181 protein-coding genes, 1 other RNA gene, 1 pseudogene and 1 riboswitch (2 of these 184 running past the window's edge) are annotated in these 230,686 nt (G+C 31.1%); of the genes and pseudogenes, 119 read left to right on the top strand and 64 right to left on the bottom strand.

Going from position 1 to position 230,686, the window contains the following annotated elements:
- From BTO06_RS09005 to BTO06_RS08920, 19 genes and pseudogenes are all read left to right on the top strand, one after another.
- On the top strand, nt 1-656 hold the 3' portion of the coding sequence (locus BTO06_RS09005; RefSeq protein WP_100924985.1) for a 2-isopropylmalate synthase. The gene continues 520 nt to the left of window position 1, outside the view; 656 of the gene's 1,176 nt are visible here — the last part of the coding sequence; its start codon lies beyond the left edge, outside the window; its stop codon occupies nt 654-656.
- Nucleotides 656-2,038 carry a 3-isopropylmalate dehydratase large subunit gene (leuC, locus tag BTO06_RS09000; RefSeq protein ID WP_100924984.1) on the top strand — a complete coding sequence of 461 codons (1,383 nt, stop codon included), beginning with the start codon at nt 656-658 and terminating at the stop codon, nt 2,036-2,038. Before BTO06_RS09005 ends, leuC begins: the two co-directional genes overlap by 1 nt.
- A complete protein-coding gene (gene leuD / locus BTO06_RS08995) occupies nt 2,038-2,622 on the top strand; it encodes a 3-isopropylmalate dehydratase small subunit (RefSeq protein WP_100924983.1) in 585 nt (194 codons plus the stop codon). Before leuC ends, leuD begins: the two co-directional genes overlap by 1 nt.
- A gap of 8 nt (nt 2,623-2,630) precedes the next feature.
- Complete coding sequence (gene leuB / locus BTO06_RS08990; RefSeq protein ID WP_100924982.1) at nt 2,631-3,746, top strand: 3-isopropylmalate dehydrogenase; 1,116 nt, start codon at nt 2,631-2,633, stop codon at nt 3,744-3,746.
- A gap of 468 nt (nt 3,747-4,214) precedes the next feature.
- Nucleotides 4,215-4,553 carry a P-II family nitrogen regulator gene (locus BTO06_RS08985; RefSeq protein ID WP_100924981.1) on the top strand — a complete coding sequence of 113 codons (339 nt, stop codon included), beginning with the start codon at nt 4,215-4,217 and terminating at the stop codon, nt 4,551-4,553.
- Nucleotides 4,554-4,564: 11 nt separating this feature from the next.
- Entirely contained in the window at nt 4,565-5,803 is a 1,239-nt protein-coding gene (locus tag BTO06_RS08980) for an ammonium transporter (RefSeq protein ID WP_100924980.1), read from the top strand.
- Between the two features lie 175 nt (nt 5,804-5,978).
- Nucleotides 5,979-10,487, top strand: coding sequence for a glutamate synthase large subunit (gltB, locus tag BTO06_RS08975; RefSeq protein ID WP_198517063.1), 4,509 nt, complete (start codon nt 5,979-5,981; stop codon nt 10,485-10,487).
- Nucleotides 10,488-10,491: 4 nt separating this feature from the next.
- Nucleotides 10,492-11,955 carry a glutamate synthase subunit beta gene (locus BTO06_RS08970; RefSeq protein WP_100924979.1) on the top strand — a complete coding sequence of 488 codons (1,464 nt, stop codon included), beginning with the start codon at nt 10,492-10,494 and terminating at the stop codon, nt 11,953-11,955.
- Nucleotides 11,956-12,430: 475 nt separating this feature from the next.
- A complete protein-coding gene (locus BTO06_RS08965; RefSeq protein ID WP_100924978.1) occupies nt 12,431-13,318 on the top strand; it encodes a branched-chain amino acid transaminase in 888 nt (295 codons plus the stop codon).
- A 1-nt stretch (nt 13,319) separates the two neighbouring features.
- Entirely contained in the window at nt 13,320-14,996 is a 1,677-nt protein-coding gene (gene ilvD, locus BTO06_RS08960) for a dihydroxy-acid dehydratase (protein WP_100924977.1), read from the top strand.
- Between the two features lie 11 nt (nt 14,997-15,007).
- A complete protein-coding gene (gene ilvB, locus BTO06_RS08955) occupies nt 15,008-16,741 on the top strand; it encodes a biosynthetic-type acetolactate synthase large subunit (protein ID WP_100924976.1) in 1,734 nt (577 codons plus the stop codon).
- A gap of 5 nt (nt 16,742-16,746) precedes the next feature.
- Complete coding sequence (gene ilvN / locus BTO06_RS08950) at nt 16,747-17,274, top strand: acetolactate synthase small subunit (protein ID WP_100924975.1); 528 nt, start codon at nt 16,747-16,749, stop codon at nt 17,272-17,274.
- Nucleotides 17,275-17,395: 121 nt separating this feature from the next.
- Nucleotides 17,396-18,898, top strand: a complete 1,503-nt coding sequence (gene ilvC, locus BTO06_RS08945; protein WP_100924974.1) for a ketol-acid reductoisomerase — start codon at nt 17,396-17,398, stop codon at nt 18,896-18,898.
- Nucleotides 18,899-18,901: 3 nt separating this feature from the next.
- On the top strand, nt 18,902-20,170 hold the full coding sequence (ilvA, locus tag BTO06_RS08940) for a threonine ammonia-lyase IlvA (protein WP_100924973.1): 1,269 nt from the start codon (nt 18,902-18,904) through the stop codon (nt 20,168-20,170).
- Between the two features lie 1,397 nt (nt 20,171-21,567).
- A complete protein-coding gene (locus BTO06_RS18460) occupies nt 21,568-21,741 on the top strand; it encodes a Lacal_2735 family protein (RefSeq protein WP_157811789.1) in 174 nt (57 codons plus the stop codon).
- Between the two features lie 204 nt (nt 21,742-21,945).
- Nucleotides 21,946-23,112 carry a hypothetical protein gene (locus BTO06_RS08935; RefSeq protein WP_100924972.1) on the top strand — a complete coding sequence of 389 codons (1,167 nt, stop codon included), beginning with the start codon at nt 21,946-21,948 and terminating at the stop codon, nt 23,110-23,112.
- Between the two features lie 995 nt (nt 23,113-24,107).
- Nucleotides 24,108-28,274, top strand: a complete 4,167-nt coding sequence (locus BTO06_RS08930; RefSeq protein ID WP_100924971.1) for a T9SS type A sorting domain-containing protein — start codon at nt 24,108-24,110, stop codon at nt 28,272-28,274.
- A 241-nt stretch (nt 28,275-28,515) separates the two neighbouring features.
- Nucleotides 28,516-29,359: pseudogene (locus BTO06_RS18990) on the top strand (IS982 family transposase).
- 277 nt (nt 29,360-29,636) lie between these two features.
- Complete coding sequence (locus BTO06_RS08920) at nt 29,637-34,343, top strand: beta strand repeat-containing protein (RefSeq protein WP_198517155.1); 4,707 nt, start codon at nt 29,637-29,639, stop codon at nt 34,341-34,343.
- Nucleotides 34,344-34,502: 159 nt separating this feature from the next.
- Here the strand turns inward: BTO06_RS08920 and BTO06_RS08915 are convergent, their stop codons facing one another.
- Nucleotides 34,503-35,951 (bottom strand): flavin-containing monooxygenase, encoded by a 1,449-nt coding sequence (locus tag BTO06_RS08915; protein WP_100924969.1) that lies wholly within the window; start codon nt 35,949-35,951, stop codon nt 34,503-34,505.
- Between the two features lie 136 nt (nt 35,952-36,087).
- On the opposite strand from BTO06_RS08915, the gene BTO06_RS08910 reads away from it, so the two are divergent.
- From BTO06_RS08910 to BTO06_RS08860, 11 genes are all read left to right on the top strand, one after another.
- Nucleotides 36,088-37,041: an AraC family transcriptional regulator gene (locus BTO06_RS08910; RefSeq protein ID WP_198517153.1), complete on the top strand. Its 954-nt coding sequence runs from the start codon at nt 36,088-36,090 to the stop codon at nt 37,039-37,041.
- A 122-nt stretch (nt 37,042-37,163) separates the two neighbouring features.
- Complete coding sequence (locus tag BTO06_RS08905) at nt 37,164-38,822, top strand: solute:sodium symporter family transporter (RefSeq protein ID WP_100924967.1); 1,659 nt, start codon at nt 37,164-37,166, stop codon at nt 38,820-38,822.
- The gene (locus BTO06_RS08900; protein ID WP_100924966.1) at nt 38,823-41,618 is read left to right on the top strand and encodes a two-component regulator propeller domain-containing protein; all 2,796 of its coding nucleotides are present in this window, start codon (nt 38,823-38,825) and stop codon (nt 41,616-41,618) included.
- A 196-nt stretch (nt 41,619-41,814) separates the two neighbouring features.
- A complete protein-coding gene (locus tag BTO06_RS08895) occupies nt 41,815-44,832 on the top strand; it encodes a SusC/RagA family TonB-linked outer membrane protein (protein WP_100924965.1) in 3,018 nt (1,005 codons plus the stop codon).
- An 11-nt stretch (nt 44,833-44,843) separates the two neighbouring features.
- The gene (locus BTO06_RS08890; protein ID WP_100924964.1) at nt 44,844-46,322 is read left to right on the top strand and encodes a RagB/SusD family nutrient uptake outer membrane protein; all 1,479 of its coding nucleotides are present in this window, start codon (nt 44,844-44,846) and stop codon (nt 46,320-46,322) included.
- Between the two features lie 15 nt (nt 46,323-46,337).
- Nucleotides 46,338-48,383 carry a hypothetical protein gene (locus BTO06_RS08885; RefSeq protein WP_198517151.1) on the top strand — a complete coding sequence of 682 codons (2,046 nt, stop codon included), beginning with the start codon at nt 46,338-46,340 and terminating at the stop codon, nt 48,381-48,383.
- Between the two features lie 11 nt (nt 48,384-48,394).
- A complete protein-coding gene (locus BTO06_RS08880; protein ID WP_100924963.1) occupies nt 48,395-50,032 on the top strand; it encodes a glycoside hydrolase family 16 protein in 1,638 nt (545 codons plus the stop codon).
- Nucleotides 50,033-50,104: 72 nt separating this feature from the next.
- On the top strand, nt 50,105-52,366 hold the full coding sequence (gene bglX, locus BTO06_RS08875) for a beta-glucosidase BglX (RefSeq protein WP_100924962.1): 2,262 nt from the start codon (nt 50,105-50,107) through the stop codon (nt 52,364-52,366).
- Nucleotides 52,363-53,136: a glycoside hydrolase family 16 protein gene (locus BTO06_RS08870; RefSeq protein WP_100924961.1), complete on the top strand. Its 774-nt coding sequence runs from the start codon at nt 52,363-52,365 to the stop codon at nt 53,134-53,136. The genes bglX and BTO06_RS08870 overlap by 4 nt, the downstream gene beginning before the upstream one ends.
- 336 nt (nt 53,137-53,472) lie before the next feature.
- Entirely contained in the window at nt 53,473-54,606 is a 1,134-nt protein-coding gene (locus BTO06_RS08865; protein ID WP_100924960.1) for an FIST signal transduction protein, read from the top strand.
- Nucleotides 54,606-55,649: a sensor histidine kinase gene (locus BTO06_RS08860; RefSeq protein WP_100924959.1), complete on the top strand. Its 1,044-nt coding sequence runs from the start codon at nt 54,606-54,608 to the stop codon at nt 55,647-55,649. The genes BTO06_RS08865 and BTO06_RS08860 overlap by 1 nt, the downstream gene beginning before the upstream one ends.
- Before the next feature lie 85 nt (nt 55,650-55,734).
- Here BTO06_RS08860 and BTO06_RS08855 read toward each other — a convergent pair whose 3' ends face one another.
- On the bottom strand, nt 55,735-57,576 hold the full coding sequence (locus BTO06_RS08855) for a PLP-dependent transferase (protein WP_100924958.1): 1,842 nt from the start codon (nt 57,574-57,576) through the stop codon (nt 55,735-55,737).
- 168 nt (nt 57,577-57,744) lie between these two features.
- Between BTO06_RS08855 and BTO06_RS08850 the strand changes: the two genes are divergently transcribed.
- Genes BTO06_RS08850 through BTO06_RS08825 form a run of 6 tightly spaced genes read left to right on the top strand, consistent with a single transcriptional unit; the run spans nt 57,745 to nt 62,032 of the window.
- Nucleotides 57,745-58,167 (top strand): response regulator, encoded by a 423-nt coding sequence (locus BTO06_RS08850; protein WP_100924957.1) that lies wholly within the window; start codon nt 57,745-57,747, stop codon nt 58,165-58,167.
- A gap of 3 nt (nt 58,168-58,170) precedes the next feature.
- A complete protein-coding gene (locus BTO06_RS08845) occupies nt 58,171-58,713 on the top strand; it encodes a heme NO-binding domain-containing protein (protein WP_100924956.1) in 543 nt (180 codons plus the stop codon).
- Nucleotides 58,710-59,921, top strand: a complete 1,212-nt coding sequence (locus BTO06_RS08840) for a sensor histidine kinase (protein ID WP_100924955.1) — start codon at nt 58,710-58,712, stop codon at nt 59,919-59,921. Before BTO06_RS08845 ends, BTO06_RS08840 begins: the two co-directional genes overlap by 4 nt.
- Nucleotides 59,922-59,937: 16 nt before the next feature.
- Nucleotides 59,938-60,978 carry a sensor histidine kinase gene (locus BTO06_RS08835; protein ID WP_100924954.1) on the top strand — a complete coding sequence of 347 codons (1,041 nt, stop codon included), beginning with the start codon at nt 59,938-59,940 and terminating at the stop codon, nt 60,976-60,978.
- Nucleotides 60,979-60,980: 2 nt separating this feature from the next.
- Nucleotides 60,981-61,298 carry an Hpt domain-containing protein gene (locus BTO06_RS08830; protein ID WP_100924953.1) on the top strand — a complete coding sequence of 106 codons (318 nt, stop codon included), beginning with the start codon at nt 60,981-60,983 and terminating at the stop codon, nt 61,296-61,298.
- Between the two features lie 5 nt (nt 61,299-61,303).
- The gene (locus BTO06_RS08825) at nt 61,304-62,032 is read left to right on the top strand and encodes a LytR/AlgR family response regulator transcription factor (protein WP_100924952.1); all 729 of its coding nucleotides are present in this window, start codon (nt 61,304-61,306) and stop codon (nt 62,030-62,032) included.
- A gap of 20 nt (nt 62,033-62,052) precedes the next feature.
- Here the strand turns inward: BTO06_RS08825 and BTO06_RS08820 are convergent, their stop codons facing one another.
- Entirely contained in the window at nt 62,053-64,128 is a 2,076-nt protein-coding gene (locus BTO06_RS08820; protein WP_100924951.1) for a tetratricopeptide repeat protein, read from the bottom strand.
- 134 nt (nt 64,129-64,262) lie between these two features.
- Between BTO06_RS08820 and BTO06_RS08815 the strand changes: the two genes are divergently transcribed.
- The gene (locus tag BTO06_RS08815; RefSeq protein WP_100924950.1) at nt 64,263-64,541 is read left to right on the top strand and encodes a hypothetical protein; all 279 of its coding nucleotides are present in this window, start codon (nt 64,263-64,265) and stop codon (nt 64,539-64,541) included.
- 767 nt (nt 64,542-65,308) lie between these two features.
- Here BTO06_RS08815 and BTO06_RS08810 read toward each other — a convergent pair.
- The 3 genes from BTO06_RS08810 to BTO06_RS08800 are packed head-to-tail and all read right to left on the bottom strand — an operon-like array spanning nt 65,309 to nt 71,129.
- Nucleotides 65,309-66,847: a cellulase family glycosylhydrolase gene (locus BTO06_RS08810; protein ID WP_100924949.1), complete on the bottom strand. Its 1,539-nt coding sequence runs from the start codon at nt 66,845-66,847 to the stop codon at nt 65,309-65,311.
- Complete coding sequence (locus BTO06_RS08805; RefSeq protein WP_100924948.1) at nt 66,841-68,040, bottom strand: hypothetical protein; 1,200 nt, start codon at nt 68,038-68,040, stop codon at nt 66,841-66,843. The genes BTO06_RS08810 and BTO06_RS08805 overlap by 7 nt, the downstream gene beginning before the upstream one ends.
- Nucleotides 68,040-71,129 carry a hypothetical protein gene (locus tag BTO06_RS08800; RefSeq protein WP_100924947.1) on the bottom strand — a complete coding sequence of 1,030 codons (3,090 nt, stop codon included), beginning with the start codon at nt 71,127-71,129 and terminating at the stop codon, nt 68,040-68,042. The genes BTO06_RS08805 and BTO06_RS08800 overlap by 1 nt, the downstream gene beginning before the upstream one ends.
- Before the next feature lie 169 nt (nt 71,130-71,298).
- Here BTO06_RS08800 and BTO06_RS08795 point away from each other — a divergent pair, with 169 nt between their 5' ends.
- Both BTO06_RS08795 and lepB read left to right on the top strand, forming a co-directional pair.
- Nucleotides 71,299-72,462, top strand: a complete 1,164-nt coding sequence (locus tag BTO06_RS08795; RefSeq protein WP_100924946.1) for a response regulator — start codon at nt 71,299-71,301, stop codon at nt 72,460-72,462.
- A 75-nt stretch (nt 72,463-72,537) separates the two neighbouring features.
- Nucleotides 72,538-73,545, top strand: coding sequence for a signal peptidase I (lepB, locus tag BTO06_RS08790; protein WP_100924945.1), 1,008 nt, complete (start codon nt 72,538-72,540; stop codon nt 73,543-73,545).
- A 75-nt stretch (nt 73,546-73,620) separates the two neighbouring features.
- On the opposite strand, the gene BTO06_RS08785 is transcribed toward lepB, so the two are convergent.
- Nucleotides 73,621-74,412, bottom strand: a complete 792-nt coding sequence (locus BTO06_RS08785) for a TlpA family protein disulfide reductase (RefSeq protein WP_100924944.1) — start codon at nt 74,410-74,412, stop codon at nt 73,621-73,623.
- A 33-nt stretch (nt 74,413-74,445) separates the two neighbouring features.
- Nucleotides 74,446-77,613 carry an efflux RND transporter permease subunit gene (locus tag BTO06_RS08780; RefSeq protein WP_100924943.1) on the bottom strand — a complete coding sequence of 1,056 codons (3,168 nt, stop codon included), beginning with the start codon at nt 77,611-77,613 and terminating at the stop codon, nt 74,446-74,448.
- Between the two features lie 256 nt (nt 77,614-77,869).
- On the opposite strand from BTO06_RS08780, the gene BTO06_RS08775 reads away from it, so the two are divergent.
- The 14 genes from BTO06_RS08775 to rpsU all read left to right on the top strand — a co-directional run bounded on the left by BTO06_RS08775 (nt 77,870) and on the right by rpsU (nt 95,318).
- Complete coding sequence (locus BTO06_RS08775; RefSeq protein WP_157811788.1) at nt 77,870-78,085, top strand: hypothetical protein; 216 nt, start codon at nt 77,870-77,872, stop codon at nt 78,083-78,085.
- Between the two features lie 11 nt (nt 78,086-78,096).
- Nucleotides 78,097-78,324, top strand: coding sequence for a hypothetical protein (locus BTO06_RS08770; RefSeq protein WP_100924941.1), 228 nt, complete (start codon nt 78,097-78,099; stop codon nt 78,322-78,324).
- A gap of 5 nt (nt 78,325-78,329) precedes the next feature.
- Complete coding sequence (locus BTO06_RS08765; protein WP_100924940.1) at nt 78,330-79,454, top strand: hypothetical protein; 1,125 nt, start codon at nt 78,330-78,332, stop codon at nt 79,452-79,454.
- 1 nt (nt 79,455) lies between these two features.
- A complete protein-coding gene (locus tag BTO06_RS08760; RefSeq protein WP_100924939.1) occupies nt 79,456-79,857 on the top strand; it encodes a hypothetical protein in 402 nt (133 codons plus the stop codon).
- A 499-nt stretch (nt 79,858-80,356) separates the two neighbouring features.
- Nucleotides 80,357-81,391 (top strand): hypothetical protein, encoded by a 1,035-nt coding sequence (locus tag BTO06_RS08755; RefSeq protein WP_157811787.1) that lies wholly within the window; start codon nt 80,357-80,359, stop codon nt 81,389-81,391.
- Between the two features lie 59 nt (nt 81,392-81,450).
- Nucleotides 81,451-82,494: an efflux RND transporter periplasmic adaptor subunit gene (locus tag BTO06_RS08750; RefSeq protein ID WP_100924937.1), complete on the top strand. Its 1,044-nt coding sequence runs from the start codon at nt 81,451-81,453 to the stop codon at nt 82,492-82,494.
- A 133-nt stretch (nt 82,495-82,627) separates the two neighbouring features.
- The gene (locus BTO06_RS08745) at nt 82,628-82,933 is read left to right on the top strand and encodes a hypothetical protein (protein ID WP_100924936.1); all 306 of its coding nucleotides are present in this window, start codon (nt 82,628-82,630) and stop codon (nt 82,931-82,933) included.
- Nucleotides 82,934-82,995: 62 nt separating this feature from the next.
- Entirely contained in the window at nt 82,996-83,994 is a 999-nt protein-coding gene (locus tag BTO06_RS08740; RefSeq protein WP_100924935.1) for a hypothetical protein, read from the top strand.
- A gap of 4 nt (nt 83,995-83,998) precedes the next feature.
- Complete coding sequence (locus BTO06_RS08735; protein ID WP_157811786.1) at nt 83,999-87,031, top strand: efflux RND transporter permease subunit; 3,033 nt, start codon at nt 83,999-84,001, stop codon at nt 87,029-87,031.
- Nucleotides 87,015-88,355, top strand: a complete 1,341-nt coding sequence (locus BTO06_RS08730) for a TolC family protein (protein ID WP_100924933.1) — start codon at nt 87,015-87,017, stop codon at nt 88,353-88,355. Before BTO06_RS08735 ends, BTO06_RS08730 begins: the two co-directional genes overlap by 17 nt.
- Before the next feature lie 220 nt (nt 88,356-88,575).
- A complete protein-coding gene (locus BTO06_RS08725; protein WP_100924932.1) occupies nt 88,576-88,992 on the top strand; it encodes a hypothetical protein in 417 nt (138 codons plus the stop codon).
- A gap of 15 nt (nt 88,993-89,007) precedes the next feature.
- The gene (locus tag BTO06_RS08720) at nt 89,008-94,041 is read left to right on the top strand and encodes a DUF4132 domain-containing protein (RefSeq protein WP_100924931.1); all 5,034 of its coding nucleotides are present in this window, start codon (nt 89,008-89,010) and stop codon (nt 94,039-94,041) included.
- Between the two features lie 72 nt (nt 94,042-94,113).
- Nucleotides 94,114-94,830, top strand: coding sequence for an NYN domain-containing protein (locus tag BTO06_RS08715; RefSeq protein WP_100924930.1), 717 nt, complete (start codon nt 94,114-94,116; stop codon nt 94,828-94,830).
- 296 nt (nt 94,831-95,126) lie between these two features.
- Nucleotides 95,127-95,318 carry a 30S ribosomal protein S21 gene (gene rpsU / locus BTO06_RS08710; RefSeq protein WP_100924929.1) on the top strand — a complete coding sequence of 64 codons (192 nt, stop codon included), beginning with the start codon at nt 95,127-95,129 and terminating at the stop codon, nt 95,316-95,318.
- 152 nt (nt 95,319-95,470) lie between these two features.
- Here the strand turns inward: rpsU and mnmE are convergent, their stop codons facing one another.
- Nucleotides 95,471-96,871: a tRNA uridine-5-carboxymethylaminomethyl(34) synthesis GTPase MnmE gene (gene mnmE / locus BTO06_RS08705; protein ID WP_100924928.1), complete on the bottom strand. Its 1,401-nt coding sequence runs from the start codon at nt 96,869-96,871 to the stop codon at nt 95,471-95,473.
- Between the two features lie 192 nt (nt 96,872-97,063).
- Between mnmE and BTO06_RS08700 the strand changes: the two genes are divergently transcribed.
- The gene (locus tag BTO06_RS08700; RefSeq protein ID WP_100924927.1) at nt 97,064-97,399 is read left to right on the top strand and encodes a DUF4870 domain-containing protein; all 336 of its coding nucleotides are present in this window, start codon (nt 97,064-97,066) and stop codon (nt 97,397-97,399) included.
- A gap of 583 nt (nt 97,400-97,982) precedes the next feature.
- On the opposite strand, the gene BTO06_RS08695 is transcribed toward BTO06_RS08700, so the two are convergent.
- Both BTO06_RS08695 and BTO06_RS08690 read right to left on the bottom strand, forming a co-directional pair.
- On the bottom strand, nt 97,983-98,420 hold the full coding sequence (locus tag BTO06_RS08695) for a DUF4268 domain-containing protein (RefSeq protein WP_100924926.1): 438 nt from the start codon (nt 98,418-98,420) through the stop codon (nt 97,983-97,985).
- Between the two features lie 31 nt (nt 98,421-98,451).
- Complete coding sequence (locus BTO06_RS08690; protein WP_100924925.1) at nt 98,452-99,033, bottom strand: tRNA-(ms[2]io[6]A)-hydroxylase; 582 nt, start codon at nt 99,031-99,033, stop codon at nt 98,452-98,454.
- A 114-nt stretch (nt 99,034-99,147) separates the two neighbouring features.
- Between BTO06_RS08690 and BTO06_RS08685 the strand changes: the two genes are divergently transcribed.
- Nucleotides 99,148-104,649 (top strand): alpha-2-macroglobulin family protein, encoded by a 5,502-nt coding sequence (locus tag BTO06_RS08685; protein ID WP_100924924.1) that lies wholly within the window; start codon nt 99,148-99,150, stop codon nt 104,647-104,649.
- A 970-nt stretch (nt 104,650-105,619) separates the two neighbouring features.
- Here the strand turns inward: BTO06_RS08685 and BTO06_RS08680 are convergent.
- Nucleotides 105,620-108,679 carry a GEVED domain-containing protein gene (locus BTO06_RS08680; protein WP_157811785.1) on the bottom strand — a complete coding sequence of 1,020 codons (3,060 nt, stop codon included), beginning with the start codon at nt 108,677-108,679 and terminating at the stop codon, nt 105,620-105,622.
- A 241-nt stretch (nt 108,680-108,920) separates the two neighbouring features.
- On the opposite strand from BTO06_RS08680, the gene pbpC reads away from it, so the two are divergent.
- The 3 genes from pbpC (at nt 108,921) to BTO06_RS08665 (ending at nt 113,518) form a co-directional block, all read left to right on the top strand.
- Nucleotides 108,921-111,269, top strand: coding sequence for a penicillin-binding protein 1C (gene pbpC / locus BTO06_RS08675; RefSeq protein WP_100926758.1), 2,349 nt, complete (start codon nt 108,921-108,923; stop codon nt 111,267-111,269).
- 66 nt (nt 111,270-111,335) lie between these two features.
- A complete protein-coding gene (locus BTO06_RS08670; RefSeq protein WP_100924923.1) occupies nt 111,336-113,150 on the top strand; it encodes a cation:proton antiporter in 1,815 nt (604 codons plus the stop codon).
- A 92-nt stretch (nt 113,151-113,242) separates the two neighbouring features.
- Nucleotides 113,243-113,518 carry a hypothetical protein gene (locus BTO06_RS08665; protein WP_100924922.1) on the top strand — a complete coding sequence of 92 codons (276 nt, stop codon included), beginning with the start codon at nt 113,243-113,245 and terminating at the stop codon, nt 113,516-113,518.
- On the opposite strand, the gene dnaX is transcribed toward BTO06_RS08665, so the two are convergent.
- Together dnaX and BTO06_RS08655 are read right to left on the bottom strand one after the other, a co-directional pair.
- Nucleotides 113,515-115,212 carry a DNA polymerase III subunit gamma/tau gene (gene dnaX, locus BTO06_RS08660; protein ID WP_100924921.1) on the bottom strand — a complete coding sequence of 566 codons (1,698 nt, stop codon included), beginning with the start codon at nt 115,210-115,212 and terminating at the stop codon, nt 113,515-113,517. The genes BTO06_RS08665 and dnaX overlap by 4 nt on opposite strands.
- A gap of 128 nt (nt 115,213-115,340) precedes the next feature.
- Nucleotides 115,341-116,249: a DUF6607 family protein gene (locus tag BTO06_RS08655; RefSeq protein WP_100924920.1), complete on the bottom strand. Its 909-nt coding sequence runs from the start codon at nt 116,247-116,249 to the stop codon at nt 115,341-115,343.
- 94 nt (nt 116,250-116,343) lie between these two features.
- Between BTO06_RS08655 and BTO06_RS08650 the strand changes: the two genes are divergently transcribed.
- The 3 genes from BTO06_RS08650 to msrA all read left to right on the top strand — a co-directional run bounded on the left by BTO06_RS08650 (nt 116,344) and on the right by msrA (nt 119,768).
- Nucleotides 116,344-118,395 (top strand): TonB-dependent receptor plug domain-containing protein, encoded by a 2,052-nt coding sequence (locus tag BTO06_RS08650; RefSeq protein WP_100924919.1) that lies wholly within the window; start codon nt 116,344-116,346, stop codon nt 118,393-118,395.
- Between the two features lie 10 nt (nt 118,396-118,405).
- Entirely contained in the window at nt 118,406-119,047 is a 642-nt protein-coding gene (locus BTO06_RS08645) for an HmuY family protein (protein ID WP_100924918.1), read from the top strand.
- Between the two features lie 124 nt (nt 119,048-119,171).
- Entirely contained in the window at nt 119,172-119,768 is a 597-nt protein-coding gene (gene msrA, locus BTO06_RS08640; RefSeq protein WP_100926757.1) for a peptide-methionine (S)-S-oxide reductase MsrA, read from the top strand.
- 999 nt (nt 119,769-120,767) lie between these two features.
- Here msrA and BTO06_RS08635 read toward each other — a convergent pair.
- Genes BTO06_RS08635 through BTO06_RS08615 form a run of 5 tightly spaced genes read right to left on the bottom strand, consistent with a single transcriptional unit; the run spans nt 120,768 to nt 124,726 of the window.
- A complete protein-coding gene (locus BTO06_RS08635) occupies nt 120,768-121,883 on the bottom strand; it encodes an ABC transporter substrate-binding protein (RefSeq protein ID WP_100924917.1) in 1,116 nt (371 codons plus the stop codon).
- Nucleotides 121,884-121,893: 10 nt separating this feature from the next.
- Nucleotides 121,894-122,418: an alpha-ribazole phosphatase gene (gene cobC, locus BTO06_RS08630; RefSeq protein ID WP_100924916.1), complete on the bottom strand. Its 525-nt coding sequence runs from the start codon at nt 122,416-122,418 to the stop codon at nt 121,894-121,896.
- Nucleotides 122,403-123,167, bottom strand: coding sequence for an adenosylcobinamide-GDP ribazoletransferase (locus BTO06_RS08625; RefSeq protein WP_100924915.1), 765 nt, complete (start codon nt 123,165-123,167; stop codon nt 122,403-122,405). The genes cobC and BTO06_RS08625 overlap by 16 nt, the downstream gene beginning before the upstream one ends.
- Before the next feature lie 15 nt (nt 123,168-123,182).
- Nucleotides 123,183-124,214, bottom strand: coding sequence for a nicotinate-nucleotide--dimethylbenzimidazole phosphoribosyltransferase (gene cobT / locus BTO06_RS08620; RefSeq protein ID WP_100924914.1), 1,032 nt, complete (start codon nt 124,212-124,214; stop codon nt 123,183-123,185).
- Nucleotides 124,215-124,222: 8 nt separating this feature from the next.
- Nucleotides 124,223-124,726: a bifunctional adenosylcobinamide kinase/adenosylcobinamide-phosphate guanylyltransferase gene (locus tag BTO06_RS08615; protein ID WP_100924913.1), complete on the bottom strand. Its 504-nt coding sequence runs from the start codon at nt 124,724-124,726 to the stop codon at nt 124,223-124,225.
- 100 nt (nt 124,727-124,826) lie between these two features.
- Here BTO06_RS08615 and BTO06_RS08610 point away from each other — a divergent pair, with 100 nt between their 5' ends.
- Complete coding sequence (locus BTO06_RS08610; protein WP_100924912.1) at nt 124,827-125,771, top strand: ABC transporter substrate-binding protein; 945 nt, start codon at nt 124,827-124,829, stop codon at nt 125,769-125,771.
- 3 nt (nt 125,772-125,774) lie between these two features.
- Nucleotides 125,775-125,968, top strand: a riboswitch (cobalamin riboswitch).
- A gap of 49 nt (nt 125,969-126,017) precedes the next feature.
- Nucleotides 126,018-127,955 (top strand): TonB-dependent receptor plug domain-containing protein, encoded by a 1,938-nt coding sequence (locus BTO06_RS08605; RefSeq protein ID WP_198517149.1) that lies wholly within the window; start codon nt 126,018-126,020, stop codon nt 127,953-127,955.
- Between the two features lie 84 nt (nt 127,956-128,039).
- Here the strand turns inward: BTO06_RS08605 and BTO06_RS08600 are convergent, their stop codons facing one another.
- From BTO06_RS08600 to BTO06_RS08585, 4 genes are read right to left on the bottom strand one after another with little or no spacing between them, the layout of a single operon-like run.
- On the bottom strand, nt 128,040-128,552 hold the full coding sequence (locus BTO06_RS08600; protein ID WP_100924910.1) for a DUF7935 family protein: 513 nt from the start codon (nt 128,550-128,552) through the stop codon (nt 128,040-128,042).
- An 18-nt stretch (nt 128,553-128,570) separates the two neighbouring features.
- Nucleotides 128,571-129,839, bottom strand: a complete 1,269-nt coding sequence (locus BTO06_RS08595) for an amidohydrolase (protein ID WP_100924909.1) — start codon at nt 129,837-129,839, stop codon at nt 128,571-128,573.
- 1 nt (nt 129,840) lies between these two features.
- The gene (locus BTO06_RS08590; RefSeq protein ID WP_198517148.1) at nt 129,841-130,557 is read right to left on the bottom strand and encodes a DUF3307 domain-containing protein; all 717 of its coding nucleotides are present in this window, start codon (nt 130,555-130,557) and stop codon (nt 129,841-129,843) included.
- Complete coding sequence (locus tag BTO06_RS08585) at nt 130,557-131,171, bottom strand: SatD family protein (RefSeq protein ID WP_100924907.1); 615 nt, start codon at nt 131,169-131,171, stop codon at nt 130,557-130,559. Before BTO06_RS08585 ends, BTO06_RS08590 begins: the two co-directional genes overlap by 1 nt.
- Nucleotides 131,172-131,396: 225 nt before the next feature.
- Between BTO06_RS08585 and BTO06_RS08580 the strand changes: the two genes are divergently transcribed.
- From BTO06_RS08580 to murA, 3 genes are all read left to right on the top strand, one after another.
- Nucleotides 131,397-133,721 carry an ATP-dependent helicase gene (locus BTO06_RS08580; RefSeq protein ID WP_100924906.1) on the top strand — a complete coding sequence of 775 codons (2,325 nt, stop codon included), beginning with the start codon at nt 131,397-131,399 and terminating at the stop codon, nt 133,719-133,721.
- An 88-nt stretch (nt 133,722-133,809) separates the two neighbouring features.
- Nucleotides 133,810-134,439, top strand: a complete 630-nt coding sequence (locus BTO06_RS08575) for a DUF4290 domain-containing protein (protein WP_100924905.1) — start codon at nt 133,810-133,812, stop codon at nt 134,437-134,439.
- Nucleotides 134,440-135,753, top strand: coding sequence for a UDP-N-acetylglucosamine 1-carboxyvinyltransferase (murA, locus tag BTO06_RS08570; protein WP_100924904.1), 1,314 nt, complete (start codon nt 134,440-134,442; stop codon nt 135,751-135,753).
- A gap of 72 nt (nt 135,754-135,825) precedes the next feature.
- On the opposite strand, the gene BTO06_RS08565 is transcribed toward murA, so the two are convergent.
- Nucleotides 135,826-136,029, bottom strand: a complete 204-nt coding sequence (locus BTO06_RS08565; protein ID WP_100924903.1) for a hypothetical protein — start codon at nt 136,027-136,029, stop codon at nt 135,826-135,828.
- Between the two features lie 156 nt (nt 136,030-136,185).
- Nucleotides 136,186-136,692: a hypothetical protein gene (locus BTO06_RS08560; protein ID WP_100924902.1), complete on the bottom strand. Its 507-nt coding sequence runs from the start codon at nt 136,690-136,692 to the stop codon at nt 136,186-136,188.
- Nucleotides 136,693-136,875: 183 nt separating this feature from the next.
- On the opposite strand from BTO06_RS08560, the gene BTO06_RS08555 reads away from it, so the two are divergent.
- From BTO06_RS08555 to BTO06_RS08510, 11 genes are all read left to right on the top strand, one after another.
- Nucleotides 136,876-137,439, top strand: coding sequence for a nucleotide exchange factor GrpE (locus BTO06_RS08555; RefSeq protein ID WP_100926756.1), 564 nt, complete (start codon nt 136,876-136,878; stop codon nt 137,437-137,439).
- Nucleotides 137,440-137,515: 76 nt separating this feature from the next.
- Complete coding sequence (dnaJ, locus tag BTO06_RS08550; protein ID WP_100924901.1) at nt 137,516-138,640, top strand: molecular chaperone DnaJ; 1,125 nt, start codon at nt 137,516-137,518, stop codon at nt 138,638-138,640.
- Between the two features lie 154 nt (nt 138,641-138,794).
- Nucleotides 138,795-139,102, top strand: an RNA gene (gene rnpB / locus BTO06_RS08545) — RNase P RNA component class A.
- A 258-nt stretch (nt 139,103-139,360) separates the two neighbouring features.
- Entirely contained in the window at nt 139,361-142,138 is a 2,778-nt protein-coding gene (locus BTO06_RS08540; RefSeq protein ID WP_100924900.1) for a bifunctional aconitate hydratase 2/2-methylisocitrate dehydratase, read from the top strand.
- A gap of 132 nt (nt 142,139-142,270) precedes the next feature.
- Entirely contained in the window at nt 142,271-144,538 is a 2,268-nt protein-coding gene (locus BTO06_RS08535) for an aconitate hydratase (RefSeq protein WP_100924899.1), read from the top strand.
- 90 nt (nt 144,539-144,628) lie between these two features.
- A complete protein-coding gene (locus BTO06_RS08530; RefSeq protein WP_232731540.1) occupies nt 144,629-146,002 on the top strand; it encodes a YfcC family protein in 1,374 nt (457 codons plus the stop codon).
- A 1-nt stretch (nt 146,003) separates the two neighbouring features.
- Nucleotides 146,004-147,152, top strand: a complete 1,149-nt coding sequence (argE, locus tag BTO06_RS08525; protein ID WP_100924897.1) for an acetylornithine deacetylase — start codon at nt 146,004-146,006, stop codon at nt 147,150-147,152.
- Nucleotides 147,153-147,382: 230 nt separating this feature from the next.
- Nucleotides 147,383-147,556, top strand: a complete 174-nt coding sequence (locus BTO06_RS18455) for a hypothetical protein (protein WP_157811784.1) — start codon at nt 147,383-147,385, stop codon at nt 147,554-147,556.
- Nucleotides 147,557-147,613: 57 nt separating this feature from the next.
- Nucleotides 147,614-148,297, top strand: a complete 684-nt coding sequence (locus BTO06_RS08520; RefSeq protein WP_100924896.1) for a peptidoglycan DD-metalloendopeptidase family protein — start codon at nt 147,614-147,616, stop codon at nt 148,295-148,297.
- The gene (locus BTO06_RS08515; RefSeq protein ID WP_100924895.1) at nt 148,287-148,754 is read left to right on the top strand and encodes a DUF6495 family protein; all 468 of its coding nucleotides are present in this window, start codon (nt 148,287-148,289) and stop codon (nt 148,752-148,754) included. The genes BTO06_RS08520 and BTO06_RS08515 overlap by 11 nt, the downstream gene beginning before the upstream one ends.
- Nucleotides 148,755-148,821: 67 nt before the next feature.
- Nucleotides 148,822-149,202: a hypothetical protein gene (locus tag BTO06_RS08510; RefSeq protein ID WP_157811783.1), complete on the top strand. Its 381-nt coding sequence runs from the start codon at nt 148,822-148,824 to the stop codon at nt 149,200-149,202.
- Here the strand turns inward: BTO06_RS08510 and BTO06_RS08505 are convergent, their stop codons facing one another.
- Nucleotides 149,203-149,886 (bottom strand): SIR2 family NAD-dependent protein deacylase, encoded by a 684-nt coding sequence (locus tag BTO06_RS08505; RefSeq protein ID WP_100924893.1) that lies wholly within the window; start codon nt 149,884-149,886, stop codon nt 149,203-149,205.
- Nucleotides 149,887-149,920: 34 nt separating this feature from the next.
- Here BTO06_RS08505 and BTO06_RS08500 point away from each other — a divergent pair, with 34 nt between their 5' ends.
- Nucleotides 149,921-150,586, top strand: coding sequence for a TrmH family RNA methyltransferase (locus BTO06_RS08500; protein ID WP_100924892.1), 666 nt, complete (start codon nt 149,921-149,923; stop codon nt 150,584-150,586).
- A gap of 456 nt (nt 150,587-151,042) precedes the next feature.
- On the opposite strand, the gene BTO06_RS08495 is transcribed toward BTO06_RS08500, so the two are convergent.
- Both BTO06_RS08495 and BTO06_RS08490 read right to left on the bottom strand, forming a co-directional pair.
- Entirely contained in the window at nt 151,043-152,101 is a 1,059-nt protein-coding gene (locus tag BTO06_RS08495) for a glycosyltransferase family 4 protein (protein ID WP_100924891.1), read from the bottom strand.
- An 8-nt stretch (nt 152,102-152,109) separates the two neighbouring features.
- Entirely contained in the window at nt 152,110-154,422 is a 2,313-nt protein-coding gene (locus BTO06_RS08490) for a type IA DNA topoisomerase (protein WP_100924890.1), read from the bottom strand.
- A 106-nt stretch (nt 154,423-154,528) separates the two neighbouring features.
- Between BTO06_RS08490 and BTO06_RS08485 the strand changes: the two genes are divergently transcribed.
- Nucleotides 154,529-154,975 (top strand): hypothetical protein, encoded by a 447-nt coding sequence (locus BTO06_RS08485; RefSeq protein ID WP_100924889.1) that lies wholly within the window; start codon nt 154,529-154,531, stop codon nt 154,973-154,975.
- A gap of 53 nt (nt 154,976-155,028) precedes the next feature.
- Here BTO06_RS08485 and thrC read toward each other — a convergent pair whose 3' ends face one another.
- The 11 genes from thrC to BTO06_RS08430 form a co-directional block, all read right to left on the bottom strand.
- Entirely contained in the window at nt 155,029-156,312 is a 1,284-nt protein-coding gene (gene thrC, locus BTO06_RS08480; protein WP_100924888.1) for a threonine synthase, read from the bottom strand.
- A gap of 2 nt (nt 156,313-156,314) precedes the next feature.
- Nucleotides 156,315-157,244: a homoserine kinase gene (locus BTO06_RS08475; protein WP_100926755.1), complete on the bottom strand. Its 930-nt coding sequence runs from the start codon at nt 157,242-157,244 to the stop codon at nt 156,315-156,317.
- Between the two features lie 7 nt (nt 157,245-157,251).
- A complete protein-coding gene (gene thrA / locus BTO06_RS08470; RefSeq protein WP_100924887.1) occupies nt 157,252-159,693 on the bottom strand; it encodes a bifunctional aspartate kinase/homoserine dehydrogenase I in 2,442 nt (813 codons plus the stop codon).
- 1,018 nt (nt 159,694-160,711) lie between these two features.
- Nucleotides 160,712-162,946 (bottom strand): M1 family metallopeptidase, encoded by a 2,235-nt coding sequence (locus tag BTO06_RS08465; protein ID WP_100924886.1) that lies wholly within the window; start codon nt 162,944-162,946, stop codon nt 160,712-160,714.
- Between the two features lie 149 nt (nt 162,947-163,095).
- Complete coding sequence (locus BTO06_RS08460) at nt 163,096-165,234, bottom strand: M1 family metallopeptidase (protein WP_198517147.1); 2,139 nt, start codon at nt 165,232-165,234, stop codon at nt 163,096-163,098.
- Nucleotides 165,235-165,291: 57 nt separating this feature from the next.
- Complete coding sequence (locus BTO06_RS08455; RefSeq protein ID WP_100924885.1) at nt 165,292-165,783, bottom strand: DUF6702 family protein; 492 nt, start codon at nt 165,781-165,783, stop codon at nt 165,292-165,294.
- Nucleotides 165,784-165,840: 57 nt separating this feature from the next.
- Nucleotides 165,841-166,632, bottom strand: a complete 792-nt coding sequence (locus tag BTO06_RS08450; protein WP_100924884.1) for a hypothetical protein — start codon at nt 166,630-166,632, stop codon at nt 165,841-165,843.
- Between the two features lie 82 nt (nt 166,633-166,714).
- Nucleotides 166,715-167,524: a carboxypeptidase-like regulatory domain-containing protein gene (locus BTO06_RS08445; protein ID WP_100924883.1), complete on the bottom strand. Its 810-nt coding sequence runs from the start codon at nt 167,522-167,524 to the stop codon at nt 166,715-166,717.
- Nucleotides 167,521-168,285 carry a carboxypeptidase-like regulatory domain-containing protein gene (locus BTO06_RS08440; protein ID WP_100924882.1) on the bottom strand — a complete coding sequence of 255 codons (765 nt, stop codon included), beginning with the start codon at nt 168,283-168,285 and terminating at the stop codon, nt 167,521-167,523. The genes BTO06_RS08445 and BTO06_RS08440 overlap by 4 nt, the downstream gene beginning before the upstream one ends.
- Nucleotides 168,282-169,061 (bottom strand): hypothetical protein, encoded by a 780-nt coding sequence (locus BTO06_RS08435; protein ID WP_100924881.1) that lies wholly within the window; start codon nt 169,059-169,061, stop codon nt 168,282-168,284. Before BTO06_RS08435 ends, BTO06_RS08440 begins: the two co-directional genes overlap by 4 nt.
- A 140-nt stretch (nt 169,062-169,201) precedes the next feature.
- A complete protein-coding gene (locus tag BTO06_RS08430; protein ID WP_100924880.1) occupies nt 169,202-169,759 on the bottom strand; it encodes a lipocalin family protein in 558 nt (185 codons plus the stop codon).
- A gap of 73 nt (nt 169,760-169,832) precedes the next feature.
- On the opposite strand from BTO06_RS08430, the gene pepE reads away from it, so the two are divergent.
- The 13 genes from pepE (at nt 169,833) to BTO06_RS08365 (ending at nt 178,705) form a co-directional block, all read left to right on the top strand.
- Complete coding sequence (pepE, locus tag BTO06_RS08425) at nt 169,833-170,546, top strand: dipeptidase PepE (RefSeq protein WP_100924879.1); 714 nt, start codon at nt 169,833-169,835, stop codon at nt 170,544-170,546.
- A gap of 35 nt (nt 170,547-170,581) precedes the next feature.
- On the top strand, nt 170,582-171,271 hold the full coding sequence (locus tag BTO06_RS08420; protein WP_198517146.1) for an NUDIX hydrolase: 690 nt from the start codon (nt 170,582-170,584) through the stop codon (nt 171,269-171,271).
- 65 nt (nt 171,272-171,336) lie between these two features.
- Nucleotides 171,337-172,167 carry a ribose-phosphate diphosphokinase gene (gene prs / locus BTO06_RS08415; protein ID WP_100924878.1) on the top strand — a complete coding sequence of 277 codons (831 nt, stop codon included), beginning with the start codon at nt 171,337-171,339 and terminating at the stop codon, nt 172,165-172,167.
- A gap of 24 nt (nt 172,168-172,191) precedes the next feature.
- Entirely contained in the window at nt 172,192-172,827 is a 636-nt protein-coding gene (locus BTO06_RS08410; RefSeq protein ID WP_100924877.1) for a DUF4291 domain-containing protein, read from the top strand.
- Nucleotides 172,828-172,848: 21 nt separating this feature from the next.
- On the top strand, nt 172,849-173,361 hold the full coding sequence (locus tag BTO06_RS08405) for an O-acetyl-ADP-ribose deacetylase (protein ID WP_100924876.1): 513 nt from the start codon (nt 172,849-172,851) through the stop codon (nt 173,359-173,361).
- Nucleotides 173,358-173,831, top strand: a complete 474-nt coding sequence (locus tag BTO06_RS08400) for a macro domain-containing protein (RefSeq protein ID WP_100924875.1) — start codon at nt 173,358-173,360, stop codon at nt 173,829-173,831. The genes BTO06_RS08405 and BTO06_RS08400 overlap by 4 nt, the downstream gene beginning before the upstream one ends.
- A 154-nt stretch (nt 173,832-173,985) precedes the next feature.
- Nucleotides 173,986-174,303 (top strand): hypothetical protein, encoded by a 318-nt coding sequence (locus BTO06_RS08395; RefSeq protein WP_157811782.1) that lies wholly within the window; start codon nt 173,986-173,988, stop codon nt 174,301-174,303.
- A complete protein-coding gene (locus BTO06_RS08390) occupies nt 174,272-174,823 on the top strand; it encodes an RNA 2'-phosphotransferase (RefSeq protein ID WP_100924873.1) in 552 nt (183 codons plus the stop codon). Before BTO06_RS08395 ends, BTO06_RS08390 begins: the two co-directional genes overlap by 32 nt.
- A gap of 3 nt (nt 174,824-174,826) precedes the next feature.
- Nucleotides 174,827-175,375, top strand: a complete 549-nt coding sequence (locus BTO06_RS08385; protein WP_100924872.1) for a prolyl hydroxylase family protein — start codon at nt 174,827-174,829, stop codon at nt 175,373-175,375.
- 1 nt (nt 175,376) lies between these two features.
- Complete coding sequence (locus BTO06_RS08380; protein ID WP_100924871.1) at nt 175,377-176,135, top strand: metallophosphoesterase family protein; 759 nt, start codon at nt 175,377-175,379, stop codon at nt 176,133-176,135.
- A 63-nt stretch (nt 176,136-176,198) separates the two neighbouring features.
- Complete coding sequence (locus tag BTO06_RS08375) at nt 176,199-176,744, top strand: NADAR family protein (RefSeq protein ID WP_100924870.1); 546 nt, start codon at nt 176,199-176,201, stop codon at nt 176,742-176,744.
- 1 nt (nt 176,745) lies between these two features.
- Nucleotides 176,746-177,177, top strand: a complete 432-nt coding sequence (locus BTO06_RS08370) for a nucleoside 2-deoxyribosyltransferase domain-containing protein (protein ID WP_100924869.1) — start codon at nt 176,746-176,748, stop codon at nt 177,175-177,177.
- Nucleotides 177,178-177,256: 79 nt separating this feature from the next.
- The gene (locus BTO06_RS08365; protein WP_100924868.1) at nt 177,257-178,705 is read left to right on the top strand and encodes a nicotinate phosphoribosyltransferase; all 1,449 of its coding nucleotides are present in this window, start codon (nt 177,257-177,259) and stop codon (nt 178,703-178,705) included.
- Between the two features lie 51 nt (nt 178,706-178,756).
- Here BTO06_RS08365 and folD read toward each other — a convergent pair whose 3' ends face one another.
- The 3 genes from folD to BTO06_RS08350 form a co-directional block, all read right to left on the bottom strand.
- Nucleotides 178,757-179,635: a bifunctional methylenetetrahydrofolate dehydrogenase/methenyltetrahydrofolate cyclohydrolase FolD gene (gene folD / locus BTO06_RS08360; protein ID WP_100924867.1), complete on the bottom strand. Its 879-nt coding sequence runs from the start codon at nt 179,633-179,635 to the stop codon at nt 178,757-178,759.
- Nucleotides 179,636-179,712: 77 nt separating this feature from the next.
- The gene (ffh, locus tag BTO06_RS08355) at nt 179,713-181,041 is read right to left on the bottom strand and encodes a signal recognition particle protein (protein WP_100924866.1); all 1,329 of its coding nucleotides are present in this window, start codon (nt 181,039-181,041) and stop codon (nt 179,713-179,715) included.
- Between the two features lie 40 nt (nt 181,042-181,081).
- On the bottom strand, nt 181,082-181,609 hold the full coding sequence (locus tag BTO06_RS08350) for a DinB family protein (RefSeq protein WP_100924865.1): 528 nt from the start codon (nt 181,607-181,609) through the stop codon (nt 181,082-181,084).
- 151 nt (nt 181,610-181,760) lie between these two features.
- Here BTO06_RS08350 and BTO06_RS08345 point away from each other — a divergent pair, with 151 nt between their 5' ends.
- From BTO06_RS08345 to BTO06_RS08330, 4 genes are all read left to right on the top strand, one after another.
- On the top strand, nt 181,761-183,095 hold the full coding sequence (locus tag BTO06_RS08345; protein WP_100924864.1) for a hypothetical protein: 1,335 nt from the start codon (nt 181,761-181,763) through the stop codon (nt 183,093-183,095).
- 91 nt (nt 183,096-183,186) lie between these two features.
- The gene (locus BTO06_RS08340) at nt 183,187-184,191 is read left to right on the top strand and encodes a sensor histidine kinase (RefSeq protein ID WP_100924863.1); all 1,005 of its coding nucleotides are present in this window, start codon (nt 183,187-183,189) and stop codon (nt 184,189-184,191) included.
- Nucleotides 184,188-185,207 (top strand): histidine kinase, encoded by a 1,020-nt coding sequence (locus tag BTO06_RS08335; RefSeq protein ID WP_100924862.1) that lies wholly within the window; start codon nt 184,188-184,190, stop codon nt 185,205-185,207. The genes BTO06_RS08340 and BTO06_RS08335 overlap by 4 nt, the downstream gene beginning before the upstream one ends.
- An 8-nt stretch (nt 185,208-185,215) precedes the next feature.
- The gene (locus BTO06_RS08330) at nt 185,216-185,971 is read left to right on the top strand and encodes a LytR/AlgR family response regulator transcription factor (protein ID WP_100924861.1); all 756 of its coding nucleotides are present in this window, start codon (nt 185,216-185,218) and stop codon (nt 185,969-185,971) included.
- Between the two features lie 6 nt (nt 185,972-185,977).
- Here BTO06_RS08330 and BTO06_RS08325 read toward each other — a convergent pair whose 3' ends face one another.
- Nucleotides 185,978-186,586 (bottom strand): hypothetical protein, encoded by a 609-nt coding sequence (locus tag BTO06_RS08325; RefSeq protein WP_100924860.1) that lies wholly within the window; start codon nt 186,584-186,586, stop codon nt 185,978-185,980.
- Between the two features lie 68 nt (nt 186,587-186,654).
- Nucleotides 186,655-187,194 (bottom strand): GNAT family N-acetyltransferase, encoded by a 540-nt coding sequence (locus BTO06_RS08320; RefSeq protein ID WP_100924859.1) that lies wholly within the window; start codon nt 187,192-187,194, stop codon nt 186,655-186,657.
- 106 nt (nt 187,195-187,300) lie between these two features.
- On the opposite strand from BTO06_RS08320, the gene BTO06_RS08315 reads away from it, so the two are divergent.
- The gene (locus BTO06_RS08315) at nt 187,301-188,302 is read left to right on the top strand and encodes a LacI family DNA-binding transcriptional regulator (RefSeq protein ID WP_100924858.1); all 1,002 of its coding nucleotides are present in this window, start codon (nt 187,301-187,303) and stop codon (nt 188,300-188,302) included.
- Here BTO06_RS08315 and BTO06_RS08310 read toward each other — a convergent pair.
- The 3 genes from BTO06_RS08310 to BTO06_RS08300 are packed head-to-tail and all read right to left on the bottom strand — an operon-like array spanning nt 188,297 to nt 190,237.
- Complete coding sequence (locus tag BTO06_RS08310) at nt 188,297-188,848, bottom strand: DUF1572 family protein (RefSeq protein WP_100924857.1); 552 nt, start codon at nt 188,846-188,848, stop codon at nt 188,297-188,299. The two genes, BTO06_RS08315 and BTO06_RS08310, sit on opposite strands and share 6 nt — an antisense overlap.
- 34 nt (nt 188,849-188,882) lie before the next feature.
- A complete protein-coding gene (msrB, locus tag BTO06_RS08305; RefSeq protein WP_100924856.1) occupies nt 188,883-189,365 on the bottom strand; it encodes a peptide-methionine (R)-S-oxide reductase MsrB in 483 nt (160 codons plus the stop codon).
- Nucleotides 189,362-190,237, bottom strand: a complete 876-nt coding sequence (locus tag BTO06_RS08300; RefSeq protein WP_100924855.1) for an alpha/beta fold hydrolase — start codon at nt 190,235-190,237, stop codon at nt 189,362-189,364. The genes msrB and BTO06_RS08300 overlap by 4 nt, the downstream gene beginning before the upstream one ends.
- A 115-nt stretch (nt 190,238-190,352) precedes the next feature.
- On the opposite strand from BTO06_RS08300, the gene BTO06_RS08295 reads away from it, so the two are divergent.
- Together BTO06_RS08295 and BTO06_RS08290 are read left to right on the top strand one after the other, a co-directional pair.
- On the top strand, nt 190,353-191,183 hold the full coding sequence (locus tag BTO06_RS08295) for a M48 family metallopeptidase (RefSeq protein WP_100924854.1): 831 nt from the start codon (nt 190,353-190,355) through the stop codon (nt 191,181-191,183).
- A gap of 72 nt (nt 191,184-191,255) precedes the next feature.
- Nucleotides 191,256-192,554 (top strand): MFS transporter, encoded by a 1,299-nt coding sequence (locus BTO06_RS08290; RefSeq protein ID WP_100924853.1) that lies wholly within the window; start codon nt 191,256-191,258, stop codon nt 192,552-192,554.
- 54 nt (nt 192,555-192,608) lie between these two features.
- On the opposite strand, the gene BTO06_RS08285 is transcribed toward BTO06_RS08290, so the two are convergent.
- From BTO06_RS08285 to BTO06_RS08255, 8 genes are all read right to left on the bottom strand, one after another.
- Entirely contained in the window at nt 192,609-193,181 is a 573-nt protein-coding gene (locus BTO06_RS08285; protein WP_100924852.1) for a type 1 periplasmic binding fold superfamily protein, read from the bottom strand.
- Nucleotides 193,182-193,219: 38 nt separating this feature from the next.
- Nucleotides 193,220-195,622, bottom strand: coding sequence for a TonB-dependent receptor (locus BTO06_RS08280; protein ID WP_100924851.1), 2,403 nt, complete (start codon nt 195,620-195,622; stop codon nt 193,220-193,222).
- A gap of 38 nt (nt 195,623-195,660) precedes the next feature.
- Nucleotides 195,661-195,984 (bottom strand): hypothetical protein, encoded by a 324-nt coding sequence (locus tag BTO06_RS18450; RefSeq protein WP_157811781.1) that lies wholly within the window; start codon nt 195,982-195,984, stop codon nt 195,661-195,663.
- Nucleotides 195,985-196,338: 354 nt separating this feature from the next.
- Nucleotides 196,339-197,232 carry a hypothetical protein gene (locus tag BTO06_RS08275; protein WP_100924850.1) on the bottom strand — a complete coding sequence of 298 codons (894 nt, stop codon included), beginning with the start codon at nt 197,230-197,232 and terminating at the stop codon, nt 196,339-196,341.
- A gap of 268 nt (nt 197,233-197,500) precedes the next feature.
- Complete coding sequence (locus tag BTO06_RS08270) at nt 197,501-197,761, bottom strand: hypothetical protein (RefSeq protein WP_100924849.1); 261 nt, start codon at nt 197,759-197,761, stop codon at nt 197,501-197,503.
- 158 nt (nt 197,762-197,919) lie between these two features.
- Nucleotides 197,920-198,342 carry a hypothetical protein gene (locus tag BTO06_RS08265; protein ID WP_100924848.1) on the bottom strand — a complete coding sequence of 141 codons (423 nt, stop codon included), beginning with the start codon at nt 198,340-198,342 and terminating at the stop codon, nt 197,920-197,922.
- Between the two features lies 1 nt (nt 198,343).
- On the bottom strand, nt 198,344-199,687 hold the full coding sequence (purB, locus tag BTO06_RS08260) for an adenylosuccinate lyase (protein ID WP_100924847.1): 1,344 nt from the start codon (nt 199,685-199,687) through the stop codon (nt 198,344-198,346).
- Nucleotides 199,688-199,757: 70 nt separating this feature from the next.
- A complete protein-coding gene (locus BTO06_RS08255; protein WP_100924846.1) occupies nt 199,758-200,354 on the bottom strand; it encodes a Crp/Fnr family transcriptional regulator in 597 nt (198 codons plus the stop codon).
- Between the two features lie 69 nt (nt 200,355-200,423).
- On the opposite strand from BTO06_RS08255, the gene BTO06_RS08250 reads away from it, so the two are divergent.
- The 5 genes from BTO06_RS08250 (at nt 200,424) to BTO06_RS08230 (ending at nt 204,482) form a co-directional block, all read left to right on the top strand.
- Nucleotides 200,424-200,699: a group III truncated hemoglobin gene (locus tag BTO06_RS08250; protein ID WP_100924845.1), complete on the top strand. Its 276-nt coding sequence runs from the start codon at nt 200,424-200,426 to the stop codon at nt 200,697-200,699.
- A 357-nt stretch (nt 200,700-201,056) separates the two neighbouring features.
- Nucleotides 201,057-203,072 carry a VWA domain-containing protein gene (locus BTO06_RS08245; protein ID WP_232731539.1) on the top strand — a complete coding sequence of 672 codons (2,016 nt, stop codon included), beginning with the start codon at nt 201,057-201,059 and terminating at the stop codon, nt 203,070-203,072.
- On the top strand, nt 203,072-203,251 hold the full coding sequence (locus tag BTO06_RS08240; protein ID WP_100924844.1) for a CPXCG motif-containing cysteine-rich protein: 180 nt from the start codon (nt 203,072-203,074) through the stop codon (nt 203,249-203,251). The genes BTO06_RS08245 and BTO06_RS08240 overlap by 1 nt, the downstream gene beginning before the upstream one ends.
- A complete protein-coding gene (locus tag BTO06_RS08235; RefSeq protein ID WP_100924843.1) occupies nt 203,251-203,643 on the top strand; it encodes an acyl-CoA thioesterase in 393 nt (130 codons plus the stop codon). The genes BTO06_RS08240 and BTO06_RS08235 overlap by 1 nt, the downstream gene beginning before the upstream one ends.
- An 11-nt stretch (nt 203,644-203,654) precedes the next feature.
- Nucleotides 203,655-204,482, top strand: coding sequence for a prohibitin family protein (locus BTO06_RS08230; protein ID WP_100924842.1), 828 nt, complete (start codon nt 203,655-203,657; stop codon nt 204,480-204,482).
- A gap of 367 nt (nt 204,483-204,849) precedes the next feature.
- On the opposite strand, the gene BTO06_RS08225 is transcribed toward BTO06_RS08230, so the two are convergent.
- Together BTO06_RS08225 and BTO06_RS08220 are read right to left on the bottom strand one after the other, a co-directional pair.
- Entirely contained in the window at nt 204,850-205,902 is a 1,053-nt protein-coding gene (locus tag BTO06_RS08225) for an endonuclease (RefSeq protein ID WP_157811780.1), read from the bottom strand.
- 3 nt (nt 205,903-205,905) lie between these two features.
- Nucleotides 205,906-207,117, bottom strand: a complete 1,212-nt coding sequence (locus BTO06_RS08220; protein ID WP_100924841.1) for an RsmB/NOP family class I SAM-dependent RNA methyltransferase — start codon at nt 207,115-207,117, stop codon at nt 205,906-205,908.
- 61 nt (nt 207,118-207,178) lie between these two features.
- Between BTO06_RS08220 and recG the strand changes: the two genes are divergently transcribed.
- A complete protein-coding gene (gene recG, locus BTO06_RS08215) occupies nt 207,179-209,284 on the top strand; it encodes an ATP-dependent DNA helicase RecG (protein ID WP_100924840.1) in 2,106 nt (701 codons plus the stop codon).
- On the opposite strand, the gene BTO06_RS08210 is transcribed toward recG, so the two are convergent.
- Nucleotides 209,277-210,134 (bottom strand): alpha/beta fold hydrolase, encoded by an 858-nt coding sequence (locus BTO06_RS08210; protein ID WP_100924839.1) that lies wholly within the window; start codon nt 210,132-210,134, stop codon nt 209,277-209,279. The genes recG and BTO06_RS08210 overlap by 8 nt on opposite strands.
- 35 nt (nt 210,135-210,169) lie before the next feature.
- Here BTO06_RS08210 and priA point away from each other — a divergent pair, with 35 nt between their 5' ends.
- The 4 genes from priA to BTO06_RS08190 all read left to right on the top strand — a co-directional run bounded on the left by priA (nt 210,170) and on the right by BTO06_RS08190 (nt 215,579).
- Nucleotides 210,170-212,647: a replication restart helicase PriA gene (gene priA / locus BTO06_RS08205; RefSeq protein WP_232731538.1), complete on the top strand. Its 2,478-nt coding sequence runs from the start codon at nt 210,170-210,172 to the stop codon at nt 212,645-212,647.
- A 441-nt stretch (nt 212,648-213,088) separates the two neighbouring features.
- On the top strand, nt 213,089-213,649 hold the full coding sequence (locus BTO06_RS08200; protein WP_100924838.1) for an RNA polymerase sigma factor: 561 nt from the start codon (nt 213,089-213,091) through the stop codon (nt 213,647-213,649).
- Complete coding sequence (locus tag BTO06_RS08195; RefSeq protein ID WP_100924837.1) at nt 213,636-214,436, top strand: hypothetical protein; 801 nt, start codon at nt 213,636-213,638, stop codon at nt 214,434-214,436. The genes BTO06_RS08200 and BTO06_RS08195 overlap by 14 nt, the downstream gene beginning before the upstream one ends.
- 57 nt (nt 214,437-214,493) lie before the next feature.
- Nucleotides 214,494-215,579, top strand: coding sequence for a hypothetical protein (locus BTO06_RS08190; protein ID WP_100924836.1), 1,086 nt, complete (start codon nt 214,494-214,496; stop codon nt 215,577-215,579).
- Between the two features lie 12 nt (nt 215,580-215,591).
- Here BTO06_RS08190 and BTO06_RS08185 read toward each other — a convergent pair whose 3' ends face one another.
- A complete protein-coding gene (locus BTO06_RS08185; protein ID WP_100924835.1) occupies nt 215,592-216,488 on the bottom strand; it encodes a sterol desaturase family protein in 897 nt (298 codons plus the stop codon).
- Nucleotides 216,489-216,599: 111 nt separating this feature from the next.
- On the opposite strand from BTO06_RS08185, the gene rpsF reads away from it, so the two are divergent.
- From rpsF to rplI, 3 genes are read left to right on the top strand one after another with little or no spacing between them, the layout of a single operon-like run.
- Nucleotides 216,600-216,941: a 30S ribosomal protein S6 gene (gene rpsF, locus BTO06_RS08180; protein ID WP_100924834.1), complete on the top strand. Its 342-nt coding sequence runs from the start codon at nt 216,600-216,602 to the stop codon at nt 216,939-216,941.
- A gap of 3 nt (nt 216,942-216,944) precedes the next feature.
- A complete protein-coding gene (gene rpsR, locus BTO06_RS08175) occupies nt 216,945-217,244 on the top strand; it encodes a 30S ribosomal protein S18 (protein ID WP_198517162.1) in 300 nt (99 codons plus the stop codon).
- A gap of 15 nt (nt 217,245-217,259) precedes the next feature.
- Nucleotides 217,260-217,709, top strand: a complete 450-nt coding sequence (rplI, locus tag BTO06_RS08170) for a 50S ribosomal protein L9 (RefSeq protein WP_100924832.1) — start codon at nt 217,260-217,262, stop codon at nt 217,707-217,709.
- A 216-nt stretch (nt 217,710-217,925) separates the two neighbouring features.
- Here the strand turns inward: rplI and lysA are convergent, their stop codons facing one another.
- The 4 genes from lysA to BTO06_RS08150 form a co-directional block, all read right to left on the bottom strand.
- Nucleotides 217,926-219,128, bottom strand: coding sequence for a diaminopimelate decarboxylase (lysA, locus tag BTO06_RS08165; RefSeq protein ID WP_100924831.1), 1,203 nt, complete (start codon nt 219,126-219,128; stop codon nt 217,926-217,928).
- Between the two features lie 280 nt (nt 219,129-219,408).
- A complete protein-coding gene (gene pepT / locus BTO06_RS08160) occupies nt 219,409-220,647 on the bottom strand; it encodes a peptidase T (protein ID WP_100924830.1) in 1,239 nt (412 codons plus the stop codon).
- Nucleotides 220,648-220,675: 28 nt separating this feature from the next.
- A complete protein-coding gene (locus BTO06_RS08155) occupies nt 220,676-221,230 on the bottom strand; it encodes a hypothetical protein (RefSeq protein ID WP_100924829.1) in 555 nt (184 codons plus the stop codon).
- Nucleotides 221,227-222,336, bottom strand: coding sequence for a DUF3810 domain-containing protein (locus BTO06_RS08150; RefSeq protein WP_232731537.1), 1,110 nt, complete (start codon nt 222,334-222,336; stop codon nt 221,227-221,229). The genes BTO06_RS08155 and BTO06_RS08150 overlap by 4 nt, the downstream gene beginning before the upstream one ends.
- A gap of 91 nt (nt 222,337-222,427) precedes the next feature.
- On the opposite strand from BTO06_RS08150, the gene dnaB reads away from it, so the two are divergent.
- From dnaB to bshA, 4 genes are all read left to right on the top strand, one after another.
- Nucleotides 222,428-223,948 carry a replicative DNA helicase gene (gene dnaB / locus BTO06_RS08145; protein ID WP_100924828.1) on the top strand — a complete coding sequence of 507 codons (1,521 nt, stop codon included), beginning with the start codon at nt 222,428-222,430 and terminating at the stop codon, nt 223,946-223,948.
- 73 nt (nt 223,949-224,021) lie between these two features.
- The gene (locus BTO06_RS08140) at nt 224,022-225,281 is read left to right on the top strand and encodes an asparagine synthetase B (RefSeq protein ID WP_198517145.1); all 1,260 of its coding nucleotides are present in this window, start codon (nt 224,022-224,024) and stop codon (nt 225,279-225,281) included.
- An 87-nt stretch (nt 225,282-225,368) separates the two neighbouring features.
- A complete protein-coding gene (locus tag BTO06_RS08135; protein ID WP_100924826.1) occupies nt 225,369-226,214 on the top strand; it encodes a transketolase in 846 nt (281 codons plus the stop codon).
- Nucleotides 226,215-226,452: 238 nt separating this feature from the next.
- A complete protein-coding gene (gene bshA / locus BTO06_RS08130) occupies nt 226,453-227,574 on the top strand; it encodes an N-acetyl-alpha-D-glucosaminyl L-malate synthase BshA (RefSeq protein ID WP_100924825.1) in 1,122 nt (373 codons plus the stop codon).
- Here the strand turns inward: bshA and aroB are convergent.
- Nucleotides 227,571-228,629, bottom strand: coding sequence for a 3-dehydroquinate synthase (aroB, locus tag BTO06_RS08125; protein WP_100924824.1), 1,059 nt, complete (start codon nt 228,627-228,629; stop codon nt 227,571-227,573). The genes bshA and aroB overlap by 4 nt on opposite strands.
- 101 nt (nt 228,630-228,730) lie before the next feature.
- Between aroB and BTO06_RS08120 the strand changes: the two genes are divergently transcribed.
- The 3 genes in view from BTO06_RS08120 to glyA are tightly spaced (at most 28 nt apart) and all read left to right on the top strand, a layout consistent with a single transcriptional unit that may run on beyond the window.
- Entirely contained in the window at nt 228,731-229,894 is a 1,164-nt protein-coding gene (locus BTO06_RS08120; RefSeq protein ID WP_100924823.1) for a proline dehydrogenase family protein, read from the top strand.
- Nucleotides 229,894-230,202 (top strand): LETM1 domain-containing protein, encoded by a 309-nt coding sequence (locus BTO06_RS08115; protein WP_100924822.1) that lies wholly within the window; start codon nt 229,894-229,896, stop codon nt 230,200-230,202. The genes BTO06_RS08120 and BTO06_RS08115 overlap by 1 nt, the downstream gene beginning before the upstream one ends.
- A gap of 28 nt (nt 230,203-230,230) precedes the next feature.
- On the top strand, nt 230,231-230,686 hold the start of the coding sequence (gene glyA, locus BTO06_RS08110) for a serine hydroxymethyltransferase (RefSeq protein WP_100924821.1). The gene runs 819 nt beyond the window's last position; the window shows 456 of its 1,275 coding nt (coding positions 1-456); its start codon is at nt 230,231-230,233; its stop codon lies beyond the right edge, outside the window.

Genomic DNA, 230,686 nt, shown 5'->3' with positions numbered 1-230,686 from the left:
GATATTGCTTGCCTAATGAATATGGAGAGAAGATAAGGTATTTAAAAGAAAATGTAAAAGGAATTGAAAATGTAATTATTTCTTGTCATTGTCACAATGATTTAGGTTTAGCAACAGCGAATTCTATCGCAGGTGTTGTGAATGGAGCCAGACAAATTGAATGTACCATTAACGGTATAGGAGAGCGCGCAGGAAATACCGCTTTAGAAGAAGTCGTCATGATTTTAAGACAACATCCATATTTAGATTTATATACAGATATAAATACGCAACTTTTATATGATACGAGTTTAATGGTTCGTGAAAAAATGGGAATGCCAGTTCAGCCTAATAAAGCAATAGTTGGAGCAAATGCTTTTGCTCATAGTTCAGGAATTCATCAAGACGGAGTAATTAAAAATAGAAGTACCTATGAAATTATTAATCCAGAAGAGGTTGGAGTTACTGAAAGTGCAATCATATTAACAGCAAGAAGCGGTAGAGCTGCTTTGGCTTATAGAGCGAAGAAAATTGGATATGAATTAACAAAGATTCAATTAGATAAAGCATATCAAACTTTTTTACAGTTTGCAGATAGACAAAAAGAAGTAATCGATGAAGATATTCATACGATTATGAAACAAATCAATAAAATATCAAAAATAGCAATAGCGTAATGGGAAAAACATTATTTGATAAAGTATGGGATGCTCATGTGGTCGATTTAATTAATAATGGGCCACAAATATTATATATAGATAAACATTTAATACACGAAGTTACAAGTCCTCAGGCTTTTAATGAATTGAAAGAAAGAGGAATTCCTATTGCTCGTCCAGATAAGATAGTTGCAACAGCCGATCATAATACGCCAACAGTGAATCAGCATTTACCAGTGAAAGATGAATTATCAAGAAATCAGCTTCAACAGTTAGAGAAGAACTGTAAAGAAAATGATATTACATTATACGGTTTAGGTCACAAATACAACGGAATTGTTCATGTAATGGCTCCAGAATTGGGAATTACACAACCAGGAATGACAATGGTTTGTGGTGATAGTCATACATCAACTCATGGCGCATTTGGTACAATTGCTTTCGGAATAGGAACAAGTCAAGTCGCTCAAGTTTTTGCCAGTCAGTGTTTATTAATGCAAAAGCCCAAAAGTTTACGTGTAAATGTAAATGGAAAGTTGAAAAGAGGTGTACTTCCAAAAGATGTAATATTATATATCATTTCTAAGTTAGGTACAAATTCAGGAACAGGATATTTCTGTGAATATGCCGGAAATGTTTTTGAAGAAATGTCTATGGAAGGAAGAATGACAGTTTGTAATATGAGTATAGAAATGGGAGCTAGAGGAGGAATGATTGCTCCAGATCAAACTACATTCGATTATGTGAAAGGAAGAAAGTTTGCTCCTACAGGAGAAAAGTTGCAAGAAAAAATTGCATACTGGAAATCACTTAAAACGGATGAAGATGCTGTTTTTGATCAAGAATATTCGTTTGATGCAGAAGATATTGAACCTATGGTAACTTATGGGACGAATCCAGGAATGGGAATTAAGATTTCAGGTAAAATTCCAGAGAGTAACGACAAGTCTTTTGAGAAATCATTAGCCTATATGAACTTTTCTAAAGGGGAAAGTTTAGTAGGTAAACCAATTAATTATGTTTTTATTGGAAGTTGTACAAATTCTCGAATAGAGGATTTTAAAGTTGCTGCGGACTATGTAAAAGGTAAGCAGAAAGCTTCTAATGTAAATGCTTGGTTAGTTCCAGGATCACAGCAGGTAGCAAAACAAATAAAAGAAGCTGGTTTACAAGAAATTTTTGAGAATGCTGGTTTCGAATTAAGACAACCTGGCTGTTCTGCTTGTTTGGCGATGAATGATGATAAGATTCCAGAAGGCGAATATTGTGTTTCTACTTCAAATAGAAATTTTGAAGGAAGACAAGGACAAGGTGCTAGAACCATTTTAGCAAGTCCGCTTGTAGCTGCTGCAACAGCAATTGAAGGTCAAATTATAGATGTAACAAAATACGTAAGCTAATGGAAAAGTTTGTAAGATTAATTGATACGGCAATTCCGTTATCTATTTCAAATGTTGATACAGACCAAATTATACCAGCTCGATTTTTAAAAGCAACAGATAAAAAAGGTTTTGGAGATAATTTATTTAGAGATTGGAGATTTAAAAAAGATGGTTCCGTAAATCATAAGTTTGTTTTAAATCACCCGGAATACAAAGGAAAAATTCTTATTGCAGGAGATAACTTTGGTTGTGGTTCTAGTAGAGAACACGCTGCTTGGGCGTTAGTCGGTTATGGCTTTAAAGTTGTAATTAGTAGTTTTTTTGCGGATATCTTTAAAGGGAATGCTTTAAATAATGGTTTGTTACCTGTTCAAGTTTCAGAGAAATATGTAAACTTTTTATTAAAAGAAGTTGAGGAAAATCCTCATACTGCAATTGAAATTTGTCTCGAAAATCAAGAAATTAGAGTCCAAGGAAGTCATTGTTCAGAAAAGTTTGACATTGACCCATATAAAAAATTATGCTTGTTGAATGGTTATGATGATATCGACTTTCTATTAAGCAAAAAAGAAAAAATTAAAAAGTACGAAGCCTCTTTATAAAATTAATTATGAAATTTAATATAACTGTAATCCCTGGAGATGGAATTGGTCCTGAAGTAACAGAACAATCTATAAAAGTATTAGAAGCAATTTCCGAAGTATACGATCATACGTTTAAATATGAAAAGGTTTTAATGGGAGCCTGTGCTATTGACGAAACAGGAAATCCTTTACCAAATGAAACACTAGTTTCTTGTAAAAAAAGTGATGCAATCTTGTTTGGTGCTATTGGAGATCCAAAATATGATAATGATCCAACAGCAAAAGTTCGTCCCGAACAAGGATTATTAAAGCTACGTAAAGAATTAGGTCTTTTCTGTAATGTTCGCCCAGTTACCGCTTATGATTCCTTATTGAAAAACTCTCCTTTAAAAGAAGATATTATTAAGAATACAGATATTACAATTTATCGAGAGTTAACAGGTGGAATTTATTTCGGTATTAAAGAAATAAGTGATGATGGACAAATCGCATTTGATGGTTGTTCTTATTCCGTAAAAGAAATTGAAAGGATGGGGCATTTAGCGTTTAAAGCTGCTCAAAGCAGAAGGAAAAAACTAACTTTAGTTGATAAAGCAAATGTTTTAGAAACTTCTAGATTATGGAGAAAAACAATTACCAAACTTGCTGAACAATATAAAGATGTTGAGCTGAGTAATATGTTTGTTGATAATGCTGCAATGCAGTTAATACTTAATCCTAAACAGTTCGATGTAATTCTTACTGAAAACTTATTCGGAGATATTTTATCAGATGAAGCAAGTGTAATTGGTGGTTCCATTGGTTTATTGGCTTCAGCATCTGTTGGCGATAAAAATGCGCTCTTCGAACCAATTCATGGATCTTATCCCCAAGCAAAAGGAAAAGATATAGCAAATCCATTGGCTTCAATTTTATCTGCTGCAATGCTTTTAAAACATCTGGGGTTACATAGTGAAGCTTTGGTCATAGAAAACGCCGTTCAAAAATCCTTGGAATTAGGTATTACGACTCAAGATATTAATAGAGAAAATAGTTTCAGTACTTCTAAAGTGGGTGATTTTATTGTTGATTACATCCATCATCAAGAAGATAGTAATATAAACTTTAAAAATGTCCATATGGGACAGAGTACAATAATTTAGTTGTTTTTGTATTCGAATGAAAAGTGCTCCTTAAGAGCACTTTTTTTTGTTTTACAATTAACAAATATTTAATAAAAACGACTAAAAATTAAATAAATATTAATAAAAACTTTATTTAGAATTATTATAATTAATAAAATTTGTTAAAAAAGTAATTTTTTTGAAAAATAAGCATTTTTATTCAATTCCTAATTTCAAAGTTTGAAATTGAGTATTTTCTAATTACAATATCAATATTTTATATCAATTTATCATATTACGATTTTTTGATGGTTTTTTTTAACTCGCTACTTTTTTTTTACAACGTTTTCGTTTGTTTTACAAGGTGTTAGTTTTTGATTTTTCCTTTTTAGCCTATAAATTTGGAAGACATGTAAGCAGTATGTTTCAGAATAAAATCACTAAAATCATGCAAGGTTTTTCAAAAATGTTTCATCATGAAATTTCACTTACAAATTAACAATTACAATGAAAAAAATAGAAGCAATTATTAGAAAGTCAAAATTTCTAGAAGTAAAAGAGGCACTACATGAAGTCGGAGTTAATTTTTTTTCCTACTGGGATGTTACTGGTTTAGGTAACGAGAAAAAAGGTCATGTATACAGAGGGGTTTCGTATAGTACAAGCGATATTCAAAGAAGATATTTATCAATTGTAGTGAATGACGATTTTGAAGAAATCACAATTAAAACAATACTCAAAGCCGCTTCTACTGGAAAAGTTGGAGATGGGAAGATATTTGTAAGTGATATCAAAACTGCATATAGAATCAGGACAGGAGAAGAAGGAGGAAGTACACTTAATTAATTTGTAATACTATGGAACAATTAACAACAAATAACGTTTGGATGATGATTTGTACAGCCTTAGTGTTTTTTATGCATTTAGGTTTTGCTTTTCTAGAGATTGGTTTAACTAGACAGAAGAATACATTAAATATTCTTTTCAAAAATATTTTTATCATTACCAGTGGTTTATTAATGTATGCCGCATTTGGATTTAATTTAATGTATCCTGGTTTTGCAGATGATACAGTAGGAATTTTTGCATTTGCAGGGTTTGGATTAGAGGCACCAATGGTTAATGATGCTTTAGATTTGTCTTACAATTCTGGCTACACGTATTGGACAGATTTTCTATTTCAAGGAATGTTCGCAGCAACTGCAGCAACAATAGTTTCGGGAGCTGTGGCAGAGAGAATCAAAATATTACCATTTATGGTTTTTACTGTTTTTTATGTTGGTTTTGTATATCCAATAGCAGGTTCATGGAAATGGGGAGAAGGATTTCTACATAAAATGGAAACACCTTTTTATGATTTTGCAGGATCAACACTAGTTCATTCTGTTGGTGGTTGGGCTGCTTTGGTAGCAGTTTGGTTATTAGGTCCAAGAATTGGAAAATTCAGAAATGGAAAGCCACAAGCGATTCCAGGACACAATATTCCTTTAGCAACAGCAGGTGTTTTGATTCTTTGGTTGGGATGGTTCGGATTTAATGGAGGTTCAGTATTATCGGCTGATCCAGCAGGAACATCTCTTACATTGGTAACAACATGTTTAGCAGCTGCTGCTGGAGGTGTTTTTTCAGCCATTGTTTCAACCATTATGTATAAAAATTTAGACTTAACAATGTTCCTGAATGGGATTTTAGGTGGCTTAGTAGCAATAACTGCGGGAGCAGATGTAATGGGACCTATGGATGCGATTATTATAGGAAGTATTGGTGGTGTCCTTATTGTTTTAGCAGTAAATTTTGTTGATAAGTTTAAGTTAGACGATCCAGTTGGAGCTATTGCAGTTCACTTAGTATGTGGAATCTGGGGAACTTTAGCGGTTGGTATTTTTGGAAATTTAGCTAGTGGAGAGCAGTTTCTAAGTCAATTAATAGGAGTAGGAACGTATGCTGTTTTCTGTGTATCAACAGCATTCATTATAATATTTACACTCAAGAAAACTATGGGTATAAGAGTATCTGAAAAGGAGGAGATAGAAGGATTGGATACTCATGAACATGGGATGGCGGCTTATGCCGATTTTAGATTAAACGAACACTAGTACTTTATCTAATTCTAATTAATGTTAAGAGTTTCTTTTGGAAGCTTTCGTGATTTTAATAACATTTTACGTCTTACTTCACTGATTGTAAAATGTAATACAATACTTTTTACAATTTTAAAAGGAATGATTTTACTCAATACTTTGATTTTGAGTGTTTTTTAAAAATATAATTATGGAGAATCAAGGATTATACTTAAGTGAGTTTGAAAGAGATAATTGTGGTGCTGGATTTATTTGTAACCTAAAAGGTGAGAAATCCAATGAAATCATTCATGATGCTCTTGAAATTTTAATAAAATTAGAGCATAGAGGAGCAGTAAGTTCTGATGGAAGAACTGGTGATGGAGCTGGTATTTTAATTGATATTCCACATGAATTTTTCAAACGAATATGTGATTTTAATTTACCTGAAGTTAAAGAGTATGCTGTTGGGCAAGTTTTCTTACCTAAAAAATTCAATCAAAGTAGTTTTTGTGAAAAAGTACTGGAAGAGGAGTTCAAAAACCAAGGTTTGTATGTTCTAGGCTGGAGAGATGTTCCAGTCGATACATCAAATTTAGGTGCAATTGCAGCTAAATCTCAGCCTAAAATAAAGCAAATTTTTGTAGCTAAAGGAGAAGAGGAATTAACAGATTTACAGTTTAATGCAAGATTGTTTGCTGCTAGGAAGATTAGTGAACATACAATTACAAATTCTAAAATATCAGAATGTAACTATTTCTATTTATCTAGTTTATCTACAACAACTCTAATATACAAAGGTTTATTAATGCCAGAGGATATTGGTAGGTTTTATACAGATTTAAAACAACCGGATTTAGTTACTCGTTTAGCTTTAGTACATCAACGTTTCTCAACCAATACTTTTCCGTCATGGGACTTAGCTCAACCATTCAGATTCATGTGTCACAATGGTGAAATTAATACATTGAAAGGTAATATAAAGAGAATGATGGCTCGTGAGGAATTAATGAAGTCTGATTTGTTTGGAAAAGATATTGAAAAACTATATCCAATTATTACCAGAGGAAAGTCAGATTCTGCTTCTATGGATATGGCGGTAGAATTGTTGTTAATGACAGGAAGGTCCTTACCAGAAGTAATGATGATGTTAGTTCCAGAAGCTTGGGAAAGAGATGAAACTATGGACGAAGATAAAAAAGCTTTTTATGAGTACAATTCGTGTATTATGGAACCCTGGGATGGTCCTGCTTCAGTACCTTTTACCGATGGTAATTTTATTGGTGCAGTTCTAGATAGAAATGGATTACGTCCTTCAAGATATACGGTTACCAAAAAAGGAAACGTGGTGATGTCATCTGAAATTGGAGTATTAAATATTAAGCCAGAAAATGTACTAAAACATGGTCGTCTAGAACCAGGGAAAATGTTTCTGGTAGATATGACTGCTGGTCGAATTATTGAAGATGAGGAAATCAAACGAGATATTGTTTCCAAGAATCCTTACAAAAAATGGGTTAAAGATCATACGCTTCCGTTAGCAGATATTCCTTATACTCAGAATGAGATTATTGAGGAAAAAACGGATTATGATACACGCTTAAGATTATTTGGTTATACAATTGAAGAAATAGATCATATTATTGCTCCAATGGCAGTAAATGGAAAGGAGGGAATTGGTTCAATGGGAACAGATACACCGTTAGCTGTTTTGTCCAATAAACCACAACTACTGTATAATTATTTTAAGCAATTATTTGCTCAAGTAACAAATCCTCCTTTAGATGGAATTCGAGAAGAGATTATTACAGACATTAGTTTAGCCATTGGTTCGGATAGAAATATTTTTGATATTATTCCTGAACAAGCCAAGAAACTAAGAATCCAAAATCCTGTAATTTCTAACGAAGATTTGGATAAGATTAAAAACCTAGAACATGATGATTTTAAAGCCGTAACAATTCCGATGTTGTTTCCTTTGGAAAAAGGTGTAAATGGTATTGAAAATGAATTAGAAGGAATATTATATAAAGCAACAGTTGCAGTCGAAGATGAAGGTGTAAATGTGATTATTTTATCAGATAGAGGTGTGAATAAAGAGTGGGCTCCTATTCCAGCTTTATTGGCTTGTTCATACTTACATAATTCCATGTACAGAAAGAAGACTCGATCTAAAATTGGAATTATCATAGAAAGTGCCGAACCACGAGAACCACATCATTTTGCAACATTATTTGGTTATGGAGCAAGCGCGATAAATCCTTATATGGTGAATGAAATCATTGCAAAACAGGTCAATAGTGGAGTTATTAAAGATGTTGAGGTTGAAAAAGCAGTAAAAAATTTCAATAAAGCAATCGGAAAAGGTTTGTTAAAAATTATGAATAAGATTGGAATTTCTACGCTGCATTCATACAGAGCTTCTCAAATTTTTGAAATTTTAGGTCTTAAAAAGACATTTACTGATAAGTATTTTCCAGGAACACCATCTCGTATTGGAGGAATTGGATTATACGTTCTTCAAAAAGATATTTATAAACGCTGCACAGAATCATTTAGAGATAAAAATATAGACTCCGTTTTAAACTTAGAAGTTGGAGGAGATTATCGTTGGAGAAGAAATGGAGAACCACATATGTTTAATCCAACCACCGTTTCTAAATTACAGCAAGCAGTTCGTTCCAAAAGTAAAGACAGTTACAAAATTTATGCAGATAAAATTAATAAACAGTCTGAAGAATTAATGACTATTAGAGGCTTGTTTGACTTTGTGAATCTCGATCCAATTTCAATTGAGGAAGTAGAGCCATGGACTGAAATTGTTAAGCGTTTTAAAACAGGAGCAATGTCTTATGGATCAATTAGTCAAGAAGCTCACGAAAACTTAGCTATAGCAATGAATAGAATCGGCGGGAAATCTAATTCTGGCGAAGGCGGTGAAAATAAAGCTAGATTCAAAAAACTATCAAATGGAGATTCAAAAAATAGTGCTATTAAACAAGTTGCGTCAGGTAGATTCGGAGTTACGAGCAACTATCTGACAAATGCAAAGGAAATTCAAATAAAAATGGCTCAAGGCGCAAAGCCTGGTGAAGGTGGTCAGCTTCCAGGTAAAAAGGTATTGCCATGGATTGCGGAAGTTAGAAATTCCACACCTTATGTTGGATTAATTTCACCACCACCGCATCATGATATTTATTCTATTGAAGATTTAGCGCAATTAATTTATGATTTAAAAAATGCGAATAGAGAAGCTAGAATTAATGTGAAACTAGTTTCAAAAGTTGGTGTTGGAACCATTGCTGCTGGAGTCGCAAAAGCAAAAGCTGATGTAATTTTAGTTTCTGGTTTTGATGGAGGAACAGGAGCATCACCGTTAACTTCTTTAAGACATGCAGGATTACCTTGGGAATTAGGTATTGCTGAAGCTCAGCAAACTTTAGTAATGAACAATTTAAGAGGTAGAGTTGTTTTAGAATGTGACGGACAATTAAAAACTGGTCGTGATGTAGCGATTGCTTGTTTGTTGGGAGCCGAGGAGTTTGGTTTTGCAACAGCACCACTAGTCGCCTCAGGATGTGTAATGATGCGTCAGTGTCATTTAAATACTTGTCCTGTCGGTATTGCAACTCAAGATCCAGACTTAAGAAAGAACTTTAAAGGAACGCCAGAACACGTTATCAATTTTATGTATTTCGTTGCTGAAGAAGTTCGACAAATCATGGCGTCATTAGGGTTTAGATCTGTGAAAGAAATGGTTGGTCAAGTTGAAAAGTTAAATGTCAATAAAGCAATAAATCACTACAAAGCAAAAGGTGTTGATTTATCAGCAATTTTACATAAACCGAAAACTGAATCAGATCCAATTTTGTTCAATACGGAAAAACAAGATCATAATTTAGAAAAAGTGTTAGACTTTAAAATTGTGGATGATGCTAAAGGAGCAATCAAGAACAAAATTAAGTCTGAGTTTTTTTATGAAATTCAAAATACAAACCGTTCAGTAGGAGCTTTAATTAGTAACGAAATATCGAAACTTCATGGTGATGAAGGGTTGCCTGAAGACACGCTAACATTGCAATTTAAAGGATCTGCTGGACAAAGTTTTGGTGCTTTCGCTACTAAAGGTTTAACAATGATTGTTGATGGTGAAACCAACGATTATCTCGGAAAAGGGTTGTCGGGAGCTAAAATTGTGGTAAAAAAACCAAAAGAAGCAGATTTTATGGCGAAAGATAATATTATCGTAGGAAATGTTTGTTTTTACGGTGCAGCAAATGGTGAAGCCTACGTAAATGGTATTGCAGGTGAACGTTTTTGTGTACGTAATTCAGGAATTACTGCTGTCGTAGAAGGTATTGGAGATCATGGTTGTGAGTATATGACTGGAGGTAAAGTGGTTGTACTTGGAAAAACAGGAAGAAATTTTGCTGCAGGAATGAGTGGAGGAATAGCTTATGTATATGATCCGTCTCATCAATTTAGAAATGAATTGTGTAATCTAGAAATGGTCGAGTTAGTGCACTTAGAAACGGAAGATCAGCATGATTTAAAAGGGCTTATTTCAAAACATGTTAATTACACAGAAAGCGATTTAGGAGCAACAATTTTATCAGATTGGGAAGTAAATAAAATGGATTTTATTAAAGTATATCCAACGGATTATAAATTGGCTTTAGAAAGAATAGCAAAAGAAGAATTAATGAAAATTACAGCATAATATTATGGGAGAATTAGGTGGATTTAAAAAATATGGAAGGAAGCAGGAACATAATAATGCTGTAGCTGATAGAATTCAAAATTATAAGGAGTTTACAGCGCCATTATCTGACGATGAACAGCAAAAACAAGGTTCTCGTTGTATGGATTGTGGAATTCCTTTTTGTCACAGTGGTTGTCCTTTGGGGAATTTTATTCCAGATTTTAACGATATGGTTCATAAAGGCGACTGGAAAAAAGCATTAGAAATTTTACATTCTACAAATAACTTCCCTGAATTTACAGGAAGATTATGTCCTGCTCCATGTGAAAAAGCTTGTGTTCTAGGAATTATTGATGAACCTGTAGCAATTGAAAATATTGAAAAGTATATAGTAGAAAAAGGCTTTGAAAAAGGTTGGATAAATGCCAAACGACCGAGTTACAGGTCGGGTAAAACTGTTGCTGTAGTTGGTTCTGGGCCAGCTGGTTTAGCCGCAGCCCAACAATTGAATAGAGCCGGTCATACTGTAACTGTTTTTGAAAGAGAAGATAAATTGGGAGGATTGTTACGATATGGTATTCCAAATTTCAAATTAGAAAAAGATGTGATTGATCGTCGTATCAAAATATTGGAAGAGGAAGGAGTTAGCTTTGAAATAAATGCAAATATTGGTGTAAATATCTCTGTGGAACATTTGAAAGATTTTGATGCTACTGTTTTGTGTGGAGGAGCTACACAGGCTAGACATTTACCAATTTCGGGTTCAGATGCTAAAGGAGTTCATCAAGCAATGGATTTCTTAACGCGTCAAACAAAAGCTTTATTCAATTCTGAATTAGAAAGTGAAGTCATTAGTGCTAAAGGCAAAAATGTAATAGTAATTGGAGGTGGAGATACAGGTTCAGATTGTATTGGTACATCAAATCGTCATGGTGCAAAATCGGTGACGAATTTTGAAATTATGCCTGAACCACCTGAAGCTCGAAGTGAAAAAACGCCATGGCCATTTTGGCCACTTCAGCTAAAAACAAGTTCTTCTCATGAAGAAGGTTGTGATCGTAATTGGTTGATTAATACAAAGGAGTTTATCAAAAATGAGAAAGGCGAACTTATAGCATTAAAAACTGTTGAAGTAGAGTGGAAGTTAATTCCTGGTGAACGTCCTCAATTAATCGAGAAAGAAGGTACTGAAAAAACATGGCCTTGTGATTTGGTTTTCTTAGCATTAGGTTTTACTGGTCCAGAGAAAACATTACCTCAAAAACTAGGTTTAGTTCAAGATAATCAATCAAACATTAAAGCGAGTGTTCATAATTACCAAACGAATGTTCAGGGAATTTTTACAGCGGGTGATATGAGAAGAGGTCAATCGTTAATTGTTTGGGCAATTTCAGAAGGAAGACAGGCTGCTCATCATGTTGATGCTTATTTAATGGGAAGTTCAAGTTTACCTCTTAAAGATGCCAATGATTTATTAAGTGCGTAACATTTTTTTGAAAATGATTAGGATATGTCAAAAATAATTAGCAATCTTTGTGACAACAAATGAGAAAACAAATTTTAAATATCATTTCTATTATTGTCGTTGTGAATATTATTTCACAAGGGTAAAGGAAGTGTATTTGTAAATTTTAAAATATAAATTCAAAAGGCTTCCTAAATTTAGGAAGCCTTTTTTAGTTTAAACATATGAACTTAATTCAGAACATCGTAATTATCATTATTGTCATTATTAACTCACCACCGAGTTGATACAGATAGTTATTGTTCTATATAAAGCCTGTATCTAACTCAGATACAGGCTTTTTTTATTGATGTGAACACCATGGTTTGAAATATTTAACATATTGAAAATAAATTATTTAAGTGTTTTTCAAAACAATTAAGAATCATAGGCTGATAAATTATATAAAGTGTGTAAAAAAAGGATAAAATAAATTCGATTAACTAATAAATAAACAATGTATTACAACGATCAAAGTGTAGTTTTTTATAACGGGAAATTTGTAAAGGCTAAGGAAACTTCTTCGGACTTATACAGTCAAAGTTTACATTACGGTAATGGTGTGTTTGAAGGAATTAGGTCTTATAAAACAGACAATGGAGCTAGGATTTTTAAATCGTACGATCACTATAAACGATTAAAATTCGGAGCAGAGGTAATGAATATTAATCTTGAGTATTCTGAAGAAGAGTTAACAGAAATCACTTACAAATTATTGGAGTTAAATAACTTGGAAGATGCTTATATCCGTCCATTAATAACAACAGGAGCAAATATGAGTTTACTTACTTCTCAGGAAACAAATGTTGTTATTCAATGTTGGGAATGGGGAAAGTACATGGGAGATAAATTATTAAAAGTGAAAACTTCAAAGTTTCAAAGACCAAATCCAAAATCTTGTTTTGTAGAAGCAAAAGTAACAGGTCATTATGTAAACTCAATTTTGTCTACTAATGAGGCAAAAAGAGAAGGTTACGATGAAGCATTGTTATTAGATATGAATGGAAATGTAGCGGAATGTTCTGGAGCTAATATTTTCATGCAAAAAGATGGAAAGTTGTATACACCACCTAGAGGCCATATTATGGCAGGTATTACAAGAGCAACTATTATAGAGATCTGTAAAGAAGAAGGAATTCCAGTTGAAGAGAAGTTTTTCACTCGTGAAGAATTAAAATCAGCCGAGGCTTGTTTCTTTACTGGTACAGCAGCAGAAGTGGTTGGATTACAGTCATTAGATGAATATGAATTTCCAATGAAATGGGAAGAAACTCATGGATTTGAATTGATGAAATTATACAAAGCAGAAGTTTTAGGACAAAGAGTTAAAGAAAAAGTACTTTAAGATGGAACTGAATAAGTTTAGTAAAAGAGTAACACAGGATGATACACAACCAGCTGCACAGGCAATGTTACACGCAATTGGATTATCAAAAAACGATTTAGAAAAGCCATTTGTTGGAATTGCAAGTACAGGATACGAAGGAAACCCTTGTAACATGCATTTAAACGACTTGTCAAAATTGGTTAAAAAGGGAACTCAAAATGTGAATTTAGTTGGATTAATATTTAATACAATCGGTGTTTCAGATGGAATTTCAATGGGAACACCTGGTATGCGCTATTCGTTACCATCTAGAGATGTAATTGCAGATTCTATGGAAACTGTAGTTCAAGCCATGTCTTATGACGGTTTGGTTACTGTAGTGGGTTGCGATAAAAACATGCCTGGTGCTTTAATGGCAATGCTACGATTAAACAGGCCTTCAGTTCTTGTATATGGAGGAACAATAGCTTCTGGATGTCATGAAGGTCAAAAGTTAGATGTCGTTTCTGCTTTTGAAGCTTGGGGAAGTAAAGTTGCGGGTACAATTACACAACAACAATATCAAAGTGTTATTGAAAAAGCTTGCCCAGGTGCAGGAGCATGTGGAGGAATGTATACTGCGAATACAATGGCTTCTGCTATTGAAGCTTTAGGGATGAGTTTACCTTATAATTCTTCTAATCCAGCTATTAGTCAAGAAAAGGAAAATGAATCAGTAAAAGCAGGTGAAGCATTACGAGTATTATTAGAAAAAGATATTAAGCCATCTGATATTGTTACGAAGAAATCTCTAGAAAATGCAGTTCGTTTAGTTACTGTAATGGGAGGTTCTACAAATGCGGTATTACATTTTTTAGCTATTGCAAAAGCTGCTGATGTACAATTTACTCTGGAAGATTTTCAACGTATTTCAGATGAAACTCCATTTTTAGCTGATCTAAAACCTAGTGGAAAATATTTAATGGAAGATGTTCATAAAGTAGGTGGAACGCCTGCTGTTTTGAAATATCTTTTAGAGAAAGGATTGGTTCATGGAGATTGTTTAACGGTTACAGGAAAAACATTAGCTGAGAATTTGGCAGAAGTTCCCAGTTTAACAGATGGACAAGAAGTTATTAAACCTTTACATAATCCTATTAAAGAAACTGGACATTTAAGAATGCTTTATGGAAATCTAGCAAAAGATGGTTCAGTAGCGAAAATTACGGGTAAAGAAGGATTGTATTTCTCAGGAAAAGCAAAAGTTTATGAAGGGGAATACGCGGCTAACGACGGAATTAAAAATGGAGAAGTAGAAAAAGGTGACGTCGTTGTAATCCGTTATGAAGGACCAAAAGGAGGACCTGGAATGCCAGAAATGTTAAAACCTACAGCTGCAATAATGGGAGCTGGTTTAGGAAAAGAAGTAGCATTAATTACAGATGGTAGATTTTCTGGAGGAACTCATGGCTTTGTAGTTGGTCATATTACACCAGAAGCTCAAGTAGGAGGAGTATTAGCATTAGTTAAAGATGGAGATATTATTTCTATTAATGCCCAAACTAATACGATAAATCTTGAGGTTTCAGACGAAGAATTAGCTCAAAGAAAGAAAGAATGGAAAGCTCCTCCATTAAAAGTAAAAAGAGGAGTATTATATAAATATGCAAGAACAGTAGCATCGGCATCTAATGGATGTGTAACCGATGAATTTTAAATCACAATAACATGGAAACGAAAGCAAAAACAAGTACAGTTAAAGGTGCAAAAACTAATGTGACTATTTCGGGTGCTGAAGCGGTCATTAAATGTTTGTTGGCAGAAGGAGTCGATTTGTTATATGGTTATCCGGGAGGTGCAATTATGCCTGTTTATGATGAATTATTCAAATATCAAGAAGAATTACATCATGTGTTAACACGTCATGAACAAGGAGCAACTCATGCGGCTCAAGGTTATGCCAGAGCAACAGGAAAAGTAGGAGTTGCTATTGCTACATCCGGACCAGGAGCTACGAATTTAATTACGGGTATTGCAGATGCACAAATAGATTCTACTCCTATGGTTTGTATTACAGGTCAGGTTGCTGAGCATTTATTAGGAACCGATGCCTTTCAAGAAACGGATATCGTTGGAATATCTACACCAGTTACAAAATGGAATTATCAAATAACAAAGGCTTCAGAAATTCCTGAAGTATTTGCAAAAGCATTTTATATAGCACGTTCTGGAAGACCAGGCCCTGTATTAATTGATATTACAAAAAATGCTCAATTCGAAGAATTTGAATTTTCTTATGAACGTTGTACTTTAATTAGAAGTTATAAAGCTGTTCCAAAGTTAGAGTTAGAATCTGTTCAGAAAGCAGCAGATCTAATTAATAATGCTAAAAAACCTTTTGTAGTTTGGGGACAAGGAGTAATTTTAGGAAAAGCGGAAGAAGAGTTTAAGGCATTTATAGAAAAAGCAGGATTACCTTCCGCATGGACAATTTTAGGAGCGTCAGCGTTACCAACATCGCATGAATTGAATGTAGGAATGGTAGGAATGCATGGTAATTATGGTCCAAATAAACTTACAAATGAATGTGATGTATTAATTGCAGTAGGAATGCGTTTCGACGATCGGGTAACCGGAGATTTAAATCGTTATGCAAAACAGGCCAAGGTTGTTCATTTTGAAATTGATCCTGCTGAAATAGATAAAAACGTTAAGGCAGATGTTGCCGTGCTTGGAGATGCTAAAGAAAGTTTACAAGCGGTACTTCCTTTGTTAGCAAAGAAAGATCATAAAGACTGGCTTCAAGAGTTTAGAAATCATGACGCTATTGAATTTGATAAAGTAATTAAAAATGATTTATACCCAACCAAAGAAGGATTAACTATGGGAGAGGTAATTAAAGAAATCAATGCAGCTTCTAAAGGAAATGCAATTATCGTTTCAGATGTTGGGCAACATCAAATGATTGCATGCAGATATGCAGATTTTAATCAATCTAAAAGTAATATTACTTCTGGCGGATTAGGGACCATGGGATTCGCATTACCAGCTGCCATCGGAGCAAAAATGGGAACTCCAGAAAGAGAAGTTGTTGCTGTTATAGGAGACGGTGGTTATCAAATGACTATTCAGGAATTAGGAACCATTTTACAAACAAAAGCAGCAGTAAAAATCGTAGTGCTTAACAATGAATTCTTAGGAATGGTGCGTCAATGGCAACAGTTGTTTTTTGATAAACGTTACGCATCAACAACAATGACGAATCCTGATTTTGTAGCCATAGCAAAAGGATATCATATTCCTGCAAAGCGAGTTACGAGAAGAGAAGAGTTAGCAAGTGCTGTTTCAGAAATGATACACTTTGATGGCGCATACTTTTTAGAAGTATGTGTAGAAAAAGAAGACAATGTATTTCCAATGATTCCAACAGGATCATCAGTTTCAGAAGTTAGATTAAGTTAAAAGAGATGAATAAAATACAAACGTTTACAGTATCCATATATACCGAAAATAATATTGGAGTTTTAAATAGGGTTACAGCCATATTACAAAGGAGAAATATTAATATAGAAAGCGTCAATGTTTCAAAATCTGAAATAAAAAGTGTTTCCAGAATTACAATTTTGATTCGAGTAACTGAAGATCAGATTAAAAAGATTTTAGGTCAACTAGAAAAACAGATTGAAGTAATTAAAGCTTATTATCATACCGATGATGATACTATTTATCAAGAATCATGTCTTTTCAAATTAAGTACAGATTTACTTACTGAGAATGACGAAATTCAAAAAGTTATTAATGGAAGTAAATCAAGAGTAATCAATATAAATAAAGACTTTTTTGTATTAGAGAAATCAGGCACAAAAGAGGAAGTTGAAGAACTTTATCATTTATTAGATAAACACGGAATAAAGCAGTTTGTTCGATCTGGTCGTATCGCAATTACTAAAGAAGAAATGCCTGTGTCAGAACTATTAGAATTAATAAAAAAATAAACAAACATGTCATTTGGAACTCGTTTCATGCTCTTACATTATAAGCAATGAAATAATGAGATTCTGAAGCAAGTTAGAAATAACTATTCAAACAAACATTTAATTAGAAAGAAATAACATCATGGGGAATTATTTTAACCAGTTATCATTAAGAGAAAAAATAGAGCAATTAGGAAAATGTAGATTCATGGAGTCTGAGGAATTTTCTAAAGGGATTGAGGCATTAAAAGGTAAGAAAGTTGTGATAGTAGGTTGTGGAGCACAAGGTTTGAACCAAGGACTAAACATGAGAGATTCTGGGCTAGATGTATCTTATGCTTTAAGACCTTCAGCAATTAAAGAACAACGTCAGTCGTTTAAAAACGCAACAGAAAATAATTTTGTTGTAGGTACTTACGAAGAGTTAATTCCATATGCTGATTTAGTATGTAATTTAACTCCAGATAAGCAACATAGCAATGTTGTAAAAGCCGTGATACCATTAATGAAAGAAGGAGCAACATTATCATATTCTCATGGATTTAATATTGTTGAAGAAGGAACTCAAGTTCGTAAGGATTTAACAGTAATTATGGTTGCACCTAAATGTCCTGGAAGTGAAGTTAGAGAAGAATATAAAAGAGGATTTGGAGTGCCAACATTAATTGCAGTTCATCCAACCAATGATCCTGAATCAAAAGGTTTAGCTCAAGCAAAAGCATATGCTTTTGCAACAGGCGGACATCGAGCTGGAGTTTTAGAATCATCTTTTGTCGCTGAGGTAAAATCTGATTTAATGGGTGAGCAAACAATACTTTGTGGAGTATTACAAACAGCTTCAATTTTATGTTTTGATAAAATGGTAGAAGAAGGAATGAAACCTCATTTTGCGAGTAAATTGGTACAATACGGTTGGGAAACGATAACCGAAGCCTTAAAACATGGAGGAATTACAAATATGATGGATCGTCTTTCGAATCCAGCAAAACTGAAAGCATATCAATTATCTGAAGAATTAAAAGACATTCTACAACCATTATTTGACAAACATATGTCTGATATTATGTCTGGTCATTTTTCATCTAAAATGATGGAAGATTGGGCGAAAGATGATAAAGATTTATTATCATGGAGAGCCGCTACCGCAGAAACTGGTTTTGAAAAAACAGAGGCTACAGAAGTTGAAGTTTCAGAACAAGAATATTTCGATAAAGGAACGTTACTAGTTGCTTTTGTAAAATCTGGAGTAGAATTGGCCTTTGAAACTATGGTTGCCTCTGGAATTATTGAAGAATCAGCTTATTATGAATCTTTACATGAGCTTCCATTAATCGCGAATACAGTTGCAAGAAAGAAGTTATACGAAATGAATAGAATCATATCTGATACTGCGGAGTATGGATGTTATTTATTCGATCATGCAGCTAAACCATTACTAATTGATTTTATGAAAACTGTGACTACAGATTTAGTAGGAAAAGAATTTTCAAGTTCAAATCATGTGGATAATGTTCAGTTGATTAAAGTAAATAAAGCCATTAGAAATCATCCAATAGAAAAGGTAGGTGAGCGATTAAGAGAAGCTATGACTTCTATGAAAGCGATAAAAGAAGAGAATGTAGAGGAGGAACTAGTCTTATCATAAGCAATGGAATCAGTTGTAAGTAAAATATATTTTCCAGAATTAAAAGCAATAAAGGAAGCTGCCGTAACATTAAAAAATGTTGCGGCAGTAACTCCTCTGCAGCAAAATTTTAATTTATCAAATAAATACAACGCAAATATTCTTTTAAAAAGAGAAGATTTGCAACAAGTAAGATCTTACAAAATTAGAGGAGCTTTTAATAAAATTAGCTCCTTATCAAGTCAAGAATTAGAAAAAGGAATTGTTTGTGCAAGTGCCGGGAATCATGCGCAAGGAGTGGCTTTGGCATGTAATAAAAAGAAAATCTTCGGAACTATTTTTATGCCAGCTCCAACACCAAAACAGAAAGTAGAACAAGTAAAAATGTTTGGTGCTGATTATGTTACGATCAAATTGGTAGGAGATACTTTTGATGATTCCTATAATGAGGCAATAAAAAAAGCTGAATTAGAAAATAAAACTTTTGTACATCCTTTTGATGATGAAAAAGTAATAGAAGGTCAGGCCACTGTTGGTTTAGAAATATTAGAACAATCCGATAATACTATTGATTTTGTTTTTGTTCCTGTAGGTGGAGGAGGTTTAGCTTCGGGATTGTCTTCTGTTTTTAAATATATATCACCTCAAACCAAAATTATTGGAGTTGAACCATCTGGAGCTCCGTCGATGCAATTAGCAATTGAAAAAACAGAAGCGATAAAATTACCTTCTATTGATAAGTTTGTGGACGGTGCGGCTGTTCAAAAGGTGGGAGAACTTACCCATAAAATTTGCGCAGAGAATCTAGAACAAATGATTGCTGTTCCTGAAGGAAAAGTTTGTCAAACGATTCTAGAGATGTATAATAAAGAAGCTATTGTTGTAGAACCTGCTGGAGCTTTAACTGTAAGTGCACTTGATTTTTATAAAGATGAAATTGAAGGTAAAAATGTAGTTTGCGTTGTAAGTGGAAGTAATAACGATATCACAAGAACTGCAGAAATAAAGGAAAGAGCTTTACTTTATAATGGTTTAAAACATTACTTTATTATAAGATTCCCTCAAAGAGCGGGAGCCTTGAAAGAATTTGTTATGAATGTACTTGGCGAGCATGATGATATTACTTTTTTCGAATATTCTAAAAAAACTACCCGTGATACTGGTCCAGCAGTTGTGGGAATTGAATTGGTCAATAGTGAAGATTTAGCTCCACTTATTAAGCGAATGAAAAAGTTAAATTTTTTTGGAGAGTATTTAAATGATAAACCTAATTTATTTGAATTTTTAGTGTAAAGGCTTGCCTATCAATAATTATTATATCAATAATTAAATTGATTTTGTTGTGTGGTTTCTCTTTTAATGCGTCTAGATTTTTGTGATTTTTTGAATGTTCCTTTGATTATTTTTTTATCACATTGTTTATCAGTATATTAGTACAGATATAAGTTCTAAAGAAATAACAAAAAATAACGTTCTTAATATTTGTTATTAATACATAAGAAAAATTAGTTTCATTTAAATATTTAACCCCCGAAATTATGAATAAAACACTGAATTTTCAACGACACTATTGTTTTCTTACACGATAGATAGTAATTTTCAAATCTCCTTAATGACGACATCAGTTTTTTAGAATGCCTTTTTTCAACTATAGTTCTAAACATGGTATTAATGAAAAAATCAAACGTTAGAAATAATTTTAAAAGTACTCTAGTAAATAGAATTGTATAAAAACATTGATAGTGCCTTTTAGCTCTAATTAATTGTTGTAACAAACTAATAATTTAACCTTAAGGAATTATAAACAGGGTGTAATTAATCCATTTTTAATTTAGAAATGAACATTTATTCATTGTCGAATCATTATATAATTAGCATATAATGATAAAAAATATCTTCTAAGATATCTCTTAAAATAATAAAATGTCTTCTAAGTTCTTTTCAGAAACTATCTGGTAAGAAATCTAATGAACCAATAATAGCGACCAAGGTTTTTTTAGTTTAAAATATAAGTTCTCAAAAATTCTGTTGTAATTGAAGATAAAATTTATCATGATCGGAAAATTATTAATGATGAAAAATGATATTATTGTTAGAATATATATTAATTTTTGTACTATAAAATTTAGTGGTAATTAATGTATGTTTTTAGGTATAAAAATGAACTTCTAGATTAAATATGTACAGGGCATAATTAAGTTAATATATGGTCTGTTTTAAAGAGGTGTAAAGGATGCACTTGCCGTTTTACCCTGGCAAAAAACACAGCCTGATAGGGCTACGATAGAAGCAGATCATGTTCTATTAGGCAAGGTGTTTTTTGATTAAAGTTAAGTTTTAGTAAAATTGAGTACTTCTATTTTCATAATAGTTATATTGGTAAATTATGAATTTAAGGAATGGCATTTCGTATAAATATCGATAAAGTTAGATATTGTATAAAGGCTTTCTCGATTATGCTCTTTAATTTTCGATAAATGCTGATCAAGTAATAAGGTTGTAGTAAAACTTAATTAAACAAAGTTTGATAATAACTATTGTTTCTAGGGATATTAAATTGTGTAGGAATATTATTAGTGTAAACTATTGATAAATAGTTGTGTATGTTATAATGTTTAATTATATTTGAAAAAAGTTAAACAAATAAGGTGATTAGTAACGATTGCCTCTCTAAATACCCCAATAATATTATGTTTACATTATTAAAAAAGAAGTCAATAGAGCAAAAATTGCAGGAAAAATATAACCGATTAATTGAAGAAGGAGATAAACTACTATTTACGAATCAACCAGAAAGTGTCAAAAAGTATAAAGAGGCACGCCGTACTTTAAACCAAATTGAAAGTTTAAAAAACGCTATTTAATATCTTTGGATTAACAGAGTAATAACTATCTAAAAGTTATTTTTTTCTATAGCTTTACGCTATTAATGCATTTTTATTTGATTCCTTTTGAAAACATGATTACTTCATAGTCAGCTTTGTTTTGAATGTTTCTAATTTTTGGCACACTACTTGGTATATACCTATCGTGTATCAAACTAATGATGGACATTTAAATTCAAGATTATGCGAAAATTTGTTTTACTACTTACAGCATTTATTTTAACTTCTTTTTCAGTTAATGCTTCGGAATCAAGTCTGACAACAGAAACATACTATAATTACGGTAATTCATATATTTTCACAGAGCGTGGAGTTGAATTTGCTGTTTATCCCGACGGACAATTTGATTTTTATTTAAATCAACCGAGAAACGGAGTTAACGTTAATTTTAATTCACCAGGAATTAATATTAGTTTTAACTCGGGGTATAATTATGATGCTTTTGTTCAGTATGATGATTACGGAGCGGTTGTTCAAATCGAAGATGTACCAGTTTTTTATGATCACTATGGTAGAATAGTGCAGGCAGGAGATGTATATATTAGATATAATCGATGGGGACGTGTTTCTAGAGTTGGTGGATTATTTGTGAACTACAATAGTTATGGTAATTTCCTAAACTGTAACGGGTATATCAATAGCTCTAACAGAAGTTACATTTACAGACCTTATCATAGGTTTTTCGTCTTACCTGTCGTTGATAGATGCGTAGTTTGGAATAGTCCTTACAGGAGATTTTATTCACCTTACAGATTTTCATACGCTGTTTACAGGAATCACTATCATAATGGTTATTACCGAAGATCTTACAGAAATCGTACTTATTACAGACCTGGAGCTAGAATCAATAACTTTGATAGAGGTAGAAGAGTTGCTCATGCAAGAAATGTAAGATTTCAATCAAGGAATGTGAGAAGGACAATGTACCAAAGAAACGATCGTAATTACAGAAAAATTAATAAAAATAGAGTGGGCGTTACACGAAGTAATACGAGAAGTGCAAATAGAGATCGCTCAGTAACAAAAAGTTCAAAAATCGTTTCAAGAGATAGAGGAAGAGGGGCAACTAAAAATATTAATAGAGAAATAACTGATACAAGAATAAGAAACAAAAGCACCCTTGAAAATAATTCAAACAATAGAAGTACGAATTATATTAAACCAACCAAAAATAAATCTAGTAGAAATTTAAGAGTGACGAATAAAAGAAATAGTTCGAAAAATCGTCCTGCGAGTATAACAAAAAGAGTGCAAAATAGTAGCTATAATTCAAGAGTAATTAGTGGTGTTCGCTCAAACAGATCAAAAGGAAAAACTTCAAAATCAAGAGTTGCAAAAAATAAAAGTTAAGGTAATAAACTCCAGAATTGTGCTATTGTAAACAAAAAAACACACTTAAAAAGTGTGTTTTTTTGTTTACAAATTTAGGCGAAATTAAAAAACTGCACTTTGTTCTCAGTTTTGTTAAAAATAGGTAACAAAATCATTTTATTTGTGAAGATATAACTGAGAACTACGCACAAATTATCAATAATTTCATTAACATTTGTATTCATTGATTTGCTCGTTATATGTTTTACAAAAAAGAAATCTGTTTGATTGTTATATTTGATTTCTTGACTCTAAAAAAAATGGAAACCGTTATTTATCTTAAATTATTAAGATTAAGCTTTTGTAGTCTATAATTTTTAGGTTCGATTTATTGATGTTATGAAAGATAATTTATTTCTACAGCCAAACGACTCCAATGTAATCTTCAAAGACCAATTCAATCGTTCCTTTTTTTCTTCTATGCTCCATAAAAACTTAATAAATCCATTAATAATTTAACACTATAGTTAGATTAAAAATTTTCAAATGGCAAACTCCTAAGATCCAATAAAATAAATTTTAGGAAAATAGAGACCAAGTCGTTGGATATAGCTACTAGTGATATGTAAAATGTGAAACACCGAGGTTATAACCCCAAAGTTTTCGAATAAACCCTTAGTATTATCCTAGAAAAGAAAAAATTAAATTAAGTATGTGTTTTTAGATGTCAAAGTTATTCTTAAGACTATTAAATATAAACTTGATACGTATTTAGGTTGTTAAAAACTTGTGTGCAAAAGAATAATGATAATCTTAAAATTAATTGTTCAGTGAATAGTACAAAAATTGGTATTTCATTCGGTTGATAATGTTATGCATGCATAATATTAAAAAAATATTATTGCTTTTTGTCTTTTTTAAATTACTGATTAACAATAAATTAAAGCTATTTTGTGAATCGGTATTATTCTTAAAAATATCTTAAAAATTAACTTTTAAATTAGTAAATTGCGGAAGAACAAAAGATAAGAAAGATGATTATACCTAATACACAAAAAGTTGTTTTTGTTTTTATGATGTTATTTATATCATATTCAAATGCACAAACATTAAACGAAACATCTGGTACTGGTTCAGGAGTAAATATTACCTCGGGAGATTTTAATACCTTTTACGGAGATAGTTCTGGTGCAAATATGAGATCAGGAAGTCAAACTGTATTTATTGGATATCAAGCTGGTAGATCTAATACTACTTCTGAATGTGTTTTTATTGGATATCAAGCAGGATACTCAAATACGACAGGTTTTGATAACACCTTTATTGGTTGGCAAGCCGGTAGATTAAATAATGGAGGAGACAATACTTTTATTGGAGCCGAAGCAGGAGAGTTTAATACGTCAGGTTATGACAATACCTTCGTTGGTGAAGAGGCTGGTGCAAATAATACTACAGGCTATGAAAATACCTTTATCGGAGAGGATGCAGGTTTAAGTAATACCACTGGGTATAAAAATGTTTACGTAGGGAATGAGGCAGGAATTTCTACAGATGTAGGATATCGAAATGTAGCAGTTGGTTCCGAGTCAATGTCAGATGTCGATGACGGTCATCATAATACTGCTCTGGGAGATTCTGCTGCAATTGATATTGGAGATGGAATTTATAATGTTATGGTAGGTGCTGCATCTGGACCAGCAACTGAATGGGCTGACTTTAATACATTTGTCGGGGCGATGTCGGGTTGGGATAATAATCGAACTAATAGTACCACAAATGCCAATAGAAACACATATGTTGGTTACATTGCGGGGGCATCCAATAGAGAAGGACAAGATAATGCAGGTTTTGGTGCTTTTTCAGGATATGGCCGAGCACAAGGTACTGTACAAGGACAACGCGTTACAGTATTTTCTGGTAATACAAATAGAAATCGAACTACTTTTGTTGGTTCTCAAGCGATTGCCGCTCAAAATGATGTAATTACTATGGGGTACTATTCCTACAATGAAGGACAATATTCAATAGGTATCGGTAACCTAGGTAATATGCAAAATGCGGCAGGAGCCATTGTTTTAGGGTACGACTTTGATACAACTGATAATTCAGATTATTCTGTAGGTATGGGATATCAAACAAATATAGCTACTGCAAATGCCGTGGGTATTGGTGCAAATACAGTAGTTCAAAATGACGGTGCTATTGTTATCGGGTATCAAGCGGCTTCCAATGATGCAGGAAGTTCAGCGACAAATAATATTGCCATAGGATATAATGCAACTGTCAGCGGAGATAATTCTGTAGCGATAGGAAATGGAGCCTCTGCTGTAAGTGCTAATACAATGGTTTTAGGAGGCTCGGTGCAACCTTTGAGCGTTGGGGTGGGTACCAATACACCAAATGTTAAGGCTTCATTAGATTTAGCAGATACGAATAAAGGTTTTAAAATAAATAGTTTAACCAACGCGCAACGAACTGCGTTGGCATTAACAGTTGCTGATGAAGGAATGATGGTTTATGATAATGAAGATGATGTTTTATACGTTTGGTCAGGAAGTGCGTGGATAGATAATACAGCTCAAACTACTGATACAGATAACCAAACAATTGATACATTTACATTAGCATCAAATACATTAAGTTTATCATTAGAAGATGATGGTCAAGCGGAACAAACTGTAGATTTATCAGGATACTTGGATAATACGGATGCACAATCGATTTCACTAGCTACCAACACATTGAGTATTTCAGGGAATGCTTCTACTGTAGATTTATCTGGATATTTGGATAATACGGATTCACAAGCACTTTCTGTGGCGTCAAATATTTTAAGTATTACTGGGAATTCAGATACAGTTGATTTATCTTCATATTTAGATAATACAGATAATCAAGATTTAACTATTTCTGGAAATATACTTAGTTTAACAAATGATGCTTCCACAGTTGATTTATCTGGATATTTGGATAATACGGATTCACAAGCCCTTTCTGTAGCGTCAGATATTTTAAGTATTACTGGAAATTCAGATACAGTTGATTTATCACCATATTTAGATAATACAGATAATCAAGATTTAACTATTTCAGGAAATACACTTAGTTTAACAAATGATGCTTCCACGGTTGATTTATCAGGATATTTAGATAATACAGATAATCAAGATTTAACTATTTCAGGAAATACACTTAGTTTAACAAATGATGCTTCCACAGTTGATTTATCTGGATATTTGGATAATACGGATTCACAAGGTCTTTCTGTAGCGTCAGATATTTTAAGTATAACTGGAAATTCAGATACAGTTGATTTATCACCGTATTTAGATAATACAGATAGTCAAGATTTAACTATTTCAGGAAATACACTTAGTTTAACAAATGATGCTTCCACAGTTGATTTATCTGGATATTTGGATAATACGGATTCACAAGGAATTTCTGTAGCGTCAGATATTTTAAGTATAACTGGAAATTCAGATACAGTTGATTTATCACCATATTTAGATAATACAGATAATCAAGATTTAACTATTTCAGGAAATACACTTAGTTTAACAAATGATGCTTCTACAGTTGATTTATCTGGATATTTGGATAATACGGATTCACAAGGTCTTTCTGTAGCGTCAGATATTTTAAGTATTACTGGAAATTCAGATACAGTTGATTTATCACCGTATTTAGATAATACAGATAATCAAGATTTAACTATTTCAGGAAATACACTTAGTTTAACAAATGATGCTTCTACGGTTGATTTATCTGGATACTTGGATAATACGGATGCACAAGGTCTTTCTGTAGCGTCAGATATTTTAAGCATTACTGGAAATTCAGATACAGTTGATTTATCACCGTATTTAGATAATACAGATAATCAAGATTTAACTATTTCAGGAAATACACTTAGTTTAACAAATGATGCTTCTACGGTTGATTTATCTGGATACTTGGATAATACGGATGCACAATCGATTTCACTAGCTACCAATACATTGAGTATTTCAGGCAATGCTTCTACGGTTGATTTATCGGGATATTTAGATAATACAGATTCACAAGGTATTTCCGTAGCGTCAAATATTTTAAGTATTACTGGAAATTCAGATACAGTTGATTTGTCACCATATTTAGATAATACCGATGCGCAGAATTTAAGTTTATCAGGAACAGACTTAAGTATTGCGAATGGAAACTCTGTTGATTTATCAGTATTACAGGATGGAACAGGAACGGACTCACAAGATTTAGATTTGTCAGGAAACACTTTAAGCTTAACCAATGATGCAACTACTGTAGATTTATCGGGGTATTTAGATAATACCGATGCGCAGAATTTAAGTTTATCAGGAACAGACTTAAGTATTGCGAATGGAAACTCTGTTGATTTATCAGTATTACAGGATGGAACAGGAACCGATGCACAAGATTTAGATTTGACAGGAAACACTTTGAGCTTAACCAACGATGCAACTTCTGTAGATTTATCGGGGTATTTAGATAATACAGATGCACAGAATTTAAGTTTATCAGGAACAGACTTAAGTATTGCAAATGGAAACTCTGTGGATTTATCGGTGTTACAGGATGGAACAGGAACGGATAACCAGACATTAGCATTAAATGGTAATAATCTTATCATAAGTAATGGAAATTCAATTGATTTATCTGTATTTACAAATTCGGATAGTCAAGATTTGACCTCTGCAGTTTTAACGGGTGAGGATTTAGTAATTACCATTGAAAACGGTGCTTCAGTTAGTGTTGATTTAGCGCCATTGCTTTCTTCATTACAATCGGATTTATCAAACTCAGAATCAAAAGTAGCTGTATTAGAATCACAAGTAGCGAGTATGTTGGAGCGTTTAAATACACTAGAAGGTTGTGCTTGTGATGGAACGTTAAGCGCAGATGGTGGACTAACGGCAGGTAAAAATCAAGCTATTTTATATCAGAATATTCCTAATCCTTTCAACGGAACCACTTCTATTAAGTATTACGTTCCTGAGACAATGGAAAAAGCAGCGATTGTTTTCAGTAATACTTCTGGTCAAGTTATTGATACAGTATATTTAGAAAAATTAGGAGAGCAAGAAATATTCTTTAATAGTTCTTCATTACCAGTTGGAGTGTATTTCTACACGTTGTATGTTCGAGGACATAAAGTAGCAACTAAGAAAATGATTATAGAATAGTAGTTTTTAAACAAAAATTTTAAAGCGATAGCAATTTTCTTTTGTTATCGCTTTTTTATTATTTTATCCTTTGATTCTGGTAAAACGTCAAGACAAAAAGGTGCTTGTAAAATTGAGAAACAAAAAAATTCACTAAATAACGTGAGTTCGACGTAAGATACCTGACTTATTTGTGAATAAAAATCGAGAAATTTAGAAAATTAAAGTACTGAAATTTAAACTTTTAACTATTTTTTTTACTATAATTTCTAATGCTAAAATTATTGAAATTTTCTGTGAATTAGATGATTTTATGAAAGAATTTGATGTTGTTTTAACAAAAAGCAGCATTTCTGACTCTTCTTAATTAAAAAAACGCAATAGAACATCTAAAATGAGTGAAAGTGAAGTAATGACTATTATGGTTATTTTTCATCTAAAGTCATATCGTAATCTGAAGCATTTTTACCTTGATTACGCAGGTAGACATATGAGCGACTTCTTTCCTGATGTTATTTCTTATGTTAGATTTGTATAACTTCAAAAAAATTAGTTCAGTATTTAAAAATATGAGGTTTAGGAAAATATTCAGGTGTGCCTTTTATTGATTCCACTACATTAAAAGTTTGTCATTATATAAGAGAGAAACAACATGAAGTATTTAAAGGTATTGCTGACAAAAGTTTTGGGACTTTAGGTTGGTTTTACGGATTTAAGTTAGACTTAATCTGTGTAATGATAGTGTTCCTTTGAAAAATAAAAGCTTCCATGATAAAATCTTCGGAAAAATATATGGAGATAAAGGATATTTAGGAAAAGATTTATTTGATAAATTGTTCGTAGATGGTATCCATTTAGTAACCAAATTAAGGAAGAATATGAAGAAATAAGCACTTAAATTTATGGATAAAGTATATCTAAGTAAAAGAGCAATTATAGAATCGGTAGATGTCCTAAAAAACACTTGACAAATTGAACACTCCAGACATAGATCTTTTGATAACTTTATTGGAAATCTAATTGCCGGATTAACAGCATAGGTTTTTCTTGATGCTAAACCTTCTATCAAGATTCAAAATTTATTACCAAATGTAAGTGTAAGTTAAATCGAACTCATATGAAATAGTGATTTTAAGTGTTTTTTTCAATTAATTCTGTTTTATGGTAAATTAAATGGAAATATTAATAGATTAAATTTAATTCATGTCTAAAAAAAGAAACCCTCATATCTTTATTTAGGTATTTTAAGGTTGTTTTTAAACTTTTTATATTTTTGTTAGTCTAACAAACTAACTGTCTTAAAAACTATTACTTATGAAATATAAAACTACTATTTTAATTGTCCTATTTTTCTTGTGTGGCAATTTTATTTTTTCACAAATAATGAATGAAACACAAGGATCAGGTTCGGGTGTAAATATATCAGCAGGAGATTATAATTCCTTTTATGGAGATAGTTCAGGATTTTCTATTGATTTTGGACTTGAAAATGTTTTCATGGGATATAAGTCAGGATATCTTAATAGATCTGGGGACTACAATGTCTACATTGGAAATCAATCAGGATATTCTAGTACAACCCACGAAAATGTTTTTATTGGATATCAATCGGGATATTCTAATACTACTGGATCAGATAATGTTTTCATGGGGTTTAGGTCAGGATATTATAATACTACCGCATTCGATGGCACATTCATAGGACATGGTGCTGGTTTTAATAATACAACAGGTGTGGATAATACATTTATTGGAGAGGCTGCTGGTAGAGAAGTTACAGATGGAGACGATAATACCTATGTAGGTCATAAGGCTGGGGCAGGTGATATTAATAGTATTACAATATCAACCACTGCTACAACAAACCCTGGGACTGGATCGGATAATACAGCTGTTGGTTCTATGGCAGGGTATTCGCTTTTAACAGGTAATCGTAATGCTTTTTTTGGAAATGATGCTGGTGCTGGTAATGAGGTTGGTGATAGGAATACATTTATTGGAGATTCTTCAGGAACTGACAATAACGCGGGAATCTATAATACTTTTGTAGGGCAAGCTTCAGGAGCATCTAATGAACATGCAAGTCATAATACATTTATTGGTGCTCGTGCAGGATGGGATAATAACCGAACCAATTCAACTTCCAATGCAAATAGAAATACCTATGTTGGTTTTACAACTGGTTTTACCAATCGAACGGGACAAGATAATGTTGGTTTTGGAGCTTTTGCAGATTATGATAATAACGATAGAAGTAGGACTATTTTTATTGGAGCTTATGCCAGACCGAGTCAGAATGATGTGATTATGTTAGGATATAGTGGTTTTAATGACGGTCAGTATAGCATATCTATAGGTCAGGATCACGATATCCGTGGAACTAATGCTGTTGGGATTGGTAATCAATTTAATATGAATGCAAATGCAGATTATTCTGTTGGTATTGGTAATTTAGCTAATATTACACAATCCAATGCAGTAGGAATTGGAAATAATGTAGATATAGATAATACGCAAGCAGTAGCAGTAGGTTCAGGAGCTGTTATACAGAACGATGGTGCTATTGTTATCGGATATCAAGCAGCTTCCAATGATGCAGGAAGTTCAGCGACAAATAATATTGCCATAGGATACAATGCAACTGTTAGTGGAGATAATTCAATAGCGATAGGAAATGGAGCCTCTGCTGTAAGTGCTAATACAATGGTTTTAGGAGGAGCTACGAATCCATTGAGTGTAGGAATTGGTACGGATTTTCCAAATGCAAATGCTTCCTTAGATTTAAGTGGAACTAACAAAGGTTTATTATTAAATAGATTAACAACAGCAGAGAGGACAACTTTAGGAACTAGTTTATCAGTGTTAGAGAAGGGATTGTTTGTATACGATATAGACTTGGATTCTCCTTTCAGTTGGAATGGTTCACAATGGATTGCTTCTGAAGCAGATACCGATGCTCAAGATTTAGATTTATCAGATAATACGTTAAGTTTAACCAATGATGCAACTACTGTAGATTTATCTGGATATTTGGATAATACGGATTCACAAGCACTTTCTGTGGCGTCAAATATTTTAAGTATTACTGGAAATTCAGATACAGTTGATTTATCACCGTATTTAGATAATACAGATAATCAAGATTTAACTATTTCTGGAAATATACTTAGTTTAACAAATGATGCTTCCACAATTGATTTATCTGGATATTTGGATAATACGGATTCACAAGCACTTTCTGTGGCGTCAAATATTTTAAGTATTACTGGAAATTCAGATACAGTTGATTTATCACCGTATTTAGATAATACAGATAGTCAAGATTTAACTATTTCAGGAAATACACTTAGTTTAACCAATGATGCTTCCACGGTTGATTTATCAGGATATTTAGATAATACAGATAATCAAGATTTAACTATTTCAGGAAATACACTTAGTTTAACCAATGATGCTTCTACTGTAGATTTATCAGGATACTTGGATAATACGGATGCACAATCGATTTCATTAGCGACAAACACATTGAGTATTTCAGGCAATGTTTCTACGGTTGATTTATCTGGATACTTGGATAATACGGATGCACAATCGATTTCATTAGCGACAAACACATTGAGTATTTCAGGCAATGTTTCTACGGTTGATTTATCTGGATATTTGGATAATACGGATTCACAAGGTCTTTCTGTAGCGTCAAATATTTTAAGTATTACTGGAAATTCAGATACGGTTGATTTGTCACCATATTTAGATAATACAGATAATCAAGATTTAACTATTTCTGGAAATATACTTAGTTTAACAAATGATGCTTCCACAATTGATTTATCTGGATATTTGGATAATACGGATTCACAAGGTCTTTCTGTAGCGTCAGATATTTTAAGTATTACTGGAAATTCAGATACAGTTGATTTATCACCGTATTTAGATAATACAGATAGTCAAGATTTAACTATTTCAGGAAATACACTTAGTTTAACCAATGATGCTTCCACGGTTGATTTATCAGGATATTTAGATAATACAGATAATCAAGATTTAACTATTTCAGGAAATACACTTAGTTTAACAAATGATGCAACTACTGTAGATTTATCTGGATATTTGGATAATACGGATTCACAAGGTCTTTCTGTAGCGTCAGATATTTTAAGTATTACTGGAAATTCAGATACAGTTGATTTATCACCATATTTAGATAATACTGATAGTCAGGATTTAACTATTTCAGGAAATACACTTAGTTTAACAAATGATGCTTCTACGGTTGATTTATCTGGATACTTGGATAATACGGATGCACAATCGATTTCACTAGCTACCAATACATTGAGTATTTCAGGCAATGCTTCTACGGTTGATTTATCGGGATATTTAGATAATACAGATTCACAAGGGATTTCTGTAGCGTCAAATATATTAAGTATTACTGGAAATTCAGATACAGTTGATTTGTCACCATATTTAGATAATACCGATGCTCAGAATTTAAGTTTAACAGGAACAGATTTAAGTATTGCGAATGGAAACTCTGTTGATTTATCAGTATTACAGGATGGAACAGGAACCGACGCACAAGATTTAAATTTATCAGGAAATACTTTGAGCTTAACCAATGATGCTACTTCTGTAGATTTATCGGGGTATTTAGATAATACAGATAGTCAAAATTTAGGATTATCAGGTACGACATTAACGATATCAGGAGGAATAGGAGTAGATTTATCTAGTTTACAAGATGGAACAGGAACGGATTCACAAGGCATTTCTGTAGCGTCAAATATTTTAAGTATTACAGGAAATTCAGAAACAGTTGATTTATCACCATATTTAGATAATACCGATGCGCAGAATTTAAGTTTATCAGGAACAGACTTAAGTATTGCCAATGGAAACTCTGTAGATTTATCAGTATTACAGGATGGAACAGGAACCGACGCACAAGATTTAAATTTATCAGGAAATACTTTAAGCTTAACCAACGATGCAACCTCTGTAGATTTATCACCATATTTGGACAATACTGATAGTCAAAATTTAGAATTATCAGGTACGACATTAACGATATCAGGAGGAATAGGAGTTGATTTATCTAGTTTACAGGATGGAACAGGAACGGATTCACAAGGCCTTTCTGTAGCGTCAAATATTTTAAGTATAACAGGAAATTCAGATACAGTTGATTTGTCACCATATTTAGATAATACAGATAGTCAAAATTTAGGATTATCAGGTACGACATTAACGATATCAGGAGGAATAGGAGTAGATTTATCTAGTTTACAAGATGGAACAGGAACGGATTCACAAGGCATTTCTGTAGCGTCAAATATTTTAAGTATTACTGGAAATTCAGATACAGTTGATTTATCACCATATTTAGACAATACAGATAGTCAAAATTTAGGATTATCAGGTACGACATTAACGATATCAGGAGGAACAGGAGTAGATTTATCTAGTTTACAAGATGGAACAGGAACGGATTCCCAAGATTTGACTTTAACAGGAAACACGTTAAGTCTAACAAATGATGCAAGCTCAGTTGATTTATCATCATATTTAGATAATACGGATAGTCAAAGTTTAACTTCTGCTACACTAGTAGGGACTAATTTAAATGTAGCTATTGAGAACGGCTCATCTGTAAACGTTGATTTGGCACCATTAATTTCAACTTTACAGAGTGATTTATCAACTGCACAAGCGGAAGTAGCTCAGTTAAGAACAGAAATGACTTCGGTTTTATCAAGATTAAATGAACTAGAAAATTGTGCTTGTGATGGAACGTTAAGCGCAGATGGTGGACTAACGGCAGGTAAAAATCAAGCTATTTTATATCAGAATATTCCTAATCCTTTCAACGGAACCACTTCTATTAAATATTACGTTCCTGAGACAATGGAAAAAGCTGCAATTGTTTTCAGTAATACTTCTGGTCAAGTTATTGATACAGTATACTTAGAAAAATTAGGAGAGCAAGAAATATTCTTTAATAGTTCTTCATTACCAGTAGGAGTGTATTTCTACACGTTGTATGTTCGAGGACATAAAGTAGCAACTAAGAAAATGATTATTGAATAATAGTTTTTAAACAAAAATTTTAAAGCGATAGCAATTTTCTTTTGTTATCGCTTTTTTATTGTTTTATCCTTTGACCATAGTAAAACCTTAAGACAAAAAGGTGCTTGTAAAATTGAGAAACAAAAGCCTTAACTAAATATAACTTACATCTTTCAGGGTTTAGGGAATCCATTCGAGGTATTGATCCTCAATTGGTTTTTTTAGGATTTTCTTGTCTTTTTTATAATTGTGTACAACTCTCCACGGGAGTTTTTTTCCTTGTCTTGGTAAGGTGTTACCTCCTCTTTTTACATAACCTGAGTTTAACGAGTCCAAAACGCTTTCATCTATATTGCTTTCACTCGAAGTACGAGGAATAACAGCCGTTCTTTTTCTTTCTTTCATTTCTTTAATTAAACGTGCTAGATAACTAGCAGCGATATTAATTTTAAGTGTCCATGATGCATTTGTATATCCGAATAGGTAAGCAAAGTTAGGTGTGTCTTGAGCGAGAACACTCTTATAGGTCATTTTTTGATTTAATTGATGCGGTTCATTATCAATATGCAATTTCATTCCACCTAAAACTTGCAGTTGTAAGCCTGTTGCTGTAATAATAATATCAGCCTCTAAATGATCACCAGATTTTAATTGAATTCCATTTTCTGTAAAAGATTCGATATGATCAGTTACTACAGAAGCTTTCCCGTTTCGAATTGCCTTGAATAAATCATTATCAGGAACTGCTGCCAAACGTTGATCCCAAGGGTTATAATTTGGTGTGAAATGTTTCATATCGTAATGTTCTCCAAGTTGCCTTTGGATTTTTGATAATAAAAATTTCTGAATGCGTTCAGGATACTTTTTGCTAAGTTTAAAAATCAGCTGTTGTAACATAATATTGCGATAACGGACAATTTTATACACTGTTTTGTCTGAAAGAAATGACCTGAGTTTAAGAGCTAATTTATCTACTGAAGGAACACTATAAACGTATGTTGGAGATCTCTGAAGCATCGTAATGTGCGAAGTTTTATCTGCCATTGATGGAACAATTGTAATAGCAGTTGCTCCACTTCCAATTACGATTACTCTTTTATTTTCATAATTCAAATCTTTTGGCCAATGCTGCGGATGAACAATAGTTCCTTTAAAAGTATCATAACCTTTAAATTTAGGAAGGTATCCATGATCATGATTATAATAACCAGATGCTGCTATAAAGAAATTACAAGTGTAATTTTTTGTATTACCAGTTTCCAAATCATCGACAGTTATTTCCCAAGTTTTACTTTTAGAGTTCCAATTGGCTCTAGTTACTTTTGTTTCGAAAATGATTTTTTCGTCAACTTTAAATTCTCTGGAAGTATCAACCAGATATTGTTTTATCGACGGTCCATTGGCCAAAGTTTTATCTCCATTCCACGGTCGAAAATCATAACCAAAAGTTAACATATCAGAATCCGAACGAATACCTGGATAATTGAATAAATCCCATGTTCCTCCAATAGATTTGCGTCTTTCTAAAACAGCATAATTTAAGTTTTCGAATTCTTTTTCTAAATGGCATGCCATTCCAATTCCTGAAACTCCAGCACCAACTATAATTACATCAAAATTTGTAGTCATGTAAGAAATAAATAAAGATTTCCTACAAATTTTATCAATTTTTAATAATTACTTTTGACGAATTCGGACATTTTTATAATTTGTTCCAATGGAAATAATGGTACGATCGAGTGGTTTGTCAGGTATAATGAGGTTAATGAATTCCTTAGAAGAGGATATGAGCGTTTTATTGAAAAAGTATAAAATTACACGAGAGCAATTGCGAAATACGGAAAGTTTTATTCCATTAAGTTCAGTAACAAATATCCTTGAGGAATGTGCAATACAAACAAATTGTTATTCTTTTGGATTAGAATTATCTAAATATCAAAGTATAGATGTTCTAGGACCTATAGCAATGGTTATAAGAAACGCGAAAACTATGGGTGACGCTATTACTCTAGCTGCTAAGTATCTTCATATTCATAGTACGGGTATAATTTTAAAAGTTTATGAGCAAAGTTCTTTAATATCAGGAGCTATTGAACTCTCTTTAGAAGTTAACTCGGGTACAGGTTCTAGTTCAAAACAATGCTTAGAACTCTGTGTGGCGGATTTACATAAGATATTGAAGCTAATAATTGGTGATTCCTATATTCCATTAAAAGTTGCTTTTTCTCATGAAAGGCTTTCGAACTCTTATAGTAAGTTTTTTAATAGTTCGTTCATTTTTAATCATTTTAGATCTGGTATACACGTAAACCGTGAGTTACTGGAAGTTTCAATTAAAAATAGAAGCGATATTTATTTAAAAACTGCCGAAGAATATTTGAAGAATAATTATGAGTTAAGAAATGAAGAAGTAGACCTAAAAGTAAAACGGATGTTATTTCGTTTTTTGGGTACGGAATATGCATCAAAAAGGAATATTTGTAAAGCGTTAGCATATCATCCAAGAACACTACAAAGACAACTCGTAAAAAGAGGAACGAGTTTTGAAAAGCTGAAAGAAGATGTTAGAAAAGAAGTGTTGTATACATATTTGACGAAAACAACAATGAGTTATTTTAAATTAACTGATATTTTAGGGTATTCAGAAATTTCAAGTCTTTCAAGAGCATGTAAAGAGTGGTATGGAAAAACAATGACCGAGATTAGAACTAAGAATTGAGGAACATGTCTAGTTTGTTTTTGGTTTTAAGTTGTAACCTATACAAAAACCATACATTACCATTTTCTGGATTACAAGCCATAAAATAATCTTAAATTGTCGGAACAAACAACCAATAATTTATGTTAGGAATTTTATCATTTATCGGATTCACTTTAATTGTAGCAGTGGTATCTTGGACTGCTACAAGAAATACTAATGAACAAACTTCAGATGGATATTTTCTAGGCGGAAGAAGTTTAACGGCGGGAGTTATTGCAGGCTCACTTTTATTAACTAATTTATCTACAGAACAAATCGTTGGTTTAAATGGATCAGCATTTTCAGAGGGTATTTTAGTAATGGCTTGGGAAACTTTAGCAGCAATTGCTATGGTGGTGACCGCAGTTTTTTTACTGCCAAGATATTTAAAAAGTGGATTAATTACAATCCCACAATTCTTAGCTGAAAGATTTGACGTTTCTACGAAGACATTAACTTCTGTATTGTTTTTGAGTGGTTATGCTATTGTTTTATTACCAACAATATTATATTCTGGATCGTTAGCAATAAGTGGAATGTTTAATATTCCGGGGTTGTTGGGAGTTTCGAAAGAAGTAGCGTTATGGATTTGCGTTTGGTCAATCGGGATCATAGGTTCGATTTATGCAGTTTTTGGAGGGTTGAAAGCCGTTGCTGTTTCGGATTCAATCAATGCGATCGGATTATTAATTGGAGGTTTGTTAATTCCTATATTCGGGCTGGTTTTTATTGGTGGAGGAAGTATGTTTGAGGGTTTTGCAATTTTACAAGATAAAATTCCATCTCACTTTAATTCTGTAGGTGGTTCTGCTGCTTCTGTCCCATTTGCCACAATATTTACAGGAATGATGTTAGTTCAATTATTTTATTGGGGAACGAATCAACAAATAATTCAACGAGCTTTAGGAGCAAAGAATTTACAAGAAGGTCAAAAAGGTTTATTACTTGGTGCTTTTATTAAAATATTAGGACCAATCATCGTTGTTTTGCCTGGAATTATAGCTTATTATATGTCAATTCAAGGTACTATGGAGGTAGGCGCACCAGATGAGGCATATGGACAATTAGTGCGTAAGATTTTACCAAAAGAATTCATAGGCTTCTTTGCAGCTGTTTTATTTGGTGCTATTTTAAGCTCTTTCAATAGTGTGTTAAACAGTTCTGTAACTTTATTTGGTATTGATATTTATAAAGAACATTTAAACCCAAATGCGGAAGAAAAAGTTGTTGTTAAATATGGAAAAACATTTGGAGTTATTTTAGCAGTCGCAGCAATGTTTATTGCGCCTTTTTTATCGAGTTTAGAAAGTATTTTTACTTACTTACAGCAAGTAAATGGAGTTTATAGTATACCAATCTTAACTATTATATTTGTCGGTTTTGTAACTAAAAAAGTACCCGCAATCGCAGCCAAAATTGGCTTACTAACAGGTTCAGTACTATACATTATAAGTGAGTTTGTTTTAAGACCTAGTTTTGTAAATGATGCATTAGAAAATGCAAAAGCTTTAGGAGTTAATACAACAGATGCGTTAAATTTAGCAAAGGCAGAGGCTTATCCGAATTTCTTACATGTAATGGCAATTTTATTTGTTGTAAATACAGCAATTATGTTGTTCATAGGAAAGTTTAAACCAAAAGCGGTTCCTTACGAGCAAAAAGAATCTAAGCAAGTCGACATAACTCCTTGGAAACATACCAAACCTGTTGGGATATTTATTTGTATTATTGTAATACTAATCTATATTTATTTTTCTTAGTTGAGCAGAAGTAGTTTCTTTACGTTATTCTTATTGTTTGTAATCTTAAAGGTAAATTCACAAGAGTTACCTTTGATTAATCGTTTCTCTCCGGAGAATTATCATGCTGAATCTCAAAACTGGTCTATAAGTCAATCTGAAAACGGATATATTTATGTAGCAAATAATAAAGGATTACTTGAGTTTAATGGAGCGAGTTGGGATTTGTATCCAACACCAAATCAAACTATTATGAGATCTGTAAAAGCTCATGAAAATAAAATTTTTACAGGGTTTTATATGGATTTTGGATATTGGCAAAAAGATGAGTTTGGAATTCTAAATTATACTTCCTTAGTGAAAGAAAATAATATTAAGTTATTATCTGATGAGCAATTTTGGAATATAATCGAATTAGACGGATGGATTCTTTTTCAGTCTCTACAAAGAATTTACATTTACAATCTAAGCTCTGATTTAGTAAAAGTTATTAATTCAGATTCAACTATCACTAAAATGTTCAAAGTAGATGATAGTGTGTATTTTCAAAAGTTTGGTAAAGGTATCTTCAAAATTGAAAAAGGGATTTCAAAATTATTGTCCGATAAGAAAGAATTAAGAGATAATATTGTAGTCTTAATTTATAAAAATAATCAAAAACTAGTATTTCTAACTCAGGGTAATGGTTTCTACACTACGGAGGATGAGTTTGAGTTGAATTCCGAATTAACTAAATTCCTTAAAGATAAATCAATTTACAATGCTAAGCAGCTTTCAGACGGTTCTTTTGTGATAGGAACCATCTCAAACGGAGCGTTTTACTTAAAGTCTACAGGCGAGATTCAATATGTTTTAAATCAGGAAAATGGATTATCCAACAACACTGTTTTAACAACTTTTGAGGATAAAAAAGGTGATATTTGGTTAGGGCTAGATAATGGAATCAACAAGATCGATGTCACTTCTTCTTTTAGAATTTTCAAAGATCCAAATGGTACATTGGGCACAGTTTATACGGCGAGTTACTTTAATGGATATTTATATCTAGGAACGAATCAAGGATTGTTTGCAAAGAAATATCCGTCCTCAGATAAATTTTCTTTTATTAAGAATACACAGGGACAAGTTTGGAGCTTAGATATAGTTGATGATACATTATTTTGTGGTCACAATAATGGAACTTTTATTGTAAATAATACAGAAGTAAATTTAATCAGTACGATTGATGGTGCTTGGGGGGTCAAACAAATTTCTAATAATAAACTACTTCAAGGAAATTATGATGGATTATATATTATGGAGAAAAGTAGTAATGGTTGGATGCTTTCTCATAAGATAGAAGGGTTTAACAATTCCTGTAAATTTTTCGAAATACATCATAACAATACTGTTTTTGTAAATCATGAATATAAAGGAGTTTACAAGCTTAAAATTGATCAGGATTTTAAGAATGTTCTAGATGTCAAAATTGATTCCTCAATAACGAAAGGTGTGCATTCAAGTATTGTGAAATATCAGAATAATATCATTTATGCTTATAAAGGAGGAGTATTTAGGTATTTTGATAAGGCAGGGAAATTCGCGAGAGATACAATGTTGGATAAACTGATTTTGAAAGAGGATTTTTTATCAGGTAAAATAATTTTTGATAAACAATCAAATAAACTCTTCTCTTTTTCTCAAGAAAATATTAATTATTTAAGACCCGATAAATTTAGTGCTCATTCAATTATTACTCGTAAAGGCGTTAGTAATAGTTTGAGAAAGGGGGCTGTGGGGTATGAAAATATTCAGATGTTACCAGAGAATAAATATCTTTTGGGAACATTGAATGGTTATATTTTAACAGACTTGAAAGTTTCTGATAAACTTAATTACGAACTTTCTATCACTGGAATTAAAAATAACTCCGTAAATGGAGCTCCAAAGCAGTTAAAGTTGTATAATGACAATACCTTAGAATTGTCTCCAAAGTATAATAGTTTGGAGTTTTCATATAGTGTTCCCTATTTATCAACGGATGCTCCAGTAAAGTATCAATACCAATTAGAAGGGTATACCAATGATTGGAGTAACTGGAGTTATGAAAATAAAGTCCTCTTTGAAAATTTGTTTTTTGGAGAGTATAAATTTAAAGTTCGTGCTAAAATAGGAGATGATCTTGTGGAAAATATTCCTTCATATGAGTTTATTATTAATAGGGCTTGGTATATTTCTAACTTTGCAATTGCAGGATATGTATTGATTGTTTTTGTATTCTCTTTATTTATGGATAGACTTTATAAAAGATATTACAGAAAACAGCGAGAAGATTTACTTCGTAAGCAAGAGAGAGAATTTCAGTTAAAATCACTAGAAAGTGAAAAAGAATTAATGGAAATTAGAAATACTCAGCTGAAACAAGATGTTGATAGCAAAAATAGAGAGCTAGCAGTTTCGACGATGAGTATGATTAAGAAGAATGAGTTATTGAGTTCCTTGAAGAAGGAAATTATGAGAGGTGATGAAAAGAGCTTGAAGCAAGTTATTAAGATAATTGACAACAATTTAAATGATACAGATGATTGGCAAATGTTTAAAGAAGCATTTAATAATGCCGATAAAGACTTTATCAATAAGTTGAAAAAAATGCACAACAATTTAACGCCAAATGATCTTCGATTGTGCGCCTATTTGAGATTAAATTTGTCTTCTAAAGAAATAGCACCCCTTCTAAATATATCACCTAGAAGTGTGGAAGTAAAACGTTATCGTTTGCGTAAAAAGATAGATTTACCTCATAATGTGAACTTAACAAACTATATTTTAGATATTTAAAACCACAACATTTGATTTTAAATAACTATACATAACTACAACATCAATCTTTTTTCCAAAAAACTATTGTCTAAAATGTTAACTAAATCGTAAGTATACAGACGTTTTTTACGTTGTATGTTTTTTGTATTGGAGTTTATTGTGAATTTCATAAAAAATATCAACTATTTTTATGATATAATCAAAAACTCGTTTTATGAGAAACCTCATTACACTATTTATGTTATCATTATCTATAGTCGTAATACATGCACAAGAGATGAACGTTAGCGGAAAAGTTACCGATTCGAAAACAGGTGAACCAATTCCAGGAGTTGGTATTTTAATAAAAGATTCTAGTAATGGAACAGAAACCGATTTCGATGGAAACTATACAATTAAAGTTAATAAAGGATCAAGTTTGGTTTTTTCCTCAATTGGGTATAGTACAAAAACTGTAGTGGTAAACGGCTCAGTTATCAACGTTAAGTTAGATGAAGATTCAGAGCAATTAGAAGAAGTTGTTATCATTGGTTATGGTAGCAAATCTAAAAAAGACGTCACAGGTGCAATTTCATTAGTTGATTCTAAAACTATTGAGGATTTAAAGCCAGTTGACGCAAGTTTAGCTTTACAAGGTACAACTTCTGGTGTATCAGTTACAATTCCTTCAGGTTCACCAGGTGCTGGTGCAGGAATTCTTATTCGAGGGATTAGTTCAAACAGAGCTAATGGACCTTTAGTAATCATTGATGGTCTAGCAGGAGGAAACCTTAATACAATAAATCCCAATGATATCGAATCTTTCTCGGTTTTGAAAGATGCACAAGCAGCTATTTACGGTATTCAAGGTGCGAATGGTGTAATTATAGTTAAAACAAAGTCAGGTAGAAAAAATGCTAAAATGAAAATTACCTATGATGGATATACGGGAATTCAAGAAACTACCAAAAAATTAGATTATTTAAATGCTTCGGAATATGCTTTTATTCTAAATGAAAGTTATGCAGCGGGAGGACAAGCTTTACCGTTTCCTGATGTGAGTAACATTCCTAATAATACTGATTGGCAGGACCAAGTTTTTACTACTGCTTTTATGATGAACCATAATATCGGTATTTCTGGTGGGTCTGAAAAAATAAGTTATTATTTAGGAGCATCGATGCTTCAACAAGATGGAATTATTGCACCAGAAAAATCTAACTTCGAGAGAAATAATATAAGAATGAATTTAGATATAGACTTAAGCGATAAATTTAAAATTTCATCGAAAACGAACTTCTTTACTTTCGATAGAAGGAAAATTAATGAAAATGGTTTAGGTTCTGTTCTTTTCAATGCTTTGAATTATGCTCCAACATATTCTTTAGAGCAAGAGGATACCAATGGATTTTTAGGGAATGAAGTAATTAACCCTTTATCTCAAATAAGAGATACCTATGATGATGAATTTGGAAGTGGTATTGAAGGTACTTTTCAATTACAGTATCAACCATTTGAAGATTTAAATGTAACTAGTAGAATTAGTTACAAAACATTTAACGGCAAAGGGAAAACATTTTTACCGATTGTAAATTATGGAGCTGGTAAAGTCTTTAATAGGCCTAGAAGTCAAGTAAATCAATCTAGAACAAATTCTAACAATTATAACTGGGAAACTTTTATCAACTACAAAAAGACCATAGGAGAAGATCATAATTTTGAAGCAACACTTGGAACGAGTATGCAAAAAAGTTGGGGAGATGGGCTTTTCGCAACAGGTTATGATGTACCTAATAATTCTTATGATTTTGCAGATATTAGTCTAACAACAGGTACGTTAGATGCAATAACAAATGGTTCTTACGTTTTTGATAATCGTTTACTTTCTTATTTCGGACGTTTACAATATGACTATAAAAGAAAGTATTTGCTTTCAGCAATGATTCGTAGAGATGCGGCGTCAGATTTTACCCCAGATAATAGAGTTGATTATTTTCCATCAATTACTGCGGGTTGGAAAGTATCAGAAGAATCATTTATGAAGGATATAGAAGTAATTAACTTTTTAAAATTAAGGGGAAGTTATGGTTTTCTTGGTACCAATGCAGGGGGGAATTTATATAGAGCACAATTAGATGGAGAAGCAACATATGTGCTGGATGATGCAATTGTGAATGGAATAGCAGTTGGAAGACTTCAAAATCCTAATGCAAGATGGGAAAGAGGTGAGAAGTTAGATATAGGAATAGATGCTAATATGTTTAATAATAAATTGGAGATTGTGGCTGATTACTTCTTGGAGGATAGAAATGATTTATTAATTGCTAGTGTTCCGATTTCTGGAATTATTGGTACAGCAGCACCAGGATCTGGAAATCCAACCGTAAATGCTGGGACTTCAAGGGTAAAAGGTTTTGAATTTTTAGTTGGATATAAAGATAACATAGGAGAAGATTTCAATTTCAATATAAGATATAATTTTACAAATATTCAAGCTTCTGTAACAAATGTAAATGGAGATTTATTTATCGAAGGAGGTCAATTTGGTGTAGGTCAATTGGCACCAGCTAGAATGTCTGAAGGGCAACCGATAGGTTATTTTTATGGATTACAAACTGATGGGATTTTTCAAACAGTTGAAGAAGTTAACAATTCACCATCTCAGGCAGGTCTATTAGGTATTGACGCTGTACCTGGTGATTTGAAATTTGTAGATACGAATGGCGATGGAGTTATAAATTTTGATGATAGAACTTTTATAGGAAATCCACAACCAGAGTTTCTAATGGGGTTAAACTTAAATTTTAATTATAAAAATTGGGATTTTACCTCTTATATGTATGCTGAGTTAAATAAAGAAATGGTCCGAAATTACGAAAGAGATCAACCTAATGTCAACCGACACGCATTTTATTTAGATAGATGGACTGGTCCAGGAACGAGTAATGAAGTACCAAGAATTACCACTGGAGCTACCAATAATAAATTATTCTCAAGTTTTTATGTCGAAGACGCTTCTTTCTTGAGAGTTCAAAATATTCAAATAGGATATAGTTTACCAAATAGCGTTTTGGAAAAAATAGGATTTTCTAAAGTACGATTATATTCTACTGTAAACAATGCTTTCACTTTTACTAATTACAAAGGTTTTGATCCAACAGGGACTTCCGGTGAACCTATTGGAGGTGGAATTGATTATGGATTCTATCCAATTTCTCGTCAGTATTTATTTGGATTAAACTTAGCATTTTAAAGAATTAAGACATGAAAAAATATAAAAACATAATAAGTTCATTCATTGCAATTCTATTAATGTCGATTACTTTTAATAGTTGTTCGGATGAATTTTTAGATAATGTAAATGAGTATAACATAGACTCAGAAAACTACTTTAACTCAGAGGATGATTACTATAAGGCACTAATTGGAGCATATGATTTGTTGCAAGCTACGTATGTAAACGTAATGTTAGGAGAAATTGCTTCTGATAACACATTATGTGGTGGAGAAAGTGCAACTGATGTTATTGGTTTCCAGCAAATTGATGATATGATTCATACGCCAGTGAATAGTAACTTAAGAGATATCTGGAGTTGGATGTTTGCCGGTGTGAATAGAGCAAATTACATTTTAGAATTTCAGGATAAAACTGATTTTGATGGTAAGAATATTATCATTGCAGAAGCTCGTTTTTTAAGAGCGTATTATCATTTTGAGTTAGTAAAATGGTTTGGAGGTATTCCTTTAAAAGGAGATGCACGTTTTCAATTAGGTGATGAAAAATCTATTCCAAGATCATCTGTAGAAGAAGTGTATGCATCTATTGAAGCTGATTTAATTTATGCGATTAACAATTTATCGTACGTTTCTCCACAAGTTGGAAGAGCAAATAAAGGTTCGGCTCAAGCTTTATTAGGGAAAGCATATTTATACCAAGATAAGTTTCCAGAAGCTGCAAATATTTTAGAAGATCTAATTAATAATGGTCCTTTTAATTTAGTAACAGATTACAATACAATCTTCGAGCACAGTGGAGAAAATGGAGTAGAATCTGTTTTTGAAGTTCAATATACGGATGTTGAAGGTGCTGGTTTCGGATGTTTGCAATGTAGTGAAGGTAATGTAGCAGTTGGATTCAACGGAATTAGAAATTATAACGGACCAGAATTTGACTCCGGTTTTAGTTTTAATATTCCAGTTCAAGAGGTTTATGATGCTTTCGATACTGACGATTTAAGAAGAGATATTGCAATTTTAGATATCAATGCTTGGGCAACTACAACTGGGGCAACTTATACAGAAGGGTTTGAGCATACCGGATTCTATAATAGAAAGTACATAGCAAGAAAGGGAGATTTAAATACAGGAGATCCAAATCTTACAAATCCAAATAACTACAGATCAATCCGTTTTGCTGATGTTTTATTAATGGCGGCAGAAGCCTTAAATAGAGGAGGAATTAGTGATGGAAGAGCATTACAATATTTGAATAGAGTAAGAAGGAGAGCCTTCGGAGATACAAATCATGATATTAGCTCAACAGGAACAACCTTAACTCAAGATATTTATAACGAAAGAAGATTAGAGTTAGTAGGAGAAGGACATAGATTTTTTGATCTAGTGAGAACTGGAAATGGAACTGCAATTAGTGGTTTTACACCAAATAAAAACGAATTATTTCCAATTCCAATCGAAGAAATTCAATTCGCAAATGGAAATTGGAGTCAAAACCAAGGGTATTAATGTAAAAATGAAATTATGAAGAAAATACTCAACATACTATTGATTATATTGATTTTAGGATCGTGTACGGAAGATGAGCGAGATTTATCTTTTGTTGATTCTATAGTTGCACCGACGAATGTTGCAGCGACATATGATATTACACAGGACAATACAGGAAGTGTAACGATTACACCAACTGCGGATGGAGCTAGTAATTTTAAAGTTTACTATGGCGATAGTACAGCAGAACCGTCAGAATTAGCAGTAGGGGAAAGTGTTGTTCATGTGTATGCAGAAGGTACCTATGATTTAAAAATAGAAGCTTTTAGTTTAAATGGAAAAATGACGGAGTCAACACAGCAATTAGTTGTGTCGTTCAAAGCACCAGAGAATTTAGTAGCTACTGTTGAAAATGATCAGGCGGTATCAAGACAAGTAAATGTAACGACTACAGCAGATTTTGCAACGATGTTTGAATTTTATTCTGGTGAGTCTGGCGTTTCACAGCCGGTTGCTAGCGCCAATATTGGAGAAACTATTTCTTACCAATATACCATGGCAGGGGATTATGATATTCGTGTTGTTGCAAAAGGAGCTGCAATTGCTACTACAGAGTACACTGCAACATTCACTGTAACAGAAATTCTTCAACCAGTAAGTTCAGCACCAATACCACCAACTCGGAACGATTCGGATGTAATTTCGATTTACGGATCGGCTTACACCAATGTTGCGGATACTGATACATTCCCAGATTGGGGACAAGGCGGTCAAGGAAGTAGTTGGACAGAGTTTGATTTAAATGGTGATAAGATGTTACAATACATCAACCTGAGTTACCAAGGAATTCAGTTTGGCTCACCACAAGATGTAAGTGGCATGGAATATATTCACTTAGATGTTTGGACCGCAGATGTTGATCAACTAGAAACTTCGTTAATTAATGTTGCAGGAACGGTAACTACGGAAGCACCAGTAACAAATGATCTAACAAAAGATCAATGGACAAGTATCGATATTCCAATATCGGATTATACAGACCAAGGTCTAACAGTTACAGAGATTTTACAGTTGAAGTTTGTAGGAACCCCTTGGGCAGCGGGTACCGTATTCATTGATAATATTTACTTCTGGAAATCACCTTCAAATAGTAGTTCTTTAGGTGTTCAAGATTTTGAAGGAACAGCACCAGTATTTACAAGTTTTGGAGGCGCAGGAGTTGAAGTGATAGCGAATCCTGATATGTCAGGCGTTAATACAACGGAAAACGTAGCTAAATTAACAAAAGGAAATGGCTCAGAGGTTTGGGCAGGAGGATTCTTTGAAATTGATTCTCCATTAGACTTTGCAAATTACTCAAAGATTCGAGTAAAGACATGGTCACCAAAACAAGGAGTAGTTGTAAAACTAAAATTAGAAAATGCCGATGCAAGTATAACGCATGAGGTTGATTTAAACACTACCGTTGCCAATCAATGGGAAGAGTTAGTGTATGACTTTAGTGGAGCACCTACAGCAGATTATGTTCGTATTGTGATTTTCTTTGATTTTGGTAATAACGGAGATGGTTCGGAGTATTACTATGATGAAATAGAGTTAGTAAATGATATAGGAGGTCCACAACCCTTAGTTTTCCAAGATTTTGAAGGAACTCCACCAGTATTTACTGTTTTTGGAAACATTGCAGGTATTGATGTTATCGCAAATCCAGATGCTACTGGAGCAAACACGACAGGAAATGTTGCTCGTTTAACAAAAACAAATGGTTCAGAGGTTTGGGCAGGAGGATTCTTTGAGACAGGTTCACCATTAGATTTTAATACTTATAGTAAAATCAGCGTACGAACCTGGTCACCAAAACAAGGAGTAGTTGTAAAGGTTAAACTTGAGAATGCAGATGCAAGTATTACTCATGAGGTTGATTTAAATACAACAACAACAAATCAATGGGAAGAGTTGGTGTATGACTTTAGTGGAGCACCCACGACAGATTATGTTCGAGTAGTTATCTTCTTTGACTTCGGAAATAATGGAGATGATAGTGTTTACTATTTCGATGAGTATACGTTAACCAATTAAAAAACTAAGAGATGAAATTTACATATATATCAAGAGTATTATGTCTTGCTTTGGTAATAGTTTTCTTCAATAGTTGCGAAGAGAATGATTATGAATTCGGAGACATTGTTACTCCTTCAAGTATTGAGATTACAGCAGAAGTTGTTGGTCAAGATGCTACAAACCCAAATGGAGACGGAAGTGGAACTGTAAACTTTACGGCTACTGCCAGTAATGCTTTATCGTATAAGTTTGTTTATAATGGTTCAGAGACGGTTAAACCTGACGGTCGAATGACCTATAATTTTAGTGAGTTAGGTGTGAATACCTACACGGTTACGGTGATTGCAATAGGAGCAGGAGGTGTTTCTTCGAGCAAGGCAATTCAAGTAGACGTGTTAGCAGTATATTCTGCGCCAGATGATTTACGAACTTTATTATACGGTTATGATCCATCGAATCCAACAGGAACAACTTCTAAAACTTGGAGAGTAAAGGGAGAAGTGAATGGACATTTTGGATTAGGTCCAGTTGGAGGATCTGTATTTGCTGAATGGTATCAGGCAGGTGCAAATGAGAAGAGTGGAGTGGGAATGTATGATGATCGATTCACTTTTCATTCAGATGGAACATTTGAGCATGTCACTAATGGAGATGTTTTTGGACGAGTAAACTTAATAGATCAATTAGGTGGATCAGGAGGAACAGTAGATGGAGCAGATGTATTGAATTATTCTTATGCCGATTATTCAGAGAATTGGACATTAACTGCACCAGGCGGAATAGAGACTTTATCAATCTCAGGCACAGGATTTATAGGATACTACATAGGTAATCATAGTTATGAAATATTCGATAGAGGCACACCAAATGAAATGTCGTTACGTATAACTGATGGAAATGGAGAATTTGATTGGTGGTTTGTCATCACTTCAGAGGATCCAGCACCACCAGTACCTCAATATACCTACAATAACTTGGTTTGGGAAGATGATTTCAATACAGATGGGGCACCAGATATCACAAAATGGACGTATGATATAGGAACAGGATCTAATGGTTGGGGAAATAATGAAGTTCAATATTACACAGATCGAGCAGATAATGTAGTTGTGAGTGATGGAAACTTGGTAATCAAAGCAAAGAAAGAGAATTTCTCAGGCAGTGATTACACATCAGCAAGATTAAAAACACAAGGATTATACAACTTCACTTATGGTAGAGTAGAAGTACGTGCAAAGTTACCTGGAGAAGCAGGAACTTGGCCTGCAATTTGGATGTTAGGTTCAAATTTTCCGACAGTGGGATGGCCACAAAGTGGTGAGATAGATATTATGGAGCAAACAGGAGCGGACAAAAATACGGTGTTAGCTACTTGTCATTGGTTTGATACTGGTAACAATATTAAGGCTGATTTTGGACAAACAACATCAATTTCAAATGCATCATCGGAATTCCATGTTTATACAATGGAGTGGACGGATCAAAGTATAACGGTGTATTTAGACGATGTAAAATATTATGAACTTACTAATTCTTCATCATTACCATTTAATGATAACTTCTTTTTGATACTAAACGTGGCCATGGGAGGAACATTAGGCGGAACAATTGATGCTGGATTCGATGAATCTACCATGGAAGTAGATTATGTGAGAGTATATCAGTAGTATGTATATGATTTGAGTTAATTATAAAGGGGTTAATTATTATTCTGATTAACCTCTTTTTAAACCTAATATATGAGAAAAATTCTAATCCTTAGTTTAGTTACAATTTCTTTTTTAAGCTGTAATCAACAGACTACTAAAAAAATAAAAAGTTCGAATCCTATTGAACAAAAAGTAGATTCGGTACTTAATTTGATGACCTTAGAAGAAAAAATAGGTCAAATGAATCAGTATAATGGATTTTGGGATGTTACAGGTCCAGTTCCTAGTGCTGGTGACGCTGCAAAAAAATATGAACATTTAAAAAGGGGCTGGGTAGGTTCAATGTTAAATGTACGTGGTGTAGAAAATATTCGAAAAGTTCAAAAAATTGCAGTTGAGGATAGCAGACTTGGAATCCCTTTAATAATTGGTTTTGATGTTATTCATGGTTATGAAACTCAAAGTCCAATCCCTTTAGCAGAGTCAGCTAGTTGGGATTTAGAAGCAATAAAGAAATCAGCACAGATGGCTGCAAAAGAAGCTTCAGCAGCAGGTATTAATTGGACATTCGCTCCAATGGTTGATATTTCTCGAGATGCGAGATGGGGAAGAGTTATGGAAGGGGCAGGGGAAGATCCTTATCTAGGAAGTCAAATAGGAATAGCTAGAGTAAAAGGATTTCAAGGAAAAGATTTATCAGATCCTCACACAATAGCTGCTTGTGCTAAACATTTTACTGCTTACGGTTTTGCAGAATCAGGTAAAGACTATAATACCGCAGATATTGGTTTATCAACTTTATATAATACAATTCTTCCTCCATTTAAATCAGCTCACGAAGCTGGTGTAAAAACCTTCATGAATTCCTTTAATGAATTAAACGGAATTCCAGCTACTGGAGATAAGTTTTTACAAAGAGATATATTAAAAGGTGAATGGAATTATGAAGGTTTTGTAGTATCTGATTGGGGATCAATAATGGAAATGATTGATCATGGATATGCTGAAAATAAAAATCATGCTGCTGAATTAGCTGCGAATGCAGGTTCTGATATGGACATGGAATCTTATGCATACGTTAATGAATTAGCTTCTTTGGTTAAAGAAGGTAAAGTCTCAGAGGAAGTAATTACAGATGCAGCAAGGAGAATTTTAAAAGTAAAGTTTGAGTTAGGTCTATTCGATGATCCTTATAAGTATTGCAATGTAGAAAGAGAAAAAGAAGTAATTGGAAGTAAAGAAATAATCGATGCGGCCCTAGATATGGCAAAAAAGTCAATCGTACTACTTAAAAATGAAGACAATATTCTACCTCTTAAAAAAAATGGTCAAAAGATTGCACTCATTGGAGCTTTGGCTTCTGATAAGAACAGTCCGCTTGGAAATTGGAGAATAGCGGCTAAAGATGATTCCGCAGTTTCTGTTTTTGAAGGAATGAAAGCTTACGTTGGAAATGAATTAAACTATGCCGAAGGAGCAACATTGTATGCAGGTAAAACTAATTTTCCTAGTGAGTTAGTTCTTAATACAACTGATAAATCTAAATTTCAAGAAGCCATAAATATCGCGAAAAAAGCAGATGTTGTAGTAATGGTTTTAGGAGAAGTTGGATATCAAAGTGGTGAAGCTCGAAGTAGAGCAAAATTAGATTTACCGGGACTTCAGCAGGAATTATTAGAAACTATTTTTAAGGTTAATAAGAACATAGTATTGGTATTAAATAATGGACGACCTTTAACAATAACATGGGCAGATGAAAATATTCCTGCAATTGTTGAAGCGTGGCAGTTAGGTTCACAAGCAGGAAATGCAATTGCACAAGTATTATATGGAGATTATAACCCTAGTGGAAAATTACCAATGACTTTCCCTAGATCTGTAGGACAAGTACCTATCTATTATAATTATAAAAATACAGGAAGACCTGGTCCTAAAAAAGAGGTGTTTTGGTCTCATTATCAAGATGAATCAAACAAACCGTTGTATCCTTTTGGTTATGGATTGAGTTATACTTCTTTCGAATATAAAAATCTGAAAACCAAAGTTGAATTAGGTAATATTAAGATTTCTGTAGATGTTACAAACACAGGGATTTTAAAAGGAAAAGAAGTTGTTCAACTTTATATCAGAGATTTAGTAGCGAGTGTTACAAGACCAGTGAGAGAGTTAAAGGGATTCGAATTGGTTGAGTTTAATCCTTCAGAAACTAAAACAGTAACTTTTGAGTTAACAAAAGATGAATTAGGATTTTATAATAATCAAAGAAAATTTGTTGTAGAACGAGGTGAATTTCAGATTTTTGTTGGAGGTTCATCTGATACGACGCTTAAAAATACAGTTGAATATAAATGAGAATAGGTAATATTATTTTTTCAATATACATATTAATTGCTTTCTATTCTTGTCAGAAGGAAGTAGCAGGTAAAACAGTATTACACCAAAATTTCGACGATAATACATTAGATATGAATATTTGGAGTTATGATTTGGGTAATGGATGTCCTAATTTGTGTGGTTGGGGAAATAACGAACTTCAATTGTATGCAAAAGAAAATATTTCGGTAAAAAACGGTAATCTCATTATTAAAGCAAGTAAAACAGATTCATCTTATTATTCTGGAAAAATTCATACCAAGGATAAGTTTGAGTTTAAATATGGAACAGTGGAAGTACGAGCTAAATTACCTAAGGGTCACGGTCTTTGGCCAGCAATTTGGATGTTAGGAAACGATATTGATGAAAATGATTGGCCGAATTGTGGAGAAATTGATATTATGGAGCATGTAGGTAAAGAACCACACAATATATTTGCTTCTTTGCATAATGCATCTAGTTTCGGTAACACAATCAATTCAAAGAAAGTAGAGATAAAAAACATTCAAGACGACTTTCATGTATATAAAATGGAATGGACCGAAAATCACATTCAGTTTTTTGTTGATAATAATAGGATTTATAAGTATTCACCTGAGAATAAAAATGAAAAAAACTGGCCTTATAAGAAACCATTTTATCTAATATTAAACTTGGCCATAGGTGGTAATTTTGGAGGTCCAGAAGTAGATAATAATATTTTTCCTCAAGAGTTTATTATCGATTATATAAAAGTCGAAGAGTTCTAAATAAGCATAAGATTTTTTAGTAAGTATTAATAAATTGGTTTTAGATTAAAATGAGAGGTTAATTTTACAATACCAGTATTTATTTTACATTGATAGACTTGAATTGTGATTATAGGAATTTTTGCATTTAAGTTATACTTACTTTACAAGCACAAGCTGAAAATAATTTTAGCTTGTGTTTTCTTTTTCAATTCATCTACACTTTTATGCATTTGGTCTAAGAAAGTATATATTGTCATATACTAATTGTAAACATATGTTAAAATTCAATTATTTTTAACTGCAGTCAATCTTATTATTATTGTTCCCCAAATAAACCAATAAAATAATCTAAAAATGAAAACGGTACAGTTACAAAGAAAGAAAGATTCTAGCTGGCATTACTTAACAGAAAAGTCTGAGTTAAAAGAACCTTTGGTATTAGTTTTTGGAAATAGACATTTACTTGAAAATGAAAATATCTACAACGAGGTAAAATCTATTTTTACAGACGGACATATTGTTTTTGGATCTACATCTGGAGATATCACTTCTGAACATGTTGAAGAAAATTGCATCACCATTACAGCAATTGAATTTGAAAAGAGTAACTTCTTAATTAAACGTGTTAATGTATTAGAATCTAATTCAAATAGTTTTGATACTGGGCAAGATTTAATTAAACAATTTCCGAAAGATGGTTTAAAGCATGTGTTTGTCGTTTCCGAAGGAAGCTTTATAAACGGGAGTGAACTTACACAAGGAATGAATTCTGCAACCGATAATAACTTATTAATTACAGGAGGTTTATGTGGTGATGATGCACGGTTCCAAAGAACTTTAGCATCATATAATGAAAATCCTAAACGTGGAGAGGTTGTTGCAATTGGTTTATACGGTGATTCTTTGGAGATTTCATTTTCAATTAATGGAGGTTGGACGCCTTTTGGTCCTGAGCGAGTAGTAACAAAGTCAAAAACGAATATCTTGTACGAGCTTGATAATAAGCCTGCCCTTGATTTATATAAAAAGTATTTAGGTGATAAGTCTAAAGATTTACCTGGAGCTGCTTTACTGTATCCTTTAAAAGTTAAATCCGAAAATGAAGATAAATCGATAGTTAGAACGATTCTTAATATTGACGAAAAGAACCACTCAATGATTTTAGCTGGAAATGTACTGGAAGGACAGAAAGTTCAATTGATGATGACTCATGTTGATAGTATTGTAAATGCTTCGGAACTGGCTGCTACAAATGCCAATAAAATAAGAGTAAAGGACCCAGAGTTAGCTATTCTTGTGAGTTGTGTGGGTAGAAAATTGGTATTGGATCAAAGAGTAGAAGAGGAAGTAGAAGAAGTAATTGAAGCAATAGGAGATAACGTAACCATTTGTGGAATGTATTCATATGGTGAAATTGCGCCTTTTGATGGTGAAAAAAAATGTCAATTACATAATCAAACAATGACAGTTACTTTAATTAGTGAGTAATGAATTCTCTATTAAAAAGACAAGTTAGAAAATACTTGCCAAAACATTTACAACAAAACGAAGACTTACAACGCTTTTTAGAAGCTGTGGATAGTTCTTATGATAATTTAGAAGATCAAGTTTTAATGCAACAAAGAGCTACTGCATTAAGCTCTGAAGAACTTTATGAGTTAAATGAAAAGTTGAGAGACGAATCTAAAGCCCAAAAGGAAGTTATTGAAAAACTTCAAAGCGTGATGTATACGTTAAGATCACACGAGAGTGGAAAAAATAGCTCTTTTGAAAGCTCTAACTCTTTGAAATTAGTAGATTTTATAGACCATCAAACAAAGGAAATTATTAAAATCAATAAGCAAAAAGATCTGTTATTGAGAAATTTAGAAGATCAAAATCAGGAACTTAATGATTATGCTCATATTGTATCTCATGATTTAGTAACCCCAATTCAAAATATAGAAACTTTAGTTCATTTATTGGAAGATGATTATAGTCCCGTTCTCGATGATCGAGGAAAGAATAAATTAAAACTAATAAGTGATAATGTGCATAGAATTGAAATACTTCTAAATGGAATTAGAGACTACTCTTCTATTGATAAAGAAAGAATTACAAAATCTGATTTAGATCTTAATAAATTGATACATGATACACTACAAGAAATGAAGCTATGCAGGAGTATTCAAGTTAAAATTATAGGTAAATTACCTAATTTGAAGGCTGAAAAGCACAGTTTTAAGCATTTGTTTTCTAATCTTATAGAAAATGCGGTAAAGTTTAATGATAAAGTTCATAAAAAAGTACAAATAGGTTTTCATGAATGTGAAGAGTCTTGGAGATTTTATATTAAAGATAATGGCAAAGGAATTGATGAACCTTATTTAAAGAAAGTATTTAAAGCCTTTTTTAAATTGCAAAATGATCCGAAGTCAGCAGGATTGGGTTTGTCAATAGTAAAAAAGGTAATTAATTTACATGAAGGAAAAGTATGGGCGGAATCACAGATTAATAAGGGATCTACTTTCTTTTTTGAACTAAAAAAATAACTAATTTATAAAAGTAGCTAATAAAAAAGAGCGGACTTCAATAATGAAAGTATCGCTCTTTTTTATTTTGAGTTTTATCTTGTATTTACATAGATTCAATAAACTCTGTAAATACCCCTTTATGTAAATCTAAATCTAATTTAGGAGAAACTGCCACTCTTGCAATGTAATCTTTGTCTCCTTCTTTGGTTGTTCCCTGGGTTGATGTTGCAGGAATTGTCCAATAACAACCTTTCAATTGACCATAACTTACACAGTACTTACTTTCTCCTGGGATATTATTAATCATTAAATCAATTAATTTAAGATTTAAAGCTCTTTTGTAAGTTTCTCTTTCTTCTTCTGTGTCTCCTTTGGTAGGTAAGTCTAGAGAGAAAACAGAAGGTGTAAATCCTTTTGCAGCTAGTTCTTCTGAAACAAAATTAATTTTTGCATCCGGTAATTCCTTTTCGATAAAAGTTACAAACTCTCTTGTGTTTTTATAAGCATTACTAATTCTTTGTACCATAGATGGTAGTTGTTCTGCTAAAATTTCCATCTGTAAATCGGTTGCTTCATTGTCACAAAGTTGAATATGATATTCAATTTTATCCATTAAATGGGCAGCTTTTGCGTTTGCAGTTGCATAGCCAGCGGTGCATTTCCCTCCACTTGGAAATTTAGATCCGCTTACGTATGCAATTGTTTGTACTGAGGAAAGAATTTCTTGATCTCCTAAAAAATGAACATTAGGACAAAACGTTTGATCTAAAATGAAAACTGGTGCGATAGCCGTTTCTCCATTTTTTGTTGTACGTTTTTTACTCAAAGCATCTGTCAATTTCATTAAGTCAGGAACTTCCACTCTTGGATTTGTAGGGATTTCTGCTATTATAAATGGCACAGCATCTTCTTCTGAAATTTTTTCAAGAACTAAGTCAACACTAGAAACCATGTCGTTATCTCCATCCACAGGTAAATCCATGATTTCTACATTGTCTAAACAAGCAACAACTCTTCTTGCTTGATCGTTTGTACCGCCATAACAATTTGGAGGAACAACAATTTTAATTGGTCTATTTTTGTAGTTTTCAATTGCGTAATCTATTAGGCCCATTACAATGGCATATTGAACTGAAAGACCACTTGAACCTATAATTGCCTTTGTATTAACCCCTGTAATTTTATGAATAGTTTTGATTACTGTATTTGTGTTTTCCTTAGAATGAAATTCTTTAGCAGCTGAAGGAATATTTGTTAAGTGTTGTAATGCAATTAAAGTATTGAAAGGAGTCATTGCTATTGTTTCTCTTCTTCGTACATGTTGTATTTCAGAAATATAGTTTAAATTCTCCTCACCATTAACAGTTAAAATACTTCCTAATTCATTACTACTGTTGATATGAAAATCTACGTTTTCAGAGAAATTAAACTTACAAATTTCCTCTTTTCTTTCAAAAATAATGGTTGTTCCATCGAAATTTGGAATTTCTTTTGAATTCTTAATTTTTTGAATTTCAAATTGATAACCATAAACTTTTTTTACTGTTTCAATATCAAAAGCGCTCGGGAGTTCGTTTTTTAATAAAATTAATGTATTTTTATTAAGAAATAGATTCTTTCTTAGAATTGCTAGTAATGGGATACTTGCCGAGGAAAAGCTAATTACTTGATCAGATTTTATTTGATTTAAATTAGCAATACTCCACTCGAGTACACATGATAAAGGATGTCCTAATCTAATATAATCAAAAGCTGTAGGTAACTCATTTAATGCGGAAGCTTGATAATTGTTATTGTTGAAAAGGTTTTCAAACTCGTTTAAAAATTCTGTTTTGGCCAGTTGTTCTTTATATATATCCAGTCGATGCGTGGTAAGATTCAACCAATCAGGAGGTAAATTAGTTAATACCTTTTTTATAAAATCTAAAATCGTTTTTTCTTGCATAATTTAAGCCTTTGGATCAGATGCAAGATACGTCAATTAGATTTCTCAATACTATTATTAGGGATAGGTTTAACATTTTATCTAAACATATAAGCCTTTCATCTAAAGAAAATACAAATACTAAAAAAGGAATAGTATTTTCTAATTTTATTTTTGTAAGCAATAATTATGAATTTTTTAAAGAGAAGTTTAAACATATTACTAATAGAAGATCATTTTATTGAGGTGGTTAAGTTTAAGAAAACTGTTTCTTATTCAGAAGTTAAACATAATGTTACAGAAGCACAAGATGCAGATGCGGCATTTAAAATACTAGAGGATAAAAACAATTTGCCTGATTTAATTTTATTGGATTTGAATATGCCAAAAATGAGCGGTATTGAGTTTTTAGCAATTTTAAAAAAAGATGAGAATTTAAGGCATATTCCAACAGTTATCTTAACAACTTCCGATAACCAAAAAGATTTGGAAGAATGTTTTAGAATTGGTGTTTCAGGATATATATTGAAACCACTTAAATATAAAGATTACGAAGCGAAAATTGAGGCAGTTTTAAAATATTGGAGCTTAAATGAATTAAAAAAATATTAAAAAATGAAAGGTATTATATTTGCAGAATTTTTAGACTTAGTAGATGAAAAGTTTGGGATCGAAATGGTTGATAAAATTATTTCAGAATCCGATTTAAAATCGGAAGGTGTATATACTTCGATTGGAACTTATGAGTTTTCGGAAATGCTTCAGTTATTAAAAAGTTTAAATATAAATACAGGTATCCCTATCAATGATTTATTGTTAACTTATGGTGAACATTTTTTTAGTGTTTTTGAAACTAATTATAAAACATTATTAGATTCTTATAAAGATCCTATTGAAATGCTTTCATCTATTGAAAATCATATCCATGTTGAAGTAAGAAAAATTTATCCAGATGCAGAGTTACCAGAGTTTATCGTTGAAGAAAAAACAGAAAATTCTTTGACAATGATATACAAATCAAGTAGGGCCATGCATTATTTCGGATTAGGATTAATGAACAAAACTTTTGCACATTTTAATAGTACAGCATCCATTTTATTAGAGAATATTAAAGATGACGGTACAGAAGTTAAGTTTGTGATAAAGAAAAATTCATGAGTCAAGAAAAAATTGAAATATTACTTAGGAGTCTAAATAGAGAAAGAGAAGCCAGAAAAGCTGCCGAAAAAATACTTGAAGATAAATCCCGCGAGCTGTACTTTTTATCAGAGGAATTGAAGCAGTCAAATCAACAATTAGAAAATCTTCTAAATGAAAAGTCTTCTCAACTTAAAGGAGTATTTGAGAATATTTTGGACGCGTATGTCATTATTGATTTATCGGGAAATGTTTTAAAATTTAATGATGCAGCTGTAGATTTATTTGGATATTCTACAAATGGTAGTCCAGTAAACGTTGTTAATTTAATCTACCACGAAGATTTAATGTATGCAATGAATTCTTTTGATACCCTAAAAGAAAAAGGATTTTTTAAAAATTATAAAGCAAGAGTAGTTACTAAAAGCAAAGCTATCAAATGGGTACACATTAATGCTAGTATAATTCATGATATCACAGGTTTGCCAATTGCAGCTCAAGGAATTGTAAGAGATGTAACTCATTTAAAATTTTTGGAAGAACAAAAAGAACAAATTCTCAAAAAATTAGAGAAAAGTAACAATGAGCTATATGAATATGCGCATGTTGTTTCTCACGATTTAAAGTCTCCACTAAGAACTATTGATACACTTGTTTCTTGGATAAGATCTGATAATGTTGAAAAATTCGATGAAGAGACTATTCAAAATATGAACTTAATCGAAACTACCCTTGAAAATATGGATAAGCTTATATCAAATATCCTTAATTATTCAAGTGCAGATACGGCTAATGAAGAGGTGGAAGTTGAATTAAGTAAAGTCATATCGAATATAAAAAATACCCTTTTTATACCTGAGAATATAAGTTTGAGAATTAATTCTAAATTACCGGTTTTAAGAGGAGATGGGACAAAATTTCAGCAATTATTTCAAAATTTAATTAGTAATGCAATTAAGTTCAATAATAAGAAAAATGGATTTATAGAAATTGATTTTACCGAAGAGGTTACTTTTTATCAATTTTCAGTAAAGGATAATGGTATAGGAATAGAAAAGGAATTCCACGATAAAATTTTTAAAGTTTTTCAATCGCTAACAAAACGCGAAGATTCAACAGGTATTGGTTTGTCAATAGTTAAGAAAATTGTTGATTTGTACAAAGGAACTATTTGGTTAGAAAGCACCCCGAATGTAGGAACTACTTTTTATTTTACTATAAAAAAATGAAATCCCTAGAAAGACAATGAATCCTCTTTTAAAAAGACAAATACGAAAATATTTACCTGAAGATATCCAAGAAAGTGGTAGGTTAGATGCTTTCATAGATGCAATTGATAAATCTTATGAAAATTCAGATAATCAGTTGGCTATGTTGCAAACAGCTATGACGATAAGTTCAAAAGAACTTTCAGAGTCTAATGAGAAACTTAAAAAAGAGTCCGATACACAAATAGAGGTTATTAATAAGTTAAAAAGTGTAATTAAAACTTTAAAAATCAGCGATGATGAGGAAGATGAATTAAAAAATATAGATACTCTGAATTTGGTGAATTTTATTGATAAACAAACTAATAAAGTTGTAAAAATTAGTAAACAGAAAGATAGGTTGTTATCACGTTTAGAAAGATATAATAAAGAATTGAATGATTACACCCATATGATTTCTCATGATTTAATTTCACCACTTCAAAGTATTGAAACATTAACACAATGGTTAAATGAAGGTCATAAAGAGTGTTTAAACGATGAGGGAAAAACGTATCTTCAAATGATAAGTGAACATGTGGAGAAAATAGATGTTTTAGTAGGATCGATAAGGAGATATACAAGAATTAGTAGATCTTATAGAAAAAGGTATTTCTTGGATCTAAATGTGATTATAGAGACTATTTTTAACGAACAAATAAATGATAAAAAAGTAAAGCTTATCATTCCTGAAAAGTTACCTGTAGTAAGAGGTGAAACTTTTAATTTGAAAGAGTTATTTCATAGTTTAATAGTTAATGCTTTAAAGTTTAATAACAAAAGTGAAAAAGTTATAGAGATAGGTTTTGAAGATAAAACTTCACATTGGCAATTTTATGTAAGTGATAATGGTAAAGGAATTGAACCTATGTATCGCGATAAAGTATTTGTTGCATTTTCTAAGTTGGAAAATGATTATAAATCTTCAGGTATGGGACTCGCAATTGCAAAGAAAGTGGTAGAGATATATAGAGGAGAAATATGGATAGAATCTGAAGTGAACGTTGGAACAACAGTATATTTTACATTAAAAAAATAAATATGGAAAAACCTAATTTATTTTATTTACAAGAACTGGCTCGTGGGGATCAAGATCTCATTAATCAATTAATCGAAGTACTCAAGGTTGAATTTCCTGAAGAATCTCAGGATTATTACAAAAGTATACAAACAGGAGATTTTAAGACTATTTCCCAAAACGTTCATAGAGTTAAACATAAAATTAGTATTTTAGGACTGGATGATGCTTATAAATTGGCCAACGATTACGAAAATAATTTAAGAGATGCTAATATGGATAAGAAAGAAGAATTCGAAGAAATATTAGTTTCTATCTCAGAATACTTGAAAACTATATAAATTTTATGAATTGTATTGTTATTGATGATGAGAAAATGTCTAGGACTATTATAAAAACGCTGTGTGCTGAGTTTGAAGATTTGAAAATTGTAAAAGAATTTTCAAATTCTATGGAAGCTTTTAAATTCTTGCATTCGAATGAAATAGATCTTATTTTTTTGGATATTCACATGCCAGGTTTTACAGGATTGGATTTTATTAAAACCCTAAAAAATCCCCCAAAAGTTATTTTTACAACTGGAGATCCCAAATTTGCTATTCAAGCTTTTGAATTTAACTTTATCGTAGATTATATATTGAAACCAGTTACATTAGATAGGTTTAAAAAAGCGGTGGAAAAAGCAAAAAAACTGATTTATCTCGAAAACTTAGAAAAGCAAAAAAAGTCTCCATTAAATAGCTCTCAATTGAAAGAGGATCACAAAAATGATTTTTATGTAAATATAGATCGTCGTTTGGTGAAAATTGATTTACCTACGATATGTTATGTACAGGCGAAAGGAGATTATATTTTTGTCAAAACTGATGATAACGAATATGAAGTTCATGCTTCATTAAAGAAAATTGAACAAAAGCTTCCTACTTCACTTTTTCTTAAGGTTCACAGATCATATATCATAAATGTTAGGAAAATTATTGATATAGAAGATAATAGTGTACTAATTAATAAAGATGTCATTCCTGTTAGTCGTTCAAATAGACCTGATTTAATGAAACGATTAGATTTGTTATAAACACTTTATTTAAGTGATTTTCAAAACATTTTTGAGGTTTCAAAAACAGGCTTTTTCATGATATAATATTTAAATTGTACACCCAACTCTGTAAAAGTAAAACCAGTAGCAATGGTTGAGGCAATGTTACTGTGTGTTCCAAATAAGTTTATGAAACTTCTTTCTGATAATTTATATCCTAGTTTTCCTTGTAGTCTAAAAGTACTTTGTTTATCATCGTCTTCAATAAATTGATAACCCGTGGCAGCAGTTAGCTCATAGAACCAACCTTTTCTTTTTAAAGAAGTATCTGTTTTAATGATATTCGTAAAAATTTCAATAGCATTAAAACTAGCAGGACTAAAGTAAATAGTAGGTACTTGATTTTTAAATGATAAATTCTGATAATTTATACCTGCTTTTAAAGAAGGTTTTTCAAGAATAGAATAATAGAGAGAAGCAAAGAATAGGTTTCTATTATTTCCATCATTTTGTGTCGTGTAATAGTATTGAGAAAAGAAACCAAGATTAAAATTAGTATTCAAGCTATAGTTCAAAAAATAATTATCCATGACAATCTCTCTATCTTGTAACTCTGTATTAAAGTTTTGCATTTCTCTATTGTATCCAAAATCTAAAATCTGGAGTTTAAATGGTCTATAATTAAAACTAAGTTTTGTTAAAAACTTACTATAGTTATTTATGTCTGATTTAGAATTAAAAATTCCTGCGTCTCCTGTAAAGGTTAAATTGTTTAAAAGCTCATATGAAAATCCAAAAGTGAAATTATTTGAACTAGCCTTAATGTTATTAATGCTATTTGAATTAGTTCTATAATTATAACTTCCCATTAATTTGAATCTTGTAGATAAAGCAAATTCAGAATTAACGGTATATGAATAAGCTTCATTATTTCCATTATCAAAAGAGTAGGAAGCTCTTGTGTTAATAAAAGGAGTATAAGATCGATTTAAGGTTTTTATAAAATTGATTGCGTCTTTTTGGTTTGGATAAAAAACTAGGGTGCTATCAGCGAAATTATAAGCTTGTTTATATTTTCCTAGAGCTTTTAAAGCATTTGCTTTCCCTAAATTACCATCAAAAGAAGCACTATCTTTCTTTAAGATTAAGTCATAATCACGAATACTTTTTTTGAAATTACTTTTATAAATATTTAAAGTTGCTCTTAAAGATAAAATCCAATTTTCGGGAGTTGTATTTTTGGTTATTAAATTATCAATTTCCTTTTGGGCTTGTGAAAATTTTTTGTTCCAAATAAGTGCTTGAATATATCTTTCTGTAGTTCGTTCTTTTAAATTTTGAGTGGTGTTACTATTTACTAAATCAATTGCTTGTTTACTAATTTCAAGTGCTTCTTTTTCTTTTCCGTTAATATGATTTGTTAATGATAATCCGATTAAAGAAAGTAATTTATTATTTGGGTTTTTTCCTATTTGTTCAAAGACTTCCTGTGCTTTTTCGTTTTGCTCGGAAATAAGATAAAGATTGGCTAAATTTTGTAAAGTTTCCGTATCATTCTTAAAATCATTAAGATTTTCTTTTAAAATAGCTTCACCTTCATCAAATTCTTTTGTTTGAACCTTATTATTAGCTAAGCCGAAACGAATATATTTTTTTGAAACCAATGCATTCGGATTTCCAGCTGATACTTCTAATGCTTTATTTACATATTCTAGAGCTTTGTCAAAGTTCTTTAAATTAGAAAGTGTATTCGCGTAACCTAATAAAGCAGGGAAACTTTTATCATTTTCATTTACAAGTTTTATATAATAATTTTCAGCAGACACAAAGTTTTTATTCCATAGTAACGACTCTGCATAATTTAACTTTATTTCAAAGTCATTTGGATGATCTTTAAGTAAACCAGTGAAAATTGAAATTGCTTTTTCAGGATTGTTATGTAAACCAACGGCTCTTCCGTAACATAAACGAGCTGTTTTATTGGTTGGATAGGACTTTAATATATTTTCAAAAAAACGTTCTGCTTCAGCGTATTTACCGGTTTCCAGATAAGTAAAACCTTCTTTCATATCTTGGGTATGTCCAAAATAGCAGATGAATAGGGTAATAATAAAGGTTAAGTGTTTGGTTTTCATTTTCTTTTTTTCTTGACTACAATTTAAGCATTACAATTTAATCATTAAACCTCAGCAAACTGTTTTTCGGCAATAGTCCTCTTTTTTTTTTGAAACTAATTTAGAAATTAGATTTATTAAAAAATAACAAAATTATGAGCTTACAAGTAACACAAAAAAACGGTGCCTTACACCTTAAAGGTAGAATTAATACTTCTACATCTAGATTATTTATTATTTATTTAGAACACTACGCTGAGAAGCTTAAAAATGTTGTAATTAATATTGATAAGGTCAAAGAAATCGATAGAGATGGAATTGAAGCTATCAAGACAGTTTGGGCTATAGCATTGAAAAAAAATAAAAAATTCTCAATTAGAGGACTTGGGTGCAAAGATATTTATGATCATTTCGGAACACCATTTGTAGCGTAAAATAGAATAGTAATTATTAAAACAGAATATATGAGCAAACTATTACAATTTATAAATATGTTAATCTATAGAAGTGCAAGAGCATTTTTAGACTTCGGAAGAAGTAAAAGATTTTAAAGTTTAAATATCACATTAGATAGTAAAGTAAGTTTTACATAGGTTTATGTAAGTAAACATTAAGTATGTTAATATTTAAGAGTGAATTTAATCCCTAAATAATCCCTAATTTATTAATATATAAAGTAGAATGATGTTGATTAGGTACGAATTTTTGGAAGTTTCAATACAAATCAACATCTAAGTTTAAATCGAATTTGTCAAGAACAATATTTGATGATTCATTTCGAATATAAAGGTTGGGCTGATGATCGAAGCAGGTGACATGGTTCTAGATTCATTTGATTTAAACTTTTTTATGTAATCTCAGGAGTAAGTAATCCCTTTACTCCTGAGATATACTTCAGTTCATAAAAGAAAGTTAAATTTTTTTGTGTTAGAGCTAAGTATTTATTTTAATATATAAGATTGCAGTAGTCGTTTGTTACAACGACTTTGTGCGTTGTTCAAAATAGTAGTTTTATTCAATGCTTGGGAAATTTAGCAATAGACACAACTACAGATAAAGAAATGATACGTTTTCTGATATCTGACGAGTTTACTAAATTACGATTCGGCTACTGTATATCTTATTTTAAGATATGTTAACACAGGGTGAACTTATGTAGAAGAAGAATATTAGTTCAATGTTTCTATGAAAAGCAAATATATTATTTCGAAATGTAATCGAAAGCTGGTTTTTTATTTCCATTAGAATCGATAAAACCAAACCTTTTTTGAGGTTGTACTCTCCAAGGAAGTCTTCCCACAACTTCTCTAGGGACTTTATTAAAATCATATAATGTCCATGACAAAAAAGGGATATTTTTTGAAGTAAGAATTTCTTGCATTTCCTTGTGATACATAGCTTGTTTCTTTTTTGAATTTCCAATAGGTTTCCATATGCCAGAATAAGAGGATCTTCCGAATTCCCCTAAAACGATCTCCTTGTCTGGTACTTCCTCTTTTATTTTATCATATGCACTAACAAAATCTTTATAATCTCCATAATAATGAAAAGAAATAAAATCAACTTGATCTTTTAAAATAGATGCATCTTTTGCATTTGACCATCCAATCGTAACGGGATGTTTCTTATCTATGGATTTAATAAGAATAATTAAATGATTCAGCCAAGCGATTACTTGTTCTTTTCCTCTAGATTTAAAATCTAAATTAGGTTCATTTTTTATATCCCACGCCAAGATGGCGTTGTGATCTTTAAAAGTAGAAACAATCTTCTCAGCATGTCGGTGATTTAATGTCCAATCTGTCGTATCATAGTTTCCGTAAAAATCAAAAAGTGTTGGAATAACTTTTATGCCAATTTTTTCTGCTGAATCAAGAACTTGCTTTAGTTTATTTAATTTTTTGATGTCGACTTTAACCTTACCAAATTCTTCATAAGGAATAAAAACCCGAATAGTGTTTAAATTAGCATCTTTAATAATTTGAAAATCTTTTTCTATTATATCGATATCAAATTCATCTCCAAACATTTTCCAGGGTGTTGCTTGCGGATAGTAGTTAATTCCTCTGATTGATTTAACATCTAATGATTTATTGGCAGGGACAACTTTATCAAAATCATTTATGTATTCTTTTACCAAATGTCGGATTCTCCAAAAACCATCTTCAGCTAAAAGGACGACCTTGTAATTTGATACCTCAGTGGCTTCTATAAGGAGCTCTTTGTTTTTGAACGCTCTTTTGTATTCAACTACATTTTTATCTTCTAAAACAATCATCTGGCCATCTTCACTAAAAAAAAGTATGTCTGGATGGTGTTCTATGGTTGTTGCATCTATAAAAACATCTTCTGTTTTATTATAGTCTATAATGCTGAATACGTTTTTTCTCGCATTTTCAGTAAAATAATCATCAACTCCTTTGTAATTATTAGTTCTGTATGCCATAAATTTTACATACCAAGCATCCAAATAATCATTCTCAATGTTGCGTAAGGTTTGATCGTTCATTTCTCTTCCTTCATTACCATCTTCTTTCCAAGTTACTTTTGGAAGGTATTGGTCAATTTTTCTTACTTCGGTATGAAGAATTTTACTTCTATCTGCACCAGTGTTGAAAAAACTATATAAAGAACTAAGAAGAAATACAATTACCGAACAAATGAGTACATAAGATAACATTAATATACCACGCAGTAATTTTCTATTCGTGCTAATTTTTGCTTCACCGTTGTTTACCATAATTTCACGGTTTTATATTTTCTTGTATTACAAGCAGAGGTTATGTGAATATCATAAACTCCATTTTTGTAAATATTTCGATTTAATTTAAAAGTGGTAAAACCATCTTGTGATTGTTGCACAATCTTGTCAAGGAATTTTCCATCTTGATAAATAGAAAGTTCAATTTGGAGTCCATCCGGAATCATTTGCTCCATAAAACTTATCATAGGACCTATTTTTAATTCTCGATTATCTGTCGAAAATTCTACCGGAATATTATTAATTACTTGATCAAATGAAATCGTTAAAACATTACTATTAGCAATTCCGTCAATAAATGCTTTTATCTTCCATGTTGATTCGCAGTCGGGATGAATTATAGAGGCTTTGGCTACCCCTTCAATCGTAGTTCCTCCTGCTTTTAAAATATTTCCATCTTGATTAGTAATAAAGAATTCAACAAAGGTCCCATCGCTTACAGTGTTATTATTTTTATCTCTAATTTTAGAAGTGTATAAATTTGTAATTTGATTACCGTCAGCATATTTGTGATTTCTCTCATAACGAATATTAAAGTTTCGACCAATCGCAGGTAAAATATCTAACGTAAATTCTTTAGAATTTAGTTTATATGATTCGGAGGAAAGTACCATTCTTCCTGACTTTTTTGGAGCGTAAATAAGATCATAAGAAATAAGGTTTTTGGTAAAAATAGTATTTGTTACTTCCGATTGTAAAAATTGTTTTTTAAAAATAACTTTAGAACCGGTTTTAATTGGGTTGTCTAAAGTGTCAGTTGGTATTACTACCATCATGGCATAGTCAATATCACCTGCTTCTATGGTAGGAGGACCAACGTAAGTTTCTAGTGAAACAGGTTTTTGGATTGGTAATATCGAAAACGTTCCAGTTAATAGAGATTCCGTATTTATAGTTTTCCAACTTACAAGCCCAATTTTCTTTCTAATAAACTCTGGAATTTCAAAAGTGTATTCTTCATCATTTTGACTAGGAGAAAGTACTGTATTACCGTAGCTATAAGAACACAACAATTGAAATGGTTTCTTTTTAGGATTTTTAAATGTTAATATAATACGGTTTCCTACCACATATTCTTTTTGTTTTGATAGAAGTTCAGGAGAGTTTTGAGCAATTAATGAACCAATTGCACACCATAGAAATAAGAATGAAAAAGTATAATTTTGCTTCATTATTTTGGATTTCCTATAAAACTATTCATTTCTATTTTCACATAATCATATTGAGGATGATTAATTTTTTGCAATACTTCGTAGGTATGATTTTCAATTCTGTTAGGAACAATTTTTATAGAAACATCTTCATTTGGCAATCCATTAACAAAGCAATTAGTCATATCTTCACTAATAACTTCGAGCGTTGATTCTTTAATAAAATCATATTCAAAATATAGTTTTCTGTGTTGTCGTATTCCCTGATGAAGATATAAATGATCAACCCAAGAGATTTTTTTATTACGATCATAATAGGTGAATATAAGTTGCGGTACTGTAATTTCTTGTATTCCACTATTAAAAATAACACCATTTAAACTTGTATCTTCAATATTAATATTGCTTAGAGCATGATCTTTAAACAAATCTGAATTGGAAACATTTGCAGCCAATTGTAAATTAAATTTCGTAGGTTGTTCATTTAGTTCAATAGGAGTAAAGGCGTCTGGATCAAATTTATCAGGAATAGAATCTTTAGTTTTAGACCATGCGATTCCTTCAAAATTAATACGGAACGAACTCACTTCCTTTGGAACGAGCTTATGTTTTACTATATGTTTAGCATTAAATGACGCAAGAGCTTTATTATTATCATTATATAAAGTTCCTTTTAAAATAATATCAGCAGGAGTATTATCAATATTTTGAATTTCTCCAATTATTGCATAACTCTCATTGTGTTTAACTAATTTAGCTTTCACTATCTCAACGACTGGTTGTTTTAAAATATCTTCATGATAGGTTTGTTCTGTAGTTATTCGCCTTCTTCCTTGATTAAAATATCTTGTTTTATTTCTAGCATATAATTGGTCAGGTGGTAAATCAATGTCTTTGTTTTCGGGTATTAAAAACCATTTTCCTTTGAATTTTACGAGTGTTTTATAATCAACCCTATTAATTTTTTCAAGAGGTGTAATCCATTTTGTTTTTACTTCCATGGTAGCCAAACTATCCGTTTTTTTGAGAATTGAGTATTCTAAGGCATCCATTTTAGCATAAGAACTTAATAAGCCATCGGTAACGGAAATTTCTAACATGTATTGATCGATGGTAATTTCTTTTCTAGGATCTAATAGAGAATGGGCAGTTTTAAATCGCTTAAAGTCCAATGCATTATAATATGCGGTAATTACATTTTCTGGTGTTCTCTGGGAATCATTTTTTATGTACAGTAAATATATCCCATAAATCATAAGAATAATAAGCAAAGCAGACCATATATGTGTTATTTTTAAGATAAAACTGGAAAAACTTGAGTATTCTTGTCGAAAATTAAAATATTCAGGAATCACTTTAGGTTTCATTCTGAGTTTATTCTTAAATAGAGGAATAATATTGAACATAAATGCAACAATTACGGTGGTAAATGGTATTATTCCCCAGAGGATATTTTCCCAGTTATCAACTTCATCTCTTGGTAAAATGGTAGATAAAGGGTTTATATTTAAACGTTCCCATACCATAATTCCATTTTCTAATGGAGGTATTCTTTGCCAACCACAGAAATATAGAATTGGATCGTAAAATTTATCATTAGAAAAAATATATTTAAGATTGTATTTCTCGGGAACAGTAAGGAATTGCTGAAGAGAACCAATACCAGCAACACCTTTAAACTTTGAATTCTCCAACCTTTCAATAGGTCTGGTTGTAAGTTCAGGGAGTCTTCTAGCTGAATGATAGTTCCCATCAACAGTAGTTGCATTTGTTTGAGAAGCAAGCCAAGCCATTTGATCACCAAAGCCCAATGTTAAATATCTCCATTGATCATGTTGATCTTGATTTAAGAAGTTGATAATGGGCAAGATGTTAATTTTTTGTGGTTGTGAAGGTCTGAAATAACCTAAACTCAACGAGAAAATTGTAAAAAACAAAAACAGAGCTGCTAGTAATCCTCCGATTAATCGATGATAAACAGCCCCAAATTTTTTTTGTATGAGCTGCTTTAAGTCTCCTTCAACAAACCTGTATGTAAACTCTCCAAAAATTGGTAACGCCATTATAGAACCCCATAATGTGAATCGGTCTAAAGTAAGAATATTGAAAGCATTTTCTCCTAGTATGATTTCAGGAATTGGTGTTGTTCCTCCGGTACCTAAAATGAATAGCATTGAAAAACACAAACCAAAAAATAGGTAACGCTTGCTGTAATATCTATATAAGAAATAAGGAATGAAGAATAATAATACTCCCCAGGGAATTAAGAAAAAGACTAATCCTGAAGATAAAACCTCTAAAAAGTTATCTCTAGATCCGTGAGGTATAGGAACTTGAGTAATCGGATTTTTTTTAGAGTTTATCCAGTATGGTAAAATACACCCAACAATTAAAACAAGAATCATGATTAGGAATGTGATATTTCGCTTGAATGTTTTTACGAATACTTTTAGAAAAAGTTTAAGACGAATTTCTTTATAGGAATTAACTTGTTCTCTTGCTATATCCATAATTACCATTCCTACTAATGGTAAAATGAAAAATACCATTCCAAATATTGGAGTTACATGGTGAGATGTAACGGTTACAGAGATTAAGGAAAGAGATGTGAAAAAGTATTTATAAATACCGGTTTTTAACCATGAATAAATTTCGGGGAGTGCATGCATTAAAATTGAAATCCCCATAATACTTGGGAGCTGTCCAAAAATGTGAAGTGTTTCAACAAAAGAAGCTGAAAACACACTCAGTAGAGCAGAATAACCAGCAGTTGTTGTATTTCCTGTTATGAGTAAAGCATAACGATAAACTCCTGTAACGAAAAGAATCGATACAATTATAGCTACTGTGAATAGCCCGAATTTTAGGCCACCTATAAGAGATAACGCTCCTATTAATTGGTGAACCAATGGAGGATAACCCATAACAGAAAATCCAGTATACCATTTATAACTCCAGTGCTCAAACCAATTATCTGCATAATGCCCAGCAAAAAACAAGTGAATTAATGCATCATAAGTTGTTTCTAAAGTGAAAAATATAGTACTTCCATGAAAAACTACACAAAGCAATATGGCAGTAATTAAATATTTGTTAGAAACTCCTTTCATTCAATAATTGTCAATTTTCTTTTAATAAATATAAAATATTTAAACAAAACAGTAAATTTATTTTGATGTTGGTGAATTTTGCTCAAGGAACTTTTATTCTAGAAACTTTGATTTCTAGTGAATCTTAGTTAAATTTAGAAAATAGTTAGATTTAAAAATACCTCGAAATATGAAAATATTGGCTATCGATGACCAAAAGCTTGTATTAATTCCCTTAGAAAATCGATTAAAAGAGTTAGGCTATGAAGTTTTTTGTGAAACGGATGCAAATAAAGGAATTGAGCTTTTTAATGAGATTGAGCCAGACCTAGTAATTGTAGATATTAATATGCCAAGCTTACCTGGTATAGAGGTTGTTAAATACATAAGAGTTGAGAAAAAATCAAAAACACCAATAATGGTTTTGTCAGGGAATACAGATGACCAAATGATAACGGAAGGATTTGATTTAGGTATTGACGATTATATGAAAAAACCTTTGAGTTTATCGGAAGTTTACGCAAGAGTAAAAAGATTGATTGGAGCTCCTAAAGTTTCATCTAAATCAAATATTTACAGCGGAGATGTTATTATCCAAGAAAGATGTGTTGGGGTTGTAATTCCTTGTTATAATGAAGAAAAAAGGTTACTCAGTAATGAGTTTACGAATTTTATAGACAAGCATACAGGGTATCATTTGTGTTTCGTAAACGATGGAAGTAAGGACAAAACTTTAGAAGTCTTACATTCTATTCGAAAAGGTAGAGAAGATTTTATTACAGTTTATGACTGTGAAAAAAATGGAGGTAAGGCGGAAGCAGTTCGGCAAGGAATGCTTCATATGTTACAAGAGGAAGATTTGGATTATATAGGATTTCTGGACGCTGATTTATCTACTGATTTAAGAGATTTTGATGATTTAGTAAATACAATTCAAAATTCTGATTATAAAATTGTAAGTGGTTCACGGATTAGTAGGATGGGAGCTAATATCACAAAAGAGTCTGCACGAAAAATTATTAGTCAAACGATTAATTATATCATCAGAAAAATTCTTTCAATGGATTTCAAGGATACACAATGTGGAGCAAAAATTTTCCATAGAGACGTCATTGAAATATCTTTTAAAGATAAGTTTGTTTCGAAGTGGATTTTCGACGTTGAAATATTTAGAAGAGTAACCTTACATTATGGTTTAGATAAGGCAAAACGAATGCTTTGCGAACAGCCTTTAAAAAGATGGATTCATGCAGATGGAAGTAAATTATCCATGCGTGATTCTGTTAAAATCATATTCCAATTAGGACAGATTGCATGGTATTATAATGTAAAACGGACACCAAGTATCGCTTAAAAGAGAAAAGTAAGTATAATAATATTCTTACTATTTGACTCTTTTATAATTGGTTTAAATTACTATTTTTACCTGATGAAAAAGATAGTGTATACATTAGGTTTATTAGTAATTCTACTATTTTATTTTTGGACAAAAGAACTTATAATTACAGGTGTTCTTTTAATTATTTTAGATAGTTTAACTACTTGTTTTTGGGTTAAAATTTTAAGGAATTCTATTTCAGATAAAGTATTTAAAATATTAAGAATTTGCTGGTATTTTATTACTCCTATTGTAATTTCAATTTTCATTCGATCATTTTTTATTGATATGTATTTTGTTCCTTCTAAATCAATGGAAAGAACATTGTATCCCGGTGATTACGTAATTGTAAATAAGTTCTCTTATGGAGTCAAATTGCCAAGGCATAAGAGAAATATTCCAGTTATTGGTGGTATGTTTCAAGCTCCTAAACATGAGTATGATTTATATCGTTCGTTAAAAGGGGGGAAGAGGTTCCAAAGAGAAGATATTGTGGTTTTTAAGGCTGTTGATGATTCTGATAAATTTTTAATTAAAAGAATAATTGGAATGCCCGGTGATAAATTAAAAATTGTGAATGGAGTTGTTATTATTAACAATCAAAAACTACCAAACAAGGATAATTATTCATTTAATTATATTAGTAATGAAGTGAAAAACGTAACAATGATTAAAAATCTTTCAGAGAAAGAGTTTAGAGAATCTTCAACAAGAGAAAAGTCTTATTTCACTAAGAATATAAAAGTTAAATCTGATTTTAGTTATTTTCTTTTTCCTAGAAGTAAACAAGATTACTGGACAATTGATAATTATGGAAGTTTAATTGTTCCTAAAAAAGGATTGTCAATCGAATTAACAAAAGAAAATATACAGATTTATAAAACAATAGCTTTAAAATTTGAAAATGTAGAACTAGAAGATTATTCTCAAAAGTATTATTCCTTTAAAAAAGATTATTATTTCATGCTTGGAGATAATAGACATAATTCCATTGATTCGAGAAGCTTTGGTTTTGTTCCAGAAGATTTTATACAAGGTAAGATGGAGTTCTCTTTTTAAAAAATCATAAAAGACAATATTCTTGGTACTAAAAAATTTAATACCAAGAATAAACAAACTATTTATTATTTATTTTTATTGATTTATTAGATTTTCTATTCTGATATCTATCTTTTGATCGTAGTCATAAGGTTTTGATTCGTTTTTTTTCCACAATTGAGGTAGACCAAAGTCGATGAATTTTACCACGTTCGCCTTGTCGATATAAAGTATAGTTGGATACTCAGAAATATCTAGGGATTTTATGATACTATCTTGACTTACAAAGTGTCTAAACATAAATTTATTGTTTTCTAAGTACTTGTAAACGTCAGTTTTTGAATTTTTTGTGAAGGATATAAAATTAACTTCTGAATTGTATTTATTATATAGTTTGTTCAACAAATGATTTTCTCTTAATGATGCAGGGCAGTCGTTCGCCCAAAAGTAGAGGAAACTTGGTTTTTTTTGATTGTTAAAAACTTTATTATTGGTGTCTATTAATTCATTTAATAATAACTTTTCTCCAATCCTAGCCAAGATTTTTTCTCTATGAAGAGGAGTTGTTTCTTTAGTTTGACTGTTTTTGTTTTGAGTGATTTTTATTTTTGGTATAAATTGAACATAGTAAAGAACAGAATCTCCTTTATTTATTGTTTTGATTAATGAATCTTTAATATTCTCAATTGATATTATATGGTCCATCCTATCCTTTTTAAGTTTCTCTCGAGATTCTGAAATCAGTTTTTCTTTAAAAAAAAGTAAATTCTCACTTTTTATGATGCTATCTTGACCGTTTTGTGTTTTAAACGCATAGAACTCTTTTTTACTATTGACGCAAGATAAAGACACAAGTAATAAAATATGTATAAAAAACGTTTTTTTCATTAGATTTAAATTAGTGGGATTAAATTTGTGAAATTATGATGAGTATTTTAATATTCTTCTCCTTTTCAATGTAAATAAAGGTAAATAAATCAAAATCCCTATTAATGAAAAGAACAAGCCGCCAATTGTCCCTGCTCCTAAAGCGAACCAAAAAACTTCATTCTGACCATCTTTTACAAAGGGAATAAATCCTAATATGGTTGAAATTATTGTCAAAATAATAGGAAATATTTTCTGTTTAAATGCCTCTAGATAAAGTGCTACATAATTTTCATTAGGAAATTCCTTCTTAAGTTTATTAAAGCCATTAATTATGAAAATTGAAGCATTAACCGTAATTCCACTAAGTAAAACAAAACTAGCTAAACCTCCTTGATCAAAATTAAAATTAAACAAATAAAAGGTTAAGAAGACACCAATAAATGAGATTGGAATTACGCTTAAAATAATAAACGGTTGTTTTAAACTTTCAAATAAAATTGCGCAAATAAAGTAAATTATAACTAGTACTAACAATAGTAAATTAAAGTAATTATTGTTCTCATCACCATTTAAAAACCATTGGTTTTGAGAGTTCTCGAATCGATAACCTAAAGGTAATTTACTTCTTAATTCCTTAAGTTTTTTCTTTAGGAATTTTGATCCAAATTTAGAAGAACCAGTATATTGAAATTGTATTAAACGAATATATTCTTGGTTTTCTTTATGAATGTTTTCTTCTTCTCTTTCTTTTTGAACGGATGATATATTTTTTAAAATAACAGGTTTATTCAAACTATCCAATGGATTATTATTAATATTCCAAAGATCAAATTTTTTCGATTCAGAAGATTCCAATCGTACAGGAGTATATTTTCCATTAATATTTAAAGATACATCTGAAGTATTGGATAAAGTAAGGGCTTGAAGTTCATTAAAAATTTCTGACGGATTACTATTACGCAATGCTAATTGTTCTTTATCTAAACTAAAACGATATTCATATGAAGGCTTTCTTGACCAATATGAATTTTCTTTTATCAATACTTTTTGAATTCTTGGATGAGTTTCCAAGGCAACCTTCAAGGTGTCAGCCCAGCTATTTAAAATATCGTAATTATAACCTTTTGCTTCAACTGTAAAATTAATAGGTTCATTACTGCCACTTCCATTACTAAATCCATTACCAACTCCCGAAATATTCCAATCAATTCCTCCTAAATCTAAAGCTTTTCTCACCAATCTAGCTTTTAGCATAAAAGGGAAAGCACCTTTTTCATAGGCTTCTTTAAAGGTAATTTCAATTCTAGCATAATCTCCACTATAAACAGTGCTCGTATATTGTTTTATTTCCGGAAACTGTTGTATATAATTTTCAATGACTAAAAAAGCTTCGTTCATTTGATGAACTGTTGCTCCTTTTTCCATTGAAGCCCCTACGTATAATTTAGTTTCTTCATTTCGATTGTAATAGGCGTTTTCAAAAACATAATAGTTAAATAAACGAAAACTCCCTCCTAAATATTTATCAATATACGGTCTAACATTTTCGCGATACCACTCATTACCTAATGTTGTATTGTATGTTTTCTCGAGGAAAGTATCGTTATTCTCAAGTTTTTGAGGTAACATGAAAAATGGGATTCCAAAAAGTAAAATTATTCCAAAAATTGTAGCTTTTTTAAATCGTAGTAAAATTAATAAAAGCTTATTGTAAACTTTATAAAACTTATCCTGAATATGAATAAAAATCTTTTTAGAGCTTCTATTTTTTAAAGGTATTTTCTTCAGAAGGGCTGGGATTAAAAACAAAGCCACAAATAGTGATACACTTAAGTTTATGATAATTACAAGAGCGAAGTCTATCAAGTTTAACTTGTATTTATCATCCAAAAAATAAATAATAGATAAAGCCCCAATAGTTGTTAATGTAGAAGCTAAAATTGGAATAAATATGTTAGTATTACCTTGATTTTTAATGTGGTCAATCATCACGATGCTATTATCGATAATTAACCCTAATGAAATTGTTATTCCAGCCAAAGAATACAATTGTATTTCAACTTTACAAAAGAAATATAGTAAAAAAGCAATTCCTAAATTACACAGTAAACTTAGAATGGTAATTAGTAAATATTTAAAACTAGCACTTACTACTAATATAAATACGAGTAGTATAAAAATAGTGTAGGCAGATCGTTCATAAATTTTATTTAGTTCTTTGGATAAATATTCGGTAGCATTATAAGATTCAATTACTGAAAAATCTGACGGAAGTCTTGTTTTAATTTGTGCTATTTTTTCTTCTATTTTCTCTGCTAAAACGATAGTGTTAGCATTTTTTGAAGCGTAAATGGAAAGTGTTATTGAGTTTTTACCGTTGATTCTAAAATAGCTCTGAGTTTCTTGTTCTACTTCTTTTATTGTGGCAATATCATTTAGGAAAATAAGTCTATTTTCTACTTTTTTTATAGGTAAATGCCAGTCAATTTTATCGCTGGAATTTGTAGATAGTGTAATATATTCTTGTTGGTAAAAAATATCTCCTAAACTCTCTTGTGAGAATTGTTTTTGAAGAGTTTTAATAATGTCTTCTTTTGAAATTTTTAATTGTTTTAATAAATCAAAATTATAAGTAATTACAAACTCTTTTGGTTGTGCACCATATACTTTTGTTTTATCAATTCCATCCATAGAACCTATGATAGGCTCAATTTGATTCTTTACAATTTCCTGAATTACAAAAGGTGAATCTTTACCATTAATACTGTAGGTTAAAAAAGCACGTTGTTGTTCGTCATCATTGGGTTTATTCACTTGTAAAGTGGGGTAGCTAGTCCGTTCTGGTAGTTTTTTGTAAAGCTGACGTATAATAGTTGCTATTTCAAATCGTACATGATCAATGTTGGTATATTTATCAAATTCTAAAGTGATACTTCCTCTTCCTTTTGACGATTTGGAAGAAAGTTTAGTAAGACCTTTTACAGTACTAAAACCACCTTCTAAAATACTGGTGACTTCCCTTTCTAAAGCATAAGGTGATGCATTATTCCAAGAGTAATTCACTGATATAGATGGTAGCGAATCACTTGGGTTTAAACGCACGGATAACCTCGGAATGATTAAAAAACCAAGAATTCCCAGAGTTAAAGCAATGATTAATATTTTAAAAGTCGAAATAGAATATCGAGTTTTGATAGCAAATTGTTTTTTCGTTTTCAAACATAAGAACTATTTCTGAAAAATCAATATTTTTCTTTTTTAATTATAAAAAAAAATCTATCTTGCCACCGTTTTGAAAAAAGCTTTGCTAACTTTTTTTTAAGCAAAAAATTGTCGACAAAGAGAAAGAGTGTTTTATAAAAAAAATTGCGCAGCATTCTTTTTTAATTTTTTAATGATATACTTCTTTCTCCGAGAAAGGATAAGTATACAACTGTTTAATTTTAATATACTAAAAGAAATGAAAAGTAAATTCATGAAAAGAACATTAGGATTTGCCTTTTTAGGTTTATTTACATTTGGGTTATTTCAACCGTTATCCAGTAATGCACAGAGTATTGATATACCTGAATGGATTTCAGTGAAAGGTCATTATGAAAAAACAATTACCGGACAAACCTATATAGATTGTAATAATAAAGGAACAAAAACATGTAAAGTTAAAAATCCTAAGTTTACAAAAATTAATTAATACAATATAAAATGAAAAAAAATATAAAATTTGGTTTTTCAGCAATGGTAATTGCAATTGCTGTTATAACTAACTTAAGAGGGAATGAGAAATCAGAAGCAACCCCTCCTAGTCCTGATGTTCTAGGGTTAGCATGGGCTAAAACGGTTGTTCAGCCAGATGGAGGTGTGGAAGTTTATTGTCCATCACCTGGACAATCTTTGTGTAAACCACCTAAGCCTGTTCTTACTAAAAATTAAGATAAATGAAGATTATTAAGTTTTCAATAATCTTAGCTACTTCTTTTTTACTTTCTTGTAAAAAAGAAGTAGCAAATAGTAATTTTATAAGTGCTAAGGTTACTATAAAAGATTCGTTAAAAATTAATTATGTTGGTTTAATTTTTGAGGAAAAATCTAATAAAGATTTACTCTTTTTTAATCCTACGAACTATGAGATAGTTAGATACAACTTAGAAACGAACACAACAAACACTTTTAATAAGGCAGGTGATGGGTTTGATGAATATACTAAGATTTATAAAAATTTTATAACTTTTAGAAACGACTCTGTTATTGCTGTATCCGATATAAAAAGTATAAAGCAGTATAATCTAGAGGGGGAGTTTTTAGGTGATATTAAATTTGATACTTATGATGATGCATATGCACCTTTAACAAATTTGAAATTTTATGGAGATTCTTTGCTGATAGCAATGAAATCGATTCAGGGGAATCCTTCAAAAAAAGAATACTATAAAGAAAATAGAAAAGTAATTTTTGTCAAAAACCTTAATACTGGGGAGGAGAATAATTTTATAAATTTCCCGGAGGAGTTAAATGATTTTTTTGAAGAAGATTACTACTATAACGATATTTATTCTTTTGCGGATTTGAAAAAGGAGAAATCTTTTCATTTTGTAAATTCGAACGGAAAAAAATACTATGAGTATAATATTTTAGAAAATAGTATTAAATCAAAAGAATTACCGAACATGCCATACTATAATATCTTGAAATTACCATATGGAAAAGAAATTCCACAGGATGAAATGTTTTTGAATTTATATAGGTCGAGCACGATTCGTGAGGTTTTTAAGGACGATAAGAGTACATTTGTTGTTTATGGAGAGGCTTATGACAGAGAGTTTTTAATTGAATTTAAAAACAAAAATAAAGGATTTCCATTTACAGTAACGCCTAATATTAATTACAGTTTATTTAGATTTAACGAAAAGGGCGATGGTAAGTTATACAGATTAAATAGTGGGAAGAATTTGTATCCTTTTTTTTGGGATGAAAATGAAGAGGAAATCTTTATGTTAAGTTTGAACAATGAATATGATGAAATGCAGGGGGTGTCAACTATTTACATAGGTAAACTTAATTAATATGAAGAAGATACTGTTACTGATTTGTGCTATAACATTTATTCAATGTAATATTAACAGCGAAATTAAGAAAGATAGGATTTCAACTATATTATATGAGGAGCTTGAGAGTAATGATATTGAATCTGAATATATTAATGTTATTTTAATTAATGAGTTCGATTGTCATACTTGTATAAACGATTTTATAAATCAAAATGATAATGATTTTACAGTAGGGTTATATTTATCAAAGAACGAGGTTAAATTCAAAGAGAAATTAGATAATATAAGCTCGAACATTAAGTGGTATTCGTTAAAAAATGCTGAACTACTAACCAATTTGATGAAAGATAATGAGTATAAGGGGCCATATTTGTTTCAATTAATTGGTAGTCAATATAAATTGCAGTCGTATTTTTAAACTTAATGGCGGACTTGTGTTTTTCAACATAAGCTTTATAATATTATTCAATCGAAAAAACAGTTTTTAAATGTTATTACTATAATAAAAAATAACTAAGGCTAATAGGTAAAAGAACTAAATAGAGAGAATTGTAAAGAATAATTAATAACATATAATACTATTTTTATTTGAAAAAGTTATGATAAAGAGTATTTAATCGATTTTAAGAAAAAGAATAAAGGATTTCCATTTACAGTAGCGTCAAATATAAATTACAGTTTATTTAGAATTAACGAAAATGGCGATGGTAATTTATACAGGTTAAATAAAGGGAAGAATTTGTACCCTTTTTTTTTGGGATGAACAAAAGGAAGAAATTTATATGTAAAGCTTAAATAATGAGTTTGATGAATTAAATGGGGTAACAACTTTATATAAAGGTAAACTGAATTAAAAACTAACCATGATAAGTTCTAATTTTCAAACTTTTATAAGTATAGCTCAACTATGCTTTATTTTGTGTTTCGTAATAATTGGTTGTAAGAATAGTTCTAAAAGTAATAACCCGTTACCATCCAAAGAAAAGTTATTAATAGGAGAAATTATTTTTGAGAACAAGTATAATGTCCAAAACGTATACTTCTGTGACGATTATATAGTAGTCAAAAATATAGCGAATAAGGAAAGTAGTGTGTTTAGCGTTTATAAAAATGATGTAGCATTAACTCATATTTCCGATTTCGGAAGAATAGGGAATGGTCCTAATGAGTTTGAAAGCGAAGTGTATTGTACAACTCAATTTGATGTAAATAAAGAAGGAAAATTCTTTTGGGTTTATGAAATGAATAAGAATAAAGTAAGTCAAATTGATTTAACAGAAACTATTCGGAAAAAATCTATTGTTGTTAAAAAGTCTGTCAAACTAAAACCAGAACTATCTTTAAAAGAAATGTTCTATGTAGAAGAAAATAAAATTATAGGTAACCCTGATAATTTATCGTTGAGTATGGATCAACTAGTCATCTTTAATGATAAGACAGGTATCGTTGAAAAAAGACTTCCATTTGCATTCAATGTGAATAACGAAAGAAGCAACGATATAAACTTTACACAACAGAATTTTAATACACTTTTTGTTAATAATTTAAGGTTTAATGGAAAGAGAAATAAACTAGTTTCAGGTATGGTAACTCTTGATAGAATTGATATTCTTAATCTTAATGGAACCATTAACAAATCAACAGAAACTGAAAATATTGATTTTACTAGTCTTCAAGAGAACATAAAAAACACAAGGATTTATTGTTCAGATTTATATGCAGGTGATGCATATATTTATGTCTTATTCAGTGGTGAAAAAATGAACAAGTACTTCGAAGAAAGTACACCAACCAAAGTGAAAATATACGATTGGAACTTAAATTTAAAGCATGTTTTAAAAACCGAAGAATCTTTAAATTTTATTACAATTAATGAAAAAACTAAAACGTTAATAGGTACCAGTAGTACACAAGAGAAAATCGTAAAATACAATTTAGAGAATATATTATAGTTCTTGAAATTGTCTTAATATTTTATGAACTTCTCGTTATATTCGCAAAAAAAATAACAATGTTTAAAAAAGTTTACCTCCTAATAATTTTAGCATTAGTTGCTTGTGGGAAAGAAGAAAAAATTTCTCAGGAAGAAGAAAGTCAATCGAAAGTGGTTAGCAAAGGAACTTCAGTAGAAGTTGTAAAAGTTTCAGATTCAGTTTTCAATAAACAACTTTGGGTAAATGGAAAAATTGAGGCTGTTAAAAAAGCAGAACTTCGTTTTCAATCTTCTAATCAATTAATGTCTTTAAAATCTGCAAATGGTGATTATGTGAAACAACATCAAATCATTGGAGTTTTAGAAAATAGTTTACTAAAAAACAACGTTCAAAAAGCAACAATTGAACTTCAAAAAGCACAGAATAAACTTGCAGAAGAAAAAATTAATTATGGCCAACACAACATTACTCCGAGTATTTTAAAAAACTTAGAAATTAAAAGTGGAGTTATTGAAGCAAGGAATAATTTAGAAAGAGCTAAAATAGAGTATGATCAAACTTTTTTAAAGGCTCCGTTTTCAGGAATAGTGGCGAATATTGAAAAGAGAGAAGGAGATTATATCGGAACGGCTGATGCTTTTTGTACGGTGATTAATCCAAATGCATTAGAAATTTCGTTTTCAGTACTAGAAAACGAGTATCAATTTGTAGGCAAAAATCAAGAGATTGAAGTCCGAGGTTACAACGCTAATCAAAAATTATTTAAAGGAAGGATTACGGAAGTAAACCCGTTAGTTGATGAAAATGGTTTAATAAAAGTTACAGCTTCGATAACTGATAAAAATACAGGATTATTAGATGGAATGAATGTAAAGGTTTTAATTAATCAACCTTTGTATAATGTAGTGGTTATACCAAAATCAGCATTGGTGTTAAGATCGAATAGAGAGGTAGTTTTTACCCTGGAAAATGACTTAGCTAAATGGAATTATGTGGAAATAGCAGGAGAAAATAGTGATAGTTATGCCATTAATAAAGGAATAAAAAGTTCTGATAGTGTAATCATATCAGGGAATTTAAATTTAGCACACGATGCCAAGGTAAAAATAGTTTTGCAGTAATTGTAAAAAAATATATATTTGCAATGCTAAGAAAATGAATTTAAAAAAATTGCGTGCCTTTTTCTTACTTTTTTAAGGATAATTTGTTAATCGTGTGTATGCGCGCTATGCACATATATTAAATTTTTATAAAATGAAAAAAATAATTTTCAGTTTAGTAATGTTAGTAGGTTTTGCGTTAAGCACTATGACAGTTCAATCTTCTTTTGCTCAAGAAAATAATGGAGGAACACCTATTACTCATGAGAATTCACAAGTAGGTGGCGGATCAGGTAAAGTTGATTGTACAGCAACAGCGGAATGTCTATGGTGGGACGGCAATAAATATGTTAAATTCGGAACCGTAACTTGTAACGCAGAAGGAGAGAATGCAAAATGTGATTCTGGTTTTGGATGGGTGAAGTGTGATGGTAAGAAATCAGAATGTGATCTTAATTAGATATGGAATTGCTTCATCGAATTATAGATGAAGCAATTTTTTAACAATTTATTAATTTTGATATGAGACTACTTTTTATTGCTCTTTTCTTTGTTTTATTTCAATCATGCAAGAGTGAAAATTCAAAAGAAAGAAATTTTAAATTATTAGAAAGAATAACTAGTATTGAAAACTATGACGATGAAGGTTTTTTTTCAGATGTAAGATGTATGACTTTTAACAACAATCATCTTTATTTTACTGATTATGGTAATTCCGAGTTATATAAATATTCTAAAAAGAATTTCAAATTAGACAAAGTTATAGGCGGCTACGGAGATGGCCCTGGTGAATTTAGAGGGATACCTTATTTTTTTATAAGTGATAATCAGAAATTATATTTAGAAAATGATTATAAGAGAAGTATAGAAATATTTGATGAAGATAATGCTTACGAAAAAACTAAAAAACTTCCAGGGTTGTACTCAAATTTACGATACGGATATAGATTTTTTATGCACAAGAATAAGTTTTATTCAACTCATTCTAGCAGTCTAAAACCAATTTTTGAGTTTAATCTAATAAATGACTCCGTTCGGGTTGGTGGTAAACCATTTAAATTCGAATATGAAGCTCAGAATAGAATGAGAAACAATAATCATGTTTTTAAGTTTAACAAAAATATAATTACTGTTTCGGATAATATGCCAATAGTTAGATTTTATGATTTCGATTTTAAACTAAGAAAAGAAGTCTCTTTGGAACATTATCCTGAAGTCAAGAAAACGATGGATTATATTCGCCTTAAAGAGTTGGAAACAGATGACTCAAGTTTTTATGTTCTTATTCAGGATGCATATTTATTTTCTGATAAATTGTATTTATTAATATCTTCGTATGAACCCTACTCTAATAATAAAATTATAGTTTTTAATGTTAAAGAAGAGGGAGATCTAGTTTATGATAAAACATTTTATCTAGATCAAAAGTCAGATTATAAATCAATAGCCTCAGATAACGAAATATTGGTGGCATTTAATACAGAAACTACTTTTGTTGATATATTTGATTTAAAAATCTAATCCTTTGGTAAAGTTTCTAATCAACCGACCAATAGCAGTATTCATGACAACTCTAGCATTTTTGTTGCTGGGTGTTGTCGCTTCTAATCGCATTCCAACTTCATTAATGCCAGATATTGCTATCCCTGAAATTACAGTTCAGGTGAGCTATCCTAACAATACCGCTAGAGAGTTAGAAACTAACGTAATTCGTGCATTGCGAAATCAATTACTACAAGTAAGTAATTTAAAAGATATTTCTTCAGAAACTAGAGATGGTTTTGCTACATTAAAGCTAAAATTTGAATATGGTACAAATACGAATTTGGCATTCGTTGAAACCAATGAAAAAGTAGATGCTTCCTTAAATTCTTTACCAAGAAACTTAGATCGCCCAAAAGTAATTAAGGCTTCTGTAACCGATATTCCAATTGTAAATTTAGCGGTTACTTTAAAAGAAGAAGTTACATCAGAAAACTTTCTAGAACTAAGCGATTTTACAGAAACTGTTTTAAAAAAACGAGTTGAGCAATTACCTGATATTGCCTTAGCTGATATTTCAGGAATTACCAAACCGGAAATAGTAGTTATTCCAGATGTCCAAAAATTACAGAACCTTAAGATTAGTAGCAATGAATTAATAAATGTTATCAAACAAAACAATTTTGAGTTTGGTAATTTATTAGTTCAAAACGGAATTTATCAATACAATTTCAAGTTCAATAATCCTTTAAAAACCAAAAAAGATTTAGAGAATATTGATATTAAAATTGAAGAAAAACTTTTCAAGTTAAAGGAGCTAGCACAAGTTAAATTACAACCAGTTAAAGATAGAGGTTTAGTATATGTTAATGGAAAAAGATCAATAGTTTTAGCCATTATAAAACAAGCAGACGCAAGAGTTTACGAGTTAAAAGAAGCGCTAGAAAAAGTAACTGAATCTTTTAAAATAGATTATCCAAACCTTGAATTTACGACTAATCAGGATCAAACAAAGTTATTAAAACTTTCTATTGATAACTTGAAATCAAGTTTATGGATTGGTAGCTTTTTAGCAATTATAATTATGTTTTTCTTTTTGAAAGACTTAAAATCTCCTTTAATTATTGCGATTAGTATTCCAATTTCTCTTGTTGTTAGTGTATTATTTATGTATTTCTTTGGATTGTCAATCAACATTATTTCGCTATCGGGGCTTATACTAGGCGTAGGAATGATGATTGATAATGCCATTATTGTTATTGATAATATTACACAAAAACTTGAAGAAGGAAATGATTTATTGAATGCTTGTATAAAAGGAACCAATGAAATAATTACTCCTTTAATAAGTTCGGTATTAACCACTTGTTCTGTGTTTTTACCATTACTTTTTTTAAGTGGAATAACGGGAGCGTTATTTTATGATCAAGCACTTGCGGTAGGAATTGGACTTTTTTCTTCTTTATTAGTCTCAATTTTGTTGATACCAGTTATTTATAAACAGCTAAAAAATAAAGAGTTTTCTCTAGAGAAAAAATTAGAGTTTAATCTTCGTACTCAAAATGTTGAAAATTGGTATGAAAAGGGCTATCATTTTTTCTTTAGGAATAAAGGAATTGTATATGGTGTCGCTTTATTGTTTACGGGTATTGCCATAGTATTGTTTTCAATAATGCCATATACGCAACTACCAAAAATTAATCAGAATGAAGCGATTTTGACGATTGATTGGAATGAAAATATTACTGTTCAAGAGAATCAAAAACGAATAAATGCTATTCTAAATAAAGAGAAAACAATTCAAACTAGATTTTCTCAAATTGGAGAACAACAATTCTTGCTGCAACAAGAAAACACTAAAAGTTTTTCAGAAGGTGTAATCTATATTAAAACTAAAACTGTTAATGAACTTGAAGAGTTAAGAAAGAGCATAACAAAAAGTTTAGTGAAAAATTTTTCAAAAGCTTCTTATAGTTTTGATGAACCGAAAAGTATATTCCAGTATTTGTTTGGAGGCGAAAAGAGTAACTTGATTGCACAAGTTTCTTCTAAGAGTTCTTTAGAGTTGCCGTCAGAAGAAAAATTACCTAAGATAAATTCACTGCTACAAGGATTTTCAAGTGAGGAAATACCTTTGAAACAAACAGTATTTATAGAAATATTACATGAACAAGTATTGCTGTATGATGTTTCGTATGATGATTTATTAAATGAACTAAAGGCAACTTTTAACCAGAATTTTGTAGATAACTTAAAAACAGCACAGAAGTTTATTCCAATCATGCTTAATTATGAGAGTAAGGAGTTTGAAAGTATGATTTCTGGGTTATTTGTTAAAAACAAAAACAAAGAATTAATTTCAGTTCGAAATTTGGTCAAAACATTTCCAGCGGAGCAATATAAAACCATTACCTCTAATCGAAATGGAGAGTATTTAGCGTTTAATGTTAGCGATAATTTAGAAGCAGAGAAAAGTATTAAGTCGCTTCAAAAAAGTTTTACATCTAACAATGAACTTAACCTTCGTTTTAGCGGAAATTATTTTGACATAAAAGCATTAGGAAACGAGCTGTTAATAGTAGTTTTTGTTGCTGTATTATTGTTGTATTTAATTATGGCCGCTCAATTTGAATCCTTATGGCAACCGATAATCATTTTATTAGAGATTCCTATTGATATTGGCGGAGCATTATTGCTTTTATGGTTGTTTGGAGGAACCATAAACGTAATGGCAGCGATTGGGATTGTTGTAATGAGTGGAGTAATTATAAATGATAGTATTTTAAAGTTGCATACTATTAACTTATTGAGAAAAGAAGGAAAGTCTGTAAGTGAAGCGATAAAATTGGGAGGGAAACTTCGTCTAAAGCCAATTTTAATGACATCATTAACAACAATATTAGCACTTTTACCTTTTCTTTTTATCGGAGGTTTAGGAGCTAAGTTACAAAAGCCATTAGCCTTAACGGTTATTGGAGGAATGCTTATAGGAACATTTATTAGTTTGTATTTTATTCCATTAATGTATGCTTTATTAAGTAAAAAAGAAGTCCCAAATAATGATGAGAATTTTTAGAACTCTAATAATTGGAGTGTGTTTTTTCAATGTTTTTTTTGTCAACGCTCAAAAGAAATGGTCGCTTGAAGAGTGTGTTGTGTATGCCAAAGAGCATAATATAGATGTATTAAAACAAAAAATTAGATCGGAAGTACTAAACAGTGATGTAATAATAGCCAAAGGAAATTATCTGCCAGATCTTAGTTTTACGTCTTCTCAGAATTTTTCGCTAGGGAATTCTTTTAATGTTTCTACTGGAGTTGGACAAAGAGAAAGTAGTTCAAATAGTTTTAGTTTATCATCTTCATTAAATGTTTTTAATGGATTTGCAAACAAATATAAATTACAGAGTGCTAGATTAACTAAAGATAAATCAGATTCAGATATCGATAAAATTAGATTTGATCTTGCATTAAATATTACGAATAAATATTTACAAGTACTTTTTAATAAGGAGATTGTTAAAGTTGCTGAAGAACAATTAAAAATAAGTACAGAAAACTATAATCGATTAAAGGAACTTTATAGTAATGCACTTACAGGAAAAAGAGAATTACTAGAAATTGAATCTACTTTGGCATCTGATAAAAGAGAGAAAATTATCGCTGAGAATACGGTTCGAAATAGTTTAATTGAATTACAAGAATTGTTAGATATTCAGCAAATTCAAGATTTCGATATTGAAGAAATTATTGTTGAAGATGTTTCCGTTTTTAATGTAGATGTCGTTGATGATCTAGTTGAAAATATTCCGCAGATAGTTTCTTCAAAATTAGATATTGACATCAAAAACAAAGAATTAAAAATTGTCAGAACTGGATTTTTACCAAGACTTAGTTTGAATTACTCGTATAGTAGTAATTATTTTCACATTATAGGAGAGGATGATGTTGTGGAGAATCAACAAACTGGAGAGTTGATTCCAAATGGGTTTTGGACACAATTAGATAATAACAGAACTCATTTTATTAGTATTTCTGCTAGTTTTCCAATATTTAATAGATTTTTGAATAGAGAAAATTCTAAGAAAGCAAAGGAGGAAATTAAAATTGCCAAGCTTGATTTATTAAACAATAAACAAGTTTTGAAGAATAAAATTAAGTTGGCAAAGAATGATGTAATTGCATCAAAAGCGTCCTTAAAATCTTCGGAAAAGGCTTTAATAACTCAAAAAGAAGCTTTTAATATTTTGTCACAACAATATAAGAATGGTAATATTGGAAGTTATGAATTCTTAGAAGGCAAGAATAAGTTAATTAAAAATTCATCTGAGTTTATTAAAGCGAAGTTTGAATATTACTTTAAAACAAAAGTTTTAAGTTATTACTACAAGCAAAATTAAAAGTTAAAATAGGAGCTAAGTTTTGTTTGACTTAAGACGAGCATGATTAAATTTATTTTGAGTAACTTATAAAACTTCATATCAATAATAGTCTGTTACGTTTACCACAGTAACAATGTAAATAACCCTTTTGAAAAGACAAAAGAGTAAAATTATCAAAAGTTTAAGTATTGTTTTGATATCTTATTAAAGTTATATTTACATACCATATTATCAAAAAATGGATGAGCTAGAAATACAATTAAAGAGGCTAGGGAAAAAGAAAATTCTACGACAGAAAGTAATCTTAACAGGTAATATCAAAACACTTGAGGACTTAATTATTCAGTTGGTTACGCATAATGTAAACAGTTTCAACAAAGAAATAGAAAAAAATAAAGTTTTATCATTTTTAAGTCCAAGTGAAATTCATAATCAATCAATTACTGGCAAAATTGGTTTTGGAGAAATAGAAAATGAAACCAAAGCCAATATTAACAGTAGTATAGAAAACGCGTTACAAGCTTTCGAAGATGGTATTTACGCTGTTTTTATTGATGATGATGAAGTACAAACGTTAAAAGAACTATTAGCGATTAAGGAGTCTTCTTCGATCACATTTATTCGAATGACATTTTTAACAGGTACTTATTGGTAATAAAAAAATTGAAAAATGATTAAACAAGAAAAAGCATTAAAGTTCATTGAAAGTTTTAAAAGAAAGGAATTAATAGCTTCTGATTTAAGTTTCTTCAGTAAGAAGTATCGTGCGTTAGGTTTACTTATCACGAAATTATCTGAGGCTTATGAAGAAAGCAAATATGTAGAATTAAAAATTAAGCCTTATGAAGATGCATTTGGAGTGGATTTACAAACAAATCCGTGGAGAACTGGTGAAGGAAAAAAGTTAGCAAGAATAGTTTTTGGGAAGCTACATGAAAATCACATTGCAGATATATGGGATTTAATTTTAAAAACTCCTTATCAAAATGGCTATAACAGAAGATCTTTTAGAAGTAAAGCTACTTCGGAATATACAGTAAAACGAATCAGTTACTTACAAGATTTGTATAATTCAATGAATTATGGATTTGGAAATCTAACTGTTTATCAGATAATTCAGTACGATGTATATGCAGATACTTATTTTACAAATCATTCGTATTTGTTTGCGGCGTATCTAAATGATGAGAATTATACCGATCGTTTGTATGAATTAATTCAAGAAATATTTCAAGGAGAAGAAGAAATTGGAGGTGTAACACGAGCAATTGTAAAAGGATTGTTGTTAACTGAACGCAAAGAAAATTGGATTCTTGTTGAGAAATTATTGTTGGCGGCTCAACGACAAGAGGGCTTGAGGCAAACGATTTTAGAAGCATTAGACGAGACTTCACTTGGAGCATTAGAATATTTTATAAGCGTTATCCTTGATAATGATTTAACAAGATTTAGTAGTGTAATTCGTGCTGTTGATACTTGGTTTGGTTTTGGTTGGGAAGCTCCAAAAGGCAATACAATTAAGAAAGTATTAAATTCTACTTTATCTTATTTCAAAGATGAAAGAACAGTCGAAAGTGCCCTTAAGAGTAAAGATAATTTAGAGGTTTATTCAGCTTTATGGTTTATAGGTTTAGATGATGCTGACAAGGCAAATTTAAAAGCAATTGAACTCATAAAGTCAGGAAATAAGGAAAAGAAAGTTTTAGCCTCTATGTTTATGAGTGAAACGAGAAGAACTCATTCTTCTATTTTACCTTGGATTGATGATAATTTTGGAAATGATTTAGAACTTGATTATTGGTTGTTAAAACTCATTCCAATTCGAACTGATCTTCCATCAGTAGTATTTTCCAAAGCTAAAAGTTACGGAGAGAATTTACCTAGTAAAGGGACAATATTTGAAGGTTCAGTTTTTAGCTGGTATTCATTAACAGTAAAACCTGATTATTTCTATAATTATTTAGTACATCACGCAAATAATGATCAGTTAAAATTACTAGCAGAAAATTTAAGTGTTATTACTTCAGAAGAGAGAAGTAATTTTATAAGAAAGGTTTTTCCTGAACATTACACTTGGTCTTATTACTATAATAAAGAAGAGAAAGTTCCAAGAGTTAACTTTTCAAAAAGTAAGTGGAAGAAAGAGTTAGCGTTCCAGGCTATTAAAGATAGAAATGAGTCTGTAATGGGAACAGGTATTCGTTTGTTTGAATCTATGGATTTAGATAGAAATGATATTTCTTCTTTAGAAGAATTGCTAGCACGTAAAAATCGAAATCTTAGAGAAAGTATTATTACACTAATTTTAAAACAACCTCAAAATTCAATCGTTCAGAGTACCACAAATCTAGTTGAATCGAAAAAAGTAGATCAACGGTTAGCTGGACTAGAAATTCTTTCTGAATTGCAGGAGAAAAATTCTATGTTACCATTTATAGAGGAAAGAATCAATTTGTATCAGCAACGTCCGAAAATCTCGAAAAATGAGCAAGTCTATCTAGATAAATTTAAGAAAAAGGGAAATGCGTATAGTTTTGAAAACGGATTTGGAGCTATTAATTATCATAATTTAAATCCACTAATTGTTCCTCAAGTAAAATTTCAGCCCAAATCTGGTTCTACCTTTGCAAAAATAGTTTCAAAACTCACTATGAAACAGGAATTTTTGTTCAAGGAGTTTATAAATGAAAAGAAAATTACAGAGGCTATTAATGCTCTTGTGGATTTATATGAGAAGCATAAAAACTTTGAATATGAAGTTGTGAATAGAGAAGGTGATAAGCAAATTGTTTTATTGTCAACGGGACATATACAGTTTACAAATCACAAGGCTTATGACATAAATGATCAAACCGAAAGAGTTAAATATTTACCACTGTATAAAGTATGGAAAGAATGGTATGACTCATCTAACTTAAATGATTTTGAACTGTTAGCTGCAATTCATTATTGTGATAATTATCCTAATCAGTTTGGTGTAAGGTCATTCTTTGGAGATTTTTTTAAACAATATATTCCAGAGTTAAAAAACCTCAAATTAGTGAAATCTTATACATGGGATAGCTTAAATAAAAAGGTATTAAGCATTTTACAGTTTTTATTCACCGCATTCGCCGATCATGAAACAGTTTTAAGTTTCAAAGTTGATTTGCTAGAAGATATGATAGCGAAAATCCCTAAAGATTTAAAAGCAAAAGTAATTACGGAACAATGGAATAATAGAAAATCTAACTGGAGTAAATTATTAGAACATGAAGCTCCATTTGTTAGTAGAATAGATGATTATTTTAAAGATTTTCCAGATAATACAACATTAATGCAACGTTATTGGCGTCTTAAAATGTATTTAATGTATGCTACAATCAGTTATCCTAAAAAACCAGAGAACAGTAGCCAAATCGCAAAAATTAATACTCATGAAATAGAATTTAATACACCATCTGCTTGGTTAACAGCGAAGCTGCATAAAAATGAGTTGATTAATGATCATGATTTCAAGTATCAACTTTTAGTAAATGAAGATTTATTAAGAGCAGTTGAAAATGTTACTAATAGATATTACAGTCCAGTTGATAAGGAAGACATTCCAATTGGAGTTTTCGATTCTCTAAAAACCAATTTATTAGCTGTTGAATTAGAAAGAGGAGATATTCCCACTGAGGCAACTGCTTTTGTAAATAATTTAGGAACTGTCAAAGGAACAAACTATTTATTCGAGTTATTAAATAGATTGGGAAAAGAAACTTTTCATCGTGGATATTATTGGTCTAATTTACCATCAAGAAAAGAAAGCTTTAGCAATCTTATAAAGAAAACGCTACCGGATGAGAATGATACCTTAGAAGATTTTATTTCAGCTGCAAAAATTTCAGAAATAACAAAAAAACGTTGGATTGAAACTGCAATGTATGCACCTCAATGGTCTAATTGGATTTCAGTGTATTTAAAACTTGATAAGTTAGAAGGAGCTGTTTGGTGGTTTCACGCACATACTTCCGAATATATGAATGCGGAAAAAGAAACCATTGTGGCTAGATACTCAAATATTAATAAATCAGATTTTTTAAATGGAGTAATTGATATTGATTGGTTTAATGATGTTTACACTGATTTAGGTAAGCAAAATTGGAAGCTTTTGCATGATGCTGCTAAATATATATCAACAGGAAATGGACATCGTTTGGTAAAATTATATTCTTCAGTAATGTTAGGTGAGGTTAAAATTCGCGAAACATTAGCTAAAATTAAAGAGAAGAGAGATAAGGATTATATAAAAGCGTTCGGTTTAATTCCATTGAGTAAAGCCAACAAAAAGAAAGACTTATTAAATCGATACAATATTCTTCAAGAATTCTTAAAAGAGAGTAAACAATTTGGAGCTCAGCGCCAGCAAAGTGAGAAAACAGCTGTTGAAATTGGTTTAGATAATTTAGCTAGAAATGCAGGTTATGACGATAGTATTCGCTTTTCATGGGCAATGGAAGGTGAAGCAATTCAAAAAATAATGGAGAACGCCATTGTTGAAATTGATAACATAAAAATTATTCTGTTTGTAAATGATGATGGTAAAGCAGAATTGAAAGTAGTAAAAGATGGAAAACAGCAAAAATCGATACCAGCAAAAGTAAAGAAAGATAAAAGTGTTTTGGCACTTCAAAAGAACAAATCTTATATCACGAAACAGTATAAAAGAACATTAAAATCTTTAGAAGAGGCAATGATGAAAGGGGAGGAGTTTTTGGCTTCAGAAATTCAAGAAATTGCAAAACATCCTGTTGTAAGTGTGCTAATAAAAAAGTTGGTATTATTTAATAAATCAAATAAAACATTTGGTTTTCTTGTTGAGAACGGACTTAAAGATTGTGAAGGAAAGACAATTCAATTTGGTTCAAGTGATAAAATTTTGATTGCACATCCATCGCATTTATATCAAAATGTTGTTTGGGATTTATATCAAAAGGGGATTTTCGATCAAAATTTGAAACAACCATTCAAACAGGTTTTTAGAGAATTATACATTTTAACACCTGATGAAATTGAAAATAAAACGAAATCTTTTAGATATCAAGGACATCAGATTCAACCTAATAAAGCTATTGCATTGTTACGTTCACGAGGTTGGACAGTAAACCATGAAGATGGCTTACAAAAAGTATTTCATGATAAAGGATTTATAGCTTCAATCTATGCAATGGCGGATTGGTTTTCTCCTTCAGATATCGAGGCGCCAACCATTGAATTTATAAGTTTTTATTCTTTAAAAGAATATGAGAATATACCATTAAAAGATATCGACCCAATTATTTACAGTGAAATCATGCGAGATGTTGATTTAGTTGTAAGTATAGCTCATGTTGGAGAAGTGGATCCAGAAGCAAGTCATTCTACATTAGAAATGAGAGCTGTATTGGCAAAAGAAACCGCCAGACTTTTCAAAACAAAGAATATAGAAGTTAAAGAAAGGCACATTTTAATCAATGGGAAATTAGGAGATTATAGTATTCATTTAGGTAGTGGTCAGGTTAATAAAAACGGGCTGGCTTTATCGATTATTCCAGTTCATAGTCAGCATCGTGGTCGTTTGTTTTTACCGTTTTTAGATGATGATCCGAAATCAGCCGAAATCATTTCTAAAATGAAGTTACTTTCTGAAGACAATAAAATAAAGGACCCTACAATTTTAGCTCAAATTAATAGGAATTAACTGAATTATAGTTATATAATTCTTATTAAGTAATGTCGTTTATAAGAGTATTTGTATATTAAAAGAAAACAAATGAATAGCAACTTAGCAGTTTTAATTGATGGAGATAATATTTCATCCAATTATATTGAGGAAATGATGGAGGAAATTACCAAATATGGTAATCCTACAATTAAAAGAATTTATGGTGATTGGACCAGTCCTAATTTAGTGAAATGGAAAAATTTACTGCTAGAAAATGCTATAATACCTATTCAACAATATGCATATACTAGAGGAAAAAATGCAACAGATTCCGCAATGATTATTGATGCAATGGATATATTATATAGCGGAAAGGTGAATGGTTTTTGTTTAGTTTCAAGCGATAGTGATTTTACGAGACTAGCAACGAGGTTAAGAGAAGCAGGAATGCAAGTAATAGGAATTGGTGAAAAGAAAACACCAAATCCTTTTATTGTTGCTTGTGATAGGTTTATATATATAGAAATACTTAAAAAACGAACTGAAGAAAAAGTTGAAAACAAAGAATCATCTACAGATAAAATTTCTAAAAAAGAAATTAATTTAATCGTTTCAAGTATTAATGATTTGTCAGATGATGATGGTTGGGCATTTTTAGGAGATGTAGGTAGTTTAATTCAAAAGAAAAGACCAAATTTTGATTCTAGGAATTTCGGATTTGATAAACTAACTCCGCTAATTAAATCAATCGGTAAATTTGAAATAGAGAGAAGAGAGAACCAAAAAAATAAACACAAACTAATTTATGTTCGAATAAAAAAGTAGTATTTAGGTGTATTCTTAACATTTTTTTAAATAAAATAAAGGAAAATCTATTTTATTCTAGATTAAAAACATACCTTTGAAGCCGATATAAATGCATAGATTAAATTTCAACAAGGGTTTTAGTTAAATTTCATTTCTTCAAAACGATTATAACGGACTTATCCTATTGCACTTTAATTTTCAAGTTATATAATCACATAAATAATAAGTTAAAACTATTAACTATTTATTTTGAGTTAAGAATTATAAATATCCTGTTTTTACAATGGGATTTAATAAAATAAAATATACCATATATGTTAATAATAAAAGTTAAGGACGGAGAAAACATCGATAGAGCATTAAAACGCTACAAAAGAAAACACAGAGATACCAAGTTAATGAGAGAATTAAGAGAAAGAAGAGAGTATACTAAAGAATCTGTGAGAAGAAGAGCGGAAGTGAAGAAAGCTCAATACAAAGAAAGATTATCTTCTAGTAACGATTAACAAAACATGTTTTATGAGTCGTTTTGACTTGTGAATCATTTACAATATCTAAAACTTCTCCAAAGACGTTTGGAGATTTCTTTTTCATAGCAATTTTCCCACTCAATCTTTGAGTGGGTTTTTTATATTTAAAAATTCATTGATCGTTTTAATTACTTTCCAATACAAAAGTTAGAGAAAATATGACCTAGGATATCTTTATCCACATCATATTCACCTGTGATGTTTCCTAAATGACGTAAACATTCACGAATATCGATAGCGAATAAATCAGATGAAATCCCTAATTCAATTCCGTTGGCAACAGAATTAATGCTTTCTAAGGCATTGGTTAAAGCTTCAAAATGACGAGAGTTCGTTACAATAGTTTCATTATTACTTAAAGCTCCCTTATTTACAAGTGAGGTTAATTCATTTTTTAAAGTATCAACTCCAACTTTTTGTTTTGCAGAAAGTAACATACTATCTGGTAGCAAATATTTTAATTGAGTAATCGATTCTTCAGAAAGCGAATCTATTTTATTCGCAATTACAAGAACCCTTTTATTAGAAAATCGTGCTTTAACTTTTGTAACTTCAGAAAGTATTATCGAAGATTTTGTAACTGCTTTTTCTGCATTAACCAGTAAAATAACTAACTGCGCGTTATCAGCTTTTTCATATGCTTTTTGAATTCCAATGCTTTCTACAACATCTTCAGTTTCACGGATTCCTGCAGTATCAATAAACCGGAATGCAACTCCATCAATAATTAATTCATCTTCAATTGCATCACGCGTGGTGCCTGCAATATCAGAAACTATGGCTTTTTCCTCATTCAACAGCGCATTTAATAATGTAGATTTACCAACATTCGGCTCACCTATAATAGCAACTGGAATTCCATTTTTCATTGCATTTCCAAATGCAAAACTATCTATTAGTCTTTTTAATACTGATGAAATTGTATCAACTAAAGCGTTAAACTTAGTTCTATCGGCGAATTCAACATCCTCACCAGAAAAATCTAATTCTAATTCGATTAATGCTGCAAAGTCTAATAATTGTCCGCGTAAATCTTTCAATTCATTTGTAATGCCACCCCGCATTTGTTGAATGGCCATTTGATGTGAAGCTTCTGAATTAGAGGCGATCACGTCAGCCACAGCTTCCGCCTGACTTAAATCCATTTTTCCATTTAAAAATGCACGCATAGTAAACTCACCATTGTCTGCCATTCTACAACCATTCCGTAAGAACAATTGCAAAATTTCTTGTTGAATAAATATAGATCCGTGACAAGAAATTTCTACGACATTTTCTCCTGTATATGAATTTGGATTCTTAAAAACCGAGACTAATACTTCATCAATAATTCGTTCATTATCCATAATATGGCCTAAATGAACAGTATGAGTTTTCTGATCTAATAAAGACTTGTTTTTTCGGACAGAACTAAAAAATTGACTAACAATTGTAATAGCATTTTCTCCGGAAAGTCTAATTACAGAAATAGCACCAACTCCAGATGGAGTTGCTAAAGCAATTATTGTATCGTTTACGGTTGTTTGCAAATCTAATATTTTTGCAAATATAATGAAGAGTTAGTCAGTCTCACCATGAAAATATTTCTGAATTTGAAATTAATTTATCTTGATTTTCAACGATATTTTATTCTTTTTTCAGTAGAAAACACTAAAACTGGATTAAAAATGTAACAAAACTGAAAAAAATGAGTCTTAAATGTATAACTAATCACGAAAAAAATGCGAAGAGATAAACAATTACTTGTAATTACACATTTAAGCCAATTATTAGATTTAGTATCTGGAATTGGTGGATTTTTAGTTCCCTTAATATTATGGGCAATAAAGAAAGATGAAGTTTATGGTATGGAGGAACACGGAAAGGCGATTCTAAATTTTAGAATTAGTATGTTCATATACGTTTTGCTATGCATACCGCTTATTCTATTATTTGGTTTAGGAATTCTTGGATTTATGGTGTTAGGGATTTTCTATCTAATTTTTCCAATCATAAATGCTATAAGAGCCAGCAATGAAGAAGAGCCAAATTATGCATTTAGTATATCATTTTTATAAATGAAAATTTATTTGAATTAATGAGAAGCTCCCAGAAATGGGAGCTTTTTATTTTAGGAGTAACTCAACCATGTTAAATTAAAAAAGGCGAGTATAAATTTTTTACTCAATTACATTTTTCAGTTAAAATAGGATCACATGAAGATGAAATAGCTTTATTACCTTTTTTAGTGAAGGAAGAGCTTATCATCACGAATAAAAGTTATCTGTAATATTATAGATAGTCTTTCTCTCATTAAATTCCAATTAAAAAAATGGCCTTGTCTGCTACTTAGAAGTTAAAAATGATTAATGAACTTTGAAATTTTTGTTTTTTTGATTGTCCGTAAGCATTTCGTTAATATACCCATTTAAAAAAATAGATATCTTAGAAAGAACCTTTTGTTGGACTTTTGATGAAGTTTAACTATACGTTGCTTCCATGATTTTCTAACAGTTGAATAATTTCTCTATCATATAATTATAGATACTACCAACAGCAAAAACTCTTTTATTCCCATTATCTTAACGACAAGAAGTTAGTAGAATGATAAGTGATAAGTGATAAGATGAAGATAGAGAGAAAAGGATTTATATATAGGATTTAAATCGCTTGCTTTATAAAGTCTTCATATTCATGATAAAATATCTCAAATTGAGTCATGGTTTCTACAAAAAACTCGTAGCAATCTCTCCATGTATTTTTATTGTGAATACTAAACTTCTTCTCGTGTAAAATATAAATTCTACGAATATATTTTCCACTTTCTAACTGATAATTATTATCAAAAATTACTTCCGGTAAATATTCAGTCTCTAATATTTTTCTTAAGGCTAATAATTGATCGTAAAGAAGTTCGTTAGCAATTTCATCAGGATGTTCAAAATCTAAACAGATAAAAGCTCTTTTTCTATCAGCTTGAAATTTAAATGAAAACCCTTTTATTTTGGTATTGTATAATAACCACTTTCTTGGAAAAGATTTCCCAAAACTAGTCCAAAATTCTTTGCGTAAACGAGCAGACTCTTCTTTAGAAAACATTAGTATTAAGATTAGTTATTAGCTAAATGAATTATCCGTGTACTTTTGCAGTTATTCCTCTATTTTTCATCATTTCTGCTTCAAAAGCTAATAAGTTATTCCATTTTTTATCTACGACTTCTCTTTTCATATATTTTCTGGCGTATGCTAAAAATAAGGTATAATGGTTGGCTTCAGAAATCATTAAATCTGTATAAAATTTCGATAACTGTTCGTCTTCCATATTATCAGCAAATACTTTAAATCGTTCGCAGCTTCTAGCTTCAATTAAGGCAGCTACTAATAAACGATGTACTAACGCCTCTTTACGATCATTAACTTTAGGAAAGAACTTCTGAAGATTTAAAGCGTAATCATTTTTAGTTGCTTGACCTAAGACCATTCCTCGATCTACCATTACATCGTGTACCATCCTAAAATGTTCCATCTCTTCAATGGCAATATCGCTCATGTCTTTAACTAAATCTGTTTCTTCTGAATAATTGATAATGATGGAAGTAGCATTTCCAGAAGCTTTTATTTCTGCAAAAGCATGATCTGTTAATAATTGTTCTAAACCATTACTAGCAACATTTACCCACGAAGTTTCAGTTTCAAATTTTAATCCTAACATAATTTATAATACGCTCTTTTAAAAATAGTGGACAAAAATACTAAATCCAAAGGCTATTTGTCGAGTATTTTGTTAATTTTGAAGAGGAACTCATAGAAAAAGAAACTATTAACCATGAAAAATATTATATACAGTATACTAATTGTATTGGTTACAATTATCAGTTGCAAGAAAAAAGATAAAGTCGAAAGTGATGTAAATGCATTCACAAATTACATTAGTGTTTATCCTGACAGATCAATTTCGGTGGTACCCAATTTGAAATTCTATTTGAATAAAAAAGTCGATGTTGATAAAGTTTTAGATGATGTTATTACCATGTCTCCAGAAATCAAAGGGAAAGTATTTCTAGAAAATAATATTTTATCATTTATTCCAGAAACAAAATTAGATAGCAATAAAGATTATGTGCTTGATTTACATTTGGATAAGTTATACAGTGATGTTGAAGAGGGATTAAAAACGTTTACGGTTAATTTAAAAACGAAAGAATTGAATTTCGGGGTTTCTGTGGAATCACCATCTATTTATGATAAGGAATGGTATTATGTTGAAGGAACTGTAAATGCGAGCGATGTTATTGATGGTAAAAAGTTAGTAGATATTTTAAAAGCGAATTATGACGGACAATCAAAGAAAGTAACTTTTGATAGTGCTGATGATTTTGCATCTACAGTAAATTTTAAAATAGATAGTTTAAAACGAGGTGATGATGATAAATCTTTACTACTAACTTGGAACGGAGCATCGGTTAATTCTGATTCTAAAGGAGAAAGAGATATAACAATTACAGGTAAATCAAACTTTAAAGTAATATCATTTGATGTTTTTGATCAAGGAAAAAAACGAGTTGAAATTCGATTTTCAGATTTGTTAAATGAATCTCAAAATCTAAAAGGATTAATTCAATTTGTAGATTCTAATACAAAAGTATTTACTTATAATATCAAAGGTAATTTAGTTACAATTTATCCGACTAGTACAAGAAAAACTAAACTTGATATTGAAGTTTTTAAAGGAATAAAAAGTACCGAAGGTTACACTTTGAAAAATAATGTGGTGCGCACATTATACTTTACACAATTAAAACCAAAAGTATCATTTGTCAAAAGTGGAACAATTTTACCAAGTTCTAATAATTTAAAGATCAACTTTAAAGCCACTAACCTTAAGGCTGTTGATGTTCTAATTTATAAGATTTACAAGAATAATGTTTTACAGTTTTTACAGAATAATAACTTAAACAATAACGGAAACTTACGTTATGTTGGTAGACCAACGGCAAAGTACACATTGAATTTAGGTGATAAGGGATTAGAATTGTCCCAACCTAATGCTTTTGCAGTTGATTTGGCTGAGATTATTGAAGTTGAAAATGGGGCGATGTATCGTGTTGAAATTTCATTCCCAATAGAATACTCAAACTATACTTGTGACGGTACAGAAAATAAGAGTACCATTGTTTTTGGAAAGAAAGAAGTAAACACAAAAGAATACGACGTTGCTAGAAGTTATTATTACGACGATTATTATTATGAAGATTATAATTGGAGAGAAAGAGAGGACCCATGTAAAAAGTCGTATTATCGAGATACTAAGATTAGTACAAACATACTAGCTTCGAATATTGGGGCTATTATTAAGAAAGGAAATAATGATAAAACTTTTGTAGCTGTAACTGATATAACTACAACAAAACCAATAAGTGGAGCAAAGGTAGAATTAATTAATTTACAAAAGCAAGTAATCACTTCTGCAACTTCTAATTCAGATGGAATTGTGGAGTTCGAAAAAGTCAAAGGTGCTTATTTTGCTGCGATTTCAAATGCGAAAAGTACTACTTATGTGAAATTAAACGATAGAAATGCGCTATCAATGAGTAAGTTTGATGTGTCTGGTTCGAAACTACAAAAAGGAATTAAAGGATACATTTATGGAGAACGAGGAGTTTGGAGACCAGGAGATCAATTATTCTTAACCTTTGTTTTGAATGATAAGGCAAATCCATTACCAGAAAAACATCCAATTAAGTTTGAATTAAGCAATCCGCAAGGAAAGATTATAGATCAGCATATCACTTATAAAAATGCATTAAATGTTTATACTTATGCTCCAAAAACAGCTCAAGAAGCCATTACGGGTAACTGGAAGGTTCGTGTAAATGTTGGAGCTGCTAAGTTTCATAAAAACTTAAAAATAGAAACCATTAAACCTAACCGTTTAAAAATTAAGTTTAATACTTCTGAAAACGTAGTCAAAGCTTCGGAAGAGATAAAAGGAGATGTTGAGGTTAAATGGTTGCATGGAGCTATAGCTAGAGGTTTAAAATATGATATCGAATCTAAGTTTACTCAGACTAAAACTGAGTTTGAGAATTTTGGAAATTACACTTTCGACGACGTGACAAGAAGTTTTAGCACAGCGACAAATGTGATTGCTTCTGGAAATTTAAACGAAGAAGGAAAAACAACTTTTAGTAAAAAACCAGAATTAGGAACAAGAGTTCCAGGAATGGTGAAAGCTACATTTATAACGAAAGTTTATGAGAATGGTGGTGATTTTAGTACAGATGTATTTAGTATAAAAGCTTCTCCTTATGCATCATATGCAGGTTTAAATAAAGCCGAAGAGCAAGATTCTAAAAATTACTTATTTACTGATCAAGATTATACTTTTAATGTCGCTTCTGTAAATGAAGAAGGAAAAGGAATTGCCAATAATCTTGAAGTAAAAGTTTATAAATTGAGCTGGAGATGGTGGTGGAATTCTTCTAGAAATGGATTATCATATTATGATGGATCTACATATCATACACCATATACAATGAAGCAAGTTTCTACAAATGCTTCTGGGAAAGGATCATTTAACTTAAAAGTTGATAAAAATGACTGGGGAAGATATTTAGTAAAAGTTAAAGATAAAAATAGTAATCATGTAACTTCTTCTGTGGTATATTTCGATTGGCCTTCTTACTACGGAAAGAAAAGAGGAAGTCAAGATAAAACAAACGCAACGATGTTAGTTTTCTCTAGTGATAGCGAAGAATATAATGTAAACGAAAAGGCTACCATTAAATTTCCATCTTCTGAAGATGGAAGAGCTTTAGTTACAATTGAAAATGGGACAGAAGTATTAGATTATTTCTGGGTAGATACAAAAGATAAACAAACGGAGTTTTCTTTCCCTGTTTTAGATTTATATACGCCGAATGTTTTTGTAAACATTTCGTTACTTCAAAAGCATGCGCAAACCAAGAATGATTTACCAATCAGGATGTATGGTTCCATTCCGATTTCTGTAAAAGATCCAAGAACAAAATTAGAGCCTCAAATTCAATTAGCAGATGAATTAAAGCCTGAAAGTACAGCTACTTTTAGGGTTAAAGAGTTAAATTCTAAGTCAATGACTTATACTGTTGCAATTGTTGATGAAGGTTTGTTAGACTTAACTAGGTTTAAAACTCCGAATCCTTGGTTTACATTTTTTGCAAAACAATCTTTAGGTGTTAGAACGTGGGATATTTTTGATGATGTTATTGGTGCCTATGGAGGAAAAGTAAATCAGATTTTAAGCATTGGTGGAGATGAAGCTGAAGCTGGAAGCAAAAACAAGAAAGCGAATCGTTTTAAACCAATGGTAAAATTCTTAGGACCGTTCAAATTAGATTCAGGAGAAATAAAAACACATAGTGTACAAATTCCAAATTATGTAGGTTCAGTTAGAGCGATGGTAGTTGCTTCGGATGCGACTAATGAAGCTTATGGTAATGATGAAAAGACTGCTTTCGTAAGAAAACCAGTGATGGTTTTAGCTTCTTTACCAAGAAAAATCACCCCTCAAGAAACGGTTACATTACCAGTTACAGTTTTCGCTATGAAAGAAAATGTGAAAAATGTAAAAGTTGAGGTAAAACCAAATGAAGCTTATGATATAGTAGGAAATTCTACTCAAAATTTAACTTTCTCGCAGCCTGATGAAAAAATGGCTTACTTTACATTAAAGGTGAAAGATTTTAAAGGAATAGGAAAGGTTAGAGTGGAAGCAAGTGCAGGTTCAGAAAAGGCATTTTATGAAGTAGAAATAGATGTGTTAAATCCAAATCCAATTACAACAGAAGTAAACGAATTGGTGTTAAAAGGAAACGAACAAAACACGATCGATTTTACCAGTTTTGGAACGCAAGGAACGAATTCAGCTAGTATTGAATTGTCAAGTTTACCTCCAATGAACTTTACAAATAGATTAGAGTATTTAATTCGTTATCCGCATGGATGTGTTGAGCAAACTACGTCAAGCGCATTTCCACAGTTATATTTAAATGATTTATTTGATTTATCTGAGGAGAAGCAGAAGTCAATGGATAGAAATGTAAAAGCAGCAATTCAACGATTATCTACTTTTCAAAAATCAAATGGTGGATTATCATATTGGCCAGGAGGAAGAAGTGCAAATGATTGGGGAACATCATATGCTGGTCATTTTTTATTAGAAGCAGCAAAAAAAGGTTTTGTTTTACCAATCGGGTTTAAAGCCAAATGGATTAATTATCAGAAAAAAGCAGCTAGAAATTGGAGGTATAATTCTCAAAAGTATTATCGAAATGATTTAGCTCAAGCTTATAGATTGTATACGTTAAGTTTAGCAAATAGTCCAGATTTAGCTTCGATGAACAGATTGAGAGAAACAGAAGGAATTTCTAATCAATCTAAAAGAAGATTAGCAGCTGCTTATGCAGTAATTGGAAAAACATCTATCGCGAAGGTTGTTTTAAGTACGTTATCGGAAGAACCTAGTACTAAAAGATTTTATTATTACTATGGCTCAGAGGTAAGAAATAAAGCAATGTCTCTAGAAACATCCATTTTAGTGAATGATGAGGTTAAGTCAATTAAATTGGCACAAGAAATTGCAAAAAGCTTATCTAGTTCAATGTGGATGAGCACACAAACTACGTCATATGCATTGTTAGCAATTTCTCAATATGCATTGAAGAATGGAGGTCAACAGGGGGTAAATGCAGACTATACTTTCAATGGAAAGACAAATGGAATTACTTCATCAAAGTCTATGGTCATTCAAAATTTAGAAGGAATGAAAAATCAGAATTCCTTTAAGATTAATAACAAGTCGAATGGAGTTTTATATGTTAGAGTTTATAACAAAGGAATTTTACCAGTTGGCCAAGAAAAAGTTGTAGAAAAGAACTTAGAAGCTTCTGTAAGCTACAAGGATAAAAGCGGTAATCCTATTGATATTTCCAACTTATCACAAGGAACAAATTTTGTTGCTCAAGTTACTATTCGTAACAGTACAGACGAGAAAGTTGACAATATTGCCTTGACTCAATACTTACCTTCTGGATGGGAAATTATAAATACAAGATTTACTGATTTTGGGAATAATACAGATTCAGACGGTGTAGATTATACAGATATTAGAGATGCAAGTATTAGCAATTACTTTACGTTGAAAAAATACCAATCAAAAACTTTTAAAGTCTTAATGAATGCTTCGTATTTAGGTGATTACTATTTGCCAGGTGTTCAAGGAGAAGCTATGTATGATAATGATTACCTAGCAAGAACTAAGGGGCAATGGATTAAAGTAACGAAATAAGACATTATATTTTTATCTTATAAGAAGCGCTCAATAATTCCAAGTTGAGCGTTTTTTTATGTGTGCCCAACAAATCTTGTTCTGTTATAATTTCACTTGTAACTTATACGTAATAAATGTGTTGTAAATTATAAATATATGATAATAACAAATTTTAGCTGATTAAAATTATCATCTATAAAATATTGTGGCATCATAATTACTTAGTTGATATCATGAAAAATGGTCTTTAAATGCAGCAACAGACTTACGTATGTAACACATGAAAGAATGGATACTGGAAAATAGATAATTTATAACAAATAATAGTAGTGTCAATATCCACAAAACTTTCGCTTTTATAAGAAAGAATACAGGCTCTGTATTAATAAATACAAATATCTATAATTTTCCAATTAGTTAGGATCGTCATCTAAGTAGTTATACAAATTCCATTGATTTGTATACAAACAAAATAGAAGAATATATAAGATAGAATAATTGTTCATATTTTCTAGTCTAGAATTACCTTACATGCATAATGCTGATTAAATCACAATAGTAATCGGGCAAGAAGGATTTCCAAGAGGACCCGTAATATCTAAATTTAACATATTTTGATTACTTTACTAGTTTGGACATAAAAGTTAAAAAGCAAGGATGTAATCATGAAAATCGTAAGACTTATAAGGTAATTATAGATAATACTGGGCGTTTTAAAGAAGTTTCTTTATTGGTTTATACTTAAATGCATATAATAAGTTCTAAAGAAATTCAACAAACATCTAATTCTTATGTTAAATGACCCTTGTAATGTAGCCATACCAAATTCTCCTTTTATAATCCGAGATAAATTAATTTTGACGGTTACAAAAAAAATTATCTAAAATTTATTCAGAAAATTTTCAAATGTTGAATCTTTCTTATTTAGATTTAAAAAAATCAAAAGGTCACCAATTTTGGTGACCTTTTTATGATTTACATATAAATCTTATTTTTTTATAAAACGCTTTGTTACCGCCTTACCATTAGAAATAAACTTAATAAAGTAATTTCCTGTCGCGAATTTAGTAACATCAATGGTTGATTTATTTCTTACTTTTTCTTTAGTGCTGTATACAATTCTTCCCGTTACTGAATATATGGTCATCTCGTCAAATTCGCCATTTAAAATTTCAATATTTAAAATGTTCTTAGTAGGATTCGGATATAGTTTTATTTTACTTAAAGATTCCTGAGTAAAATTAATTAGTTCATCACTAGGAGTTGGAGTATCAGTATCTTTTGCAGAACTACTTACATTGTCTCCGCTAATGGTGATTTGATCAAAATATACACGATCTCCATTTCCACTTGCATCACAACGAAAACGGAACCTGTTGTTTGGATTAAAATTATAATTTGAAGAGTTTAATGTGATTACATCTGAAAAGAATTCCTCATTGTTATAGTCAACACCAACTACATATTGACCTATAACCTCATATGAAGTACCATTAAAGAATTCTACAAAAAAGTCTTCACCACTCTCAAAGCTATTTATATAAGCAAAGAATTCGAATGTAATTTCGTTATTGCCTGATAAATCTAAAACGGGAGAAACAGTATTAGAAGTATTTGTATTATCACGTAATCTCATAGAGAAGTTTCCATCATATGATCTTGATGAGCTATTTACTCTTGCACAATCACTTCCTGGATCACTCCATCCTTCACGATTTATTTCAAAACTATAACCAGCAATTATACCTGGGTTTCCACCACCTCCGTTTCCACCAGCTTCTAAGTTTACGGTATAATCTTCAACTTCTCCGTAAGTAAAGTTTTCGCAAGAAGTAGGAATTCCGTTATATTTCATAGAAACTCGCATTCGAACCGAAGTTTGCGAAGTACCTGAAGGCACAGTGAAAGAACCACTATTAGGTGTATCCGTTGAAGGGGATTTAGACCATACTAATTCTCCACTGTCTGTAAAGTCACCATTATTGTTATAGTCAATCCAAACTGCATAACCTTCTTGGTAAACAGTCCCTGTCCAAGTTGGTGTTACGGTAATTGTGTATTGTTGGCCTTCATTCAAATTAGTAGAAATACTCGTAAAGTCTGAATAAAACTGAGCACCAGAACTATTATTAATAGTATTTAAACTTACGTTACTAATAAATTCGTCATTAACATTATTACTAGAAGATGCACAGTAATTTACCTGACCTGCGATTGTAGTAAAGGTTGTATTTACATTTCCAGATACATTTCCAGCTGCATCTTGTGCAACTACAGAGCCTGTATATTGAGTTGTTGGAGATAACCCGGTAACAGTAAATGAAGTTGTAGTTGAAGTACCCACTTGATTTCCATCAATCGAAATTAAATATCTTGCAACCCCAACATTATCTGTTGAAGCATTCCAATTTAATGCAGCACTTGTTCCTGTTAAATTAGATACAGTTAGGTTAGAAGGATTGGTTGGAGCTTCAGTATCAGGCGGACCGGCCGGTTGCATTTCAAAAGTTCCAATTACACCTTTTCTTCCGTTATTCATATATTCTGTAATATACCAGAAAGTACTATTGTTGGAAGGATCAACATCAATTTTACTATAATCTCCATAACGAGTTCCTGGAATATTTTGATTTCCATTAGCAATTAACCCTTCAATTGCAGTCATTGTTCCTAAAGGGTCTCCTGCAGATCTTCCAGTAAAGTACGAACTTACACGAGTAGTATTTGAACTTGCAGAACTTGATAGAGAAGTATATCCCATTCCTATATTTCCACTCGCATCCATTGCTAAACTTGCGTTCCAAGCATGTCTCGAATCTGGCGCATTATAGGTTCCTTCCTGATATAACGACCATGGCTGATTGTCGCCACTTTGACGAAATTCCATCCATCTAATTCCAGCCAATTTTCCTGAAGAAGCATCTGTATCAACTACAAAATTAAAAACAGCTGAGTTGTGAGTTGCAAACTTTCGAAACTGAGCCTGATTCATAATTGTTGCCTGTAATGCGTCAATACTTGCCCCACCATTAGGTTGTGGTAAATTAGAAAAACTTCCGCCATCAAACACACCTATGAATGGAGTTACATTGATTTCTTGAGGAGTAGAAACAGTTGAATTCGATGTATTACTCCAGTTTACATCAATTGTCCAAACTTTAACATGATCTACAGAAACACCAGACCAAGCATTATCTTGCATGTAGACCACGGTTGCCCCACCAGTTGCTGGTAAATTATTATCTGTAACATTCAATACTTGCGGACTGTAAAATCCACTTGTAGCAATATTAGGTAAATTAAAACCCAGTATTCCCGCATTTGAATCTCCAGCTAACATGGCACTTCTTTCTAGAGCCCAAACTCGGTTAGAACCAGTGGTGTTATCCGTAATATAATAACCGTCGCTCCAAATTGATAATTTTTGATAATCTCTAATTTGAGATATATTATAAATGTACCATCCTGAAGTTAATGGGTTTGAACCATCGGAAACGGCAATTTGTGCACCTGCACCTGCGCCATTTAAAAAAGATAATACCCACCTATCAGCAGCATTATCATATGATACAGTTAAATCACAGCATCCACCAGATGGAAAAATTGCTGGATTAGGAGCAGTTTCTCCTAATAATTCGTTTCCTTGTTTATCATAAATCATGAAACCAGTATTAAATACAACCATTACATGATTTGGACCAACAGCTAATGAAGGATCTGTTGGTTGAGAGTTTGAAGAGTAAGTGTCAAATACTAAACCAGCATTTTTCATTTTTACACTTTGTTCTTGTGGATGTCTATTTCTTTTAAAATAGTCATCTTGATTTTGAGGGTCTTTACCAGAAACAATAACATTGCCCATGGATCTTTTGTCTTTAGCTTCTTTTTTTACATTTTTAAACGGTACTAAATCACCAGGTCTAGAAGAGAGTGGAGCAACATACTCAACTGATGGAATTTTTCCTCGATAAAATGGTTTGTACTTGATTTCTTGAGCTATCGAAACGATAGTAATCAAGAAGAAAACAATTGATAATTGTTTTTTCATAATGTTAGGGTTTTGGTTAATTAACCTAAAACTAAATAAAAAGAATTTAACATATTGATAATTAATTGTTTAATTTTAAATACTTAAGTCTGAATTTATAACAAACGAAGTTTAATTCAACAAGGTTGCATTTAGGGTTTGTTTTTTATTATTTTTAGAGCCATCAGATTAAAGACTTACCGATTGGTTGTTTTTTAAATTGTTAGTAGCTTTATTCAAAATTTATGAAAATAGAAAATTGATGAGTAGATTAAGAATTTATATACTTAAACGCTGGAGAAAAATTACAATACTCGTAATATTACTTCTAATTTATTTCTTTTCTCTGCCCAATAAACTATTTGACGATCCAACATCTACGGTATTACTTTCAAAAAATAATGATCTGTTAGGTGCAACCATTGCTAATGATGGTCAGTGGCGTTTTCCTGAATTAGATTCTGTTCCAGAAAAATTTAGGCACTGTGTTTTACAATTTGAAGATGCATACTTTTATAAACATTTTGGTTTTAACCCAGTTTCAATTATAAAAGCTGTTTTCGAAAATAGAAGGGCTAAAAAAATTGTTAGAGGAGGAAGTACGATTACACAACAAGTAATTAGATTGTCTAGGAAGAATCAAAAGAGAACCTATTTTGAAAAACTTAAAGAATTAATTTTATCAACTCGTTTGGAGTTTAAATATTCTAAAGACAAAATATTAAAGCTATATAGTTCTCATGCACCTTTTGGAGGAAATGTTGTTGGATTGGAAATGGCAGCTTGGCGTTATTATGGATTACGTCCAGAACAATTGTCGTGGGCGGAAAGTGCAACTTTAGCTGTTTTACCAAATGCTCCTTCTTTAATTTATCCTGGGAAAAATCAAGTTCGTTTACTAAACAAAAGAAACAAACTACTTAAAAAATTATATTCAGAAGAAATTATTGATAGTTTAACTTATGTGCTATCTATTGAAGAAGAATTGCCTCAGAGACCTTTTCCTCTTCCTACAAATGCACGACACTTTTTACAGGAGGTAAAGAAAACACATGAAGGAAAAAGAGTGGTAAGCTCGTTAGATAATTTTAAACAATCTCAAGTAAACAATCTAGCTAAACAGCATTATAGATTGATGAAGCAGAATGAAGTACATAATTTAGCTGTTTTAGTTTTAGATGTAGAGACAAGGAAAGTTGTTGCATATATTGGAAATTCACCAACAGATGCAAAGCACCAAAAAGATGTAAATAATATTATTTCACCTAGAAGTACAGGAAGTACATTAAAACCATTTTTATATGCACATATGTTGCAATCGGGAGATTTACTACCAACACAATTAGTAGAAGATATTCCGACAGATATAGCAGGGTATATTCCTAAAAATTTTGATTTAAGATACGACGGTGCAGTACCAGTAAACGAAGCTTTAACAAGGTCTTTGAATATTCCTGCAGTAAGAATGTTACGCAAGTATGGACTTCAAAAGTTTATCGAAGATTTAAAAGATTATAAAATCAGACATATAGATAAATCTGCGGACTATTACGGTTTGTCTGTCGTTCTAGGTGGAGGAGAGGCAAGTTTATGGGATTTATGTAAAGTTTTTGCTGGATATGCTGGAACAGTAAATCATTACGAATATTTAAAGCATAATTATTATACAAGTGAATTTCAAGAACCAAGTTATTTATTAAATGATAAGATTGATTTCGGTAAAGTTGTTTCTGAGCCACAGCAAATAGATGCAGGTTCGGCATATTTAACATTAAATACGTTGACAGAAGTAAACAGACCTATATCCGATCAAGCCTGGAAATACTATGATTCATCGCAAAAAATTGCTTGGAAAACAGGAACTAGTTTTGGTAATAAGGATGCTTGGGCAATTGGCACAACATCAAAATATGTAGTCGGAGTTTGGGTTGGAAATTCAGATGGAGAAGGAAGACCGGATGTTACAGGTGTTGGAAGTGCGGCACCGTTGATGTTTAAAGTTTTTGATATCTTACCTAGAGCTAATTGGTTTTTTGAACCTTATGAAGATTTAATTGAAGAGTATGTTTGTGCTAAAAGTGGATTTTTGGCTTTACCAAGTTGCGAAAAGGTTCTTAAAAGAGTATCTAAAAATGGAGTAAGAGCAAAGTCATGCCCTTATCATTATGAATTAAAATTAGATGCCACAGAAAGTTATAGAGTTAACTCAAATTGTTATCCTACTAATGAAATGAAGACGAAGAATTGGTTTACATTACCACCGTTGGTTGCTTATTTTTACAAACAAAAGAATCCAGATTATATTAAATTGCCAGATTATTTATCGGGTTGCAAGGAAGCTAATAAAAAAGTGATCGATTTTATTTTTCCAGTAAAGTACAGAACGAAACTTTCATTAACAAAAGGAAACGATGGAGAATTAAATCCAGTTATATTAAAATTAACGCACACAAACCCTGATGCGAAGATTTATTGGTATTTAGATAATGAGTTTATTAAAGAGACAATTGATTATCATGAATTACCAGTAAAACCGAGCATTGGTGAGCATACTATTACCGTTATCGATGATAGAGGTAATGAGTTTAAAAGAATGTTAATTATTCAATAGACAGAGCAAATATTTAATTTTTATTTAGAATAAAAGTTCTACATTTACAGTTATTAATTTCAAAAAATGGTAGAATTAGCAGGTATAATTATTTTAGGAATTTTAGCGCAATGGGTAGCATGGAAATTGAAAATTCCCGCTATTTTGCCTTTAATCTTAATTGGATTATTGGTTGGGCCTGTAGCAGCTGAATTTTTTAGCGATAATGGAAGTAAATGGATAGAGCCAATTTGGAATGGTGAAAAAGGATTGTTTCCAGGTGAAGGTTTGTTCTATTTTGTTTCACTAGCCATAAGTATTATACTTTTTGAAGGAGGATTGACATTAAAAAAGAGTGAAATTAATAATGTAGGTCCTGTGATTACTAAGCTTGTAACTTTAGGTTCTGTTGTTACGTTTTTCTTAGCAGGTATTTTTGCTCATTATATATTTAATCTCGGTTGGGAATTATCTTTGTTATTTTCGGCCTTGATTATTGTGACAGGTCCAACAGTTATTTCTCCAATTTTGAGAAATATTCCATTAAAAAAGGATGTTGCTGCTGTTCTTAAATGGGAAGGAATCTTAATTGATCCAATTGGAGCTCTAGTAGCTGTATTGGTATTTGAGTTTATAAGTGTTGGAGGAGAAAGTGGTTTTACACAAACAGCTTTAATTGAATTCTTTAAAATTATCCTTTTTGGTACTTCATTAGGATTTATTTTTGCGAAGGCCTTAATTTTTTTTATTAATAGAAAGTTTGTACCACATTATTTACTGAACGTGGTTTCCTTATCAATGGTGTTATTAGTTTTTGTCTTATCGGATCTTTTAGCACATGAATCAGGTTTATTAGCAGTTGTTGTAATGGGAATGGTAATAGCAAATAGTAAATTAAAAAGCTTTGATGAGTTATTATATTTCAAGGAATCTCTTACGGTTTTATTAATTTCCATTTTATTCATTTTGCTTGCAGCAAATATGGATATGGAACAATTAATCCTAATTTATAATTGGAAAACAGTTTTGCTTTTTGCGCTCGTAGTTTTTGTAGTGCGTCCTTTAGGTGTCTTTTTAAGTACGCATAAATCTACACTTAAATTAAATGAGAAATTATTTATCAGTTGGGTAGGACCAAGAGGTATTGTTGCCGCAGGAATCGCTTCTTTATTTGGAACCAAGTTAATGAAATTAGGTGTCGAAGGAGCAAACTATATAACTCCATTGGTGTTTACAATGGTTTTAGGAACGGTTTTATTAAATGCTACAACTGCTAGAATGGTTGCTAAAATGATTGGAGTTTTCCTTAAAAAATCTGAAGCAATTGTTTTTGTCGGAGCTTCAAGATCGGCAAGATTAATAGCTAAATTCCTTATAGATAATAATAGAAGAGTTATTTTATTAGATAGTAATAAAGATTATGTAAACGATGCCAAGGAAATGGGAATCGAAGCTTTTAATATTGATATCTATAATGATAATTTGGATAGTAATGTGGAATTAAGTGATGTTGGATATTTAATTGCAATGACGGGTAGTGATGTGATTAATAAATATGCAATTGAGCGTTTTTCTGGTGTGTTTGGGGAAATGGGTGCCTACAGGTTGGCAACTTCTCGAGAAGTTACTTCAAGAAAGCCGGAAAATTCAGATACTTTATTTACCGAGAATGATGATTTCATTAATCTTACAGAAACTATTAGGGATTATCCTCAAATTAATGAGTTGACTGTCAAATCTTCTGAAGACTTTAAAGGAAAGGTACAAGTTATCAATCAGAAAGATAACGCTATACCATTATTCCTGAAATCAAACACCCAATTTAAAATTTTAGCTGAAGTAAAAGAACAAGACATTAAAGAAAATGATGTAATTGTTTATGTGGGCGAAAAAGTAGCTTAATTTAACTTACGGAAATCCACATTTTTCCATACAGTTATTCCATTTTTTAAATGAAGCGAGTGAATTAGCTTTGCTTTATAAATGTGTAAATTATGGAAGAATTAGTATTCAAAACTTTAGCGACAGGGAAAGAATTTAGTAATATCGATAATCTTATAAATGATATTGTAAAGAATAGTTATAATGTTGAAATTACTTTTGATGAGGTAAAGGAATCTGTTCTTAAACTTATTTTATATGGTTTTATAAAGGTTGATACTTCCAATGAAGTAAAAGGTATCATTAAAAAAGATAATTTTTATGAAGCTCTTGAAATCGGTGGAGTTTCACCTTGGCTGAAAAGAAAAAGATCGTTGTCGGTAGCTTAAATATCTAATCCGAAAGTGTTTTTTAATTTTTCTAAAAGAGGATTCTTCTCTTTTAATTTTTGATATTTTTCGTGTGGAGTGTAGGCAAACTTCTTCTCAACGGTTTCACTAACGACAATATTAATAGTTATTCCGTAATTATTTAACTTTTCTCGTAGAAATTTCAGTAATGCTGGTCTTCCTTTTCCTAGTTGACTTTTCATCAACTTGTTAGGTAAAGTAACAATAATTTCAAAATTTTGACCAAGTTTTGGTTGTCCAGCTAATAAAATAGAGGCCATATTTTTTTCTCCAAGTTCTTGAAGTTTAAAATAATATTTTTTCCAAGCTTCAGTTAGTTGTTCTTCATTAAAAGCAGTTCTTGGATGATTGTCAAAGTTCTCTTCTTCATCAGTGACTACTTTTACAACTCTTTTTTCAGTCAAACTTTTTAATGAAAGGGCAGAAGTTCTTCTTTTAATATTTTTAATTGAAGGTTTCTTTGGTTCTTCAGCAATAGGTGCCTGTTTAGGTACCGCTGTGGTTTTAGTTTGGACTTTAGCCGCTGATGCAACTTTTTCAATTTTCTTAACTGTTGGTGATAATGCTGAGAAAAACGTAGCAGGAATTATGTAGTTGCTACCTTTTTTTTTTTCTCCATCAAAATTGATAGAGGCTATTTGCATTAGGGAAAGTTCGACAAGTAAACGTTGATTTTTACTTGATTTATATTTTAAATCACAATCATTTGCTTTGTCAATTGCTGGTAATAAAAAGGACATAGCTGCTTTTGTAGCTTGCTCTAAATATTTCTTCTTTATCGCATCACCAACTTCTAATAAAGATATAGTGGCATTATCTTTCGCTACTAATAAATCTCTGAAATGAGAAGCCAAACCACTTATGAAATGTTGTCCTTCAAAACCTTTTGATAAAATATCATTGTAAGCCATTAAAGCTTCAGGAATTTTATTCTCAAGTAAAAGATCAGTCATGTTAAAATACACTTCATAATCTAGTACATTTAAGTTGTGAGTAACAGCTTCACGCGTTAAGTTATTTCCCGAAAAACTAACGACTCTATCAAAAATAGATAAAGCATCACGCATTGCTCCGTCAGCTTTTTGCGCAATAATGTGTAAAGCATCATCCTCAGCAGTAATGTGCTCACGTTCACAAATAACTTTCAGATAACTTTTAGCATCTAAAACACCAATTCTTTTGAAATCAAAAATTTGACAACGAGATAAAATCGTTGGAATAATTTTGTGTTTTTCTGTAGTTGCTAAGATGAAAATTGCATGCGCAGGTGGTTCTTCTAATGTTTTTAAGAAGGCATTGAAAGCTGCTTGAGATAGCATATGAACCTCGTCAATAATATATACTTTGTATTTACCTGTTTGAGGAGGAATTCTCACTTGATCTGTTAAGTTTCTAATATCATCAACAGAATTATTAGAGGCAGCATCTAACTCAAAGATATTAAAGGCAAAGTCTTCATCTGTATTATCTGAACTTTCCTGATTAATACGTTTGGCCAAAATACGCGCACAAGATGTTTTACCAACACCACGAGGTCCTGTAAACAATAAAGCTTGTGCTAGATGATTATTTTTTATAGCATTCTCAAGCGTATTTGTTATGGCTTGTTGCCCAACAACATCCTCAAAATTTTGAGGTCGATACTTACGTGCAGATACTATAAAATGTTCCATTAAAATTAATAAATACTAAAGCAAAAGTAGCAAACGCAGCTAGTATTGACAAACAAAGTTGTGAACAATAAAAAATCCCACTTCTAAATAATTAAAAGTGAGATTTAAAACAACACAAAATATGGACATTAATTCAGAAATTGGTCAATTATAGTATTAACTTCTTTCTTAGATGCATCTGCTTTAAGCACAAATAAATGGGAGAATAATTTTTTATTATTCACTTTAGGCTGAAGTACAATATCTTTTTTCATATCGAATACCTTATCCCATTTATTACGTATTTTTTTCCATAATGATTTATTCTTTTTCCACCATTTTTGAGCTGCTTCACACTGATCATTCTGAACTCTTGTGTATGAGTTAAATCCTTTTTCCTGTGCTAAAACGAAATCCTCCTTGTTATCATCTCTTACTATTTTATCATTATCTTGCTCATGAATCCATCCTTCAGTTGTTATTTCATGGCGATTTCTTCTATGCATAACATTATAATCTGATCGTTTTGTATGTTCGCGTCTTGCTAACGGAGCATCTGTACCATTTTCCCAGTAACTTTTCCCGTCAACATGCACCCATGTTGCAGTTCCTTCGTATCTCGGACTATCATCAACTTGATACACCTTTTGTGTCCATTGTCCTTCAACATTTTCCTTAGTTAACTTCATGTATTTCCAATGATTTCCTTTTTGGAACATAAACATATCTTGATTCTCGAATATCCAGTCTTGACGCCAGTGTTTTACTATATGAGGTCTGGTTTTGGGTCCAACGATTAATATATGTTGTAGTTGGATTTCATTGTTTTTATCTGTTACAAGTTCAACCCATTCCAACGCTTTATCATGTTTTACGTTAGATGGTTTGTATAAACTATCATTAGAATAATTGAATGTTTCACTAAAATTGAACGCTACTTTATAGCAACCACTCATTGCTTTAATTGCGTCAATGTCTTTGTGCTTTTTGTTTTTCTGTGCTATTCCATTTGAAATACCGAATAATGTTATCGTAAGAATTGCTATTAGTTTTTTCATCACACTATGTATTTAAATTTTGATAGTACAAAAATAGTATATTTATTTAGATTGATTAAAAATAATATATATATTTGCGTCAAAATTATTAAGAATGCTTCTAAATAAGTTTTTGAGAATGTCATGTTTGTTTTATGGAGTTATGTCATTCTCACAAGATTTTCAAAAGAAAACAGACAGTATACATGATGACTTAGATGAAGTCATTGTAACTGCAACAAGAACAAAAAGACAATTGTCTTCGCTTCCAATGCCTGTGACCTTAATAAGCAAAAAACAAATCTTACAAACAGGAGCAACAAGATTAAGAGATATTATTCTAGAACAAACAGGATTGGTAATGGTTTCTGATTTTGGTAATTCCGAAGGAGTACAGATGCAAGGTGTTGATGCAGATTATACATTAATTTTAGTTAACGGATTACCATTAATCGGTAGAACTTCAGGAAATATTGATTTAAATAGATTAACAATTAATAATATTAAACAAATTGAAATTGTTAAGGGACCATCATCCTCATTATATGGATCAGAAGCACTTGGTGGAGTTATAAATATTATTACGGAAGAACCCGAAGACGGCAGTACCAATGGTTCTGTTAGTTATATGTCTAGAATTGAAGCAAGGGATGAGCTGGATTTAAATGCTAATGTTACGTATGGAAACAAAAAGCTAGGTATTGATGCAGGTTTGAATTTGAATTCAGGTGGAGCCTATGATTTATCTCCAGGAGATAATTTATATACTGCACAAGCATATCAAAATGGTACAGGAAATTTGAGACTTACTTATAAGTTTAATGATAAACTAAATACCACAATTGATGGTAGATATTTTGCGGAAAAAATTTTCAACGATAACAATGACGCAAATCGATTTGATTATGGAGTTTCATTGAGAACGTTGCACAAAATAAACGATTCTTTTACTATAAGTTATTTGCTTTATGGTACAAGATTTAAAACTGAAAGTATATTTAATGGGGAGTCATCTAGTTTCGACCAGACATTATATAGACCAGAAGTTAAAACTGAATTTAATTTAGACAAAGGGACTTTAATTGCGGGTGTAGGTGGGAATTTTGATGCCTTAGATAGAACATTTTTTGAAGGTAAAGAGCAGTTTAATGCCTATTATGTATTCGGTCAATATGATACCAAAATAGGAGATAAAATTAATGTAATTGCAGGATTAAGATTTGATGCTTTTAATAAATTCGAATCAGCTTTCAGTCCTAAGTTATCTGCAAATTATAAAATAAATGATTGGATCACAACAAGGGCCTCGATAGGGTTTGGTTATAAAGTGCCAGATTTTAGACAATTATTTTTCAATTTTAGAAATACAGCAGGAGGTTATATTGTATTAGGAACTCAAGTTCTACATGAACTATATGGTGATAGACCAGAAGTAGCTTTATTAGATAAAAAACTGAAACCTGAAAGTTCGATAGGATACAATTTAGGTTTTCAATTAAAGCCAATATCAGGCTTAAAGTTAGAAATCAATTTATTCAGAAATGATATTAAGGACTTAATAAATACGTTTGTTGTTTCAAGAAATTTTCCAGATTTACCAAATACATCGGTTTTTTCGTATGAGAATAGAGATCGAGTTTTTACGCAAGGTGTTGAGTTAGATATTACGTATAAAATAAATAATAATATTAGATTCTCAGCGGGTTACCAATATTTGGATTCAGGTGATAAAGAAGAGATTGATAGAATTAATAATGGAGAGGTGTTTTTTCGAAGAACTCCAACTTCTCCTTCAGAAAAATTAACTCTTAGCGACTATTTTGGTTTGGTTAATAGATCGAGGCATGTTGCAAATGCAAAATTATTCTACGAAAACTTCAATCATAATTTATCTGCAAATATTCGTGTTTTGTATCGAAGTAAATATGCACTTTTTGATACAAATAATAGTGGGGATGTAATAGATGTATTTGATGATTTCATTGCAAGTAACGCCCTTGTTAGTGTTGCAGTACAAAAATATTTTTTCAATACGATGAGCTTACAGTTAGGAGTAGATAACCTTTTCGATAGCACAGGTACGGAGAATTTAGATAATTTTCAAAATCTAGATGCAGCATTACGCTTAGGAAGAACTTTTTACACTAGAATTCAATTTAATATTTAATAATAAACATATGAATCGCTTAAAATTAATAGCAGCTTTAATGATTACAGGTTTTGTTTTCACTTCATGTAGTGATGACAATGATGATGGATCAAATGTATTGCCGGTAGAATCAAAATCAGTTACTAATTTACCAGCATTACAAACAACAGATTATACTCAAAGCCCACCAGTAACTTCAGGAACTTTCACAGGTTTTAGTTTTAAAACGGGAGAAGTAGTTACAGATAGTAGTTGGGATATTGCTTTTAGAGGAACAACTATTTTAGTAAATGGAGGAACAAAAATCGGAGGATTAACTGATGAACCAGAAAGATCTGGGAACGCATCTTTAACAGTCATGACAGGAACATTTGGAGATATTGTTGTAGCACCAGCGGACGCAGCTTCTTATTCTCAGGATGCATCAGGAAGTTATTCTTTACCAACAGGTAGCGATAATGGATGGTACAACTATGCAGGACCACCAACACATTTAATTAGTCCTTTAGCTGGAAAAGTTATTGTTGTAAGAACTGTTGATGGAAACTATGCTAAAATGGAAATCATTAGCTATTATAAAGACAATGATCCTTCTAAGGCTGAAAATGCAAGATATTACACCTTCAATTACGTATATAATCCAAATGTTGGAGATAAAAATATTCAATAGTCATCTATGTTGAATTTTGTTAGTTTTTAATCTTAAAAGCTATTCGAATGGCTCGAATAGCTTTTTTCTTTATATTAACGAAAGAAAAGTATAGGTGTTACGACAAAGTTCAAAACAAATCATAATGAAGAAATTTTTAGTAATTATTTTTATAGGCTTATCAACTCTTATTAATGCACAAAAGAATCAAGAAGTGGCATATTTTGCTAGTGGGTGTTTTTGGTGTGTTGAAGCAATTTTTGAAAGTGTAGAAGGAGTGAACGAGGCAGTTTCTGGTTACGCTGGGGGTCATACAACAAATCCAACTTATAGAAAAATAGGAACGGGTACAACCGGACATGCTGAGACTGTTGCTGTTTATTACAATCCTAATAGAGTAAGTTTTAATACATTGGTAGAAGTGTTTTTTGGTTCTCATGATCCAACAACAGTAAATGGTCAACATCCAGATTATGGTTCTCAATATCGTTCAATTGCTTTTTATCAGAATTCAAACGAAAAAAAGATTATTAATAACTATATAAAACTTTTAAATGCCAAAGTATATGATGGTAAAATTGCTACCGAAGTAACCAAGTTTAAAAAGTTTTACAAAGCTGAAGCTTATCATCAAAATTATGAGCGCTTAAATCCAAATAACCCATATGTTAGAAATGTTTCTATTCCGAGATTAAATAGATTTAAGCTTAAGTTTCCTGAGTTATTAAAGAAGAATAATTAAGTATGGAAATTATATTGTCTTAATTTTTTCAAAATTAAAAATAATAAATACTAAGCTCAACAAGAATAAAACATTTGTTAAGCTTTATTGTGTTTAACTTTCTAATATTAGTAGTTAGTAATCCCTTTTCTTCTAAGGTTCTAAGAATAATATTCATTGTCATTCGTAACAGGATTTTATTAACTCATACATTCTTATACAAAGAGTTATCAAATATGGTATTTTAAATTAGCTGTATTTTTGGAGTGTCTGTTCAAAACTGGTTTCCTTCAAATACCTTTTCAAAGGCAGGAGCTTGAAAAGTCCTACTTCCTAAATTATATTAAGAATTTGAAATATTAAATAGGTTTAGAATATTTACAAGTACAAATGTGTGATTATAAGAAATGTCTCATTTGGTTCTAAAAACGATTGATTTTTCTACATGAGGATTAATTAAAATTGAAGGAACTTGTACACCAAATCTATCAAATTGAAAATTGCCTTAGAATTCTTATTGAGTTGGAGTTCAATCTGGCGTATATTTCCAAGGAACTTTTGATCTTCAAAGAATTGGTTAATGATTATAAGCTCCTCGATACTCATTAATTTGATAATTTTGACATTAGTTAACAAATCATATGATTGTAATTCAAAAAATTCGACATAAAATAATTTGCTCCTGATGCACTAATATCAAAGGCATGTGCAAAGAGAATAACTCGAATTTCTAATCCCTATTAGGGTTCTAAAAAAACTAAAAGTAGGTAAACTTTCTGCTTTCGTATTTTCAAGAAAGTCAGCCATGTTTTCATAATCATAATCATAATCATAATCAAATGGAGTATGGTGAAAAGTTTGTATTAGGTCTTATTTGGGATAATAACCTTATACTTCAGCTAAATTTTTAATTTCTTATAAAACAGTTATCTCTAAATAATAATTATGATGAAACTGATTTGATTAAAATGTAAGAATATGCTTATTCATTGTCAAACACATATTAATTTTAGAGTTAAATTATTTTAACAGTTCAAAAAATGTAAACTCATAATCGGGTAACAACTCAGGACTAGTGATCTTAATCATATCTTTAAGAACTAAATCGGGTCGTGTTGGAGCGAGTTCGAAATATATCAAACCTCCAGTTGGTCCTTTTTTAGAAGCTACGGTATAAATTTTTTGTTTAGTAAATGCATCAAATTTATTATAGTGTCTATTTGAATTCATTAGCTCCTTTCGTGTTTCACTTAAGCCGCAACCCAGCCAAAAGTCAGCTTTTTGGGCTTTGTCTAAAACACTTTCAAAATTTAACTGTAAACTTCCTGTTCCTTTGGTGTCTTTCCATATGTAATCTAAGTTTGCGTCCGACATATATTTTGCCATGAAGCTTTCACCAGCAGGAACATAAAAAGTATCTTTATACATACTTCCAGACAATACTTTAGGTGCGGTATTATTAGTTTGTGCAAGTGCTTTTATAGAATTATAATTTCTTTCAATAGCAGAGAAAATACTATCTGCTTGTTTCTCTTTATCTAATAAAACACCGAAAACTTTTATCCATTCAGCTCTACCTAAAGGAGTTTCTTCTAGCCAATCTCCATTAAATAGTACCGGAATACCTAATTTTTTGATGTTATTATATAGCTTGTCATTTGGATGTAAAGCAAATCCGATTACTAATTCAGGCTCTAGGTCAATTAAAACTTCAGTATTCATATTTTGTTCAGAACCTAACTCTTTAATTGCGCCAGAATCTACTAAAGTTCTTGTTTTTTCTGAAGAAATATATTTTGTATTTGGAAATCCAATGATGTTATTTTCTTTCTCCAATAATTCTACCATCGGAATGTGAGTTGTACTAGTAACAACCAATTTTTCCACAGGAACTTTAATAGCATTTTTTTGAATATTAATTTCATCAGTAAGTAAGTATTTGAAACTTTGAGTTCCACTTTGGAAAACCCTTTTCAGAATTAAATATTTATTACCATTTTCATATACAATATCAAAACCATTGGCATATTTAACATTAACTTCTTTGTCTTCAGTTTTATCCTTTGGCGCTTTATTTTTACAGCTGTAAAAAAGAATAAGACAAAATAAGATATTGAATATGTATGTTGTATTCATAATTGCGTTCTTATAAGTTAAAACATAGGGTTTCTCCGTATGTAAGTTTTAAATCAAATGATTTGTTTAATGGAATATTATTAACATATGACCACATACTTCTTATAACTCCGGCATGAGTAACTAATAATACTTCTTTATAGTTTTTATTAGAAATTTCGTCTAAAAAACTAGTTGTTCTTCTATGCAAATCGATGTACGACTCCCCATTTGGTGGAGCTAACTCAACAAAGTTTTCCATCCAAGGATTTAATTCTTCTTCCGGAATATCATTCCATTTTTTCAGATCCCAATTTCCGAAATCTAATTCCTTTAGCCTTTGGTCGAATATAATTTTATCATTAATTCGCTTTGCCAGTTTTTTACATCGCTGTAATGGACTTGAAAAAATGGCATCGAAATTAAAACTCTTTAAATTAGTTAATATTTCTTGAACTTCTTCTTCAAAAGTATTCTCCACATCAATATCCGCTTGTCCGTAGCAAATTCCTTTAGCAATGGCTGGTGTGGTATGTCTGACTAAAATAATTTCCATATTACTAATAATGAAAGATAAAAAACAACTTCAGCAACTTGTTGTAAGGCTCCAGCACAGTCACCAGTTTGACCACCAATCCATTTTTTAAAGAATCGAGCTAAGTAAACATAGCATAGCATTAGTGGAATTAAAGATAAAAACACTGCCAAATCATGAAATAAAATAAGAGGTAATAAACCAAAAAAACCAGAAATTATCAATGATTTTGTACTCATTTGTTTTGTGGTCGGTTTCACCTTAGAACTATCAAAATCTCTAACATATTCATGCGTGTAAAGTAAAATGGTTGCTACAAATCTGCTGATTGAATGTCCAGCAATAAGTATATATGGAATGTAATTCTGAGATGCTAATTCTTGCAAGCTTAAAAATTTTAACCCTAAAATACTTATCAAACCTATAACTCCGAAAGTACCCAAACGAGAATCTTTCATTATCGTTAAAATCTTTTCTTTGGTCCAACCACCTCCGAATCCGTCACAAACATCGGCAAAACCATCTTCATGAAATGCTCCTGTTGTCCAAATAGAACATATCATACTCAGACTTAAAGAGATTTCAATTGAGAAAATAAAACTAAATAAATAATAAATTAAAGCTGCAATTGAACCTATTAAGATTCCAACTAGTGAAAAGTATCGACTACTTTTATTCAAAATTTCAGAAGAATGGTCTACCCATTTAGGACAAGGGATTCTAGTGAAAAATAATACAGCAGTTAAAAAGTAATGTACTTGTCTTTTCATGAGGTAACAAACTTATTAATTAGCTTCAGAAACATTTGCGCTTTTAAAAGTTGCCATTTTATTTAAAAATGCAATTGCAGATTGAATTATAGGAAATGCAACTGCAACACCAGAACCTTCACCTAATCTCATTCCTAAATTTAATAATGGAGAAACCTTTAAATGATCTAACATTATTTTGTGTCCTTGTTCGCCTGATGTATGCGAAAAAATGCAGTAATCAAGAATGTTCTTATCAATATAATAAGCAGCTAACAAAGCAGAAGTCACAATAAATCCGTCCACTAGAATAGTCATATTTAATGAAGCAGCCTGAAGCATTGCACCACACATCATTACAATTTCAAATCCTCCAAAATGTTGTAAAGCATCCTCTGAACATTTAATATTTGGAGTATGTAAATCGTAAACATTACGAAGAATTTCTCCTTTTTTGTTTACTCCTTTATCATCCAATCCTGTTCCTTTACCAACACAATTCTCAATAGGTGTATTTGTGAAATAACTTAATAATAAGGAGGCAGAGGATGTATTACCAATTCCCATTTCACCAAAACCTACAATGTTAGAGCCATTTTTATATAAATCGGTTACAATGGTTTTCCCTTTGTTTAACGCTTCTTCTAACTGTAATTTCGTCATGGCAGGTTTTTTACTGTAATTAAAAGTACCTTTTGCTACTTTATAATTTAACAGTGCAGTATGTCCATCAAAATCAGCATTAACACCAGCATCAACAATTTTCAAATCGATATTATTCTGATTACAAAAAATATTAATGGCTGCGCCGCCTTGTAAAAAGTTGAAAATCATTTGTTGAGTCACTTCTTGTGGATAAGGACTTACAGGTTGGTCTTGTACAATTCCATGATCTCCAGCAAAAACTAGAATTGTTGGCTTTGATAGTGATGGAGATAGTGTATTTTGGATAGAACCAATTTGTTTAGCAATAGTTTCTAAAGTTCCTAAAGAACCAATTGGTTTAGTTTTGAAATCAATTTTTTCTTGGAGTTCTTTAATTAATTCGGTTGATACAGGTTGAATCATGTAGTGGTTTATTTTAAAGTTAAAGGCAATCCTGAGACCATAAAAATTGCTTTATCAGCTGTTTTAGCTATAAATTGATTTATCCAGCCTTGAAGTTCAGTAAACTTTCTACCAGATTCGGTTTGAGCGTGTAATCCCATTCCTATTTCATTAGATATGATTATAATGGTTGCATTTAACTTAGATAATTGAGATATTTCTTTCTTTGCTTGAATAAGGCATTCTTCAATATTATTGTTCGTATCCATGAAAAAGTTTGTTAGCCATAGAGTTACACAGTCAATCACAACGGTTCCATTATCAGGAATTACCTGGCTAATCAGCTTCTCTTCTTCAATAGTTGTCCAACGTTCATCTCTATCCGTAACATGTCTTTTAACTCTTGTTTTAAAATCTTCGTCCCAAATTCTAGAAGTTGCCAAATAGTAAGGTGTATCTGATAGAGATTCAGCTAATTGTTGTGCATAATTACTTTTACCTGAACGTTCACCACCAGTAATATAATAGATCATTTTAAAGAAAAATTTATTTACAACAAAGATTAGAAAGATTTTTTACAAAAAGAAAATTTTACTTTAGATCTCGTATTTTTGTAGTGTTAAATTTGATTTTATGAAAGTATCTTCTTTTATGCCTGCGGTAACGCAAATGATATATGATATGGGATTACAAGATCATTTACAAGGAATAACTTTTGAATGCCCTAAGATTGCTCTGAATGAAAAAGAAGTGGTGGTGAAGTATAAATTAGAAGGACAAAATTTAATGAGTGAAGAAATCAACACTATTTTTTCAAAGACAAAGGCAGAAGGCGGGACTTTATATTATGTGGACGAGCCAGTTTTAGAGTCTATAGCTCCAGATTTAATTTTTACGCAAGATGTTTGTGATGTTTGTCAAATAGATACAGAATCAGTTGCGAGATCTGCTTATAAATTGCCAAAAGTTCCTGAATTGATCTCAATAACCCCAAATTCGTTAGAAGATGTTTTTGATAATGCACTAACTGTGGCAAAAGCAATGAATCAGGAAAATATCGGTATAAATTACGTTGCAAAACTAAAGAACAGAATTGCCGATATTGTAGATGTTCAAAGAGCGCACAAAATTCAATCGAAAAATATCCTGCTGATTGAATGGATTAATCCTTTGTTTAATTGCGGTCATTGGATTCCTCATCAAATTGGATATGCAGGAGGTATTGATTTATTAGCACATCCTTCTGGAGATAGCATAGTTATTTCTTGGGATAAAATAGTAAAGTATGATCCCGAAGTTTTGATTATTGCTCCGTGTGGTTATGGAATTAATCGAACTATGGAAGACATGCAATTTCTGATAGATAAACCCAATTGGAACAATTTACGAGCTATTAAAAATAAACAGGTTTATATCGCCGATTTTGCTATGTTTACCCAATCTTCTGCAAGAACTTTAGTAGATGGAATTGAATGTTTAGCAGCTATGATTCATCCAGAACACTATACACTTTCTGAAGATTTGAATGTTAAATTCGCAAATTATCATGATTTATTAGCTAGTAATTTACAATTATGATATACATTTGCTCTAGATTTTGGTTTTATTCTAGTTTTTATTGGGATAAATTAAAAGGGAATTCGGTTAAAAACCGAAGCTGTACCCGCAACTGTAAGCTATAAAGCTTGTAACTAATTACTTTTTACCACTGCGAAAAGCGGGAAGGTGAGTTACAAGACGCGAGCCAGGAGACCTGCCAACAATTTTTTGATAACAAGCCTTCGGGAAAAGGGGATGTTAATCATTTTTAATCAAATTAACAAAATGAAAAAACAATTTGTAGTATTAGGCGCATTGGCGTGCCTATTTACGAAAGTTAACTCGCATGCACAAGAAACAGAAAAAAGCGAGGAGTTGGATGAAGTAGTAGTTACCGCTACGAAGTTTAAAATTAAAAAAGAAAACACTGCCAAAGTAATTCAAAAAATTACTCAGGAAGAGATTAAAAACAATCGGGGTAAAACTGTATTAGATCTTTTAAATAATATTGTTGGTGTCGAAATTAGAGGAGCAAATGCAAATGCAACTGAAATTAGATCAACTTATATTCGTGGAGGTAGAGGTCGTCAAGTTTTAGTATTAATTGATGGAGTACCAGTTTCAGATCCTACGGGAATTAGTCAAGAGTACGATTTACGTTTGTTATCGTTAGATCAAATTGAAAGTATAGAAATCTTAAAGGGAGCTTCTTCAACTTTATATGGTTCTGGAGCAGCAACAGGTGTAGTCAATATTACATTAAAGAAATCATCAAAAAGTAAAATTAAAGGAAGTTTCGAAACCAGTTTTGGAACAAATAACGATGCAAATGTTACCAATGATATATTTTCTGAATTACAACAAAATGTAAACGTTAATGGAACTGTTGGTAAATTAAACTTTTTAACTTCTTTCGGTTTAAGAAGTGTAGAAGGATTATCGGCGGCTAAAAATGAAACAAATACTGCTTTCGAAAGTGATGATTATTACAGTAAAAATGGAGTTTTAAAATTAGGATATAATTTTAGCGATTCATTTACTACTGAGGCATTTTTAAATTATGATGAGTTCGATTATGATTTCGATGCAGGTGCTTTCGCGGATGATGCAATAAATGTTGGAACAACTGAGCAATTGAGAATAGGAGTAAAGCCAAGTTATAAATACAATTCAGGAGAAGTATATTTATTGGCTTCTTATAACGAGTCAAATAGAAATATCGATATTTTCAGTTCATTCTCTAGTACAATAGATAAAAGTGAGTACAAAGGGAAAAGTTATAATATAGATTTAGTAAACAGATATAGCATCAATAATTTATTTCAAGTTATTACAGGTTTAAATTATCAAGAGCATTCAAATAATACAGTTACGCCATTTAGTAATATTAGTGAAGATGTTGCTAATTTCAATACTATAGACCCTTACGCATCTTTTGTGTATACTTCTGAATACGGATTAAACATAAATGTTGGAGGTCGATTAAATATTCATAGTGAATATGGAAGTAATTTTGTTTATGATTTAAACACTTCTTATAATATTTTAAGAGATAAAGATTTATCATTAAAGGCATTAGCTTCTTATAGTTCTGCATTTATTGCTCCTAGTACATTTCAATTATTTTCAATTTACGGAAACGTAGATTTAGATCCAGAAACTAGTAAAACCATTGAAGCTGGGCTAGAATTAAACTTTGATAAAAAGTATACTTTCGAGGCTGTTTATTTTGATAGAACACAAGATGATGCCATTGTGTACCAAAGTATTACAACTGCACCTTTTGGAGTATATCAGAATTCAACAGAAACAATTGATGTTAATGGTGTTGAAGTGTCGTTAGATGCAAAGCCAATTGACATGTTAAGAATCAATTTAGGATATACATATACTGATAAGAATATAGATGTCGATTACATTCCTACACATAAGTTTGTTGGTAACTTAGAGGTGAAGCCATTAAAGAATACATTCGTTTCAGTTGTTTATAGAAATGTAGGAGAACGTCCTGCTAGTTTCTTTAATTCAACAACATTTACTACTGAAACGGTTACATTAGATAGTTATTCATTAGTAGATTTTAATGCAAATTATACATTCTTCAAAGATAAAGTAACTGTATTTGGATCTGTTACAAACTTATTAAATGAAGATTACGACGATATTTTAGGGTATACTACTCGTGGAAGAAATTTCAGAGTAGGATTAAGGTTACAGTTATAGCTTATAATTGATATTTTAAACCAAAGAGAAAGTCTAGAATCTTTCCAAAAGAAAAGGTTACATCATTCGATGTAACCTTTTTGCTTATATAAGTCTCTTAACTTGTTGTTTTATAATTGCAATGGCAGTTTCTGTCGGACTTTCAATTTGTGAATAATCAATTAATAAATTTTCTCGTAGATCTTTGGCGCTTTCACTTGATTCTGCTGTAGTTCTGATTTTATTCACAATAGATAATTTGGATCCAAGAACAGCTGTCCACGCATCTTCATGAACATATATTTGCTGTACTAAATTGTGTTCAAATTCTTGTTCCATGTTTGCAATAAGTAAATGTGCGTAGCTATCAGTATCGGTACCAATTGGGTTAACTCTTGTTAATAATTTTGCAGGATTAATGCGTTCGCAATACAAAAGTAATCGTTCATAAGCCTGAAGTTTTAAAGGTAAGCTTTCCTTTTTCTTTTGAATAAGTGCTTCAAACTTTTTTTCGTTTTCATCTCTTTGTAAAAAAGCACTAAACATAAAGTAAGCAACACCTCCTGTAACCAAAGCAGGTAAGGCAAAAGCGAGTCCTTCAATTATTTTATCTTCCATGTATTCAAATCAATTGGATTAATTATTTAAAAAATCTAAAGTTAATTGTGTCATTGTTTTTACACCTAGTAACATTCCACTTTCATCAATTTGAAAATCTGGGGTATGATGAGGATATGGATTGTTATTTCCGATAGTTTTTCCTCCTAAAAAGAAGTAAAAACCTGGTATTTCTTTTTGAAAGAATGAAAAGTCCTCCGCTCCTGTAATGGCTTTTATTAAATGTACATTTTCTTTACCTGCAACATTTTGAAGAGTAGGAAGGACTTGTTTTGTTAATTCAATATTATTGTATGTTATCGGATATCCTTTTTCAATTTCAATGGTTGCTTCTGCTCTGTATGACTTCGCAATTGCAGGGACCATTTCTTTCATTCGATCATTAATTTGTTTTTGCATTCCATAATCTAGAGTTCTAATCGTACCGATCATTTCTGCTGATTCAGGAATGATATTACTTCGAACTCCAGCGTCTATTTTACCTACGGTAATAACAGCACCTTCATTGGTTAAATCAACTTCTCTACTGATAATAGTTTGTAAAGCATCAATAATTTTAGCTGAAATCATAATCGGATCAATACTAGCCCAAGGTCTGGAACCGTGCGATTGTTTTCCTTTTACTTTTATTCGGAAAGTTTGTGAAGCAGCCATGATTCCTCCAGGTTTGTAAGTTATTGTGCCTACATCTTGCCCAGAAGAAATATGTAAACCAAAAATTGCATCCACATCAGGGTTTTTAAGAACTCCTTCCTTTACCATTAATTCCGCACCTCCCTCTTCTCCTTCTGGTGCACCTTCTTCTGCAGGTTGAAATATGAATTTTACAGTTCCATTTATTTTGTCTTTGTTTTTTGTTAAAACTTCTGCAACTCCCATTAAAATTGCTATGTGAGTGTCATGGCCACACGCATGCATAACACCAACTTCTTTACCTAAATAAGTTGACTTTACATTAGATTTAAACGATAAATCGTTTCTTTCAATTACAGGTAAAGCATCAATATCTGCTCTTAAGGCTAAAACTTTGCCTGTTTTTTTTCCTTTCAAGATTCCAACAACACCTGTTTTAGCAACATTTTCCTGTGTTTCAATACCAAGAGATTTTAAATGTTTCGCAATCTTTTTAGCTGTTTCGAATTCTCTATTTGAAAGTTCTGGGTTTTGATGGAAATCTCTTCTCCATTCAATTACTTTTTGTTCAATTACTTCACAATCTTTATTTAGTTCTTGTGAGAATGACGTAATTGATATTAGAAGAAATAAAAGGGCTTTATATTTTTTCATGTTAAAATAGTTGAATTACTTTTTTATAAATAAGTCCTGTTAGGATGGCTAATCCAAAACTAATTAATGTACCTATCAGAATATATTCGGTAAGTTTTCTGTCTTTTGCAGTCGTTAAATCACCAAATCTAAAAATGGATTTTGCCGCTAGTAAAAAACCGACGCCTTCCCATTTATCAAATATAACAAACATAAAAACGAATAAACGTTCTAATATTCCTATATATTTTCCTGCTTCTTTTAACGATTGCTTGTGATCAAGTTTGTCTTTTTCAGGTTCCCATTGTTTTACAATAAGTTGAATTAAAATGGGAGCAACAAATACAATGAATAGAACAGCAGTGATGAGAAGTAATACTTGTTCAGTAAATATTTTTGAAAAATCAACTTTAAAAGGTTTTGTAATGTAAGTGGCAAATGCTAAAAAGAATAAGTGTAGAATTTGATCTCCTAAAAATAAAATATTGCTTTTTACTTTTTTATGCAGATATAACTTAGTTAAGTCAATTAAATAATGCGATATAACAATAACAACAAAGCCTAACCAAAAATTTTGATGAAGTAAAGTAATAATTAATAGGAGCGCGGAATGAACACCAATATGTGCATAAAGTTTATATGATTTAATTTTAAATTTTAGTTTGTTTTTAACCCATGAAGTAGGTTGAAAAACAAAGTCACCTAAAATGTGAGCTAATAGTAATTGAATGAAAAGCATTATGGTTGGTTAATTTTTTCGTCGATTTTTTGTCTATAGTGTTGTTCGAATTTAATGATTTCTTCAAATCCTGAGCGTTTGCCTCGTTTACTGATTCCCGCTTGTGAAATGTTAAGTAAGTTTCCTAAATCTTTTTGAGTTGATTCTGGGTTTTCAATAGAAACACTTACGAATTCAGCAGAATTTGCGGTCCAATAATCCATAGTTAGTAATGCTAACGGAATCGAAATATTAAATTCATCATCAATGGCTTTCCATGGACTTTTAATTGCGATACTTTGTTTTTTCAGCAGATGATCAAACGCATAACCCGAATTGATAAAAACTTCTCCGTTAGATTCAGTAATCCTTTCTGCATCAAAATTTTTCTCGCCAATTCCAATTGCTAATCTAACGTCTAAACCATTAATTTGTTTTATAGAGGCTTTAATTCTAATACATATCAGTAAAGCAGCTTCAGGAGTTGTTTGTAATTGAAAGCTGTCACCTCTATAAATTTCCCAGTATTTCGGTGTACTGTTTACAGAAGCAAGTATTTTTTTTAAATTTGACAACCATTTATTTGCTGGTTCATTTCTTGAGTTGATAATATCTCCAGTAATTACTGCAATCATGATAGATCGATTTTAGGTAAATATATATTTTTTTTATAACCTATAAAAGTTATTTTTAAAATTATAACCTTATAAGGTGATATTTGTCTTTATTCCTTTTAAAAGGAATACTTTAATCGAGTTTTATGAAGAATAAATTGTGAATAAAAAGTAACTTTTTATAATGAGCAAAGTAGAAATAATGGTTAATTTAACATTTTTGAATACTTATCAAATTTATTTTCTTTGAGTGCTTATTTAGAACAACTTAACGAACCACAGAGATCGGCTGTACTGCAAAAAGATGGCCCAATGATTATTATAGCAGGAGCGGGTTCTGGTAAAACAAGAGTATTAACATTTAGAATAGCTCATTTAATGGAACAAGGAGTAGATTCTTTTAATATTCTAGCTTTAACGTTTACCAACAAGGCAGCTCGCGAAATGAAAGATAGAATTGGTAAAGTCGTAGGATATAGCGAAGCGAAGAATTTATGGATGGGAACTTTTCACTCTGTTTTTGCTCGTATTTTGAGATCTGAAGCAGATAAATTAGGATATCCATCAAACTTTACAATTTATGATACACAAGATTCTGTAAGATTAATTACTTCTATTATTAAAGAAATGAATCTTGATAAGGATCGATATAAGCCAAAGCAAATACTAAGTAGAATATCTTCATTTAAAAATAGCTTAATTACTGTTCGTGCATATTTTAATAATTCTGATTTACAGGAAGCAGATTTAATGGCTAGCAGGCCAAAAATGGGAGATATTTATAAAGAATATGTAGATCGTTGTTTCAAATCAGGAGCAATGGATTTCGATGATTTATTACTTAGAACAAATGAACTTTTGGCAAGGTTTCCTGATGTATTGGCTAAATACCAAAATAGATTTAGATATATTTTGGTAGATGAGTACCAAGATACTAACCATTCACAGTATTTAATTGTAAGAGCACTGGCAGATCGTTTTCAAAATATCTGTGTAGTGGGAGATGATTCACAGAGTATTTACGCCTTCCGTGGAGCGAATATTCAAAACATCTTAAACTTCCAGAAGGATTATCCGGATGTAAAAACTTTCAAGTTAGAACAGAATTATCGTTCAACAAAGAATATTGTAAATGCTGCAAATTCCGTTATTGCTAAAAACAAAACCAGGCTAGATAAAGAAGTTTGGACGGCAAATGATGAAGGTGGCTCAATAAAAGTTATGAGAACCATTTCTGATGGTGAAGAAGGTCGTTTTGTTGCTCAATCAATTTTTGATAATAAAATGAATAACCAACTCACAAATAATGAGTTTGCCATTTTATATAGAACCAATGCACAATCCAGAGCAATGGAAGATGCTCTTCGTAAAAAAGATATCAAGTATAAGATTTATGGAGGTATTTCATTCTATCAAAGAAAAGAGATTAAAGATTTACTTTCTTATTTACGTCTTTTAATCAATCCAAATGATGAAGAAGCATTAAAAAGAGTAATTAATTATCCAGCTAGAGGAATTGGTCAAACAACAATTGATAAATTAACGATTGCGGCCAATAATTATAAAAAGTCAATTTTTGAAGTAATTCAAACATTACCGCTTTTAGATGTAAACATAAATGCGGGTACTAAAACGAAACTGGAGAATTTTGCAAATATGATTCAGCGTTTTCAAATTGAATCACAAACAAAAAATGCTTTTGAGGTTGCAGATTTAGTAGTTAAACAAACGCAACTTGTTAAAGATTTGCAGAAAGATGGAACTCCTGAAGGAATCAGTAAAGTTGAAAACGTACAGGAACTATTAAATGGTATTAAAGATTTTATTACCGATAAAATTGAGGCTGGAGAAGACGCTTCTTTACCAATTTTCTTAGAAGATGTGGCTTTAGCTACCGATTTTGATTCTGATAAAAAGGATGAAACACCACGAGTGTCTTTAATGACTATTCACTTAGCAAAAGGATTAGAGTTTCCTTATGTATATATTGTTGGTCTGGAAGAAAATTTATTTCCGTCAGCAATGAGTATGAATACAAGAAGTGAACTAGAGGAGGAGAGAAGATTATTTTATGTTGCTTTAACCAGAGCAGAAAAACAAGCATATTTGTCCTACGCCCAAACACGATATCGTTGGGGTAAATTAACCGATGGAGAACCAAGCAGATTCTTAGAAGAAATTGATGATCAATATCTAGAATACATTTCTCCAAAACTTCCAGAGCCTTCGGTAAACAGATTTATTGATGCTGATTTATTTGATGACTCACCAAAGAAGATTCGTTTTCAAAAGCCTATTCAGAAGAAAAGAAAAGAATTCATGACGAAAAAGTCTACGGATTTAATTCCTCCGAAGGGTAAAATGAAAAAAGTTTCTGAGCTAAGTGGTAAAACAAATTTATTTGATGGAGAAGTTGTAATCGGAAATATTGTAGAGCATAATAGATTTGGAAAGGGAGAGGTGGTTGGATTAGAAGGGAAAGGACCAAATAAAAAAGCAGAAATTCAGTTTGCAACGGCTGGTAAAAAGAAATTATTATTACAATTTGCAAAATTAAAAGTGATAGGATAATTGTATTAAAAGGTTTGAAAAAGATAAGTAATCAACCATAAGTAATAACTAATAATTAATCCTTACTTTGCAATAAATAAAAATGAATATGACGTTTGATTTAGAATATAATTCAGGAAGAACAAAACTAATTATCCCAGAATATGGGAGGCACATACAAAAATTGGTAGATCATTGTGTAAGTCTACCTTCAAAGGAAGAAAGAAACACAATGGCAAAAGCAATTATCGATGTAATGGGTAATTTGCAACCTCATTTAAGAGATGTTCCAGATTTTAAGCATAAATTATGGGATCAACTACACATCATGTCTGATTTTAAATTAGATGTTGATTCCCCCTATGAACAGCCATCCCAAGAAGAATTAAGAGAGAAGCCACAACCTTTACCATATCCGAAATCCGCATCGAAATATCGTTTTTATGGAACAAATATTCAAACAATGATTGATGTTGCATTAACTTGGGAAGAAGGTGAGATGAAAGAAGCTTTGGCTTTTACAATAGCAAATCATATGAAAAAGTGCTATTTAAATTGGAATAAGGATAATGTAGATGATGATGTTATTTTTGATCATTTATATGAGTTAACTGATGGAAAAATTAATTTCAAAGGAAGAGATGGAGAGTTAGTAGATGCAAAAAGTATTCAAAGAACAAGAACATCTCAGGGAAAGAAAAAAACAACAAATAAAAATTCTAAAAACAGAAAAAAATAAATGGCATCATTTAAAATTGAAGGAGGACATAAGCTGAAGGGAAAAATTACTCCGCAAGGTGCAAAAAATGAAGCTTTACAAGTAATATGTGCTGTTTTATTAACTCCTGAAAAAGTTGTGATCAATAATATTCCAGATATTATTGATGTAAATAAATTGATTTTTATTTTAGGTGAATTGGGGGTTAAGGTAAAAAAACTTGGTGATAATTCATATAGTTTTCAATCAGATGAAATAAAATTAGACTATTTAGAAAGTTCTGAATTTAAAAGAGATGGAAGTTCTTTAAGAGGATCAATTATGATTGTTGGTCCATTGTTAGCTCGTTTCGGAAAAGGATATATTCCTCGTCCTGGTGGAGATAAAATAGGTAGACGTCGTTTAGATACACACTTTGAAGGGTTTATTAATTTGGGAGCAAAATTCCGCTATAACAAAGAAGAGTACTTTTACGGAGTGGAAGCTTTTAACGGTTTAACAGGAACCGACATGTTACTAGATGAAGCCTCGGTAACAGGAACAGCTAATATAATTATGGCTGCTGTTTTGGCTAAAGGAACGACAACTATTTATAACGCAGCTTGTGAACCGTATATTCAACAACTTTCTAAAATGTTGAATAGCATGGGAGCAAAAATTTCTGGTGTTGGTTCGAATTTATTAACTATTGAAGGTGTTGAGAGTTTAGCTGGATGCGAGCATAGAATTTTACCAGATATGATTGAAATAGGTAGTTGGATAGGTATGGCTGCTATGACAAAATCTGAACTAACAATCAAAGATGTAAGTTGGAAAGATTTAGGTCAGATTCCTAATGTATTTAGAAAACTTGGAATTAATCTAGAGAAGAAAGGTGATGATATTTATATCGCTGAACAGGAAAGCTACGAAATCCAAAATTATATTGATGGTTCTGTTTTAACTGTTGCAGATGCTCCTTGGCCTGGATTTACTCCTGACTTATTAAGTATTGTTTTAGTGGTTGCTACTCAAGCTAAAGGAACAGTATTAATCCATCAAAAAATGTTTGAAAGTAGATTGTTTTTTGTAGATAAGTTAATCGATATGGGAGCAAAAGTAATATTATGTGATCCACATAGAGCAACCGTTATTGGTCATGATTTCGAAAGTCAGTTAAAAGCAACGAAAATGACGTCACCTGATATCAGGGCAGGAATTTCATTATTAATTGCAGCTTTATCTGCCAAAGGAACAAGTATTATTAATAATATAGAGCAAATTGATAGAGGATACGAAAGAATTGTTCCAAGACTTCAAGCTTTAGGAGCAAAAATTGAAAGAATAGAAGATTAATTAAATTAATCATAAAGAAAGAAAAGGCATCTGTTTTTTACAGATGCCTTTTTTGTTTGTAAAGTTTACTTTTTACATTGTTTCTTCACAAGTGTAAACCTGAGGACAGGCCATAAGTTTATGGCAGTATAATGGACCAGTAACTCTTCCTGCGCAATCACATCCGCATTTACTTAAATCTCCATAACCGATTAAATCGATTCCACCGTTAACTTCTTGTTGTTGTGCTTTACTTAATAAAGTAGCACCCGAAACATTTAAAAATGATTTTTTCATAATTTCCAAAAAGGTACTTTTTAAAATTAATATTTGATTTAACTTATGTAAAAGTACTGATGTAAAGTCTTACAAAAATGACATGCATTTAAATTAAATGTTAAAAAAAACGACCCAAATATTAGGTCGCTTGTAAAACTTTAAAAGTAAAATTTTCTATTTTTTTGTAGTGTCAGACTCTTCCTTTTTGTGTTCTTCCAACATTTTAGAATCTTCAGACTTTATCATTTCATGATCTTTTAGCATCTTCTTATGTTCATCAATCATTTCTAAATGTTGTTTCTTTAATTCTTCATGATCTTTAGTCATTTCCTCAAGACTAATTTTCCCTGAAGCGTGTTTTTCTTCCAGCGCTTTATGGTCAGCAATTAACGCTTTATGTTTTTCAACAAGTGTTGAGTGTGAGTTAAGTATTGTGGCATGCTTCTTTTCGTTAGCCAAATGAAGAGAATCATTTTCCGTGTCCTTGTGAGCGCTAATCATTTTTCCATGATCGTCACTCATTTCGGAATGATTTTTTTCAAGTTCTTCATGGGTTTTCATCATTGTTTCATGTTCCGCTACTAAAGCTTTATGTTCAGGACTTTCAGCAGGATTTTTCTTACATGAAATAATAATTAACATTAAACTTGCTGCAAAAACTTTTGAAAAAGTTGTTTTCATAATTAGGGGTGTTTTATTTAATTGATGTACAATTTACTAAAAAAAAAACAAAGAATCCTATAAAATGGCCATACGTGAAAATTAACGGATATCATTTTTTTAAAATGTCAATATGACATTAATTGGGTGTTGGCAGTATTCTTGCTAACTATGATTGAGATAAATACAAAGAAATTATTTACAATGAGTAAAGACGAATATACTAAGGAAGACGAAATAAAAGATGCTATTGAGAATGATGATTTGAAGGTAAAGCCTGAAGGAGCAGAAGCAGAAGGTAAAAATTCAAAGAAAGATGAACCTACTACTGAGGAATTAATTCAAGTAGAAAAAGATAGATATTTACGTCTTTTTGCGGAGTTCGAAAATTATAAAAAACGAACAACTAAGGAAAGAATTGAGTTGTTTAAAACCGCAAATCAAGAATTAATGACAGTTTTACTGCCAATTTTGGATGATTTTGAAAGAGCTCTGACACATATTGAAGATGATAAAGAGGCAGAGGAATTAAGAAAAGGTGTGTTATTGATTTACCAAAAATTGCTTAAAACTCTTGAGCAAAAAGGTCTAGTTTCTATTGAGGTTAATCAAGGTGATGTTTTTGATGCGGATACACATGAGGCAATCACTCAAATTCTTGCGCCATCAGAAGATTTAAAAGGAAAGATTATTGATTGTGTAGAGAAGGGATACAAATTAGGAGATAAAATTATTCGTCACCCAAAAGTGGTAGTGGCTCAATCATAAAGATAAACAATGTATATTGATTATTAAATACCTAACAAGTGTTTAACGGCAAATTGATCATTGAGAATTAAAAAACATGGCAAAACAAGATTATTACGAAATATTAGGAGTTTCTAAGTCCGCTAATCAGTCGGAAATAAAGAAAGCGTATCGTAAGATGGCAATCAAATATCATCCTGATAAAAACCCTGATAACAAAGAGGCTGAAGAGAAATTTAAGTTGTGTGCTGAAGCTTACGAAGTTTTAAGTGATGAGCAGAAAAAAGCACGTTATGATCAATTCGGACATGCTGCATTTGAAGGCAATGGCGGCTTCGGCGGCGGCGGTGGTATGAATATGGATGACATATTCAGTCAGTTCGGTGATATTTTTGGAGGTGCCTTTGGAGGCGGCTTTGGTGGTTTTGGTGGCGGAGGTCGCCGTCAAGCTAGAGTTAAAGGAGGTAACTTACGAATAAGAGTAAAACTTACTTTAGAAGAAATAGCCAAAGGTGTTGAAAAGAAAGTAAAAGTAAGACGTAAAGTTCAAGCTGACGGAGTTACATATAAAACTTGTCCAACTTGTAATGGGTCAGGTCAAGTTATGAGAGTTACGAATACCATTTTAGGAAGAATGCAAACTGCTACTACTTGTAGTTCTTGTCAAGGAGCAGGAGAAATTATTGATAAAAGACCAAGTGAGGCGGATTCACAGGGAATGGTAATGAGAGAGGAAACAGTTTCAATTAATATTCCTGAAGGAGTAACTGAAGGAGTACAACTCAAAGTAGGAGGAAAAGGAAATGAAGCACCAGGAAAAAACTCTATTCCAGGAGATTTGCTAGTACTCATTGAAGAAGTTCAACATGAAAGTTTGAAAAGAGAAGGTAGTAATATTCATTACGATTTGTATATAAACTTTTCAGAAGCTGTTTTAGGAACTTCAAAAGAGATAGATACAGTTACTGGAAAAGTTAAAATTAAAATTGATGCAGGAACACAATCTGGAAAAATTTTAAGATTAAAAGGAAAAGGATTACCAAGTATTGAAAGGTATGGAAATGGTGATTTTCTGATTCATATTAATGTATGGACACCTCAGGAATTGAATAAAGAACAAAGGAAGTTTTTTGAATCAATGTTAGGAGATGATAATTTTTCTCCTAATCCTCAAAAATCGGATAAATCATTCTTCGAAAAGGTTAAAGATATGTTTTCATAAAAATTCAAAGTTTTTTCTATTTTTTATTGTCACATGGAAAAAATATAATATATTTGTTCCATCTAGAAGACGTTCTAGATACTTTTTCTTTTTCATAGCAATTTTCCCACTCAATCTTTGAGTGGGTTTTTTTATAAAGAAATTTTTAAAATATTAAGCAGATCAGTCTTATCGCTAGAGTTACTAAACTTTAGAGGAAAGTCCGGACACCAAAGAGTAAGTATAGCGGATAACATCCGTCCAGTGTAAACTGAGGACAAGTGCAACAGAAAGAATGTACAGGTAATGCTGTAGTGAAATCAGGTAAACTCTATGCGGTGCAATGCCACGTATATTAGAGCTCGAGTGCTACTCGCGCGATTCTAAGGGGTAGGCAGATAGATTTTATGAGTAATCATAAACCTAGATAAATGATAAGAACTTTTTAAGTTACAGAATCCGGCTTATTGATCTGCTTTTTTACTTATCATCCTTATTTAGAATCAGTTTAAGTAATTACTCAGTAGTAAAGCTCTGTCATAATTGTAAAATTACTAATATTTTAACTTTTTTAATGTTGTAAAATGGGTTTTTTATTGAAATTAACTGTTTTAACTATTGAATGTTTACTTTTTTTGAAGTTTCATTGTTTATTTTCGAAATATTAGCTAAAGTCGTACTTTTGCCTGGCTGATATTGACGAAAACAATTTCACAATAGCCACTAATATTAAAAAGATTTATGAACACTTACAAAGATTACATTCAAGAAATTGAAGAGAGAAAAAGTCAAGGTTTACATCCAAAACCAATCGATGGAGCGGAATTATTAAGTGAGGTAATTGCACAAATAAAAGATCCTAACAATCCAGAAAGGAAAGATTCTCTTCATTTTTTTATATATAATACTTTACCAGGAACAACTAGTGCTGCTGATGTAAAAGCTAAGTTTTTAAAAGAAATCATTTTAGGAGAAACTGTAGTAGAAGAAATTTCTTCTGAGTTTGCTTTTGAGCAGTTATCTCATATGAAAGGAGGTCCTTCTGTTGATGTACTTTTAGATTTAGCATTAGGTAATGATGCTACAATTGCGATTGAAGCAGCAAAAGTGTTAAAGACTCAAGTGTTTTTATATGAAGCTGATACCGAACGCCTCGAGGATGCAATGAAGTCTGGAAGTGCTATTGCTAGGGAAATTATAGAGAGTTATGCACAAGCTGAGTTCTTTACAAAGTTACCAGAGATTGATGAAAAAATAGAAGTTGTAACTTATATAGCAGGTGTTGGAGATATTTCTACAGATTTACTTTCACCAGGTGCAGATGCACATTCAAGATCAGATCGTGAGTTACACGGTCAATCTATGTTTGAGCATAATAAAGAAATGCAAAATGAATTGTTAGCATTACAGAAACAACATCCAGATAAACGCGTAATGCTAATTGCAGAGAAAGGAACAATGGGAGTTGGTTCCTCTAGAATGTCAGGTGTAAATAACGTTGCATTATGGACAGGAATTCCTTCTAGTCCTTATGTACCTTTTATCAATATAGCACCGGTAATTGCTGGTACAAATGGAATTGCTCCAATTTTCTTAACTACTGTTGGTGTAACTGGAGGTATTGGAATTGATTTAAAAAACTGGGTGAAGCAGAAAGACGAGAATGGTAATACTATCGTTGATGAAGAAGGAGATCCAATATTAAAAGAGGTGTATTCTGTTAAAACTGGTACAGTTCTTACGATTAATACTAAAGAAAAGAAATTATACAACGGAGATAAAGAATTAAAAGATATCTCAACTGCATTAACTCCTCAAAAGATGGAGTTTATTAAAGCAGGAGGTTCTTACGCAGTAGTTTTTGGTAAGAAATTGCAAACTTTTGCTTGTAAAGTTTTAGGAATTGATGTTCCTCAAGTATATGCTCCTTCTAAAGAAATTTCTATTGAAGGTCAAGGATTGACGGCTGTAGAGAAAATTTTCAATAGAAACGCTGTTGGAAATACTCCAGGTGTTACATTACATGCGGGATCAAATACTCGTGTAGAAGTTAATATCGTAGGATCTCAAGATACTACAGGATTAATGACTTCTCAAGAGTTAGAAATGATGGCAGCCACTGTTATTTCTCCAATTGTAGATGCTGGGTATCAATCAGGATGTCACACAGCTTCTGTATGGGATGACAAGTCTAAGGCTAACATTCCAAGATTAATGAAGTTTATGAATGACTTCGGTTTAATCACAGGACGTGATCCTAAAGGAGTTTATCACGCAATGACTGATGTAATTCACAAAGTATTAAACGACATTGCTGTTGATGATTGGGATGTTATTATCGGTGGAGATTCTCATACAAGAATGGCAAAAGGTGTTGCTTTCGGAGCAGATTCTGGAACAGTAGCTTTAGCATTAGCAACAGGTGAAGCAACAATGCCAATTCCTGAGTCAGTTAAAGTAACTTTCAAAGGAGATATGGTTCCTTACATGGATTTCCGTGATGTGGTTCACGCTACACAACAACAAATGTTAGATCAGTTTGAAGGAGAGAATGTATTCCAAGGAAGAATTATTGAAGTTCACATCGGTACGTTAACTTCTGATCAAGCCTTTACATTTACAGATTGGACTGCTGAAATGAAAGCTAAAGCCTCTATCTGTATTTCAGAAGATGAAACATTAATCGAATCATTAGTAATTTCTAGAGATCGTATCCAAATTATGATTGATAAAGGAATGGATAATGAAAAGAAAGTATTACAAGGTTTAGTAGATAAAGCTAACAATCGTATTGCTGAATTAGAATCAGGAAGCAGATCTGCTTTAAGACCTGATGCTGATGCTAAGTATTATGCAGAAGTTGTTATTGACTTGGATAAGGTTGTCGAGCCGATGATCGCTGATCCAGATGTAAATAACGAAGATGTTTCTAAACGTTATACCCATGATAATATTCAACCTTTATCTTTCTACGGAGGAACAAAGAAAGTTGATTTAGGATTTGTTGGATCATGTATGATTCACAAAGGCGATATGAAGATTTTAGCTCAGATGTTAAAGAACATTGAAGCTCAACAAGGTGAAGTTAAATTTAATGCTCCATTAGTTGTGGCACCTCCAACATACAATATTGTTGATGAGTTGAAGGCAGAAGGCGATTGGGATGTTCTAGCAAAGTATTCTGGATTTGTATTTGATGATGATGCACCAAAGGCTACAGCACGAACAAAATACGAAAACGTATTATATTTAGAACGTCCAGGATGTAACCTTTGTATGGGGAACCAAGAAAAAGCTGAACCAGGAGATACTGTAATGGCTACTTCAACTCGTTTATTTCAAGGTCGTGTTGTAAGAGATTCACAAGAGAAAAAAGGAGAATCTTTGTTATCTTCAACTCCGGTAGTTGTATTATCTTCAATTTTAGGAAGAACTCCAACATTACTGGAATATCAGGCTGCTGTTAAAGGAATTGTATTGACTAAATTTAAGCCTTCGGAAAAGCTTTTGGTTGTATAAATCGAAACTTTTAATAAAATTTACAAGCTCAAGTTTAAAGACTTGAGCTTTTTTTTTGGAGTAAACTGAGAACAATATTCTATTTTTTTTTTTACTAACTTAGTAAGACTGATTAAAAACAACTCAAATTTTATGGCTTTCGATATAGAAATGATAAAAATGGTTTACAGTAAAGTAGTTGAAAGAGTTGATATTGCTCGCAAAATTATTGGTAGACCCTTAACTTTAGCAGAGAAAATTTTATACGCACACCTTTGGGATGGAGCTCCAACAAAAAATTTTCACAGAGGAAAGGATTATGTTGATTTTGCCCCAGATAGAGTAGCTTGTCAGGATGCAACCGCACAAATGGCTTTGTTACAGTTTATGCAAGCGGGTAAGTCAAAAGTTGAAGTTCCAACTACAGTTCACTGTGATCATTTGATACAGGCGAAAAATGGAGCGAGTAGTGATTTGCAAAATGCATTAAATACAAGTAATGAAGTTTTCAATTTCTTAGAATCGGTTTCAAATAAATACGGAATTGGATTTTGGAAGCCTGGAGCAGGAATTATTCATCAAGTAGTTCTAGAAAATTACGCCTTTCCTGGTGGAATGATGATCGGTACTGATTCTCATACTGTTAACGCGGGAGGATTAGGAATGGTCGCCATCGGAGTGGGTGGAGCGGATGCAGTTGATGTAATGGCTGGAATGCCTTGGGAATTAAAATTCCCCAAATTAATTGGAGTAAAATTAACTGGTAAATTATCTGGTTGGACAGCTCCGAAAGATGTTATATTAAAAGTTGCAGAAATCTTAACTGTTAAAGGAGGAACAGGAGCAATAGTTGAATATTTCGGGCCTGGAGCAACATCAATGTCTTGTACAGGAAAAGGTACTATTTGTAATATGGGAGCGGAAATTGGGGCGACAACTTCCACTTTTGGTTATGATGAGTCTATGGAACGTTATTTACGTGCTACGGATAGAGAAGATGTTGCAGATGCAGCAAATGAAGTTGCCAGTTATTTAACTGCAGATCCTGAAGTATACACTAATCCAAAGCAGTATTTTGATCAGGTTATAGAAATTAATTTATCAGAATTACAACCATTATTAAACGGGCCATTTACACCAGATTTATCTACTGGAGCTGGTAGTGATATGACTCAAAAGGCAAATGCTAATGACTGGCCATTAAAAGTGGAGTGGGGATTAATCGGATCTTGTACAAATTCTTCATATGAAGATTTATCTCGTGCTTCTTCTATTGCTCAACAGGCATTAGATAAAGGATTAAAAACCAAAGCGGAATTTGGTATTAATCCAGGATCGGAGCAAGTTCGTTATACTGCAGAAAGAGATGGAATTCTTGATGTATTTGAAAAGTTAGATGCTACCATTTTTACAAATGCTTGTGGACCATGTATTGGTCAGTGGGCGCGTTATGAAGATCCAAAAAATGCTCCCAAAAATAGTATCGTTCATTCTTTTAATAGAAACTTTGCAAAGCGCGCTGATGGTAATCCGAATACACACGCATTCGTTGCTTCACCAGAATTAGTTGCCGCAATTGCAATAGCAGGAAGATTAGATTTTAATCCGATAACTGATAAATTAATCAATGAGAATGGAGAAGAAGTAAAGTTAGATGAGCCAAAGGGTTGGGAATTGCCTCCAAAAGGTTTTGAAGTAAAAGAAAACGGATATATTGATCCTGTTAGTGATGGAAGTAATGTAGTAGTTTCAGTTAATCCTAATTCTGAACGTTTAGAATTATTAACTCCATTTGCACCAATCGGTAATGAGATAAAAGGAGCGAAGCTATTAATCAAGGCTTTTGGAAAATGTACAACAGATCATATTTCTATGGCTGGGCCATGGTTGCGTTACAGAGGGCATTTAGACAATATTTCGAATAACTGTTTAATTGGAGCCGTAAACGCTTACAATAAGCAAACCAATTTTGTTAAGAGTCAAATTGATGGAGAATATGATGCAGTTCCCAAAACTCAAAGAGCTTACAAAGCAGCTGGAATTCCAACTGTAGTAATTGGTGATCATAATTATGGAGAAGGTTCTTCTCGTGAACATGCGGCAATGGAACCTCGTCATTTAGGTGTTGTGGCGGTAATTGTAAAATCATTTGCACGTATTCACGAAACTAACCTAAAGAAACAAGGAATGTTAGGTCTAACTTTTGATAATGAAACTGATTATGATTTAATTCAGGAAGATGATACATTCAATTTTTTAGATTTACATGAATTCGCTCCTGGAAAACCATTAGCAATAGAGGTTGTTCATGCTGATGGTAGTAAGGATACTATTAAAGTAAATCATACGTATAATCAAGGTCAAATAGAATGGTACAATGAAGGTTCAGCGTTGAATTTGATTAAAAAACAAAACTCTTAAACTTCGAAAGCTCAAATATTATAAAAGAAAGTGCAGTAATTAACTGCACTTTTTTATTTTTGGAAAATATGTATGTTTTAAATCATTCTCTTGAAAAATATTAAAATCCCGCACGCTTTAACTTTATTATTTCTAATAATTTTATTGGTGTCAGCACTTTCTCATAAAATACCAGCTGGTAAGTTTGAACGTATTTTTATAGATGGGAAAAATACAGTAGTCCCAAACTCTTATACTAAAATAGAGAGTTCTCCAATTGGCTTTTTTGATATATTCAAGGCAATTCCTTTAGGTTTTCAGACGGCTGTGAATATTATTTTTATTGTTTTAGCCGGAGGAATTATGTTTGGAGTAATTGAGAAATCAAAAGCTATTGAAAATGCTGCAGGTACAGTGGTAAGAAAATTGGGAAATGAAAAAAAATATCTTATTGTAGTATTAATTACATTTTTTTACGGAGCGTTAGGTGTTTTTGTAGGTTATGAGCATAATATCGCAATGATTCCAATTGCTTCTGTATTAAGTATTGCAATTGGAGGTGATTTAATTTTAGCTGCAGGAATTTCGGTAGCGGCTGTTACAATTGGTTTTGGTTTATCGCCAATCAATCCATACACTGTTGGAATAGGTCATAAATTGGCAGAACTTCCTTTGTTTTCAGGTGCATTATTAAGAACAATATTATGTATTACAGCCCTATTTATTCTAGCAATGTACAACATTCGTTATTTAAAGAAAATATTAGATTCCCCTTCCAAATCATTGGGGAAAGGCTTAGATCAAAGTGGAATTCAATTGTCTAAACCAATATCCGAGTATAGAATTAGTGTAATAAACATTATAGTCTTACTGATATTTTTTTGTGGTTTAGGAATCATAGTCTATGGTGTTTTTAAACATAATTGGTATTTTATCGAGTTATCAGCTATATTTTTAATTATTTCAATTTTAGTTGGATTAGTAACTCGAATGAATCAAAATACATTTAGTGAAACAGTCCTAAAGTCCGTTTCTAAAGCGGCTCCTGGTGCATTTATGGTTGGTTTTGCAACGACTATAAAAGTATTGATGGACATGAGTAATATTGGTGACACAATTTCTTATGAAATGTCGAATATCCTGAAGGATTTACCTCAATTTTTTGCAGCTGTTGGAATGTCTATTTCACAAGGTATTATCAACTTGTTTATTCCTTCTGGAAGTGGGCAAGCCTTAGCAACATTACCCGTAATGATTCCATTAGGTGAAGTTTTAGGATTAACTAGACAAACAACAATATTAGCATTTCAAATAGGTGATGGAGTTACAAATTTGGTAAATCCAACTTTAGGAGGGTTGATCGGAATGCTTAGTATGTGCAGAGTTCCATTGAACAGATGGTTCAAATTTATTTTACCGTTAGTGATAATAATATTAGTACTTTCATGGACGGTTTTAACAATTGCTACTTTTATAAATTATTAGAATGACAGCAAAAGAGATATTAGCAAAACTTGTTAGTTTTGATGTATTAAGTAAACAAAATAATCTTGATTTAGTAAACTGGATTACGGACTATATAAAACAGTATAACATAGAGACTGTTTACGTTTACAATGAAGATAAAACTCAGGCTTCATTGCATTGTAGAATTGGACCGGCAGTAGATGGTGGGATAATTCTTTCTGGACATACAGATGTTGTTCCTGTAAAAGGACAACCCTGGGATACTAATCCTTTCGAACTTATAGAAAAGGATGGAAAGTTATATGGAAGAGGCGCCTGTGATATGAAAGGTTATTTAGCTTGTTTTTTATCCGTTTTACCTAAGATGGTAAAGGCAAATTTGTCTGTTCCAATCTATTTTGCCATTTCTTACGATGAAGAAATAGGTTGTTTAAGAGCACCAGAGTTAGCAGAGCATATCAAGTCTTATTATTCTGAAAATCCTAAGTATGCAATTATTGGAGAACCTTCACTGATGCAACCTATTGTTGGTCAAAAAGGAGTTTTATATGTTGAAACAAAGGTAAATGGAAGCCAGGGTCATAGCAGTAGAATTGAAAAAGAAGTTAGTGCTATACATGAAAGTACTAGGTTGATTTTATGGCTTGAAAATAAAATGAAAGAGTTAGCTTCTAACACAAGAAATGAATCTTTTTTACCACCTCATTCAACATTGCATGTCGGTCAAATAAAAGGAGGAATTGCTACAAATGTTGTTGCTGGAAGTACAGTTTTTCAATGGGATGTAAGATCTATTCCTGAAGATAGTATAACCGATATTGTGAATGATTTTCAAGAGTATTGCAACGAGCTTCAAGAAGAGAAAAGAAAGCTTTTTTCTGACTTCAAAATTGAAAATGAATTGTTGCATCCACCTGTGCCTGGACTACAAACAGATGAAGATGCATCTATAGTTGAGTTAGTTTCAGAAATATCAGGTAATAATACTCCTAGTTATGTTGCATATGCAACCGAAGCAGGACAATTTGCTGAAGCTGGTTTTGAAAGTATAATTTGTGGCCCAGGTTCAATAGAACAAGCACATAGAGCTAATGAATTCGTTTCAATTGAGCAATTGAACCTTGGTGTTCAAATGATTGAGAATTTAGTTGTGAAAATTAGTAAATAACCATGTGAAAATTTCTATCAGTTTTTTTCTTAGTACTGACACTTACCTCGTTTTATGATAATGTTAACAAAATAGACTTAGGAATTTTAAATCGGAGGCCATTTATTTTTACTGTTTACGAAATAGCTAATGATGTTTCAGGAATAACTGTAACAGGAACACCTATTGGAGCTAATAGTTCTTTTATTGTAACAGATGATAAGGGTAATTTTTTAGGTTTACCACCAACAATGGCAGCATTAGAAAGTGTAAACTTTGATGGAGCAGGAGTAGGAGAATGTTTAATCTGGTATATTCGTTATGAAGATGGGCTAGAAGGGCTAGAAATTGGAAGAAACGCCAGTGATTTAAAAGGATGTTTCGATCTTTCAAATTCGATGACAGTTAATAGAGACTATTTATAATTTCGAGTTTTCGAAGTACAGTTGGTTTATCTGAATGCACTTTTTTATTTTTACGAAATGATAGAGTTTTTAAATACTATTTCATCAAAAGCTTTAAAAGTTGTTGATGACAATATTTCGTTAAAAGAGTATGTGCCAATTTCAATATCAGCTGAAAATAAAGCGTTAGCCTCATTTGATGTTTCATCGTCTTCAGAATGGGAGTTATTTTTAGATGAATATTTAAAAAGTAAAAGAGCAAAAGTTGCTTTTGGCGGTTATATTGAAGAGAGAGATATTTATAAAAGAAGCACATATTTCAATGCAAATAATGAAGAGGAAAGAAATATTCATCTTGGTTTAGATTTATGGTGTGATGCAGGAACAAAGGTCCTTTCGGTTTTGGATGGTGAAATCCATAGTTTTAAAAATAACTTAAATCATGGTGATTATGGTCCAACAATTATTGTAAAACATGATATATACGAAAAAGAATTTTACTCATTATATGGTCATTTATCTGTGGAATCTTTAGATCATATTAAAGTTGGTCAGAAGGTAAAACAAGGTGAAGTAATAGCTACTTTAGGAAAGAGTGAGGTAAATGGAGATTATGCTCCTCATTTACATTTTCAACTTATTATAGATATGGAAGATTACATTGGAGATTATCCAGGCGTAACTTCTAAAAAAGATCTTGATTTCTATAAAAGAAATTGTCCAAATCCAAATTTACTCTTAAAATTGTCAAATGAAATATAGACAATTAACAAAGGAGCAGTTTGAATCGTTACATGAGGAGTTTTCAAAGTTTTTGGCTACTCAAAGTATCGATGTAAATGAATGGACAGCCATAAAAAATGATAACCCATCTTTAGCGGAGGAGGAAATGAATTTGTTTAGCGATGTAGTTTGGGAAGATGTTTTAACAAGAACAAAATATTTAGAGCACTTTTCTCCACAAACAATTAATTTGTTTAAGTGTAATGATATTGAAATGAAAAGAATTGTTATCAAAGTAAATAAGGATATTGATTTATTATCAGAAAATGGTTACTATTGGTTAATAGAAAACTATAATAATCAGGAAGTTTCGTTTTTACAAGGTTCAAAAAAGTATTCAGAAGAAAGGAATCTTGAAATTTTTGATCTTATAGAAAAAGGCAGCTCTATTTCTAACGGTAAATTATTTGATTTTTTTGAAAAAATTATTAGTTAATTTTCAACAAAATTTAGTTTTGGTCATAGTTTTGTTTATTTTTGAAGAGAAACACAATCTGTATACAATGAAAAAAATAGTATTTGCATTTTTTTTAGGTCTATTTTCTTTTGTAGTTAATGCACAAGATGTAGAAGGAATTCTAACTTCTGGAAAGTGGTTTATCGAATCCGTACAAGAGAAAGGTGAAGAACCAGAATTAGCAGCTAATAAAACTGATGAATGGTTATTATTCACCAAAGACGGAAAAGTTGAAGAATCACACTATGGTGAACTAGAAACTTTAACTTGGAATTATGATAAACTAAAGAAAATGATCAAAATCTCAGGCTCTGAAACTATTTTTCACAGAATTATTGAAATTTCTAATGAAAAACTCATAGTGGAAGTAGTAGAAGATGTGAAGGGTGCAGCAGAAGACAATCTAATGATTACATACGTTAAATAATTAGTGCGAAAGCATTTGTAATAACTTATCTGTCCCCAAGGTAGCAACGTCTTTAATAATAGTTAAATTATTAAAGGCGTTTTTGTTTACAGAAGGATTTGGATCAATAAAGTAAATTGGAGTTTCTTCCTGAACAAAATTAATTAAGCTAGCTGCTGGATAAACTTGCATTGAAGTTCCGATAATAACGAGAATGTCAGCTTTTTCTGTAATTTCGACTGCTTGTTCTAACATTGGAACATCCTCGCCAAACCAAACAATATGCGGTCTTAATTGAGATCCATCTTCAGCTAAATCACCTAAATTAATGTCTTTATCTTGAAAAGTAATATAGTTGTTTACAGCAGAACTGCGTGCCTTTAATAATTCTCCATGTAAATGTAATATTTTCGAGCTCTTAGCACGTTCATGTAAATCATCTACATTTTGTGTTATAATATCAACTTCATAGTTTTTTTCTAATTTTTTTAAGTTATGATGTGCTTTATTAGGTAGAACTTTACTTAACTGACTTCTTCGTTTGTTGTAAAAATCTAAAACAAGTTCTGGATTATCTCTAAATCCTTGAGGAGAGGCAACTTCCATAATATCATGACCTTCCCATAATCCGTTGGCATCTCTAAATGTATTGATTCCGCTTTCTGCGCTCATTCCTGCGCCTGTTAACACAACTAATTTTTTCATTAGTCTAAAATAATAATTTTTATATGTTTGTCACATGATAGACGAGAAGTTATTAGAGTATTTGGAAGGATTTGTAACAGAGAATAGAAAACAAACTTTTAAGAAGGTATTAGAAAATAGAACAAGGCATTTTTCTGTAGTTTTAGAAAATGTTTTTCAGCCACACAATGCTAGTGCTGTAGTTAGAAGTTGCGATATATTTGGAATACAAGATGTATATACTATTGAAAATAGCTACATAAATAAAGTATCAAGAAAAATTGCAAAAGGAAGTCAAAAATGGTTAGATTTCCATCGTTTCAAAACAGAAAATAAAAACACAAAAGAATGTTATGACAAACTTAGAAAGAACGGTTACCAAGTAATTGCAACTACACCACATAACGATTCTTGTTATTTATCTGATTTTGATATCTCAAAGAAATCAGCGTTCGTCTTTGGAGTGGAAAAAGAGGGCGTTTCTGATTTTATGATGGAAAATTCCGATGGATATTTAAAAATTCCGATGGTTGGATTTACTGAAAGTTTAAATATTTCTGTAGCGGCAGCTATAATTTTACAAGATGTTACAACTCGTTTACGTAAATCCGACATTAATTGGAAATTACCTCCATTGGAGCAAAAAGAAATTTATTCACGCTGGATAGAAAGCTCGATTAAGAATTTAGATAAACATAAAAGTTTTTTCTATAATCAGTAGTAATTATTGTTTAGATTTTTCTTGTAGATTTTTTTAGAAAATAAAAGTTGTATGCAACTCCTTTTGGATTCGTTATTTATATAATAAATCTTAATTTTAAAAAGGAAAGCATTTCTATAAGTATTCTTATTAGTTATTTTTGAAGAACTTCATATTCTTTTTGAGTCTTTTAAACAGACTTTTTGGTTTTATTTATAAAATCAGTTTCTGATGGTATGTAGTTTATAATTATAGTATCTTTAATAATGAGATTTTGAAATAACAAATTAGAAATAGAGAAAACTTTTTTGTAATAAAACACCTTTGAGGTTAAAGTCATAACAAGATTAACAATTCTATTTACGAGATGGCTAAATCGTTTAGTTTTTAGGTATAAACTAATTTTATCTTGCACAATAGATTTGTGTTAAACTCTTTGATAATCATCTGATTATTTAAATAATTATGAGGTGTTATTTATTCTAACTTTAGATTTTGTAAGTTTTCTAAAGTATTCTTTAATTTTTCTGCTCTTTTTTCAATACTGAAATTATCAATAATTCTTTTCCTTGCTTTTTGTCCAAGTTCATTTTTATTGGAAGTAGTAATTGCATTATTTAATATTTCCTGTAATTGATTAATTTCTTTTTTTAAAAGTATAAAACCAGTATCTCCAACAATTTCGGGTAGTATATTTACCGACGATGTAATAGGAATGCATTCACATAGCATTGCTTCACAAAGCGATAATCCAAAGCCTTCAAAAACCGAGAGTTGAAAGTAGTACTGCGCTTTGTTGTATTCTGTTAAAAGTTCTTTTTTAGTGAGTTTTCCTAGAAAGTGAACATTATTTTGAGGATGATAGGATTTTTTTTCATTGCATCCTGCTATGTAAAAGTTACAATTATTAAACTTCGAGGCTAGTTTAATAATTAAATCACCTCCTTTTAAATAAAATTGATTGTCTGAGAAAACGGCAAGAAATCTATTCTTTTCTTTATCAATTCCCTCTATTCGATTCCAAAAATATGAGTCTAAACCATTATGAATAACTCTTGAAGGAGTTTGTATTTTAGGAAAATGATACTTTAATCCTTGAATATTTTCATTAGTTGTATATTTGTTTTCTATATACATTAAAGAAGAGCTTACAGGGAGTAAAATTGAGGTGTATTTATAGGATAGTTTACATACTTTATAAACTAACTTTTTTCTTAGACTGCCATAATTGAGATATGAAATTTTAGCGCAATCTGTTCCACGAAGTATAATAGCTGTTGGTGTATTGAAAATTTTTCCAATTAATACTGGTAGAACTGCCCAATAACCCCCAAACTCAATAATTATTTTTTGTGTTTTAGAGATGTTTTTTAAAAGAAAAAAAAGTTGTTGGAAAACGTAAATAGGATATAAGGATTTTTGTTTCCAGTCATACTTGTTTATTATAATATTGAATTTTTCAGAGAGTATTTTTATATCAGTTTTAATAGAAGAGCTTTCATATGGAATCACAATAATAATTTGTTCTTTTTTCATAAGTTCGTTTACTCATTCTGGTTTGATAGTAGTATTTTAAAAACCAATTCTTTTGTTAAATCTTTTCCTTTAGCTAACTCCTTAATCCTACTAAATGGTACTATATAAGTACACCCACTCCTGTGTTCGGAACATCCATAAGCAGATTTCCCTTTTAATATTTTTCCTTTTTTACATTTTGGACAAGTAATTATACTAGGTACTTTAGTTAATTTTAATTCTTTTTTCGTTTCCAATTTTAAGTGAAAATTTTGATTAAAACGCACAAGACCTTCAACTTTTCCAGAATCGGTTTTCCATCCTTTTAAATTAGTTGTACATCCTTTATCTAATAAACGGATAAGCTGGTTTTCAGATATTTTCTTTTCAAGAAAACTAAAAGGAAGTTTAAAGTCACACCCATTTTTGTAATTGGAACAACCATATGCGGAAGATCCTTTTAACAAAGTTCCTTGATTACATTTAGGACAATCTTTTCCTGTAACTGATTTCTTTGAACTTATTTTCTTCTTGGTAATTGGTTTTTCTTGAATATTATTTTCAGCAGAAAGTCGAGCTGTTTTTTTACTAGAACGAACTTCATAAACTAAATGATCAACCATACTTTTCATTTGTTTAATAAAAGTACTTGCGTGATATTCACCTCTTTCAATTTCTTTTAATCGTTTTTCCCAAAGTCCAGTAAGCTCGGCAGATTTCAAGAGCTCATTATCAATAAGTTCAATTAAATCAATTCCTGTCTTTGTAGGAAGAACTAACTTTTTTTGGCGTTCAATATATTTTCTTTTAAAGAGTGTTTCGATAATACTTGCTCGCGTAGATGGACGCCCGATTCCATTTTCTTTCATAAGTTCGCGCATCTCATCGTCATCTACTTGTTTACCTGCTGTTTCCATTGCTCGAAGTAAGCTTGCTTCGGTATAATTTCTTGGAGGTTTAGTTTCTTTTTCTAAGAAACTCGGTTCATGTGGACCTTTTTCACCTTCTTCAAAATTGGGTAAAATACTTTGTTCGGTATTAATCTTTTTGGGCTCTGCATTGTATTCAAAAACAACTCGCCACCCTTTCGTTAAAATTTCTTTTCCTGTAGTTTTAAATGAAACTTCATCTGCTTTTCCAATTACCGAAGTATTTGATATATCGCTATCAGGATAAAAAACCGCAATAAATCGTCTTACGATAATATCATAAACCTGTTGTTGATTATATTGCAAGTTGGCTTGAATTCCTGTTGGTATAATAGCGTGGTGATCTGTAACTTTTTTATCATTAAAAACTCGAGTAGACTTTTTAATCTTTTTCCCAAGTAGAGGAGAGGTGAGTTCGCTATAATTCGTTAGCCTTTGTAAAATTCCTGCAACTTTTGGATAAATATCGTTAGGTAAAAAAGTTGTATCCACTCTTGGATAAGTAACAACTTTCATTTCATAAAGTTTCTGAACTATTTTCAAAGTTTCATCTGCTGAAAACCCGAATTTATTATTACAGTAAACTTGTAATCCGGTTAAATCAAAAAGTTTAGGTGCATAATCTTTTCCTTTTTTCTTTTTAACAGAAACAATTTCAAAATCTGATTCTTTTACTTTATCAGCGAAAGCTTGACCTTCTTCCTTTTTTAAGAAACGACCTTCTTCACAATTAAAAACTGTATTTCTATATGTGGTTTGAAGTTCCCAGTATGGCTGTGGTTTAAAATTCTTTATTTCATTATGACGATTAACCAGCATTGCCAGAGTAGGTGTTTGTACTCTACCAATTGAAAGAACTTGTTTATAACCTCCGAATTTTACAGTGTATAATCTTGTAGCATTTAATCCCAATAGCCAATCACCAATAGCTCTTGAATAACCAGCATAATATAAGTTATTATAATCTTCATCTTCTTTTAAGTTTTCAAAACCTTCTTTTATGGCTTCCTCAGTAAGAGATGAAATCCATAACCGCTGAACTTTACCTTTATAATTTGCTTGATTTATTACCCAACGTTGAATTAATTCTCCTTCTTGTCCAGCATCCCCACAGTTTATAACAACATCCGCTCTTTCAAACAGAGACTTAACGATTCTAAACTGTTTTTGTATTCCAGAATCTTCGGAAACTTTGGTTCCAAAACGCTCTGGAAGCATTGGTAAATTGTTTAAATCCCAGCTTTTCCAGTGAGGTTTATAGTCTTTTGGTTCCAGAAGTGTACATAAATGTCCAAAGGTATATGTAACAGCATATCCATTTCCTTCAAAATACCCATCATGTTTCGTATTGGCACCTAAAATGTTAGCGATTTCCCTGGCAACACTTGGTTTTTCGGCGATACAAACTTTCATTTTACATTTTTAATCGACGAAAAATAATAAAATTGATATAATAATTCTATTTTTATCCGTTATTAAAATAGATTTAATAAAATTATAAATCCCTAATATTAAAATTATGAGAAAAGCATTTTTGTTGTTATTATTTGTACTTACTAATTCAGCTTTTGCGCAAATCGAGTTTATAGAAACTAGCCAAAGTGAAGTTGTTGGTAAGGTAAGCTATGTGTATTTGGAGAAAGTTGGAGAAAATGATTATAACTTCTTCTTTAAGAACATTAATGCAATTGGACATGAATATGTAAACTTTAGCTTTAAGAATGTTGATAATGATGTTGATAAACTTTATAATGGATTGATGCAGGGATTTCAAGATGTCCCAAGAGATCCATTAAAAATGAAAGCAAACGGACAAATTGTGTGGTTAAAATATACAAGAGAAGATGGTGAAGCTTTTTTACAAATACAAATGACCAGTGGAGATAATCCTGTAGATGTTGATGAGAATGTGAAATTTTCAAGATTATTAACAGCAGAAGACATTACAAAGCTATTTAAAAAGTAAAAGTAATAAGTTTTGAAATTATGAAAAAGTCCGAGAATTTTCTCGGACTTTATTTATTTGTTTAAAAACGATTTTAATTCATCGTAGGACCTGATTTTAATGGAATGTTTATTCTTTTTTACCAATTCAGCAATGTCACTTGGAATCTTAATTTTTAAATTTAAAGTATCCTCTACAACATCTAAAAATTTCACAGGATGAGCCGTTTCAAGGAAAACTCCATATTCATCATTCTGTAAATTATGTTTTTCCAGTCCCAAATAACCCACGGCTCCGTGAGGATCAGCAATGTAATTCGTTTCTTGATAAATTTTTTTCATCGCTATTTTAGTTGAGTAATCACTAAAAGAATAAGAAGAAAATCCACTTTTTAAAGATTCAAAACTTTGATTATAAAGTTGTTGAATTCGAATAAAATTACTAGGATTACCTACATCCATTGCGTTTGAAATAGAAGCTTTTGAAGCTTTTGGAGTATATTGTCCATTTTTCATAAACTCAGGAACAGTATCATTTACATTTGTAGCTGCGATAAAATGACGAATTGGTAAACCTAATTTTTGTGCCATAATTCCTGCACAAATGTTTCCAAAATTTCCACTCGGAACAGAAAAAACGATATTGGGATGATTTTTGTACAATTGCTTATAAGCAAAGAAATAATAAAACATTTGAGGTAACCATCTTGCAATGTTTATTGAGTTTGCCGAAGTAAGATTTCTAAATATTTTTTCATCTAAAAATGCTGTTTTCACCATATCTTGGCAATCATCAAAAACTCCATCAACTTCTAATGCAGTAATATTTTCGCCTAAAGTAGTTAATTGCTTTTCTTGAATATCGCTAACTTTTCCACTTGGATATAAAATTACTACATCAACACCTTTAACTCCTAAAAAGCCGTTAGCAACAGCGCCTCCAGTATCTCCAGATGTAGCAACTAAAACAGTGACGTGTTTAGAATTATCCTTATTAAAATGCCCTAAGCATCTTGCCATAAAACGAGCACCAACATCTTTAAAGGCCAAGGTCGGGCCATGAAATAGTTCTAAACTTCCTATATTTTCTTTTATTTTTACAATGGGAAAATCAAATGAAATAGTTTCAGATACTATTTGTTTTAAAGTATTCTTAGGAATTTCATTTCCAACAAATTGTTTAATTACTTCGAAGGCAATTTCTTCAAATGAATACTCACTTAAATTATCAATAAAGTCTTTTGAAAGAGGTGTAATATTTTCAGGGAAATATAAACCTCTGTCAGGAGCTAATCCATTTATTACTGCATCTTTAAAAGAAACCGGATTCGATTTTTGATTAAGACTGAAATAGTTCATAATTAATTTTTTTCTAGAATTTTAACTCCTTGTGTATTTATTTTCGAATAGACCATTGTAAAATCTATATTCTTTTCTTTGTAGCTGTCTTCAATAGCTTTATATACATTTTTAGCATTTTCTTCGCCTTTGCAGAGTGCAAAAATTGTTGGTCCCGAACCAGAAATACCAGCATTTAATGCTCCAGCTTCAATTGCAGCTTTTTTTACTTGATCGAAATACGGGATTAAGTGTTTTCTTGTAGGTTCAATTATAATATCTTTTAAAGAGCTAGCAATAATGTCATAGTTTTCAGAATATAACCCGCTAATTAATCCACCTACATTAGCCCACTGCGCTACAGCATCGCTTAAAGGAATTTTTTTGGGTAAAACATCTCTGGCTTCCTTTGTTCTTACTTTTACTTGCGGATGAATCGCAACAAGCATTAATTCCTTTGGAACAGGAATTTTTACGATTGAAAGAGGTTCGTACTGTTGTACTAAAATAAAACCTCCAAAAATAGCGGCAGCTACATTATCTGCAATTTCAGAACCACAAGCAACTTTTTCACCATGCATGGCGAATTTCGTGAGTTCTAGAGGAGTGAAAGGTTTATTTAAAAGTTCGTTAAGAGCAACAGCAGCACCTGCAGCACTGGCTGCGCTGCTTCCAAGTCCGCTTCCAGGAGAGTATCCTTTTTCTATGGAAATTTCAATTCCAAAGTCTGCAGGATATTTTTCTAACATCTTTATAACAACCGCACTTGCGACATTTTTATTTATATCATAAGGTAGTTCAGCACCTTTTATGTCTAGAATTTTAATTTCTTTTGATGGAGTTTTTCTAAAAGTCATTGTATCACCTAAATCATTTACGGCAAAACCTAAACAATCAAATCCACAAGAAACATTAGCTACAGTAGCAGGAGAAAATATTTTTATTTGATTCATCTCTAATTTAATTATTTGCAACTCGTATTACATCAGCAAAAATACCTGAAGCAGTGACATCAGCACCTGCTCCAGCTCCTTTAATTTGTAAAGGTTGAACAGGATAACGATCAGTAAAAAATAGTACTATATTATCACTTCCTTCTAAATTGTAAAAAGGATGATTTGAAGGAATATGTTGTAATCCAACTTTCGCTTTTCCATTTTCAAATTCAGCTACATATTTCAATTTACAGTTTTCTGAGTTTGCTTTTGCATAAATTTCTTGAAAATGAGATTCAAACTCAGTCAAGCTCGCATAAAAGTCATTATTGGTAGATGTGCTTAAACTTTCCTTAGGTAAGAACGAATTATTGTCAATATCGCTAAGCTCAAGTTCATATCCACTTTCTCTGGCAAGAATTAAAATTTTACGGGCAACATCAACACCACTTAAATCAATTTTTGGATCCGGTTCTGTATAGCCTTCCTCTTGAGCCTGTTTAACGATGTCATGGAAAGTAACACTACTTCCAAAATTATTGAAGACAAAATTTAAACTTCCTGATAAAACAGCTTGAATTTTATGAACTCGATCTCCAGAGGCAATTAAGTTTTTAAGTGTATCAATAATTGGTAATCCTGCACCAACATTTGTTTCAAACAGAAATGGAGCATTAAATTTTTTAGAAACCTTTTTCAAAGTTTTATAGTTATGTAACTCAGAGGCACAAGCAATCTTATTACAAGTAACAACAGCAATATTACTTTCTAAATAATGTTGATACATTCTGGCGACTTCTTCGTTTGCAGTATTATCTATAAAAATACTATTGCGCATATTGAATTTTTTAGAACGTTTTAAGAAGCTTTCAAGACTTGTTGATTCACCTTCTTTTAATAATAAATTTTTCCAATTGCTTAAGTTAATTCCGTCTTCATCAAAATACATTTTCGAAGAATTCGAAAGTCCAATTAATCGAATATTTATTTTTAAGTTTGATTGTAAATAGTCCTGTTGTTGCTGTAGTTGTGCTAAAAAGCGATTTCCTACATTACCTACCCCAGTAACAAATAAGTTTAATTGTTTTATATTGTTTCCAAAGAATTGTTCATGTAGAGTGTTTAAAGCTTTTTTAGCATCTTTTCTCTTAGTGACAGCAGATATATTTTTCTCAGAAGCTCCTTGAGCAATAGCTCTAATATTCACATTATTTTTTCCTAAAGCGCTGAACATTTTTCCACTTAGCCCTTGATGGTTCTTCATGTTATCACCTACTATGGCAATAATGCTTAAATCATTTTCTACGATTACAGGATCAATTTTATGTTGATTTATTTCATTTTCGAACTTTTTAGAAATGCTTCTAACAGCTTTTTCAGCATCTTCTTCTAGAACACCAACGCAAATAGTATGTTCTGATGAAGCTTGAGTAATTAATATTACGTTTACGTTATCATCCGATAATGATTCAAAGAGTCTGTTTGAAACACCTGACATTCCAACCATTCCACTTCCTTCTAGCGTTAATAGAGAAATGTTTTCAACATGTGTAATTCCCTTAACAGGTAAGTTTTTCTCTGAAAGTTGTGTGATTAAAGTGCCTTCTTTATCTGGTTCGAAAGTATTCTTTATCACCACTGGAATTTTCATTTCTCGAACTGGTTGAATTGTAGGTGGATATATTACTTTGGCTCCAAAATGAGACATTTCCATGGCTTCTTCATAAGAAATATGTTGAATTGGTTTAGCTTGTTTAACTATTGATGGATTTGCTGTATACATTCCACTAACATCCGTCCAAATTTGTAATTCGTCGGCATGAATCGCAGCAGCAAAAATTGAGGCTGTATAATCAGACCCTCCACGACCTAAAGTTGTAGTTTGTCCGTCATAACATTTGGCAATAAACCCAGGAAGTACAACAACTTGATACGAATTATCTCCAAAGAAAGACGAACAATTACTAAAAGTTGTTTCAAAATCTACTTGTGCTTTTAAGTAATTATCATTAGTAATAATTAAATCCTGACTATTTTTAAATGTAGCATTAAGTTTGGCTTTTGCTGCTTCTGAAATAATGTAAGAAGACAAACGTTCACCAAAACTACTAATTAGAGCTTTAGCTTTAGGACTCAGCTCTTCTAACAAATAACAACCTTTATAAAGTGTCTTTAATTGATTGAATTGTTTATTAACATGTTCAATTACTTCTGAATTATTTTGAAGGGTAAGATGCTCAATAGTTTCATAGTGATGTTTTTCAACTTTATTTAGAATATTTAAATAGTCATCTTTTTTTAGTTGTGCCAGTTCAGCAGTTTTTAATAAATTATCTGTGGTTTTACCAAAAGCAGATACAACTACAGCAAGTTTGTCTTCTTGTGCCTTTTTAGCAATAATTTGTAATACCTTTTGGATGTTTTTATGATCTTTGACTGATGAACCTCCGAATTTTAGGACTTTCATTTTGAATTAATTATGATGAAAAAATAGTTTGAATGCGTTTATTTCTCTGTTTTACAGAAAACAAACTATACCGAAGAATTATATGTAAATAAAAACCCCCTAAAGGGTTGTAATAATTGTAGAAATCATTGTGTAAGCAGATAAAGACACAGAAGTTACGTCTTTAATAATGATATTTGAGTTGCTTACGTTCATCGGGTTAAAAGTACCATTAATTTTGATAAAAACAAATCTTTTGAGTGTAGGTAAGGAGGAAAATTAAAAATATGAGAGGGATCTATTTCATTATTTATAAAATAGTGTACAAATTAATTGTGAATTTAAATTATTGAGCTGCAATTTGTTGTGTAGTTTTTCAAATTGATAAAACTAATGTTATGGTTAATTTTTACAATTTTGGGATTTTTTTAAATAATGAAAGGCTTTAATTTGGAGAAGAAGGTGTTATTCCTAAAAATTAGGATAAAGTATTTAAAGGTACTTCTAAAATTAGCTTCGAATACCTATTCATTAATTTTAGATAATGCTGTTTAGCGGTCAATTTCCTGAAATCAGAGAATTTATATCTTTTACAATAAATTGATTCTTCCATGATTGTATTAATTAGTATATGAAATTTAGTAATTCTTTTAAGAAATGATCTAAGTTACTTTTAGAAATTTTTGGAATTCTAAATCGACAATTACTTGCAATACCCAAGCTTTTAGAACCAGTTTAGAAGTTCTCACAACACCTAAAGAAACTATTTTCTCTTATTAAACATAGAATAATTTCATTACTATTTTAAAACTTCATTATCAGTAATACTTTCTTTAGAAAGAAAACAAGTCTTTTACATTTTGACTTATAGTACAATAAAACAATGTAGATTTTTCAAATAAAAATAATATCTCAAAGGGAATGGATTCATTCTCATTAAGTGTTTATACTATTTTAAGAAGTTTAATGAGAATATTAAAAAGGAAGAAAAAAAACGCAACAAATTTTTGTTGCGTTTTGATTTTATTTCTAAAGTTATTTAGTCTTTCATTTTATTTTTAAACTTATTGAATTTACTTTCTTCCTTTTTAGGCCAAGCATTATTTGACATATCAACATCAGCTGTTTCTTCATCTGGATCTACAGTAATCTTTTTGATTTCTTTAGTAGAAGTAAATACTCTAAAAACTTTATTATCATCTTTATTCCAGATTTGTGCAGGAAAAACTTCACGTTTTTTGGTGCCATCCGCATATGTTAATTCAACAATAATAGGCATAACTAATCCACCTGGTTTTTCAAATTCTACTTGATACATAAATTTAGGTAACTTTTCTAAGTTAGCCTTTTTATCTGCAGGTAAATCATTAATGTAAGCTTCAACATCAGCAGGGTTTGCATCTTCTTTGTTTGTGGTGAGGAAAACTAACTTTCCTAATCTAGCAAAATACCCTGGATATTGAGCTTGTAATTGTTTAGTTCTTTCGTTTGGCTTGTCTGTTAAATAGATTGGCTTCACTTCTTTGATTCCAATATCACAGTTATCCGTAGTATAGAACCATCCTCTCCAGAACCAATCTAAATCCATTCCTGAAGCATCTTCCATTGTTCTGAAGAAATCAGCAGGAGTTGGATGCTTAAACATCCATCTTTTAGAATATGTTCTAAATGCGTGATCAAATAATTCTGGTCCCATAATAGTTTTACGTAACATATATAAACCAGCTGCTGGTTTTGTGTAAGCGTTTGGTCCAAAGTTTTGAACGTAATCACCTTGAGACATAATTGGTGATAAGTTACTCTGATCAAAACTCATATAACGAGTGATGTTTTTTGTAGGATTCTGAGCAAATAATTTAGCGTCATAGTCAAATTCAGCTAAGATTTGTACAAATGAATTTAATCCTTCATCCATCCAAGTCCATTGTCTTTCATCAGAATTTACAATCATCGGGAAGAAGTTATGTCCAACCTCATGAATAATAACTCCAATCATTCCACTCTTTAAACGATCTGAATAGGTTCCGTCTGCATCTGGACGACCAAAATTGAAACAAATCATAGGATACTCCATTCCCATGCCGTCATTTGCATTTACAGAAACTGCTTTTGGGTAAGGATAATCAAAAGTTAATTTAGAATACTCTTCTAAAGTATTTGCAACTGTTCTTGTAGAGTGCTCTTCCCATAGAGGATTCCCTTCTTTTGGATATAAAGAAACAGCCATAACAGATTTACCGTTAATATCAACTGCCATTGCATCCCAAATATATTTTCTAGAGGTAGCGAAGGCATAATCTCTCACATTCTTTGCTTTAAAGTGCCAAGTTTTAGTTTTGCTTGATCTTTTCTTTTCGTTAGCTTCAGCCTCTTTTTGAGTTACAATTACAACTGGATCTTTATATGATTTCCTTGCTTTCTCTAATCTTTTACGTTGTTCTTTCGAAAGAACTTCTTTTTCGTTTTGTAACTCTCCAGTAGCTTCTAGAATATGATCTGCAGGAACAGTTAACTTTACATCGTAATCTCCGAATTCTAAAGCGAATTCACTACGACCCCAGAATTGCATATTTTGCCATCCTTCTACATTATTATAAACACATAATCTTGGGAAGAATTGAGCTATGATAAAGGCTTTATTTCCGTCTTTGAAATATTCAACTCCTGAACGGCCACCATCATCAACTACATTATTAATTAGATAGTTCCACTTAATTTTGAAAGTAAAAGTACTTCCTGGAGCTAATGGCTCCGGTAAATTAACTCTCATCATAGTACGATTAATAGTGTGAGATAAATCTCTTCCATCTTCATACTTTACAGCTTCAATTTTAAAACCAAAATCTTTCTTTTTCCCCATGTTGTCATCTACAAACTGAGCAGGTGTTTGCCATCCTGAAGCACCTTTAGATTGAGCTAATGGAGTTTGAGAATTTGGTGCACGCATGTTTTGGTCTAATTGTAACCATAAATACTCTAAATGATCTTTAGAGTTATTGTGATATGTAATTGTCTCATCTCCATAAAGCTTATCATTAGCTTCATCTAGACGTAAATTCATTACGTAATCTACTTTTTGTTGCGTGTATTGATGTCCTGGTGCTCCTGATGCAGTTCTTTGATCGTTTGGAGTTGCTAAAACATCCTTTAATTGACGAAACTTGTTTTCGTCAATATGACCTTTTTGAGGTGTTTTTTCTTTTTCAGTTTCTTGAGCGTAGGTGCTTCCTGTAATCAAGAATAATGAAAAGAAAACATAAAATAGCTTTTTCATTATTAGTTAAATTGGTTTTAAAATATTAGCGAAAAGTACTAATAAAATCAATAAACCTCTAATTTGTTAAAATTTTTAACAAACCTTTATAAAAAAAGCGATAGTTTTTTAACAGTATCGCTTTAAAATATTTTTAGTTGGATATTAGGTTATCCCTTTATTTTACTTTTGAATTTATCAAATTTAGTTGCACTTTGTTTTGGATAACTATTATTAGTTATATCTACATCGGCAGTCTCTAAATCCGGATCTAATTGAATAGATCTGATCTCCTTATCAGAAGAGAATACTTTTGTAATTTCATTATCGTTTAATCTCCAGATTTGAGCAGGATACTTCTTTCTTTCTTTAGTTCCATCTTCATATGTAAACTCTACAATAATAGGCATTACTAACCCTCCTGGTTTATTGTAAGTTATTTCGTAATGGAACTTCGATTTAGGATTTTTAGCAGTACCGAAGCCTAAGCCTTCTGTAGCATCTTTTACAAACTCAATATTTCCATTTCTACCTTCTTGTGTGTAATATTTTTTAACGCCTTTAATACCTATATCGGTAACGTCAGTTGTATAGAACCATCCTCTCCAAAACCAATCTAAGTCCATAGCAGAAGCATCTTCCATTGTTCTAAAGAAATCAGCGGGTGTTGGGTGTTTAAATTTCCATCTTTTAGAATATGTTTTAAACGCATAGTCAAATAACTCTGGCCCCATAACAGTATTTCTTAAAATATAGAGAGCTGTAGCAGGTTTTCCGTAAGCATTGTTTCCGAAACTATATACATTATCTCCTTTAGACATGATAGGAGCGATTCTAGATTGATTGCCATCCATGTAACCGACAATGTTCTTAGGCAATCCTCTTACAATCGGAAAGTTTGGATCATAATCTAATTCAGCCATCATTTCAACAAAAGAATTTAAACCTTCGTCCATCCAAGTCCATTTACGTTCATCCGAATTAACAATCATTGGGAAGAAGTTATGACCAACTTCGTGAACAGTAACTTTAATCATTCTATATTTTGTTCTATCAGAATATGTTCCATCAGGATTTGGTCTTCCAGGGTTGAAACAAATTTGAGGATATTCCATTCCCATTTGTCCATCAACAGAAATAGCTTTGTGATACGGATAGTCAAAAGTATATCTTGAATATGTTTTTAAAGTTTGCGCAACAGCTCTTGTCGAGTGATCACCATATAAAGGATTTGCTTCTTTTGAATATAAAGAGTGTGCCATTACAGTTTTACCATTGATATTAACTGCCATTGCATCCCAAATAAACTTTCTTGAAGTAGCGAAAGCATAATCTCTAACGTTCTTCGCTATGAATTTCCATGTCTTAGTCTTTTTTGATTTTGTTTTTTCTTTTTTAGTTGCTTCTTTTTGTGTAACAATTAAAACTGGTTTATCGAACGTTTTATGTGCTTTAGCAAATCTTTGACGTTGCGTCGTTGTTAGTACTTCGCTCTCGTTCATCAAAACTCCCGTAGCTCCCAATACATGATCATCTGGAGTTGTAATATTTACTTCAAAATCTCCAAATTCTAAAGCGAATTCACTACGTCCCCAAAATTGATCATTTTGCCATCCTTCAACATTATCATAAACACATAATCTTGGGTAAAATTGAGCGATAACATAATTGTTGTTATTATCTTCAGGAAAATGTTCATATCCTGAACGACCTCCTTGAGTTCTATGATTGTTGATATTATACCACCACTTGATATTAAAAGAAAAAGTTCCTCCAGGAGCAATTGGTTGTGGTAAATCAATACGCATCATTGTTCTGTTTATAATGTGAGGTAATTCACTTCCATCAGCATTTGTAACGCTCATAATCTTAAAACCTCCATCAAAAGGCTTTTCAGGAAAATAACGTTCAAAAAGTTGTTTATTAATTTTTTTAGGAACTCGTGATGTTTGAATATCGGGAGTCTTAGAATCTGCGGCACGCATATTCTGATCTAACTGAACCCATAAATACGGTAACGAATCTTCTGAATTATTGTGATAAAGAATACTTTCATTTCCTGTAATTCTTCTTTTTTCGTCATCTAAAGTGATATCCATTTTATAATCAACTTTTTGTTGAGTATATTTTACACCTGGCGCACCGGATGCTGTATGGCGATCATTGGGAGTAGGAAGGAGGTCTTCTAGTTGTTTGAATTTATTCTCGTTGGTATGTCCCTTTTGTGTTTTTCTTTCTCTATTTTGTCCACTTACAGATATTGTAAACACAAAACATATCAAAAAAAATGAATAAAGAGTTCTTTTCATTATATGTAGTTATTAATAGATTAGGTGGATAAAAGTAAAGCAAAGAATTTGATTTTATTAATAATTTAACAAACCTTTATTATTTTCTTTAGTTAAAAATAAACTTTTTTTGGTGTTGTTTATTTTCACTTTGATTAAATTTTGTTGATCGGGAAAATGTGCGATTAAGACATTATTTTCAATGTGAAGAGAATTTATTTTTGTCACGTTTTCTACTTCTAAATAAAAGTAAACTATATTTCCCTCGTATTCTTTTCCTACAAAATTAAAGTCAACCTTTGAATCATTAATTTTGAGTATAAAGTTTTCTTGTAAATAATTAAACAGATAACCATCTGCATTGGCAATTTCTTTATTGGTAGTAAGTTTTAAATTCACACCTTGTTCTTTCTCAATAGCTTTTTCTATATCATCCATGAATACATTCATAATCATTTGGACGGAGTTGCTTTTCGAACTATATTCGATTTCGGTTAGTGCTAAATAATACTTATGGTCTTTGAAGGATAAAAAAGATAGTCCCACAAAAAGAATTAAAATTTTTTTCATGACATATAAATCAGCAAAAGATGCGCCAAAGTACTGATTTTTTATCACAACGATGTCTTATTGAGTTTGCTGTTTTAAATAATTAACACTTTTTTCTTGCAACTTTTCAATTACTTTAAGATGTTCCTCTCTTTGAACATTTATTTCGATTTCTTTGTCGATACTATAATTAATAAATTTAAGTACTTGTTCTTGAGGAATATTCATTTTTTTGATGACATTATTTTTTCCTACAATACTAAGAATTCTTTCAGGTAAATGATCACGAAATACTTGTTTTTTGATTCTTTGCTCTAAAAGCTTTTCCTCTTTAGATGTAAATAGTGAAAACTTCAATAACGTAAGTCCTTCAAAGGCTAAAATAGGATCAGTTTTTCTTTCAGATTCATTAATTTCCTTTCCACTAGCTAAAACAGCGTTATCTGTAACTTTAGAATCATCAAATTTTCTTGCTTTCTTAGACTTTTCTATTCCTTGATTTTTAGGAGTTTTTTTTGCGTCTGAAGATAATGTTTGAATAAGTTCTGTTTTTTTTACTTCTATTTCTTCTAATACTTGTTCCTGAATTTCTAAAAGAATATTAATCTTTTTTCTTCCCATTGAGATAGAAGATATTTTGATGTTTTTATTGTAATGTTGAATAGAAGTAATTTGAAGAATATCTCCTAACTGAGCATTAATGGTAAAATAACCTTTTTCATCTGAGAAGGTTCCTTCCATTGATGTAATATTTACAACATGAGCATTATCAACAATTCCTAAGTTATCAGAAATAACACCAGTTATTTGAGTCCGCTGTGCGAAAACGCAAGCTGATAACAAAAATATGAGTAGGGTAATTTTCTTCATGATTCTAAATAAAACAGTAAAAATTAAATTTATTATGAAAATACGAAAATTATCACTCTTTTTCGTTACATAACTATCAATTTTATTTATGATTATTATTTATAAGATATTCTTTTGCTTGAATATTTAGCACCTCTAAAAGTTCTAGTTTTTTATTTTCTTGATACAGTTTTTCAATTCCCAATGGATTACAAAAATCCAAAAAGTGATAGTAATTTTCTTTAGGGATTTTAAGATCTGTAAAGAAGTATGATGCTCCAAATTCCTTAAGAAGTAATTCAGGAAAGTTTGCTTTGAACTCAAATTTCTTTTTTTCTTTTCTTTTTTTGAATAAACTTTTAAAAGGAAGAAAAACTCCACCGCCAATATTTGCGCCTTCAAATCGTTGTGTGGGGTCTGTTATATTACCCATGTCACGTGCCATATTGGTAGCTTTTTTATAATTTTTATTAGCTTCAATTTTTATTTCTGAGAAATCAAATACATCTTTCGACTTTACGACTGCAATATCTCTTATAGTTTGTTTGTTTTTTCGTTTATAAGTCTCGAATAATTTTTTATTTGAAATATTCACTTCTTCAAGTAAATTATCTTTCATTCGTAATTGAACAGTAACGGTTTGAGAAATTAGGATATCCTGAGTTATACGAACAATTTTTGTGTGATGTTGAATACTGCTAATTTCAATTTTTTGATCCAAGGAAACCTTAATGGAAAACATCCCATTTTCATCGGAAAAACTACCTTTATTTGATTCTTTATTCCAAATATTAGCGTTTTCAATTGGGCCTATTTGATCTTCAATTTTTCCATATAAGGTAAACTCTTGTGAATGGGAAAATTTGGATGTTATTAGAATAATAATCGTTACTAAATAATGTTTCTTCTTCATAGAGAATCTTTTTTGAACAAAATTGATAGCTCTTTTAAAAAGGGAATTAAACTCATGTCACCTTTGTTATAAACTGAATTAAATTTTTTATCCAAATGCAGGAAATAGATGAATCTATCAACATTTGTACTATCAACTTTCAAGTCATTTATGATATGAAATCTGAAATTTTTGTTGATATAATCCATTTTCTTTTCATTTTCAGCTAATTCTTTTTGTTTCTTTAGTAGTTTTAATCGACCGCTCAAAGCATTTATTATTAGTCCTATTGGAACAATTCCTGAACTGGAATAAGTACTTTGGAGTTTTCTATCAATGGCAGACTTTTTCTTTATATATGGATTAAAACCAAGTCTTTTCATAACTTCTTCTCGTTTTGTTTCTTTCGCGAATTTTGAATCCACACTTAATACTCCTAATAGTGGTGTTTTTTTAATTTCAACTTCATCTAACAAATAATCTTTTAAGTGCATTTGAATTAATCCTGTCTTTTGAGTTAAGATTTCTTCTGAAATTTCAATAGATTTTTTATGATGTTGTATGCTAGAGAATTCCAGTACATCACCTTTAGAAACTCGTATAGAAAAGTTTCCGCTATCATCAGAAAATGAACCCGTATTTTTAGTTTTGTTTATAATATTTGCGTTTACAACTGGACCTGACTTATCCTTTATCATTCCATTAATTGTTATTTCTTGTCCAACACATAGTTCAAAACAGAATAATGAAAAATAGAAAGTGATTTGTAAAGTTTTAATCACAAAGAATCTTTTTTAAATAGAACAGCTTGTTTTTTTAAGAACGAAATAATTTTAACATCTCCTCCATTGTAAGATTCTTGAAATTGTTTATCAAAATGAGAGAAGAAAATAAATCTTGCCACATCTAGTGAGTCTATCTTTAGGTTATTAGTTATGTAGTTGCGGTACGTGTTTTCGATATACTTCAGTTTTTTTTCATTTTCAAGCAATTTTTTTTGTTTTTCCAACATCTCAATTCTCCCCGACATAGAGTTAATTAAATAATCTAAGGAGACAATAGCTCCTAAACCAATTTGAACTCCACCTGCATACGCAGTTTTTATTTCACGATCTATTTTTGACATTTTTTTGGGAAATGGATTCAAACCTAAATTTTCCATCATTTCTTGTCGATCACTCTTCCCAATAGTTTTTGCATCAGTAGTTAACAAACCAGATAAATCTGTTCTTTTTATTTCTACTTCTTCCAATAAATAATCTCTTAGATAAAGAAAAATATCAAGTTTATTGTTTAGAAGCAATGTGTTATTAAAAACAATTTCTTTTGTATGATGTTGAACAGAAGTTATTTCTATAATATCATTTGGTTTAACTTTTAATGAAAACTCTCCATTGAGTTTCGAAAAAGTTCCCTGATTGGAAGTTTTATTCACTATATGTGCATCTGCAACTTTACCAAGTTTATCGTTAAGAGTCCCTGAAACTTCAATCCTTTGAGCATTTATTGCACTAGAAATTGATAGAGTAAGAATAAAATTGAGTAATAGTTTTTGCATATAATTAGTTGATATACAAATAAAGAAAGAGAATTTCTTAAAAAGTTTTAAGGAGAATGTAAATGTTTGTTAAATAAAAAAAGATTCATGGCTACATGAATCTTTCTTAGAATTGTGTAATTCAAAAAATGTGAAGTAAATTAGATTTTCTTCTTAAGCTTAAGGTAAGTTGTGCCTTTTGCTGAAATTTTGAAAGCTTCATCCTGATCAGTTCCTTCAAAGATTTGGTCAATATCCATTTGTAATTGCATTATTTCATCATTTAATTCAATAATTTTAAAATCACCTTCCAAATTGATGTCAGTTTGTGAAGAAGGTATTACTTCTAAAACTTCTCCAATCAAATTCCATGTGCCTGTTTCTTGTTTATCATTAGTATCGATTACTATTAATTCAGAAGTTGTTGATCCTAAGGAAGAATAAGTTACAGTTGAATTAAAACTTCCTATTGCAGTTACATCTTTCGGGTTATTAGTAAATGTAATGGTAAAATCGTAATCTGAACCAACTGCAGAAATTTCGGTATTTATAGGCAGATCAAGTGTTTCATCAGTATAGTTTCCATCTAATAGAAATTCAACTAATTCCCATTCACCAACAATGTCACTTATTTCAACATCCAGATTTGTATTTTCCTTATTTTCCGTGCAGGCCAATAAAAAAATCAGGAACACAAGTGTTACGTAAACTTTTTTCATGATTTATAATTTTTTACTCGTTTTACAAAGATAGCTTTTTAATATTTTTGTCTGTAAACCAAATCAAATACAAATGAAACGAATTATCATTGCTAGTACTTCAACAGTTCACGGAAGTGGTTATTTAGAATATCTTCTACCAGAATTAATATCATTTTTTTGTAATGTAGAAAAAATATTATTTATCCCTTATGCAAGACCAAGTGGTATTTCTTATGATACTTATACAGAAAAAGCTAGAGAAGCTTTTGGTAAGATTGATAAAGAAGTTAAAGGAATTCATGAGTATGATAATCCAAAAGAAGCCGTTTCAAATGCGGAAGCTATTTTCACGGGGGGAGGAAATACATTTGAGTTGGTTAATCAATTGTATAAAAATGATGTAATTGACTCATTGAGGAAAGTTGTTGAGGCAGGAACACCATATTTAGGAACAAGTGCGGGAAGTAATATCTGTGGAATTACAATGATGAATACGAATGATATGCCAATTGTTTATCCACCAAGTTTTGATACGATGGGATTTATCCCGTTCAATATTAATGCACATTATTTAGATCCAGATCCATCTTCTAAACATATGGGTGAAACCAGAGAAACAAGAATTAAAGAATTTCATGTTTTCAATGAAAGTCCAGTTTTAGGTTTACGTGAAGGAAGTTGGTTAGAAGTTTTTAATAATGAGATTAAACTTAAAGGAGGACTATCTGCCAGATTGTTTAGAAGAGATAAGGAGGCAATAGAATTGGTTACAGAAACTGAAATAACCAAGGAAACTTTATCATAATTATTTGTAGTTTTGTGTAAACTAAACACAAAAAAATGCCTGCAATTCAAGATATTAAAGTAGCAGTTGATGCCGTTGTATTTGGTTATGACGCAAAACAACTTTCAGTTTTATTAATTAAAAGAGGTGTAGAACCTTTTAAAGATAGTTGGGCATTACCTGGTGGTTTGGTTATGGACAATGAATCCTTAGAAACTGCTGTAACTCGTGAACTTAAAGAAGAAACAGGTGTTCAGATTGATTATTTAGAACAGTTATATACCTTTGGAAAACCAGGAAGAGATCCAAGAAATAGAGTAGTTTCTGTGAGTTATTTCGGATTAGTAAGACCAAATCATTTTCAAATTCAGGCAGCTACGGATGCAAAAGAAGTGCAGTGGTTTCCTGTGAAAGAACTTCCTGATTTAGCCTTTGACCATGGAACAATTCTTAATATTGCTAAGGAGAGGTTAAAAGCGAAGCTACAATATCAACCTATTGGTTTTGATTTACTTAATAAAGAGTTTCCATTCTCGGATTTAGAAAACCTTTATACTACAATACTCGACCATAAAATCGATCGTAGAAATTTTCGTAAGAAAATTTTAAGTTTTGAAATTGTTGAAGAAACTGATAAAATTTATCAAAAGGGTAGTGGTCGTCCTGCCAAACTGTTTAAGTTTAATAATCAAAAATACAATCAATTACTTAACGACGGATTTCATTTTGAAATTAAGATAGTGTAAATTTTACACAAAATATTTTGTCAGTCTGTTTTTATGTTTTAGTTTTGCGTAAAAATAACACAAAAATGATTATAAATTTAGATACATCTTTTCATCCGCTTGGAGCAAACCAAATTGATTTTGAATCTTTTGTCTTTTCAGGAGGTGAACCGCACATTAAAATTAAAACAGATGTAAAGGATATTTCTGAAGTTATCGTTACAACAAGAATTACATCATTTAATGATTTTGGATTGTTGATTTGTACTGTTGATGCTTTAAGGAGAAGTGGTGTTTCTATTATCAATGTGTTTATACCCTATTTTCCAGGAGCAAGACAAGATAGAGTTATGATTCCAGGAGAACCTTTAACAGTAAAAGTGTATGCAGAGATATTAAATGACTTATGTGTAGATAAAGTAATAGTTTTTGACCCACATTCGGAAGTTACGCCAGCAGTATTAGATAATTGTGAAGTCGTTACAAATTACAAGTTTATAGAAAAGGTTATTCAAAAAATAGGAAAAGAAGTGTTGTTAATTTCTCCAGATGGAGGAGCATTGAAAAAGATTTATAAAGTATCAGAATATTTAGGGGGAATTGCTGTGATTGAATGTTCTAAAAAGAGGAATGTTACTAACGGAAAATTAGAAGGTTTTAAAGTATATGAAGAAGATTTACAAGGAAAAGACTGTTTAATAGTGGACGATATTTGTGATGGTGGAGGAACGTTTATGGGACTTGCAGAGGAATTGAAAAAGAAAAATGCTGGTGATTTGTATTTAGCCGTAAGTCACGGAATTTTTAGCAAGGGAGTCGAAAGTTTACAGGAACATTTTACGCAAATTTTCACAACGGATAGTTTTAGAGATGTAGAGGGAATTGATCAAATTAAATTGATGGATTTATTGAATTAGTAAAGAAAATTAAAAAGAAGAATTATGAAATTGATATTAAAGAAATATTCAGAACAATTAAAAGAGTGGCCACAAAATGGATACCACATTATGGCTCAATATGATGAAGAAAAAGTAATTGTATATCAATCATACAGACCAGAAATAGGAAATTTCGCAACAAAAAATCAATTTTTTGGAGGGCCTTTTAAATACACAAGAATGACTTGGATTAAGCCTAACTTTCTTTGGATGATGTATCGAAATGGTTGGGCAACAAAAGTAGGACAAGAAGTTGTTTTGGCAATCCATTTAAAACGCGAAGCATTCGAAAGATATTTAAGTCAGGCAGTTTATTCTAGTTTTCAGTCAGAATTATATAGAGATTGGGATGATTGGCAACATCATGTTAAGAATTCATCTATTCGATTACAGTGGGACCCAGATCACAATCCATACGGAGGAAAATTAGAAAGAAGAGCGATTCAAATCGGAATACGGAATGAAGAGATTATCAAGTATGCAAAGGAAGATATTTTAGAAATCGAAGATGTATCTGAATTTGTTAGAGAACAGTATCAATTTGTTTTAGCTAAAGAATTGGATAAACTAATCATACCAGCGGAAAGACCATATATATCATCAAGTGATGAAGTTAATAAGTTTTTGAAGTTGAAATAGAGAAGGAAAAAAATATGAATCATGAAAATAGAAGTAATACAAGGCGATATTACAAAAGTTGAAGTTGATGTGATTGTCAATGCTGCTAATTCAAGTTTACTCGGAGGAGGAGGTGTAGACGGAGCAATTCATAGAGCTGGTGGACCAAAAATTCTTGAAGATTGTCAGAAAATTAGAAATAGACAGGGAAAATGTAAAACAGGAGAAGCGGTTATCACAACAGCGGGTAATTTGCCAGCAAAAAAAGTAATTCATACCGTCGGGCCAGTATATAATGGAGGTCAACGATTAGAAAAAGAAAAAGAATTATTGGCTAACTGTTACAAGAATAGTTTAGAACTTGCTAAAGAGAATAATTTTATAAGTATAGCATTTCCCAATATAAGTACTGGGATCTATAAGTTTCCAAAAGAATTAGCTGCTCAAATTGCCATAAAAACGGTTAAAGAGAATGCAGTTTTAGAAAAGGTGATTTTTGTCTGTTTTGATGATGAGAATTATACGGTTTATAAAAATTATTTAGAAAAAGAATGAAGGAAATTAAATATATAGAAGGAGATGCAACACAACCTCAAGGTAAAGAGAATAAAATTATAGTTCATGTATGTAATGATATAGGACGCTGGGGAAAAGGATTTGTTGTAGCTATTTCAAAGTGTTGGCCAGAACCGGAACAAAAGTATAGAGAATGGTATAAGTCTGGAGAGAATTTTGAATTAGGTAAAGTTCAATTTGTACAAGTGGAAGACAATTTATGGGTGGCAAATTTAATTGGTCAACGAAAAATAAGAAAAGATGAATTTGGAAATCCACCAGTTCGATATGAAGCTATTAATTTAGGAATGGAAATAGTTGCGAAAAAAGCAAATGAATTAAATGCATCTGTCCACATGCCAAGAATTGGTTGTGGTTTGGCAGGAGGAAAGTGGGAACATATAGAACCTATTTTAAAAAAGAATCTTAGCGATAATAGTTTAGAGGTTATTGTTTATGACTTCAAATGATTTTTCACATATAAAATTTACATATCGGAAAGATAACATACTTTATAAGTATAAAAATAGACAGTATCAAATTTATTGTGGAGATAGTACTGATGTATTAATATTTCTAGATTATCTAGTTGAATTTAAACTTTCCAATAGGGAAAAGAGCAAAATGATCGAAGAAATAATTTCATTTATAAGAATTGAGGAAGGTGTAAAACCAATTCTATATTTCAATTTAGATTATAAAGATTCGAAATTGTGGGAATCTTTAATGTATAATCAGATTAGAGAAATTAAAGGAGTTGAAATTACCTCTATAGATGAAGGGAATAGAATGTTCTATAAAAATTTAACTGAATCCTTCAAGTCTGGTAAAGGAGTACATTATATAAGTGGATATAAAATTAAGAACAAAAGAGATCTCGATAAATATTGGGATAAAATAAAAGAAAAAGATGAACGAAAAAGAAATAAAAAGAATAAGTAAATTTCTAAGTCTGCTGTTACGACATCAACCAGAAACAATTGGTTTAAATTTAGATGAAAATGGATGGGCAGATGTTGAGGAATTAATTGATAAATCGAAAAAAAGACGAATGCATTTTTCGATATCAGATTTAGAAAAAGTGGTAGCGGAAAATGATAAACAACGTTTTAGTTTTAATGAAGATAAATCTAAAATTAGAGCGAATCAAGGTCATTCGATTAAGAATGTAAATCTAGAGTTTGAAGCTATCGAGCCGCCAGAAAATTTATATCATGGAACCGTTGAAAAGTTTTTAGAATCTATAAAAACAAATGGTCTTCAAAAAATGAACAGACAACATGTACATTTAAGTGAAGATGTAATAACAGCCACAAAAGTTGGAAGCAGAAGAGGAAAACCAATAATCTTAGTGATCAACTCAGGTTGGATGTTTCGTGAAGGTTACGAATTTTATAAATCTAAGAATGGGGTTTGGTTAACAGATCAAGTTCCTAGTAAATTTATACAGTTTAAAAATTAAGTCGTGAGAAAGAAGGAGTTACATAAAGAGGTTTTTATAGTAGAAGATTTTTTGAGCAAAGACGATTGTGAAAACTTTCTTCAGAAATATGAGAATGAAAATTTTGAAGAAGCAAAAGTATCAATTGATGGAGAACAGGTTATGTTTAAAGGAATTAGAAATAACGACAGATACATGTTCTTCGATGAATCTTTGGCAGTAGCATTATGGAATAGAATAAAGGAATTTGTGCCTAGCAAGATTGGTTTTTATAGAGCAATAGGATTAAACGAAATGTTTAGAGTGTATAAGTATTCTGTAGGACAAAGATTTAAAATGCACATAGATGGAAGTTTTAAAAGAAATTTAGAGGAAGAAAGCTTCTTATCTTTCATAATTTATTTGAATGATGATTTTGAAGGAGGAGAAACTGAGTTTAGGAATTTATTTGTAGTGAAACCAGAAAAAGGAAAAGCACTAATATTTAGACATCGATTAAGACATGAAGGAAAAGAAATTATTTCTGGAATAAAATATGTGTTGCGTACTGATATAATGTATAAGAGAATTTAAAATGAGAACATTTACAATAGGAGACATACATGGAGGTTTTAAAGCCCTGAAACAACTTATATCTAAGTTGGATTTAACAGCTAATGATACACTTATTTTCTTGGGTGATTATGTTGATGGTTGGAGTGAGTCGGCTCAGGTTTTAGATTATCTAATTGAATTGGATAAAAGTCATAAATGTATTTTCATTAAAGGAAATCATGATGTGTATTGTGAAAATTGGTTAAAAACCGGTGTGAAGCATCACAAATGGTTATTCCACGGTGGAAAGAATACAATTACGAGTTACAATGAATATTCTGAAAATCAGAAGAACGAACATTTACAATTCTTGGAACGTATGAACCTTTTTCATGTAGATAATGAAAATAGACTGTTTATTCACGCAGGATTTACCTCTATGCATGGTCCATATCAAGAAGTTTATGAATCGAACTACACTTGGGATAGAACTTTGTGGGAAATGGCATTAACCATGGATAAACGAATAAAGAAGGATTCTCTATTATTTCCAAAACGTTTATTACTGTTTAATGAAATTTATATCGGACATACGCCAACCACCAATTACAATATATCAGAACCAATGCAAGGCTGTAATGTTTGGAATGTCGATACAGGTGCAGCATTTAAAGGAAGTTTAACTGCCTTAAATATTGAAACTAAAGAGTTTGTTCAAACCGATCCTGTTTATCTTTTATATCCAGAGGAAGCAGGAAGGAATGAACGTCCGCATAAGGAAGTAGAGAAAAACATTTAACTTATAAAGTAATTAGTTGAGTTAGTTATATGTTGTTTTTAAATAGAAGAAAGAAATAAAGTTATGAAATATTCTAACCGTACAATACAAGACAAGTACAATTATGATGAAAATTTAAAGTTTTTATTTTTTTGGGGACATCAACCCAATAAAGATGGAAGTGTAGGTAAGGGTTGTTTTAGTCAATGGTGGGAATCAGATTTTCAAATAGATGGAATAGTTTATAAATCGGCTGAACATTTTATGATGGCCGAAAAGGCTCGATTATTTAATGATCAAAAAAGTCTGACAAAAATAATAGAATCAAAACATCCACATGATGCGAAGAAATTGGGAAGAAAAGTATTGAATTTTAATCCTAAAATTTGGGATAAATATAAGTTCGATATTGTTGTTAAAGGTAATTTAGCTAAGTTTTCTCAGGATGATGAATTAAAGAAATTCTTAATTCAAACCAATGATCGTATTCTCGTAGAGGCAAGTCCTGTTGATAATATCTGGGGAATTGGAATGGCAGCAGATAATGAAAATGTGATGAATCCAAATTTATGGAAAGGACATAATTTATTAGGTTATGCTTTGATGGAAGTACGTGATCAACTTCAATAGTATGAGAGTATTTACTGCAAAAGATAAACTACCTGTAAAGAACGAGGATGAAACTTGTTGTTTTCTTGCAGGTAGTATCGATTTTAAGGAATCTACATCTTGGAGAGATTTAGTAGTTAGTGGAAGCTCTAAGAATACGATCTTTTTTGATCCTACAAGAGAAGATCATGATGTACTTGGTAATCAGGAAATGGTGTGTCATATCCAATGGGAATTAGAAGCACTAGAATTAGCGGATATGATCATTCTTAATTTTCTTCCAGATGCCAAATCTCCAATTTCACTTGTGGAATTAGGGTTATACAGGAAATCAAATAAACTTATTGTTAGATGTCCAAAAGAATTTTTCCAATACCGTTATGTGAGTACAATTTGTGATAAATATAATACACCAATATATCATAATTTCGAGGAGGTTTTTAAATATGTGTAAATAATACGCATAATAGTTTGTGGGGTATATTTAATATTTTATATTTGTGTTATTATTACGCAAAAAACAAATTATTATGATGAATCCATTATTATATACAGACGGTTATAAAGTAGATCACAGAAGACAATATCCAGATAATACAACCTTAGTATATTCAAACTGGACACCGAGAAAAAGTAGAATAGAAGGAGTGAATGAAGTAGTATTTTTTGGATTGCAATACTTCATAAAGAAATATGTAATTCAAGAGTTCAATCAGAACTTTTTTCAACAACCTAAAGAACAAATTCTAGAAAAATATGCTAATAGAATAAATAACTATTTAGGTGAAAATAAAGTAGGAGTAGAGCATATTGGCGCTTTACATGATCTAGGTTTCTTACCAATTGTAATAAAAGCATTACCAGAAGGAGTATCAGTTCCAATTCGGGTTCCTATGTTTACCATGTATAATACATTACCTGAATTTTTCTGGTTAACAAATTATTTCGAAACACTGCTATCAACAACTATTTGGATGCCATGTAATTCTGCTACAATTGCCAAACAATACAGAAAAATATTGGATGCATATGCAGAAGAAACCTCAAGTATTCCTGAATTTGTAGATTGGCAAGGGCACGATTTCTCAATGAGAGGAATGGCAGGATTAGAAGCAGCTGTTTTGTCAGCTTCAGGTCACTTATTAAGCTTTACTGGAACTGATACAATTCCGGCTATAGATTTTCTAGAGGAATATTACAATGCTAATGCAAATGAAGAACTTGTTGGAGGATCAGTTGCTGCAACGGAACACTCTGTTATGTGTATGGGAACAAATAGTGGAGAAGAAGAAACATTTAAAAGATTAATTACTGAGGTTTATCCTAACGGAATTGTTTCTATTGTTTCTGATACTTGGGATTTATGGAAAGTGCTAACAGAATATCTACCGAATTTAATAGAAGAAGTTTTAAGTCGAGATGGAAAAGTTGTTATTCGTCCAGATAGTGGTGATCCTGTAGATATTATTTGTGGTAACCCAAATGGTACAACAGAAGTTGAACAAAAAGGTGTAATTCAGTTACTTTGGGAAGTGTTTGGAGGTGAAATAAATGAAAAAGGTTATAAAGAATTAGATCCACATATTGGAGCAATCTATGGAGATAGTATAACGATAGAAAGAGCAACACAAATTTGTGAACGATTAAAGCAAAATGGATTTGCTTCTACTAATGTTGTGTTAGGAATTGGTTCTTTTACGTATCAATATAACACGAGAGATACTTTTGGTTTTGCTATGAAAGCAACTTATGGAGAAGTTAATGGAGAAGGAAGAGCTATTTATAAAGATCCAATTACAGATGATGGAACTAAAAAATCTGCAAAAGGTTTATTGAAAATAGTTAAAGAAGAAGGAAAATATCAATTAATTGATGAAGTGAGTTGGGCAGAAGAACAAGAAGGAGAATTAAGAGAAGTATTTAGAGATGGTACATTATTAATTGATGATTCTTTATTAGAAATTAGAAAGCGAGTAAACTAAAAAAGGGAAGCTAAATGCTTCCCTTTTTTAGTTTTTATATATCAATCTTCTTTAGGAATTTCTTCGCTTATTCGCTATTAACGTATTTTTTAATAACATTGCAATGGTCATCGGTCCAACTCCACCAGGAACAGGTGTAATAAATGAAGATTTTTCAGCTACTTCGTCAAAAGCAACATCTCCAACCAATCTGAAACCACTTTTCTTAGAAGGATCTGCAACTCTAGTAATTCCAACATCAATAATTACGGCTCCATCTTTTACCATATCACCTTTTAAGAATTCTGGAATTCCTAAAGCAGCCACGATAATATCTGCTTCTTTAGTTATTTCTTCTAAGTTTTTCGTTCTACTATGTGTTAATGTAACTGTCGCATTTCCAACTTTTCTTTTTTGAGATAATAAAATACTCATTGGGCTTCCAACAATATGGCTACGACCAATTACAACAACGTTCTTTCCTGAAGTTTCAACTTCATAACGTTCTAATAATTCTATAATTCCAAAAGGAGTAGCAGAAATAAAAGTAGGTAAATTTAAAGCCATTCTACCAACATTTTCAGGATGGAATCCATCTACATCTTTGGCAGGATCAACAGCTAATAATACTTTTTGTTCATCAATATGTTTTGGTAATGGTAGTTGAACGATAAAACCGTCAATATCATTATCAACATTTAAAATTTCAATTTCATTCAAAAGTTCAGCTTCTGTAGTTTCTTCAGGAAGTTGAATTAAAGTAGATTCAAAGCCTACGCGTTCACAAGCTTTCACTTTTGCATTTACGTAAGTTAAACTAGCTCCATCATTTCCTACAATAATAGCAGCTAAGTGCGGTGCTTTTTTTTCATTTCTTTTTAATTCACCTACTTCTAAAGCGATTTCCTCTTTAATGTCTGCAGAAGTCTTCTTTCCGTCTAATAAGATCATTGTTGCGTGTTAGTGTGTTGTGTGTAAATATGTCTAAATAAAAAAGAGAAGCGCACACTTCTCTTTTAGTTTTATTGTTATCTCATTCCTCGCATCATTTGCATCATACGTTTTCCGCCTCCTCCTTGCATCATTTTCATCATTTTACTCATCTGATCAAACTGCTTCATTAGCTGATTTACTTCTTGCACGGATGTACCAGATCCTTTTGCGATTCTCTTCTTTCTACTTGCATTTATTAAAGAAGGCTTGCTTCTTTCGTCTGGCGTCATTGAATAAATAATCGCTTCAATTCCTTTGAAAGCATCGTCGTCGATATCCATTCCTTTTAACGCTTTACCAGCACCAGGAATCATTCCAACTAAGTCTTTCATGCTTCCCATTTTCTTTATTTGCTGAATTTGGTTTAAGAAATCATCAAATCCAAACTGATTTTTAGCAATCTTCTTTTGAAGTTTTCTTGCTTCAGCTTCATCGTATTGTTCTTGAGCACGTTCTACTAACGATACAACATCTCCCATTCCAAGAATACGATCTGCCATACGATTTGGGTGGAAAACATCAATTGCATCCATTTTCTCACCAGTACCAATAAACTTGATTGGTTTGTCTACAACAGATTTGATAGATAAAGCAGCTCCACCACGAGTATCACCATCTAATTTTGTAAGCACAACACCATCAAAATTTAAAACATCATTAAAGGCCTTTGCAGTATTTACAGCATCTTGACCTGTCATAGAATCTACAACAAATAATGTTTCATTAGGAGTAACGGCTTTATGAATATTAGAAATTTCCGTCATCATTTCCTCATCCACAGCTAAACGACCAGCGGTATCAATAATAACAACATTCTTTCCGTTAGCTTTGGCATGCTTAATTGCATTTTGAGAAATTTCAACAGGATTTTGATTTCCTACTTCAGCATAAACTTCAACACCAATTTGTTCACCTACAACTTGCAACTGGTTAATAGCGGCAGGACGATACACATCACAACCAACTAATAACACCTGTTTAGTTTTCTTTGTTTTAAGATAGTTAGCAAGTTTACCCGAGAAAGTTGTTTTACCCGAACCTTGTAATCCAGACATCAAAATAACTGTTGGAGAACCACCTAAATTGATACCTACAGTATCACCTCCCATTAACTCAGTTAATTCATCCTTAACAATTTTTACCATCAATTGTCCTGGGTTTAACGTAGTTAATACGTCTTGTCCCATCGCCTTATCTTTAACGGTATTCGTAAATTGCTTCGCTATTTTAAAGTTAACATCGGCATCTAATAAAGCTCTACGTACTTCTTTTAACGTTTCAGCAACGTTTACTTCATTAATCTTTCCGTGTCCTTTCAGCGTATGTAACGCTTTATCTAATTTTTCACTTAAATTATTAAACATTGGTGTCTGCTACATTTTTAGAGGCACAAATATAGTTATTTCAGGAGTAGTTTTCAATTAAATCTTTTGTGTGATGTTCAGTATGATAAGCTGTCCACATAATAATTTCTCTTAGAGGCATTTTACCCATTAATGGATGAGGAACAATTAGAGAATTTAGCTTCTTATTGTTCAATTTTTGAGTTTTATTTTGAAGCTTTTTATTCTGATTATGAAGTGATTTCAATAATTGCTCAAATTCCTTTTCGGAAGGTGTTGCAACTGCGGCATTATAAGTTTTTGCTTTCTCTTTGTTGTCTTCAAGTTTGTCTCGATACCTCCGAACCACTTGTTCATACCGACGAACTTCTCGATTAGCCTTTCCAAACTTATATTTTAATAAGAAAGAAGGCATACTCAGGGCATAGTTTAATTTCTTTATAGAATCTACTAAATGTTGTATATGTTGACCAATAGACCATTTTCCTTCTGGTCCTTTTTCCCAATAGTTATTTTCTTGTTTATTTAACCAATCAAATAGTTCTTGATGCTTTTCTTCCAGTAAATTATTGATGGCTTGTTTCTCCATGATTTTCCAAAATATTTCCAACTAAAGATAGGAATTTTATAAAGTTTTACAATTGACTACATAAATACTACAGTTGGCTACATTTTGTTTTTTTTCACTGATTTGCTGTTCTATTTTTGAAGTATAATTCAAAAACAAAAAAATAACACTTATGAAAGCAAAGTCATTTTTACTAACCATTTTAGCAACTATTTTTAGTTTATTAATAACTACTGATAGTTTTGCCCAACGTACAGTTAGTTACACAAGTACAAAGAAAAGAATAGGGAATTTTTCTATTGATATCAAAGGGAAAGGAGATTTTAAAATTGAGTATGAAGGAGATATTGTTTTATCTGAAGATGATAAAGATATTGTCTCAATCTCGAGAGGTGGATTTATTGAAATTAAAAAATCGAGTTTTGGAAAGAAAAGAAGATTACTAATAGAAGCTGAAAGCGGAACTCTAAAGAAAAGATATTATGTTGGTTGGAATGAGAAAAGTTATCATCCAGAGGGAAAAGCTTGGTTGGCTGAAATTCTACCAGAAATCATTAGAAATACAACTATTGGGGCAGAATCTAGAGTAAAACGTTTTTATAAAAAAGGTGGCGTGAATGCGGTTCTATCAGAAATACGTGAACTAGAAAGTGATTATGTTACATCTGCCTATTTTTCTTACTTAATGGAATATAATTTGAATAATTCAGAATTAATAAGAGTAGTTGATGTTGCAGGAGATAAAATAGATTCAGACTATTATTTATCGGAAGTTTTGCAAAAAAATCAAAAAGCATTTTTAGGAAATTCACAAACTTTGTCAGCATACATTAAGGCATCGAAAAATATTCAGTCAGATTATTATCAGTCTCAAGTTTTAAGTAAGGCAATTTCAAATGATGATATTTCTGATGATCAATTGGGAGACTTACTTCAAATTTCAAATAATATTGATTCTGATTATTATTTATCACAAGTGTTGGGGAAAATATTAGACAAAAGAGATTTGAATAAATCAAACATGGAAAAGGTTATGACACTTTCAAATAGCATATCTTCAGATTATTATAAAAGCCAAGTGTTAAAAAAAGCATTGAAAAAGAAGAATCTATCAAATCAAAACTACAAGCAGTTTATTTCTTCAATCGATGATGTAGATTCAGATTACTATTCTTCTAGTATTATTGAAGATTTATTGAAAAAGGATTTAAATAATTCATCATTAACCCAGTTATTAGGTTTAATCAATAAAAATGTGGGTTCAGATTATTATGCTTCTTCATTGTATAAGAAATTAGCTAAGAAAAATTTATCAGAGGACCAATTAATAAAAGTTCTAAACTCATTAAAAAATATCAATTCATCTAATTACTTATCAAGTTCTTTAGTTGCGTTTGCACCAAGTGTAAAGAATTCGTCTCAAAGAGTAAAAGATGCTTATATGACAAGAGCAAAATCTATTAATTCAGATACATATTTCGGAAGAGCTATGAAAGCGATTTACTAGCACCATAATTAAGGTGATTAAGTTTCTAAATGATATTTAATTACCTTAGTTATATCAATCAAAAAAATCAACTAATCAAATTTTAATAAACATGAAAAAACATATTCTAATTGCGAGTATTGGCGGAATATTAGGATTTCTCGTAGGATATTATATGTTAATTAGTGACCAAAATGAAAGTATAACGGTAACAAATTTGTTCCGTTTTACTTTGTTAGGGGTTTCTGCAGGATATGTAAATCATGTTTGCGCAATTTTGTTAGACAAGTATCTACCTTGGAAAAAATATGACGGAACTCGATTATTACTTGGTATTCTTGCTCATTTTTTAGGATCTTTTCTGTTGGTTTTTCTTTGCTTGTATGTTTATTTTTATATTAACGGTGAGATAGAATTTCTATCAACGTTTAAACTACCTCTTTTAAAATTGGGAATCTTGTTATTTCTAATTTCAATAGTTTTTCAAGTGATTTATTTCGTTTTATATTCTTTTTATTCTTACTCCATTCTTCAAATTGAAACACTAAGATTAGAACGTAAACAAATAGAACAACAGTTAAATGCCTTAAAGTCTCAAATTAGTCCACATTTTTTATTCAATGGTTTAAACACAGCATCTTCTTTAATTCATAAAGATGAACAGAAAGCATCTTCCTTTATTAGAAAATTTGCTCAAATGTATGATCATGTTTTGAAGAGTTATTCGAAAAAACTAACAACTGTTACTTCAGAATTAGAGTTGGTAATTTCTTGTAACTATTTAATTTCAAATAGATTTGGAAAAAAATATACTTGTGATATTAATATTGATTCAGAAGTTTTAGAAACTAAAATACCGCCATTAGCTTTACAAATGTTAGTTGAAAACGCTGTAAAACATAATGTTTTAAGTGAAGAGAATCCTCTTAAAGTTGAGATAACAAATGATAAGGAATTTATCTATGTTAGAAACAATGTTACAAAATTACCCAATAAAGTTAATTCTACTAAAATTGGTTTGAAAAATATTAATACTCGTTATTTACTATTAAAAGGACGAGGAATTATAATAACTAACGGACAACACTTTCTTGTTAAATTGCCAATTATTAGATGATAAAGTTATTTATTCATAAACCGTTATTTCGTTTATTAAGCCCGATTTTCAGTGGAGTTATTGTATATCTATTAATTTTATTGGTAAACAATAATGTAGCTCAATTGCAAAATGAATTTCTTGGAGAAGAATTATATGTATGCATAGGAATGTCGTACATTATTCAAGAGTTTTCTAGATTGCTTTTACTATTGTTTAAGAGAGTTAAGTTCTTCACAAATGAGTTGATATCAGTTATCGTTCAAATTATTGTATCCATGCTGTTATGTGTAGGATTGGTTACGATTATTATTTCCTTTTACTATAAAAGTATACTTGGTTTTTCTGCTAATTCTGAAGAGCTATGGTTATTTAATTCAATTTTTTGTTCAATCACTATTATTTATATTTTGCTATTCATAAGTCACCAGTATTTACATAAGATAAATAGTGAAAAACTAAAAGAAGAAGAGATTTATCTAAATCATATAGAACAAGATTTTAACGAATTCAAACAAGGTATAAATCCTGATTTATTATTTGAAAGTTTAGAAAACTTGTTAGTTCTCATAAAACACGATAAAGAAAAGGCGGATGATTTTATTGATTATTTGGCTACTATATATCGCTACATTTTATCGAGTAAGCAAAAACAATTAGTTCATTGGAATGAAGAATTAGAATCCACTGAGGTTTTAGTAAAACTATTTAATTATTTGCCCTATAGAAATGTATCTATTTTAAATAAGTTAGAATCTTCATTTTTAATCGTTCCAAGAAGCTTACTTTTTATTGTTGAACAAATTATAAGAACTACTATAATTTCTATTAATGTAGAATTAATTATTACCATTGAAGAAGAGAAAGATAAGTTTATAATTAGTTATGCAACAAACGATAAAATCACTTCAGTATTTTCGATAGATAGCTTTAAGGAAATAGAAAGAATTTACGGGATTTATAGTGATTATAAAATTGAAGTGATCTCAACAGACTCAACACGAACCATCAAATTACCAAAACTAACCACAAAATAATCAAACAAATGAAAGTAGTTATTGTTGAAGATGAAGTTTTAGCTCTAGAAAAGTTAGAACGCTATTTATTGAAATATAGCCACGAAATTGAAGTTATAGAAAGACTAGATAGTATTTCAAATGCGATTACTTTTTTTAAAGATCAAACGGATTTTGATGTGGTTTTTATGGATATCCAATTAACAGACGGTTTAAGTTTTGAGATATTTAATAAAGTAGCAATTCAGAAGCCAATTATTTTTATTACTGCTTTTGATGAGTACGCTATTGATGCTTTTAAAGTAAATAGTATCGATTATATTTTAAAACCACTAACGTATACTGATATTGCAAAATCGTTGGTAAAGTTAGAATCGATTCAGAACCTTTTTACTTCTAAAGAAGTCCTGACAAAAGTAGGAGAGGAGTTGGTTCAAAGAAAAACAAAAGACCGTTTCTTGGTTCGATTAGGAAACCATATTCATTCCATAAAAACAGAAGAAATTGCTTTATTTTTTGCAGAAGGAAGAACAGTACATTTAATTACAAATGAAGAAAAAAAGTTTATTGTTGATTTTAAACTAGAAGATTTAAGTCAACTTTTAATACCTACAAGTTTCTATAGGGTTAACAGAAGTTTTATTATCAATATAAATGCAATAAAAGATGTGGTTATTTATTCAAACAGTAGGTTGAAAATATCTCCAACCATTACTATTGAAAAAGAAATTGTTGTAAGTCGAGAGAAGGTCTCAGCATTTAAGAATTGGTTTGAAGGAAATTAACTCTATCTAAAAACCAAGTTTTTTGTTTCTTTTAATACCAATAATCAATCCTAAAAGTCCTATAATTAAAAAACATAATGCTATAATTACAAGGAAGGACGAACTGAGAACTAGTTTTGCTAAAATCGTAAGTATAAAGAATAGAACTCCAAGAATTATCCATATAGAATTGTTTTCTATTCTGTCTTTTTTAGGAAACACAGGTTGTTTATTGAATAGGACTTTTAAGGTGTCCCAATCCCAAATAATCAATAAAATATTTGCTAAAAGCATCGAACTTGTTATAATAGGTGTTCCTCTAAAGTCATAAGATATTGTAATGACAAAGATGTTCAGTATAATAGGTAAAAATAAAATAGCACCAAGCTTAGCATATTTTTGAGTCATTAATAATAATCCAGCAACCAATTGACCAAAACCTAAAAACCTCCAATAAATTCCAGATTGATACATTGTTTCAAAATAATGCCAGGCACTATTTATTGGATTTTCAGCTCCACTATCGGCCGTAAATCGTAACCCTTGAATTTTTACAATGCTTGCAAACACAAAGGCAAAACCAATTAGATACCTCAGATAAATAATAAAAATTTGAGGAAATAGTTTGTTTTTCATTTTACTAAGGAATACTTGAGTATTTCAAATGAAAGACGAAAAAGAGTTGTTTTTGTTACTGAAGAATTTTAAAAAGAATTATCTACCTCATACAAAACACATTCTTCTAACTTTGGAAAATCTTTTAATAAAGGATGATGGAATGATTTAACTTTTTGCATTCCAATTTTTTTCATCACCGTAATTGAAGGAGTATTAACTACTGGTGCAACAGATACAATTTTTTTCAATTTTATAATATTAAAAGCATAATATAAACACTGTTTTGCTCCTTCAGTAGCATATCCTTTACCCCAGTATTTTGGTAAAACTCTCCAGCCAATATCAACAGATGGATTAAAGTCAGTTTCGTAAGTTTGCTCTGAAATTCCGATAAAACCAATAAATTCTTTACTTTCTATTATTTCAACTGCGAAATAACAATACATGTTTTGCTCAAACTGTTTTCTCATTCTTTCAATAAAAGCTACACTTTGATTTTTCGTTTGAATACTTGGAAAATATTGCATTACTTTTTCATTCGAATTTAATTCATGAAGAGTTTCAACATCTTCCAATTCCCATTTTCTGAATCCTAATCTTTCCGAAGTGAAAATATAGTTCTTCATAACAATAAAAAATAGAGTTTTTACAAATCTAGGTTCTTCTTTATTTCGTTACTAATTTTAAATTGATAAATTTACGGCAAATCCATCAGACAAATTTTCTGTTTTTATGAAAAAAAGTATAACCCTAAAGGAATTAGCAAAACTTTTAAAGGTTTCAGTTTCCACAGTTTCAAAGGCTTTAAATGATAGTCATGAAATAAGTGAATCTACTAAAAGAAAAGTAGAGGAAGCGGCTAAACTTCATAATTACAAGCCAAACAGGGCAGCATTAAATTTAAAGTCGGGAAAAACCAATACAATTGGTGTAGTACTTCCAAGTATTAAAAATTTCTTTTTGTCTCGTGCTTTAAGAGGAATAGAATCTGTTGTAGCAAACACGAATTATAACATTGTAATTTCTATTACTAATGAGTCTCATGAAAAAGAAGTGAAGTCAATCGAAACATTGACTAATGGGATGGTTGATGGAATTATTATTAGTGTTTCAGAGGAAACACAAGTAATACAAGATTTTTCTCACTTGTATGATATTCCTGAAGATATTCATGTTGTAATGTTTGATAGGGTTGAAAACACAATTAATTCCGATAAGGTATTGGTAGATGATTATGATGCAATCCTAAAAGCAGTTAGAGATTTAAAATTCAAAGGAAGAAATAAAATAGTTTTAGCTTCAACAATCGGTAAGTTAAGTGTTGGTCAACAACGAACTAAAGGGTACACCGATAGTATAATAGATAAACACGAACCTATTATTATTGAAGGTCCTGAAGATTTTATTGAGGTAAAATTGAATAAACTATTAAAGGAGGGAGATATTGATGCGATAATTGCTTTGGATGAAGAGTCCTCTTTAGCCGCATTTAGAGCAGGAAAGAAAAATGATTTACTAGATAATGGTAAGTTATTTATTATTGGTTATGCAGGAAAAACACTATCAGAGCATTTAAGTCCTAGTTTAACAACTGTTGATCAACACGGTAAAAAAGTAGGTAGAACAGCAGCAAAATTATTACTAGAACGATTTAAAAGACCAAACAAAGTAATTGAACAAAAAGTTGTTGATTCTACTTTAAGAGAGAGAGAAACTACTTTTAAAAGGTCATAAATCTTCTGTGAAGTGTTTTCTTGATTTTTCTTTAGAGAACTTATTTTTATTGTAATTTTTAGATTGCCCTTTTGAAATTGATAACGATTTCCAATTACTATCTAACAAGATTTTGCCAAGGAAAACAATTTGTCCAACGTGGTATGCATAATGACATAATTGTCTATTAATTCCCTCTGTGACTGTATGTCCTTCATTTCGTATGTAAATTATTCGTTCAGAATCTTCTGTTTTAAGAGGGTTAATAGCATTAAACAGGCATTCCCACCCGCTTTCCCAGTACGTAATTAAGTCTTCCTTAGTTTTAAAAGAATTGATAAACTCTTTGTCTCTATTCCTCCATTCTTTTTCTCCATCCTCTGTAAGAAAGTTCGTCCAACGAGATAACATATTACCAACTAAATGTTTTATTATAATAGCTATCGAGTTACTTTCTTCACTAGGATGACAAAAGATTTGTTCTTCAGATAATTGTTGAAATGTTTTATCCCCTAAGCTTTTGTAATATTCGAATTGTTTTCTCGCACTATTTAAATAAGAAGACATAAAAATGAGTTGAAAAGTTCAACCATAATATACGTTATTTTTTATTCGGAACGAACTCTAATGCAACTCCATTGATACAGTCTCTAATTCCTGTTGTTTCTCTTGGTCCATCGTTAAATCGATGTCCTAAATGACCGCCACATGTGTTACATTTTAATTCAGTTCTGGCATAACCGATTTTATAATCTGTATCTGTTTCTATATTTTTTTCAATGGCTTTGTCAAAAGATGGCCATCCAGATCCAGAATCATATTTTCTTTCTGATGTATATAGAGGTGTTTTACAAGCAACACAAACAAAAGTACCTTTACCTTTAAAATATGTATATTCACTTGAGTTTGGTCTTTCTGTTCCAGCTTCTCTTAAAACATAAAATTGCATTGGAGTCAATGCTTTTTTCCATTCAGCTGTTGATTTTTCAATTTTATATTTCTTTTCTGATTTCTTATTTTGAGCAGTAGTTTGACAGCTAAGAAGGAAACTAACAATTGTTAGATATAAAATTACATTTTTCATGAATGACGTTTAATAAATGAAACAATCCTATTTGTGGTTTTTTTATCACGTAGAATTTTGGTGTGTCCTAATCCAGTAGTGATTAAAATTGAACCATTCTTTAAGTTTCGACGTATATTATAAGCACAACTTACAGGAACATCTCCATCTAACGAATCATGAATTACAAGAGCAGCAGCATTAATTACCTTAGCTTGTTTAGAACTAGCATAGTTATCAATATCTTCTTGGTGTTTTTTGTCGTAATATTTCTTTAAGTTTTTTGCAATTTTAGGTTTTAAGTCAAGGTTGTTTATGAAGTTTTGAATAATTGCTGTAATCGTATCTCCAGAGCCGATACTAACTACTGAGTTAACAGACATACCTTGTGCGATTGCAGTGAACAAACTCATTCCTCCTAAAGAATGACCAACAGCAGCGTCGAAAGGACCTAATTTCTCATTTATTGTATTAATTGCGGCTACAAATTCAGGCATTGAAGAAGATTTTCCATCTGAATTTCCATGAGCAGGAGCGTCGAAAGAAATGGTCATGTAACCATTTTCTAATAATTTGTCGGCAACCATAAATAACTGTGTACTTCTTCCACACCATCCATGCACTAAAAGTACTTTTTTTGAAGAAAATCCATATGTCAAAACTTCAATATCACTTTCTAAAGAGGCTATAGTTAAAGTGCTTTTTTGTGCGCTTTCCCACATCATTTTCTCTCTTTTCGGAGTTGAAAATTTTACTGGGGTGGAAAAAAGTTTAGCAGAAAACCTAGTCGCTAATCCATTTGAAAAAAATTGAATGATTTTAGCTACAGTTTGAATAGTTTTAGGAATCGAAATACTGGCAGGAATTAACTTGTCTTTTGGAACCTGAATCATAAAAGAATATTAATTTTCAATGTAAAGATAGAATTTGTATTTTTAATACTGTAGTTGAAGTGACTTTTTCGCAGTCAATCAGTTTAACAAAATATAGAACCAAAATGTTATAAAAATGAGAAGAATAATAACCATAATATTCCTTTTAGTAATATTTGTACAATGCAGTACGGTGCCGATTACTGGAAGAAAACGATTAAACTTTGTAAGTGATGCCGAGGTATTACCAATGAGTTTTCAACAGTATAATGGATTTTTGAAAGAAAATACGAAGAAAATTATTTCAAACACTTCTCAAGGAAGAAAATTAGAATTAGTTGGAAAAAATATTGCATCGGCAGTTGACAGATTTATGCGTGCTAATGGGATGAAATCAGAGGCTGATTCTTATAAATGGGAGTTTAATTTAATTAAAGATCCTACAATTAACGCTTGGTGTATGCCAGGAGGTAAAGTGGTTTTTTACACAGGAATTATGCCAATTTGTGCTAATACTGATGGTGTAGCTGCTGTAATGGGGCATGAAGTAGCTCATGCTTTTGCTAAACATGGACAAGAACGTATGTCTTCCGCTCAAATTCAACAATTAGGTGGAGTTGCTGTTGCCTTAGGAACGAACAATAACAAAAATTCAGAACTATGGAACTTGGCTTATGGTGCTGGTTCATCGTTGGGAATGTTAAAATTTAGTAGAACACATGAAACAGAAGCTGATAAACTTGGTTTAGTTTTCATGATTATGGCGGGTTACAAGGGGGAAGAAGCTGTAAATGTATGGATCAGAATGAGTGAAAATGAAAAAAAAGGAGGAAGACAGACACCTCCTGAGTTTTTAAGTACTCACCCTCATAGTGAAACAAGAATAGCTGATTTAAAAAATTATTTACCCGAGGCGAAAAGATTAGCAGCTAAATATAATCAACAAACCTCTGGTTCTAGAGATTAAATTAATCTTCAATTAACCGTTTATTTTTTATAAAAACCACTCTTTTTAGAGTGGTTTTTATATTTTAGAGCTATGTATAAAATTGGTGATAAAAAATTAATTAATAGTTGGGCATTTTATGATTGGGCCAACTCAGTGTATTCATTAGTAATTAGCACAGCTATATTTCCTATTTATTATGGAGAAGTAACGAAAAATAAAATAGTACATTTTCTTGGAATCGATTGGGAGCATCCCGAAAGTTTGTATAGTTATGCCATGTCGTTTTCATTTCTAATTGTAGCTTTCATGTCACCTATTCTTTCAGGTATTGCCGATTATACTGGAAGTAAAAAGAAGTTTTTACGATTTTTCTGTACGTTTGGAAGTTTAGCAGTTATGAGTTTGTATTTTTTTGATGAATGTGATTCAACATGGATTGGAATTGTTGCTTCCATACTGGCTAGTATTGGTTTCTGGTCAAGTATTGTATTTTATAATGCTTATTTACCTGAGGTAGCTTTACCAGAACAGCAAGACAGTGCAAGTGCTAAAGGATTTATTTATGGGTATATCGGATCAATCATATTATTAATTATTTGTTTGGTTTTGATTCAAAAACCTAACCTTTTTGGAATTAAATCTGCTGGTTTTGCTTCGAGAATTTCATTTGTCTTAGTTGGTTTATGGTGGGTAGGTTTTGCCCAAGTTACATTGAATAAACTCCCTAAAAGAAAATTCAAGAAAAAATTAGATAATAATTATTTATGGAAGGGATTTCAAGAATTGAAGATTGTTTACAGGGAAATTAAACAATATGAAACCCTAAAAGGATTTTTAGTGGCGTTTTTTTTATGTAGTGTAGGTGTTCAAACAATTATTATAATGGCAGCTTTTTTTGGTTCATCAGAACTTGAACTGCCAAGTCAAGATATGATTATTACGATTTTACTTATTCAAATTGTAGCTATTTTTGGAGCTAGATTCTTTTCTCGACTTTCTGAGAAATATGGTAATTTTTATGCACTGAGAATTACAATTGTGGTTTGGATGATTGTCTGTTTTGGCGCATTTATGCTACATAAAGGGATACCAAATGTTGGATATTATTTTTATAGTTTAGGAGGATTATTAGGTTTTGTTTTAGGAGCAGTGCAGTCCTTAACAAGATCTACTTATTCGAAGTTATTACCAGATACTGAAGATCATGCCACTTATTTCAGCTTTTATGATGTCACTGAAAAGATTGCTATTGTAACAGGTACATTGGTGTACGGATTATTAAATGCGATTACAAATTCAATGCAATGGAGTGTGCTGTCTTTGGCAATATTCTTTTTAGCTTCATTATTAGTTTTAAATCGATTGAAAAGAACAAAGTATGTTTCATAAAAAAACGTCGCAACATTTGCGACGTTTTTTCTTTATAAGTACTTTTTAAAAATCTTATAAAACTTGCGAAGATACAACTTGCACACTTGTAAAAGTAATGTTTAAGTCTTCCGAACCTCCTTGTGAACTACCAAAGTCATCTGAGTCATCAGTACTTGTTGGTTGATGGATTAATGCAATTTGTACATTACCATTACTAGCAGTACCTGCGGTCCACGTAGTTTTGTCTCCTAACTTACTTCCTCCAGCACCATCTGTTCCATCAGTATCTCTTGTCATTGTTAGGTCAATTCCACTAACAGCAAACGTGAAAAAGTGCTCATCAGCTTCAGGAATAATGTCTTCTTCCATTACATCTTCGTCACCATTTAATAACACAATATTTAAAGAATAACTAGCTCCTGAAGTAAATGTTCCAGTTACTGAATTGGTAAATGTACCATCTTGTCCATTAGGAGCTACATTTGCCATTATAACGAAATCCGTTGGATCCGCATTATTCGTAAAAGTTAAGGTTACATTTGTAATAACTTCTTCTTCGTTCACCTCTTCCGGATCGTCATCTGAACAAGAAGTGAAAACGAGGCTCGACATAAATAAAACTGCTAATAGTTTGATTGTTTTCATAATAAAAAATATTTAATTGTTAATAAAAAATTGAAATCTTAATATTTAAATGTGAACTGTAATAAATAGTTCCTACCTAATTCAAACGAAAAGAATCTTAATTGATTTAAATAGTTTCTATAATTAGTATTAAATATATTATTGATACCAAAGTTTACATTTAAACTTGTGTTGTTACTTAGAGAAAATGTTACTTCACTATTAAAATGTAGTAAGTGATAAGCAGGAGGAGGGTTACTTATATTAATAGGAACATCCGTACCTGTTAAAGCATCGGTTACAACAAAATTAAAGTTGGGCCATTCATTTTGCTCAGATACCCATTCAGATTTCACTGAGGCAGAAAAGTTATACCAATCCTCATTTGAATAGGTTAATTTATTAATTGTTGTAAAAGGAGGCATATCAATTAAAGGAGTATTATCATCTTCATACCCTTTTATAAATGCTGTTGTATTTTGAATTTCTAAATTATTGGTAATATCATAATTTACTGTAATATCTAAACCAAAAAGTTGCGCATTGGTTTGCTGATAATCCCAAATAGGAAAAGGTCCTCTATTAGTTAGAATAAAGTCAGCAGGCTTTAAATAAATATAATCTTGAATGTTGTTATAAAACGCTTCAGCAAGGAAGTACAATTTGTCATTGTTATATTTATAAGATGTCGAAATTCTATTTGAAATTTCTTTTTCAAAACGCAGATCACCAAGTTCGTATCTTGCAGCAGAATGGTGTAAACCATCACTAAATAACTCAGCAGGATTTGGAGGTCTATTTGAAAGTGAGTAATTTGCGATTAAAGAGCTATTCTCATTTAATCTATATTTTACTCCTGTAGCTGCCGAAAAATTGTGATAGTTAAAAATTGGATTTGTTAAATATTGAGAACCTGTATCGGCAATAATGATATCAGCAAAATCGACATCATATCCGCGTTCTTCCCATCTGAATTTCCTGTAAAACTTTTTAGCATTAACTCTACTATAATCGTAACGAAAACCAGCATCTAGAGTTACCTCATCATTTAAAATCCATTCAGCGGTTGTGAAAGCACCGAAATCATATTTGTCATAATCAGGAATTAAACGTCTTACTCCAGTAGTAGGGTCGGCAAAATTATTTTGATAACGTGCCATTAATCCAAATTTAAATTTTTCAGCTAAGTTGGTAGTTAAATCAATATCTCCTAACACAGAATGAGTTTGTAAAACTAAATCTATTGCTGGGATAAATTTCAGATCACCTCTTCTCACATCATATTCAAATCGTTGATTATTTTGGTAATCATATTGAACATTCAGTTTTCCAAAATCATCAAAATTTTTAAAATAATTTATTTTAGCTAAGTGATGTTGAATTTCTTGTCTTGGAACATCGATGTCGTAACTGAAATCCTCAATAACACTAGGAATTCCCAATTCGATTGCTCGTTGTAAATCAAATGCATTACCAACAACTGAGCCTCGTAGAATACCTATTTCACTGTCAAGAAAGCTATAGAAAACTTCAAACCCCATATCTTCCTTTTGTTTACCAAAACGGAGAGTTCCTCCTTTGACATTTAATCCAGTGTTAGTTAGGTTATAATCTGGAGTATTAAAATCTCCACTACCCTTAATACTTCCTTGAACTTGCAAAAACCATCCTGAGTCATAACTCTTATTTAATTTAGTTGCTGTATTGTATCCACGACCATTTGTTTGGAATCCAAAAGTAGTTTGTCCATAAAGTGTATCACTTTTTATAACTCTACTAGGTTTTATTAATACAACACCACCAATTGCATCGCCACTGTAAGCTAAAGCACCTGACCCTTTTATCACAGATATTTTATTTGCAGCATTTACATCAATATTTGGAGCATGCTCAATACCCCATTCTTGATCTTGTAAACGAACACCATTATTCATGATTGTTATTCTACTACCTAATAACCCATTAATCATTGGTTTTATAATAGAATTTCCTGTGTTTATAGATGATACACCAGAAACTTCTTTTAATGCATCACCAAGACTTAAACTTGTGTATTTTTCTAAGGTATTAGCTGTTAAAACTGTTTCTTGAGCTGTTTTAGTTACTTTTTTACCTGTTGAATTTACACTAATTTCTTGTAATTCTTCTAAATGATGTTCTAGATCAATTACTTTATAAAAGTCTTTCTTTAATTTAAATTGTAATGTTTTAGGTTTACAGCCGATATGGGATACTTCAATGAGAAGTTTTCCACTACAAACATTAGTAATAGAAAACTTACCGTTTACATCGGTTTCCCCATACTTGTTTTGGTTTTTTATATAAACAGTTGCTCCAACTAAAATAGATTTATCGTGAGTATCTTCAACTTTCCCTGAGAGTGTATATGTACAATTTTGACTTATTACTGTACTTATAGAAAAAACAAGTAATAAGATCAATAAATGATCTATATATTTCATTAATTAATATTTTGTTTATAGTTTAAGTTTCGTGATAATTAAACTAAACAAGGTGGACCTCTTAATAGTGTAGACTGAAATACTGCATTTCTGATTTTGTAGTAATATTTCTCTAGTGAAGTTGTAGGAATAAATACAATTGCTGACGAAAAGGTAATAGAATTTATCGTAAAACTATTTAAATGAAAGTCGCATAAATCACAATTATCATGGTCTAAATCATGAATGTTATGATCCTCCGTTGAGTACATAAGCTCTACACAATTATGTTGCTCAAATGTAATATGTAATAATTGAATTACTGAAGGAACCAGCAATATAAGTATTAGGGATAATGATATGTATCTACGTAAAAATTTCATTCCTAGAGAACGAAATTAAGGAGTTTTTTTTATTAAATCTAATTTACATAGATATTTAACTTTGGAGAAATAGTGAAGATTTAATTTGTATTTTTCACCGGTGAAGTTTACAGAACTTATAACAAAACACCTAAAGGAGAACTTTTGTTTATCAGTAATAATCTTTTCTAAAGAAAAAATTAATTACTAAAAAGTGATGCAAGGAAGTTTAATTTAATTTTATTGATTAATTCCAACAAAATAAAATAAGTGTTATTTCAATTTTCCCTAGGTATGTATAGTACTTACTTTTTAAAAATTTGGAGAGTTAATTAAAGCCCTAGAATTATTAAACTCCTTGATTTTTTATTTCAACTAATGAAGATGTATACGATAAAATATATTTTCATTTGAATTGTAAGTCACGTGAGTGTCTATACTTAACAGAGCGGCATGTGGGTGCCTTGTTTCCGTTGCAACGAAAGAACCTCCTTTGGTGCTTTTAAATTTATGATGAAATATGTTTAATGCTTGTTTTGCATTTTTTTCTATATCAGATTTGATTATGTTATCTAGTTTGTTGTTGTTTGTAAAATTGGAAATTCCTGGTTGGATATTCTTCTTTCTAGAACTTTTAATACCATCATTGTAGCATAAACCATTAATAAAAACTACGTATGAATTATAAGTTTTATATGATGAGCAAATAGTATACCTATCACCTTCGTAATATGCCAATAAAAATAAAATAAATGTTGAGGCAGATATTTTATTATAGTTAAATTTGGGGTTAACTGTATATTGAATGTTACAAATAAGAGATAAATAATTACTCAAATCTTGATCATAGTTTAACGAGTTCCATCTAGATTTAAAGTAATAATTTGCTATCCTATACAATTTGAGCTTAAAGTTATGACTAGCCGACAAAAGAAAACCATTAAAACTAAATTCAGAAACTACATAAATTTCTGTATTGTATTTGTCTAAGCTAGTTGGCAAACTTGTAACTCCATTTTGAGGTGTAGAAATGAATCTATATCCACCAGAAATTCCAATTTGGTATATTTTTCTTTGTACTGTAATAAATGTTTTAATAATATTTATGTAACTATCAATTATTTTTTTTGCAGTAACAATCATTCTATAATCACTCATTTCATTGAATACAAATGAATAACTCATCTTTTCTTTAATTTGTTGAGAAACATTGGTAATAGTAATGGAAGTGTCAATACATCTATTCGATTTGATATACGCTATTGACATGGTATAAATATTACTATTTAAATATGGTGTATTCACTTGAAAAAGAAATGAAATTGTGTCGTTATATTCAATTTTTATAGTCTAATTATAAACCGTTTATAATCTTAGATTAAATTCATAAGATTACCACTTATGTAAACATTTGAAATGTAAAAATTACAGTAATATGTTTACTTTGAGTGAAAAAATAACGTGATGTTTTTGAGTGTGTAATCCAAGCTTTATTCTCTTGGATATTCTAAAATAGCAGGATTATGGTCCTAGTATTTTAAATTTTACTTGGAGGTCCCCTTAATAAAAACGAGGTTTTTTGATCATTTTTGAAGAAATAGAAATAATCAAAAAGTGAAGCAATATCTGTCAATACCAGTGTTTGCATGTTAGTGATTGATGCAACTGTAAATGTGTTAATTTTTAAATCACATAACTCACATTCTGTTTCACTATCGTTTAATTGTTGCTCATCATCAGAAACAGTTACAGTAATTTCACCATGATCATGATGATCGTCAACTAAAATGTGTGACAATTGTATTATTGACGGAGCTAGAAAAAAAACTAGCAGTAGAATTGATATGTTATTGCGAATGAGTTTCATTAAGATACCCGCAAAGTAAGGAGTTTTTTCTATTTCACCAAGAATTAGGGAGAATTTTAATTTTTATTACGCTTCTATTGTTAAACAATTTATTCCCGACTGATGTACAACGTTCCTTTTTGTTTGTATTTGGAATATCCTACACGCGCAGTAAAATCATATGAAGAATCTTTCACTTTATTAATTTGGACAAAAATGGTTTCTTTTTCTAAATCAGTTTTAGGATTGATGATTTTCAATTGATAAGCAAAGTTATTTCTCCATGTAATATACAACGAGTCAACTTCGTTAATTTCTTTTTCAACTACAGAACTATCAGTAGAAACGATTACCTTTTTTGTATAGTATTCTATTTGTAAACTGTCTTTTCTGATAATTTTAGTTTTACTATAGTTATTAACCGCAGGAATTTCGAATGTTCCATGTTTAAAGCGATCGGCATTTCCAGTAGTTTCTACTTTACAAGAAATGAATGATAAAATTACTATACAAAAAAGGAAAGCTAGTCTCATATTAAATACCTGTATAATTCGAAGGTGTTATTTGTTTTAATTCACTCTTAATAGCATCAGATACTTCCAATGTATCAATAAAATCTGCGATTGATTTTTGAGTTATTTTTTGATTTGTACGTGTTAATCCTTTTAAAGCTTCATAGGGATTAGGATAAGCTTCACGTCTTAATATTGTTTGGATCGCTTCAGCAGCTACAGCCCAATTGTTTTCTAAGTCTTGTTCAAACTTCTCTTTATTTAATAAAAGTTTATTTAATCCTTTTAAAGTTGCTTTAAAAGCAATGATTGTATGTCCAAATGGAACTCCAACGTTTCTTAAAACAGTACTATCTGTTAAATCACGTTGCATTCTAGACACTGGAAGTTTGGACGATAAATGTTCTAAAATAGCATTTGCAATTCCTAAATTTCCTTCAGAGTTTTCAAAGTCAATTGGATTTACTTTGTGTGGCATTGCTGATGATCCAACTTCTCCTTTTTTAATTTTTTGTTTGAAATAATCCATAGAAACATAAGTCCAGATGTCTCTATCTAAATCAATCAAAATTGTATTGATACGTTTCATAGCGTCAAATAAACTTGCTATATGATCGTAGTGTTCAATTTGAGTTGTTGGAAAAGAATGATGTAAATCTAAACGCTCTTCTACAAAAGAAGTTCCGAATGATTTCCAATCGATATTTGGATAAGCAACTTTGTGAGCATTGTAATTTCCAGTTGCGCCACCAAATTTAGCGGCATTTGGAATATGTTGTAAAAACAGAATCTGTTGATTAATACGTTCAACAAAAACGAAAAGCTCCTTTCCTAATCGAGTAGGAGATGCAGGTTGTCCGTGAGTACGAGCTAACATAGGAACGTTTTCCCATTCTTCACACAATTCTGCTAATTTAGCCGTTAAAGTATCTAAAGTTGGATAATAAACTTCCTCAATTGCGTCTTTAATCGATAAAGGAATTGCAGTGTTATTTATATCCTGAGAAGTTAAGCCGAAATGAATAAATTCTTTGTAAGCCGCTAAATTTAAAGCGTCAAATTTCTCTTTGATGAAATATTCAACTGCTTTTACATCGTGATTTGTAACACTTTCAATTTCTTTGATTTTTAAAGCATCTTCAGTAGAAAATTCAGAGTAAATTTTTCTTAATTCTGGAAAAAGTTCCGAATTCACCTCTGTTAATTGAGGTAATGGAATTTCACATAACGCAATAAAGTATTCAATTTCTACTTTAACTCTATATTTAATTAAAGCTTCTTCCGAAAAATAGTTGGTTAATTGATCTACCTTATTTCTGTATCTACCATCAATAGGAGAGATGGCGTTTAATGTTGTTAAACTCATTTGTTGTTGTTGTGTTGAAACCGCAAAAATAGCAAATACTTAGGGTTTATCTTACTAATTTTAAATGAATTTATCGATATACTTTACGTTTCTCAATTTTAACTTCTCCTTGCTTTTCAAGTTGTTTAATTGCGCGAATAACAGTTTCAACGCGTAAACCTAACAAATCTGAGATTTGCTGTCGTGTATGTTCAATTTTTAAGGTGAATTCACCTTCCAATTGATGAACATCATATTTCAGGTAGTCAAAAAATCTTAAGATTCTATGACTAGGTTCTTGACTTGCTATTTCAGATGCAATAATGGCTTTGTAATACAGACGTTTTGCTAAACTTTTTGTGATATTTAAATGAATATCTGAGTGATTTTTTAATAGAGTGAAAAAACTTTCCTTAGGTAAAACATAAAGTTCTGAACTTTCTATAGCAACAGCATTTGCGGGATAATTTATATCAATAAAAAGTGGCGGTTCTCCAAAACTTTGTTCTTTGTAAAAAATCCCCTGGATGAACTCCTTTCCATCATCATTATAGTTGCTCATTTTTACAATACCGCATTTTACTTGATAATAGTTTTTAGCACTGCTGTTTTCAGAAAAAATGATATCATCTTTATCAAATGATTTTATTTCTGCATCATAATTAAGAAGTAATTCTATTGGTATCATAATGTGATTTTAGTCATAATTTACCTAGAAAGTAAAAGTATACTTTTGTGTTAGAAAATTAAGTGTTGGATGAATCGAAAACAAATTGAAAATAGAGAAGACGTGTTTTTACTAGTAAATTCTTTTTACAAAAAAAAAGTTGATGAAATTATTGGTGAATTCTTCACTAAAACAATTCCTGAAAACGAATGGGATTCGCATATTCAAAAACTAACAGATTTTTGGGAAACAAATTTGTTTTTTGTCCGAAAGTTTAAGGGAAATCCGATAAAGGTTCATAGAGATGTTGATACCAATTTTAATCAAACTATTCAGCAAGAATATTTTGGAATATGGTTTCAGTAATGGTTTCATCTGTAGATGAATATTTTAATTGAGAAAAAGCCAATCAGGCAAAAGAAAGAGCAAGAATTATCACTGTAATACTCTTCTTTAAATTTATGAGAACAGACTAAAATAAGCTCTAGTAATTACAAAGCTATTTATCTTGTTTTTTTAATCTCATTGTTAATCATTTCAATACCTAAACCCCTTTTGTTTGCTGTGCTTATAACAGTAGTATTTTTAAGTTTATTTATAATTGTTAGTTCTACTGTAAAGTTAGATTTCAAGTCACTTTTAAAATATGATTTTGGTCATATTGGTTAAAAAGCTTCTGTTTGTTAAAGGTAATTTATATCTTCACATTTCAAATTTAAAAATGTGTCGACAGAAGTACTTATCTATATCATATTATCATTATTAATTGGAGTTGCAATAGCTTATTTTCAATACTTTTTCAAGGTTCAAAAAACAGGAAAACAAACCATTTTGTTATTTGTTTTAAGAGCTTTAAGTGTTTTCTTTTTATTGTTATTATTAATAAATCCTCAATTAAAAATTGAGGAAATTGAAAATATAAAACCTAAATTATCAGTACTTATCGATAACTCGTTATCTACATCTTTTTTCAAAGAAGAAGCGAAAACGTCTCAATTAATTACTCAATTGAAGGGGGCAAGAGATTTAAATGGCAAATTCGATATTGATTATTATGCTTTTGGAAAGGATATTCAAAGAGTTGATAGTTTAACTTTTAGCGATTCTCATACCAATATTTTTAATGCTGTAAAATCGATAAATTCATTAGAAAAAGAGGCTATTGGAGCGATGGTTTTAGTTTCTGATGGAAATCAAACAATAGGCGAAGATTATGAGTATGTAAATTCTAAACAAGCAGTTTATCCTGTTGTAATAGGAGATACCATAAAGTATGAAGATGTAAAAATTTCTCAGTTAAATGTTAATAAGTATAGTTATATCGATAATAAGTTTCCAGTTGAAGCTTTGTTGTATTATGATGGAAATAAATCAATAAATACAGAGTATAGTATTTACAAAGGAGGACAGAAGATTTTCTCCAAACCTGTAAAACTTTCAAAAGAGAATAATTCCCTTACAATTACTGCTAATTTGAATTCCAACAAAGAAGGTGTTCATTTTTACACAGCAAGAATTGAAAAATTGACGAATGAACCTAATACTAGAAATAATTATAAAAGTTTTTCTGTTGAAGTTATTGATGAACAGGTTAAAGTTTTAATTCTCACATCAATAGTACATCCAGATTTGGGAGCTATAAAAAAAGCAATTGAAAGTAATAAACAAAGAAGTGTTGATATTGAAAATATCACATCTTTTAAAGGAAATTTTGACGATTATCAATTTGTTATTGTGTATCAACCTACAATTTATTTCAAGCCATTTTTTAACCAACGAAAATCAAATTATTTAATAATTACTGGAACCAAAACGGATTGGAGCTTTTTAAATTCTTTAGAACTTGGTTTTGAGAAATTATTCATTAATCAATCTGAAGACTATGGAGCAAGTTATAATACAAACTACTTAACTTTTATTCAAGAAGATATTGGTTTTATTGATTTTCCTCCTTTAAAGGATAAATTTGGAAATATTACAGCGAAAGATCATCAGAGTTTATTATTTCAAAAATTACAAGGTTTTGTGACTGATGAATCCATTTTTTCAACTTTTGAAAAAGGAGAGCAAAAGTTTGGGGTTCTATTTGGAGAAGGAATATGGAAGTGGAGAGCTTCAAGTTATTTGAGAGAGAAAAGTTTTGAAGATTTTGATGCTTTTGTCGGTAATGTTGTTCAGTATTTATCATCTAATAAAAAAAGAAAAAGATTAGATATAAAAGTTGAAAATTTATACTTGGCCAATCAATTAATTGATATTTCTGCTTTATATTTAGATAATAACTTTAAGTTTGATTCGAGGGCATCAATTCAAATTTCTATCACAAATAAAACAACAAAAGAGCAGAAGGTATTTCCTTTTTCGTTAATGAATAATTCTTATCGAGTTCAAATGGAAGGATTAATTCCAGGGGATTATTCCTATCGAGTTACTGTTGAAGGACAAACCGTTCAAAAATCAGGAACTTTTAAAGTGGCAGATTTCCAAATTGAAGAACAATTTACAAATGCTAATTCAAAAAAATTACAGTCGTTAGCAAACACTTCAAAAGGAAAGTTATTTTACAGTCATCAGCAGGGTAATTTAATTGATGAGTTAGTTCAAAATAAAGACTATTATACAACTCAAAAATTAACAGAGAAAGAGGAGGGCATTATTCAATGGCAATGGTTACTATTTTTAATAGTTGGGTTATTATCTATGGAATGGTTTTTAAGAAAATATTACGGTAAAATCTAATGTTAGAACATTTTTTTCAATGTCCCTATTGTTGGGAAGAGATATCGATGTTACTTGATAAAAGTATTTCAGAAACATATATTGAAGATTGTGAAATATGTTGTAATCCGATAGAGATTACAACGATATTTGAACAGAATGAGTTAGTCGGTTTTCAAGTAAAGAATATAGAACAATAATGAGATTTCACACAAGAAAATGGGTAAAACCTGAAGATTTGAATCCAAATGGATCGTTGTTTGGAGGAAGATTATTACAGTGGATAGATGAAGAAGTAGCACTATATGCAATCATTCAATTAGAAATTCCTAAAACAGTAACAAAATTTATGTCTGAAATAGATTTTGTGAGCTCGGCAAGACAAGGAGATATCATTGAAATAGGAATTGATGTTGTGAAATTCGGACGAACATCTATAACACTAAACTGTACCGTTAGAAACAAATTGACAAGAAAAGATATTATCACAATTGATAAAATCATCATGGTAAGTTTAGATGATAAAGGTAATCCTGTTGCACATGGTAAAACAGAGATAGAGTACGTTAAAGAACGATTAAATAAGCAATAAAACAAAGAATTATGAGTAGACAAGCAAATTTTGATTTTCCGAAAAAAGGAGTGTTTATAATCCCACTTCTTATCTTTTTATTTATTTTTTTAATTAAATCAACCGAAACAATTAAATCTGGTGAAGCTGGAGTTGTTTGGAGATTTTTTGGTGGTGTTGATCCTGATCAGGAACCATTAGGTGAAGGATTCCATATTATTGCTCCTTGGAATAATGTATACGTTTATAATGTAAAACAACAATCTATTTCAGATGTAATGAAAGTACTTTCTGTAAATGGATTAGAAGTTACTGTGAATGGAACAGTTTGGTTTAAACCAGAATTTAAAAACCTTGGATATTTACACAAAACTAGAGGAAGAGATTATATTCGTGATATTCTTGATCCAGCAATAAATGCAGCCGCAAGGAGTGTAGTTGGTAGATATACTCCAGAACAACTATACTCTAGTAAAAGAGATGTCATTGAAAAGGAGATTCTGGAAGAAGTGAGTAAGGAGTTAGAGGATCAATACATCAAGGTTAATAAAGTGTTAGTTGAAGATGTTCAATTACCTAAAACAATTAAAGAGGCAATTGAAAGAAAGCTAAAGCAAGAACAAGAAGCTTTGGAATACGAGTTTAGATTAGCAAAAGCTAAAAAAGAAGCAGAACGTCAAAGAATTGATGCAGAAGGTAAAGCAGCAGCAAATAAAATATTAAGTGCATCATTAACTGACAAGATTTTACAAGAAAAAGGTATTGAAGCAACTCTTAAATTATCTGAATCATCAAATAGTAAAGTTGTACTTATTGGTTCGGGTAAAAGTGGAATGCCAATTATTTTAGGAAATCAGTAAATGTTAAAGAGTTTTGAAAATTGGTATAATATTGAGATAATACTCTTAAATAAAAGTTAATGCTTTTTGAAACATGTAACAACTTTGAAATTAACTCGTCAATTATATAGATTACTTACTTAAAGTTAGTGATTAGTTAGTTTTTGATAGTTGATTGAAAGAGCTCGAGATTTTAATAGTCTCGAGCTTTTTTTATACTTGTTATTTAATTTTAATTTGATGTTTTTAATTCAAAAAACAAATAATTAACATCACTGTATTGTAAATAAGAGTTTATTTAATGAAGATTGATTTTTATTGAAATATCCTTTAAAATAAAATAGTAGTTAAACAAATTAAAAAAGTACCATAAAAAAGCACTTTTTTATTAATTGATGATAATTTTTTTGGTGGTAAAGTTTACATCACTACTTATCTTTAGAATGTAAAGTCCACTTGTTAAACTTCCAATTGTAAGTCTGTTATTTAGCAAAGTAGGATTCTTTTCAGAATACACTTCTTTTCCTAAAATAGAGAAAATCTTGATTTCAGTAATATTAGATTTTGAAGTCGTAATTGTGATATTTCCATTGTAAGATGGATTAGGAAATGCCTTTACATCAGCTAATATTCTAATATCATTTATACTCGCAGTAGCCCATCTATTTTCTGCCGCTGGACCACCCCAAATTTGAGTTGCTAAATTCGGATTATCAATAAACGGATTTCTGTTTCCTTGAGCATATTGATTAGCAATATTTTCGTGGTAATTATTTCTATTATCTTCAATCGTTGAAACTGGATCTTCCGCATTCCATTCCAAAAATAAATCAATCATATCATCTGGAGTTGCAGAAGAGCTTCCTACACCAACAGTACTAGGTAAACAACGATCTCCATAACGTAAATACATGTACATCATCATTCTTGCAATATCACCTTTCCATTCATCTCCAGGATACCAACCGCCAGCAACATCACCAGAATTTCCTGATCCATCTGCGAATGCTTTGTTCCCTCTTTGACTGTTGTATTGAACATCTGATGGGCGTAAGTGATGAGCATCTGATCCTGGACCAGAAGAGCCTAAATTTGGATTTCCTAAACTTCTTGGATATGTATGCTCTCTATTCCAATCACCTGAGTTTCCACCATTATCATTAATTCCTCTTGTTCTAGCTGTTGTTCCTGAACTCGAATATCCATAAATTAAAATAACTTGACTCGAGTTATCAGGATTTACATCAGTCACTTTACAAGCTTCCCAAACATCTGGTGTATAATCTAATTGATTACCGTGGGTGTTTATAATTTTTGTCGCCAACTCTTGTTTTAAAGCTAATCCCGATTTTGTTAAGTCAACATCATTATAATAACTCTGTTGAGCATTAATAGCAACGATAACTAATCCTAAAAAAACTGAAAGTAATTTTTTAATCATTTTTTATTTTTTTTGTAAAAGGGCCATGTAAAATCCATCAAAACCAGATTCATGAGAAAGCACTTTTTTATCTGACACAAAAGTGAAATCCTTTCCTAATTCTGATGCTAAAAATTGTTTAACTTGATTTTGATTTTCAGATGGTAGTACAGAGCAAGTAGCATAAACTAATTTACCGCCAGTTTTTACCATTCTTGAATAACTTTGTAGTACATCTTGTTGTACCTTTCTGATATTGTCTAGAAATTCAGGTTGTAATTTCCACTTACTATCAGGGTTTCTTCTAATAACTCCTAATCCAGAACAAGGAGCGTCAATTAAAACTCTATCAGCTTTGTTGTATAACTTTTTAATTGGTTTTGTAGAGTCAATAACTCTAAGATCGATATTGTGAACATTGTTTCTACGAGCTCTAACTTTTAGTTTTTTAAGTTTGCTTTCGTAAATATCCATTGCAACAATCTGACCTTTATTCTTCATTAAAGAAGCAAGGTGCAATGTTTTTCCGCCAGCACCAGCACAAGTATCAACAACTTTCATTCCTGGTTCAACATCCAAATAAGCTGCTACCATTTGAGAAGAAGCGTCTTGTACTTCAAAATAACCTTTTTTAAAGCATTCTGTTTTAAATACATTAGCACGTTCTACTAACTTTAACGCATCAGGATAGCCGTTGATAAATTCGGTGTCAATTCCCTCTTCACGTAATTTTTTTTGTAAAATTTCTTTTGAAGTGTTTAGTGTATTTGTCCTTAATATAACCTCAGCTTGTTTATTTAAAGAAGCAATTTCTTTGGTCCAAACTTGTTCTCCAAGTTCTTCAAGTCCTAAATTATCAATCCAATCAGGTATTGCTTCTCTAAATTTTCGAATTCTTGATAATTCATCGAATTTTCCTTTAATTCTTCTGGTAGGAGTTGGTTCAATTTGATTCCAATCTGGCAATTGAATTCCTCTTAAAACACACCATACTGAAAATAAACGCCATAAATCTTGACGAGAAAAAGGTTCTTTTACGTTAGCGATTTCTGCATAAAGACGCTTCCATCGAACTATTTCATAGATAGTTTCCGCAACAAATTTACGATCTCTTGCTCCCCATCTTTTATCTCTACGCAACGCAGTTTCTACTGCTTTATCTGCATAAACTCCTTCGTTGAAAATGTCTCTAATACTGTCAATTACTGCAAAAACTAGATTTCTATGTAACCTCATTTGTTATATTTAGGACGGCAAAGATACTACGATTTATTGGGTTTTTGTATTTTCGTTATGCATGAATTTAAATCAACCAATTACATACGTTAAAGGAGTTAGTGTTGCAAGAGCAGAATTGTTGTCCTCTGAGCTGGGAATTCGTACTTGTAACGATTTGCTTCATTTTTTTCCATATCGCTATATTGATAAAACACAGTTTTATACAATTAACCAATTGCATAAGAATACTGCTGAAGTTCAAGTTGTAGGAAAAATAACTGGAATTAAAACTGTAAAACAAAAAAGAGGTAGTAGGTTAGTAGCTACTTTTGCCGATGCAACTGGGCACATGGAATTGGTTTGGTTTAAAGGAGCAAAGTGGATAAAAGATAATTTAAAAATGAATGTTCCTTATGTTGTTTATGGTAAATTGAATTGGTACAATAACACGGCCAGTATGGCGCATCCTGAAATGGAATTAGTTTCAGAATATAAAAAGAAACTACAAACAGCGATGCAACCAATGTATTCTTCCACAGAAAAGTTAACAAATAAGGGAATGAGTAATAAATTAATGCGAACAATGATGCAGAATTTATTACAGCAAACTTTTGAAGGGATTGAAGAGAGTTTTTCTCCAGATTTTAGAAGTACTTATAAATTATTAGACAAAAAAGAGTCCATATTAAATATACATTTTCCGAAGGATCAAGAACTATTGGCTAAGGCCCAATACAGATTGAAGTTTGAGGAATTATTTTTTATCCAGCTTCAATTACTCGTGAAAAAGATGATCAATAAATCAAAAATTAAAGGTTTTGTTTTTGAGAATGTAGGAGCGTATTTTACAGATTTTTACAATAATCACTTACCATTTGATTTAACCAATGCGCAAAAAAGAGTACTGAAAGAAATACGTAAAGATTTAGGGAATGGTGCTCAAATGAATCGTTTATTACAAGGAGATGTTGGTTCAGGGAAAACAATAGTTGGACTATTGGTGATGTTGTTAGCCATTGATAATGGATTTCAGGCAACGTTAATGGCGCCAACTGAAATTTTAGCAACCCAACACTATAATGGAATTGATGAATTATTAAAAGATACTGAAATTAGGGTAGAGTTATTAACTGGTTCTACTAAAACAAAAAAGAGAAGAGAAATTCATGAAGGATTAGAGAATGGTTCAATTCATATACTCATTGGAACGCATGCGATTATTGAAGATAAAGTTCAGTTTAAAAGATTAGGTATAGCTATTATTGATGAGCAACATCGTTTTGGAGTTGCTCAAAGAAGTAAATTATGGAATAAAAGTTCAGAGAATGGTATTCCGCCTCATGTTTTAGTAATGACGGCAACTCCAATTCCTAGAACATTGGCGATGTCAGTTTATGGTGATTTAGATATTTCTGTAATTGATGAACTTCCTCCTGGAAGAAAAGCTGTAAAAACGGTTCATCGATATGATAGTCATCGATTAGGAGTTTTTAAATTCTTAAAAGATGAAATAGAAAAAGGTAGACAAGTTTATGTTGTTTACCCTTTAATTCAAGAATCTCAGGCCATGGATTATAAAGATTTGATGGATGGTTATGAAAGTATTTCAAGAGAGTTTCCTTCACCAAAATATCAAATTAGTATTGTTCACGGACAAATGAAGCCTGCTGATAAAGACTATGAAATGGATCGGTTTGTGCGAGGTGAAACGCAAATAATGGTAGCAACCACAGTTATTGAAGTAGGAGTTAACGTTCCTAATGCCTCGGTTATGGTTATTGAAAGTTCAGAGCGATTTGGTTTAAGTCAGTTACACCAGTTACGAGGTAGGGTCGGTCGTGGAGCAGATCAAAGTTATTGTATTTTACTTACAAGTTTTGAGTTGTCTTCGGATGCTAAAACTCGATTAAAAACAATGGTTGAAACCTCAGATGGATTTAAAATAGCGGAAGTTGATTTGAAATTACGTGGTCCAGGAAATATTATGGGAACGCAACAAAGTGGAGTTTTAAATCTGAAAATTGCAGATGTAGTTAAAGATAGTCCAATTTTATTTCAAGCGAGACAAGCGGCAATTAAGTTATTAAATGATGATCCTAGTTTATCCTCTAAAGAAAATTCTGTGGTTTTAAAAAGACTAACACAGTTACAACGTACCAGTGGTATTTGGAGTAAAATTAGTTAGATAATACCAAGTTAATCCATTCTTTAGGAGTTTCCAACATAGGAAAATGTCCTGAGTTTTCTAGAGGAAATAATTTATTATTTTTAATTTCTGTTGAAAGTAGTTCTGCTATTTTGAATACAGCAACCGGATCGTTTTTAGCCCAAACTATTTTGGTTTCAAGCTCAGTTTCTTTTAGTGCTCCAATCCATCTATGCCAGAAATAATAACGTTCATTAATGTAGTTCGATAGTCGGTGAATTATATCTTTTCCTTCATTATAGATTAATTGTTGCCACATTTCTTTTAATTCTTCATTGGTTACCTTTTGCTTATCAAAATATACATTTCGGATATTCTTTGTAAATATGAATTCGTTGGACAATTTAGCGACGTACTTTCCAGTAAACTTATTTTTAAGTAATTTTTGAATAAAGCGTAATTGAGAGAGTTCAATATGCATACTTCCGTTACATAAAATTAGTTTTTCAATGTTTACTGTTATATGCTTCTTATTATGTCTGGCTATTATTTCAGTGGCTACGCTAGTTCCATAATCGTGTGCGAGTAGGGTAAATTCATTAACCCCGAGAGTTTTCCATAATTGTAATGCAATATCTGCTTGTTCAATTAAGGAGTATGAAAAGTTTTTAGGTTTATCCGAAAAACCAAATCCTAAATGATCATGAATTATGACACGATACTCACTTGTAAGATTATCTAATACTTTATAGTAATCAAATGATGACGTTGGATATCCATGCAAAATTACCATGGTTTTATCGTTGTGTTTTCCTTCATCAATAACAAAAACTTCATTATCAAATATTTTAACAAATTCTCCTTTTTGTTTCCATTGATTAGCTGTCATAATTTCTAGGTATTATAAGCACAATGTAGTGAATTTTGCTTAGTTTTGAATTAGATTTAAATTGTTTAGCCATTTATTTTATTGATGTCATATTACCAATTCCGATACAAAAAACCTTCACGTATTCGGTAACTAAAGAAGAAGCTGATTTCTTAAAAACAGGAATGAGAGTAGCGGTTTCTTTTGGAAAGTCTAAAATGTATTCGGCATTAGTATTAAATATCCATCAAACGGCTCCAACTCTTTATGAGGCAAAAGAAATTCATCAAATTTTAGATGAAAGTCCAATTGTTACCGAAAAACAATTAAAACATTGGCAATGGATCTCTTCATATTACATGTGTTCTTTAGGAGATGTTTACAGAGCGGCGGTTCCTTCTGCCTTTCTTTTAGAAAGTGAAACAATTATATATAGAAATGAATCTTTCACAGATATTGATATTCTAACTGATGAAGAATATCTGATTTATGAAGCGCTACAAAGACAATCTCAATTAACACTGCATGAAATAGCTGAAGTTTTAGATAGAAAGAAAGTTCTTCCTATTATTAATCGATTAATAGAAAAGTCGGTTTTATATGTGAAAGAAGAAATTTATGAAACTTACAAACCGAAATTGGTGAAGTATGTTCGACTGCATAAAGATTATCAATCGGACGAAAGTCTACAAGAATTACTTTCAAAGCTTTCAAGAGCTAAAAAACAAAGAGATGTTGTATTAACATTTTTTCAATTAAAAACGGAAAAGAAGCCAATTAAAGCAAAGACATTGTCGGAAAAATCAGGTGTCTCTGCACAAATCATAAAAGCCCTAGTTGATAAAGAAGTTTTTGAGTTTTATCATATCCAAACGGATAGAGTTCAGTTTAAGGGAGATGAAAATCCTCTGAAGAACTTGAATGAATATCAAGTGAAAGCTTTAGATGAAATTGAAGAGAGTTTTAAAGAACATGATATTACATTGCTGCATGGTGTGACCAGTTCTGGAAAAACTGAAGTATATACAAAATTTATAAAAAAGGTTTTAGAAACCGGACAACAAGTTTTGTTTTTATTACCTGAAATTGCTTTAACAACTCAAATTATTAAGCGTTTACAAAATTATTTTGGAAATCAGATTTCTGTTTTTCATTCGAAATATTCTGTAAATGAAAGAGTAGAGGTTTGGAATAATGTATTAAATAATAAAGTAAAAGCTCAAATAATATTAGGAGCACGATCTACTATTTTTCTTCCGTTTTCAAATTTAGGTTTAATCATTGTTGATGAAGAACACGAGGTTTCTTACAAACAATTTGAACCATCGCCTAGATACAATGCGAGAGATGCAGCTGTGGTTTTAGGAAAATTGCATAAAGCTAAAATTTTACTAGGTTCGGCAACACCATCTATCGAGACAAAATTCAACGCAACTCAAAACAAATATGGATTGGTTCATTTGAATAGGCGACACGGAAATGTTCAAATGCCAAAAATTGAATTAATTGATATCAAGCAGAAAAGACGTAAGAAAGAAATGGTTGGTCATTTTTCTGATCGTTTAATTCAATTAATGAATGAGGTTTTGGAGGAAAAGAAACAGATAATTTTATTTCAAAACAGACGCGGATTTTCTCCTATTGTAGAATGTACAACTTGTGGACATTCTCCCCAATGTCCAAATTGTGATGTGAGTTTGACTTATCATAAATACAATAATCAGCTAAAGTGTCATTATTGTCACTATCAAAGAGCAATGCCAAATAGTTGTGGGGCTTGTGGAAACAGTACTCTTGATACAAAAGGTTTCGGAACAGAACAGATTGAACTAGAATTAAAAGAGTTGTTTCCAAATCATAATATTGGTCGTATGGATTCTGATACGACTAAAGGGAAGTTTGGTTATCAGAAAATAATTGAATCTTTTGAATCTCAAGAAATCGATATTTTAGTCGGTACACAAATGTTATCGAAAGGTTTAGATTTTAATAATGTTTTATTAGTAGGTATCCTAAGTGCCGATACCATGTTAAATTATCCTGATTTCCGAGCGCATGAAAGAGCTTTTCAGTTAATGGTACAAGTTTCTGGAAGAGCTGGTAGGTCACAGAAGCAGGGAATGGTTGCGATTCAAACCTATAATCCATATCATCAAATACTTCAGCAAGTTTCAACCAATAGTTATGGAGAAATGTATGCTGAACAATTACAAGATCGTTGGCAATATCATTATCCTCCTTATTATAGGTTAATTAAAATAACTTTAAAGCACAGAGACTACACAAAGGTAAATGAGGGTATAAATTGGTTAGCAAGAGCTTTACAGAATGTTTTTTTTGAAAATGTTTTGGGACCAACTGCACCAGCTGTCTCAAGAGTGAGAAATCAATACATTAAGAATTTAATGATTAAAATTCCACCGAAACAATCATTAGCTAAAACAAAAGAACACCTTCAAAAAATAAAAACCACATTTGAGGCGGTGAAAGAGTTTCGTCCAATACGATTTATCGTGGATATTGATGCTTACTAATTTTCTATAAAATTCATTTTTTTATTCAGATTAATTTTAAACGGTTTAGAAATAAATTAAAATCATTAAACATGTTTAGCATTTTTTGTGTTTGTTGATGTTTTTTTTGTGTTATTGATTGTTTTAAGTATTTGTTAATCAGTTTTTTATATGTTTTTTTTATTCTTGTAGAAATAGTTGAATCTTAAACAGAATAATTAGTATTTAAGTGTTTAAAAGGGGGGTTTTCCTGTATTATAAAACAAAGATTTGATTAATTTTATCATAGTAAAAATTTAACTTCATTCCCCCTTCGGTCACTACTGCTTCGATCAAGTGACGTTTAAACCTTCTAGCCCTCACTAGAAGGTTTTTATATTTTTTAATTTTTTTTCATCTTCGGGCAACCAAATTTAAAATGCTCTCGTCTTTATATTTGTGAGACAATATTAACAGAAAACTTTGAAGATAATTTCTCTACATACTACTCAAGCTTCTTTAATCGAGAAAGCACAAAAACAGAATAGAGATGCACAAAAACAATTGTTTGAAATGTATTCACCCAAAATGTTAGGTGTTTGTAGGCAGTATGTTAAAGATTTACATCATGCAGAAGATTTAATGCTTTCAGGGTTTTTAAAAGTTTTTACGAATATTAAATCTTTTAAAAATGAAGGAAGTTTTGAAGGATGGATTCGTAGAATTATGGTTAATACTTGTATTACATATCTTAGAAAAAGAAATGTAATTCAATATACTGATGAAGATTATTTATTTTCAGAATTATCAACTGAAAATCTTGAAAATACTTCTGTTGAAGATATTCAATGTCTTATAGATCAATTACCCGAAGGATATAAAATGGTCTTTAATTTATATGCTATCGAAGGTTACAAACATGCTGAAATTGCCAAGAAACTTAATATTTCAGAAAGTACATCGAAGTCGCAATTATTCAAAGCAAGAAAATGGTTGCAAACTAATTATATTAAATTGAATGAAGTGAGTCATGGAGGAAAATAAGATAGATCAAATTATAAAAGAGAAATTTAACGATAGAGTGATAACTCCATCGGGTTCATCATGGGAAAGATTAGAGAGCATGATGGATGAACAAAAAGGTAAATCAAAAAAGAAATATTATCATTTCATAAGTATTGCAGCAAGTATTATACTGTTATTTGGTATTTTCTTTGGATTAAATACAAATCAAATAGAAGAAATTAAGAATAAGTCATTCGAAGAACAAATAATTGTAACAGTTCCAGAAAATATAAATGAGGAGAAAAATACTTTAGTGGTTGAAGTTGATAATGAAAAACAAAATGATATTGAAGTAACCTCAAAGGAGACTCAGGTTGATAGAGAAAATAAATTTATAAAGCCTAACATAATAGATAGTTCAGTTAAAAAGAAGCTAGAAATTGTTCATGTAAATAAGAAAATAGAACCAGTCGAGAGCAATATGGAAGTTGTTGCAATTACAAGTGAAAATAAAAATATTGAATCAATAGCTGAGAATAAATCCATCAGACGTGTAAAGGTAAATGCAGAAGATTTACTTTTTGCCGTGACGCATTCACCAGATGAAGTAAAAGAATACTATGTAAATTTGAAAATGAAAAGAAGTGATGTTCTGGATAGTATAAAAATAAAGTTGAACAAATCTAACTTAGAAATTAATCCAGAAATAATTCTTGCTGAAGTAGAACGTTCAATTGAAGATGATGCTTATCAAGGAAATTTCAAAAATAATTTAGGAAGAAAAATATCGGATATAATAGTTGCTGTAGCAAACAGAAACAAATAAGTACTTAACAATAGGCAGTCAGCCAAAGGAAAATTTAATAAACTTAAAAATTTAAAAATGATTAAAAGAATACTAATTTTATTGGTGCTTCTAGGCACAACTTATGCCCAAGCTCAAGAGAAAACATTTGAGAAAGAGGTGAGTAAAATATCAAAGGAAATAGAGAGGATTACAAAGGTGCACAAAGATTCTTTAAAGAGAAAAGTAAAACAAATTAATGAGAAGCTCGACAATAAAAAAATAGAGTTTACTGAAGCTGAAAAGTTAAAGAAAGAAGCTGCCGCATACCATGCTGGTCAAATTGAAAAACTAGTAAGCATTCAAGAGCAAAAATTACAAGAATTAGTTCAAGATAAAACCGATGGTAGAATAGCAAGTGAAGATGACGAAGACTATGATACATTTACAATAGGAAAGAGAACGTTCCGTTTTAAAATGTTTGAAGACGATGATGACAGCGACGATAGTTCGTGGTTTACAAAAAGGCGTCGAAGAAACAAAAGAACAACTACCCAGTTTGTATTTGCACTGGGTGTAAACAATGTTCTCGTTAATAATGATTTTGGTTCTTTGAATAGTTCAGATTACAGGTTTTGGCAATCACATTTCTATGAGCTTGGTTTTACATGGAAAACCAGGTTATCAAAACAACCTTCAAAAGCATATTTTAAGTACGGATTTTCATTTTTATGGAATAATTTAAGAGCTGATAATAATAGATTTCATGAGGTGAATGGAGATGAAACGAATTTAGTAGTCAATCCAAATTCGTTAACCGAAAGTCGATTACGTCATGTTCAAATGACTTTTCCAATGCATTTTGAATTGGATTTTTCAAAGAACAGGGTGTATTCAGATGATGAGATTGTCGATAGAACTCATCAAGATGTAAGAATTGGATTAGGAGGTTTCTTTGGGTTTAAATTAGGAACACGTCAATATTTAGAATATGTGAACGAACAAGGAATTACAGTAGAGGAAGTACAAAAGGCAAATTTCAATATGAATACTGTCAATTATGGATTAAGTGCATACATTGCTTATAAAGGAATAGGTCTATATGCTAAATACGATTTAAATCCACTTTTTCAAAACACGAATATTAGAAATATTTCGTTAGGTTTACGTTTTGATATAAATTAAAAAAAGAGAGTTTTATTGCTCTCTTTTTTGTTTTTGTTCCCATTTTTTTCTTAAATCTGTTGAAAGAATTCCCGTACCATCGTGCCTCCATCCTGGAGGTTTTAAAAGGTATAATATCTTTTTAGCCACTGAAGTTTTACTACTAAAAACATCTTTCAACATATGATACCATTCCATAAAAGCAACTTTTACAGGATTATAGGTTTCAATATTTTTAACTAAACCATAAATTGGTTTTTCAACTTCTGGTTCAAAGGTACCAAAGAGTTTATCCCAAATGATAAATATTCCTGCGTGATTTCGGTCTAAATACTGAGGGTTTGTTGCATGATGAACCCTATGATGACTAGGTGTATTAAATATAGCCTCGAACCAGTTTGGAAGTTTAGTAATTAATTCCGTATGAATCCAATATTGATATAATAAACTAATGCTCATCTGAACCAATACCATTACTGGATGAAATCCAATGATAATAAGAGGTAACCAAAAAATAAATGTATAAAAACTACCTGTCCAAGTTTGACGAAGCGCTGTACTTAAATTGTATTTCTGTGAAGAATGATGTACAATATGACTGGCCCAGAACAATCTGCTTTCGTGGGCTATTCTGTGATTCCAATAATACACAAAATCTTCGGCAAACAATAAAATAAACCAAGCCCACCAAGTAAATGGAATCGTTATTAATCGGAATTGGTATAACCATATAAAAAGAGCAAGAGTTACACCTTTTGTTAGTAAACCAATGGCAACATTTCCTAATCCCATGGAAATCGAGGTAAAGGCATCCTTAAACTCGTATTCATCGAGTTTAATTTTTACAGTTAAAATAGCTTCAATAATCACTGTAATTACAAACACAGGTATTGCGTAATGTATTAAATTTGGTATTTCTGGAATTTCCATTAGAAAGGGTTTTGTTATGGAAAGATACTAAAAATGTAAAATAAATTTACATAATTATGTTATAAAGGGAAAAACTAGTATATTTGCAGGCTTAAAAATAAATTAATAATTATGAATCATTACGAAACTGTTTTCATTTTGAATCCCGTTTTATCTGAAGGTCAGATAAAGGAAACAGTAAAAAAGTTCGAAGACTATTTGGTTTCTAAAGGTGCAGAAATGATCCACAAAGAAGATTGGGGGCTTAAGAAATTAGCTTATCCAATTCAAAAGAAAAAAAGTGGTTTCTATCACTTATTTGAGTACAAAGTAGCTGGTGAGGTTATCTCTCCGTTTGAATTAGAATTTAGACGCGACGATAGCATTATGCGTTATTTAACTGTAAAGTTAGACAAACATGCTGCTGCTTGGGCTGAAAAGAGAAGAGAACGAGTTAAATCTGCAAAAAAGTAATCAATTATGTCATCAATTGAACAACAAGCAAAAGGAAACAAGCAGGGAGAAGTACGTTACTTAACTCCGCTTGACATTGAAACTAAAAAGGAAGCTAAATACTGTCGTTTCAAAAGAAATGGAATTAAGTATATCGATTACAAAGATCCTGATTTCTTAATGTACTTAGTAAACGAACAAGGTAAAATTTTACCAAGACGTTTAACAGGAACTTCATTAAAATATCAACGTAAAGTAGCGCAAGCAATTAAAAGAGCTCGTCACTTAGCTTTAATGCCATACGTTGGTGATATGTTAAAATAATAAAGAAGTAGAAACATGGAATTGATATTAAAACAAGACGTAGAAAATTTAGGTTTTAAAGATGATGTAGTAACTGTAAAGAATGGTTACGGTCGTAATTACCTAATACCTCAAGGATATGCAATTTTAGCTACTTCTTCTGCTAAAAAAGTATTAGCTGAAAACTTAAAGCAACGTGCTTTTAAAGAAGCTAAATTAGTTGAAGATGCTAACAAGGTAGCTGAAACAGTTAAAGGATATGAAATCAAAATCGCTTCTAAAGTTGGTTCTGGTGATAAGTTATTCGGTTCTGTAAATAACATTGATGTTGCAGAAGCTTTAGCTAAACAAGGTACTGAGATTGATAAGAAATTTATTAAAGTTACTGGTGGAAATGTGAAAAGATTAGGTAAGTATAATGCTGCCGTTCGTTTACACAGATCTGTAGTTGTAGATATTACTTTTGAGGTAGTAGCTGAGAAATAGTAACAGCATAATATTATTATGACAAAAAGTACATCGTATGATGTACTTTTTTTTGGGTTAAAAATATCTTAGAAATAGAATATAGGGTGTTTTTCCTGTGGGTTAAATTAAATATTAACTGATATTTGTTTGAACATTTACATACTTTATATAATTTTTTAGGGGATTATTAATTATATAAAAAAGAAACTCTGACTGTACGGTCAGAGTTTTATTTTAAATTACAAGTTCTTGATTTTTGAGGATATCTTCAAAAGTTTCTCTTTTTCGAATTACATAATCTTTACCTTGATGAATCATAACTTCCGCAGGACGATATCTAGAATTATAATTGGATGCCATTGAGAAACAATAGGCGCCAGAATTAGAAAAACATAGCACATCTTCTTCACGGATTTCGTTTAATCTTCTATTGGTGCCAAAAGTATCAGTTTCGCAAATGTAGCCTACAATACTGTAAAAGCGCTCTCTTCCTTTAGGATTTGACAAGTTTTCTATTTTATGGTAAGAACCGTAGAACATAGGACGAATTAAATGATTTAAACCACTATCAATTCCCGCAAACACAGTTGATGTTGTTTGTTTGATCACATTTACAGATGCTAAGAAATATCCTGCTTCACTTACTAAGAATTTTCCAGGCTCGAACATTAAAGTTAAATCTTTGCCATATTCTTTACAGAAATCATTAAATCTTTTAGTCAAATGTTTCCCTAAATCTTCGATATTAGTAGCAATATCTCCTTTTTTATATGGAACTTTAAACCCACTCCCGAAATCAATAAAGTCAATATTATTAAACTGTTTAGCAACATCAAACAATATCTCAGTTGCCATTAAAAAAGTATCTACATCTAAAATGTCAGATCCAGTATGCATATGTATTCCGTTAATATGCATTCCAGTATTTTCGACAACTCTTTTAATATGTGGCACTTGGTGAATTGATATTCCGAATTTTGAGTCGATATGTCCGACAGAGATTTTAGAATTTCCTCCAGCCATCACATGCGGATTTATTCTAATACAAACAGGAATTCCTGGATGCTTTTGACCAAATAATTCCAAAATTGATAAATTGTCTATATTGATTTGAACACCGAGTTTCGCTACATCTTCTATTTCTTTTAAAGAAACTCCATTTGGAGTATAGATGATATCTTTGGGCTCGAAACCAGCTAATAATCCAAGTTTAACTTCTTGGATTGAAACTGTATCCAATCCACTTCCCAATTGATTAAACACCTTCAATATATTAACATTAGATAATGCTTTAGTAGCGTAGTTTATCTTTATGTTTTTTACTTTAGAAAATGCTTTGGTAATACGTTTATATTGAGATGTTATTTTATCAGTGTTATAAACATATAATGGGCTACCATGTTTTTTAGCCAGTTCTAAAAGTAAATTTCTATCCATTTTATTCAATTTAAGGCGTCAAAAGTAGTAGATAACAGAAGGAAAAAAAATGAAATTGGAGAATATAACACAATTCAATTTTGTGTAAAATAATATACGAGATGTTAATTTAAGAAAAAAACAACAAAATAGCTTGTTTTTATTGTGCTACAACGCTTATATTTGCTTTGAAATGAATATCAATTCGTTATTAGTTATTGATTTTATTTTAATGGGAGGTTAATTAAAAACTCCAGTCTAGGACTGGAGTTTTTTCATTTTTAGATATTTACAAAATTTATTATTTGAATTTTTCACTAACTTTTTGAGCAATTCCTACAATTACTTGACTTGCTTTCATAATGGATTCCACAGGCACATATTCATATCTCCCATGAAAGTTATGACCTCCAGCGAATATATTCGGACAAGGTAGTCCCATATATGACAGCTGTGAACCGTCGGTTCCTCCACGTATTGGCTTAATTAAAGGTGTAATGTTCATTTCTTTCATCACTTCTTCAGCGATATCCACAATATACATTACAGGTTCAACTTTTTCTTTCATATTAAAATATTGATCTTTAATTTGAACCTGAATTGCATCTTTTCCTAATTGCTCATTTAATTTCTTAGCGGTAGAAAGCATTAATTCTTTACGTTCATTAAAAAGATTCAAATCATGGTCTCTAATGATATATTTTAAAACAGTTTGTTCAACTTTTCCTTCCATTGAATGTAAATGGAAGAACCCTTCATAACCTGTTGTTTTTTCAGGAACTTCGTTTTCTGGTAAAGCTTTGATGAAATCGCTAGCAATGGTCATAGAATTTACCATTTTTCCTTTTGCATATCCTGGATGTACAATTTTACCATTAACTGTAACAACGGCTCCAGCTGCATTGAAGTTTTCATATTCTAATTCACCAATCTGACTTCCATCCATTGTGTAAGCCCATTGTGCACCAAATTTTTCCACATCAAATCTATGAGCACCTTTTCCAACTTCTTCATCTGGTGTAAAACAGATTCTGATTTTACCATGTTTAATGTCTGGGTTTTGAATTAAATATTCCATCGCAGAAACAATTTCTGTAACACCAGCTTTATCATCAGCACCTAATAAAGTTGTTCCGTCAGTTGTAATAATTGTTTGACCTTTGTATTGCAATAAATCTTCGAAATATGATGGAGATAAAACAATATTTTGCTCTTTATTTAAAATAATATCCTCTCCATCATAGTCGTGGTGAATTTGAGGTTTTACATTTGCTCCTGTGAAATCTGGACTTGTATCGATGTGTGCCACAAAACCAATGGTTGGAACATCATAATCAATATTACTTGGTAACGAGGCCATTAAATAACAGTTCTCATCTAATTCTACATCTTTCATTCCAATTTCTTTAAGCTCCTGTTCTAAAATACGAGCTAAATTCCATTGTTTTTCAGTACTTGGAAACTTAGGGTTGTTTGGGTCAGATTCCGTATCAATCGTTACATATTTTACAAATCTGTCAATTATATGCTGTTTGTTCATTCTTTTATTTTTAAAGTTCAAAAATAACTTATTTCAAATGTATTTTTTCAATTAATTTTAGTGCAGTACAGATTCTTTCATTAACTAATGAATCTCCATAAATTTCAGTTTTTGCATGTAAAAACCCTCGATCAGCCTTTGAGAAAATATTTAACACGTGGTAATCAAACTTGCCTTGTTTTCCCTTGGTTAAATTGTAATATCCTTCACCTTTATTAAATCGAATTTTTTTAGATTTTAATTCAATTAATTTCATCTTTAGATTTTCTTTCTTTATTCTTTCAATAAATGAGTCATCTATGTTAATTGGATTGAAAACAAATGAGGCGTCAAGGATAATCGAGTTAGTTAGTGTTTTAGTTGTATCTGCTGAATAAACCGACGAAACTGCATCGTCATAATATAAATTAGTCTTCCAATTTTTTGGTAATTCAATTACAAAATTGTTTTTAAAATCAATTACCTCTTCCAAACCATTTGGAGTATTGACATTACAATTGAAATCTTTGTCAAAGTTATAATTAGAATTACAAGATGTTATTAAAATAGAAATTACAGCTAAAATAAGATTTACTTTTTTCATGGTTTATTTTGTTCTTTGTATGCAATTAACAAATCTACGACATAGCTATAAGACTCAATACCTTTAGTTTGATTATTTGCTTTAAGATATGAATTATACCCTTTTTTCAGGTATGGTTCAATAGGGTTTTCAAATTGTTTCCAAAAGTCATAATTGTCTTTAAGTTCCTTCCGTATACCTTTATTGATTTTTAACCAGTATTGTTTGAATAATTCCGGTTCTCTTTTTCGAAGTTCTCTAATACAATATCTTAATGCCATTCTGTATCCAGAATATTTAAAATATATATCATCACTAGCTACTGACGCCAAAAAGCCTATAAAATTCGCTTCATTTTCTGCAGACCAACCGATTTGATGAGCAACTTCATGGCAAGCAGTTGCAGGCATTCCTGCTTTAGGAATCATACTATTTACTTGTGCTTCTCCAGTAATAGGATTTAAGTATCCTGAAGTTCCATTATAGGATTGGAATAAACTAACAATAGAATTTTTTATTGATGGACTTTTATATTCCAATATAGGAAATTGAGTGCTCAGATTTGTGTAAGCATTAGAAACTTTATTATAGATTTCTTTGTTTGTGTAAGGAACAATAATTTTAACTGTATCATTTCCCGAAATAGTAGTTTGAATACTATTTAAAATATCAATAAAACTACTTGTCGTTTCAATGAGTTGTTCAGTAGTATATTTAGAAGATTTTAAGTTAAGTTTCTTAGCAAGAGGTTCCCGAAAATAGTTTAGTCCCCAGGCTACATAAAAAAAACCGTAAATAATTGAAAGAAATGCAATAAAACGTATTGATTTTTTCAGTAAATTACGGAGTCTTTGTTTAATCAATTTGTAAGTTTCAAATACAAATAAACATATTAAAATCAAACCCATAAGGTCCCCAAAGGAAATAGGTAACCAACCAAAAATTAAACGTAAAAATCTGGATATGTAAGGATATATTCCATTAGAATAATATTCTTCAATTAAGTTTGTTTTATTACTTATAAAGTTTATGAAAATCACTTGTATAGGCAATAAAATAGCAAGAAAAACAGTTTTTTTATTATAGTTCATTTTACCAAAAATAGGAAGATATAATGTTATTAACATACTAATAACAGTTTTGTTTACACTTTTTGTGAACAAAGAAAATCAACATAAGCTGATACAAATATCAATGTAAAAAATTACTTTTGCTCACATGGAGAAAACGCAAAGTTTACGAGGAACTAAGATTGATAAATCTAGAATAATAAATCTAGAAAAAGGAAAGTTACCACCACAGGCTTTAGATCTTGAAGAGGCTGTTTTAGGAGCTATGATGATTGACAAGAAAGGAATTGATGAGGTAATTGACATTTTACACCCTGAAGCATTCTATGATAGACGTCATCAGGAAATTTATAATGCAATCTATACGCTTTTCCAAAATTCAGAACCAATCGATTTAAGAACAGTTGCCCATAGATTACGAAGTGATGGAAAATTAGAAATTGCAGGAGGTGATTTTTACTTGATAAATCTTACTCAAAAAGTTGCTTCTTCTGCACATATCGAATTCCACTCTAGAATTATACTTCAGAAATATATTCAACGTAGATTAATCTCTATTTCTTCCGAAATTATTGAAAGTGCTTATGACGAAACAACAGATGTTTTTGATTTATTAGATGAGGCCGAAGGAAAATTATTTGAAGTAACACAAGGAAACTTAAAAAAAGGAGCAGAGGGAGCTGGATCATTAGTTCAGCAAGCAATTAATAAAATTCAGGAAATTTCGAATCAAGAAGGAATGAGTGGTTTGGCAACTGGATTCACAAAGTTAGATGCATTAACATCAGGTTGGCAACCAACCGATTTAATTATCATCGCGGCTCGTCCTGGTATGGGAAAAACGGCATTTGTAATTTCGATGGCTAAAAATATGGCAATCGATTTTAATCATGCAGTCGCAGTGTTCTCTTTAGAGATGTCATCAGTACAGTTAATTACGCGTATGATTTCATCAGAAACTGGATTAACTTCTGAAAAACTTCGTAAAGGAAATTTAGAGCCTCACGAATGGGAGCAATTAAATGTAAAGGTTAAAAAACTTTCAGATGCTCCAATATTTATTGATGATACTCCTGCATTATCAATTTTTGATTTACGTGCAAAAGCTAGACGTTTAGTTTCTCAGCATAATGTTCGTATTCTAATTATCGATTATTTACAGTTAATGACTGCTGGTGGAGCAGGTGGAAATCGTGAACAGGAAATTTCTACCATTTCGCGAAATTTAAAGGCATTGGCAAAAGAATTAAATGTGCCTGTTATTGCATTATCACAGTTATCACGTTCGGTTGAAACACGTGGAGGAAGTAAAAGACCTTTATTATCCGATCTTCGTGAATCTGGAGCGATTGAGCAAGATGCCGATATTGTTTCGTTCATTTTCCGTCCAGAATATTATGGAATGACAGAATGGGATGATGATGATCATTCACCATGTGAGGGACAAGGAGAGTTTATTGTTGCGAAACACCGTAACGGTGGATTGGATAATATTCGTTTAAAGTTTACAGGACACTTAGCAAAATTCTCAGATTTAGAAGAAGGATTTAGTAGTGAGTTCCAATCGAGTATGAATTCATTTTCATCTGATGTCTTACCTTCAGCTCAAGACGCATTCGGATCACCAGAACGATCAAATGATAATTTTAACGATGATGTTCCCTTTTAATAAGTCGTTACAATCTTAAAAATATATTAAATACACAATTGCTTACTAGTAATTGTGTATTTTAGTTTTCAATATGAAGAAATACATTTTTTTACTCTCATTAATATTATTTTCAAAGTCGCTTTGGGCTTCGTTTATTTATTTACCAATGAGTCATGATAATCAAAAGAATCATTTAAAAGCATACGGAATAGTTTATTATGCTTTACAGAATGGCTTAAAAGCAAAATGGCTGTTAAACTATGATGGAGGAGCTTTTTTAATTGAAAATAATGAAGCTATTGTGAATGAATGTAAGATTCGTGGTGTTTCATATCAAGAAATTTCAGATGCTAAATCTCAATTAATTCTAGAAGAAATTTCTTCGCCAAGTAAAAATCAAGAAGCAGTAACGTTGGAAAAAGCTCCAAAAATTGCTGTTTATTCTCCAAAGGATAAAATGCCTTGGGATGATGCTGTTACAATGGTTTTAACATATGCAGAGATTCCGTTTGACGTGGTTTATGATGAAGAAGTACTGAATGATAAATTATTACTTTATGAATGGCTTCATTTACATCATGAAGATTTTACAGGACAATATGGTCGTTTTTACGGAGCTTTCCGAACAGCACCTTGGTATATTCAACAAAAGAAAGATGCAGAAGCTTTAGCAACTAAATTAGGATACTCAAAGGTTTCAGAAGCGAAGAGAGATGTAACTTTAAAAATCAGAGATTATGTTATTGGAGGTGGATTTATGTTTGCTATGTGTTCTGCAACCGATAGTTTTGACATTGCACTCGCTGCAGATGGAGTTGATATTTGCGAGGCGATGTTTGATGGAGATCCTTCAGAACCAAATTATCAGTCGAAACTAAATTTCAACAAAACCTTTGCTTTTTCTGACTTTGAATTAATAAGAAATCCAACAACCTACGAGTTTTCATCAATTGATATGACTCGTAAAAGAAGAATTCGACAAGAGTCAGATTATTTTGTGTTGAAAGAGTTTTCTGCAAAATGGGATCAAGTCCCTACAATGTTATGTCAAAATCATACTCAGGTAGTAAAAGCATTTATGGGACAAACTACTTCTTTCGATAGAAGAAATGTGAAATCGACGGTGATGGTTCTTGGAGAAAACACTACAAATTCAGAAGCTCGTTATATTCATGGAACCAAGGGAAAAGGAATGTTTACTTTTTATGGAGGTCATGATCCAGAAGATTACAGACACAGAGTTGGTGATCCAAAAACAGAGTTAGATTTGCATCCAACTTCACCAGGATATCGATTAATTCTTAATAATGTATTATTTCCAGCGGCTAAAAAGAAGAAGCAGAAAACCTAATATGTTAATAACTATTCATTAAAAGCGAGTTTTCCATATTTTCATATCGAACACTTTTGTATTTTTGCCGGTATTAAACATAACAAAATGTCAACAACACAACAACTTCAAGACTTTACACAACAAGTTCGTCGAGATATTTTACGCATGGTACATGCCGTTAATTCTGGTCACCCAGGAGGATCATTAGGATGTGCTGAATTTATTTCTTGTTTATATCAAGAAATCATGGATTATAGCACTGATTTTGATATGGATGGTAGAAATGAAGATATGTTCTTTTTATCAAACGGACATATTTCACCTGTATATTACAGTGTGTTATCTCGCAGTGGTTTTTTCCCTGTTGAAGAATTAGCAACGTTTAGAAAGCTCGATTCTCGTTTACAAGGTCACCCAACTACTCACGAACATTTACCAGGAATTAGAATTGCTTCTGGTTCATTAGGACAAGGAATGAGTGTTGCTATTGGTTCAGCAGAAGCTAAAAAGTTAAATGGAGATGATAAAATTGTCTATTCCTTACACGGAGATGGGGAATTACAAGAAGGACAAATTTGGGAAGCAGCAATGTATGCTTCAGCAAAAAAAGTAGATAATTTAATTTCAACGGTTGATGTTAACGAAAAGCAAATTGATGGTACAACTGATGATGTATTAGCAATGGGTAGCTTAAAAGCTAAGTTTGAAGCTTTTGGTTGGGATGTATTAGAAGTTAAAGAAGGAAATGACATAGAAGCTATTTTAGTAGGCTTAAAAGAAGCGAAAACTAGAACCGGAAAAGGAAAGCCGGTTTGTATTTTATTATATACAGAAATGGGTAATGGTGTAGATTTTATGATGCACACACACGCTTGGCATGGAAAAGCTCCTAATGATGAGCAATTAGCTTCAGCTTTAGAGCAAAATCCTGCAACTTTAGGTGATTACTAATTAGTAATGAATATAATATTTTGAAACGCTGTAACTTACGAGTTACAGCGTTTCTTTTTTTAATAATATTAACAAACTCACGTAAACAAAAGCGTATTTTTACGTCAGAGTTGAACAAATCAATTTATTAATAAAGCCGTCATAAATTTTGTAACTTCTCTCTTTTTGAAGATGAAAATTTATGATGATTGCTGATTAGATTCAAAATCTAGTATTTTAGTGTAAATAATTTAAACAGATGAAAATAGGAATTGTATGTTATCCTACGTTTGGTGGAAGTGGAGTAGTTGCTACTGAATTAGGAATGGCATTAGCGAATAAAGGTCATGAGGTTCATTTTATAACATATAATCAACCAGTACGATTAGACTTTATTTCTTACAATTTACATTTTCACGAGGTTGCTTTGGAAGAATACCCATTGTTTCAATACCAACCATATGAATTGGCACTTTCAACAAAAATGGTAGAAGTGGTTGAACGTTATGCGCTTGAAGTATTACACGTGCATTATGCAATTCCACATGCTTATGCAGCTTATATGGCTAAGGAAATGTTGGCTGATAAAGGAATTAGAGTTAAAGTCGTAACAACCTTACATGGTACTGATATTACTTTAGTAGGAAGCCATCCAAGTTATAAAACAGCAGTTGAGTTTAGTATTAATAAATCTGATGAAGTAACAACTGTTTCTTCAAGTTTAAAAGAAGATACTTTACGTCTGTTTAATATTCAAAAGGATATTAAGGTTGTTTATAATTTCATTGATGGAAAAAAATACGAAATGGCAGACGAGGCAGAATGCCAACGGACTGCCATTGCTGCTCCAGATGAACGAATTTTGATTCATATCAGTAATTTTAGACCGGTAAAACGAGTATTAGATGTTGTTGAAGTTTTTAATAAAGTTCAAAATGAAATTCCTGCAAAGTTATTAATGGTAGGAGATGGACCAGAACGTTCAAAAGCCGAGAAATTAGTGGAAGATTTAGGAATTACAGACAAGGTTTTGTTTTTAGGAAATAGTAACGAAGTTGCAAAGTTATTATGTTATTCAGATGTGTTTTTATTACCATCTGAAACAGAAAGTTTTGGACTTGCAGCTTTAGAGGCAATGGCGGCAAATACAGTTGTTATTTCATCCAATAGAGGAGGACTTCCAGAAGTTAATATTCATGGGGAAACAGGTTTTCTTGCTGATTTAGGAGATGTTGAAAGTATGTCATCACATGCAATCTCTATTCTAAAAGATGATACTAAACTTTTAGAAATGAAGAGAAAAGCAAAAGAGCATACGAAACTCTTCTCTCTAGAAAAAGTATTACCACAATATGAAAGAATATATAATGCTTGTTTTTAAGAAACGTAGTATTTAATACTTTCTCTTATTATACTTTCAGAAGCTTCTGCATTGATAACAAAATCTTGATAATCTTTTAATAAAACGAATTTAACAATACCAGCTTCATTTTTTTTATCGTGTTTTAACAATTGAATAATCGGATTAATGTCTTCTTCTAAAATTTCAATATTTCCATAAATGGTAGTAATAGCTCGTTTTATTTCATTTACTTTATCCAACTCAAATCCCAACTCTTTGTTTGAAACATAAGCTTCGCAAACCATGCCGATAGCAATTGCTTCTCCATGAGTAAGGTTTTCTTTATTAGGATTTTCTAGGAAATAAGACTCAATTCCATGTCCAATTGTGTGTCCCCAATTTAATACTTTTCGTAGCCCTTTTTCTTTTGGATCTGCTGTGACGACTTCGTTCTTAATTTCTATTGAACGATGAATTAAATCAATAATATTTAACTCAGGATTATTTTTTATTTCATTGAATAATTGGATGTCGTGTGTCATTCCATATTTAATAATTTCTGCCGTTCCAGATCTTATTTCTCTTGCAGAAAGTGTGTATAAATAATCGGGATCAATCAATACAATTTGTGGATTCGCAAATACTCCAATCTGATTCTTTAGAACACCTAAATCAATTCCAGTTTTTCCGCCAACAGAAGCGTCCACCATAGAAAGTAAAGTTGTTGGAATATTAACAAAGTCAATTCCACGTTTAAAGGTAGATGCTACAAAACCACCTAAATCAGTAATTACACCACCACCCAGAGTTATAAGTAAACTTTTTCTATCAGCACCTAACTCTGTCATTACATTCCAAATATTAACACAAGTTTCAATATTCTTATGAACTTCTCCTGGTTCAATTTGAATTATTTCAATTGGTGCGGTTGTTTGTAAATTTTGAATAAATCGCGGATAACAAGATTCGAAGGTATTATCATCTACTAAAATAAAAATAGAGGAATAAGATTTTTTTTCTATTAAAGTAGCTAATTCTAAATATGCTTTTTCGTTAAAATGCACCGGATATGTAGTTGCCTGAATAGTTTCCATGTTTTCATAAAATAAGCAGTAAAAATAAATAGAAATTATAAAAGAAATTCATTGTTCTCCTCTATATTTGCTATTCAAGGATAAACGTGTAAATATTAATCATGAAACTTTTTGAAAATACTGAAGTAGCTTTTAAGTTGAAGTCTGATTCTGAGTTAGAAAGGGCTTACTTTTTATTTCGATTAATACAAAGTCAACCAATGGTAAAAATTGGTACGGCGGTTACAAATTTTGCATTAAAGGCGCATTTACCTGTAGAAGGTTTGATTCGTTCTACTGTTTTTGATCACTTTTGTGGCGGTGTAACGGAGGAAGATTGTATTCCAAGTATCGAAAAAATGTACAATTCAGGGAATGTACATAGTGTTTTGGATTACTCTGTTGAAGGTAAGGAGGAAGAAGAAAGTTTTGATAATGCAGTTGAAAAGATTGTCAAAATTATCCAATTTTCTGAAGAGAAAAATTCTATTCCTTTTGCGGTATTTAAGCCAACTGGTTTTGGACGTTTTGCACTGTACCAAAAAATAGGAGAGGGCAAAGAGTTAATAGCAGATGAAGTCGCAGAGTGGGAAAGAGTCAAGGCACGTTTTCATAGGGTATGTAAAATAGCTTTTGATAAAGATGTTCCTCTATTAATTGATGCAGAAGAAAGTTGGATGCAAGATGCAGCTGATGATTTGATCGAAGAGTTAATGGCAACTTACAACAAAGAAAAAGCGATCGTTTTTAATACACTTCAAATGTATCGTCATGATCGTATGGAATATTTGAAATCTCTTCATCAAAGAGCACATCAAAAGGGTTTCCATATCGGAATGAAAGTTGTTCGAGGAGCATACATGGAAAAAGAACGTGAAAGAGCAGAAGAAAAGGGTTATCCTTCTCCAATTTGTAAAAATAAAGAAGCTACAGATAAGAACTACGATGAAGCGATTCTGTATATGATGGAGCATAAAAATATGGCACTATTTGCAGGAACTCACAATGAAGAAAGTTCTTACTTATTAATGAGCCTAGCAGAGAAGTATAATATTGAAAAGAACGATAAGAGAATGTGGTTTGGTCAGTTATACGGAATGAGTGATCATATAAGTTTCAATTTAGCAGAGAAAGGATATAATGTTGCTAAATATGTTCCATTTGGTCCAGTTAGAGATGTGATGCCTTATTTAATTCGAAGAGCTGAAGAAAATACTTCTGTTGAAGGGCAAACTTCGAGAGAGTTAAACCTAATTAAAACTGAAAAAAAACGTAGAAAAGTATAATGAATTCTGTAGATGAAATAAAGTCTTTATTAGAAAAGAATAAAGCTCGGTTTGCAGAAGAGCTTGAAGAAAGTAAAGAACTTATTTTTTTATTAAAGAAATCAATTACTACTCAGTTAACCGACGAGGAGAAGGACAAGATTAAAGAACAAACATTAGACATTTGTAAAGCTATTCCTGCTTTTACAGTTTTTATGTTACCAGGTGGAGCACTTTTATTACCTTTGCTTATTAAATTGATTCCTACAATTTTACCAAGTTCATTTAGAAAAGATAATTCAGAGAAATTTAATACCCCAGAAGTGTAAATCTGGGAATAAAAACACACAACACACAATGCAAAAAGATCATCAAATTTTTGATTTAATTAGAGATGAAAAAGAACGACAACTTAATGGATTAGAGTTGATTGCCTCAGAAAATTTTGTTAGTGAGCAAGTAATGGAAGCTCAGGGTTCTATTTTAACTAATAAATATGCAGAAGGATATCCTGGTAAGCGTTATTATGGAGGATGTGAGATTGTAGATGTAGTTGAACAAATCGCAATTGATAGAGCTAAAGAATTGTTTGGAGCAGAATATGTAAACGTACAACCTCATTCTGGAAGTCAAGCGAATACTGCTGTTTTTGCCGCTTGCCTAAAACCAGGTGATACAATTTTAGGTTTTGATTTAGCACACGGTGGACATTTAACGCATGGTTCACCAGTAAACTTCTCAGGTAAATTATATAATCCTGTATTTTACGGTGTTAATAAAGAAACTGGATTAATAGATTATGATCAGTTAAAA

This window comes from Tenacibaculum sp. SZ-18 (assembly GCF_002813915.1).
In the GTDB taxonomy this organism is placed as follows: domain Bacteria; phylum Bacteroidota; class Bacteroidia; order Flavobacteriales; family Flavobacteriaceae; genus Polaribacter.
This window is presented reverse-complemented; position numbering and strand designations above follow the sequence as displayed.

Coding starts and splice junctions, on each gene's coding strand:
- BTO06_RS08505 (WP_100924893.1), bottom strand. CDS start 149,886: ATGAAAAAATTAGTTGTGTTAACAGGCGCAGGAATGAGCGCAGAAAGC.
- BTO06_RS18455 (WP_157811784.1), top strand. CDS start 147,383: ATGGCAGCATTAGAAAGTGTAAACTTTGATGGAGCAGGAGTAGGAGAA.
- BTO06_RS08475 (WP_100926755.1), bottom strand. CDS start 157,244: ATGAATCAAATAAAAATATTTTCTCCTGCTACTGTAGCTAATGTTTCT.
- BTO06_RS08325 (WP_100924860.1), bottom strand. CDS start 186,586: ATGAAAAACAAACTATTTCCTCAAATTTTTATTATTTATCTGAGGTAT.
- BTO06_RS08315 (WP_100924858.1), top strand. CDS start 187,301: ATGAAAAAAAGTATAACCCTAAAGGAATTAGCAAAACTTTTAAAGGTT.
- BTO06_RS08540 (WP_100924900.1), top strand. CDS start 139,361: ATGAACACTTACAAAGATTACATTCAAGAAATTGAAGAGAGAAAAAGT.
- BTO06_RS08435 (WP_100924881.1), bottom strand. CDS start 169,061: ATGCAAAAACTATTACTCAATTTTATTCTTACTCTATCAATTTCTAGT.
- BTO06_RS08775 (WP_157811788.1), top strand. CDS start 77,870: ATGAAAAGAACATTAGGATTTGCCTTTTTAGGTTTATTTACATTTGGG.
- BTO06_RS08765 (WP_100924940.1), top strand. CDS start 78,330: ATGAAGATTATTAAGTTTTCAATAATCTTAGCTACTTCTTTTTTACTT.
- BTO06_RS08815 (WP_100924950.1), top strand. CDS start 64,263: ATGAGCTTACAAGTAACACAAAAAAACGGTGCCTTACACCTTAAAGGT.
- BTO06_RS08265 (WP_100924848.1), bottom strand. CDS start 198,342: ATGAGACTAGCTTTCCTTTTTTGTATAGTAATTTTATCATTCATTTCT.
- BTO06_RS08670 (WP_100924923.1), top strand. CDS start 111,336: ATGGTAGAATTAGCAGGTATAATTATTTTAGGAATTTTAGCGCAATGG.
- BTO06_RS08590 (WP_198517148.1), bottom strand. CDS start 130,557: ATGCTTTTCATTCAATTACTATTAGCTCACATTTTAGGTGACTTTGTT.
- BTO06_RS08290 (WP_100924853.1), top strand. CDS start 191,256: ATGTATAAAATTGGTGATAAAAAATTAATTAATAGTTGGGCATTTTAT.
- BTO06_RS08400 (WP_100924875.1), top strand. CDS start 173,358: ATGAAGGAAATTAAATATATAGAAGGAGATGCAACACAACCTCAAGGT.
- BTO06_RS08235 (WP_100924843.1), top strand. CDS start 203,251: ATGAGATTTCACACAAGAAAATGGGTAAAACCTGAAGATTTGAATCCA.
- BTO06_RS08330 (WP_100924861.1), top strand. CDS start 185,216: ATGAAAGTAGTTATTGTTGAAGATGAAGTTTTAGCTCTAGAAAAGTTA.
- ilvA (WP_100924973.1), top strand. CDS start 18,902: ATGGAATCAGTTGTAAGTAAAATATATTTTCCAGAATTAAAAGCAATA.
- murA (WP_100924904.1), top strand. CDS start 134,440: ATGGCATCATTTAAAATTGAAGGAGGACATAAGCTGAAGGGAAAAATT.
- BTO06_RS08825 (WP_100924952.1), top strand. CDS start 61,304: ATGAATTGTATTGTTATTGATGATGAGAAAATGTCTAGGACTATTATA.
- BTO06_RS08560 (WP_100924902.1), bottom strand. CDS start 136,692: ATGAAAACAACTTTTTCAAAAGTTTTTGCAGCAAGTTTAATGTTAATT.
- BTO06_RS08515 (WP_100924895.1), top strand. CDS start 148,287: ATGAAATATAGACAATTAACAAAGGAGCAGTTTGAATCGTTACATGAG.
- BTO06_RS08285 (WP_100924852.1), bottom strand. CDS start 193,181: ATGAAAACAATCAAACTATTAGCAGTTTTATTTATGTCGAGCCTCGTT.
- ilvN (WP_100924975.1), top strand. CDS start 16,747: ATGAATAAAATACAAACGTTTACAGTATCCATATATACCGAAAATAAT.
- dnaB (WP_100924828.1), top strand. CDS start 222,428: ATGGAGAAAACGCAAAGTTTACGAGGAACTAAGATTGATAAATCTAGA.
- BTO06_RS08935 (WP_100924972.1), top strand. CDS start 21,946: ATGCGAAAATTTGTTTTACTACTTACAGCATTTATTTTAACTTCTTTT.
- BTO06_RS08770 (WP_100924941.1), top strand. CDS start 78,097: ATGAAAAAAAATATAAAATTTGGTTTTTCAGCAATGGTAATTGCAATT.
- BTO06_RS08795 (WP_100924946.1), top strand. CDS start 71,299: ATGAAAATATTGGCTATCGATGACCAAAAGCTTGTATTAATTCCCTTA.
- thrA (WP_100924887.1), bottom strand. CDS start 159,693: ATGAAAGTCCTAAAATTCGGAGGTTCATCAGTCAAAGATCATAAAAAC.
- BTO06_RS08395 (WP_157811782.1), top strand. CDS start 173,986: ATGATCGAAGAAATAATTTCATTTATAAGAATTGAGGAAGGTGTAAAA.
- BTO06_RS08625 (WP_100924915.1), bottom strand. CDS start 123,167: ATGAAAAGACAAGTACATTACTTTTTAACTGCTGTATTATTTTTCACT.
- BTO06_RS08250 (WP_100924845.1), top strand. CDS start 200,424: ATGAATCGAAAACAAATTGAAAATAGAGAAGACGTGTTTTTACTAGTA.
- rpsU (WP_100924929.1), top strand. CDS start 95,127: ATGTTAATAATAAAAGTTAAGGACGGAGAAAACATCGATAGAGCATTA.
- BTO06_RS08905 (WP_100924967.1), top strand. CDS start 37,164: ATGTTAGGAATTTTATCATTTATCGGATTCACTTTAATTGTAGCAGTG.
- leuD (WP_100924983.1), top strand. CDS start 2,038: ATGGAAAAGTTTGTAAGATTAATTGATACGGCAATTCCGTTATCTATT.
- thrC (WP_100924888.1), bottom strand. CDS start 156,312: ATGAACTATTTCAGTCTTAATCAAAAATCGAATCCGGTTTCTTTTAAA.
- BTO06_RS08465 (WP_100924886.1), bottom strand. CDS start 162,946: ATGAAAAAGCTATTTTATGTTTTCTTTTCATTATTCTTGATTACAGGA.
- BTO06_RS08600 (WP_100924910.1), bottom strand. CDS start 128,552: ATGGAAGATAAAATAATTGAAGGACTCGCTTTTGCCTTACCTGCTTTG.
- BTO06_RS08230 (WP_100924842.1), top strand. CDS start 203,655: ATGAGTAGACAAGCAAATTTTGATTTTCCGAAAAAAGGAGTGTTTATA.
- BTO06_RS08495 (WP_100924891.1), bottom strand. CDS start 152,101: ATGAAAAAAGAACAAATTATTATTGTGATTCCATATGAAAGCTCTTCT.
- BTO06_RS08300 (WP_100924855.1), bottom strand. CDS start 190,237: ATGATTCAGGTTCCAAAAGACAAGTTAATTCCTGCCAGTATTTCGATT.
- BTO06_RS08185 (WP_100924835.1), bottom strand. CDS start 216,488: ATGGAAATTCCAGAAATACCAAATTTAATACATTACGCAATACCTGTG.
- BTO06_RS18450 (WP_157811781.1), bottom strand. CDS start 195,984: ATGAAATTTTTACGTAGATACATATCATTATCCCTAATACTTATATTG.
- BTO06_RS08490 (WP_100924890.1), bottom strand. CDS start 154,422: ATGAAAGTTTGTATCGCCGAAAAACCAAGTGTTGCCAGGGAAATCGCT.
- msrA (WP_100926757.1), top strand. CDS start 119,172: ATGAAGAAATTTTTAGTAATTATTTTTATAGGCTTATCAACTCTTATT.
- BTO06_RS08135 (WP_100924826.1), top strand. CDS start 225,369: ATGTCAACAACACAACAACTTCAAGACTTTACACAACAAGTTCGTCGA.
- BTO06_RS08615 (WP_100924913.1), bottom strand. CDS start 124,726: ATGATCTATTATATTACTGGTGGTGAACGTTCAGGTAAAAGTAATTAT.
- BTO06_RS08985 (WP_100924981.1), top strand. CDS start 4,215: ATGAAAAAAATAGAAGCAATTATTAGAAAGTCAAAATTTCTAGAAGTA.
- BTO06_RS08365 (WP_100924868.1), top strand. CDS start 177,257: ATGAATCCATTATTATATACAGACGGTTATAAAGTAGATCACAGAAGA.
- BTO06_RS08750 (WP_100924937.1), top strand. CDS start 81,451: ATGTTTAAAAAAGTTTACCTCCTAATAATTTTAGCATTAGTTGCTTGT.
- aroB (WP_100924824.1), bottom strand. CDS start 228,629: ATGGAAACTATTCAGGCAACTACATATCCGGTGCATTTTAACGAAAAA.
- BTO06_RS08595 (WP_100924909.1), bottom strand. CDS start 129,839: ATGAAAAAATATAAAGCCCTTTTATTTCTTCTAATATCAATTACGTCA.
- BTO06_RS08700 (WP_100924927.1), top strand. CDS start 97,064: ATGCGAAGAGATAAACAATTACTTGTAATTACACATTTAAGCCAATTA.
- ilvB (WP_100924976.1), top strand. CDS start 15,008: ATGGAAACGAAAGCAAAAACAAGTACAGTTAAAGGTGCAAAAACTAAT.
- BTO06_RS08720 (WP_100924931.1), top strand. CDS start 89,008: ATGATTAAACAAGAAAAAGCATTAAAGTTCATTGAAAGTTTTAAAAGA.
- BTO06_RS08240 (WP_100924844.1), top strand. CDS start 203,072: ATGTTAGAACATTTTTTTCAATGTCCCTATTGTTGGGAAGAGATATCG.
- rplI (WP_100924832.1), top strand. CDS start 217,260: ATGGAATTGATATTAAAACAAGACGTAGAAAATTTAGGTTTTAAAGAT.
- BTO06_RS08340 (WP_100924863.1), top strand. CDS start 183,187: ATGAAAAAACATATTCTAATTGCGAGTATTGGCGGAATATTAGGATTT.
- leuB (WP_100924982.1), top strand. CDS start 2,631: ATGAAATTTAATATAACTGTAATCCCTGGAGATGGAATTGGTCCTGAA.
- BTO06_RS08485 (WP_100924889.1), top strand. CDS start 154,529: ATGAGAAAAGCATTTTTGTTGTTATTATTTGTACTTACTAATTCAGCT.
- recG (WP_100924840.1), top strand. CDS start 207,179: ATGAATTTAAATCAACCAATTACATACGTTAAAGGAGTTAGTGTTGCA.
- bshA (WP_100924825.1), top strand. CDS start 226,453: ATGAAAATAGGAATTGTATGTTATCCTACGTTTGGTGGAAGTGGAGTA.
- BTO06_RS08350 (WP_100924865.1), bottom strand. CDS start 181,609: ATGGAGAAACAAGCCATCAATAATTTACTGGAAGAAAAGCATCAAGAA.
- BTO06_RS08420 (WP_198517146.1), top strand. CDS start 170,582: ATGCCTGCAATTCAAGATATTAAAGTAGCAGTTGATGCCGTTGTATTT.
- cobT (WP_100924914.1), bottom strand. CDS start 124,214: ATGATTCAACCTGTATCAACCGAATTAATTAAAGAACTCCAAGAAAAA.
- BTO06_RS08920 (WP_198517155.1), top strand. CDS start 29,637: ATGAATGAAACACAAGGATCAGGTTCGGGTGTAAATATATCAGCAGGA.
- BTO06_RS08910 (WP_198517153.1), top strand. CDS start 36,088: ATGAATTCCTTAGAAGAGGATATGAGCGTTTTATTGAAAAAGTATAAA.
- BTO06_RS08120 (WP_100924823.1), top strand. CDS start 228,731: ATGAAACTTTTTGAAAATACTGAAGTAGCTTTTAAGTTGAAGTCTGAT.
- BTO06_RS08805 (WP_100924948.1), bottom strand. CDS start 68,040: ATGAAGCAAAATTATACTTTTTCATTCTTATTTCTATGGTGTGCAATT.
- BTO06_RS08740 (WP_100924935.1), top strand. CDS start 82,996: ATGAGACTACTTTTTATTGCTCTTTTCTTTGTTTTATTTCAATCATGC.
- ffh (WP_100924866.1), bottom strand. CDS start 181,041: ATGTTTAATAATTTAAGTGAAAAATTAGATAAAGCGTTACATACGCTG.
- BTO06_RS08685 (WP_100924924.1), top strand. CDS start 99,148: ATGAAAAATATTATATACAGTATACTAATTGTATTGGTTACAATTATC.
- BTO06_RS08295 (WP_100924854.1), top strand. CDS start 190,353: ATGAGAAGAATAATAACCATAATATTCCTTTTAGTAATATTTGTACAA.
- BTO06_RS08405 (WP_100924876.1), top strand. CDS start 172,849: ATGAAAATAGAAGTAATACAAGGCGATATTACAAAAGTTGAAGTTGAT.
- BTO06_RS08930 (WP_100924971.1), top strand. CDS start 24,108: ATGATTATACCTAATACACAAAAAGTTGTTTTTGTTTTTATGATGTTA.
- lepB (WP_100924945.1), top strand. CDS start 72,538: ATGAAAAAGATAGTGTATACATTAGGTTTATTAGTAATTCTACTATTT.
- BTO06_RS08650 (WP_100924919.1), top strand. CDS start 116,344: ATGCTTCTAAATAAGTTTTTGAGAATGTCATGTTTGTTTTATGGAGTT.
- pepT (WP_100924830.1), bottom strand. CDS start 220,647: ATGAACAAACAGCATATAATTGACAGATTTGTAAAATATGTAACGATT.
- BTO06_RS18460 (WP_157811789.1), top strand. CDS start 21,568: ATGTTTACATTATTAAAAAAGAAGTCAATAGAGCAAAAATTGCAGGAA.
- purB (WP_100924847.1), bottom strand. CDS start 199,687: ATGAGTTTAACAACATTAAACGCCATCTCTCCTATTGATGGTAGATAC.
- BTO06_RS08680 (WP_157811785.1), bottom strand. CDS start 108,679: ATGAAAAAACAATTATCAATTGTTTTCTTCTTGATTACTATCGTTTCG.
- BTO06_RS08865 (WP_100924960.1), top strand. CDS start 53,473: ATGAAAACGGTACAGTTACAAAGAAAGAAAGATTCTAGCTGGCATTAC.
- BTO06_RS08635 (WP_100924917.1), bottom strand. CDS start 121,883: ATGAATACAACATACATATTCAATATCTTATTTTGTCTTATTCTTTTT.
- BTO06_RS08855 (WP_100924958.1), bottom strand. CDS start 57,576: ATGCAAGAAAAAACGATTTTAGATTTTATAAAAAAGGTATTAACTAAT.
- BTO06_RS08370 (WP_100924869.1), top strand. CDS start 176,746: ATGAGAGTATTTACTGCAAAAGATAAACTACCTGTAAAGAACGAGGAT.
- dnaJ (WP_100924901.1), top strand. CDS start 137,516: ATGGCAAAACAAGATTATTACGAAATATTAGGAGTTTCTAAGTCCGCT.
- BTO06_RS08380 (WP_100924871.1), top strand. CDS start 175,377: ATGAGAACATTTACAATAGGAGACATACATGGAGGTTTTAAAGCCCTG.
- BTO06_RS08255 (WP_100924846.1), bottom strand. CDS start 200,354: ATGATACCAATAGAATTACTTCTTAATTATGATGCAGAAATAAAATCA.
- BTO06_RS08690 (WP_100924925.1), bottom strand. CDS start 99,033: ATGTTAGGATTAAAATTTGAAACTGAAACTTCGTGGGTAAATGTTGCT.
- BTO06_RS08730 (WP_100924933.1), top strand. CDS start 87,015: ATGATGAGAATTTTTAGAACTCTAATAATTGGAGTGTGTTTTTTCAAT.
- BTO06_RS08665 (WP_100924922.1), top strand. CDS start 113,243: ATGGAAGAATTAGTATTCAAAACTTTAGCGACAGGGAAAGAATTTAGT.
- bglX (WP_100924962.1), top strand. CDS start 50,105: ATGAGAAAAATTCTAATCCTTAGTTTAGTTACAATTTCTTTTTTAAGC.
- BTO06_RS08880 (WP_100924963.1), top strand. CDS start 48,395: ATGAAATTTACATATATATCAAGAGTATTATGTCTTGCTTTGGTAATA.
- ilvD (WP_100924977.1), top strand. CDS start 13,320: ATGGAACTGAATAAGTTTAGTAAAAGAGTAACACAGGATGATACACAA.
- BTO06_RS08915 (WP_100924969.1), bottom strand. CDS start 35,951: ATGACTACAAATTTTGATGTAATTATAGTTGGTGCTGGAGTTTCAGGA.
- argE (WP_100924897.1), top strand. CDS start 146,004: ATGACAGCAAAAGAGATATTAGCAAAACTTGTTAGTTTTGATGTATTA.
- BTO06_RS08455 (WP_100924885.1), bottom strand. CDS start 165,783: ATGAAAAAAATTTTAATTCTTTTTGTGGGACTATCTTTTTTATCCTTC.
- BTO06_RS08810 (WP_100924949.1), bottom strand. CDS start 66,847: ATGGTAAACAACGGTGAAGCAAAAATTAGCACGAATAGAAAATTACTG.
- BTO06_RS08390 (WP_100924873.1), top strand. CDS start 174,272: ATGAACGAAAAAGAAATAAAAAGAATAAGTAAATTTCTAAGTCTGCTG.
- BTO06_RS08510 (WP_157811783.1), top strand. CDS start 148,822: ATGAAAAAAATAGTATTTGCATTTTTTTTAGGTCTATTTTCTTTTGTA.
- BTO06_RS08460 (WP_198517147.1), bottom strand. CDS start 165,234: ATGAAAAGAACTCTTTATTCATTTTTTTTGATATGTTTTGTGTTTACA.
- BTO06_RS08150 (WP_232731537.1), bottom strand. CDS start 222,336: ATGTTAATAACATTATATCTTCCTATTTTTGGTAAAATGAACTATAAT.
- gltB (WP_198517063.1), top strand. CDS start 5,979: ATGGAGAATCAAGGATTATACTTAAGTGAGTTTGAAAGAGATAATTGT.
- folD (WP_100924867.1), bottom strand. CDS start 179,635: ATGATCTTATTAGACGGAAAGAAGACTTCTGCAGACATTAAAGAGGAA.
- BTO06_RS08335 (WP_100924862.1), top strand. CDS start 184,188: ATGATAAAGTTATTTATTCATAAACCGTTATTTCGTTTATTAAGCCCG.
- BTO06_RS08845 (WP_100924956.1), top strand. CDS start 58,171: ATGAAAGGTATTATATTTGCAGAATTTTTAGACTTAGTAGATGAAAAG.
- BTO06_RS08980 (WP_100924980.1), top strand. CDS start 4,565: ATGGAACAATTAACAACAAATAACGTTTGGATGATGATTTGTACAGCC.
- ilvC (WP_100924974.1), top strand. CDS start 17,396: ATGGGGAATTATTTTAACCAGTTATCATTAAGAGAAAAAATAGAGCAA.
- BTO06_RS08520 (WP_100924896.1), top strand. CDS start 147,614: ATGATAGAGTTTTTAAATACTATTTCATCAAAAGCTTTAAAAGTTGTT.
- BTO06_RS08760 (WP_100924939.1), top strand. CDS start 79,456: ATGAAGAAGATACTGTTACTGATTTGTGCTATAACATTTATTCAATGT.
- BTO06_RS08860 (WP_100924959.1), top strand. CDS start 54,606: ATGAATTCTCTATTAAAAAGACAAGTTAGAAAATACTTGCCAAAACAT.
- BTO06_RS08745 (WP_100924936.1), top strand. CDS start 82,628: ATGAAAAAAATAATTTTCAGTTTAGTAATGTTAGTAGGTTTTGCGTTA.
- pbpC (WP_100926758.1), top strand. CDS start 108,921: ATGAGTAGATTAAGAATTTATATACTTAAACGCTGGAGAAAAATTACA.
- BTO06_RS08785 (WP_100924944.1), bottom strand. CDS start 74,412: ATGAAAAAAACGTTTTTTATACATATTTTATTACTTGTGTCTTTATCT.
- msrB (WP_100924856.1), bottom strand. CDS start 189,365: ATGAAAAATGTAATTTTATATCTAACAATTGTTAGTTTCCTTCTTAGC.
- BTO06_RS08345 (WP_100924864.1), top strand. CDS start 181,761: ATGAAAGCAAAGTCATTTTTACTAACCATTTTAGCAACTATTTTTAGT.
- prs (WP_100924878.1), top strand. CDS start 171,337: ATGATTATAAATTTAGATACATCTTTTCATCCGCTTGGAGCAAACCAA.
- BTO06_RS08410 (WP_100924877.1), top strand. CDS start 172,192: ATGAAATTGATATTAAAGAAATATTCAGAACAATTAAAAGAGTGGCCA.
- BTO06_RS08220 (WP_100924841.1), bottom strand. CDS start 207,117: ATGAGGTTACATAGAAATCTAGTTTTTGCAGTAATTGACAGTATTAGA.
- BTO06_RS08870 (WP_100924961.1), top strand. CDS start 52,363: ATGAGAATAGGTAATATTATTTTTTCAATATACATATTAATTGCTTTC.
- BTO06_RS08840 (WP_100924955.1), top strand. CDS start 58,710: ATGAGTCAAGAAAAAATTGAAATATTACTTAGGAGTCTAAATAGAGAA.
- BTO06_RS08585 (WP_100924907.1), bottom strand. CDS start 131,171: ATGATTGCAGTAATTACTGGAGATATTATCAACTCAAGAAATGAACCA.
- cobC (WP_100924916.1), bottom strand. CDS start 122,418: ATGGAAATTATTTTAGTCAGACATACCACACCAGCCATTGCTAAAGGA.
- BTO06_RS08885 (WP_198517151.1), top strand. CDS start 46,338: ATGAAGAAAATACTCAACATACTATTGATTATATTGATTTTAGGATCG.
- BTO06_RS08820 (WP_100924951.1), bottom strand. CDS start 64,128: ATGAAAACCAAACACTTAACCTTTATTATTACCCTATTCATCTGCTAT.
- BTO06_RS08890 (WP_100924964.1), top strand. CDS start 44,844: ATGAAAAAATATAAAAACATAATAAGTTCATTCATTGCAATTCTATTA.
- BTO06_RS08155 (WP_100924829.1), bottom strand. CDS start 221,230: ATGAAAAAAGTAAATCTTATTTTAGCTGTAATTTCTATTTTAATAACA.
- BTO06_RS08535 (WP_100924899.1), top strand. CDS start 142,271: ATGGCTTTCGATATAGAAATGATAAAAATGGTTTACAGTAAAGTAGTT.
- BTO06_RS08965 (WP_100924978.1), top strand. CDS start 12,431: ATGTATTACAACGATCAAAGTGTAGTTTTTTATAACGGGAAATTTGTA.
- BTO06_RS08320 (WP_100924859.1), bottom strand. CDS start 187,194: ATGAAGAACTATATTTTCACTTCGGAAAGATTAGGATTCAGAAAATGG.
- BTO06_RS08605 (WP_198517149.1), top strand. CDS start 126,018: ATGAAAAAACAATTTGTAGTATTAGGCGCATTGGCGTGCCTATTTACG.
- dnaX (WP_100924921.1), bottom strand. CDS start 115,212: ATGGAACATTTTATAGTATCTGCACGTAAGTATCGACCTCAAAATTTT.
- BTO06_RS08210 (WP_100924839.1), bottom strand. CDS start 210,134: ATGACAGCTAATCAATGGAAACAAAAAGGAGAATTTGTTAAAATATTT.
- BTO06_RS08970 (WP_100924979.1), top strand. CDS start 10,492: ATGGGAGAATTAGGTGGATTTAAAAAATATGGAAGGAAGCAGGAACAT.
- BTO06_RS08830 (WP_100924953.1), top strand. CDS start 60,981: ATGGAAAAACCTAATTTATTTTATTTACAAGAACTGGCTCGTGGGGAT.
- BTO06_RS08375 (WP_100924870.1), top strand. CDS start 176,199: ATGAAATATTCTAACCGTACAATACAAGACAAGTACAATTATGATGAA.
- BTO06_RS08575 (WP_100924905.1), top strand. CDS start 133,810: ATGACGTTTGATTTAGAATATAATTCAGGAAGAACAAAACTAATTATC.
- BTO06_RS08695 (WP_100924926.1), bottom strand. CDS start 98,420: ATGTTTTCTAAAGAAGAGTCTGCTCGTTTACGCAAAGAATTTTGGACT.
- pepE (WP_100924879.1), top strand. CDS start 169,833: ATGAAACGAATTATCATTGCTAGTACTTCAACAGTTCACGGAAGTGGT.
- BTO06_RS08140 (WP_198517145.1), top strand. CDS start 224,022: ATGAAGAAATACATTTTTTTACTCTCATTAATATTATTTTCAAAGTCG.
- lysA (WP_100924831.1), bottom strand. CDS start 219,128: ATGGATAGAAATTTACTTTTAGAACTGGCTAAAAAACATGGTAGCCCA.
- BTO06_RS08655 (WP_100924920.1), bottom strand. CDS start 116,249: ATGAAAAAACTAATAGCAATTCTTACGATAACATTATTCGGTATTTCA.
- BTO06_RS08555 (WP_100926756.1), top strand. CDS start 136,876: ATGAGTAAAGACGAATATACTAAGGAAGACGAAATAAAAGATGCTATT.
- rpsF (WP_100924834.1), top strand. CDS start 216,600: ATGAATCATTACGAAACTGTTTTCATTTTGAATCCCGTTTTATCTGAA.
- BTO06_RS08850 (WP_100924957.1), top strand. CDS start 57,745: ATGAATTTTTTAAAGAGAAGTTTAAACATATTACTAATAGAAGATCAT.
- leuC (WP_100924984.1), top strand. CDS start 656: ATGGGAAAAACATTATTTGATAAAGTATGGGATGCTCATGTGGTCGAT.
- BTO06_RS08450 (WP_100924884.1), bottom strand. CDS start 166,632: ATGAAGAAAATTACCCTACTCATATTTTTGTTATCAGCTTGCGTTTTC.
- BTO06_RS08800 (WP_100924947.1), bottom strand. CDS start 71,129: ATGAAAGGAGTTTCTAACAAATATTTAATTACTGCCATATTGCTTTGT.
- BTO06_RS08275 (WP_100924850.1), bottom strand. CDS start 197,232: ATGTCAATAGCGTATATCAAATCGAATAGATGTATTGACACTTCCATT.
- BTO06_RS08310 (WP_100924857.1), bottom strand. CDS start 188,848: ATGTCTTCTTATTTAAATAGTGCGAGAAAACAATTCGAATATTACAAA.
- BTO06_RS08715 (WP_100924930.1), top strand. CDS start 94,114: ATGAATAGCAACTTAGCAGTTTTAATTGATGGAGATAATATTTCATCC.
- BTO06_RS08280 (WP_100924851.1), bottom strand. CDS start 195,622: ATGAAATATATAGATCATTTATTGATCTTATTACTTGTTTTTTCTATA.
- BTO06_RS08610 (WP_100924912.1), top strand. CDS start 124,827: ATGAAAGTATCTTCTTTTATGCCTGCGGTAACGCAAATGATATATGAT.
- BTO06_RS08225 (WP_157811780.1), bottom strand. CDS start 205,902: ATGATTAAAAAATTACTTTCAGTTTTTTTAGGATTAGTTATCGTTGCT.
- BTO06_RS08895 (WP_100924965.1), top strand. CDS start 41,815: ATGAGAAACCTCATTACACTATTTATGTTATCATTATCTATAGTCGTA.
- BTO06_RS08430 (WP_100924880.1), bottom strand. CDS start 169,759: ATGAAAAAAGTTTACGTAACACTTGTGTTCCTGATTTTTTTATTGGCC.
- BTO06_RS08565 (WP_100924903.1), bottom strand. CDS start 136,029: ATGAAAAAATCATTTTTAAATGTTTCGGGTGCTACTTTATTAAGTAAA.
- BTO06_RS08115 (WP_100924822.1), top strand. CDS start 229,894: ATGAATTCTGTAGATGAAATAAAGTCTTTATTAGAAAAGAATAAAGCT.
- BTO06_RS08835 (WP_100924954.1), top strand. CDS start 59,938: ATGAATCCTCTTTTAAAAAGACAAATACGAAAATATTTACCTGAAGAT.
- BTO06_RS08195 (WP_100924837.1), top strand. CDS start 213,636: ATGGAGGAAAATAAGATAGATCAAATTATAAAAGAGAAATTTAACGAT.
- BTO06_RS08500 (WP_100924892.1), top strand. CDS start 149,921: ATGATAGACGAGAAGTTATTAGAGTATTTGGAAGGATTTGTAACAGAG.
- BTO06_RS08645 (WP_100924918.1), top strand. CDS start 118,406: ATGAATCGCTTAAAATTAATAGCAGCTTTAATGATTACAGGTTTTGTT.
- BTO06_RS08725 (WP_100924932.1), top strand. CDS start 88,576: ATGGATGAGCTAGAAATACAATTAAAGAGGCTAGGGAAAAAGAAAATT.
- BTO06_RS08190 (WP_100924836.1), top strand. CDS start 214,494: ATGATTAAAAGAATACTAATTTTATTGGTGCTTCTAGGCACAACTTAT.
- BTO06_RS08445 (WP_100924883.1), bottom strand. CDS start 167,524: ATGAAGAAGAAACATTATTTAGTAACGATTATTATTCTAATAACATCC.